The sequence below is a fragment of the Xanthomonas sp. WHRI 1810A genome, assembly GCF_040202885.1.
In the GTDB taxonomy this organism is placed as follows: domain Bacteria; phylum Pseudomonadota; class Gammaproteobacteria; order Pseudomonadales; family Pseudomonadaceae; genus Aquipseudomonas.
The window spans coordinates 113,992-280,739 of record NZ_JBEGED010000004.1 but is presented as its reverse complement, the minus strand read 5'-3'; the positions used below and the strand labels follow the sequence as shown (position 1 = coordinate 280,739).

157 protein-coding genes, 1 pseudogene and 1 riboswitch (1 of these 159 running past the window's edge) are annotated in these 166,748 nt (G+C 60.4%); of the genes and pseudogenes, 93 read left to right on the top strand and 65 right to left on the bottom strand.

Annotated features, from left to right (window positions below):
* Window positions 1–439 precede the first annotated feature (439 nt).
* The 7 genes and pseudogenes from ABQX22_RS09105 to ABQX22_RS09075 all read left to right on the top strand — a co-directional run.
* A pseudogene (locus tag ABQX22_RS09105) lies at window positions 440–1,330 on the top strand (NAD(P)-dependent oxidoreductase); the annotation flags it as partial.
* A gap of 71 nt (window positions 1,331–1,401) precedes the next feature.
* A complete protein-coding gene (locus ABQX22_RS09100; protein ID WP_349798638.1) occupies window positions 1,402–1,887 on the top strand; it encodes a GNAT family N-acetyltransferase in 486 nt (161 codons plus the stop codon).
* Window positions 1,888–2,054: 167 nt separating this feature from the next.
* On the top strand, window positions 2,055–2,825 hold the full coding sequence (locus tag ABQX22_RS09095; RefSeq protein WP_349798636.1) for an AraC family transcriptional regulator: 771 nt from the start codon (window positions 2,055–2,057) through the stop codon (window positions 2,823–2,825).
* Between the two features lie 237 nt (window positions 2,826–3,062).
* Window positions 3,063–4,382: an MFS transporter gene (locus ABQX22_RS09090; RefSeq protein ID WP_349798634.1), complete on the top strand. Its 1,320-nt coding sequence runs from the start codon at window positions 3,063–3,065 to the stop codon at window positions 4,380–4,382.
* A gap of 431 nt (window positions 4,383–4,813) precedes the next feature.
* Window positions 4,814–5,050 (top strand): helix-turn-helix domain-containing protein, encoded by a 237-nt coding sequence (locus ABQX22_RS09085; RefSeq protein WP_349798632.1) that lies wholly within the window; start codon window positions 4,814–4,816, stop codon window positions 5,048–5,050.
* Between the two features lie 254 nt (window positions 5,051–5,304).
* Window positions 5,305–6,027, top strand: coding sequence for a hypothetical protein (locus ABQX22_RS09080; RefSeq protein ID WP_349798630.1), 723 nt, complete (start codon window positions 5,305–5,307; stop codon window positions 6,025–6,027).
* A 48-nt stretch (window positions 6,028–6,075) separates the two neighbouring features.
* Complete coding sequence (locus tag ABQX22_RS09075) at window positions 6,076–6,945, top strand: hypothetical protein (RefSeq protein WP_349798628.1); 870 nt, start codon at window positions 6,076–6,078, stop codon at window positions 6,943–6,945.
* Window position 6,946: 1 nt separating this feature from the next.
* On the opposite strand, the gene ABQX22_RS09070 is transcribed toward ABQX22_RS09075, so the two are convergent.
* Window positions 6,947–8,020, bottom strand: coding sequence for a diguanylate cyclase (locus ABQX22_RS09070; protein WP_349798626.1), 1,074 nt, complete (start codon window positions 8,018–8,020; stop codon window positions 6,947–6,949).
* Window positions 8,021–8,355: 335 nt separating this feature from the next.
* Between ABQX22_RS09070 and ABQX22_RS09065 the strand changes: the two genes are divergently transcribed.
* Window positions 8,356–8,943 (top strand): nucleotidyltransferase domain-containing protein, encoded by a 588-nt coding sequence (locus ABQX22_RS09065; protein WP_349798624.1) that lies wholly within the window; start codon window positions 8,356–8,358, stop codon window positions 8,941–8,943.
* Window positions 8,944–9,195: 252 nt separating this feature from the next.
* Here the strand turns inward: ABQX22_RS09065 and ABQX22_RS09060 are convergent, their stop codons facing one another.
* Window positions 9,196–9,798, bottom strand: a complete 603-nt coding sequence (locus ABQX22_RS09060) for a hypothetical protein (RefSeq protein WP_349798622.1) — start codon at window positions 9,796–9,798, stop codon at window positions 9,196–9,198.
* A gap of 294 nt (window positions 9,799–10,092) precedes the next feature.
* Here ABQX22_RS09060 and ABQX22_RS09055 point away from each other — a divergent pair, with 294 nt between their 5' ends.
* On the top strand, window positions 10,093–12,654 hold the full coding sequence (locus ABQX22_RS09055; RefSeq protein WP_349798620.1) for a bifunctional diguanylate cyclase/phosphodiesterase: 2,562 nt from the start codon (window positions 10,093–10,095) through the stop codon (window positions 12,652–12,654).
* 129 nt (window positions 12,655–12,783) lie between these two features.
* The gene (locus ABQX22_RS09050) at window positions 12,784–13,074 is read left to right on the top strand and encodes a hypothetical protein (RefSeq protein ID WP_349798618.1); all 291 of its coding nucleotides are present in this window, start codon (window positions 12,784–12,786) and stop codon (window positions 13,072–13,074) included.
* An 83-nt stretch (window positions 13,075–13,157) separates the two neighbouring features.
* Here the strand turns inward: ABQX22_RS09050 and ABQX22_RS09045 are convergent, their stop codons facing one another.
* Window positions 13,158–13,691, bottom strand: coding sequence for an REP-associated tyrosine transposase (locus ABQX22_RS09045; RefSeq protein ID WP_349798616.1), 534 nt, complete (start codon window positions 13,689–13,691; stop codon window positions 13,158–13,160).
* Between the two features lie 404 nt (window positions 13,692–14,095).
* Here ABQX22_RS09045 and ABQX22_RS09040 point away from each other — a divergent pair, with 404 nt between their 5' ends.
* The 3 genes from ABQX22_RS09040 to ABQX22_RS09030 are packed head-to-tail and all read left to right on the top strand — an operon-like array spanning window position 14,096 to window position 15,062.
* Window positions 14,096–14,584, top strand: coding sequence for a hypothetical protein (locus ABQX22_RS09040; RefSeq protein WP_349798614.1), 489 nt, complete (start codon window positions 14,096–14,098; stop codon window positions 14,582–14,584).
* Window positions 14,581–14,820 (top strand): hypothetical protein, encoded by a 240-nt coding sequence (locus ABQX22_RS09035; RefSeq protein WP_349798613.1) that lies wholly within the window; start codon window positions 14,581–14,583, stop codon window positions 14,818–14,820. Before ABQX22_RS09040 ends, ABQX22_RS09035 begins: the two co-directional genes overlap by 4 nt.
* Window positions 14,821–14,825: 5 nt before the next feature.
* Window positions 14,826–15,062 (top strand): hypothetical protein, encoded by a 237-nt coding sequence (locus ABQX22_RS09030; protein WP_349798611.1) that lies wholly within the window; start codon window positions 14,826–14,828, stop codon window positions 15,060–15,062.
* Window positions 15,063–15,153: 91 nt separating this feature from the next.
* Here the strand turns inward: ABQX22_RS09030 and tspO are convergent, their stop codons facing one another.
* The 7 genes from tspO to ABQX22_RS08995 all read right to left on the bottom strand — a co-directional run bounded on the left by tspO (window position 15,154) and on the right by ABQX22_RS08995 (window position 23,816).
* Entirely contained in the window at window positions 15,154–15,594 is a 441-nt protein-coding gene (gene tspO / locus ABQX22_RS09025) for a tryptophan-rich sensory protein TspO (protein WP_349798609.1), read from the bottom strand.
* 184 nt (window positions 15,595–15,778) lie between these two features.
* Window positions 15,779–16,303 carry a BRO-N domain-containing protein gene (locus tag ABQX22_RS09020; protein WP_349798607.1) on the bottom strand — a complete coding sequence of 175 codons (525 nt, stop codon included), beginning with the start codon at window positions 16,301–16,303 and terminating at the stop codon, window positions 15,779–15,781.
* Between the two features lie 377 nt (window positions 16,304–16,680).
* Complete coding sequence (locus ABQX22_RS09015; RefSeq protein WP_349798605.1) at window positions 16,681–17,781, bottom strand: HNH endonuclease; 1,101 nt, start codon at window positions 17,779–17,781, stop codon at window positions 16,681–16,683.
* Window positions 17,782–17,971: 190 nt separating this feature from the next.
* A complete protein-coding gene (locus ABQX22_RS09010; protein ID WP_441005258.1) occupies window positions 17,972–19,219 on the bottom strand; it encodes a ribonucleotide-diphosphate reductase subunit beta in 1,248 nt (415 codons plus the stop codon).
* Between the two features lie 683 nt (window positions 19,220–19,902).
* Window positions 19,903–20,502, bottom strand: a complete 600-nt coding sequence (locus ABQX22_RS09005) for a putative adenosine monophosphate-protein transferase Fic (RefSeq protein WP_349798603.1) — start codon at window positions 20,500–20,502, stop codon at window positions 19,903–19,905.
* A complete protein-coding gene (locus ABQX22_RS09000) occupies window positions 20,502–20,672 on the bottom strand; it encodes a YhfG family protein (protein WP_349798601.1) in 171 nt (56 codons plus the stop codon). Before ABQX22_RS09000 ends, ABQX22_RS09005 begins: the two co-directional genes overlap by 1 nt.
* A 234-nt stretch (window positions 20,673–20,906) precedes the next feature.
* Entirely contained in the window at window positions 20,907–23,816 is a 2,910-nt protein-coding gene (locus ABQX22_RS08995; protein ID WP_349798599.1) for a ribonucleoside-diphosphate reductase subunit alpha, read from the bottom strand.
* Window positions 23,817–24,805: 989 nt separating this feature from the next.
* Here ABQX22_RS08995 and fhuF point away from each other — a divergent pair.
* Window positions 24,806–25,438, top strand: a complete 633-nt coding sequence (fhuF, locus tag ABQX22_RS08990; RefSeq protein ID WP_349798597.1) for a siderophore-iron reductase FhuF — start codon at window positions 24,806–24,808, stop codon at window positions 25,436–25,438.
* Window positions 25,439–25,547: 109 nt separating this feature from the next.
* On the opposite strand, the gene ABQX22_RS08985 is transcribed toward fhuF, so the two are convergent.
* Together ABQX22_RS08985 and ABQX22_RS08980 are read right to left on the bottom strand one after the other, a co-directional pair.
* Window positions 25,548–26,282, bottom strand: coding sequence for a 4'-phosphopantetheinyl transferase family protein (locus ABQX22_RS08985; protein ID WP_349798595.1), 735 nt, complete (start codon window positions 26,280–26,282; stop codon window positions 25,548–25,550).
* A 182-nt stretch (window positions 26,283–26,464) separates the two neighbouring features.
* Window positions 26,465–27,271, bottom strand: coding sequence for a dienelactone hydrolase family protein (locus tag ABQX22_RS08980; protein WP_349798594.1), 807 nt, complete (start codon window positions 27,269–27,271; stop codon window positions 26,465–26,467).
* A 208-nt stretch (window positions 27,272–27,479) separates the two neighbouring features.
* On the opposite strand from ABQX22_RS08980, the gene ABQX22_RS08975 reads away from it, so the two are divergent.
* The 4 genes from ABQX22_RS08975 (at window position 27,480) to ABQX22_RS08960 (ending at window position 31,694) form a co-directional block, all read left to right on the top strand.
* Window positions 27,480–27,914, top strand: coding sequence for a hypothetical protein (locus ABQX22_RS08975; RefSeq protein WP_349798592.1), 435 nt, complete (start codon window positions 27,480–27,482; stop codon window positions 27,912–27,914).
* Between the two features lie 40 nt (window positions 27,915–27,954).
* On the top strand, window positions 27,955–28,632 hold the full coding sequence (locus tag ABQX22_RS08970; RefSeq protein ID WP_349798590.1) for a response regulator transcription factor: 678 nt from the start codon (window positions 27,955–27,957) through the stop codon (window positions 28,630–28,632).
* Window positions 28,629–29,972 (top strand): ATP-binding protein, encoded by a 1,344-nt coding sequence (locus ABQX22_RS08965; protein WP_349798588.1) that lies wholly within the window; start codon window positions 28,629–28,631, stop codon window positions 29,970–29,972. The genes ABQX22_RS08970 and ABQX22_RS08965 overlap by 4 nt, the downstream gene beginning before the upstream one ends.
* A 387-nt stretch (window positions 29,973–30,359) precedes the next feature.
* Window positions 30,360–31,694: a dicarboxylate/amino acid:cation symporter gene (locus ABQX22_RS08960; protein ID WP_349798586.1), complete on the top strand. Its 1,335-nt coding sequence runs from the start codon at window positions 30,360–30,362 to the stop codon at window positions 31,692–31,694.
* Window positions 31,695–31,767: 73 nt separating this feature from the next.
* Here ABQX22_RS08960 and ABQX22_RS08955 read toward each other — a convergent pair whose 3' ends face one another.
* Both ABQX22_RS08955 and ABQX22_RS08950 read right to left on the bottom strand, forming a co-directional pair.
* The gene (locus ABQX22_RS08955; protein ID WP_349798584.1) at window positions 31,768–32,262 is read right to left on the bottom strand and encodes a SprT family zinc-dependent metalloprotease; all 495 of its coding nucleotides are present in this window, start codon (window positions 32,260–32,262) and stop codon (window positions 31,768–31,770) included.
* 194 nt (window positions 32,263–32,456) lie between these two features.
* Window positions 32,457–33,059: a Yip1 family protein gene (locus ABQX22_RS08950; RefSeq protein ID WP_349798582.1), complete on the bottom strand. Its 603-nt coding sequence runs from the start codon at window positions 33,057–33,059 to the stop codon at window positions 32,457–32,459.
* 263 nt (window positions 33,060–33,322) lie between these two features.
* On the opposite strand from ABQX22_RS08950, the gene ttcA reads away from it, so the two are divergent.
* Entirely contained in the window at window positions 33,323–34,201 is an 879-nt protein-coding gene (gene ttcA, locus ABQX22_RS08945) for a tRNA 2-thiocytidine(32) synthetase TtcA (RefSeq protein ID WP_441005257.1), read from the top strand.
* 137 nt (window positions 34,202–34,338) lie between these two features.
* On the opposite strand, the gene ABQX22_RS08940 is transcribed toward ttcA, so the two are convergent.
* The 17 genes from ABQX22_RS08940 to arsC all read right to left on the bottom strand — a co-directional run bounded on the left by ABQX22_RS08940 (window position 34,339) and on the right by arsC (window position 49,121).
* Window positions 34,339–35,256 (bottom strand): dihydrodipicolinate synthase family protein, encoded by a 918-nt coding sequence (locus ABQX22_RS08940; protein ID WP_349798578.1) that lies wholly within the window; start codon window positions 35,254–35,256, stop codon window positions 34,339–34,341.
* A 163-nt stretch (window positions 35,257–35,419) separates the two neighbouring features.
* The gene (locus ABQX22_RS08935) at window positions 35,420–36,457 is read right to left on the bottom strand and encodes a trans-3-hydroxy-L-proline dehydratase (protein ID WP_349798577.1); all 1,038 of its coding nucleotides are present in this window, start codon (window positions 36,455–36,457) and stop codon (window positions 35,420–35,422) included.
* A gap of 141 nt (window positions 36,458–36,598) precedes the next feature.
* The gene (locus ABQX22_RS08930) at window positions 36,599–37,321 is read right to left on the bottom strand and encodes an amino acid ABC transporter ATP-binding protein (protein ID WP_349798575.1); all 723 of its coding nucleotides are present in this window, start codon (window positions 37,319–37,321) and stop codon (window positions 36,599–36,601) included.
* The gene (locus tag ABQX22_RS08925) at window positions 37,314–37,964 is read right to left on the bottom strand and encodes an amino acid ABC transporter permease (RefSeq protein ID WP_349798573.1); all 651 of its coding nucleotides are present in this window, start codon (window positions 37,962–37,964) and stop codon (window positions 37,314–37,316) included. Before ABQX22_RS08925 ends, ABQX22_RS08930 begins: the two co-directional genes overlap by 8 nt.
* 9 nt (window positions 37,965–37,973) lie before the next feature.
* Window positions 37,974–38,639 carry an amino acid ABC transporter permease gene (locus ABQX22_RS08920; protein WP_349798571.1) on the bottom strand — a complete coding sequence of 222 codons (666 nt, stop codon included), beginning with the start codon at window positions 38,637–38,639 and terminating at the stop codon, window positions 37,974–37,976.
* On the bottom strand, window positions 38,632–40,401 hold the full coding sequence (gene lhpI, locus ABQX22_RS08915; RefSeq protein ID WP_349798569.1) for a cis-3-hydroxy-L-proline dehydratase: 1,770 nt from the start codon (window positions 40,399–40,401) through the stop codon (window positions 38,632–38,634). Before lhpI ends, ABQX22_RS08920 begins: the two co-directional genes overlap by 8 nt.
* A 160-nt stretch (window positions 40,402–40,561) precedes the next feature.
* Window positions 40,562–41,374: an ABC transporter substrate-binding protein gene (locus ABQX22_RS08910; protein WP_349798567.1), complete on the bottom strand. Its 813-nt coding sequence runs from the start codon at window positions 41,372–41,374 to the stop codon at window positions 40,562–40,564.
* Window positions 41,375–41,695: 321 nt separating this feature from the next.
* A complete protein-coding gene (locus ABQX22_RS08905; RefSeq protein ID WP_349798565.1) occupies window positions 41,696–42,484 on the bottom strand; it encodes an AraC family transcriptional regulator in 789 nt (262 codons plus the stop codon).
* 36 nt (window positions 42,485–42,520) lie between these two features.
* The gene (locus ABQX22_RS08900) at window positions 42,521–43,774 is read right to left on the bottom strand and encodes an FAD/NAD(P)-binding oxidoreductase (protein WP_349798563.1); all 1,254 of its coding nucleotides are present in this window, start codon (window positions 43,772–43,774) and stop codon (window positions 42,521–42,523) included.
* Window positions 43,771–44,007 carry a (2Fe-2S)-binding protein gene (locus ABQX22_RS08895; protein ID WP_349798561.1) on the bottom strand — a complete coding sequence of 79 codons (237 nt, stop codon included), beginning with the start codon at window positions 44,005–44,007 and terminating at the stop codon, window positions 43,771–43,773. Before ABQX22_RS08895 ends, ABQX22_RS08900 begins: the two co-directional genes overlap by 4 nt.
* Complete coding sequence (locus ABQX22_RS08890; protein ID WP_349798559.1) at window positions 44,000–45,121, bottom strand: NAD(P)/FAD-dependent oxidoreductase; 1,122 nt, start codon at window positions 45,119–45,121, stop codon at window positions 44,000–44,002. Before ABQX22_RS08890 ends, ABQX22_RS08895 begins: the two co-directional genes overlap by 8 nt.
* A complete protein-coding gene (locus tag ABQX22_RS08885) occupies window positions 45,118–46,068 on the bottom strand; it encodes a 4-hydroxyproline epimerase (protein ID WP_349798557.1) in 951 nt (316 codons plus the stop codon). Before ABQX22_RS08885 ends, ABQX22_RS08890 begins: the two co-directional genes overlap by 4 nt.
* A gap of 106 nt (window positions 46,069–46,174) precedes the next feature.
* A complete protein-coding gene (locus ABQX22_RS08880) occupies window positions 46,175–46,858 on the bottom strand; it encodes a GntR family transcriptional regulator (protein WP_349798555.1) in 684 nt (227 codons plus the stop codon).
* Window positions 46,859–46,948: 90 nt separating this feature from the next.
* On the bottom strand, window positions 46,949–47,620 hold the full coding sequence (locus tag ABQX22_RS08875) for a DNA-3-methyladenine glycosylase I (RefSeq protein WP_349798553.1): 672 nt from the start codon (window positions 47,618–47,620) through the stop codon (window positions 46,949–46,951).
* A 136-nt stretch (window positions 47,621–47,756) separates the two neighbouring features.
* Window positions 47,757–48,173, bottom strand: a complete 417-nt coding sequence (locus ABQX22_RS08870; RefSeq protein ID WP_349798551.1) for a DUF2069 domain-containing protein — start codon at window positions 48,171–48,173, stop codon at window positions 47,757–47,759.
* Window positions 48,166–48,771: an NAD(P)H:quinone oxidoreductase gene (gene wrbA / locus ABQX22_RS08865; protein ID WP_349798549.1), complete on the bottom strand. Its 606-nt coding sequence runs from the start codon at window positions 48,769–48,771 to the stop codon at window positions 48,166–48,168. The genes ABQX22_RS08870 and wrbA overlap by 8 nt, the downstream gene beginning before the upstream one ends.
* A complete protein-coding gene (arsC, locus tag ABQX22_RS08860) occupies window positions 48,768–49,121 on the bottom strand; it encodes an arsenate reductase (glutaredoxin) (protein WP_349798547.1) in 354 nt (117 codons plus the stop codon). Before arsC ends, wrbA begins: the two co-directional genes overlap by 4 nt.
* Before the next feature lie 114 nt (window positions 49,122–49,235).
* Here arsC and ABQX22_RS08855 point away from each other — a divergent pair, with 114 nt between their 5' ends.
* Complete coding sequence (locus ABQX22_RS08855) at window positions 49,236–49,703, top strand: TlpA family protein disulfide reductase (RefSeq protein WP_349798545.1); 468 nt, start codon at window positions 49,236–49,238, stop codon at window positions 49,701–49,703.
* Window positions 49,704–49,831: 128 nt separating this feature from the next.
* On the opposite strand, the gene ABQX22_RS08850 is transcribed toward ABQX22_RS08855, so the two are convergent.
* From ABQX22_RS08850 to ABQX22_RS08840, 3 genes are all read right to left on the bottom strand, one after another.
* On the bottom strand, window positions 49,832–50,269 hold the full coding sequence (locus ABQX22_RS08850; protein ID WP_349798543.1) for a hypothetical protein: 438 nt from the start codon (window positions 50,267–50,269) through the stop codon (window positions 49,832–49,834).
* A 173-nt stretch (window positions 50,270–50,442) separates the two neighbouring features.
* Window positions 50,443–51,426 (bottom strand): 2-hydroxyacid dehydrogenase, encoded by a 984-nt coding sequence (locus ABQX22_RS08845; RefSeq protein ID WP_349798542.1) that lies wholly within the window; start codon window positions 51,424–51,426, stop codon window positions 50,443–50,445.
* Window positions 51,427–51,678: 252 nt separating this feature from the next.
* Entirely contained in the window at window positions 51,679–54,432 is a 2,754-nt protein-coding gene (locus ABQX22_RS08840; protein ID WP_349798540.1) for a response regulator, read from the bottom strand.
* 215 nt (window positions 54,433–54,647) lie between these two features.
* Here ABQX22_RS08840 and ABQX22_RS08835 point away from each other — a divergent pair, with 215 nt between their 5' ends.
* Entirely contained in the window at window positions 54,648–55,388 is a 741-nt protein-coding gene (locus tag ABQX22_RS08835; protein WP_349798538.1) for a response regulator transcription factor, read from the top strand.
* The gene (locus tag ABQX22_RS08830; RefSeq protein ID WP_349798536.1) at window positions 55,381–56,745 is read left to right on the top strand and encodes a sensor histidine kinase; all 1,365 of its coding nucleotides are present in this window, start codon (window positions 55,381–55,383) and stop codon (window positions 56,743–56,745) included. The genes ABQX22_RS08835 and ABQX22_RS08830 overlap by 8 nt, the downstream gene beginning before the upstream one ends.
* Window positions 56,746–57,100: 355 nt before the next feature.
* Here the strand turns inward: ABQX22_RS08830 and ABQX22_RS08825 are convergent, their stop codons facing one another.
* Window positions 57,101–57,562, bottom strand: coding sequence for an REP-associated tyrosine transposase (locus tag ABQX22_RS08825; protein ID WP_349798534.1), 462 nt, complete (start codon window positions 57,560–57,562; stop codon window positions 57,101–57,103).
* Window positions 57,563–58,301: 739 nt separating this feature from the next.
* On the opposite strand from ABQX22_RS08825, the gene cysM reads away from it, so the two are divergent.
* From cysM to ABQX22_RS08800, 5 genes are all read left to right on the top strand, one after another.
* Entirely contained in the window at window positions 58,302–59,243 is a 942-nt protein-coding gene (gene cysM, locus ABQX22_RS08820) for a cysteine synthase CysM (RefSeq protein ID WP_441005256.1), read from the top strand.
* Window positions 59,243–60,598: a 23S rRNA (uracil(1939)-C(5))-methyltransferase RlmD gene (gene rlmD / locus ABQX22_RS08815; RefSeq protein ID WP_349798532.1), complete on the top strand. Its 1,356-nt coding sequence runs from the start codon at window positions 59,243–59,245 to the stop codon at window positions 60,596–60,598. Before cysM ends, rlmD begins: the two co-directional genes overlap by 1 nt.
* A 159-nt stretch (window positions 60,599–60,757) precedes the next feature.
* A complete protein-coding gene (gene relA / locus ABQX22_RS08810; protein WP_349798530.1) occupies window positions 60,758–63,001 on the top strand; it encodes a GTP diphosphokinase in 2,244 nt (747 codons plus the stop codon).
* A 162-nt stretch (window positions 63,002–63,163) separates the two neighbouring features.
* Window positions 63,164–63,997, top strand: a complete 834-nt coding sequence (gene mazG / locus ABQX22_RS08805) for a nucleoside triphosphate pyrophosphohydrolase (protein ID WP_349798528.1) — start codon at window positions 63,164–63,166, stop codon at window positions 63,995–63,997.
* Between the two features lie 26 nt (window positions 63,998–64,023).
* Window positions 64,024–64,566, top strand: coding sequence for a DUF2058 domain-containing protein (locus tag ABQX22_RS08800; RefSeq protein WP_349798526.1), 543 nt, complete (start codon window positions 64,024–64,026; stop codon window positions 64,564–64,566).
* Between the two features lie 181 nt (window positions 64,567–64,747).
* Here the strand turns inward: ABQX22_RS08800 and ABQX22_RS08795 are convergent, their stop codons facing one another.
* The 4 genes from ABQX22_RS08795 to purM form a co-directional block, all read right to left on the bottom strand.
* Window positions 64,748–65,053: a DUF3110 domain-containing protein gene (locus tag ABQX22_RS08795; protein ID WP_349798524.1), complete on the bottom strand. Its 306-nt coding sequence runs from the start codon at window positions 65,051–65,053 to the stop codon at window positions 64,748–64,750.
* 255 nt (window positions 65,054–65,308) lie between these two features.
* Window positions 65,309–66,025 carry a DUF3108 domain-containing protein gene (locus ABQX22_RS08790; protein WP_349798522.1) on the bottom strand — a complete coding sequence of 239 codons (717 nt, stop codon included), beginning with the start codon at window positions 66,023–66,025 and terminating at the stop codon, window positions 65,309–65,311.
* 18 nt (window positions 66,026–66,043) lie between these two features.
* Window positions 66,044–66,721 (bottom strand): phosphoribosylglycinamide formyltransferase, encoded by a 678-nt coding sequence (gene purN / locus ABQX22_RS08785; RefSeq protein ID WP_441005255.1) that lies wholly within the window; start codon window positions 66,719–66,721, stop codon window positions 66,044–66,046.
* Window positions 66,721–67,761: a phosphoribosylformylglycinamidine cyclo-ligase gene (purM, locus tag ABQX22_RS08780; protein WP_441005259.1), complete on the bottom strand. Its 1,041-nt coding sequence runs from the start codon at window positions 67,759–67,761 to the stop codon at window positions 66,721–66,723. The genes purN and purM overlap by 1 nt, the downstream gene beginning before the upstream one ends.
* A gap of 324 nt (window positions 67,762–68,085) precedes the next feature.
* On the opposite strand from purM, the gene ABQX22_RS08775 reads away from it, so the two are divergent.
* The 6 genes from ABQX22_RS08775 (at window position 68,086) to ABQX22_RS08750 (ending at window position 73,429) form a co-directional block, all read left to right on the top strand.
* Window positions 68,086–69,177, top strand: coding sequence for a DUF2066 domain-containing protein (locus ABQX22_RS08775; RefSeq protein WP_349798518.1), 1,092 nt, complete (start codon window positions 68,086–68,088; stop codon window positions 69,175–69,177).
* Between the two features lie 72 nt (window positions 69,178–69,249).
* Window positions 69,250–70,323: an AI-2E family transporter gene (locus ABQX22_RS08770; RefSeq protein WP_349798516.1), complete on the top strand. Its 1,074-nt coding sequence runs from the start codon at window positions 69,250–69,252 to the stop codon at window positions 70,321–70,323.
* 230 nt (window positions 70,324–70,553) lie between these two features.
* Complete coding sequence (gene hda, locus ABQX22_RS08765; RefSeq protein WP_349798514.1) at window positions 70,554–71,258, top strand: DnaA regulatory inactivator Hda; 705 nt, start codon at window positions 70,554–70,556, stop codon at window positions 71,256–71,258.
* Window positions 71,255–72,028 (top strand): NAD-dependent protein deacylase, encoded by a 774-nt coding sequence (locus ABQX22_RS08760; protein ID WP_349798512.1) that lies wholly within the window; start codon window positions 71,255–71,257, stop codon window positions 72,026–72,028. The genes hda and ABQX22_RS08760 overlap by 4 nt, the downstream gene beginning before the upstream one ends.
* Window positions 72,029–72,173: 145 nt before the next feature.
* A complete protein-coding gene (locus ABQX22_RS08755) occupies window positions 72,174–72,791 on the top strand; it encodes a C40 family peptidase (RefSeq protein WP_349798510.1) in 618 nt (205 codons plus the stop codon).
* 98 nt (window positions 72,792–72,889) lie between these two features.
* Entirely contained in the window at window positions 72,890–73,429 is a 540-nt protein-coding gene (locus ABQX22_RS08750; protein ID WP_349798508.1) for a C40 family peptidase, read from the top strand.
* A 161-nt stretch (window positions 73,430–73,590) separates the two neighbouring features.
* Here the strand turns inward: ABQX22_RS08750 and ABQX22_RS08745 are convergent, their stop codons facing one another.
* Entirely contained in the window at window positions 73,591–74,934 is a 1,344-nt protein-coding gene (locus ABQX22_RS08745; protein ID WP_349798506.1) for a PQQ-dependent sugar dehydrogenase, read from the bottom strand.
* A gap of 149 nt (window positions 74,935–75,083) precedes the next feature.
* A riboswitch (cobalamin riboswitch) is annotated at window positions 75,084–75,298 on the top strand.
* A gap of 111 nt (window positions 75,299–75,409) precedes the next feature.
* Here ABQX22_RS08745 and cobO point away from each other — a divergent pair.
* The 12 genes from cobO to ABQX22_RS08685 all read left to right on the top strand — a co-directional run bounded on the left by cobO (window position 75,410) and on the right by ABQX22_RS08685 (window position 86,555).
* Window positions 75,410–76,021, top strand: a complete 612-nt coding sequence (cobO, locus tag ABQX22_RS08740; RefSeq protein ID WP_349798504.1) for a cob(I)yrinic acid a,c-diamide adenosyltransferase — start codon at window positions 75,410–75,412, stop codon at window positions 76,019–76,021.
* Window positions 76,022–76,031: 10 nt separating this feature from the next.
* Window positions 76,032–77,327 carry a cobyrinate a,c-diamide synthase gene (locus tag ABQX22_RS08735; RefSeq protein ID WP_349798502.1) on the top strand — a complete coding sequence of 432 codons (1,296 nt, stop codon included), beginning with the start codon at window positions 76,032–76,034 and terminating at the stop codon, window positions 77,325–77,327.
* Between the two features lie 172 nt (window positions 77,328–77,499).
* Complete coding sequence (bluB, locus tag ABQX22_RS08730) at window positions 77,500–78,150, top strand: 5,6-dimethylbenzimidazole synthase (protein WP_349798500.1); 651 nt, start codon at window positions 77,500–77,502, stop codon at window positions 78,148–78,150.
* The gene (gene cbiB / locus ABQX22_RS08725; RefSeq protein ID WP_349798498.1) at window positions 78,147–79,055 is read left to right on the top strand and encodes an adenosylcobinamide-phosphate synthase CbiB; all 909 of its coding nucleotides are present in this window, start codon (window positions 78,147–78,149) and stop codon (window positions 79,053–79,055) included. The genes bluB and cbiB overlap by 4 nt, the downstream gene beginning before the upstream one ends.
* Entirely contained in the window at window positions 79,048–80,052 is a 1,005-nt protein-coding gene (cobD, locus tag ABQX22_RS08720) for a threonine-phosphate decarboxylase CobD (RefSeq protein ID WP_349798496.1), read from the top strand. The genes cbiB and cobD overlap by 8 nt, the downstream gene beginning before the upstream one ends.
* A complete protein-coding gene (locus ABQX22_RS08715; RefSeq protein WP_349798494.1) occupies window positions 80,049–81,515 on the top strand; it encodes a cobyric acid synthase in 1,467 nt (488 codons plus the stop codon). The genes cobD and ABQX22_RS08715 overlap by 4 nt, the downstream gene beginning before the upstream one ends.
* Complete coding sequence (cobU, locus tag ABQX22_RS08710) at window positions 81,515–82,036, top strand: bifunctional adenosylcobinamide kinase/adenosylcobinamide-phosphate guanylyltransferase (protein ID WP_349798492.1); 522 nt, start codon at window positions 81,515–81,517, stop codon at window positions 82,034–82,036. The genes ABQX22_RS08715 and cobU overlap by 1 nt, the downstream gene beginning before the upstream one ends.
* Entirely contained in the window at window positions 82,033–83,085 is a 1,053-nt protein-coding gene (gene cobT / locus ABQX22_RS08705; protein ID WP_349798490.1) for a nicotinate-nucleotide--dimethylbenzimidazole phosphoribosyltransferase, read from the top strand. The genes cobU and cobT overlap by 4 nt, the downstream gene beginning before the upstream one ends.
* Window positions 83,082–83,654 (top strand): alpha-ribazole phosphatase family protein, encoded by a 573-nt coding sequence (gene cobC / locus ABQX22_RS08700; protein WP_349798489.1) that lies wholly within the window; start codon window positions 83,082–83,084, stop codon window positions 83,652–83,654. The genes cobT and cobC overlap by 4 nt, the downstream gene beginning before the upstream one ends.
* 1 nt (window position 83,655) lies before the next feature.
* The gene (locus tag ABQX22_RS08695) at window positions 83,656–84,387 is read left to right on the top strand and encodes an adenosylcobinamide-GDP ribazoletransferase (RefSeq protein ID WP_349798488.1); all 732 of its coding nucleotides are present in this window, start codon (window positions 83,656–83,658) and stop codon (window positions 84,385–84,387) included.
* 207 nt (window positions 84,388–84,594) lie between these two features.
* Complete coding sequence (locus ABQX22_RS08690; protein ID WP_349798487.1) at window positions 84,595–85,803, top strand: MFS transporter; 1,209 nt, start codon at window positions 84,595–84,597, stop codon at window positions 85,801–85,803.
* 200 nt (window positions 85,804–86,003) lie between these two features.
* Window positions 86,004–86,555, top strand: coding sequence for a glutathione peroxidase (locus tag ABQX22_RS08685; protein ID WP_349798486.1), 552 nt, complete (start codon window positions 86,004–86,006; stop codon window positions 86,553–86,555).
* 204 nt (window positions 86,556–86,759) lie between these two features.
* On the opposite strand, the gene ABQX22_RS08680 is transcribed toward ABQX22_RS08685, so the two are convergent.
* From ABQX22_RS08680 to ABQX22_RS08670, 3 genes are all read right to left on the bottom strand, one after another.
* Entirely contained in the window at window positions 86,760–88,064 is a 1,305-nt protein-coding gene (locus tag ABQX22_RS08680; protein ID WP_349798485.1) for an OmpP1/FadL family transporter, read from the bottom strand.
* 142 nt (window positions 88,065–88,206) lie between these two features.
* Window positions 88,207–88,695 (bottom strand): hypothetical protein, encoded by a 489-nt coding sequence (locus ABQX22_RS08675; RefSeq protein ID WP_349798483.1) that lies wholly within the window; start codon window positions 88,693–88,695, stop codon window positions 88,207–88,209.
* 277 nt (window positions 88,696–88,972) lie between these two features.
* A complete protein-coding gene (locus tag ABQX22_RS08670) occupies window positions 88,973–89,197 on the bottom strand; it encodes a hypothetical protein (protein WP_349798481.1) in 225 nt (74 codons plus the stop codon).
* A gap of 980 nt (window positions 89,198–90,177) precedes the next feature.
* Between ABQX22_RS08670 and rmuC the strand changes: the two genes are divergently transcribed.
* Together rmuC and ABQX22_RS08660 are read left to right on the top strand one after the other, a co-directional pair.
* Window positions 90,178–91,656 (top strand): DNA recombination protein RmuC, encoded by a 1,479-nt coding sequence (gene rmuC / locus ABQX22_RS08665; RefSeq protein ID WP_349798480.1) that lies wholly within the window; start codon window positions 90,178–90,180, stop codon window positions 91,654–91,656.
* Between the two features lie 339 nt (window positions 91,657–91,995).
* On the top strand, window positions 91,996–92,121 hold the full coding sequence (locus ABQX22_RS08660) for a PA1414 family protein (protein ID WP_349798478.1): 126 nt from the start codon (window positions 91,996–91,998) through the stop codon (window positions 92,119–92,121).
* Between the two features lie 131 nt (window positions 92,122–92,252).
* Here ABQX22_RS08660 and ABQX22_RS08655 read toward each other — a convergent pair whose 3' ends face one another.
* Entirely contained in the window at window positions 92,253–92,543 is a 291-nt protein-coding gene (locus tag ABQX22_RS08655) for a hypothetical protein (RefSeq protein ID WP_349798476.1), read from the bottom strand.
* Window positions 92,544–92,777: 234 nt separating this feature from the next.
* On the bottom strand, window positions 92,778–93,728 hold the full coding sequence (gene speB, locus ABQX22_RS08650; RefSeq protein WP_349798475.1) for an agmatinase: 951 nt from the start codon (window positions 93,726–93,728) through the stop codon (window positions 92,778–92,780).
* A 256-nt stretch (window positions 93,729–93,984) separates the two neighbouring features.
* Here speB and ABQX22_RS08645 point away from each other — a divergent pair, with 256 nt between their 5' ends.
* The gene (locus ABQX22_RS08645; RefSeq protein ID WP_349798473.1) at window positions 93,985–94,878 is read left to right on the top strand and encodes a LysR family transcriptional regulator; all 894 of its coding nucleotides are present in this window, start codon (window positions 93,985–93,987) and stop codon (window positions 94,876–94,878) included.
* Between the two features lie 14 nt (window positions 94,879–94,892).
* Window positions 94,893–95,483 (top strand): tRNA-uridine aminocarboxypropyltransferase, encoded by a 591-nt coding sequence (locus tag ABQX22_RS08640; RefSeq protein ID WP_349798471.1) that lies wholly within the window; start codon window positions 94,893–94,895, stop codon window positions 95,481–95,483.
* Between the two features lie 28 nt (window positions 95,484–95,511).
* Here the strand turns inward: ABQX22_RS08640 and ABQX22_RS08635 are convergent, their stop codons facing one another.
* The 3 genes from ABQX22_RS08635 to ABQX22_RS08625 are packed head-to-tail and all read right to left on the bottom strand — an operon-like array spanning window position 95,512 to window position 97,760.
* Window positions 95,512–95,724 (bottom strand): DUF6316 family protein, encoded by a 213-nt coding sequence (locus ABQX22_RS08635; RefSeq protein WP_349798469.1) that lies wholly within the window; start codon window positions 95,722–95,724, stop codon window positions 95,512–95,514.
* 34 nt (window positions 95,725–95,758) lie between these two features.
* Entirely contained in the window at window positions 95,759–96,373 is a 615-nt protein-coding gene (locus tag ABQX22_RS08630; RefSeq protein WP_349798467.1) for an NAD(P)H-dependent oxidoreductase, read from the bottom strand.
* Window positions 96,366–97,760, bottom strand: coding sequence for a class II fumarate hydratase (locus ABQX22_RS08625; protein ID WP_349798466.1), 1,395 nt, complete (start codon window positions 97,758–97,760; stop codon window positions 96,366–96,368). The genes ABQX22_RS08630 and ABQX22_RS08625 overlap by 8 nt, the downstream gene beginning before the upstream one ends.
* 247 nt (window positions 97,761–98,007) lie before the next feature.
* Between ABQX22_RS08625 and ABQX22_RS08620 the strand changes: the two genes are divergently transcribed.
* The 7 genes from ABQX22_RS08620 (at window position 98,008) to ABQX22_RS08590 (ending at window position 106,105) form a co-directional block, all read left to right on the top strand.
* Window positions 98,008–98,538, top strand: a complete 531-nt coding sequence (locus ABQX22_RS08620; RefSeq protein WP_349798464.1) for a DUF2059 domain-containing protein — start codon at window positions 98,008–98,010, stop codon at window positions 98,536–98,538.
* Window positions 98,539–98,553: 15 nt separating this feature from the next.
* On the top strand, window positions 98,554–98,850 hold the full coding sequence (locus ABQX22_RS08615) for a BolA family protein (RefSeq protein WP_349798462.1): 297 nt from the start codon (window positions 98,554–98,556) through the stop codon (window positions 98,848–98,850).
* 254 nt (window positions 98,851–99,104) lie between these two features.
* Window positions 99,105–100,079 carry an oxygen-dependent tRNA uridine(34) hydroxylase TrhO gene (gene trhO, locus ABQX22_RS08610; protein ID WP_349798460.1) on the top strand — a complete coding sequence of 325 codons (975 nt, stop codon included), beginning with the start codon at window positions 99,105–99,107 and terminating at the stop codon, window positions 100,077–100,079.
* A 3-nt stretch (window positions 100,080–100,082) separates the two neighbouring features.
* Window positions 100,083–100,718 (top strand): DsbA family protein, encoded by a 636-nt coding sequence (locus tag ABQX22_RS08605; protein ID WP_349798458.1) that lies wholly within the window; start codon window positions 100,083–100,085, stop codon window positions 100,716–100,718.
* Entirely contained in the window at window positions 100,711–102,537 is a 1,827-nt protein-coding gene (locus ABQX22_RS08600; RefSeq protein WP_349798456.1) for an ABC transporter ATP-binding protein, read from the top strand. Before ABQX22_RS08605 ends, ABQX22_RS08600 begins: the two co-directional genes overlap by 8 nt.
* Before the next feature lie 263 nt (window positions 102,538–102,800).
* Entirely contained in the window at window positions 102,801–105,266 is a 2,466-nt protein-coding gene (locus ABQX22_RS08595) for an EAL domain-containing protein (RefSeq protein ID WP_349798455.1), read from the top strand.
* Window positions 105,267–105,313: 47 nt separating this feature from the next.
* Entirely contained in the window at window positions 105,314–106,105 is a 792-nt protein-coding gene (locus ABQX22_RS08590) for a TenA family transcriptional regulator (RefSeq protein ID WP_349798721.1), read from the top strand.
* A 3-nt stretch (window positions 106,106–106,108) separates the two neighbouring features.
* Here ABQX22_RS08590 and ABQX22_RS08585 read toward each other — a convergent pair whose 3' ends face one another.
* The 5 genes from ABQX22_RS08585 to ABQX22_RS08565 all read right to left on the bottom strand — a co-directional run bounded on the left by ABQX22_RS08585 (window position 106,109) and on the right by ABQX22_RS08565 (window position 110,916).
* Window positions 106,109–107,035, bottom strand: coding sequence for a GGDEF domain-containing protein (locus ABQX22_RS08585; RefSeq protein WP_349798453.1), 927 nt, complete (start codon window positions 107,033–107,035; stop codon window positions 106,109–106,111).
* Window positions 107,036–107,274: 239 nt separating this feature from the next.
* Window positions 107,275–108,018, bottom strand: a complete 744-nt coding sequence (locus ABQX22_RS08580) for a YciK family oxidoreductase (RefSeq protein WP_349798451.1) — start codon at window positions 108,016–108,018, stop codon at window positions 107,275–107,277.
* Between the two features lie 124 nt (window positions 108,019–108,142).
* Window positions 108,143–108,814 carry an N-acetylmuramic acid 6-phosphate phosphatase MupP gene (gene mupP / locus ABQX22_RS08575; RefSeq protein WP_349798449.1) on the bottom strand — a complete coding sequence of 224 codons (672 nt, stop codon included), beginning with the start codon at window positions 108,812–108,814 and terminating at the stop codon, window positions 108,143–108,145.
* Window positions 108,815–108,816: 2 nt separating this feature from the next.
* Window positions 108,817–109,515 carry a bifunctional 2-polyprenyl-6-hydroxyphenol methylase/3-demethylubiquinol 3-O-methyltransferase UbiG gene (gene ubiG, locus ABQX22_RS08570; protein WP_349798447.1) on the bottom strand — a complete coding sequence of 233 codons (699 nt, stop codon included), beginning with the start codon at window positions 109,513–109,515 and terminating at the stop codon, window positions 108,817–108,819.
* A gap of 63 nt (window positions 109,516–109,578) precedes the next feature.
* Complete coding sequence (locus tag ABQX22_RS08565; protein WP_349798445.1) at window positions 109,579–110,916, bottom strand: TRZ/ATZ family hydrolase; 1,338 nt, start codon at window positions 110,914–110,916, stop codon at window positions 109,579–109,581.
* Window positions 110,917–111,093: 177 nt separating this feature from the next.
* On the opposite strand from ABQX22_RS08565, the gene mtnA reads away from it, so the two are divergent.
* The 30 genes from mtnA (at window position 111,094) to fabF (ending at window position 144,729) form a co-directional block, all read left to right on the top strand.
* The gene (gene mtnA / locus ABQX22_RS08560; RefSeq protein WP_349798443.1) at window positions 111,094–112,170 is read left to right on the top strand and encodes an S-methyl-5-thioribose-1-phosphate isomerase; all 1,077 of its coding nucleotides are present in this window, start codon (window positions 111,094–111,096) and stop codon (window positions 112,168–112,170) included.
* 303 nt (window positions 112,171–112,473) lie between these two features.
* The gene (gyrA, locus tag ABQX22_RS08555; protein ID WP_349798441.1) at window positions 112,474–115,284 is read left to right on the top strand and encodes a DNA gyrase subunit A; all 2,811 of its coding nucleotides are present in this window, start codon (window positions 112,474–112,476) and stop codon (window positions 115,282–115,284) included.
* A gap of 147 nt (window positions 115,285–115,431) precedes the next feature.
* Entirely contained in the window at window positions 115,432–116,517 is a 1,086-nt protein-coding gene (gene serC, locus ABQX22_RS08550) for a 3-phosphoserine/phosphohydroxythreonine transaminase (protein ID WP_349798439.1), read from the top strand.
* Window positions 116,517–117,611: a prephenate dehydratase gene (gene pheA, locus ABQX22_RS08545; RefSeq protein WP_349798437.1), complete on the top strand. Its 1,095-nt coding sequence runs from the start codon at window positions 116,517–116,519 to the stop codon at window positions 117,609–117,611. The genes serC and pheA overlap by 1 nt, the downstream gene beginning before the upstream one ends.
* A gap of 15 nt (window positions 117,612–117,626) precedes the next feature.
* Entirely contained in the window at window positions 117,627–118,739 is a 1,113-nt protein-coding gene (hisC, locus tag ABQX22_RS08540) for a histidinol-phosphate transaminase (RefSeq protein ID WP_349798435.1), read from the top strand.
* The gene (locus ABQX22_RS08535) at window positions 118,732–120,336 is read left to right on the top strand and encodes a prephenate dehydrogenase/arogenate dehydrogenase family protein (protein ID WP_349798433.1); all 1,605 of its coding nucleotides are present in this window, start codon (window positions 118,732–118,734) and stop codon (window positions 120,334–120,336) included. Before hisC ends, ABQX22_RS08535 begins: the two co-directional genes overlap by 8 nt.
* Window positions 120,333–121,022 (top strand): (d)CMP kinase, encoded by a 690-nt coding sequence (cmk, locus tag ABQX22_RS08530; RefSeq protein WP_349798431.1) that lies wholly within the window; start codon window positions 120,333–120,335, stop codon window positions 121,020–121,022. Before ABQX22_RS08535 ends, cmk begins: the two co-directional genes overlap by 4 nt.
* A gap of 120 nt (window positions 121,023–121,142) precedes the next feature.
* Entirely contained in the window at window positions 121,143–122,834 is a 1,692-nt protein-coding gene (gene rpsA, locus ABQX22_RS08525) for a 30S ribosomal protein S1 (protein ID WP_074752926.1), read from the top strand.
* 193 nt (window positions 122,835–123,027) lie between these two features.
* A complete protein-coding gene (ihfB, locus tag ABQX22_RS08520) occupies window positions 123,028–123,327 on the top strand; it encodes an integration host factor subunit beta (protein ID WP_268797327.1) in 300 nt (99 codons plus the stop codon).
* Window positions 123,328–123,346: 19 nt separating this feature from the next.
* Window positions 123,347–123,577 (top strand): lipopolysaccharide assembly protein LapA domain-containing protein, encoded by a 231-nt coding sequence (locus tag ABQX22_RS08515; RefSeq protein ID WP_349798428.1) that lies wholly within the window; start codon window positions 123,347–123,349, stop codon window positions 123,575–123,577.
* 184 nt (window positions 123,578–123,761) lie between these two features.
* A complete protein-coding gene (locus ABQX22_RS08510) occupies window positions 123,762–124,805 on the top strand; it encodes an LPS O-antigen chain length determinant protein WzzB (RefSeq protein WP_349798426.1) in 1,044 nt (347 codons plus the stop codon).
* Window positions 124,806–125,013: 208 nt separating this feature from the next.
* Window positions 125,014–126,372, top strand: coding sequence for a Wzz/FepE/Etk N-terminal domain-containing protein (locus tag ABQX22_RS08505; RefSeq protein WP_349798424.1), 1,359 nt, complete (start codon window positions 125,014–125,016; stop codon window positions 126,370–126,372).
* Between the two features lie 354 nt (window positions 126,373–126,726).
* Window positions 126,727–127,797, top strand: coding sequence for a dTDP-glucose 4,6-dehydratase (gene rfbB / locus ABQX22_RS08500; protein ID WP_349798423.1), 1,071 nt, complete (start codon window positions 126,727–126,729; stop codon window positions 127,795–127,797).
* A 1-nt stretch (window position 127,798) separates the two neighbouring features.
* Entirely contained in the window at window positions 127,799–128,692 is an 894-nt protein-coding gene (rfbD, locus tag ABQX22_RS08495) for a dTDP-4-dehydrorhamnose reductase (protein WP_349798421.1), read from the top strand.
* The gene (rfbA, locus tag ABQX22_RS08490) at window positions 128,689–129,582 is read left to right on the top strand and encodes a glucose-1-phosphate thymidylyltransferase RfbA (RefSeq protein WP_349798719.1); all 894 of its coding nucleotides are present in this window, start codon (window positions 128,689–128,691) and stop codon (window positions 129,580–129,582) included. The genes rfbD and rfbA overlap by 4 nt, the downstream gene beginning before the upstream one ends.
* Complete coding sequence (gene rfbC / locus ABQX22_RS08485; RefSeq protein ID WP_349798419.1) at window positions 129,579–130,145, top strand: dTDP-4-dehydrorhamnose 3,5-epimerase; 567 nt, start codon at window positions 129,579–129,581, stop codon at window positions 130,143–130,145. The genes rfbA and rfbC overlap by 4 nt, the downstream gene beginning before the upstream one ends.
* Entirely contained in the window at window positions 130,142–130,546 is a 405-nt protein-coding gene (locus ABQX22_RS08480; protein ID WP_349798417.1) for a sugar 3,4-ketoisomerase, read from the top strand. Before rfbC ends, ABQX22_RS08480 begins: the two co-directional genes overlap by 4 nt.
* On the top strand, window positions 130,539–131,003 hold the full coding sequence (locus ABQX22_RS08475) for an acyltransferase (RefSeq protein WP_349798415.1): 465 nt from the start codon (window positions 130,539–130,541) through the stop codon (window positions 131,001–131,003). Before ABQX22_RS08480 ends, ABQX22_RS08475 begins: the two co-directional genes overlap by 8 nt.
* Window positions 131,000–132,127 carry a DegT/DnrJ/EryC1/StrS family aminotransferase gene (locus ABQX22_RS08470; RefSeq protein ID WP_349798413.1) on the top strand — a complete coding sequence of 376 codons (1,128 nt, stop codon included), beginning with the start codon at window positions 131,000–131,002 and terminating at the stop codon, window positions 132,125–132,127. Before ABQX22_RS08475 ends, ABQX22_RS08470 begins: the two co-directional genes overlap by 4 nt.
* Entirely contained in the window at window positions 132,124–133,401 is a 1,278-nt protein-coding gene (locus ABQX22_RS08465; protein ID WP_349798411.1) for an O-antigen translocase, read from the top strand. Before ABQX22_RS08470 ends, ABQX22_RS08465 begins: the two co-directional genes overlap by 4 nt.
* Window positions 133,398–134,852 carry a hypothetical protein gene (locus ABQX22_RS08460; protein ID WP_349798409.1) on the top strand — a complete coding sequence of 485 codons (1,455 nt, stop codon included), beginning with the start codon at window positions 133,398–133,400 and terminating at the stop codon, window positions 134,850–134,852. The genes ABQX22_RS08465 and ABQX22_RS08460 overlap by 4 nt, the downstream gene beginning before the upstream one ends.
* On the top strand, window positions 134,849–136,009 hold the full coding sequence (locus ABQX22_RS08455) for a hypothetical protein (protein WP_349798408.1): 1,161 nt from the start codon (window positions 134,849–134,851) through the stop codon (window positions 136,007–136,009). The genes ABQX22_RS08460 and ABQX22_RS08455 overlap by 4 nt, the downstream gene beginning before the upstream one ends.
* Entirely contained in the window at window positions 136,006–136,908 is a 903-nt protein-coding gene (locus tag ABQX22_RS08450; RefSeq protein WP_349798406.1) for a glycosyltransferase family 2 protein, read from the top strand. The genes ABQX22_RS08455 and ABQX22_RS08450 overlap by 4 nt, the downstream gene beginning before the upstream one ends.
* 52 nt (window positions 136,909–136,960) lie before the next feature.
* Window positions 136,961–137,872, top strand: a complete 912-nt coding sequence (locus tag ABQX22_RS08445; RefSeq protein ID WP_349798405.1) for a glycosyltransferase — start codon at window positions 136,961–136,963, stop codon at window positions 137,870–137,872.
* Window positions 137,869–138,837: a UDP-glucose 4-epimerase family protein gene (locus tag ABQX22_RS08440; protein WP_349798404.1), complete on the top strand. Its 969-nt coding sequence runs from the start codon at window positions 137,869–137,871 to the stop codon at window positions 138,835–138,837. Before ABQX22_RS08445 ends, ABQX22_RS08440 begins: the two co-directional genes overlap by 4 nt.
* Window positions 138,834–139,853, top strand: a complete 1,020-nt coding sequence (locus ABQX22_RS08435; RefSeq protein WP_349798402.1) for an MraY family glycosyltransferase — start codon at window positions 138,834–138,836, stop codon at window positions 139,851–139,853. Before ABQX22_RS08440 ends, ABQX22_RS08435 begins: the two co-directional genes overlap by 4 nt.
* A 57-nt stretch (window positions 139,854–139,910) precedes the next feature.
* Window positions 139,911–141,917, top strand: coding sequence for a polysaccharide biosynthesis protein (locus ABQX22_RS08430; RefSeq protein ID WP_349798400.1), 2,007 nt, complete (start codon window positions 139,911–139,913; stop codon window positions 141,915–141,917).
* 196 nt (window positions 141,918–142,113) lie between these two features.
* Window positions 142,114–142,440, top strand: coding sequence for a ComEA family DNA-binding protein (locus tag ABQX22_RS08425; RefSeq protein ID WP_349798398.1), 327 nt, complete (start codon window positions 142,114–142,116; stop codon window positions 142,438–142,440).
* Between the two features lie 177 nt (window positions 142,441–142,617).
* Complete coding sequence (locus ABQX22_RS08420; protein ID WP_349798396.1) at window positions 142,618–143,415, top strand: SDR family NAD(P)-dependent oxidoreductase; 798 nt, start codon at window positions 142,618–142,620, stop codon at window positions 143,413–143,415.
* A 39-nt stretch (window positions 143,416–143,454) separates the two neighbouring features.
* Window positions 143,455–144,729 (top strand): beta-ketoacyl-ACP synthase II, encoded by a 1,275-nt coding sequence (fabF, locus tag ABQX22_RS08415; RefSeq protein ID WP_349798394.1) that lies wholly within the window; start codon window positions 143,455–143,457, stop codon window positions 144,727–144,729.
* A gap of 43 nt (window positions 144,730–144,772) precedes the next feature.
* On the opposite strand, the gene ABQX22_RS08410 is transcribed toward fabF, so the two are convergent.
* From ABQX22_RS08410 to dsbD, 4 genes are all read right to left on the bottom strand, one after another.
* The gene (locus ABQX22_RS08410; protein WP_349798392.1) at window positions 144,773–145,336 is read right to left on the bottom strand and encodes a TetR/AcrR family transcriptional regulator; all 564 of its coding nucleotides are present in this window, start codon (window positions 145,334–145,336) and stop codon (window positions 144,773–144,775) included.
* Window positions 145,337–145,499: 163 nt separating this feature from the next.
* Window positions 145,500–146,267 (bottom strand): thiol:disulfide interchange protein DsbG, encoded by a 768-nt coding sequence (dsbG, locus tag ABQX22_RS08405; protein ID WP_349798390.1) that lies wholly within the window; start codon window positions 146,265–146,267, stop codon window positions 145,500–145,502.
* Window positions 146,264–147,106, bottom strand: a complete 843-nt coding sequence (locus ABQX22_RS08400) for a TlpA family protein disulfide reductase (RefSeq protein WP_349798388.1) — start codon at window positions 147,104–147,106, stop codon at window positions 146,264–146,266. The genes dsbG and ABQX22_RS08400 overlap by 4 nt, the downstream gene beginning before the upstream one ends.
* Window positions 147,106–148,839 carry a protein-disulfide reductase DsbD gene (gene dsbD / locus ABQX22_RS08395; protein ID WP_349798386.1) on the bottom strand — a complete coding sequence of 578 codons (1,734 nt, stop codon included), beginning with the start codon at window positions 148,837–148,839 and terminating at the stop codon, window positions 147,106–147,108. The genes ABQX22_RS08400 and dsbD overlap by 1 nt, the downstream gene beginning before the upstream one ends.
* Window positions 148,840–149,115: 276 nt before the next feature.
* Here dsbD and ABQX22_RS08390 point away from each other — a divergent pair, with 276 nt between their 5' ends.
* Both ABQX22_RS08390 and ABQX22_RS08385 read left to right on the top strand, forming a co-directional pair.
* A complete protein-coding gene (locus tag ABQX22_RS08390; RefSeq protein ID WP_349798385.1) occupies window positions 149,116–149,799 on the top strand; it encodes a response regulator in 684 nt (227 codons plus the stop codon).
* Window positions 149,796–151,136: a sensor histidine kinase gene (locus ABQX22_RS08385; protein ID WP_349798383.1), complete on the top strand. Its 1,341-nt coding sequence runs from the start codon at window positions 149,796–149,798 to the stop codon at window positions 151,134–151,136. The genes ABQX22_RS08390 and ABQX22_RS08385 overlap by 4 nt, the downstream gene beginning before the upstream one ends.
* A 13-nt stretch (window positions 151,137–151,149) precedes the next feature.
* On the opposite strand, the gene ABQX22_RS08380 is transcribed toward ABQX22_RS08385, so the two are convergent.
* Window positions 151,150–154,278 (bottom strand): multidrug efflux RND transporter permease subunit, encoded by a 3,129-nt coding sequence (locus ABQX22_RS08380; protein ID WP_349798381.1) that lies wholly within the window; start codon window positions 154,276–154,278, stop codon window positions 151,150–151,152.
* An 8-nt stretch (window positions 154,279–154,286) separates the two neighbouring features.
* Entirely contained in the window at window positions 154,287–155,402 is a 1,116-nt protein-coding gene (locus ABQX22_RS08375; protein WP_349798379.1) for an efflux RND transporter periplasmic adaptor subunit, read from the bottom strand.
* A 384-nt stretch (window positions 155,403–155,786) separates the two neighbouring features.
* On the opposite strand from ABQX22_RS08375, the gene ABQX22_RS08370 reads away from it, so the two are divergent.
* Window positions 155,787–157,061 carry a serine/threonine transporter gene (locus ABQX22_RS08370; RefSeq protein ID WP_349798377.1) on the top strand — a complete coding sequence of 425 codons (1,275 nt, stop codon included), beginning with the start codon at window positions 155,787–155,789 and terminating at the stop codon, window positions 157,059–157,061.
* A 114-nt stretch (window positions 157,062–157,175) separates the two neighbouring features.
* The gene (locus ABQX22_RS08365; RefSeq protein WP_349798375.1) at window positions 157,176–157,844 is read left to right on the top strand and encodes a hypothetical protein; all 669 of its coding nucleotides are present in this window, start codon (window positions 157,176–157,178) and stop codon (window positions 157,842–157,844) included.
* Between the two features lie 78 nt (window positions 157,845–157,922).
* Here ABQX22_RS08365 and ABQX22_RS08360 read toward each other — a convergent pair whose 3' ends face one another.
* Window positions 157,923–158,717 (bottom strand): SDR family NAD(P)-dependent oxidoreductase, encoded by a 795-nt coding sequence (locus tag ABQX22_RS08360; RefSeq protein WP_349798373.1) that lies wholly within the window; start codon window positions 158,715–158,717, stop codon window positions 157,923–157,925.
* A gap of 281 nt (window positions 158,718–158,998) precedes the next feature.
* On the opposite strand from ABQX22_RS08360, the gene ABQX22_RS08355 reads away from it, so the two are divergent.
* Window positions 158,999–159,925 (top strand): Gfo/Idh/MocA family protein, encoded by a 927-nt coding sequence (locus ABQX22_RS08355; protein ID WP_349798371.1) that lies wholly within the window; start codon window positions 158,999–159,001, stop codon window positions 159,923–159,925.
* 87 nt (window positions 159,926–160,012) lie between these two features.
* On the opposite strand, the gene ABQX22_RS08350 is transcribed toward ABQX22_RS08355, so the two are convergent.
* On the bottom strand, window positions 160,013–161,497 hold the full coding sequence (locus tag ABQX22_RS08350) for a sensor domain-containing diguanylate cyclase (protein WP_349798369.1): 1,485 nt from the start codon (window positions 161,495–161,497) through the stop codon (window positions 160,013–160,015).
* 316 nt (window positions 161,498–161,813) lie between these two features.
* Here ABQX22_RS08350 and ABQX22_RS08345 point away from each other — a divergent pair, with 316 nt between their 5' ends.
* Entirely contained in the window at window positions 161,814–162,218 is a 405-nt protein-coding gene (locus ABQX22_RS08345) for a YidH family protein (RefSeq protein WP_349798368.1), read from the top strand.
* Window positions 162,215–162,565 (top strand): DUF202 domain-containing protein, encoded by a 351-nt coding sequence (locus ABQX22_RS08340; RefSeq protein ID WP_349798367.1) that lies wholly within the window; start codon window positions 162,215–162,217, stop codon window positions 162,563–162,565. Before ABQX22_RS08345 ends, ABQX22_RS08340 begins: the two co-directional genes overlap by 4 nt.
* Window positions 162,566–162,931: 366 nt before the next feature.
* Here ABQX22_RS08340 and ABQX22_RS08335 read toward each other — a convergent pair whose 3' ends face one another.
* The 4 genes in view from ABQX22_RS08335 to ABQX22_RS08320 are tightly spaced (at most 43 nt apart) and all read right to left on the bottom strand, a layout consistent with a single transcriptional unit that may run on beyond the window.
* Window positions 162,932–164,527 carry a gamma-glutamyltransferase family protein gene (locus ABQX22_RS08335; protein ID WP_349798365.1) on the bottom strand — a complete coding sequence of 532 codons (1,596 nt, stop codon included), beginning with the start codon at window positions 164,525–164,527 and terminating at the stop codon, window positions 162,932–162,934.
* Between the two features lie 31 nt (window positions 164,528–164,558).
* Window positions 164,559–165,443, bottom strand: a complete 885-nt coding sequence (locus ABQX22_RS08330) for an ABC transporter permease (RefSeq protein ID WP_349798363.1) — start codon at window positions 165,441–165,443, stop codon at window positions 164,559–164,561.
* Window positions 165,443–166,387 (bottom strand): ABC transporter permease, encoded by a 945-nt coding sequence (locus ABQX22_RS08325; RefSeq protein ID WP_349798361.1) that lies wholly within the window; start codon window positions 166,385–166,387, stop codon window positions 165,443–165,445. The genes ABQX22_RS08330 and ABQX22_RS08325 overlap by 1 nt, the downstream gene beginning before the upstream one ends.
* Window positions 166,388–166,430: 43 nt before the next feature.
* Window positions 166,431–166,748, bottom strand: the 3' end of a protein-coding gene (locus ABQX22_RS08320) for an ABC transporter substrate-binding protein (RefSeq protein ID WP_349798360.1). Its footprint extends 1,182 nt past the window's final position; only the last 318 of its 1,500 coding nucleotides appear in the window; its start codon lies beyond the right edge, outside the window; the stop codon is at window positions 166,431–166,433.

Genomic DNA, 166,748 nt, shown 5'->3' with positions numbered 1-166,748 from the left:
AGCCAATCGCGAGCAAGCTGCGCTCCCACGGCCTCCGGCCAGAATCAAAGGCAACGCGCGCGTACGATCTCCGGCCAGCATCAAAGGCCAACTTGCGCAACTGTCTGCTTCTGCCCGGAGGGCGTGGGAGTCCGGCTTGCCGACGATCGGCTGCGGAGCAGTCGTGAATCCTGCAACCCGTTTCCGTCAGGCATACCGCATCCACCGTGTTGCTGCCGCTTCGCGCCAGATCGCCTGCAAGCAAGGCTCCCACGCCCTCCGGGCAGAAGCAGATCGCCTGCAAGCAAGGCTCCCACGCCCTCCGGGCAGAAGCAGATCGCCTGCAAGCAAGGCTCCCACGCCCTTCGGGCAGAAGCAGATCGTCAATTGCCAGGGCAACCGCGCAGCCCTTCCCATCCCCAACCCCATGGGCGCATCCTAGCGATCTTCTTTTCAGCGACGGGAGCACAGATCCATGAGAATCGGTTTTGTCGGACTCGGCAGCATGGGCCAGGCCATGGCCAGTAACCTGTTGAAAGGCGGACATCAATTAGTGGTCTGGAACCGTTCCCCAGACCCGGTCCAGGCCTTGGTCAAGCAGGGCGCTGTGGCCGCCACCGACCCGGCGCAAGCGTTTGGCGTCGAAGTCGTGTTCAGCATGCTCGCCGACGACAATGCCCTTAGTGAGGTGTTGCTGGCGTCCGGCCTGCTGGACACCCTCAAAGGCCCACTGATTCACGTCAACATGGCCACCATCTCGGTAGCGCTCGCCGATGACCTGGCCGCTCGTCACCAGGCACAAGGCGTTCAGTATCTGGCGGCGCCCGTGCTCGGACGGCCCAACGTCGCGGCCAGCGGCGAACTGAATATCATCGCGGCAGGCCCCGGCGACGCCATCGAGACGGTTCAGCCGCTGTTCGACCTGATCGGCCGCAAGACTTGGCGCATGGGCGATAAGGCCTCCCAGGCCAACGTGATGAAACTGGCGTGCAATTTCATGATCGCCAGCGCCATCGAATCCATGGCCGAAGCCTCGGTGCTGGTGGACGCCTACGGCATGGAATCCGGGCAATTGATCGACCTGATTTCCAACAGCATCTTCCCCGGCCCGGTGTACGCCGGTTACGGGAAAATGATCGCCGGACGCAACTATGAACCTGCCGCGTTCAAGGCCTCACTGGGGTTGAAGGATGTCGGGCTGGCGCTGGCCGCCGCCGAGCAGGCGCAAGTGCCGCTGCCGCTGGCCGAGATGGTGCGCGGCAATCTGCTGGACGCCACGGCCCACGACGAGGGGCACATGGACCTGGCCGTGCTGGGACGTGTCGCCGAGCGCCGCGCCGGACGCAACTGAAAGACCAAGGGGGGGCATAACGCAGTGTGCGGACAGGGGCGTCCGCACGTACCCGAGCGAAGGAAGACAACATGATCGAACTCAAACAGGCCACCCTCGCCGACATTCCCCGGCTGTGGGCGCTGCGCACCCGCGCCGTGAAGCTGACGTGCGCCACGCACTATTCCCCGGAACAGATCGACATCTGGAGCGCGTCACCCGCGCCGGAATCCTACACGCGGCTGGTCGTGACCCACGGCGCCCTGATCGCGGAAGAGCGCGGCCAGCTGTACGGCTACGGCGTGCTGGATCGCCAGACCGGGGAAGTGGTCGCCGTGTTTGTCGAGCCGGGGCACGACGGCAACGGTATTGGCCGGCTGTTGATGCAAGGCATCGAGGCCGTCGCGAACATGGAGCATTTCTCGCGCCTTTACCTGTTCTCGTCGCTCAATGCGGCGGACTTTTACCGGGCCATGGGGTTTGTCGCCATTCGCGACGAAGCCTACGAACACCCCACCGGGATCACGCTGCGCAGTCTGTACATGGAGAAGGCCCAGGTCGGGCGGGAGCTTCATTGAAGTGACGAAAATCCTGTAGGCGCTAATTCATTCGCGAGTCGGCAGATCTGACACGCCCGTTTAGTCTTTTTCGCCAACAAGTTGGCTCCTACAGAGAGGGGCCCGCATTGCGTTGTTACGCGCTGGCACGCTAACGTCGGTCCGCTACCCAACCGGGGAATCGGGCCATGGCAGGAACGTACGCGCTTCAACGCCGCATCCATGATGGCCGCCCGCTGCTGATCCAGACCGGGTCGCTGGGCAACCGCGACGAAGACAGTCTGAGCGCTTACCGTGAAGGGCAGCTGTGGGCGGTGGAGCGGGGCGTGATCACCGCCGAGCTGGACACCGGCAGTTGGGTGGTGCCGGCCCGGCGCATCGGCTGGATCCCGCCCGGTGTGGCCCATGCTGCCCGCGTGCATGCGGCGACCACCGGCTGGATGATGTACCTGCGGCCCGATCAAGGCCCGCTGTTTCCCACGGTCCCGACGGTCTTCGACATGACCGACCTGTCGCGCTCGCTGCTCGGGCGCATGGGCGCGTGGCACACCGAACGCGCGGAGCTGGCGCCGGAACAGGACCGGATGCTGCAAGTCTTGTTCGACGAGCTGAAAACTTCCCCGGCCATGCCGCTATTCCTGCCGATGCCCAGCAGCCCGCACCTGGTGGGCATGACCCTGACCATCGTCGCCGATCCTTCAAACAAGCTGACCCTGGACGATTGGGCGCGGCGGGTGGGGATGTCCCGGCGCGGGTTCACCCGGCACTTTCGCCTGGAAACCGGCATGTCCCTGGTGCAGTGGCGCATCGTCGCCCGCATGAAACGCGCGCTTGAACTGCTGGCCCAGGGCGAACCGGTCGGTCGCGTGGCCCTGACCCTGGGCTACGACAGCGTCAGCACCTTTATCTCGGCGTTCAGCGCCCAGTTCGGCGAAACCCCCGGTGCTTATGCCGTCTAAATTCGGTAGGAGCGCGCTTGCCCGCGAAGGCGGTGGGTCAATGACATATTTGTCGCCTGACACAGCGTTATCGCGGGCAAGCGCGCTCCTACAAGGTGGGTACACGGCGAAATAAACGGGTTGTCGCAGGCCGGTCGTCTTCTTGCCTGTTTATACGGCCCAGCTTTGATATCCTTCGCGCCCTGCGACCTGGGGTCGCAGGTTAACTGCCGATTTACTCGTGACTTGGGGTCTCCCATGACAGCCATTCTTCGACCACGTCCTCAGCCGATCACCCGGGCTGACTACAAGACCCTGGGCCTTGCGGCACTGGGCGGGGCGCTGGAAATCTATGACTTCATTATTTTCGTGTTCTTCGCGCTGACCCTCAGCCAACTGTTCTTCCCCCCTGAAATGCCCGAATGGCTGCGCCTGCTGCAAAGCTTCGGGATCTTCGTCACCGGTTATCTGGCCCGTCCGCTGGGCGGCATCCTGATGGCCCACTTCGCCGACAAACTAGGCCGCAAGCGCGTGTTCAGCCTCAGCATCCTGATGATGGCGCTGCCATGCCTGTTGATCGGCGTGATGCCGACCTACGCCGACATCGGTTACTGGGCGCCGCTGATCCTGCTGGCGCTGCGCATCCTGCAAGGGGCCGCGGTGGGCGGTGAAGTGCCCAGCGCCTGGGTGTTCGTCGCCGAGCACGCGCCCAAAGGTCATCGCGGCTATGCCCTGGGCGTGCTGCAGGCGGGCTTGACCTTCGGCTATCTGATCGGCGCGCTGACCGCGACCTGGCTGGCGAAGGTGTTCAGCCACGCCGAGATCCTCGATTTTGCCTGGCGCATCCCTTTCCTGCTGGGCGGCGTGTTCGGCGTCATCGGTGTCTGGTTGCGTCGCTGGTTAAGCGAAACACCGGTGTTCATGGCGCTGCATGCCCAGCGCGAACAGATGACCGAACTGCCCCTGCGCACCGTGCTGCGCGATCACCGCCAGTCACTGCTGCCGGCCGCGCTGCTCACCTGCGTGCTGACCTCGGCCGTGGTGGTGCTGGTGGTGATCACGCCCACCGTGATGCAACAGCGGTTCGGCATGAGCCCCGGCGACACCTTCGCCTTGAGCAGCATTGGCATTGTGTTTCTCAACATAGGCTGCGTGCTGGCGGGCCTGCTGGTGGACCGCATCGGCGCCTGGCGCGGGGTGGTGTTGTACAGCCTGTTGCTGCCGGTGGGCATTGCGGTGTTGTACGCCAGTCTTGTGGTTCAGTGGCTGCCGTCGGGGCTGGCGTATGCCATTGCCGGTCTGGCCTGCGGGATTGTCGGCGTCGTGCCTTCGGTCATGATCGGACTGTTCCCGGCGAACATTCGGGTGTCCGGCATCTCCTTTACCTACAACATCAGTTACGCGCTGTGGGCCAGCACCACGCCGCTGCTGCTGATCGCGCTGATGCCGTGGAGCCCATGGGTGTGCGTCGCCTACTGCGTGATCATGGGCGCCGTCGGCCTGCTGACCGCGATGTTCTTCGGCCTGCGCCGTGGCATGCAGGTGGACGACGTCAGCACCGTGCCTGCCTGTCACTGACCGTCGGGGCGTCGTTGAGCGACGCCCGCACCGTCGCGCGTCGGGGCGGGCACTGGCCGACCGGTGATGCGCAGTCATTTCAGGGCCACTTATCGCTGCGCTGATTTGTAACAACTGATTGTAATTCTCATTCCCGCCGTTTATCTTCCCTGTCTATACAACTCACGACTTAAATCAGAGCGTGCTGCAGGTTTTAACAGCTTGCGGCGTTTTCTTTTGTGCGGCATCACTTCGGATTTTATTCAATAAGAAAACAGAACTGTCTCTTATCCTTGTAGGAATTTTTACTTATTAGGTGCGGATAGTCTTATGTGCGTGTGATCGGCTGTTAATTATAAAAAAGACGACATTCTCGTTTAATTAATTGAAGCGTGTGCCGATTGAAATGTTAAGCCAGGCAGCGATAACTCTAAAAAAGGAAGTGGGCGTTCATGTTGGAAGTACAAGGCAAGAGGCAGCGCGCGGCAAGGGTCACCCAACGAGAACGTCAAGTGCTGCAGCTGGTCGTGCAGGGCTGTACCAACAAGGACATCGCCCAGCAGCTGGGCATCAGCGACTACACGGCGCGCGATCATGTGTCCTCGCTGCTGCGCAAAACAGGCGTCAAGAACCGCGCGCAACTGATCGCCAGCTACCTCCCGGCGCCGCGTAAAAACCAAAAAATCTGATACCCCCTACATCTGCCGGATTGTGTTGTTGGGGGAGTGGTTGATAATGGCGCCGATTTACACGTTGCATTATCAGTATCTGCCGCCTTAATGGCGGATCGGTAAACTCATGCCTGTAAACAGAAACACGTAAAGCGTTATGTGCCTGTTTTGAGTCATGGCGCATTAATTTGCCGCGATCAACTGTTTCTAATAATCAGGGCATGCCCATGTCCTGAAAACGTGAACACGACAATAAAAAAAGGATTGTTTACATGAGCACTTGCACGGCCGAAATTGATCACGTCCCGCGTTTGCACACTGCGCTTTGCGCCCGCTCTGTCGATGCGGACACCCAAGGCCTTTTCCTGCATCTGGCAGAGCAGCAAGCCCTGCTGACCGCCGACCAACTGTACCGCCGCCAAAGTGAGTTGTTCGGGCCACAAGGCATATTTGCCGAGTTCTCCGCGCAGGTTTCCCGGGAGGGTCGCCAGGCGCGGGTTTTCGAAGACATTGCACAGATCAAGGATCCACGCCGCGTGACGGAGATTGACGCGGCAGTCGATTTCGCCCTGTCTGTGCACCATCGGCGCGATCCAGCGACCAACCCTTTTCACGCGCACAGCCGGGAATCACTGTGCTGTGTGGTCTACGACGAGTCCAACGCGTTCACTTTCGTGGAACGCTATGCCGCCTACGAAGCCATCCGGCTGATGGACAGTGACTTCTTCATCAAACTGATCGCGACCACCCGTGGCGTGGTTGAGCGACGCATCGTTTTCCACGGGCTGCTGGAGCATTTCGACCGCCTGCTGCCGGTCGAAAAAAGCATCTATCCGGCCAACTACCGTGAGGTCCAGCAAGGCCATCTGAATCGAGAGGAAGCGATCTACGGGCGGTTGCAACTGGAGAAGCCGCTCAACGAACTGCTGGGGGAAATCTCACCGACGTTGTTGCTTGAGCGAGTGCAGGGTTTTGCAAATGCAACTGGCTGCTGAGGAATACCTTTTGCCCCGATAGGACGGCGGCTGTCAGGAGATTCAATTATGCGCGTGGACCAAACATCAGTTACTCATACGACATCCAGCATTCCTGCATCAGGACCAGCAAAAACCGAGGAAGTACGGGACGCCCCTATGCAGCCCTCGACCGCAGCATCCACGTTATCTATCAGCGGCCAGACGCTGCTCAGACAACGACTCTTTTTCAGTGCGCCCGATGCTGAGCCGCCGATCGTACGGGATAGAGCATTGATGAACGGCTTCACCCCGGACGCATACTTTCTAACGTTAGACGATAGGCAGTTACTTGGCGATGTTTATGAGTTTGCTCAGGCCAAAGGCATCGACTTGGTGTACGCCGATAGACTGGGCCACAGCCTCGCTGATTACCGCAACTCCGACGATGGAAAAATCATGCTGCCACACAATCGAGGTATGGAATATGACCTGGAGGGGCACCGGCGCTCTTATAGCTTCACCGACGCCAACGCAGCCATCGCCAAGCGAATAAGGGAAAGTCCGTCCTTGCCGACCACGCGGCTGGATAGGGGCTTTATTGCCTTCCAAACGGACCAGGACTACTCCGTGCTGTCCCACACACCCTTCGGCTTTCTGGAATTAGTGGTCAACAAATTCTCTGCATCCACCGAACCTCTGAACATCGATGAAAGCTTCAAGCAGAATCACTACGTAAAGCATGACTTTGTTGAGCACCTCTCGAAGGAAGTTTATGACGTAGGCGTTAGCAAGAAGGGCAAAGGCGCTGCTCAACGTGTGGATGGAAAAGGCGAACGTTCTACCGGCGCCGTACCGCTTGATGATCTGCAAACCGCCTTGCGCAAAATCATGGCCAAGTACCTTGAAAAAAGCGGTTTACCCTCGCTCTTTGAGACCATTGCCAGGCTGCGCCGCTGACTCACCCCACACTCACCGACTCAAACACCTTCGACCCCGGATGGGCGGAAGCCACCCGGTTACGCCCGGTGGATTTCGCGGCATAGAGCGCCATGTCTGCTTCGTGCAACCACAGCTCGGCGTCGGCCAGGTGCGGGCCATAGGCGGCGATGCCGATGCTCAGGCTGAGCTTCATGCCGGGCAGGCGAATGTCGCTGTGTTCGAGGACCGTGCGTCGAAGGCGATCAAGCAGTTCCGCGGCTTGGGGGAGGGTGGTGTCGGGCAGGATCACGCAGAATTCATCGCCGCCGTAGCGCCCGGCCAGGTCTGTCTGCCCAAGGCTTGCGATCAGGGCGCTGCTCAACTGCTTGAGGGCGCTGTCGCCGACGATGTGGCCGTAGGTGTCGTTGATGGCCTTGAAATGGTCGATGTCGATCACCGCAACGGTGCTCGGCCGGCCAGACACCTGAGCGTGACGGAACGCCCCGTACAACAGGTCCCTCCACGCGCCCTGGTTCATCAGTCCGGTAAGGCTGTCGGTGGTACTGAGTTTTTGCAGCGTTTTCTTGCTCTTGGACAGCTGGACCGCCACCCGATAGCACACCAGCCCGATGGCCATCGGGTAAATCACCAGCATGGGCAGGCAGGCGTAGACCTGAATCTGGGTGATCGCGGGAAACAGCGCGGGCAGGAAGATCCAGTAGCCAATCAACCCGCCGCAGATCTGTGCCAGGGCGCCGATGATGAACAGCTTCGGCCCGCCGGCAGCGATGTTGTTCATCGCCATCATCGACAACGTGGTCACGGTGGGCAACGGGTTGAGCCCCATGGCGCCGGCCCAGAAGCCGCCAGCGATGGAGTCATAAATCAGATTGCGGCGCTCGGCGCGGTAGGGTTGTTTCGACCGGCGCGCCAACTGATACGCGACGTGTGACCAGCCGTAGCCGTTGAACACCATCAGCGCCCACGCCCAGGCGGGGAGGTGGGCCGGGTATAACGCTGCGGCGACGCAAAAAAAGCCGACGCCCAGCCCCACGCTTCGGGGCAGATACATGCGCTTGGCAAATGACACGCCTTTGCCGGAAGGGTTATTCATGCTCTTCACCGGGTAAGTGCCTACACCCTCGACCGAACGGTCAGCCATACGAACGCGTCAGAGTGTCGCTTGCCCCACCGCCGTTTGGGAAGCGCGCTTTGCCATCAGTCGGGGCCAAAAAGGACAGTCATCGGACGCTCAGTCAGGATCACTCAAAAAGACTGTTTATATCCATTACGTAATTCAAACGAGTGTTTTTGAGTGATCGCAAGAGGTCATACGTGGGCTGTCGCGGTTTGGATGCAGCACACTCGAATGCTCAATGGGGTATTGAATATTGCTGCTTTTAAGGCTTCAATTGCTGCCTTTAAAGCAGCAATATCGGCGGCCTTGAAATGCTTAGTTCTTTCCTTTTCTCCGAATATCGCAGGAAGGTCCTCGCCCTGCTGCTGCTAAGGCCGGACCAACAATTCCACCAGAGAGAGATTGCCAGACTCACCGGGACCATTTCCGGAACATTGAGTCGTGAGCTTGCAAAGATGGTGGAGGCGGGCGTCGTCGAGAAAATCAAGGTGGGCAATCAGATGCAATATCGTGCTAACCAACAGTGCGCGATTTTCAATGAGCTTGTTGGCATCATCCGAAAAACGGATGGCTTGGTTGACATGCTAGCTGACGCCTTGTCTCCCTTGTCTGAACAAATAAGTGTCGCTTATGTGTTCGGCTCCATTGCGGCCGGTCGGGCAGGCCCAGATAGCGATATCGATCTCATGATTATCGGGGATGTGACCTTCGCTGCGCTGATGGGCCAGCTCTATCCGTTGCAGCAAATGCTTGGGCGGGAGATCAATCCCAAGCACTACACACAAAATGAGTGGTTCCAATTGTTAATGGAGCGAGGCGGATTCGTGCGGGATGTGATGGCCAAGCCTAAGCTTTTCGTCTTCGGCGCAGAGTCCGATCTGGAATTTCACAAGGAGTGAGAAATGACGCTGGAAAATCTGGTTGGATAGACGCTCCGCGGGATGATTATCCTCGACGGCCTTCGTAAACAGCGCAACCTGAGCGATTACTCTGGCGACCCCGTGAGCGAGTCGATGGCCAACGAGGCCCTTGAACACGCTGAACGATTATTTTCAGACATCCAGAATTGGTGGGCCGTAAATCGGTTCACCTGACGTGCTCGTTTACTGCTGCTTTTAAGGCACCAATCGCCGCCTAAAAAGCAGCACCCCTCACTTGGACCCGGTAATACTTTTCAGCAAAGCGGTGTGGTCTTTAGTGTCTTTCTCCAGAGAAATAACGTTAACCATCGCAGTCCGTTTGCCCGAGGCCGCAGCCACTGTCGAGCTGATCACCCGTCCGCCTTCCACGTCCCCGGCGATGTCGAGCTGCCTCAGGCCCAGGCCTTTACGCACCATGGCTTTCTCGCCGAGTTTCTTGAAGTTTTTGTAGCTGGTCTTCTGCTGTTCGAGGGTGTCTGTGACCAGGCCGTCGAGGGTTTTCTTGTCGTTGGGCGCGACCTTGGTGTCAGCGCTCAGCGGCGCTTCGGTGATGATGATCACGCGCTTGGCGGGTTTGTTCATGTACAGCGACCCGGTGACGCCTGCCGCCTTGGCCTTGTCATCGATCTCCGGCATCGGGCCTTTGACGTACTCTTTGGGCACGTAGAACACGAACTTACCGCCCAGCATCGAGACCTTCTGGCCGCTTGGGGCTTTTTTGGCAGGGGCGTGTTGGGCGGGGGCGTGTTTGGTGGCGGCGTAGAGGTTGGCGCTGGTCAGGCCTGACGTGAGGGCCGTGAGCAGCAGAACGGTTCTGAGGCTGAGAAACCGCATGGGAATTTCCTTTAAACGGGCGTGTGTTGAAGAAGGGTCTGGAGTGATCCAGAAAGCAGTGACGCATTCTGCCTTAATGGCGCCAACGCCCGTAGGAAAGAGTTGATCGATAGGTAGGATTTTATCCGCCACAGCGTATGAATCCGGGCAAAAGCGCGCTCGAAGGAAAGTGGGTCGCAGCTGGCAGCATCACGGGCAGACGGAAGGAAGCTGTGCGGCGGTTCAACATTCACCGACTCGGCCGATACAGCTCTATATCAGTCATCCCGCTGACCCTTTGCGCTCTGGAAAGTCATGTCCGAAACCCCCCGGTCCACCGCCAGCCGTTCCAGTGTTGCCCTGGCCCGCGCTTCATTGATGAAGTTCGCCGGCCTGTTGGCCTCAGTCTTTGTGCTTGCCACGGGGTTGCTGCTTTACCTGGCGCACGACCTCAATAGCACGGCGCGCTTCGACAGCGAGTTCTACACCCGCAAGGCTATCCAGTCGCTGGAAAAATCCGTGAGTTCAGTGCTCAGGGATTATGCGTTTTGGGGGGACGCTTACCGGTATTTGCATACCCGTGTGGACACGGTATGGGCATTCGATCAGCAGAATCTGGGCGCGACGCTATACGCCGATTACGGCTTTCAGGCGCTGTTTGTGATCGGTCCCGACGACCGCACGGTTTATTCGGTCATCGAGGGCAAGCTGTCCGGGGTTTCTGCACAGGCGTGGCTTGGGCGTCCTTTAGACGAGTTGATCAGACGGGCCCGTGAAGCCGCGTCGCCCCCAACCCCGATCACAACGTTTGTCAGCATCAACGGCGAACCTGTGCTGCTGGCTGCGGCGCCGATCACGGCCGGTTCAGACCCGACCGTGGTCATGGATGATGGGCCGCCCTCGGTGATGGTGTTCGTGGACAGACTGGACAAGGCCGCCATTGGAAAGCTGGGCGAGGAGTTCGGCGTAGAGGGGTTGCACATCGGGAAAAATGACGGGCACGTGATCTCCATTCTGCCGCTTGGCGAAAATGGCGCGGGCGGGGAGTTGCACTGGTTCGCCGCGCAACCGGGCGACCAACTGCTGAGCCTGATTTTGCCGCTGATCGGTGCAGCGGCCTTGCTGGTGTTGTTCATGACCTGGGCCATCCTGCGGCGTACCACCCTGGCGGCTCAGGTGCTGGACGCCAGCTTCGCCTCGCTGCATTCAAGCCGCGCCGCCTTGGCCACCAGCGAAGCGCGGTTTCGTGATGTTGTGGAAGCCAGCTCCGACTGGATCTGGGAAATCGACCTCAACGGCCGTTTCACCTACCTGTCCGAACGTTTTGAAAGTGTCACCGGGCTGTCCCGTGACCGGTGGCTGGGCGCCGCCATCGATGACTTGCTGAGCACCGAACTGGGCAACCTATCTCAATGGCTGAGCATCCCCAATCGACGAACCAACATCAGCGTGCAGTGCCGCTACACCGACAACAGCGGCAAGACCCGCGTGACCCGGCTGTCCGCCCGGGAGATCGCCGGATTGGGCTTCCGTGGCACGGCGACCGACATCACTGAAGAAGTCGAAGCGCGCCGTCGCATCGAATACCTGTCCCAGCACGACGCCCTGACCGGCCTGCCAAACCGCACCCGCCTGCAGGAATTTCTCGACGGCAAACTCAAGGCCGTACCGACGGCCGACCAGCCGCTGGTCATGATCAGCCTGGACCTGGACCGCTTCAAACCGGTGAACGACCTGCTCGGGCATGCGGCCGGAGACCGGGTGCTGAACGAAGTGTCGCACCGCCTGGGCGAATGCATCCGCAGCGACGATCTGGTGGCGCGCATCGGCGGCGATGAGTTCGTTTTGATCCTGTCCGATGTCAGCTCCCAGGACGAGGTCGAGGCGCTGTGTCGCCGCCTGATCGACTCCATCGAGCAACCGATGCAGATCGATGATCAGGAAGTGTTCGTCAGCGCGAGCATCGGCATCGCCATGGCGCCGAACGACGCCTCCGAGGCGGCCGAACTGCTGCGCTACGCCGACATGGCGCTTTACGAAGCCAAGGCGGCGGGGCGCAACACGTGGCGCTTCTACGCGGGTGACATGAACGCCCGCATCATCGAACGCCGCCGCCTGGAAAGCGACCTGCGGCACGCCATCAAGCACGGCGAATTGCGCCTGCATTTCCAGCCACGCTTTCGCATCGCCGACGGCAGAATGGTCGGCGCCGAAGCGCTGGTCCGCTGGCAGCATCCCGAGCGCGGTCTGATCCCGCCCGACACCTTCATCCCCATCGCCGAAGACACCGGCCTGATCCTGCCCCTGAGCAACTGGGTGCTCAACGCGGCCTGCGAATGCGCCGCCCTGTGGCCCGAAGAGTTGTTCGTCTCGGTCAACCTGTCGTCAACCGAATTCCAGCGCGGCAATCTGGTGGAGCGGGTGCAGAAAGCCCTGGCCGACAACCGGTTTGACGCCCGGCGCCTGGAGCTGGAGATTACCGAGAGCGTCATGCTCGAAGACGCGGTGGTCGCCCTCGACATCATGCAAGCGCTGAAACGCCTGGGCGTGCGCCTGTCCATGGACGATTTCGGCACCGGTTATTCGTCGCTCAGCTACCTGCGCTCGTTTCCGTTCGATGGGCTGAAAATCGATCGCAGCTTCGTCAATCGCCTGAACGAGAGCGAGGATGATCGTTCGATCATTCAGGCCATCGTCGGCCTGGGCCGCGCGTTGTCGCTGACGGTGACCGCTGAAGGCATCGAGACGACAGGCCAACTGGAACTGCTGAAAATCGTCAGCTGCGACGAAGGCCAAGGGTATTTCCTCAGCCGCCCGCTGGACATTGAAGCGTTCACCGCTTTGCTTGAGGCCGATACGGCGGACATAGCGCGCTGACGGGTAGGAATATTCGTTATGCGATTGCGGAATGAAGAGCCATTCGCTAGAGAAAATGGGTATTAGTGGCTCGATGATATCATGGTAAAAAGCAACTCGGACACATCGTCCGCTTGCTAAGGAACGGCCATGACAAAGACAGGAATCAGCTTCGTTGGCGTACTTGCACTGCTCTGTGCTTTTTCGGTTTCAGCCAAGGAAACCACAATCACCGATTCAGCGATCGTCCGATTGCTGATCGAAGAATCGATCTCCTCCTACCCCGGCAACTGCCCTTGCCCTTATAACTCCGCACGCAACGGTAGCCAATGCGGCAAGCGCAGCGCCTATAACCGTGCGGGCGGGTACGCGCCGTTATGTTTCAAAGAGGACATCTCGAAAGGGATGATTGAAGAGTACCGAGCACGCTTTAAAGGCTGAAGTGAGAGGGGCTGGCGAACCACTAATGATCGTTCCCACGCTCCGCGTGGGAATGCATCCCCAGACGCTCCGCGTCCCCCCACCTAAAACCACCGCTGAATCTCAATCAACCCACGCCGCCCTTCATAATCCCGAGCACTCGAATACCGCCACTGCGCCCCTTCATCCACATACCCGCGCCGTACCGGATTGTGATGAATGTAATCAAGCTTCTGCCGCATCACCGCGTCGCTGAAAACAACCTCAGCGTGCGTGCCTTCCTGCCAAACCTGATAAACCCGATCCACCTTATGCGCCCGCTTCGCAAAGCGCAGCCGCTTAAGCGTGCTCTGTGCGTTGGCACGCTCAAGATGATCAATGATCGACCGGGCCGTAAACGATTTAAAACCAGCAACACACTTCGCCAGATCCGGCGCCTGCGCCAGAAAGTGCAGATGGTTCTCCAGCACCACATAACCGTAAAGCCGCAGCCCCTGATGAGCCTGCTGGAAACGCCAGGTATCCAACACGATCTCGACGAGAGCAGGGCGGGTAAACAGGGGGAGCCATTCAACAGCCGTGCACGTCAGAAAGTGCGGCTGCACAGCATCAGCAATCGTGTAGCGACTTCGAGCCATGGATTCATCCTTGAATCATCGTCCAGCTGGACGCGGAGCGTCGAAGGCTACATTCCCACGCGGAGCGTGAGGAACGATCAAGGTGTCACTGACTATGACCATCACCCCACGCCCGGCCTCTGCAGCGACGGCGCGCGATGATCGTTCCCACGCTCTGCGTGGGAATGCAGCCCAAGACGCTCCGCGTCCCACCTCACGCCTCAGCAACAACTGAATGACGAGGATCGTTCCCACGCTCCGCGTGGTAACGCAGCCCAGGACGCTCCGCGTCCCCGCCAATACGAAAAATCCGTAAGCCCCATCCGATCCGCGAGTAGCCCCCATCCCTTTCGCCCAAACCCCGTTTCATTCGTCCTGCAGGCTGCGTAACCCTGTGTCCTGATTTCAACCAGGGGGCTTTGCCAGTGAAACAAGAAACCAGCCAGTACATGGGACACTTCGGTGTGTTCTTCAGGGTCACGACCTTCACCGTCATGCCATCCGACCGCTCGAACCTCCGGACACTGCATTTCTGCGCGGCTCGCGGCGAGTCCTGGAAAGTCAGCAATTTCGTCGCCGATATTTACGAGCGAATGCTGGCGCAAGAGCGGCCGTGCGAAATGTTGGTGGCGATATCGAATCCACTCACGCGCAAGCAAGCAGAATTATTTAATGATCAGAACGATGCGTTAGAGAAGGCGGTTGGGGGGATAACAAGCGCGGCATTTCCTTCGTCGCGGCTCTTGGTAAAGGGCGTCGCTGGCCTTCTCGCTGGGACTGGCGTCTCTTTTGTCATGGCGTCGCGACATGCAGGTGATGTGGTGGTAGCTGTTCAGGCTTGGGTAAACGGCGGGATAGGACCTCAACACACGTCAGCAACACTAGTCATTGAGAATAAAGGCGGGCCGCGATGACCCTGCCCATGGCTATCGGCGTCTCCATGACAATCGCCTGCATCCTGACCTGTAAACTCAAATCCAGAGTCTGGCGAAAGTGGCTAGGCCTAGCGATGGCTGTCTCCGGAGCAATCGGCGCTTTTAAGTTCTCTTGGTCGGACGGCCCCTATTTCGTCGTCGTTTGGATGTTCATGTTCACCGGCTGGGACCTGTTCGCAGGCCGCGACCACTTCACAACAACGCGAGAGGAATAGCGCTCATGCTCTTCATCCTCGCCGTATGCCTCTCCTGCACCGCTTTCTACCTGCTAACCCACAAGATCAAACACCGCCAAAAAAGAAAATGGACAGGCTTGGCGCTCATAGCCGTAGGCGCAACAGCAATCATCACACTCGACACCGTCATCGAAGAGCCGCACCTCTTGGGCTTCGTAGTGATCTGGTTCATCGGCCTGGAACTGTTCTTCAACTGCGACAAGTACCGCGACGAGTACTGAAAACAAAAAAAACCAGAGACTCACGCCCCTGGCTCTTCTATTACCTCATTCAATAATCAACCGCTTAGCACCTTGGAGTGCCTTCAAAGAATCAGTGATTATTCCGCAAAATCGAAAAATTCAACGCGGCCGCCACACACAGCCACACCAGATACGGAAACAGAATCAAACCGGTGATCACATCCAGCCGCATGGTCAACACCAGCATCAGCGCCACCACCAGCCACAGCAGCACCAGAATCACCATGCTTGCCACCAGGCGATGCGCGCCGAAGAACACCGGCGTCCACAGCGTATTCAGTGCGATCTGTGCTGCCCACAACGCCAGCACCAACTCACTGCCCGGTATCAACGTCAACCGGTAACCGGCCCAGGCCAGCAACAGATAGATGATCGTCCACGCCACGGGAAACGCCCAGTTGGGCGGCGTGAAGTTCGGTTTTACCAACGACTCGTACCAGGCACCCGGCTTGAAAATCACGCCCGTGCTCGCCGCAGCCGCGCACGCCAAAAGGAAAACAAAGAAAATCATCACCAGTCCTTAGCTGAGGTCAGCTGTTTGGTTAGCAAAGCCACATCGGCCAGTGCTACAGAGGACGCTTGGCGAAGCGGAAAGTTTGATAACCGATCTGCGATTGCGCATGCAGTTGTGTGCCCGAGCCATCAATCCCGCCCCCTCAGCACCGACCGAAAACGAAACCCAGGCTGAAATCAACTCAGCCAAACAACCGGCGCGCCACTCGCCACCAAGGCGCACGCACCCGCCGCAACCCTACATCCCCGCGCAACTCGGCATGCGGCAACAGCCTCGGCATATCCCGCAGCCTGATCCACGGCTCGCTCTGCCAATGCAACATGCTCACCGACAACCCCGGCCATTGCAGGAAACCCAGACACGGACTGCTGTGCGTCGGCGGCAACTGCTCATCGCGCAACGCCGGCACCACCTCATTCGTCACCCACTGCCGCAGCCCGCGATTCTCCGCGTGATGGTGATGCACCAGCATCGTGTACAACCCCGACTCACTCAGCATCAACGCCTCCGCCAGCCCGTAATGCGTCGTCAGCGTCACCACACGCCGCTGATCCGCATCAAGCTTGCGCGTCGTCCGCTCATCCAGCGACCAGCCGATCAGGCGGCTGACATCGCGGGCGCAGAACCAGACTTGGGATTCGAGGAGGAGGGCGCGGAGTTGGCGGTTGTGGCGCAGGAAGGTGGTGGGTTGGAGCGGGTCAGACATGTGCCGTCCCTGATAATCGGACGACGTATTGGTGGTGGCATTCGAGTGCGAGTGAAGATGATCCATGGCGTATCTCTGCTGTTCCATTCTTGGATTTAGGCGTCGGGAGCTAAGAAACCCACAGCAGAAAGGCCGGACGTATTCCCCTTACGGGTCTTGTATTAGTCCACTCCCGACATAACAGAGATTTTAGGACGCGCAGCCAAGGGCCGCAGGTACAAAAAAGCCGCGTGGTATCGGAAGCGGTCAGGCCGCTGCTGTTGGATTTCTGGTGCGTTTCTTAGGCGCGGCGAAAGGTTAGGGCGAGCTGGTGAGTCAGACAAGGCGCGAAGCTGTAGGGCAATTCTGAAATTCACGACTTACGCTTGGGCGTTTCTCTATGTCGCCCTCATTTCCTTCTTCATGATGGACTCACGTAGCAGATTGTTTTTTGTCTCACCTTCGCTGCCGTAGTGAATTTCTTTATGGCATGTAGGGCAGATGGCACCTATATATTTCGGATGATCGAGCCCGCCGTCAGAGAGACGATTTATGTGGTGGGGTTCCAAATAGGGAGTCCCCGCCTTCGTGGTGAACGGTGCCGGTCGAGAACAGCTCTCGCATGTTCCGTCAGCTCTGCTCAATACATAGTCTTTTACCGCTTGGCTTCTGGCATAAACGGTACGAGTTGACGTGAACTTACCTTTGCTGATGGAAGCAACCGCTGCGTCGTAAGCACGCTCTCGAAGGACTCCTATCTCCACGCCTGAGCTTTCCACCGACAAATCGCCAGTGGGCTCTACTTCGTATTTCGCAAGGTCCATGACAGGCACCAGATGAAAAACTACGATTTTTCGGATATTCCCTTCCCGATCTGGGCCATCTTTCCAGGAAAGATCAGCACATGCGTACTCTCCGAGGTAACGTTGCCCCTTGCTTTTCCCGAGAGATTTAAATAGGTGCAGCGCTCGACCAGTAGCTGCGTGTTTTTGAATCGCAAGATTTCCCCGGGTCAGTGTCATATGGCCGATCTGCCCCTCACCCGCGTACGAGTAAACGCCGTGCTCGTCTTCTTCATCCATGTAGCCAAATTGCTCGCCTGACGTCCCTGCAAATAAAAATATCGCAGGCACTCGGTCCGATGGTGCGATGCCGCTTTGGAAGCTTCCTCCAAAAGGTCCATGTATTTCTGTCCGGCGGTCATAGATCTCGCCTTTCAAAAACTCTAATTTTGGTGATCTTCTCAGATCCACGATCTCGAAGCCGCGGGCCCTCAAATATCCGTTTGTAGAGGCGCCACCTGTGAATTCGCTTACGGGCAGATGTGTAGCCAAAGAAAGAATCTTTTTCGCAGGATAGAGCTGGTCATGAACTCGGATTGCAAATTTATGTGCTCTATTGGATTCCCATGTGGCCCAGTCGGGTGTGTTTCTAAATTCCCTATCAAATTTCTTTATGGCTTGATCTAGCGCTTGCTTTTCTACTGCTGGGATTGCCATTGAATTCCGTCCGTGGTGTAGGAAATTTCTATCCCCACTGTACGAACGAACGTACTTCTTGGCTAGTGGCCGTATGCTGTGATCAGAGACTTAGCACTTTTTCGACAGGCCCAAATTGATCTTTTAAGCGAAAAAAAAGGCCACCATTTCTGGCAGCCTCTTCGGTCAATCATGTTCCCGCGGTATCAAATCAATCCCAGCTCAAAGCCCCACCAGTCTGATACTCAATAACCCGCGTCTCAAAGAAATTCTTCTCTTTCTTCAAGTCCATGATCTCGCTCATCCACGGGAACGGGTTGGTCGTGCCTGGGTACTCTTCTTTCAAGCCAATCTGCGACAAACGACGATTCGCGATGAATTTGAGGTAGTCCTCCATCATCGCGGCGTTCATGCCGAGGACGCCGCGGGGCATGGTGTCGCGGGCGTATTCGATTTCCAGTTGGGTTCCTTGCAGGATCATCTGGGTCGCTTCTTCCTTCATTTCAGCGTCCCACAGGTGTGGGTTTTCGATTTTGATCTGGTTGATCACGTCGATGCCGAAGTTCAGGTGCATGGATTCGTCGCGCAGGATGTATTGGAACTGTTCTGCGACGCCGGTCATTTTGTTGCGGCGGCCCATGGAGAGGATCTGGGTGAAGCCGCAATAGAAGAAGATGCCTTCCAGGACGCAGTAGTAGGCGATCAGGTTGCGCAGCAGTTCTTTGTCGGTGTCGACGGTGCCGGTTTCGAACTTCGGATCGGAGATGGAGCGGGTGTATTTGAGGCCCCAGGCTGCCTTTTTGGCGACCGATGGGATCTCGTGGTACATGTTGAAGATCTCGCCTTCGTCCATGCCCAGCGATTCGATGCAGTACTGGTAGGCGTGGGTGTGGATCGCTTCCTCGAATGCCTGGCGCAGGATGTACTGGCGGCACTCGGGGTTGGTGATCAGGCGGTACACGGCCAGTACGAGGTTGTTGGCGACCAGGGAGTCGGCGGTGGAGAAGAAGCCCAGGTTGCGCATGACGATGCGGCGTTCGTCGTCGGTCAGGCCCAGCGGATCACGCCATACGGCGATGTCGGCGGTCATGTTGACTTCTTGCGGCATCCAGTGGTTTGCGCAGCCGTCGAGGTATTTCTGCCAGGCCCAGTCGTACTTGAAGGGCACGAGCTGGTTGAGGTCGGCGCGGCAGTTGATCATCATTTTTTCGTCGACGGCCACGCGTGCGGCGGCGCCTTCGAGTTCAGCCAGGCCTTCTGCGACGTCGAGTTTGTCCAGTGCGGCCTTGGCGCGTTTGATCGCGGCGGAGTCACTGGCGGTGACGGCGCGCGCTTCTTGTGCGGCCAGTCCACCGGCGCTGTCGAGTTTGTCCATTGCGGCTTCGGAGGCATGGCCTGCGTTAGCGCCTTTGGCGGGTTCGGCGGCGTCTTCTTTGTCGAATTCGTCCCAGCTCAGCATGGTGATGAGGCTCCTGCTAGAGGACCGTTTTTGGCGGTCGATTTGGATAAGGTTTGGCGCTGCGTTGGACGCAACACGCATAGGCAATACGGCGGTGAGAGCGGGCTCTCGGGAAAATCTGATTGTTCGGGAGTTTCGCGTGAGGGCGGCGATCAGGCGCCGGGGCCGCTGCAAGCGAAGGGGGCAAGACGCTGACACAACGTGCGGATTGGGGCCGAAGCGATACGGTCGGCTTTGGTTGCGCAGGTGGTCATGTCGTTGTCCTTGATTGAGGGGCGCAAGTATACGGAAGTTTGTCCCGTACGTGTGTCCTGCTGCCGATCTGTCCTACAGATTGGGTTGACGCTCCTGACTCATGAGCACCCACCATTATTGTCTTGACGCAATGGCGATGAATCTGATCGAAATCGCCTATGTAGTGTTGCGCTGCGTTAGGAGACACACGATATGGGTTCTGGGGGCAGGTTGCAACTGGGTATTTCTACATGTGTGGCAGGCTGTGATCTGGCTCAATTTTCTGGAATGAGGCCAAAAGTCGCGCTCGGCGTTGAGGCGCCCGGCCTGCGTGGCATGTCCGGAAATCAATTGTTTTCAGGCTGCTATGAACGCCAGGAAATGGGCTGACAAGCGGTCTTTCTCAGAGGCTGTGAACGGACAAAGCTGCATCGTTGCGTCCGACCGTATCAGCCACCAATCGAATCCCCCACACACCGCTCAAACACCCTCACCAACCCCGCGTAATCACACCCCACCGCATCGATATTCGCCTGCACCCATTCCCGCGCTTCCACCGGCCACCAGCTGATCTCGTAGCCTGCGTTCACGATGATGTGTTCGAACAGGATGCGTTGCGCCCGGCCGTTGCCTTCGCGGAAGGGGTGGACGACGTTGAGGTCGCCGAACAGTTCGGCGCTGGCGTTGATCAGGGCGGTGCGGTCCAGGTCCTGGAACCAGTTGGTGTCGGCCAGCAGCTTGAACAGCTTGTTGGCTTCGGGCTCGATGCGGTGGGTGACGCAGAAGTGGGTTTCGTCTTTGGAGATGTCGACGGTGCGCAGTTCGCCGGCCCAATCGTAGAGGTCGCTGAACAGTTGGCGATGGAGGGCTTGCAGGTAAGGAAGGTCGTAGGGCGGTGGAGCGAAATCGAGGGATTCAGCGGCGACTTCGGACAGGTCGCGCTCGGCTTGTGCCAGGGTTTTTTCGTCGGTGATGTTCAGGCGATTGCGTAGCACCGAGGTGCCGGGCAGGCAGTACGGGTCTTGGCCAACGCCATATTTACCGACCATCAGGCCGATTTTTTGCGATAGGTTTTCAGCAGTTCTTCACGGGAGGGGAGGTGGCGTTCGGCGTCGAGGGGGGTGCTCTCGAAACCTTCCAGGCGCAGGCTGGCGGCGTAATTGGAGCGGCGCGTTTTGGCGCAGTAGGCTTTTTTGGCGTCTAGCGAGGGAGCTGGCATTGGGCGTTCTCCTAGCTGTAATGAATGGGAGTGTAGCTGAAACGAGGGCCGGGGGCGGTTGGGCTCCCGGTTCTCGGTGTAGCTTTAAGAGCTTTCGCGGGCAAGCGCGCTCCTACAGGGGGAGGCGTTGCCTTTGAGACATCGCGAGTAAGCGAAGGCCTACAGGGATGTGACAGCCATTTCTCGAGCAAGCTCCCTCCCACGGATAGGTGGGAGGGCGCTTGCTGGCGGGTTTTACTGGCAGGCTTCGCAGTCTGGCTCGTCGATGGCGCAGGCTTTTGGCACGGGGGCTGGGCCTGGCGATGCTTCGGTTGGCGTTGGGGCTGCCAGTGAAGTGTCGTCCGGGCCGTGGCCACCGCTCGATACGGCGTTGAGCTTGCTGGTGCTGATAGTCGACTTCTCGGTGCTGGTCGCGGCCAGGGCACGGAGGTAGTAAGTGGTTTTCAGACCACGGAACCAGGCCATGCGGTAGGTCACGTCCAGCTTCTTGCCCGAGGCGCCGGCGATGTACAGGTTCAGCGACTGAGCCTGGTCGATCCACTTCTGACGACGGCTGGCGGCATCGACGATCCACTTGGTGTCGACTTCGAACGCGGTGGCGTACAGGTCTTTCAATTCCTGCGGGATGCGCTCGATCTGCTGTACCGAACCGTCGTAGTACTTCAGGTCGTTGATCATGACCGAGTCCCACAGGTCGCGGGCTTTGAGGTCGCGAACCAGGTAAGGGTTGATCACAGTGAATTCGCCCGAGAGGTTCGATTTCACGTACAGGTTTTGGTACGTCGGTTCGATCGACTGCGACACGCCGGTGATGTTGGCGATGGTGGCGGTCGGTGCGATGGCCATGATGTTGGAGTTACGAATGCCTTTCTGAACACGGGCGCGAACCGGTGCCCAGTCCAGGGATTCGTTCAGGTCCACATCGATGTACTTCTGGCCGCGCTGTTCGATCAGGATCTGTTGCGAATCCAGCGGCAGGATGCCCTTGGACCACAGCGAGCCCTGGAACGTCTCGTACGCGCCGCGCTCGTCGGCCAGATCACACGAAGCCTGGATCGCGTAGTAGCTGACCGCTTCCATGGATTTGTCGGCGAAGTCGACCGCAGCGTCCGAACCGTAAGGAATGTGCTGCAGGTACAACGCGTCCTGAAAGCCCATGATGCCCAGGCCCACGGGGCGGTGGCGCAGGTTGGAGTTCTTGGCCTGCGGCACCGAGTAGTAGTTGATGTCGATCACGTTGTCGAGCATGCGCACGGCGGTGTCGATGGTGCGCTTGAGCTTGCTGGTGTCCAGCTTGCCGTCGACGATGTGGTTCGGCAGGTTGATCGAGCCCAGGTTGCAGACCGCGATCTCGTCCTTGTTGGTGTTCAGGGTGATCTCGGTGCACAGGTTCGAGCTGTGAACCACGCCCACGTGCTGCTGCGGGCTGCGCAGGTTGCACGGGTCCTTGAAGGTCAGCCATGGGTGGCCGGTTTCGAACAGCATCGAGAGCATCTTGCGCCACAGATCCTTGGCCTGGATGGTCTTGAACAGTTTGACCTTGCCTGGGTACTCGGTCAGCGCTTCGTAGTACTCGTAGCGCTCTTCGAAGGCTTTACCGGTCAGGTCGTGCAGGTCCGGGACTTCGGAGGGCGAGAACAGGGTCCACTTGCCGTCGTCGAAGACACGCTTCATGAACAGGTCAGGGATCCAGTTGGCGGTGTTCATGTCGTGGGTACGACGACGATCATCACCGGTGTTCTTGCGCAGCTCGATGAACTCTTCGATGTCCATGTGCCAGGTTTCCAGGTACGCACACACAGCGCCTTTGCGCTTGCCGCCCTGGTTGACTGCCACCGCGGTGTCGTTGACCACTTTCAGGAACGGCACGACGCCCTGGGATTTGCCGTTGGTGCCCTTGATGTAAGAGCCCAGCGCGCGAACCGGGGTCCAGTCGTTGCCCAGACCGCCTGCGAATTTGGACAGCATGGCGTTGTCGTGGATGGCGTGGTAAATGCCCGACAGGTCATCCGGCACGGTGGTCAGGTAGCAGCTGGACAGCTGTGGACGCAGGGTGCCGGCGTTGAACAGGGTCGGCGTCGAGGACATGTAGTCGAAGGACGACAACAGGTTGTAGAACTCGATGGCACGGTCTTCGCGCGCTTTCTCTTCAATCGCCAGGCCCATGGCCACGCGCATGAAGAAGATCTGCGGCAGTTCGAAGCGGATACCGTCCTTGTGGATGAAGTAACGGTCGTACAGGGTTTGCAGGCCCAGGTACGTGAACTGTTGATCGCGCTCGTGGTTCAGCGCCTTGCCCAGTTTTTCCAGGTCGAAGGTGGCCAGGATCGGGTTCAGCAGTTCGAACTGGATGCCTTTGGCGATGTAGGACGGCAGCGCTTTGGCGTACAGGTCGGCCATCTCGTGGTGAGTGGCGCTTTCGGCAACTTCCAGGAAGCCCAGGCCTTCGGCACGCAGGGTGTCCATCAGCAGGCGAGCGGTCACGAACGAGTAGTTCGGCTCACGCTCAACCAGGGTACGCGCGGTCATCACCAGTGCGGTGTTGACGTCTTTGAGCGCGACGCCGTCGTACAGGTTCTTCAGGGTTTCGTTCTGGATCAGGTCGGCGTCGACTTCAGCCAGGCCTTCGCACGCTTCGGTGACGATGGTGTTCAGACGACCCATGTCCAGCGGCGCCATGCTGCCGTCGGCGCGGGTGATGCGGATCGATGGGTGGGCCTGAACCGGCGCTTCACCCACACGATGGGCACGCTCTTTGGAGCGGTCGTTGCGATAGATCACGTAGTCACGAGCCACTTTTTGCTCGCCGGCGCGCATCAGCGCCAGTTCTACCTGATCCTGGATTTCTTCGATGTGGATGGTGCCGCCCGAGGGCATACGGCGCTTGAAGGTCGCGGTGACCTGTTCGGTCAGGCGGGCAACGGTGTCGTGGATACGCGACGACGCGGCGGCGGTACCGCCTTCAACTGCAAGAAACGCTTTGGTGATGGCAACGGTGATCTTGTCATCGGTGTAGGCAACGACAGTGCCGTTACGCTTGATCACACGCAACTGACCCGGCGCGGTGGCGGACAGGTCCTGCTGGGTCTCACCTGTCTGCGGCGCTTTGGCCTGCGGATTCTCGCGAGTTGTGTCTGTTTGCATGGGTGTCTCCACGTTCTTTAAGTTGTTTGGCCACTGTGTGCACAGCGATCGGTCCTGAAGCAGTTGACCGGCAAGTGCCGATCACACAACAACTTCAAAACGATGGGGAAGGGGTAATGGCCGCTTCCCTGGCTTTGAAGTCCAAAGGGCTACCGGCATCGGCCGGTAGCCCTGAAAAATCGATTGCAGAATCCTGGTTTTATGGTGCTGCCGGGTGTTGCGTGACGCTACGTAATGCACAGATCACAAGGCTTGCGTATCTGCCATTCGCGTGCGCGGTCTGGCGGTCAAAACGGTGGCGGTTCGTGCTGCGTTAACCCAAGAAAAGTGCTTGAAAAGACAAGCTGACTTGTGGTTAGCATTTGGCGCAAAACCCTACATGTAGGGGGTCGCCCCGCCAAGGGCTACAAGATAATGCGTTTCGGACACCAATTGCAACGTGTCCCCTGTGGATAAAGGTGTGTGTAATTTGTGTGTGAAACGGCGAACAGGCGTGTAGGCCGCAGCAGGCCTGCATCGCGCCGTTGGTCACCCTTTTTTGATGTTTTTGCTCAAGCGGCGCGGATTTTTAAGGGCGCGAACGCTATCACAAAACGCTCTGGGCGCAAGGTCGATTTTGGTGCGAATTTCTGGTCATGTGGTGGGATTGGTGCGTTGTTACAATCGCCGGAATTCGCCTCAATCGACAGGCTTTTGATTCTGGCCGGAGGCCGTGGGAGCTTGGCTTGCCAGCGATGGCGTGCGTAGCGGGCCTTAACCCTGCAACCGTGGAGTGTCAGGCGAAACCGATCCGTAGATCTTGCTGCCGGTTCCCGGCAGATCGCAGGACAAGCCAGCTCCCACGCCTTCGGCAGAAGCGGTCCGCAGGGGACCCTTGTTCCTTTTTTTTAAAGACACTACCCGGAGGCACGCCCATGAGGCCCGCGTTATTCCATGGTCCCCTGATGCGCTTTGGCCAAACGCTGCTCCCGGCGGGTGACCCAAGACAGATGCTTCCCGTCCCCGAGCTGTTGCAGCCCGAGACGCTTGATCGTCTTTTGATGCGCGCCTACGGCCCGGACCTGATGCCGAGCCAGTTGCCGGTGCTGGTGTCGCAGTGGTCCAAGTATTACTTCATGCAACTGATCCCGCCGGTGGTGGTGGCCATGCTCGTGCATGACCGGCAGTGGTCGCTCGCGCTGGATCAGGTGGCGTTTGCGCTCGATGACCGGGGTGTGCTGGACGGTGTGCGATTTGCCGACGAGGGCGGTTGCGCGGCTGACACGTCGGGCGAGCCGTTCCAGCGATTCGGGCCATTGCTGGAGCATCTGCAGCGGGTGATCGAGGTGTTGAGCGCCTACGGGAACGTTGCGCCCGGCGTGTTGTGGGGCAACGCGGGGGATTATCTGGAAACCTGCCTGACCGATCTGGCTCGGGTGAGCGATGCTGCTTTGACCGATGGCTACGCGCTGCTGAATGAGCGCACCCGGCCGGATGGATCACGCAATCCGCTGTTCAATGCGATTACGTATAGAGCGATGCCGGATGGCAAACATCGTCAGCGGCGTAGTTGTTGTTTGAGTTATCGGGTGGAGTGGGTGGGGCGGTGTGGGCATTGTCCGTTGGGGGCTGACGAAACCTAGGCTCACGGTTGAATCACGACCCTTTGTAGGAGCGCGCTTGCCCGCGAATCTCGGTGTGCCAGCCGGTGCATGTGTTGCAGACACACCGCCATCGCGGGCAAGCGCGCTCCTACAACTGCTGCGTGGGAATACTGACCAAACTCAGGATTTGCCCATGCTGCACGCTGAACTGCGCATCCAGCTCCTTGCCGTTGTGCCATTCGGCGGACAGGTCGATCTTCAAGCGCAGCCGTGCACGGCCGTCGTCGGACCATTGCAGAAGTTCGGCGTCCTGAAAATAGAAGCGCGTGAGCACCAGCGGGTAGAGCGCCTTGAACAGGCTTTCCTTGAGGGAGAACGTCAGGGTCACGCGTTGCGCCATCCGCTCTTCAGGCCCTGCGGCCATGCGTTCCATCTCCTCGGGCATCAGGATTTCCCCGGCCAGTCGCGCGGCACGCTCCGGGGCGAGCAGGTTTTCTATGTCCATCCCCAGCCCGCGCCAATCCTGCTTGCGCGCGACGATGGCCGCCGCCCACCCGGTGCTGTGGGTGATGGAGCCGCAGACATCCTCCGGCCATACCGGCGCACGGTCCTCCCCTATCAGCGGCACGTGCACGCGACCGTCCAGACGCCGCATGGCTTCCCGCGCGCACAGCCGGCCGGCCAGGTACTCGGTCTGACGCTTGGCGACGGATCGCTGGATGCTGGCGGGGGGATCGATGAGGCAACGCTGAAAATCACCGTCGGCCAGCTGCCTCGGGTCGAACAGGCTGCTGATCAACACCGCGCCCGGCACTGGGTGGGGCAACGGCCAGTGGTGGTCGAGGGCGGGGCAGCAGAGGGGGAGCGCAAGGGATTGGGTCATGGCCGGCATTTTGCCGGGTGATGGGGGGGAAGTCATGTGCGACGCAGATTTGAATTGTAGGAGCGCGCTTGGCCTGGGCCGCATCCGGACGATGGCGTTGTGTCAGACGGTGGATCCATATCTGATACACCGCCATCGTCCGGATGCGGCCCAGACCAAGCGCGCTCCTACAGGGGGCTGCGTTACATCGATGAATTCTTGGAGAACGCTTCTTTAAGGAAGCCTTTCATGTCCGCCCACGAGCTCATGTCCGCTGCCTTGTTGTAACCGATGTCCGGGCCGCCATGTTCGCCGTGGCTGAGTTTGTCGGCGTCCGGGTTGGTGAAGCCGTGCTTGGCGCCGTCGATGCCGACGAATTTGTAGTCAGCCTTGGCTGCGTCCATTTCCTTTTTGAAATTGGCGACGTTTTCCGGCGTGACCATGGTGTCGCCGTTGCCGTGCTCAACCAGGATCGGGGCCTTGATGCTGCCCGCAGTGGCCGGCGTATCGGTCACCAGCGCGCCGTGGAAACTCACCACGCCCGCCAGGGGTTCGCCGCGACGGGCTGCGTCGAGCACGATCTTGCCGCCGAAGCAGTAGCCGATGGCCGCGATCTTGTCCGGGTTGGTCTCGGGTTGTTTTTTCAGTTGCTCAAGGCCTGCATCAAAGCGCTTGTTGGCCGCAGCGCCGTCTGCCAGCGCAGCCTTCATGAAGGCCATGGCGTCGGCCGGGTGCTCGGTGTTCTTGCCTTCGCCATACATGTCGATGGCCATGGCGCTGTAACCCAGCACGGCCAGGTCACGGGCGCGGCGCTTGGCGTATTCGTTCAGGCCCCACCATTCGTGGACCACCACGATGCCGGGCCTCGGGCCCTTGATGGCATCGTCATACGCGTAATAGCCGACCAGCTTGGTGCCGTCGGCGCTTTGGTAATCGATCTGTCGGGTCTGGACTTCGGCCTGGGCAAGACCTGCCAGGCACATCAAGGTAAGCGCGATCAACAACCGCATGTTCAATCTCCTTCTTATAGATAGAGGGGCTTGTTTGCCGTTTCAGCCTGTGGCGTGTGAGCCTAGACCATTGTGTCGCTAGAAATCGGACCCCGTGCGGTACATATGTGTTCAGCACAGGTTCAGTTCGTGTTCAGGAGGGGTTCAGCGCAGGCTCCGTACTCTGGCCCTGTATCCAAGAGGGCGCCCGGCGCCGGAGGACCTGCACATGCTGACGTTCAACAAGCTTTTTCTGGCCCTGGCCTTTCTCGGCAGCAGCGCCGCTGCCCAGGCCACCGAAGGCACTGCTGATATTTCCCGCATCGACTACGGCAAGACCACCGACAAGCCCGATCGCCCCAGTGGCGTGCGCCGCAGTGTCAGTGGCACCCGCGCCAACGGCCTTGAGACCTGGGGCCAGAGCCTGAGCCAGCAACATGTCGATCACGTCTACTGTGTCAGCTTCGAAAACCTGTCGGCGACCTACAACGGGGTCAAGGTGCGACAGGAAAATCAACTCGGCAGTTACGATGTCGGGGCAGCGATGGCCAGTGCGTCTAGACTGTTGGACGCCAGCGCCTCGACCCGTAGCGTCGCCACGGAGCCGTCGTCGAGTTTGAGTCAAGGGCCGGGCAACTACCTGCCCACCCAGTATTTACTGTAAACCGTCTGTCGAGGGGTGTGCCTGTGCCGGGGAGTGCGTCATGAAATTGCTGGTTGTCGAGGATGAGGCGTTGTTGCGCCATCACCTGTTGACGCGTTTGACCGAAAGCGGCCACGTGGTCGAAGCTGTGGCCAATGCCGAAGAGGCGCTGTATCAGGCCGGGCAGTTCAATCACGACCTGGCGGTCATCGACCTGGGCCTGCCCGGCATGGGAGGGCTGGACCTGATTCGCCACCTGTGTGCCCAGAACAAGGCGTTTCCGATCCTCATCCTCACGGCCCGTGGCAACTGGCAGGACAAGGTCGAAGGCCTGGCGGCGGGTGCCGACGACTATGTGGTCAAGCCGTTTCAGTTCGAAGAGCTGGAGGCGCGGCTCAACGCCTTGTTGCGCCGGGCCAGCGGCTTCACCCAATCGACGATCACCGCCGGCCCGCTGTTGCTGGACCTCAACCGCAAGCAGGCGGTGCTCAGCGACACGCCGCTGGCGTTGACGGCCTACGAGTACCGGATTCTGGAATACCTGATGCGCCATCATCAGCAGGTGGTGCCCAAGGAACGTCTGATGGAGCAGTTGTACCCCGACGATGACGAGCGCGATCCGAACGTGATCGAGGTGTTGGTCGGTCGGCTGCGGCGCAAGCTCGAAGGCCCGGACGGCTTCAAGCCCATCGACACCGTGCGCGGCCTGGGCTACCTGTTCACTGAGCGCTGTAAATGATTCGTTCGCTGCGCCTGCGGTTGATGCTGGCCGCCGCCACCCTGGCGGTCATCTTCATGTTGCTGATGCTGCCGGCGTTGCAGAGCGCGTTCAGCCTGGCGCTGGAAAGCTCGATTGAAAAGCGCCTGGCCTCCGACGTCACCACGCTGATTTCCGCGGCGCGGGTGGAAGACGGTCGCCTGCTGATGCCGACACTGCTGCCCGGCGAGCAATTCAGCCTGCCGGACAGCCGCTTGCTCGGTTACATCTACAACCGTCAGGGCAAACTGGTCTGGCGGTCCCGCGCGACTCAGGACGAAGACATCGAATACCAGCCGCGCTACGACGGGCGCGGCAACGAGTTCGCCAAGATCCGCGAAGCCAACGGCGAAGAATTCTTCGTGTATGACGTCGAGATCAAGCTGCTGGGCGGGCGCAACGCGGCGTTCAGCATCGTGGCGCTGCAACCGGTGCGCGAATATCAGGAAGTCATCTCCGGGCTTCGGCAAAAACTCTATTTCGGTTTTGGCGGCGCGTTGCTGGTGCTGCTGGCTTTGCTTTGGGTCGGGCTGACCTGGGGCCTGCGCGCGTTGCGTGGCATGAGTCAGGAACTGGATCAGGTGGAAGCCGGCTCGCGGGAAAGCCTCAGCGATGAACACCCCAGCGAGTTGCTGCGCCTGACCGATTCCCTCAACCGGCTGCTCAGCAGCGAGCGCGAACAGCGCATTCGTTACCGTGATTCCCTCGACGACCTGGCCCACAGCCTGAAAACCCCGCTGGCGGTGTTGCAGGGCGTCAGTGAAACCTTCGCCAAGCGCCCGGAAGACGTCGAGCAGGCGCGGATTCTGCAATCCCAGATCGAGCGCATGAGCCAGCAGATCGGCTATCAGCTGCAGCGCGCCAGCCTGCGCAAAAGCGGGCTGGTGCGTCATCACGTCAAACTCAAGCCGGTGGTGCAAAGCCTGTGCAACACGCTGGACAAGGTCTACCGGGACAAGCAAGTCACCGTGGTGCTCGACCTGCCGGACGATTGCCAGGTGCAGATGGAGGAGGGCGCGTTGCTGGAGATGCTCGGCAACCTGCTGGAAAACGCCTACCGCTTGTGCCTGGGCGAGGTGCGGGTGCGCTGGAAGCCGTCGATCCTGGGCGATGAGCTGTGTATCGAAGACGACGGCCCTGGCGTCCCGGAAGACCAGCGCGCGCGGATCCTCGAACGCGGCGAACGGCTGGACCGCCAGAACCCGGGGCAGGGCATCGGGCTGGCGGTGGTCAAGGACATCATCGAAAGCTACAGCGCGCGGTTGACGCTGGGGGATTCGGATCTGGGCGGGGCGGCGTTTCGGATTCATTTCAAGATTTGAGCGCTGCCCTCGACCCTGTAGGAGCGCGCTTGCCCGCGATTGCGGCGTGTCAGCCAATAAATGTGTCATTGAGCCACCGCCATCGCGGGCAAGCGCGCTCCTACACACAGCATTGCGGCGGATACCCGCCACCTGTCCTGCCTTTTCGCCCTGATCAGGCGGAAAACCGCCACATCCTTGTTGCTTTCCCCGCTACCCTTATTGCAACAATCCTTGTCCGTCGTGGCTATTGGCCCTTTTCCTCAACATGGCACGCCACTTGCGATACAGCGCAGAGGTCTGCCCCGCGCAGCTCGACAAAACAAATCCCTCCATCGCAGGAGGGTTCGTACTTTAGGCGTCGTTGTATCAGTGGATGATGCACGCGATGCTCTTGAGGAAACTGCAATGACGACTCGTCAGCCACTGTACAAATCTCTGTATCTCCAGGTAATCGTTGCCATCGTTATTGGTATCGCACTCGGTCACTGGTATCCCGACACCGCCGTAACCCTCAAGCCCTTGGGTGACGGATTCATCAAACTCATCAAAATGGTCATTGCACCGATCATCTTCTGCACCGTCGTCAGCGGTATCGCGGGCATGCAGAGCATGAAATCCGTGGGCAAGACCGGTGGCTACGCGCTCCTCTACTTCGAAATCGTGTCCACCATCGCGCTGCTGATCGGCCTGATCGTGGTCAACGTCGTGCAACCGGGCGCCGGCATGCACATCGACGTCACCACCCTGGATGCTTCCAAAATCGCCGGGTATGTCACCGCCGGTAAAGACCAGAGCATCGTCGGCTTCATCCTCAACGTAATCCCGAACACCATCGTCGGCGCCTTCGCCAACGGCGACATCCTGCAAGTGCTGATGTTCTCGGTGATCTTCGGTTTCGCCCTGCATCGCCTGGGCGCCTACGGCAAGCCGATCCTGGACTTCATCGATCGCTTCGCCCACGTCATGTTCAACATCATCAACATGATCATGAAGCTGGCGCCACTGGGTGCGTTGGGCGCCATGGCGTTCACCATCGGTGCCTACGGCGTGAGTTCGCTGGTGCAGTTGGGCCAGTTGATGCTGTGCTTCTACATCACCTGCCTGCTGTTCGTCCTGCTGGTGCTGGGCGGCATCGCCCGCGCCCACGGTTTCAGCGTGCTGAAGCTGATCAAGTACATCCGTGAAGAACTGCTGATCGTGCTGGGTACCTCCTCTTCGGAATCGGCGCTGCCACGCATGCTGATCAAGATGGAGCGTCTGGGCGCGAAGAAATCGGTAGTAGGCCTGGTGATCCCGACCGGCTACTCGTTCAACCTGGACGGTACCTCGATCTACCTGACCATGGCCGCCGTGTTCATCGCGCAGGCGACTGACAGCCACATGGACATCACCCACCAGATCACTCTGCTGCTGGTGTTGCTGCTGTCGTCCAAAGGCGCAGCCGGTGTGACCGGTTCGGGCTTCATCGTGCTGGCGGCGACCCTGTCGGCGGTAGGCACCTTGCCGGTCGCTGGTCTGGCGCTGATCCTAGGCATCGACCGCTTCATGTCTGAAGCCCGCGCCTTGACCAACCTGGTGGGTAACGCCGTTGCCACCCTGGTGGTTGCCAAGTGGGTCGGTGAGCTGAACGTGCCTCAGATGCAATCCGAGCTGGCGTCCGGTGGCCGTGCCATCGACGAAAACCGTCAGCTGGACGATCTGGGCGTGGCCGAAGGCTCGCCAACGGTTGAGCGTACGTAACATCGCTTAACGGTCGTACACCTGAAAAAGCCTGTCTTCGGACAGGCTTTTTTTTGCGCGCAATAAGCGAGGGCTATTCGACCCGCGTCTCGCCGCTGAACACCAGCACCTGGCGACAGCTGCGGCACAGGTAGCGGCGTCCCTTTCTCACCAGCTTGTGGCGCTGGCCGGAAAACGCGAAGTCGCTATCAGGGCAGGGGCAGCGGTAGATATAGCGGGTCACGCTGCGGCGCTGGATTTCATAGGTGTGGCAGCGGTTGGGCGGCAGTTCGTACACGCCGCGCATGATCAGCTGCCATTCCTCGCCATGGGGGGCGATGGTGTCACCGAACAGTTGGTGGGCGATGAGGTGCGCCACTTCGTGGGGGACCGTCTGACGCAGGAAGTCTTCGCTGTTTTCAAGGTACAGTTGTGGGTTGAAGCGCAGCAGGTTCTCGTGCAGATGCGCCACCCCCGCCTTCTGGCCGCGCAGCTTGAGGCTGACGACAGGACGCTTGAAAGGGCGTTTGAAAAACTCTTCGGCTTGCTGGTAGCAGGTTTCGACGCGGGTATTGAGTGGCTCGGGCATGCTTCATCGGTCTCCAGAGGAGGCGAGTATGCCGTAAACGCCGGGCGAACCGAAAACCCGTGCCGCCGAATGGTTGTGTGATCGCTGTTGCCGTCCTTGTAGGGGCGCGCTTGCCCGCGATACGTTGGGTCAGTGCCAGATTCGTCGTCTGACACAGCGTAATCGCGGGCAAGCGCGCTCCTACAACGGTGCACTCAATTGGTGTACTCCGGCCCTATCCCAATCCCCCACAGCACCACCGTAAACGCCATGATCGCCACCAGCACCACCAGACCCACCGCCAGCACCGAGCTTGAGAACATGAACCCTTCATCGGCAGGGATGTTCATGAACACCGGCAAGCCCACATACAACAGGTAAACCGTGTAGCACACCGCTGACACCCCCACCATCATGCCCAGCCACATGTGCGGATAGAGCGCCGCCAGCCCGCCGATGAACAGCGGCGTGGCGGTGTAGGTGGCAAACGCGACACAGCGGGCAAGGCTCGGCGTCGCGTCGTAGGTGCGCGCCATCCAGTGGATGAACCCGCCCATGACGCCGACGCCGCACAACATGGCGATGTACGACATGAGGGTCATCCACACGGCGCTGTCACTGGTCAGCATCACCGGCGCACGGTTGCCGATCACCCACCCGACCTGCGTGGTGCCGATATACGCCGACACCGCAGGGATCGCCGCCAGAATCAGCGTGTGCGTGAGGTACATGTGGCTGATGCTTTCTTCTTCCTCGGCCCGTATCTGCTGCCATTCCTGATCGGGGTGCGTGAACAGCCCCCAGACGTGATGGATCATGCCCGTTCTCCTCGGCTAAACCTGTTAGCTCACCTTTGAGTATAGGAAGCGGCAGGCCTTGCAAACTGGGGCTTTAGAGTCATTGGGACTCTCAGCGGCCCGGCTAATAGCTGCATGCAATGAAAACCGTCAATTGTAGGAGCGCGCTTGCCCGCGATTGCGGTATGTCTGTAACCCATTGATTGCCTGACACACCGCAATCGTCCGGATGCGGCCCAGACCAAGCGCGCTCCTACAGGGGGTCATTACCGGTACAGAGGTTTATGCGTAAAATACCGCCCCTCTCCACCCCCCATCCCGAACGGACACCAGCAGCCATGGGCACCCTTTCAGTCAATCAGAACAAACTGCAGAAGCGTCTGCGCCGGCTGGCAGGCGAGGCCGTCGCCGATTACAGCATGATTGAAGAGGGCGACAAGGTCATGGTCTGCCTGTCCGGCGGCAAGGACAGCTACACCTTGCTCGACGTGCTGATGCATTTCCAGAAAGTGGCGCCGGTGAAATTCCAGCTGGTGGCCGTCAACATGGACCAGAAACAGCCAGGCTTTCCCGAGCACGTGCTGCCGGCCTACCTCGAAGGGCTGGGGGTCGAGTACCACATCGTCGAAAAAGACACCTATTCGCTGGTCAAGGAGCGGATTCCCGAAGGCAAAACCACCTGCTCGCTGTGTTCTCGCATGCGTCGCGGCACGCTGTACACCTTCGCGGACCAGATCGGCGCGACCAAGATGGCCCTCGGTCATCACCGGGACGACATCGTCGAAACCTTCTTCCTCAACATGTTCTTCAACGGCACGCTGAAGGCCATGCCGCCGAAACTGCGCTCCGACGATGGCCGTAATGTGGTGATCCGGCCGCTGGCGTACTGCGCCGAGAAGGACATCCAGGCGTACTCGGACCTCAAGCAGTTCCCGATCATCCCGTGCAATTTGTGCGGCTCGCAGGAAAACCTGCAGCGGCAGGTGGTCAAGGACATGCTTCAGGAGTGGGAACGCAAGACCCCGGGCCGCACCGACGGCATTTTCCGCAGCCTGCAGAACGTGCAACCGTCGCAATTGGCCGACCGCGCGCTGTTCGACTTCAACGACCTGCGGATCGACGAAACGGCTGCTTCGCGGTTTGTGGATGTCGTCAATCTCTAGCGTTAGTTGATGCGGCTGACCGCCGTGGGAGGGAGCTTGCTCGCGATGGCGGTGTGTCATCCACCTGATTAGGTTCAGGTGAAATGTCATCGCGAGCAAGCGCCCTCCCACATGGCAGGCAGGCGAAGGAGTGCGTGTTACAACCCCACCTCCGGCAACACCGGCCGATTGGCGAGCGCGGTCTTCATGAGTTTTTCCACGTACTCGCGATCAACGTCCGGCAGGGCCAGGCGCGGTGGGCGGGTAAGGGCGCTGCCGCGTTCCATGATCGCTTCGCACAGCTTGATGCACTGCACCAGGTCCGGCCGCGCATCCAGGTGCAACAGCGGCATGAACCACTCATACAGCGCCATCGCTTCGGCAAATCGCCCGTCACGGGCCAGACGGAACAGCGTTTCGCCCTCTTTCGGGAAGGCGTTGGACATCCCCGACACCCAGCCCACCGCGCCTACCGCCACGCTTTCCACCAGCACGTCGTCGAGGCCCGCGAACAGCACAAAGCGGTCGCCCACTTCATTGCGCACGTCGATGAAGCGGTTGGTGTTGCCCGAGGAATCCTTGAAACACACGATGGTGTCGCAGTCCGCCAGGGAGATCAGGATGTCCGGCGTCACGTCGTTTTTGTAAATCGGCGGGTTGTTGTAGACCATCATCGGCAGGTCGGTGGCGGCGGCCACGGTGCGGAAATGCGCGGCGGTTTCAAAAGGCTTGGCCGAATACACCAGCGCCGGCATCAGCATGATCCCGTCCGCGCCGGCTTTCTGTACGTCCTTGGCCACGGCGCTGGCGTTGGCGCTGGTGAACTCGGCGATCCCGGAAATCACCGGCACCCGACCGGCCGACGCGTCCTTGGCCGCTTCCACCAGGCTGATTTTCTCCGCCACGCTCAGCGAGGTGTTTTCCCCGACCGTGCCGCAGATCACCAGGCCCGACACACCGTCGCGGACCAGGTTGGAGATGACCGTGTGCGTCGCCTCCAGGTTGAGGGAGAAGTCGGCGTTGAATTGCGTGGTGACGGCAGGAAAGACACCGCTCCAGGTTACGGTTTTGCTCATGAGTCGCTCCATCTTTTGGATAAGGGATTTCGTATACGTTAACTTCCAGGCAAACCACCATCCCCTGTAGGAGCGCGCTTGCCCGCGATCACGGTGTGCCAGTCAACATATGCATTGCAGACGGACAGCATTCGCGGGCAAGCGCGCTCCTACAAAGCGGTGTTCATAACTTCAACCCAACCGGCCAGGTATCCGTCAACTTGTACCCCTCCGGCCACGGATCTGTCGGGTCCAGCATGTGTTGGTGCGTACCGGTGATCCACGCGCGGCCCGACAGGCTCGGCACAATCGCCTTGCGCCCGGCCACGTCGGTTTCGCGCTGGATCTTGCAGTGGAATTCCGAGCCGATGATCGAGCGCCCGACAAACCGGTCGCCGACCTTCAAAACGCCCTTGGCGTGCAATACCGCCAGCCGTGCCGAGCAACCAGTGCCGCAGGGTGAGCGGTCGATCTTGCCGGGACGGATGACCACCGCGTTCGCTGCATTAGCCACACCGCCGTCGTAGTTCACCGGCGCGGCGATCTGGCAGAACGAAATGTGGTTCCAGTCCTTGTTGGTCGGGTGGTTGAAACCCAGCTGTTCATTGGCGGCTTTGGTGATCTTCAGACCCGTGTCCACCAGGTCTTTGGCCTCGTCAGCGGTCAGGGCAAAGCCCAGTTCTTTGGAATCGACGATGGCAAAACTGTCGCCGCCGTACGCGGTGTCGACCTTGATCGAGCCCAGCCCCGGCACCTCGATCCACACGTCCAGCTGATCGGCGAACGAGGGCAGGTTGTACACCTCGACGCTCTGCACTTTGCCCTCACGGCACTGGGCAATCACCTCGATCAAACCGCCCGGCGCCTCTAGCACCAGCCGGGTTTCCGGTCCAGTCATCGGCAGAATGCCGCTGTCCAGCAACACCGTGGCCACGCACAGCGAGTTGGAACCAGACATCGGCGGCACGTCGGCGGGCTCCATGATGATCCAGCCCATCTGCGCCTTCGGGTGCTTTGGCGGGACCAGCAGATTGACGTGTCGGAACACACCGCCACGGGGTTCGTTGAGCATGAAGTTGCGCAGCACGTTGTCCTTCTCGATCCAGCGCGACTGCTCCCAGATCGTGTCGCCCGGCGGTGGCGCGACGCCGCCGACGATCACATCGCCGACTTCCCCTTCCGCGTGGCAACTGACCACATGAATCACTTTCGATGAGCGCATTGCCTGCTCCTCTTGTCGTAACCACTGAGTGAACGCGTTCCTGTAGGAGCGAATTCATTCGCGAGACGTCAGTACGGACGACAAATACCTGTCTGCCGGAATATCGCTTCGCGAATGAATTCGCTCCTACAGGTCCGATGTCTAATTGATCGAGCGCAAAAAATCGGCTGTTTCCGGCCGTTGCGGGTTGCCGATGACCTGGTCCGGCGTGCCGATCTCATGCACCAGGCCGTTACGGAAAAACGCCACGCGGTCGGACACATCCCGGGCGAAGCGGATTTCGTGGGTCACCAGAATCATGGTCATGCCGTCCTCGGCGAGCATTCGCATCGTGTCCAGCACCTCGCCCACCAATTGCGGGTCCAGCGCCGACGTGGCCTCGTCGAAGAGCATGTAATCCGGCGACATCGCCAGGGCCCGCGCAATCGCCATGCGCTGTTGCTGCCCCCCGGACAGTTTGCCGGGGAACACTTTGAGCTTGTCTGCCAAGCCCACGTGGGTCAGTTGCTTGACCGCCAGCGCCTCGGCCTCGGCCTTGCTTTTACCGAGTACAGTGCGCGGGGCCAGCATCACGTTTTCCAGCACGGTCAGGTGCGGGAAGGCGTTCCACTGCTGAAAGACAATGCCGATCTTTTGCCGCAGCTTGTTGATGTCAGTGCTCCTGGCGTGCACCTCGGTGCCGTCGACGCGAATGCTGCCGCTCTTGATCGACTCCAGGCCATTGATGCACATCAGCAGCGTGGACTTGCCCGAACCCGAGCCGCCGATGATCGACACCACTTCGCCTTTCTCCACCTTCAGGCTCACGCCCTTGATCACCTCAAGCTCGCCGAATGATTTGTGTACGTTGTCGATCTCAATCATTTTCCTGCCACCTTGTTTCCAGCCGGGCGCCCAAGCGAGCAACCACCAGGCTCATGACGTAGTAAATGAGGCCTGCGATGCACAGCACCAGCAGCGGTTCTTGAATGCGCGTGACGATGGTTTGCGAGGCGCGCAGCAGTTCGACGATGCCGATCCACATCACCAGCGCGGTGTCTTTCATCACGCCAAGCAACAGGTTGATCCAGCCGGGGAAGGCCACGCGGGTGGCCATGGGCATGACGATCTGGCGCAAGTCCTGCCAGTACGTCAGGCCCAGGGAGCGGCTGGCGCGGCGAACGCTCATCGGCACCGACAGCACGCCGCTGCGCACGATCTCCGTGCAGTACGCAGTGACGTACAACCCCAGCACCACACAGGCCACGGTGAACGCGCTCCAGTTCAGGCCGACGATGCTTTTAAGCGCGTTGAACAGCACGAACTGGATCAGCAACGGCACGCTGCGAAACACGTCCAGCAGCCACGCCAGCGGCAGGGTGCTGCGGGGCAACAGGGCCCGCGACATGCCGCAGACCACCCCGGCGAGCGTGCCGATCAGCATCGAAATCACGGTCAGCAGGATCGTGACCCACGCGCCTTGCAGCAGGAAAAGCAGGTCGTTCCAGGAGAAGCTGGTGGTGAACATGGTCTTCCCTCAGTACCGGAACAGGCGCCAGGACAGCAGGCGCGCGACGCCCACGATCAACTTGGCGATCAGGTAATACAGCACCGCCGCGATGGCGAAGAACTCGAAGGTGCGGAAGGTCTTGACGTTGTAGTCCTGGGTCACGCCGGTCAGGTCGTTGTTGAGGCCGACGATCACGCCCATCGAGGTCATCAGCACCGCCCAGACCATCTGGTTGGTCAGGGGGTAGAACACGATGCGCAGCAGTTGCGGGATGACGATCAGCCGGTACGCCTTGGCCGCGCTCATGCCCAGGGAGCGGGCGGCGCGCAGTTGGGTGTCGGGCACTGCCTTGAGGCCGCCGCGAAAATTCTCGGCCAGGTAACCGGCATTGTTGATGGTGATGCCGGCCAGCAGCGCCGCCCACGAACTGATGTGAATCCCGAACGAGCCCAGGCCGAAATACAGGATGTACACCTGGAACAGCGACGGCGTGTTGCGCGCGATGGAGATCCAGGTCGCGGCAAAACCTCGATACACGCGGTTGTCGCTCTGGCGCATGAAGGTCAGGCACAGGGCGATGAGCACGCCGAGAATCATCGACAGCGCGGCGGTTTCGAAGGTCACCAGCGCGCCGTCGAGCATGTCCGGCAGGGCTTTGAACGCCGCGCGCCAACGGAAGCTGTAATCAAACATGGGCAGCGGCCTCCGCGGGTTCGGCAGCCTGCAACCAAGTCGGCAAACGCCCGCTGGCCTGGCCGCTGCAGGCGCTGTCGACGCATTCGGCCAGGCTTGCGAAATGCACGCGGCGGCCCACCAGCCCCGGTGCGTAATGAGCGTACTTGCCGGAATTGGTCATCAACGTGCGCGCGGTGGGCGGGATCACCGGCTCGCCGAGCATGCACCAGCAGGTGTCGGTCACAAATTGCACGCCGAAGGTTTTCAGGGCCTCGGCGAAACCTGCGTGCTCGGCGTTTTCCAGCGTGGCGCGGCCGCAGGTAACGACGAGGGCGACGTCCGGGTGCTTGCGTTTGCCGTCGCAGAGCCGGGCCAGCGTCGCGCATTCGCTGAGGGAAAAATGCGGATTGCCCAGGGTGATAGCGTGCACCTCCGGGCTTTGCGCACTGTTGAGTTCGCGCCAGCTGCCGAGCAGGTCATGCAGCGTCACGCACAGAATATTGGCTGGCGGAATTCCGCCCATGGCCTGTTCGACGCTGTCGGCTTCAGGCGTGACCCCTGCAATATGGAACATCGGCGCGGCGGAGGTTGTGGCGAACGCGGCACCGAAGGCTTTCAGATCGTCCAGCGTCGGCGCCCGGTGTTGCAGGCCGCAGACCACCGGGATCTCGGCGCCACACAGCAAACCGACGTGGTAACCGAGCAGGGGGTAAAAACTGTCGTCCAGCGCCTCCAGGGGCGGCAGCTCGATGTGCAATGTGGCGTGGCGTTGATCGGTCAGGTGACAGCCGATCTTCGGCGCGCGGCCGGTGAGGGCGATGCAGATGTCCAGGTAATCCGGGTATTTCAGGGTGCGCGCGCCGATCACGCTGTTGGCGTAGACGACGGCGTTGGATTCGGCCCAGACGATCTGTTCGCCGAAGGCCGGGGCGCTGTCCAGCAGGTAGGGCGCGCAGGTGAAGCTGACGGTCGCGCCCATTTCCAGGTAGGCATCGCCCAGTTGGCTGGCCGGTTCGCCGAGGGCCGGATCGACCCCGAGTTCGCGCCAGCGGCGCTTGTCCACTGAGATAGAATTGAGTGTGGTGGGCACGCGCACGTTGGCGCCCCAGTCCACCAGTTGCCGGGCAAAGCGAAGGCTGGCCGGGCCGGTGTAGATGCAGCCGTCGATGTGCGCCTGGGTGATGTCCAGCAGTTCGGTCGCGCCTTGCAGCTCGGCCATGCGCACGACAATGCCCATGGCCACTTGCGCGGCCTTCCCCTGAACGCCATCGAGCAGGGCCTGGTCGGTTTCGGTCAGCGTGACGTGGGAATGGATGACGTTGAACGTCGATGGCGGGGTTGTGGCCAACGCAGGCGGCGCGCTGTCGAAACAGGTGAGTCGGTCGTTCTCGATGCGCACGAACGGCACGCCGCGCAAGGCTGCGAAGCCGTCCACGCCGAGGCTGATCACCGGTACTGATTGATCAAACATCTGCTCGGCCACCAGCACGCCGAGGGTCAGGATGTCTTCGACCCGTTCGAACACCAGCGCGGCGGGCGCATGGCCGTTGAGGATCAGCTCCAGCAACACGCTGCTGCCGGTGCACGAGCCGCGTCCGCTGGGGATGGCCAGGATCCGGTCGGTGATGACCTGCCCGCTGAGCGGGTGATGACGGTCGATGACTTCCCCGGTGAACGGCTCAACCCCACCCCAAAAGCTGAGGCCCACCTCGGCGTACAGCAACGCACCTTGCGCCACGCCTGCCACCAGACAGCGACCGTGCAACGAAACTTCCGACATCCTGGGCTCCTGTGGTTGGGGTGCGGCTTTGATCGTTCCCACGCTCCGCGTGGTAACGCGGCCCTCGACGCTCCGCGTCATCTGCCGTGGGACGCGGAGCGTCCAGCGCTGCATTCCCACGCAGAGCGTGGGAACGATCAGCGATCAGAAGGTTGCCTGCTCAGTAATAAACCCCCGGCACGGTCAGATCCACCGGCTTGCCGCCGACCCACTTCTCGTACAGCTCGGCATACCGGCCCGAGCGCACTTGCTGGTTCACGAACAGGTTCAGGTAGTGGATCAGGCCGTACTCGTTGCGCTTGGCCGCCAGTGAAACGTAGTCGATGGTGTACGGCGCGTTGCCGGCGATTTTCAGGTTTTTGTATTTGCCGGACTTGATCGTCGCCGCCGCCACGGTGTTGGTCACCACCGACGCATCGATATGACCCTGAGCGACCGCGAGGATGGTGTCGTTCTGGGTCTGGTAGGCGCGGAAGCTGCCGCTGCCCCATTTCTTCACGTCTTTTTCCAGGGCGATGGCCTCGAAGGTGCCGCTGGTGTTGCCCACCGGACGGCCCTTGAGGTCATCGAAGGTGGCGATCTTGGTGTCGTCGCGGGTCAGCACTACCATCTGGAAGGCGAAGTACGGAATGCTCATCGCCACCGTCTTCGCCCGCTCCAGCGTGTCGGACGTGGACGCCACAATCACGTCGGCGCGCCCCGACACCAACGCCGGGATCCGGTCTGGAAACGGCGTTTCCACCACTTCGGCGGTGACACCCAACACCTTCGCCAGGTCGTTGCAATAATCCACGTCGAACCCGACCGGCACGTTCTTCTCGTCCCGCGAACCCATCGGCGGGAAATCCAGCGTCACGGCGCAACGCAGCTTGCCGGAGTCGATGATGTCATCGAGCTTGTCGGCCAAGGCGGTGTTGATAACGCCGCTACTCATGACAGCGAGGAGGGCTACGGCAACAGCGTGGTTTTTCATAGAAGCCTCGTGGGATGAAAGTGATGGGACGGTCGAATAAGTAATTTCGTATACGATATTTTCATTGCATGGACTGTGCCTGTTTTGGCGTCGGCGTAAGGACTTGGTGTAGATCAGGCACTTAGCAGCGAAGGGAGCGTGTCGCGGGAGAAGTTGAGGCTTTGGGCTGTTACATAAAGGAGCAACCGTGCTTCGTTGGTGCACGATCCTTGGACGCTGGAATTAATCTTGTTGGAGCGAGGCTTGCCCGCGAAGAGGGTGTGTCAGGTTCGTATCTGCTGATAGGACAACGCGTTCGCGGGCAAGCCTCGCTCCAACATTTTACGATTGCGAATCCCGAAACTGACTCGGCGACACCCCGGTCAGCGCCCGGAACTGCCGGCTGAACGCACTGTGATCGGTATACCCGCACCGCAGTGCGATCTCGGTGATCGACAAATCCTGCAGCAACAACCGCGACGCCTCCCCCAGCCGGGCCTTGTGGATCATCTGCCGGGGCGTCAGCTGGAAGATCCGCTTGCAGTGCCGTTCCAGTTGCGCAACGGACAAGCCGGCAATCGCCGTCAGTTCTTCCAGCAGGATCGGTCGGGCGAAGTGCTCGCGGATGTAGGCATCCACCTCGACCAGCTTGTGATACGCCGGGTGGGTGGACTGCAGGGTTTGCAGGTCCCGGGAGATACCGGCCAGCCCGATGACGTCCCCGGCGTCATTGCGCAACGCCAGTTTGTGGGTCAGGCACCAGATCGGTTGATTGGCGTAATACAGGTGCAATTCCAGCTGATCGCTGAGTTGCCTGCCGTCGGCCAGCACCCGGCGGTCCTGTGCGGTGTACAACGGCCCGAAGCGCGCGGGGAACACGTCTTCGGCGGTCCGGCCCACCAGTTCATGCTTGTGCTTGCAGCCCAGACGCTGGGCCAGGGTCTGATTGACCAGCGCGTAGCGGGCCTCGCGGTCCTTGATGAAAAACACCACGCCGGGGATGGCGTCGAACAGCGGCGCCACCGGCGCGAGGCTGGCCAGCAGTTGGTCGAGGGTGTGCAGCGGCGAGGAGGGCATCAGATCAAGCAGGTTCACGATCAGGTCAGCCACGACGAAGGGTGAAGCGATCATGGGGCAACAGGGCGGCGCAGCGCAATCGGGGGGGGGTTAGACCTCGCTTTCATCCAGGCACATCAGCGTCGAGATGCGCGCCGGGGTGAAGGGCGGCCGCAAGCTCGGCGGCTCCCAGCCAAACAGTGTCTGAGCGGCAGTCGAGCAAATGCGCCCCTGACACGCGCCCATGCCGCAGCGGGTGTTGAGTTTGGCGTTCGTCCACCCGCTGTGACTGATCAGCGACGACAGCGGCACATCCTCACAGCGACAGACCAACGTGTCGGGCCGCGCCAGTTGCTTAAGGGCCGGGCGCAGGGCAAACGCGCGGTTCAATCGGTCGGCAAAGCGCTGCCAGTGCTGGCGCTCCGGCCACAGCGCACGGGCTTGATCGGTCTTGCCCACTGCGGCGAGAGCCGCGATGCGACCTTCCACCAGCGCCAGCTCGCTGCCCCCAAACCCGGTGCATTCGCCCGCCGCATAGTGATCGTTGACGCTGCTGGCCTGCCATTCATCCACCGTGATCGCGCGATCCGTGATGCCACAGCCCAGGGCCTGAGCGATTTCCACATTGGGCACCAGGCTGAAGCCGCAGGCCAGCCGCTCGCAGGCAATCTCTTCCACCCGCGAGCCCACTTGCACGCGCACCGCTTCCAGCCGATCCGTGCCCAAGGCCTCCACCACCCAGGCTGAGGTCCGATACTGCGCACTCGCCAGTCCTACCGCCTGAATCGCCTTGTTCGGCCACGCCCACAAACCACTGGCGAAACCGCTGACAGCCCCCAGCGACGCTTGCTCGGCGATGCGCTGAACCTTCGCACCGTTGGCGCTGGCCGTCGCGGCGCTGGCCAGTAGCAGCGGACCGGTGCCGGCGACCACCACGCGTTCACCGTCCACCGACAATCCGCCCTTGATCAGCGCCTGCAAACCGCCTGCGCCGGTCACGCCTGGCAGGGTCCAGCCGGGGAAGGGCAGCAGCAGCTCCCGCGCCCCGGTGCAGAAAATCAGCGTGTCGTAACTCAGCAGCCAACCGCGCTCGGCGTCTTCCAGCAACAGCTTTTTGGCACCGGCCAGCGCCACCACTTTGGTGCCGCTGTGCAGCTCAATATTGCTGTGGTCGGCAAGGCGCGTGCGCATGTTCCGGGCTTGGGGCGGCAAGTGCGCCTTGGGCCCGTCGCGCCAGATTTGCCCGCCCGGCAGCGGGTTGTCGTCCAGCACCGCGATGGAGATTCCGCTGGGCGCTGCCGCCAGTGCCGCCGCCATGCCCGCAGGCCCGGCGCCGATGATCAGCAATTCAACATGGCGGGTCATGGGCGGGTCTCCACGCGCATGCCTTCGCGGCACAGGGTCTGACAGGCCAGGCGGCGCACGCCATTGATGTTCACCCGGCATTCCTGGCAGATGCCCATGCCGCACAACGGCGCGCGACGCTGGCCGCTGATCGAGGTGCGGCTGCACTGATCGCCGACCGACATCAAGGCGGCAGCGACGGTGGTGCCCTCGGCCACGCGCAACGGTTGGCCGTCGATACTCAACTCAGGCATGGGCGCGGGCTCCAATGAAGCGTTCCGGCAGAAACGGCGTGACGTCCAGCGGCAGCGGGGTGCGCAACAGTTGCGCCGCCAGCAGTTGCGCGGTGCCGGTGGCGGTGGTGACGCCCAGGCCTTCGTGGCCCACCGCCAGCCACAAACCGGGCTGCAACGGGTGTTCGCCAATCAGCGGCTGGCCGTCGGGGCTCGCCGAGCGAAACCCGGTCCAGCTGCGTACGCCGTTCATCTCGCCCAGACCAGGCAGGAATTCGCTCGCCCGGCGCAGCATGCGGCCCAGCATCGCGGCATCGATGGCCGGATCGTGATTGTCGAACTGCCGGGACGAGCCGATGAACAGCTGCCCGGTGGGTCGCTGCTGCGCGTTGAACGCCACCGAAGGACCGGCGCTGTTGTGGGCGCTGGTGACGTAACCCAGCTCCACCAGGGTGTGGGTGATCTGGATCGGGTAGCGCTCGGTGATCAGCAAATGACCCTTTTTAGCCTGCAACGGCAGATCGGGGCACAGCTCGCGGGCGTAGAGGCCGCTGGCCAGGACCACGGCGCTGGCCGTGAGCCGTTCGCCGCCGGCCAGTTGCACGCGATTGCCTTGCACGTCGATCACATGGGCGACGCGTTGAGTCACGCCCTTGGCCTGACGCTGCAACAGCCAGCGCGCGGCGTTGGGGGCGTACAGAATGCAGTCGCCGCTGACCCTCAAGCCGCCCGACAAACCGGCGCGCAACGCGGGCTCTGCCGCCGCGACCGCTTGCGGCCCCAGCACTTCGCAGGCCACGCCGTGATCGCGCAATACCGCTTGCTTGCGCTCGGCTTCGGCCATTTCGGCGTCGTTGCAGGCCAGCCACAGCGTGCCGTTTTGGCGCAGGGCGCAGTCGTCCGGCATCTGGCTGGCGAGCTCGCGCCACAGCCGCACCGAGTATTCGCCCAGCGCCAGTTCAGCCGGGTTGTCGTCCAGCACCACCAGGTGGCCCATGCCCGCAGCGGTCGCGGCCGGGCGCTGGCCATCGAGCACCAGCACCTCAAGGCCGCGGCTCGCCAGTGCGTCCGCGCAGGCTGCACCGATGATGCCGCCGCCGATGATGATCACGTCAGCGGCATGGCCCTGAATCATGGACGGATGCCCCAGGCGAACGGGTCGTCGGCGTCCAGTAATAAGGTGGCTTCGGCGCTGATGTAGGCGCGGCCGCGAATGGTCGGGATGATGCGGTCACCGATCTGCCGCTCGCCGCCCAGCCACTGGAAACTGCCGTCGAAGCGGCTGCCGATGACGCTGGCCTGATCCCAGATCTCGCCCGGTTGCAACTTGCCGTCGGCGGCCAGGCACGCCAGTTTGGCGCTGGTGCCGGTGCCGCACGGGGAACGGTCATAGGCCTTGCCGGGGCACAGCACGAAGTTGCGGCTGTCGGCCTGATCGTCGTCGGCGAACAGCTCGATGTGGTCGATCACGCCGCCGTCTTCGCCGCGAATGCCCTGGTTTTCCAGGGCCTGGCGCACGGCCCAGGTGTAGTCGGTGAGCGCGTCCAGGTTATCGTTGCTGACCCGCAGGCCGTGATCGGAAATCAGGAAAAACCAGTTGCCGCCCCAGGCGATGTCGCCGCTGACGCTGCCGATACCCGGCACGTCCACGGCGAAGTGTTTGCGGTAGCGATAAGACGCCACGTTCTGCACGCTGACCGACCCGTCCTCGTGCAGCAGCGCTTCAACCGTGCCCACCGGGGTTTCGATGCGGTGCACGCCGGCGCCGATCTTGCCCAGGTGCGCCAGCGACACGATCAGGCCGATCGTTCCGTGGCCGCACATGCCCAGATAGCCGCTGTTGTTGAAGAAGATCACGCCGGCAGCCGCTTCGGGGTCCACCGGTTCGCAGAGCAACGCGCCCACCAGCACGTCACTGCCACGCGGTTCCAGCACGGTGGTGGCGCGCCAGGCGTCAAACTGATCAGCCAGGACCTGCTTGCGTTCGGCCATGGAGCCGCGGCCCAGGTCAGGAAACCCGTCGAGCACCAGTCGTGTGGGCTCGCCGCCGGTGTGGGAATCAAGAATGCGGATGCGTTTCATGGGTCACCTGAGCTGTAGGACAGTTCACAGGGTGGCGAGTATCGCGGGCGAGGTCTTGACCGATTTCCCCCAGCCCGATGACGAAATCAGCACAGCCCTTCGCCGGTCACACTTCGCTGATGGACGCGTCGGGCAGGTGCGCGTAGAGCGTTCGGCACACACCGATGATGTGGTGCTCGATCAGTTCGGCGGCTTTGTCCACGTCTCGATCGGCACAGGCGCGCAGGATGTCCCGGTGCTCCAGGTCCGCGCGCTCCTTGCCTTCGTCAAAGCTCATTTGCACCCGCAGGTAGCGTTCGACCTTGTCGTGGATGGAGCGAATCATGTTCAGCAGAAAGGGCCGTTCCGCCGCTTCGTAGAGACAGGTGTGGAAGGCCCAGTTCAGCTCGGCCCAGCGCCCGATGTCGTCGTCGCCGATGAACTCGTCGCAGATGGCGCTGGCGCGGGCAAGGTGGGCGGGGGTCATCTTCGGCACCGCCAGGCGGATGGCCTGGGTTTCCAGCAGCACCCGCACTTCGAAGATCTGCGCCAGCTCGGGCTCGGAAATCCGCGTGACCACGGCGCCCTTGTTGCGCTGGAACTGCACCAGGCCTTCAGCTTCAAGGCGCTTGAGGGCTTCGCGCACCGGGATTTTGCTGACGTTGAACACCCGGGCGATGTCGTCCTGGCGGATGGGCTCGTCTTCGGCGAACTGGCCGGAGATGATCGCGTCACGCAGGTGCTTGGCAATCACCTCGGACGCGGAGGGCGCAACGCCAAGGTTTGGAGCGTCAGTGATCTGAAAGGGCACGCGGGTTGCTCGGGCAGTGGGTGGAATGGCGAATATTGTATACGACCGCCCACGGTTTCACGCGCGGCCTCCACGGCGAGCCGAAAAAGATCAGTGATTCACGGTGTACGCGAGCATGGCGGACAACTGGCACAACGGGCGGCCGCTTTGTTCGTGCCACTGGTTGAACACGTCCTGCACGATGGCTTGGTCGCGCTGGCTGGTGGGCACGCGGTCGACGATGTTCTGCGCGTTGAGCGCCGCGACCACATCCCACGTCGGGATGAAGGTGTCCTTGCCGACCATGCGCAGAAAGCGCGGCGACGACAGACCGCCCATCTGGTTGCCGTGTTTGGCCAGGTAACGCCACAGGCCGACGATGTCGGTCACGGGCCAGTCGGCGATGAACGCGGCAAAACTGCCCTGGGATTCTTCGATGTCGAGGATCATCTGCGCGTTGCGCGGCACGCTCTTGAGCTTGCCCAGGTGGCGGATGATGCGCTTGTCCTGCATCAGGCGTTCCAGGTGGTCAGCGCCCATGAGCACGACTTTTTCCGGGTCGAAACGGTAGAACACTTCTTCGAAGGCCGGCCATTTGGAATCCACCAGGCTGTGCTTGAGCCCGGCCCGAAAAACCCGCAGGGCCATGGTCGACAGGTAGCGGTCGATGCTGATGGCCTTGAGTTTTTTCGGCGTGGCGGGGGTCGGCAGATGCGCCTCGAGGGCGGCGGCGGAACCAAAGCGGTTGAGGCAGTATTCATTGAGCCATTTGTAGTCTTGCATGCCCTCTCCAAAAAATGTGTGCACGTCTTTACTGGCGAAACCCGGTCCCCCTGTAGGAGCGCGCTTGCCCGCGATTGCAGTGTGTCAGACGACGGATGGGGCAACTGATTCACCGTCATCGCGGGCAAGCGCGCTCCTACAGGGAAGCGGCGTGGGCCAACTGCCGGGTGTACTGATGCCGCCAACGCACATACAACAATGCGCTGACAAACACCGCGACGCTGGCCAGCATCTCCAGCACGCCGAACAGCGCGCGGTGGGGGTCGTAGGCGGCCAGCGCGCCCTTGATGAAATACAGATTCACCACAAAGCAGGTCCACGAGTGCCCGCGGGCGCTGCCCGTCAGCATGCCGGGTGTGAGTAGCAGCAGCGGCACCAGTTCAATCGAAAGAATCACCCACGGACGAGCGCCGTGCAGGTCGGCCAGCCACAGGTAGTAGATCGTCAGTAAGCCGATCAGCCCGAAAAAGCACAGCAGCGCGGCGACCCGGCCCCAGCGAACCCGGGGTTCAAGCCATGCCAGCGCCGGCAGTGCCTTGGGCGTTCTAGCCACGCGAGGGGTCCAGCAACAGCGCGGTTTTCGCCAGACGCTGGCCGAGTGCGCGGCACAGGGCGGTTTCGTGTTGATCCAGCGGGCGCTTGCCGTCGGCACCGGCGTGGTGACTGGCGCCATAGGGCGTGCCGCCGCCGCTGGTTTCGATCAACGCCGCTTCGCTGTAAGGCAGGCCGGCGACCAGCATGCCGTGGTGCAACAGCGGCAACAGCATCGACATCAGCGTGGTTTCCTGGCCGCCGTGCAGGCTGGCGGTGGAGGTGAACACGCTGGCCGGTTTGCCCACCAGCGCGCCGGTCAGCCACAGGTTGCTGGTGCCGTCGAGAAAGTATTTGAGGGGCGCGGCCATGTTGCCGAAACGGGTCGGGCTGCCGAGGGCCAGGCCGGCGCAGTTTTTCAGGTCATCGAGGGTGGCGTACAGCGCGCCGCTGTCCGGAATGCTCGGCGCCACCGCTTCGCAATCAGCGGAAATGGCGGGGACGGTGCGCAGTCGCGCTTCCATGCCGCCCATCTCGATGCCACGGGCAATCTGCCGCGCCATTTCGCTGGTGGAGCCGTTGCGGCTGTAAAACAGAACCAGAATGTACGGCGCGCTCACGGCAGGATCTCCTGGATGTTTTCCGGTGGACGGCCAATGACCGCTTTGTCGCCGACGACCAGGATCGGCCGTTCGATCAGTTTTGGATGGGCCGCCATGGCCGCGATCAGTTGCTCATCGCTCAGGCTCGGGTCGGCCAGGTTCAGGGTTTTGTATTCGTCTTCGCCGGTGCGCAGCAGTTGACGCGCGCCGAAGCCGAGCTTGCTCAGCAGGTCGCGCAATTGCGCGGCGTCAGGCGGGGTGTCGAGGTAGCGGATGATGGTCGGGGCCAGGCCGCGGGCTTCAAGCAGTTCCAGCGCGCCGCGGGATTTGGTGCAGCGCGGGTTGTGATAAAGCGTCAGATCGGTCATTTGCAGGTCGCCTCCAGCGTCGGGTGGCGGCTATTCTACAGTCGTGACGAGAAAGGCCAACCCGTGGCGTGAAGGGCTGGCATCGACGGTAACTTCAGAACAGAGAGGCAGATCATGACAAGGCGGTTGGCGGCAGCGATGGTCCTGATCGGCAGCGTGCTGCTCGGTGGCTGTGGCGTGGACCTGGGCACCGATCAGGACGGCAACAAAGTCGCCAGCGAACGCGTCGACAAGCACTGGCTCGTGGTGAACTACTGGGCCGAATGGTGTGGCCCGTGTCGCACTGAAATCCCGGAGCTGAACTCGCTTTCGCAGCAGATGAAGGACCAGCAGGTCAGCGTGTTCGGGGTCAATTTCGACGGCCTGCAGGGCAATGACCTGAAAGCGGCCACCCAGGCACTGGGCATCCAGTTCACCGTCCTGGCCCAGGACCCGGCCGAACAATACGACCTGCCCAAGAGCGAAGCGCTGCCGGTGACTTACATCATCGACGACAAGGGCAAGGTGCGTGAAACGCTGATGGGCGAGCAGACTGCCGCCGGTGTGGCGCAGAAGGTGGCCGAGCTCAAGGGCAACGGCTGACCTAGCGTTTTGATCGTGCCCACGCTCTGCGTGGGCATGCAGCCCTGACGCTCCGCGTCAAAGGACGCGGAGCGTCCCCGATAGGCATTCCCACGCAGAGCGTGGGAACGATCAGCGCCTTGCCGTCATCAAGCCGCTTTTTTCACGCACGCCGGGCACAGGTGCTGCTCGCCATCGACTTTCCAGCCAAGCTCGGCAATCCGGGCTTCGGCGGCGGGCTTGAGGGCCTTCTGGCCGTCCTTGCCTTCTGCCATGAACTCGACGTCCTGGGTTTTACCGCAAGCGTTGCAGTTGACCTTCCAGGTGTGAATCGCCAGTTCCGTGAACGCCGGACCGTTGGCCACCGCGACCCATTGGCCGGGCGGGTTGATCAGGTGCCGGACTTTTTCAACGTTCAGGCGCATGTGCAGGGTCTTGCTGCCCTTGACGGTGACCAGCAGCACGTCATCGGGCTTGATCGAACCGCCGTTGCCGGTCACTTGATAGCGACCGACGGCCAGGCTGCGGCACTCGATCAGGGTGTGTTGCGGGGTGAGCATGCTGTAGCGAAAATCGTGTTCGGCCATAGGGGTCTCCAAATAGGCGCGCATGCTAACACTTTAGAGGCGGCTGACCCTGACACACCGCGATCAAACGGTAGGAGCGCGCTTGCCCGCGAAGGCTGAGCGCCAAGCGCCGGAGGTGCATTGAATGTACCGGCCTCATCGCGGGCAAGCGCGCTCCTACAGTGTTGAGTACGTCAAACCAGATTCTGCGGGCTGCCGGCCGCCCACGCGGTGATGTTATCCAGCGTGGTCTGGGCAATCGCGCCCAGCGCCTCGCGGGTCAGAAACGCCTGGTGCGCGGTGATCACCACGTTGGGAAAGGTCAGCAACCGCGCCAGCACATCGTCCTGCAGCGGCAGGTCGGAGCGGTCCTCGAAAAACAGCTTGGCCTCTTCCTCGTACACGTCCAGCCCCAGATAACCCAGTTGCCCGCTTTTCAGCGCTTCGATCAGCGCCGGCGTGTCCACCAGCGCGCCGCGTCCGGTGTTGATCAGCATCGCGCCCCGTTGCATGTGGTTCAGCGACTTGAAGTTGATCAGGTGCCGGGTCTGGTCATTGAGCGGGCAGTGCAGGCTGATGATTTGCGCTTCGGTCAGCAGCTCGTCCAGCGGCAGATAACGCGCGCCCAGGGCTTCGACCGCCGGATTGGGGAAGGGGTCGTACGCCAGCAGCTTGCAACCGAAACCGGCCATGATGGTGGCGAACGTCGCGCCGATCTGCCCGGTGCCGACCACGCCCACGGTTTTGCCGAACAGGTCGAAACCGGTCAGGCCGTGCAGGCTGAAATCGCCGTCGCGGGTGCGGTTACAGGCGCGGTGCAGGTGCCGGTTGAGGGACAGAATCAACGCCACCGCGTGTTCGGCCACCGCGTGGGGCGAGTAGGCGGGTACGCGCACCACGGTCAGGCCCAGGCGCTGGGCGGTGGCGAGATTCACGTGGTTGAAACCCGCCGAGCGCAGGGCAATCAGCCGCGTGCCCCCGGCAGCCAGGCGTTCGAGCACCGGCGCGCCAAGGTCATCGTTGATGAACGCGCAGACCACCTCGAACCCGTCCGCCAGCGCCACCGTGTCCAGCGTCAGGCGCGCGGGCTGGAAATGCAGGTCGACCGCCTCCGGAATCCGCGCGGCAAGAAAACTGTCCTGGTCGTAGGTCTGGCTGCTGAAGATCAGTGTGCGCATGAGTCATCCTTAATGTGATCGCGGCGCTTGTCCGCGCCACCGCGGTTTCTCTGTAGGAGCGAACTTGTTCGCGAAAGCGGTGTGTCAGATAACACATCCGTCACAGGCACACCGCAATCGCGGGCAAGCGCGCTCCTACAGGGGATGCTTGCGTGAATCCTGTAGGCGTGAACGTGTTCGCGAAAGCGGTGTGTCAGGCCGACGGAGGTGCCTGCTTCGCCAACACGTTGGCGCCTACAGAGCATTTCCCCTCTAAGCATGCACCCGCGCTTCCATCGCCACGCGGATGATGGCTTTGTCCAGTTCATCCAGGGCGATGTCGACCTCGGGGGCATCTTGCTTGAGCAGGGTCTCGCTGCGCTGACAGGCCGCCCTCAGCTGCGGGACCCCGCAATAGCGAGTGGCGCCGTGCAGTCTGTGGACACGTTCGATCAGGGCGATGTGGTCATTGAGCGCACGCGCCGCACGGATCGCTTCACGGTCGGTGTCCAGCGAGGCCAGCAGCATGGCCAGCATGTCAGCGGCCAGATCAGCTTTGCCCGCGGCCAGACGCAAGCCTTCATCGTGATCGAGCACCTGCAGGTTGCCGGTGCCGTGGGAAATTTCCGGGTGTCGCTCCGGCACCTGATTGCGCAGCGCCAGTCCGGTCCACTTGAGCACCACCTGCGCCAGTTGCCGTTCGCTGATGGGTTTGGTCAGGTAGTCGTCCATACCGCTTTGCAACAGGGCGCGTTTTTCGTTGGCCATGGCGTGGGCCGTCAGCGCCACGATGGGCAGTGACGTGCTGTGCCGCTCGGCTTCCCACGCGCGAATCACTTCGGTGGCCTGTCGCCCGTCCATGCCCGGCATCTGCACGTCCATCAGCACCAGATCGAACGCCTCGTCCTGCACCGCCTGCACGGCGGCATAACCGTTGTCGACCGCCATCACCTTGGCCCCCATGTCTTCCAGCAGGGTTTGCACCAGCAACAGGTTGGCCGGGTTGTCGTCCACACAGAGCAGGCGCGGCGGGCGACTGTTCAGCGGTTCGGCCACTTCGTTGCGTTGCTGCTTGGGCGCGATCAACTCCGCCAGGGCACGCCGCAATTTGCGGGTGCACGCCGGTTTGGCCTGCAACTGGCTGTAAGCGTCGGGCACCGACAACTGATACAGCGACTGTTCAGTGGTCGGGCACAGCACCAGCACTTTGCAGTCGAGGTTTTCCAGGTCCCAGATCTGCTGGCGTAGCCGTTCGGGGGGCAATTCGTGCGCGGTAACGCCAAGCACGGCCATGTCGATGGCGTGCGGGGTCTGGTGCACCACCGTCACCCCGTTGATCAGGTTCTCCAGGTTGTTGAACACCATCGGCTGCAAGCCGCAGTCCTCCAACTGGTGCTCCAGCGCCTGGCGCGCAAGGTCGTGGTATTCCAGCACCGCCACCCGACGCCCCAGCAATGGCGGGGCGGGCAGGTCTTCGATGTCGTCGCGGGTCTTGGGCAGGCTGAGGCTGATCCAGAATTCCGAACCTTGCCCCGGCGTGCTCTCGACGCCAATTTCGCCGCCCATCTGTTCGATCAGGCGCTTGGAAATCACCAGCCCCAGGCCGGTGCCGCCGGGCTGGCGTGACAGCGAATTGTCGGCCTGGCTGAACGCCTGAAACAGCGCGCGCACGTCCTGGGTCGACAGGCCGATCCCGGTGTCCTGCACGCTGATGCGCAGTTGCACGTGGGAATCCTGATCGTCTTCGATCATCGCCCGGGCAACGATGGTGCCTTCGCGGGTGAACTTGATGGCGTTGCTCACCAGATTGGTCAGGATCTGCTTGAGCCGCAGCGGGTCGCCCACCAATGACAGCGGCGTGTCGCGGTAGACCAGGCTCACCAGTTCCAGCTGTTTGGCGTGGGCGGCGGGGGCGAGGATGGTCAGCGTGTCCTGCAACAGGTCACGCAGGTTGAACGGAATGGTGTCGAGCACCAGCTTGCCGGCCTCGATCTTCGAGAAATCGAGGATCTCGTTGATGATGCTCAGCAGGCTGTCGGCGGATTTTTCGATGGTGCCCAGGTAATCGTGCTGACGCGGCGTCAGTTCGCTTTTTTGCAGCAGATGGGTGAAACCCAGGATGCCGTTGAGCGGGGTGCGGATTTCATGGCTCATGTTGGCCAGGAATTCGGACTTGATGCGGCTCGCTTCCAGGGCTTCCTTGCGCGCCAGGTCCAGCTCGATGTTCTGGATCTCGATGGTTTCCAGGTTCTGGCGCACGTCTTCGGTGGCCTGTTCGATGCTGTGCTGCAATTCTTCCTGGGCGTTCTGCAACGTGGCGGCCATGCGGTTGATGCCCGAGCCGAGTTCGTCCAGCTCGTGACTGCCCATGGGCGGCAGGCGCGCTTCGAGGTTGCCGTCCTTTAATTGGGCGACCACGTGTTTGATCTGGGCGATCGGGCCGTTGATGGTGCGGCTCATGCGCAGCGCGAGAATGGCGGTCAGGACCAGCCCGGTGACGATCAGCAGCAGGCTGGCGAACAGGCTGCGATAGCCGCGCAGCAGGGTCCCGTTGTGAGAAAGCTCCAGTTCGACCCAGCCCAGCAGCTGATCGGCTTCCTGCGGGATGACCTCGCCGGTGAGGTGGCGCTGGCGCCCGAAGACCGGCATCAGGTAGCGCGTGGCGTCGTTTTCCGAACGCTGCAGCAGGTGCGTGGCGTTGCCGATGGGGGCCTGATTAATCATGCTCGGCCCAGCGTGCGCCAACAGATTGCGGTCGGCATCGAGAAACGACACGGCCCGCACATCAGTCTGCTCCAGCGTCTGTCCGGCGATCCGTTCCAGCATCGGCTTGTCGGCGTGCGCCAGGGCCGCGGCAGACAGCGGGGCCAGTTCATTGGTGATCATCTCACCGCGCTTGAGCAACTGGGCCTGCAGCTCCGACAGCTGCATCCAGGTGAAATAGCCGCCCAGCAACGCCGCCATCAGGCAGGCCGGTACGATGGTCAGCAGCATTACACGGCTTTTGATGCCCAGTTTGGTCAGCACACGTTCTCTCCAGCAACCCGGCACAAGTTAACAAATGCATGCGCCCTGCAGTGCGCTGCAGGTTTGCGTCACTGGGCAGTGTAGACAGTTGCCGGTCGGGAATCCCGGCAAATCAATCGGGCGGTGCGTTCAGTGCGGCGATCCTTGACCGGCTGCCTTGCTCAGCGGCGTGCAATCTTGAATAATCGCCACCTGAGAATCAGTCGCAGAAGCTAATGACTCCCGAAACTATTCACCGCCCCAGCGTGCTCGCCATCGAGGACGATCCCGTGCTCGGGGCGTTCGTCCACGACCAGCTGGATCGCTGCGGCTTTCGGGTGACCTGGTGTCAGAACGGCGTGGACGGTCTGGCCCATGCGCAACGCGAGACCTTCGACGTGGTGCTAATGGACATCCTGCTGCCGGGCATGAACGGCCTGGACATTCTCACCCACCTGCGCCGTGAACAGGCCACGCCGATCATCCTGATGTCGGCGCTGGGGGCTGAAGCGGACCGCATCACCGGCTTTCGCAACGGCGCTGACGATTACCTGCCCAAGCCCTTCAGCGTCGACGAGCTGCGGGTGCGCATCGAAGCGATCCTGCGACGGGTTGCACTGGAGCGGCGCTTCACTATGCCGTCGGCGCCATCGCCATCGCTGCCCGAGCGCGCGGCCGATCAACTGTCGTTCGACGAAACCCGCTGCGACGTAAGCTTCGCCGACCGCCGTGCCGAACTGACCCCCAGCGAATACCGTCTGCTGGAAACCCTGTGGCGCACGGCCGAAGAAGTGCAGAGCAAGGCCTTCCTTTATCAGCATGTTCTGCAGCGCGGGTACTCCCAGCACGACCGCAGCCTGGACATGCACGTCAGCCAGATCCGTCGTAAGCTCAAGGCCATCGGCTACGAAGCGCGGCAGTTGAGAACGGTGTGGGGCAAGGGCTATGTGCTGACCGCAGTCGATCAGGATGCATAAGCGCAGTGGCTTGCCGGGCAGGCATTCACTGTTCTGGAAACTGGCGGTGTTGCTGGTGGGCTTCTGCCTGCTGATGATCTGGCTCAGTTGGTCGTGGGGGCGGTACGTCGAGGACCAGAACGCCTACCTGTCCAAAGCGGCGCACCAAACCTTGGGCGGTTACGCCGCCGACGCCGAGCACGCCTGGCAAACCGGGGGCGCGCAGGGCATCGACGACTGGCTGCGCGAGGTCAGGCGCCATGAGCCCGGTTGGGTCGGGGTCATCGGCCGCAACCTGCAATCGCTGGGCACCGCGCCGCTGAGTGACGAACAGTTTCAGCGCCTGACCTTTTTGCGGGGCCTGGACTGGCCCATGAGTCGTCGTCAGAAAAGCGCCCCCTGGCTGAAGATCCCGTTTCCTCAGCACCCTGGCGTCGGCAGTCTGGTGATCGAACTGCCGGAGCGCTTCACCCCCGGCCGCTATCTGGTGGCCTGGCGGATGCTGACCAACGTCCTGATGCCGGCGCTGTTCACCTTGCTGCTGTGCGTCGGGCTGTATCGCCTGCTGATCCGCCCGCTCAATCAGTTGCGCGAACAGGCCAACGCCTGGCGGGCGGATCGTTTGTCCAGCCGGCTGTCGCCGCAGATGACGGAGCGCCGGGACGAGCTCGGCGAACTGAACCGAGCGTTCGACCACATGGCCGAGCGCCTGCAGTCCACGGTCCTCATCCAGCAACAGTTGCTGCGCGACCTGTCCCACGAATTGCGCACGCCCCTGAGCCGCCTGCGCGTGGCCTGCGACAGCGAGCAGGGCGTGAGCGAATTGCGCGAACGGTTGAGCCGCGAAGTGGACGGGATGCAACGGCTGGTGGACGACACCCTGCACCTGGCCTGGCTCGACACCGAGCGCGAAAAGCTGCCCGCCGAGGACATTCAGATCATCGCCTTGTGGGAAATGCTGGTGGAGAACGCCTGCTTCGAAAGCGGCTGGTCCCCCGAGCAACTGCGCTGCGACGTGCCGACCGCGTGCTGGGTGCGCGGCCACCTCAACACCCTGGCCCAGGCCTTTGAAAACATCCTGCGCAACGCCATCCGCCACTCCCCACCCGACGGCATCGTGTGCCTGAGCAGTCAGCCACACGGCGAAGACTGGCTGCTGTGGCTGGAAGACCAGGGCGGCGGCGTGGCCGAGCAGGACCTGGAACGCATCTTCGCCCCCTTCATCCGCCTCGACGGCGCCCGCCCCGGCAACGGCGGCTTCGGCCTGGGCCTGAGCATCGCCCGCAACTCCCTGCGCCTGCAGGGCGGCGACATGTGGGCGGAAAACCGGGGGAGGGGCTTGCGGATGAACATGCGGTTGCGTGCGCAAAGCGTTTAAGCGTATGGCCCGCGTTCTTCTCAGGACTGCTGCGCAGCCCATCGCAGGCAAGCCAGCTCCCACGCCCTGCGGGCAGAAGCAAAAGCGCATGCGCCCGACGCCTGTCCGCTGCTGCCCACAAGGATTTGGGCAGGATGTATGTCCGACACCCACAGGACTGCTGCGCAGCCCATCGCAGGCAAGCCAGCTCCCACGCCCTGCGGGCAGAATCAAAAGCGCATGTGCTCGACGCCTATCCGCTGCTGCCGGATTTGGGCAGGATCAAAAGCATGTATGTCCGACACCTATCCGCTTCGGCCCGAAGGGCGTGGGAGCTAGCTTGCCTGCGATCTGCCGGGCACCGGCAGCCGATACGCTAAAGCCATATGGCGTCCCAGAGCGGGTAATCGCCGATTCGGTTGACCAGTCCGGCTCGTATGGGATTTGCGACGATGTAGCGAGCGACGTCCTTCAAATTCTCTTCTCTGCGTAATGCTCGATCGTGGTAACCCTTCTGCCAGACCTGACACGGTGTACCTCTTGCTCGATTGATGCTGTGCGCACTTCTGGATTTCGCGCGGCGCATCAGCGTGGACAGCGAGCCGCGTTTCAATTCGACCAGCCAGTGAAAATGGTCAGGCATAACCACCCACGATAATGATTTAGCCGCGCCTTCTTCTTCGGCCAATCTGAATTGATCGACTACTAATCGGCCAAGGCGCCAGTCTGAAAACAGGGGGTCGCGATTATTGACGATAGTGGTGAGGAGATAGATTTGGTGTTCGCCGGAAAACCTGCCGGTACGAAGTTCGCGGGAGTGGGGTGATGCTTCAGGCATTCCTTTGCCCCTTGCTTGGTGGATTCAAACAAAGGGTAGGACGGGTGACGGCGTGGTGCAGAGAGGTAGTGGTTCTTGATGTGTCGCCGCTGACCCGACAGCAGCGCGCACATCTCACGCCGTACCGCTTCTGCCCGAAGGGATTTGGGCAGAAGCAAAAGCGCAAGCCGACGGATCCACTGCTGCCTGAAGGTATTTGGGCAGGATCAAAGCATGTATGTCCGACACCCATCCGCTTCGGCCCGAAGGGATTTGGGCAGGATCAAAAGCATGCATGTCCGCCCCCCATCCGCTTCTGCCCGAAGGGCGTGGGAGCTGGCTTGCCTGCGATCTGCCGGGCACCGGCAGCAAGACCTCCGAGTGTGGCTTGTCAGGAATACCGAGGCGTTTGATCTCAGGACTGCTGCGCAGCCCATCGCAGGCAAGCCAGCTCCCACGCCCTCCGGGCAGAAGCAAAAGCGCGTGTGCCCGACGCCTGTCCGCTGCTGCCTGAAGGGATTTGGGCAGGATCAAAAGCATGTATGTCCCACACCCATCCGCTTCGGGCAGATGCAAAAGCGCATGCGCCCGACTCAAATCCGTCCGGGTCTGCATTCCCACGCGGAGCGTGTGGAGCGATCAGTGCCGGGGCGGCGCGGCTGTATGTGTGGGAGGGTGTTTGATGAACGTGTGCTTGCCTTATTCGATTCAGCGCTATGAACCTCACTTTGCGTGATATGGCCTCGCGGCGATTGCCGGTATGATAGGCGACCCCCGCAGTCTGGATTGCGAAGACGCCATGACCCTGCAGTATCAAACCATCGCCGATTGCGTCGGCAACACACCGCTGGTGCGCCTGCAACGCATTGCCGGGCACACCACCAATACGCTGCTGTTGAAGCTCGAAGGCAATAACCCGGCGGGTTCCGTGAAGGACCGTCCGGCGTTGTCGATGATCACCCGTGCCGAGTTGCGCGGTCAGATTCATGCGGGCGACACCCTGATCGAAGCCACATCCGGTAACACCGGCATCGCCCTGGCCATGGCTGCGGCGATCAAGGGCTACAAGATGATCCTGATCATGCCGGACAATTCCAGCGCCGAGCGCAAGGCGGCCATGACCGCCTACGGTGCCGAGCTGATTCTGGTCAGCAAGGAAGACGGCATGGAAGGCGCCCGTGACCTGGCCGAGCGCATGCAGGCCGAAGGCCGCGGCAAGGTGCTCGATCAGTTCGCCAATGGCGACAACCCCGAAGCGCATTACGTCGGCACCGGCCCGGAAATCTGGCGGCAGACCGAAGGCACCATCACCCATTTCATCAGCTCCATGGGCACCACGGGGACCATCATGGGCACCTCGCGTTACCTCAAGGAGCAAAACCCCGAGGTCCAGATCATCGGCCTGCAGCCCATGGACGGCTCGTCGATCCCCGGCATCCGTCGCTGGCCGCAGCAATACCTGCCGAAGATCTATCAGGCCGACCGCGTCGACCGCATTTTGGACATGGCCCAGGATGAGGCCGAAAACGTCATGCGCCGACTGGCCCGTGAAGAAGGCATCTTCTGCGGCGTCTCCTCTGGTGGCTCTGTGGCGGGCATGTTGCGTTTGTCCCGGGAAGTGGAAAATGCGGTCATGGTCGCGATCATTTGTGACCGTGGCGACCGTTACCTGTCGACCGGCGTCTACGACGCGCCCAACTGATGGCCAAGCATGAGCGAGGCCTGCGGTTCCAGCCTGCGGGCGGGACCAGGACGGTTCAGGTCCCCACCGGCAAAAAGCAGCGCCTGACCATTGAGCGCCTGGCCAACGACGGGCGCGGCATCGCGTTCATCGAAGGCCGGACCTGGTTTGTCGCCGGCAGCCTGGCGGGCGAAGAGGTCGAAGCCCGGGTGCTGGGCGCCCACGGCAAAGTCGTCGAAGCCCGCACCGAACGCGTGTTCACCCCAAGCCCTCTGCGTCGCCCGGCACCCTGCGTGCATTTCGGGCGTTGCGGCGGCTGCAGTGTTCAGCAGATGCCCCACGACGAACAACTTGCCCTGAAACAGCGCATGCTCGCCGAGCAACTGAGCCGGGTCGCAGGCATCGAACCCGAAGCGTGGGCGCTGCCTCTGAGTGGCCCTGAATTCGCCTACCGTCGCAGGGCCCGGGTCGCCGTCCGCTGGGACGTGAAGACCAAACGGCTGGACGTAGGATTTCGCGCCGCCTCCAGTCAGGACATCATCGCCATCGAAGAATGCCCGGTGCTGGTACAGGCCTTGCAACCGATCATCACGGCATTGCCGGATATGCTCCGCCGCTTGAGCGCGCCGAAGGCGTTGGGTCATGTGGAGTTGTTTCATGGCCTGGCCACCGCAGTGCTGCTGCGGCACATGGCGCCGTTGTCGGAAAACGACATGGCGCTGCTGAAGGCGTTCTGCACCACCCACGATGCGCAGCTGTGGCTGCATGGAGAAGACGGGCCGCAGCCGGTGGACCCGTCTCAAGCGCTGGGTTATCGCCTGGCACCCTGGGATCTGCACCTGGCCTATCGCCCCGGCGATTTCGTCCAGGTCAACGAAGCGGTCAACACCGCGATGATCCAGCAGGCAATGGACTGGCTGGCGCCGCGCGAGGATGAGCGGGTGCTGGACCTGTTCTGCGGGCTGGGTAACTTCGCCTTGCCACTGGCGCAAAAAGCGCGCGAAGTGGTGGCCGTCGAGGGCGTTGCGACCATGGTCGAACGTGCGGCTGAGAACGCCGCGAGCAATAATCTGCACAACGTACGGTTTTACCAGGCGGATTTGTCCGAGCCGCTGAACAAGGCGTCATGGGCGGCAGAGGGGTTCAGCGCCGTGCTCCTGGATCCACCGCGCGACGGTGCGTTCGAGGTGGTGCGCACGCTCAAGTCGCTGGGCGCCGAACGGTTGCTTTATGTGTCGTGCAACCCGGCAACTTTGGCGCGCGACAGTGTCGAACTGATTCAACAGGGCTACCGATTAACACGCGCCGGAATCCTCGATATGTTCCCGCAGACAGCGCATATCGAGGCAATGGCTTTATTTGAAGCGAGTAAGTGAGGTCGGCGGCTCCTGGATTTGAGCCGAACCTCACACGGAGTCTCGTTTAATCCGACTGACCGCGCATGTCAGCGCCTGCTTTGCCCGGCAGGCAACGTGCGCTTTACAAGGTCAGCGACTGATGGCGCATTTCATCGCGCCTTAGGGAAGGTAAGCAGCATGGTACAGGTGAGAGCACACCAGCCGATAAACACAGACGGCAGTATCAATCTCGACGCGTGGCTCGATCACGTGGTCAGCGTCGATCTCGCAGTGGATCGACAGGCCTTGAAGGAGGCTTGCGAATTCGTCCGACAGGCCGAGCAACAGGATAACGCCGCCAAGAATCTCTGGGCGGAAGGCACGTCTAGCTTTCAGACGGGCCTGGAAATCGCTGAAATCCTCGCCGATCTCAAGCTCGATCAGGACTCATTGATCGCCGGCGTGATTTACCGCAGCGTCCGCGAGGGCAAGATTCCGTTGCCCGACGTCAGTCAGCGCTTCGGCCCTACGGTGAGCAAACTGATCGACGGCGTGCTGCGCATGGCGGCGATCAGCGCCAGCCTCAGCCCGCGCCAGTCACTGGTGCTGGGCACCCAGGCCCAGGTCGAAAACCTGCGCAAGATGCTGGTGGCCATGGTCGATGACGTCCGCGTGGCGCTGATCAAGCTGGCCGAGCGGACCTGCGCCATTCGCGCCGTGAAGAACGACGACGACGAAAAACGCAACCGCGTCGCCCGGGAAGTCTTCGACATCTATGCGCCACTGGCCCACCGCCTCGGCATCGGCCACATCAAATGGGAGCTGGAGGACCTGTCCTTCCGTTACCTGGAGCCCGACCAATACAAACAGATCGCCAAGCTGCTGCACGAGCGTCGTCTTGATCGCGAGCGCTTTATCACCGACGTGATGTGCCAGCTGGAAAACGAACTGCTGGCCACCGGCGTCAAGGCCGACATCAGCGGTCGGGCGAAACACATCTATTCGATCTGGCGGAAAATGCAACGCAAGGGTCTGGAATTCAGCCAGATCTACGACGTTCGCGCCGTGCGCGTGCTGGTCCCGGAAATGCGCGACTGCTACACCGCGCTGGGGATCGTCCACACCCTGTGGCGGCACATTCCCAAGGAGTTCGACGACTACATCGCCAACCCCAAGGAAAACGGCTATCGCTCGCTGCACACCGCGGTTATCGGGCCGGAAGGCAAGGTGCTGGAAGTGCAGATCCGCACCCACGCCATGCACGAAGAAGCCGAACTGGGCGTGTGCGCGCACTGGCGTTACAAGGGCACCGACGTCAAGGCCAGCTCCAGTCACTACGAAGAGAAGATTTCGTGGCTGCGCCAGGTCCTCGAATGGCACGAAGAGCTGGGCGACATCGGTGGCCTGGCGGAACAGTTGCGCGTCGATATCGAGCCGGACCGGGTGTACGTGTTCACCCCGGACGGTCACGCCATCGACTTGCCCAAGGGTTCGACGCCGCTGGATTTCGCCTACCGCGTCCACACCGAAATCGGCCACAACTGCCGAGGCGCCAAGATCAACGGGCGCATCGTGCCGCTCAACTACAGCCTGCAGACCGGTGAGCAGGTCGAGATCATCACCAGCAAGCACGGCACGCCGAGCCGGGACTGGCTGAACTCGAACCTGGGTTACATCACCACGTCCCGGGCCCGGGCCAAGATTGTTCACTGGTTCAAATTGCAGGCCCGGGATCAGAACGTCGCCGCCGGTAAAACCCTGATCGAGCGCGAACTGGCCCGGCTGGCGTTGCCCCAGGTCGACTTCGAGAAGCTGGCGGACAAGGCCAACTTCAAGGTCGCCGAGGACATGTTCGCGGCGTTGGGCGCCGGCGATTTGCGTCTGGCGCAGCTGGTCAATCTGGCGCAGCAACTGGTTGAACCGGAACGCGGCAACGAACAGCTGGAACTGATCCCGCGCAAGGCCACGGGCTACAAGCCGGGCAAGCGCGGCGACATCCAGATTCAGGGCGTGGGCAACCTGATGACGCAAATGGCCGGCTGCTGCCAGCCGCTGCCGGGCGACGCGATTGTCGGCTACATCACCCAGGGACGCGGCGTGAGCATCCACCGTCAGGACTGCGCCTCGGTGCTGCAACTGGGCGGGCGCGAGCCGGAGCGGATCATTCAGGTCAGCTGGGGCCCGGTGCCGGTGCTCACCTATCCGGTGGACATCATCATCCGCGCCTACGACCGGTCCGGGCTGCTGCGTGACGTCTCGCAGATCCTGCTCAACGAGCGGATCAACGTGCTGGCGGTCAACACCCGTTCCAACAAGGAAGACAACACCGCGCTGATGTCGCTGACCATCGAGATTCCCGGGCTGGATGCGCTGGGGCGTCTGCTGGGGCGGATCTCGCAGTTGCCGAACATCATCGAGACGCGGCGTAATCGCACACCTTGATGAACACGCGATCCCTGTAGGAGCTGACGAGCTCCAGCGAGGCTGCGATGCGGTCTTTCAGCTGAAACTTCATTGGCTGACACACCACCATCGCAGCCTCCCGCTGGTCGTCAGCTCCTACAGGGGCTTTGCGTAAGACTCGACTGATTTGGAAACGCTCTGATGCACACACTCCAAGACCTGCTCCACCTCATGGCCCGCCTGCGCGATCCGGCATTCGGTTGCCCGTGGGACGTGAAGCAGACTTACGCCAGCATCGTGCCGCACACGCTGGAAGAGGCTTATGAAGTGGCCGATGCCATTGAGCGTGGCGATTTCGATGACCTGCGCGGCGAGTTAGGCGACCTGCTGTTTCAGGTGGTGTATTACAGCCAGTTGGCCCGCGAAGAAGGGCGGTTCGAGTTCGACAGCGTGGTCGATGGCATCACCCGCAAACTGATCCGCCGCCATCCCCACGTATTTCCCACCGGCGATTTGTACGCGCCACTGGAAACCCCGCGCCTGAGTGAAGAGCAGGTCAAGCAGCGCTGGGAGCAGATCAAGGCCGAGGAGCGCGCGGCGAAAGCCCCTGTTCCCCAGCAGCTGTCATTGCTGGATGATGTGCCCGCCGTGCTGCCGGCGCTGTCCCGGGCCGCGAAGCTGCAGAAGCGCGCGGCACAGGTCGGTTTCGACTGGCCTGATGCGTTGCCGGTGGTGGACAAGGTGCGCGAGGAGCTGGACGAAGTCCTTGAAGCCATGGCCGATAACGACCGCGAGGGCATCGCCGAGGAGGTGGGTGACTTGCTGTTCGTGGTAATCAATCTGGCCCGTCATTTGAAAGTCGACCCGGAAAACGCCTTGCGCGCGGCCAACGGCAAATTCGAGCGTCGCTTCCGATTCATCGAACAGGCATTGCGCGACACCCAGCGTCCCATTGAAGATTGCACCCTCGAAGAAATGGACGCCCTGTGGGGCGAAGCCAAACGTCAGGAAAAGAACACGCCCAGTTGCGGCTGAGTGGTTGCTAAAGAGAGAGAGAAAAGATGGCGGGTATTTCACTTCGCGACCAGTTGCTCAAGGCAGGTTTGGTCAACGAAAAGCAGGCCAAACAGGTCTCCAAGAGCAAACAGAAAGAGCAGCGGCTGGTGCACAAGGGTCAGGCCGTGGTCGACGACTCGCAAAAGCGCGCAGCGCAGGAAGCCGCCGCCGAGAAGGCCCGGCGTGACCAGGAGCTCAACCGCCAGTTGCAGGAAAAGGCCGAGCTCAAGGCCCGCACTGCGCAGGTCAAGCAGCTGATCGAGGCCACGCGCCTGCCCAAGCTGACCACCGAGGACTACTACAACTTCGTGGACGACAAGAAGGTCAAGCGCCTGTCGGTCAATTCGCTGATGCGCAGCAAGCTGAGCAACGGTTCCCTGGCCATCGTGCACCACGGCGGTGGCTACGAAGTGATCCCGCGCGAAGCGGCGCTGAAGATCCAGGAACGCGACCCACGCCGGATCGTCATGCTCAGTGCGCCGACCGAAGAAGTGGATGGCGACGATCCGTATGCGGCGTACAAGATTCCGGATGATTTGATGTGGTGACAACAACGCAACTGTAGGAGCGCGCTTGCCCGCGAATTAATTCAACGCGGTGTGCCTGATACACCGAGTCGCCTGTTTCGCCGGCAAGCGCGCTCCTACAGGGGTTGCGCGCAATGCATCGCATCCAAAAACAAAACCCGCCGAGGCGGGTTTTGTTTGGGCAGCAATTCCGAAAGTCGTCTTACACGGACAGGCGTTTCTTTTCCTGCTCTTCCAACTCTGCAGCATAGCGCTGTGCGTCCGATTCTTGATGGAACATCCCTACCAGCTGGTCTTGTTGGCGTACATCCCAGATTTGAATGCCATCTGCAATGCTTTCATGGGAGATATGGGCGTCGTCGCGTTCACTTACAGTAACCGTCATATTGAAAACTCCTGACTCTTTTGAAATCTGCGGCAGGGCGTCGCAGGCCTCTTTTATAGAATTAGGTAGCTGCCTACGTATACGGTCCGGATCGGTAAAGGTCTGTTCGCGTTCTTGCAACAATCGCTGAAAGCCTCGTGCTTGTGCGTGTGCGGCGTTTTGTCGCAGTTGCTGAGGGGCGATGAAGATATTTTCATGTTGGATTGGGGAACATTGAAATGATCTGTAGGAGCGCGCTTGCCCGCGATATTAACGTCTCGGTGTGTCAGGTACACCGCGTTGCATGATTTCGCGGGCAAGCGCGCTCCTACAGTTCGTCGGGCATAAAAAACCCCGCCAAGTGGCGGGGTTATTGTGAGGCTACATGTTAAAGGCGAATCAGCTGCCCTTCACCGACTTACCGTTAACAGTACCGTCCTGCAGCATGATGTTGTATTCCTTGCCGTCGGTTTCGACCTGTTGCAGGCGAACCAGCAGGTAATCGTAGTCCTTGGCGAACCACATCACGGTGATGCGTTTGTTCTGCGTCGGGTCACGCACGCGCTCTACTTTGATGGCGTCCACCGAACCGACTTTGGTCTCGACTTTCTCGGGACCGAGGACGCGGAAGTCATAGGTGTCGACCTCGTCGCCGTCCACCACCTGATACGTCATGCTCTTTTTGCCGGCCGCCACATCGTGCTGCAGCGCGAGCTGATAGGTGGATTTGTCGAGAAGACCGGCGTTCAGCGGGAGTTTGACCGCGTCGCCACGGTCGCTGCCGGTGACGGATTTGGTGGCCCAGTCGAAGGTCAGGTCCACCACCTTGCTCTTGCCCAGACCGCCACGTTCAAAGTGGTAGGTCTGTGGCAATAAGGCTTCCTTGTCGACCTTGAGGGTGCTGACTTCGGTCAGGCTGGCGATCATCATCGATGCCTTGAAGCTCAGGGTCCAGCTGCCGTTGGCGTTTTTCTCGAGACTGCGCGAAGCGCTGCCGCCGCTCATGGGCAGCTGCTTCCAGTCGGCGGTGTAGCTGGCGGAGAAGGGTTGAAGGTCTGCCGCGTTGACCGCAGGTAGTGCGAGCAGAGCGAAAGCGAAGAGCAAAGCGCGACGCATAATATCTCCCGTTTTAAATTAAATAGCCGGAATCAAGTGGCCGTTGGGCCCCAGTCGCTGCCCATCCAATAATGCACCTTGTTCGCCAAGACTCAATCGGCCTTCGGCGAACCAGCGGATGGCCAGTGGATAAATCTGATGTTCCCGGGCGTGAACCCGTTGCGCCAGTGTGGCGGGTGAATCGCCTGACGCTACCGAAACGACAGCCTGTACGACCAGAGGCCCCCCATCGAGTTCCTCGGTCACAAAGTGCACGCTGCAGCCGTGTTCAGCGTCGCCAGCTTCCAGCACCCGCTGGTGCGTGTGCAAGCCTTTATACAGCGGAAGCAGGGAAGGGTGGATGTTCAGCAGGCGGCCATGGTAGTGACGCACGAAGTTCGGCGTCAGGATGCGCATGAAACCGGCCAGTACCACGAGCCTGGGTTTGAACGCGTCGATCTGCGCGATCAACGCCGCATCGAAGGATTCGCGGCCCTCGTACGCGTTGTGATCCAGCACGCGGGTTTCGATACCGGCCTGCCGCGCACGCTCAAGGCCAAAGGCCTCGGCGCGGTTGGAAATCACTGCACGGATCCGGGCCGGGCCGCCGCTGTCCTGAAAGCTGTCGATTATGGCTTGCAGGTTACCGCCGGCGCCCGACAACAGCACCACGACATCGCAGGTGTCGTGCATCGGCCGAGACATCGCTTCAGGCATCAATGAGCCTTGAGGTTTTTCAGCTCGACTTGGGCCGCGCCCGCCGCAGCGGTGCCGATCTGGCCGATGACCCATGGCTGCTCGCCAGCGTCACGCAAAGCCTTGAGCGACACCTCGACGTGCTCCTGCGCCACGCAAATGACCATGCCGACGCCGCAGTTCAGGACGCGGTGCATCTCGTGCTCGTCGACGTTGCCTTGTTCCTGCAGCCAGTCGAAGACCGCCGGACGGGTCCAGCTGGCCACGTCGACCACCGCCTGGGCGCCTTCGGGCAGTACGCGAGGAATGTTGTCCAGCAGGCCGCCGCCGGTGATGTGGGCCATGGCCTTGACCGCGCCGGTATTCTTGATCAGTTGCAGCACTTGCTTGACGTAAATGCGGGTCGGCGCCATCAGCAGGTCGGTCAACGGCTTGCCGTCGAGCTGGATGGTTTCGATGTCGGCGCCGGAGACTTCGATGATCTTGCGGATAAGCGAGTAGCCGTTGGAGTGCGGGCCGGAGGACGGCAGGGCGATCAGGGCATCGCCGGCCGCGACTTTGGTGCCGTCGATGATGTCGGCTTTTTCCACGACACCGACGCAGAAACCGGCCAGGTCGTAGTCTTCGCCTTCGTACATGCCCGGCATTTCAGCGGTTTCACCACCGACCAGCGAGCAGCCTGCCAGTTCGCAGCCAGCGCCGATGCCGGTGACGACCTGGGTGGCGGTCTCGACGTTCAGTTTGCCGGTGGCGTAGTAATCGAGGAAAAACAGCGGCTCGGCGCCGCACACGATCAGGTCGTTGACGCACATGGCGACCAGGTCGATGCCGATGGTGTCGTGCTTGTTGAGGTTCAGCGCCAGACGCAGCTTGGTGCCGACGCCGTCAGTGCCGGAGACCAGCACGGGCTGCTTGTAACCGGCCGGGATTTCGCAGAGAGCACCGAAGCCCCCCAGGCCGCCCATCACTTCCGGGCGTTTGGTGCGCTTGGCGACGCTCTTGATGCGTTCGACCAGTGCTTCACCGGCGTCGATGTCTACACCGGCGTCTTTGTAGCTCAGGGAGGGTTGCTTGCTCATGATCCAGGCCTTTAGGGGGGATTCGGGATAACGACCGAGAGGGTACGGCGCGTGGCCGCGGTCACAGCCGGTCTGCGAAGGCGCGCGATTTTATCAGGCTTGGGCCGCAGCGGCCATCCTTGGGCCGACGGGCAGGACACCGTGAAGAAAAAATAACCCGTGATTACCCGGCTGACCCGTTCGTCGACAGCTATATAAGGTGTAACTTCACCGCCACAGGGAGCGATTCGGGCCGTGGTGCGGTCTGAATCTCGCCAATCATCTTTATGCAGCCTTTTCAGGGCTGTTTGTTCTCCGGGAATTTTTATGCGTCTACCCCCTGTCATGCGTCTGACCAGCTGCCTGTTCGCAGGCTGCCTGTCGTTGACCAGTCTGCCGAGCTTCGCCGAGACGGTGAACAATCTGTATCAGGTCCGTGAACCCGTCAGCGGACAAACCCCCGATGAGAAAACCCGCGCCACCCAGGCCGCGCTGGAAACCCTGGTGATTCGCCTGACCGGCGACGCCAAGGCCGCGCAAGGTTCGGGGCTGGCCGCCGTGCGCAGTGATCCGCAGCAAATCATCAGCCAGTACGGTTACGAGGCCGGTCCGCTTGAGTCGTTGCTGGTGGATTTCGATCCGGTCAGCACCGACCGCACGTTGCGCGGCGCCGGCTTGTCGCTCTGGGGCAGCAACCGCCCGGTGATCCTGGCGTGGTGGTTGAACGACACCACCGACGGCTCCAACCTGGTGGGTGACGGTCAGGGTGCTGCCGAGCCGCTGCGCCGGGCCGCCCAGCATCGGGGTCTGCCACTGCGTCTGCCGTTGGCGGATTTGAGCGAGCAAGGCATGGGCAACGCCAAGGCGCTGGAAAGCAACGACGTCGGGCCGCTCAAAGGCGCGTCCGAACGTTACGGGTCTGATGCGATTCTGGCGGTGCACGCTGTGGAAAACGGCGGGCAGTGGCAAGGCAAATGGCACCTGTGGCTGGGCGATCAGCGTGAGCAGGGCACCGCCACCGGCACCAGCGCCGACTCCCTGGCCGACGCCGTGTTGCTGGCCGTGACTCAGCGCCTGGCGCCCAAGTTTGTGGTCAAGCCGGGCGCATCGTCCGGCCTCGCTCTGGAAGTGCAGGGCATGACCCTTGAGCATTACGCGCAGCTTGGACGCTTGCTGGAACCGTTTGGTGGGCGCCTGAAGTCGGTGACCGGTGATCGCGTGGTCTTCGACGTGACAGGCAGTCCGGATCAGTTGCGCTCGCAACTGGCGCTGGCCAAATTGCAGGAAGTCCCGGCTGACCAGGTGCCACCCGCGCCGGTCACGCCAGAACAGGCACCGGCACCGGGCGCGACACCCGCCGCTCAGCCTGCACCCGTGATTCAGCCGGTTTCTGCGCCGCAACTGCACTTTCGCTGGTAGCGGTGTTCATAACGACGTTGTAAAAAAGAGCATTTATTTCAGGCCACGCATTATGTGGCGCTAGGGGCGGTAATGACTGATACGCGTCGTTGGTTCTGGATCGGTGGGGTTGTCCTGCTGTGTCTGTTTATATTCTTGCTGCATGCGATCCTTACGCCGTTTCTGGTGGCGCTGCTGCTGGCGTACATGGGTGACCCGCTGGCCGACCGCCTGGAAAAACTCGGGTTGTCGCGCACCCTCAGCGTGGTCTCGGTGTTCGTGGTGTTCACCCTGATCATGATGGGTCTGCTGCTGGTGCTGGTCCCGATGCTCGCCAAGCAGTTGTATCGACTGTATGAACTGGCGCCGCAGATTCTTGACTGGTTGCAGCACACGGCGCTGCCCTGGACGCAGGCAAAACTCGGCCTGGCGGACGGTTTCTGGAAGTTCGACAAGGTCAAGGCGGCCATCTCCGAACACATGGGCCAGACGGGCGACATCGTCGGCATCATCCTGGCGCAAGCCACCACCTCGACCCTGGCGTTGATCGGCTGGTTGACCAACCTGGTGCTGATCCCGGTGGTGTGCTTCTACCTGCTGCGGGACTGGGACGTGATGATGGCCAAGGTGCGTAGCCTGTTGCCGCGTCACAAGGAAAGCAAAATCGTCGCCCTGGCAGCGGAATGCCACGAGGTACTGGGCGCCTTCATCCGTGGCCAGTTGCTGGTGATGGTTGCGCTGGGCTTCATATATGCCGCCGGCCTGATGCTGGTGGGGCTTGAACTGGGGCTGCTGATCGGCGTGATTGCCGGCCTGGCCGCGATCGTGCCGTACATGGGCTTCGTGATCGGCATCGGTTCGGCGATCATCGCCGGCTTCTTCCAGTTCGGTGGCGATTTGTACCCGATGCTGGGAATTGTCGCGGTGTTCATGGTCGGTCAGGCCCTGGAAGGCATGGTCCTGACGCCATTGCTGGTGGGCGACCGGATCGGTCTGCACCCGGTGGCGGTGATCTTCGCGATTCTGGCGGGGGGCGAGCTGTTCGGCTTCACCGGCATCCTGCTGGCGCTGCCGGTGGCGGCGGTGATCATGGTGCTGGTGCGCCATATTCACGACGTCTACAAGGATTCGGATATCTACGGCGGCATGGAAGATCCGAAGTTGTAGCGGCTGATCGGGCCGCGACCTTTCACCCGCCCACGGGCGCCTGGATATTCAATCCATGCGCCTTTTTTATGGCTGCTAATCCGCCTGAAATCCAACCCTGCCGCGTGACCCGCGCAAGCCTTTGATTTTGCAGGCAGTGTGCCGCATTGTGCGGTCCGGCCCACGGGTATAAACTTTGCGCACTTTTCACAGAGGCCCCTTGGCGGCTCATCATGAGCCGTTCAGCCAGCATGAAACCAATTCAGCTGCCCCTGAGTGTGCGTCTGCGTGATGACGCCACCTTCGTCAATTACTATCCAGGCGCCAATGCCGCAGCACTCGGCTATGTCGAGCGGCTGTGCGAAGCCGACGCCGGGTGGACCGAAAGCCTGATCTACCTCTGGGGCAAGAACGGCGTAGGGCGCACCCACCTGCTGCAAGCCGCCTGCCTGCGTTTTGAGCAACTGGGCGAGCCCGCTGTCTATCTCCCGCTGGCTGAAGTGCTTGATGAAGGCGTCGAGCTGTTCGATCACCTTGAGCAATACGAGCTGGTCTGCCTGGACGACCTCCAGGTCATCGTCGGCAAGCCGGAATGGGAAGAGGCCTTGTTCCACTTGTTCAACCGGCTGCGAGACAGCGGTCGTCGCCTGTTGATTGCCGCGTCCTGTTCGCCCCGTGAACTGCCGGTGAAACTGGCGGACCTGAAATCCCGCCTGACCATGGCGCTGGTGTTCCAGATGCGGCTGCTGTCGGACGAAGAAAAACTGCGGGCCCTGCAGTTGCGCGCCTCGCGCCGTGGCCTGCACCTTACCGATGAGGTCGGCCACTTCATCCTGACCCGTGGCACCCGCAGCATGAGCGCGTTGTTCGATTTGCTCGAGCAGCTCGACCAGGCCTCCTTGCAGGCCCAGCGCAAGCTGACCATTCCTTTCCTGAAAGAGACCCTCGGCTGGTGATTGCCGGCGTCGATCCTGCGTTGGTGCTGCAGACGGCGGCAGCGCTGCGTCATGCCGACCGGATTCTGATCATCACCGGTGCCGGGCTGTCGGCAGATTCGGGGCTGCCCACCTATCGCGGTGTGGGCGGGCTCTACAACGGTCACACCGGCGACGGACTGCCCATCGAAATGGCGCTGTCCGGGCCCATGCTGCGCCGCGACCCGGCCCTGTGCTGGAAGTACATTGCCCAATTAGGCAGCGCTTGCCTCGGCGGACGGCCCAATGAGGCGCACTATGCCATCGCACAACTGCAGCAGCGTAAGCCCGATTGCTGGGTACTGACGCAAAACGTCGATGGTTACCACAGGGCGGCAGGCAGTTCGTCGGATCGTTTGATTGAGATTCACGGACAGCTGTCGCCGCTGTACTGTCAGACTTGTGGCGTCAAGGATCCGCACTTGAGCCAGCATTTACAGGGGCCTCTGCCCCCTCTGTGCGCAATATGCCATGGGATTTTGCGACCACCGGTGGTGCTTTTCGAGGAAATCTTGCCAGAAATGGCACTGAAAATGCTCAACGAAGAGATGGCGAAGGGCTTCGATGCGGTTATAAGCATTGGCACCACTGCCAGCTTTCCGTATATTCACGAGCCGATGCTGCGCACGAGGGTATCCGGGGGCTTTACTGCCGAGATAAACCCCTCGCAAACCGATCATTCCGCACAAATGGACGTGTTCCTGAAGTGCCGGGCCTTAGATGTGATGAGCGACATCGTAAGTCACATTTGATTCGATTGAATTTGCAAATGGGTTTGATAGAAGGCATAGTCTCGGCTTCTTTACCTTATTTCCCACGGTCGTGTTCATGCTCAATCGCTTAGCACCCCTCGTGCCTCTCGCACTCGTTACCCTCTTGTTCGGCTGCGCGGCTCAGATGCCAGCGTCGCAACAACAGGTTCAACACCAGAACCTCCAGAATTCGATCACTGCGCAATCCGCCGTTCAACGCGCCGATTACGCCTCCGTGCTGCAAGACGAAATCGCAACCGAAGATGAACTCGCCCAGTTTGCCGACAGCAAACCGTACCGTTTGCCGGCCTTGGCCGACAGCATCCTCGAACGCGGCAAATCCTTGATCGGCACCCGCTACCGTTTCGGTGGCACCTCGACTTCTTCAGGCTTTGATTGCAGCGGCTTTATCGGTTACCTCTTTCGCGAAGAGGCTGGCATGAGCCTGCCGCGTTCCACGCGCGAAATGATCAACGTCGATGCGCCACTGATCAAACGCAACGATCTCAAGCCGGGCGATCTGCTGTTCTTCAGCACCGCCGGCCGGGGTCGGGTCAGTCACGCCGGCATTTACCTGGGTGATGACCAGTTCATCCACTCCAGCAGCCGGCGCAGTGGCGGTGTCCGGGTAGACAGCCTGGACGATGCGTACTGGTCCAGAACGTTCATCGAAGCCAAGCGCGCGCTGGCCATGGCACCTGCTCAGGGGCCTACCACCACGACCGCGATGACCTCGACTACACTCAAGCGCCAACACCGTTAATACCGGGCGCATGGCGGGGAAACCCGGGCTCATGCGCATTTCCGGGTCCCGGCGTTGGCAGGGACTTAGGCCGCATCCCGTCACAGGTTGTTGTGTTTATGTCGTTTACGGTACGCCTGATTGTCATTTCTTTGGCTGCGTTGCTGGCTGCATGCGCCAGCAATCCGCCGCCTGCGCCTAAACGGGTTGCTCCCCGGCCTGTTGTGGTTTCCGTTCCCTCCGATTTTCCTTCGCCGATGGCTGATGACGTGCTGGTCCGCGCTATCGGGCTGGTGGGCACGCCCTATCGCTGGGGCGGCAATACCCCTGATTCCGGTTTTGATTGCAGTGGCTTGATTGCGTACGTCTACCGCAACGCGACGGGCATCAGTTTGCCGCGTTCGACCCGCGAAATGATTACGTTGCGTGGCCCGAACATCAATCGCAGCCAGTTGCAGACCGGCGATCTGGTGTTCTTCGCCACCGGCGGTGGCTCCAATGTCAGTCACGCGGGGATTTACGTGGGGGAAGGGCGGTTCGTGCATGCGCCGGCCACCGGCGGCACGGTCAAGCTCGACAGCCTGGACAAACCCTATTGGCAGAAAGCCTGGCTCAACGCCAAGCGTGTGATCCAGCCTTCGAGCCTGGCGCGGCAGTAGCCTCGGCGGCAGTCGGGCAGTGGGAGGGAGCTTGCTCGCGATCATATTGATCGTTCCCATGCTCTGCGTGGGAACGCCGTTGATGACGCTCCGCGTCATGGGACGCGGAGCGTCCGCAGATGCATTCCCACGCAGAGCGTGGGAACGATCCCTTCAACGAGTTACGGCTTGACCGCTGCCTGCGCAGTCTTCGCCGCCGTCACCCGCCAGATCTTGTTCCCCACATCATCCGCCACCAGCAGACCACCGTTGTTGTCGTTGATCACGCCGACCGGGCGGCCCTGGGCTTTTTCGTCCGAACTCAGGAAGCCTGTCAGCAGATCAACCGGTGTGCCGCTCGGCTTGCCATTCTTGAACGGTACGAACAACACTTTGTAGCCACTGTACGGTTTGCGGTTCCACGAGCCGTGCTGACCGATGAACAGCCCTTCGGTGAACGGCGCCGGCAGGGTTTTCCCGTCAGCAAACGTCAGGCCCAGGGAGGCGGTGTGCGGACCCACGGCGAAATCCGGGGCGATGGCCTTGGCCACCAGGTCTGGATTTTGTGGCGTCACGCGCACGTCCACGTGCTGGCCGTAATAGCTGAACGGCCAGCCATAGAAAGCACCGTCCTTCACGGACGTCACGTAATCGGGGACCAGATCGCTGCCAATCTCGTCACGCTCGTTGACGGCCGTCCACAACGCGCCGGTGTTCGGTTCCCACGCCATCCCGTTGGGATTGCGCAGGCCCGAGGCAAAAATCCGGTGCGAGCCGGTGGCCGGGTCCACTTCCCAAATCGCCGCGCGGCCTTCTTCCTTGTCCAGGCCGTTCTCGCCGACGTTACTGTTGGAACCGACGGTGACGTAGAGCTTGGTCCCGTCCTTGCTGGCGATGACGTTCTTGGTCCAGTGATGGTTGAGCGTGCCACCCGGCAGATCGACAACCTTGGTGGGCTGGCCGCTGATGGACGTCTGGCCGGACTCGTAGTTGAAGCTGATCAGGCGGTCGGTGTCGGCCACATAAAACTTGTTGCCCACCAGCGCCATGCCGAACGGCGAGTTGAGGTTTTGCAGAAACACCGTGCGGGTTTCAGCGACACCGTCGTGGTCCTTGTCGCGCAGCAGGGTGATGCGGTTCGGGCTGGGAACGCCGGCACCGGCACGGCCCATGACTTTTTCCATGACCCAGCCGCGAATGCCTTTGCCATCATCGGGCTTGGGCGGGGAATTGGTTTCGGCCACCAGCACGTCACCGTTGGGCAGCACGTACAGCCAGCGCGGGTGGTCCAGGCCTTCAGCGAAGGCGGCGACCTGGGTGCCCGGCGCGGCAGTGGGTTTGGCGCCGGCGGCCCAGCCCACGGCAGGGGCGATGTTCACGGTCGGGATCAGGGTCTTGTTGGGTTCAGGTAGCTTGGGGGAGGTCCCCATGCCGTCACTGACCTGCAGTTTCGAGGATTCGCCGCAGGCGGCAAGGCCCCCGGCGACCAGCAGAACCAAAGCAACTTGAGGTCTGAGCTTGAACATCGTCGATCTCCATTTCGTAGGCAGTTGGTATTTTTATGTACCTAGGTAGAGACACCTTACGCCGCTTAGTTTCAACCGATAGGCCAAGTGCGGGCTGGATGCGCGGATCAGGCGCAGCGTCGATTGACGCTCATACCTCAACCCTCTACCCTTCGCCCCTTGTTTCAGGTGCCCTTCGGACCAGTCTCGACAGGGTGAAACAGGGAAGCCGGTGAGAACGTTGAATTCGATCCCGGCGCTGCCTCCGCAACGGTAAATGAGAAAAAGCCACGCACGATGCCACTGTGCTCACTGAGCATGGGAAGGCGCATGGCCCGACGTATCGCTCATGAGTCCGGAGACCGGCCTGATCCAATTCCACAGCATCACGGAGGGCGATGCTCTGCGCCGCGGTCCGCCTTGAAGGGCGCCGTGTTGCCAGTGCCTGCTCGTGCGCTCCGTCTGCGTTTTACCTGCCCTCAAGCGGAGAGCTGAGATGAGCGAAACCCCCGAACGTGACGAACGCCACCTGGCGCGGATGCTGCGCAAAAAGGCCGTGATGGATGAGCGCATTGCCAGCGCCCCCAATGAATGCGGGCTGCTGCTGGTGCTGACCGGCAACGGCAAAGGCAAAAGCAGTTCGGCGTTCGGCATGCTCGCCCGCGCCATGGGCCACGGCATGCAGTGCGGCGTGGTGCAGTTCATCAAGGGCCGCAACAGCACCGGCGAGGAGCTGTTTTTCCGCCGCTTCCCCGAGCAAGTGCGTTATCACGTCATGGGCGAGGGCTTTACCTGGGAAACCCAGGATCGCCAGCGCGACATCGCCGCCGCCGAATCCGCGTGGGGCGTGACCCAGGACATGCTGCGTGACCCCGGTATCGGCCTGGTGATCCTCGACGAACTCAACATCGCCCTCAAGCACGGCTACCTGGATCTGGAGCAAGTGCTTGCCGACCTGCAGGCGCGTCCGCCGATGCAGCACGTGGTGGTCACCGGCCGTGGCGCCAAGCAGGAACTGATCGACCTGTCGGACACGGTGTCGGACATCAGCGTGGTCAAGCACGCGTTCCAGTCCGGCATTCGCGCGCAGAAGGGTATTGAACTGTGAGTGAGTGTTCATGAGTCAGGCCAGGCACTGCCCGGCGGTACTGATTGCCGCGCCTGCCTCCGGGCAGGGCAAGACCACGGTGACCGCCGCGCTCGCCCGTTTGCACCGCAATCAGGGGCGTAAGGTCCGTGTGTTCAAATGCGGTCCGGATTTTCTTGACCCGATGATCCTCGAACGCGCCAGCGGCAACCCGGTTTACCAGCTGGACATGTGGATGGTGGGCGAGGACGAAAGCCGACGCCTGTTGTGGGAAGCCGCCGCGGACGCTGACCTGATTCTGATCGAGGGCGTGATGGGGCTGTTCGACGGCACGCCGTCCAGCGCGGACCTTGCCCGACGTTTCGGCGTGCCGGTGCTGGGCGTTATCGACGGCACGGCCATGGCCCAGACCTTCGGCGCGCTGGCGTTGGGCCTGGCGCGCTATCAGCCGGATCTGCCGTTTGCCGGCGTGCTGGCCAACCGGGTCGGCACCGTACGTCACGCGCAACTATTGGAGGGCAGCCTTACCGAAGGCCTGCGCTGGTACGGCGCGTTGTCCCGGGAAACCGGTATCGAACTGCCGAGCCGCCATCTGGGTCTGGTGCAAGCCAGCGAATTGAACGATCTCGATGTGCGCCTCGACTCGGCGGCTAATGCCCTGGCCAGCACCTGCGAAGTCGCGTTGCCGCCCGCCGTTACCTTCGAAGCCCCTGAGTTCGTGGCCGCAGAACGCTTGCTCGAAGGCGTGCGCATCGCCATCGCCCACGACGAGGCCTTTGCGTTCATGTACGGCGCCAGCCTCGACCTGCTGCGGGCCATGGGCGCCGAGTTGTTGTTTTTCTCGCCCATTCGCGATCAACGCTTGCCGGATGCCGACAGCCTGTATCTGCCGGGTGGCTACCCCGAGCTGCACCACGTGGCGCTGGGGGAAAACACCCCCATGATTGAAGCGATTCGCCAGCACCATGCCGACGGCAAGCCGCTGTTGGCCGAATGCGGCGGGATGTTGTACCTGCTCGACGCCCTGACCGACGTCGACGGCCAGCGCGCTGAACTGGTCGGCTTGCTCGGCGGCGAGGCGGTGATGCAAAAGCGTCTGGCGGCCCTGGCCCTGCAAAACGTCGACCTGCCCGAAGGCACGTTGCGTGGCCATACCTATCATCATTCCCTGACCAGCACCGAGCTGCAGCCCATTGCCCGAGGCGTGAGCCCCAATGGCGGGCGCGGCGCCGAAGCGGTGTACCGCGTCGGCCGGATGACCGCGTCCTACGTGCACTTCTATTTCCCCTCCAACCCCCAGGCGGTGGCGGCGCTGTTTTTGCCATGAGCGATTCAAGCTGCAAGACAACTACCGTGGGAGCGGACCTGTCCGCGAAGACTGAGGCTCAGACGCTGCAAATGCATTGGATTGACTGGCCTCTTCGCGGACAGGTCCGCTCCCACAGGAGTCCGTGCCTGCAGTTGAACCTGCGAAGGACGGTCATGGTTCGGTGGCAAGCATGACCGACCACGCCTTCACCCCCGACGAACGCGCAGCGGTCTACCGCGCCATCGCCGAACGCCGGGACATGCGTCACTTCATCGGCGGCACGGTGGCACCCGAATTGCTGGCGCGGTTGCTGGAAGCGGGGCACCACGCGCCGAGCGTGGGCCTGATGCAGCCGTGGCGCTTCATTCGCATCAGCGACCCGCACCTGCGCCAACGCATTCAGGCCCAGGTCGAACAAGAGCGCATTCGCACCGCCGAAGCGCTGGGCGAGCGGGCGGACAACTTCATGAAGCTCAAGGTCGAAGGCATCAGCGATTGCGCCGAGGTGCTGGTCGCGGCGCTGATGGACGATCGCGAGAAACACATCTTCGGCCGTCGCACCCTGCCGGAAATGGACATGGCTTCGCTGTCCTGCGCGATCCAGAACATCTGGCTCGCCGCCCGCGCCGAAGGGCTGGGCATGGGCTGGGTCTCGCTGTTCGACCCGCAGGCCCTGGCTGACCTGCTGGGCATGCCGGCCGGTGCCAAGCCGCTGGCCATTCTGTGCCTGGGCCCGGTCGCCGAATTCTATCCACAGCCGATGCTGGTGATGGAAGGCTGGGCCCAGGCGCGGCCGCTCACTGAACTGATTTACGAAAACAGCTGGGGAGAGCATCCATGAGCGTGGCGTTGTTGAGCATCGCCGGGGTCGCGCTGGATGCGCTGCTGGGCGAGCCGAAGCGACACCATCCGCTGGTGGCGTTCGGACGTTTTGCCGAGCGTATCGAGCGCCGGTTGAATGCGGCCGGCCGAGGCTGGCGCAGTCATGGCGTCACGGCCTGGTTCATCGCCGTGATCCCGCTCACCCTGTTGGCCACGCTGCTAAGCGGGCTGCCTTACATTGGCGTGTTCGTGGAAGTCGCCGCGTTGTATTGCGCGCTGGGCCTGCGCAGCCTGGGCGAACACGTGGAACCAGTGGCCCAGGCCTTGCGCGCCGATGATTTGGATGAGGCACGGCATCGGGTCGGTTATCTGGTCAGTCGCCAGACCACCGAACTGGACCGCACCGAAGTCGCCCGGGCGGCCACCGAGTCCGTGCTGGAAAACGGCAGTGACGCGGTGTTCGCCGCGATCTTCTGGTTCGTGCTGTTCGGCGCCCCGGGCGTGGTGTTGTACCGGCTGAGCAATACGCTGGACGCCATGTGGGGTTACCGCAATGAGCGCTTCGAACGCTTCGGCTGGGCAGCGGCAAAAATCGACGATCTGCTTAACTACATTCCAGCACGACTGGTGGCGCTGACCTACGCACTGCTCGGCAAGACCCGACTGGCGTTGCGTTGCTGGCGAACCCAGGCGCCCAAGTGGGACAGCCCCAATGCTGGGCCGGTCATGGCCGCAGGCGCTGGCGCGCTGGGCGTCGAACTGGGCGGTGCCGCGATCTATCACGGCGAATTGCACCAGCGGCCGCAACTGGGCGAAGGCGCCCCGGCCGATGCCGACTCGATTGATCGTGGTTGGCAGCTGGTGCAGCGTGGTGTCTGGTTATGGCTGTTGATGCTGTGCGCAGGAGCTTACTTTTATGCTTGAACACGGCGGTCGATTACGCGGCGCGGTGGCTACCTACGGGATCGCCGAAGCCGACTGGCTGGACCTCTCCAGCGGCATTTCGCCCTGGGCGTGGCCGATCCCGGAGATCGCGCCGTCTGCCTGGGCGCGTCTGCCGGAAACCAACGACGGTCTCGAGCTGGCGGCCTGCGACTACTACGGTGCACCCCACGCCTTGCCGGTGCCCGGTTCCCAGGCCGCGATCCAGGCCCTGCCGCGGCTGCGTCATTCGGGCAAGGTCGGCGTGCTGTCGCCCTGTTACGCCGAACATGCCGAGGCCTGGCGCAACAATGGATTCCTGGTGCGCGAGGTGCTGGAACACGAAGTCGATCGCTTCATCGATTCCCTCGACGTGCTGGTGGTGGTCAACCCCAACAACCCCACGGGTTTGAGCCTGTCCCCCGAACGTCTGCTGGACTGGCACGCCAAGCTGGCCGAGCACGGCGGCTGGCTGGTAGTGGACGAAGCGTTCATGGACAACACGCCGGCGCTGAGCCTGGCGGGCAAGTCGGATCGGGTCGGGCTGATCATCCTGCGTTCGTTCGGCAAATTCTTCGGACTGGCCGGGGTGCGCCTCGGCTTCGTGCTGGCCGAGGAACGGTTTCTCAAGGTTCTCGCCAAACAGATCGGGCCTTGGGCGGTGAACGGTCCTACGCGATGGCTGGGACAAGTCTGCCTCAACGACGTTGAAGGTCATCGTCGGCAACAGGAACGCACGGGCAACGCCAGTCAGCGTCTGGTTGCGCTATTGACCCGATACGGCCTGGCGCCGCAGGGCGGATGCGCGCTGTTTCAGTGGCTGATAACCCCCGACGCCGTGGCGTTGTACGAATGTTGCGCCCGGCGCGGGATTTTGCTGCGGCTGTTCCAGAACGAAGGCCCGCACAACAACAGCCTGCGTTTCGGCCTGCCCCGGGAAGAAGCCGACTGGCAGCGACTTGAAACGGCGCTTCACGCGTTTTCGAGGCAAGCCCCATGACCGGCAAAACGCTGATGGTGCAGGGCACCACGTCCGACGCGGGCAAAAGCACACTGGTGACGGCTTTGTGCCGCTGGCTGACCCGGCAAGGCGTCAACACCGTGCCGTTCAAACCGCAGAACATGGCGCTCAACAGCGCCGTCACCGCAGACGGCGGCGAGATCGGCCGGGCGCAGGCGGTGCAGGCCCAGGCCTGTGGGCTGGTGCCGCACACGGACATGAACCCGGTGTTGCTCAAACCCAACAGCGACACCGGCTCGCAAGTGATCATTCATGGCCGCGCCGTCACCACCATGAACGCCGTCGCGTATCACGACTACAAAGCCATCGCCATGCAAGCGGTGCTTGAATCCCATCAACGGCTGAGCGACGCGTATTCGGTGGTTATGGTCGAAGGCGCGGGGTCGCCGGCCGAGATCAACCTGCGCGCCGGTGACATCGCCAACATGGGCTTTGCCGAAGCGGTGGATTGCCCCGTGTTGCTGGTGGCCGACATCAATCGCGGCGGGGTGTTTGCGCATCTGGTCGGGACCCTTGAATTGCTGTCGCCCAGCGAGCAGGCGCGGGTCAAGGGCTTCATCATCAACCGGTTTCGCGGCGACATTGCGTTGCTGCAACCGGGGCTGGACTGGCTCGAACAGCGCACCGGCAAACCGGTGGTGGGCGTGCTGCCGTACGTGATGGACCTGCACCTGGAGGCCGAAGACGGCCTCGACCAGCGCCAGACCGACAAGGCGGAGCGCGTGCTGGACGTCATCGTTCCGGTGTTGCCGCGCATCAGCAACCACACCGATTTCGATCCGCTGCGCCTGCATCCGCAGGTGAATCTGCAATTCATCGGGCCGGGCCAGGCCATTCCGGCCGCCGATCTGATCATTCTGCCGGGCTCGAAAAGCGTGCGCAGCGACCTGGCGTTTCTACGCAAGAACGGCTGGGACACTGCCATCAGCCGGCACCTGCGCTACGGCGGCAACGTCATGGGCATCTGTGGCGGCCTGCAAATGCTCGGCGCGCAGTTGCACGATCCGCTAGGGCTGGAAGGTGACGCCGGTTCAAGCCCGGGCCTGGGTCTGCTGGACCTGAACACGGTGCTGGAGGAAGAGAAGCAGCTGCGCAATGTGCGGGGCCGTCTAACCCTTGAAGGTGCCGAAGTCAGCGGCTACGAAATTCATGCGGGCGTCACCTCCGGCCCGGCGCTGGAAACGCCTGCGGTGCTGCTCGACGACGGCCGATGCGATGGCGCGCAGAGTGCGGACGGGCAGATTCTCGGCACCTACCTGCACGGCCTGTTCGAAACCCCCGCCGCTTGCAGCGCGTTGCTGCGTTGGGCCGGGCTGTCGGACGTGCAGGCGGTGGATTACCACGCGCTGCGCGAACGCGACATCGAGCGCCTGGCTGATCTGGTGGAAAATCATCTGGACCTTGCGCTGCTGCGCTCACTCTGTGGACTGGATGCTCACTGATGCTGCAATTGATTCTGGGCGGCGCACGCTCCGGTAAAAGCCGTCTGGCGGAAAGACTGGCGAACGACACCGGTCTTGATGTCATTTATATAGCCACCAGCCAGCCGCTGGATGGCGAGATGAACCAGCGCGTGGCCCTTCATCGTCAGCGACGTCCCTTGCATTGGGGCCTGATCGAAGAACCCCTCGAACTCGCCCGGGTGCTGAAAGACAACGCGCACGACGGCCGTTGTCTGTTGGTCGATTGCCTGACCCTGTGGCTGACCAACCTGCTGATGCTCGACGACCCCCAACACCTGAGCCAGGCGCGCGACGCGCTGCTGGACAGCCTGGCGACACTGCCGGGCGAGATCATTTTTGTCAGCAACGAGACCGGGATGGGCGTCGTGCCCCTCGGTGAGCTGACCCGCCGTTACGTCGATGAAGCCGGTTGGCTGCATCAAGCGCTGGCTGAGCAATGCCAGCGCGTGGTGCTGACCGTTGCCGGATTGCCGATGACCCTGAAAGGACCCGCGTTATGAGTAATGTCTGGTGGCTGGCGCCTGCCCTGGAAGTGGACGCCCACAGCCGCGAAGAAGCACTCGCCCGGCAACAGCAACTGACCAAACCCACCGGCTCACTGGGCCAGCTGGAACGCGTGGCGGTGCAGCTCGCCGGGTTGCAAGGGCGGATCAAGCCCCACGTCGACAGCATCTGGATCGCGATTTTTGCCGGCGATCACGGGGTGGTGGCCGAAGGTGTGTCGGCCTATCCGCAGGCCGTCACCGGGCAGATGCTGCACAACTTTGTCATGGGCGGCGCCGCCATCAGCGTGCTCGCCCGGCAGTTGTCCGCGCAGCTGGATGTGGTGGACCTGGGCACCGTGTCGCCGTTGAACCTGCCCGGCGTGGTGCACCTGAACATCGGCGCGGGCACGGCGAATTTTGCCAAGGGCCCGGCCATGACCCACGAACAAGGTCTGCTGGCCCTGCAAGGCGGCCGTGACAGCGTGCTGCGCGCCAAAGCAGCGGGGGCGCAGTTGTTCATCGGCGGCGAGATGGGCATCGGCAATACCACCGCCGCAAGCGCCATGGCCTGCGCGTTGCTGGGGTGTCCGGCGGTGCAGATGGTCGGCCCCGGCACCGGCCTTGATCCCCACGGCATCAGCCACAAGGCGCAGGTGATCGAACGCGCCCTGGCGCTGCATGCCGATCAGGCGGGTGATCCGCTGGGCATTCTGTTTTGTCTGGGCGGGTTCGAGATCGCGGCATTGGTGGGTGCTTATCTGGCCAGCGCCCAGGAAGGCATTGCGGTGCTGGTGGACGGTTTTATCTGCACGGTGGCGGCCCTGGTGGCGGTGCACCTGAACCCGGCCTGTCGCCCGTGGTTGTTCTTTGCCCATCGCGGCGCCGAGCCCGGCCATCGCCATGTGCTGGAAGCGCTGGACGCCGAACCCTTGCTGGATCTGGGCCTGCGCCTGGGCGAGGGCAGTGGCGCGGCGTTGGCGGTGCCGCTGTTGCGCCTGGCCTGCGAGCTGCATAACGGCATGGCGACCTTCGAGGAAGCGGCCGTGGCCGACCGTCCGGCATGAGCCTGCGCCTGGATCTGCTGCGCCACGGTGAAACCGAACTGGGCGGCGGCTTGCGTGGCAGTCTCGACGATGCGCTGACCGACACCGGCTGGCAGCAAATGCGTTCGGCAGTCAGTGAGGCCGGGCCGTGGGACCGGATCATCAGCTCGCCGTTGCAGCGTTGCGCCCGATTTTCCGAAGAGCTGGCGACCCGCCTGAATCTGCCCTTGCAGCTTGAGCCGGCGTTGCAAGAGCTGCATTTTGGTGACTGGGAAGGGCACAGCGCGGCGCAGTTGATGGAGACCGACGCCGACGGGCTTGGTCTGTTCTGGGCCGATCCTTACGCGTTTACGCCGCCCAACGGGGAGCCGGTAACGGCGTTTTCCCACCGGGTGCTCGGTGCTATCGACCGTTTGCAGCGGGCTCACAACGGCGAGCGATTGCTGCTGGTCAGCCACGGCGGCGTGATGCGATTGCTGCTGGCCCAGGCGCGCGGCTTGCCACGCGAGCAGTTGCTGCAGGTCGAGGCCGGCCATGGCAGCGTGTTCACGCTAGAGGTGGCGGCCGACTGCCAGTTGACGGAGGTTTAACATGTTGCCGTTCTGGATTGCCCTGCAGTTTCTCTCAAGCTTTCCCATCCGCTTGCCGGGGATGCCAACCCCTGAGCAAACCGGGCGCTCGCTGCTGTTTTATCCGGTGGTGGGCCTGGTGTTCGGCATAGTGCTGATGGCGTTCAGCGCACTGTTGCACGGCGCGCCATTGCTGTTGCATGCCGCCTTGGTGCTGGCGGCGTGGGTCATGCTCAGCGGCGGTTTGCATCTTGATGGGCTGGCCGACAGCGCGGATGCCTGGCTCGGCGGTTTCGGTGATCGCGAGCGCACCCTGACGATCATGAAAGACCCACGCAGTGGACCGATAGCGGTGGTCACGCTGGTGGTGGTGCTGTTGCTGAAATTCGCCGCCCTTGTTGCGCTGATCCAACAGCAGCACAGCATCGGATTGCTGCTGGCGCCGGTGATCGGACGGGCCGCGCTGCTGGGGTTGTTCCTGCACACGCCTTACGTGCGCAAAGGCGGATTGGGTCAGGCGCTGGCCGATCATCTGCCCCGGCGTGTGAGTCAGCAGGTGTTGTTGGCGGTAGCGATGGGTTCGCTGTTGGTGGGCGGGTCTTCAGGGCTGGTGGCATTGCTGGTGGCCGTTGTGGGTTATGTCTGGCTGCGGCAGGTGATGATGCGTCGGTTAGGCGGCACCACCGGCGACACTGCCGGCGCGATGCTGGAGTTGCTGGAAGTGGCTGTGCTTATTGCGCTCGCCCTTATCTGACCCCACCCCTGTAGGCGCGAACGTGTTCGCGAAGCGTCCTGTGAGGCAACTCCGGATAGTGCCTTCGCCAACACGTTGGCTCCTGCCGGTTTTTCGTTTGTCGCATTCATTGACATGTTCAACACGCAAGGCGTAATTTTCCGAAACTTCTGAACTGCGGGTATATCCGCCTATTCCTTCTACGGTCTGTGTGCCGGGAGAACAATAATGACGTCGGTATGGCGCACCAGTGGGTGGATTCTTTTCGGCAGCGCATTGATCCTGGCGCTGTCCCTCGGCACACGCCACGGTTTCGGGCTGTTCCTGCCGCCCATGAGTGCCCAGTTCGGCTGGGGGCGCGAGGTGTTTGCGTTCGCCATTGCCTTCCAGAACCTGATCTGGGGCTTGGCGCAACCTTTCGCAGGGGCATTGGCGGACCGCTTCGGCGCAGCAAAAGTGGTGTTTGTCGGCGGGGTTCTGTATGCCGCCGGCCTGATGTGCATGAGCCTGGCGGATTCGCCATTGAGCCTGTCCCTCAGCGCCGGGTTGTTGATCGGCATCGGCCTGTCGGGCACCTCGTTTTCGGTCATTCTCGGGGTGGTCGGTCGTGCGTTGCCGGCGGAAAAACGCAGCATGGGCATGGGGATCGCCAGTGCGGCGGGCTCGTTCGGGCAGTTTGCGATGCTGCCCGGTACCCTCGGGCTGATCGGCTGGTTGGGCTGGTCCATGGCGCTGCTGGCGCTGGGTCTGCTGGTGGCGTTAATCCTGCCGCTGGTGGCCATGCTCAAGGACACACCGCTGCCCATGGTCGAGGGCCAGCAAACCCTGCGCGAAGCCCTGCATGAGGCCTGCACCCATTCCGGTTTCTGGTTGCTTGCCTTCGGCTTTTTCGTGTGCGGGTTCCAGGTGGTGTTCATCGGTATCCACCTGCCGGCCTACCTGGTGGACCAGCACCTGCCCGCCAAAGTCGGCACCACGGTGCTGGCGCTGATTGGCCTGTTCAACATCTTCGGCACTTACATCGCGGGCTGGCTGGGCGGGCGGATGTCCAAACCGCGGCTGCTCACGGCCCTGTACCTGTTGCGCGCGGTGGTGATCGCGCTGTTCCTGTGGATACCGTTGACCGAAACCACGGCCTACCTGTTCGGCGTGACCATGGGGCTGTTGTGGCTGTCCACCGTGCCGCTCACCAATGGCACCGTCGCGACGCTGTTCGGCGTGCGCAACCTGTCGATGCTCGGCGGGATTGTGTTCCTGTTTCATCAGTTGGGCGCGTTTCTGGGCGGATGGCTGGGTGGCGTCGTGTATGACCGCACTGGCAATTACGACCTGATCTGGCAGGTCTCGATCCTGCTCAGCCTTATGGCGGCGGCCCTGAACTGGCCGGTGCGTGAGCGGCCCGTTGCGCGGTTGCAGGTTGCGCAGGGGGCGTTGTGATCAGGCTTGTGCCGTGGGTAGGAGGCGCCGTTATTGGCGCCGCTTTGCTTGCGGCTGCGTGGTGGGGCTGGCAACACGTCGGCCTGCCGGCCTTGCAACTTGGCATGGGTGCCTGCTGAAACCGCCGCAGCGGTGTGTCTAGGCATCGGCAGCCCCATGGAGTAGCGTGTCGTCAGACACTAATTGCGAGGGAGGCTGCCATGAGAGTTCGCTGGATTGCTGGGCCGTTGCTGTTGCTAGCCATGAGTGGTGCAGCCCTGGCTGCCGATTGCCCGCCGTTGTTGCAGGGCGAGTTGCAAAAATTGCGCGCCAAACAGAACATCGACCTGTGCAAGCAGTTCGCCGGCAAGCCGCTGGTGGTGGTCAATACCGCAAGCTTCTGCGGCTTCGCGCCCCAATTCAAAGGGCTCGAAGCGTTGAATCAGCGTTTCAAGGGGCAGGGGCTGGAAGTCCTCGGCGTGCCATCGGATGACTTCAAGCAGGAGTCCAACGATGCGGCCGAGACTGCCAAGGTCTGCTACGTCAATTATGGGGTGACCTTCACCATGACCGAGCCGCAGCCGGTTCGGGGTGATGACGCCACGCACCTGTTCAAAGTGCTGGCGGAACAGAGCAACCCGCCGCGCTGGAATTTCTATAAATACGTGGTGGACCGCAAGGGCAACGTCATCGCCAGTTTCGGCAGCATCACCACGCCGGATGATCCTGAGTTGATTGCGGCGGTGGAAAAGGCGATTGCTTCGAAGCCTTGATCGAGTGGAATGCAACCCTGTAGGAGCGCGCTCGCCCGCGATTGCGTTCTGCCTGCACCAGATTCGTTGAATGACACGACGCAATCGCGGGCAAGCGCGCTCCTACATAGAGGATGGCTGACATAAAAAAACCCCGCAGCCATCGCTGGCTGCGGGGTTTTTCGCGTCTGGCGAACGGGGTTTCAGCCCGCCCCGCCCACCGCATCAGAAGCGGTAGGTCAGGCCCAGGCCGAAGCCGTTGGCGCTGTTGTCATACTTGGCGTTATAGGTGTTGCCCAAAGCGTTGACACGGTTGACGTTGACCTTCTCTTCGTCCAGGTAGGAGTAGGCCAGGTCGACAGTCATGTCTTCCGTTGGACTCCAGCCAGCGCCGATGCTGAAGATCGTGCGGTCACCCGTTGGAATGCGTGGCGAACGATCGGTGTTGTTGGTCGGCGACTGGTCCCAGGTCAGACCGGTACGCAATACCCACTGCTTGTTGAGCTGGTAAGAGGTGCCGATGGCGTAGGCCCAGGTGTCGTGCCAGTTTTGTTCTTCGTTGATGGTGCCGACCAGTTGTGGCGCCGCTGCGCCGCCACCTGCGGTAAAACCAGAGTTTTCGACCGTAATAGCTTTCAAGCGGCTCCAGCGGGTCCAGGTGCTGCCTGCATACAGCTTCCAATCGTCAGTCACCTTTTGAGTGACCGAGAAATCTACGGATTCAGGTGTATCGATACTGAGCTTGGCGTCGTAGCGGCCAGCACCTAAGAGAGGCGCGGGAACGCCTGCGCCCGGTCTAACTTCAGTGTGTCCTTCGAGCTTGTAGGTCACTTTGGAATGGTAAGTAAGGCCTAAATTGGTCGTATCGGTTGCCTGGACCATCAGGCCGATGTTGTAGCCGTAGCCAACGTCATCGCCCTTAACCTGAACGCGTCCGTCACCGGAAGGTCTGCCGGTTATCGGCAGCGTGAGGCCGCTTACGTTCAATGCAGATTCCAGCACGCCCGAAATGCGGTTGATGGTAGGACCAAAACCGATGGAAACCTTGTCGTTGAAGGCGTAGCTGACCGTCGGCTGGAAGGTGATGACCTTCACTTGGCTCTTGCTGCCGAAATTGCGGCCCTGGAAGCTGTCTTCGTAATCTGTGATCAACCCGAATGGCGCGTACACGCCCAGGCCGAATGCCCAGTGGTCGTCGATTGGGTTGACGTAGAAACCCATTGGCACCGACGTAAACGGCACCATGTCGCCGTCGTTGGTACCTGCGGCACGGCCGCTGGCATCGGAAATATCGGTTTTGGCATCAATGGCGGCGACGCCAACGGTGACTTGTTGGCGCTTGATGCGGGACATGCCGGCAGGGTTGCCGAACACGATGCTGGCATCATCGACGGAAGAGGAGCGGCCGGCGAAACCGGTGCCCATGCCGCTGATACTTTGTTCGTTGAGGGCGAAGCCGGAAGCGAAGAGTTGGGTGGAGGCAAGTGTTACGGCAAGACTGAGGCTGGTTTTGATCATTACTTTTTTCATTATTAGAACTCCTTGTTGATCACCGCGCGAAAATTACCAACATTTTCCACATCGCGCTATAGGCTGGATCACCCGCTTTAGAGCTCTTTTTGTAGGACAATCCCAAAAAAATGCCGCCATCTCCAGCGAAACTGCCAAGTCACTAAATGGCCGATGCGGCTCGGTACAAGGGGCTGACCGAGGTTTGCCAGGCAGTGGTGAAATCTTTTAGCTGTCCGTGGGGCTGAAATATCTGGCGCCAAATTCGCGCCATGCCCAGCAAATCATGCTCGGCAGGCAGTGGCAGCCGACTGGCTTCGACCATCAGCCAGGCAATGGCGGTGGCGTAGCGCAGGTTGACCGTGAGCTCCAGATCGGGACCGGTCAGAAAGGCATGCTGGCTGGCCAGACCCCGGACCAGGCTCGCCAGGTCAGGGTCCTTGGCCAGATATTCGTCCCAGACGCGCCAGTGCAGGGTATCGGTGATGCTGTAAAGCCCATGACCGCGCTGGCTGTTCAGTTCCGCACCCAATGCAGACTGGATGGCGGCAACGCCCACCAGGAACAGTTCGGCATTGGGATTGTCGCGCCCGAGGTAGATCAGCGTCGGGCGGATCACGTATCGGCACAATTCACTGGCGGCGATGCCCATAACACCCTCGGAAGTAGGTGGTCCGGTGAGCCCGGCGCTTGGCAGCAGTGAATCGGATGGGCTCACCGGAAGCGGCGCAGGCCGCTTGAGTTCAAGTGTAGTGTCATATTTGCAGTGTAAAGGGCTGTTTTTAAGATCTTTCCTGTTCATCTCGCCGCCCTATATAGCGGGCGTTCCTGACGCAGAACCAAATTTCATAAGAAAAACAGGCACAAAAAAGCCCCGCCGTTAAAGGGCGAGGCCTGGTTGTGTCAATCGTGTTACGCGACGAATGGTATCAGGCGGTGAGGGCCTGACGCGTCCGGTCGATAATGGCCTGCAGCGGCTCGGCGCTGGAGTACTGATCCGGGTACAAACGTTCGCTGTGACGCGCAATGCCGTGTTCGTTGACGATGGTGAAGCTGAAGCAGCCTTTGCGAGCGGCCATGATCAGGCAGTTCATTGGTGCGAAGGCGTTGGTGAGGGTGCGGATGGCATCCTGAGTGTGCATTTGGTGAGTCATGATGATGGTGTTCCTAAAACGACACGGAATAGAGCCGTGCAAAATTAAAACGTTCCAGAAAACGCGGGCCACCGCTCGATTGCGAGTCAGGGGCAGGGCGAAGAACCTGTCTGGAACAAAAGCAGCCAGTTAAAGCGCAGTTATCGTGTAGCGCTGGGCTGACCGGTAGGTACTTAGGAGGGCAGGCATCACAACAGGAGCGAAGGTTCGAGGCTCGGGGTGAAGATCCTGATCAATTTGCAGGCTGGTTTTGGCAGGGCATGGATCTCAAGAACATCCTTCCAGTCGTAGGGAAGGCCATGTCTGTGAGTAATGTCTGGAAACCATCGAGGTGGTCGATCCCTTTTTTCAGCCCGCTATCGTTGGATGAGCTTGGCTGGGGGATTTGTTCGACCAGAATTGACTTTCAGCTTGGTACTAACGGCGGCGATGCTAACTCAGTTGGCATGACGATGGAAGCACTCATTTCAAATATTGTTACATTCAGCGCGTGTTCAGCGAAGCGGGTGCATTGTGGCCGTACGCGTCATTACGGCTGTGCGCCATGATTTTCCTGAGTCCGCGACGGATCAGGCGCTCGACAGGGGCGTTGGATGGCCATCATTTTGTGAACCGAAATTCGACTTGTGCACATTAGCGCAGGTAGTTGCCATCTCACTGTCACATGCGTCGCTAACAGCTTGATTTAACGTGGTGATTTATTAAGTCAATGAAAACCATCGCTTTTTTTACTGGTGAAAAAATCGTCAGTTTGAACGCAGGCCCCATTCTGCCTGCGTTTGCGAAGGTTCACGGGGCGTTGTCCACTGAGTTATCCACAGCTTCTGTGGATTGTCCCAAGTCTTTACGCGTGTTTAGCCCGCCTCTAATGGCAAGCGCTCCATCCTCGAATTCAATCCCGGACCATTAATCGGAATCTGACGCCCCGGCCCGTTCTGCGCATAATGCCGCCAGCATGAATTGGCACGTGGGGAAAATGTATGGCTTTGGACCTGACCAGCCTGTTGCTGGGTCTTGGTGTAGCGGCGCTGCCGTTGCTGGCGCTGGTGTGGCATATGCAACGAAAGCTGGCGCGTCATCACGCGGACGCCGCGTTGATGGACGAGCGCTTGAGTAACGCACAGATGGCGCAGGAAGGGCTTAATGCCCAGCTCGACGCCAGCCGCGATGAAATCAGTGACCTGAGCCAGGCCAATGCGGTCAAGCAGGCCGATCTGGCGGCGTTGCGCAGAGAGGTCGAGTTGCTGCGCCAGCAGCATGATGACGCTCGGCACGCGGTGGAGGCCTGGAGTCACGAACGCGCGGATAAAGAAGCGGAATTACGCCGACTGGACTCGCAGTGCGCTTCGTTGAATGCCGAGTTGCGTGAGCAGCAGGAAAGCCATCAGCAACGGCTGGACGATCTGCAGGGGTCCCGTGATGAGTTGCGCGCCCAGTTTGCGGAGCTGGCCAGCAAGATTTTCGATGAGCGCGAACAACGCTTTGCCGAGACCAGTCAGCAGCAACTAGGTCAGTTGCTCAATCCGCTCAAAGAGCGCATCCAGTCGTTCGAAAAACGGGTGGAGGAGAGTTATCAACAGGAAGCGCGTGAACGGTTCTCCCTGAGCAAGGAGCTGGAGCGTCTGCAGCAACTCAACCAGCGCTTGAGCGATGAAGCGACCAACCTGACCCGTGCGCTCAAGGGCCAGAAGACCCAAGGCAACTGGGGCGAGTTGATTCTGGAGCGGGTGCTCGAGCACGCCGGCCTGGAAAAGGGGCGCGAGTACCAGACCCAGGTCAATCTAAAAGGCCCTGACGGCGAACGGTTCCAGCCGGATGTGCTGATCATGCTGCCCGGCGACAAGCAAGTGGTGGTCGATGCAAAAGTCAGCCTGACGGCGTATCAGCAATACGTGTCTGCTGATGACGATGTGATCGCGCAAGTAGCCCTCAAGCAGCATGTCTTGTCGCTGCGCAATCACGTGAAAGGCTTGTCGGGCAAGGATTACAAGCGTCTGGAAGGGCTGCACAGCCTGGATTTCGTGTTGCTGTTCGTGCCGATCGAGGCGGCGTTTTCGGCAGCGCTGCAAGCTGAGCCGAACATGTTCCAAGAAGCGTTCGACCGTAACATCGTCATTGTCAGCCCCACGACGTTGCTGGCGACGCTGCGGGTGATCGACAGCTTGTGGAAGCAGGAGCGGCAAAGCCAGAACGCCCGGGAAATCGCCGAGCGAGCGGGGTGGCTGTACGACAAGTTCGTGCTGTTCATCCAGGACCTTGACGAGGTGGGTAACCGCCTGCAGCAGCTGGATAAAGCCTACGGCGCGGCGCGAAACAAGCTGACCGAAGGGCGCGGCAATCTGGTCAGCCGCAGCGAGCAGCTTAAGCTGCTGGGCGCTCGGGCCAGCAAATCGCTGCCGGCTGATTTACTCGAGCGGGCCATGACCGATGAAGATGGACTGCCTCAGTTGCAGGAATAACCGTTGATCCTCTAAACGCGAAGGAGTGGCGAAGCAGCCGAGACGGGACCCTCATGATTTACAAAATGTTTCCTGAGCGGGACGCTGTATTCAGGCTGCGTCTCACACCGTCAGGCTCCCGGGGGCGTCGCCTTGACGCCCGCTGTGACGGGCTGAGCCCATGCCGTTGGTCGTGTGCTACCTGTCGATTTGCTGTTCGGAGGGTCAGAATTGTCGCGGCCGGAAAAAATATCTGCCGCGACACTCCGTAGCAGGCGTAAAGTGCAATCACGCACTATGATCTGCGTTAAGCGGCTCAGAGTTTGGTTGCGGAGAATTTCCCTGAAGGGGGCGTCAAGCATGAACAGCAAACTGCAAGAATGGCTTCACGACGTGGGCGTTGCCCTTGGCCTGATCGAACGGCCTAAACTGCAACCTATCCCCGTGCGCACCAACGATGACAAGCGTCGCCAGCCGCGGCGCTGAAACAGCAAACCAGGCATTCGCCACCAAGACATGCGGCGCTATCGCTCGATAGCCCGCTTATCCCTATAACGCCGCTGTACTGCTCGCAGCGTGCACTCGCTCAATCTCTTCTCAATCGGTAATCGAACGCATCAACGTTTGAGTGCGCTCTGGTCTCTCATTTCCGAAACGATAACGTCCACGAAACCTTTCAGGGTCAGCTCCCGGTAATCGTCGCTGTCAGGGATGTCCGACAGTTTGGATTGCAGACGCTGGGGCACAACGATCCCGAATTCTGACTGTAAATCGCTGAAAAATTTATCGAAATCCTGCTTGTCCAGGATCAGTGTGGTCATGAGGGCATCGTCCTTGATCGGGTCCTTGTCGACGAGTATTCGTCCCAACTCGTCTATTACACGCTGATGTACCTGTTGACGGTCCATGAAAGCCTCTGCTTTTACGTGGTGGAGCGTGACCTCAACTTCCGAATACAGAGGGTTATGTGAGCCAGCCCAGGCACTCAGCGTTCCCTGATAAGTCGCCCGTTTACACCTTGATCAGCCGCTCTAGCTTCAGGCTAGCTGAAGTTCGGTGCCAGAGCGGGTATCCATGACGGACTTTTTCCAAGGCGTGAAAAAGGGTGCTCGAAGCACCCTTGTACAGTACGGCGCTGAAGATCAGCGATGCGCCACGCCCGGCAGCACACAGAGCATTTCGTAGAGCAGGTTGGCCCCCAGCAACGAGGTGTTGCCGGTGGTGTCGTAGGGCGGCGAGACCTCGACCAGATCGCACCCGATCAGGTCCAGCCCCTGGCAGCCACGGATAATCTCAATCGCCTGAATCGTCGTCAGGCCGCCAATTTCCGGTGTGCCGGTCCCCGGTGCCCAGGCAGGGTCGATGCCATCGATATCAAAGCTCAAGTACACCGGACCACCCCCGACTTTTTCGCGCACTTCGGCCATCAGCGGGGCCAGGGATTTGTGCCAGCACTCTTCGGCCTGAACCACGCGGAAGCCCTGTTTGCGGCTCCAGTTGAAGTCTTCGGCGGTGTAGCCCTGCGCGCGCAGCCCGATCTGCACGACGCGATCACAGTCCAGCAGGCCTTCTTCCACCGCGCGCCGGAACGTGGTGCCGTGGGCGATTTTCTCGCCGAACATGTGATCGTTGACGTCAGCGTGGGCGTCGACATGCACCAACCCTACCTTGCCGTGCTTCTTGTGGATCGCACGCAGGATCGGCAGGGTGATGGTGTGGTCGCCGCCCAGGGTCAGCGGAATGATGCCGTGCTCGAGGAACCCGTCGTAGGCTTCTTCGATGATGCGCACGGCGTCCAGCAAATTGAAGGTATTAATGGCCACATCGCCGATGTCCGCCACCGACAACGAGTCGAACGGCGCAGCGCCCGTGGCCATGTTGTATGGGCGAATCATCACCGATTCGGCACGGATTTCCCGAGGGCCGAACCGGGTGCCGGCGCGCAGCGAAGTGCCGATGTCCAGCGGCACGCCGACGAACGCGGCGTCCAGCCCTTCGGCGGTCTGCAGGTGTGGCAGGCGCATCATGGTGGCGATGCCGGCGAAGCGCGGCATTTCGTTGCCGCCCAGTGGTTGGTGGAAAATCTTGTCCACGGGATTGCCTCATCGGTTGCGTGATGGGTGTAAAGCGATGGGCGGATTTTGCGAAGAGCGGGGGAGGGGAACAATCGCTGAGGCAAAATACTTAGTTCAGAGAATTCTGAAGTATCGGGTAAGCTGCGCGAAAACGCGGCTAGCTGTAGGAGCGAACTTGTTCGCGAAGCGTCTTGCCTGACACATCGTGCTGTCTGGTTCGCCAACAAGCTGGCTCCTACAGTTCTCCTCAGTCTCAGACATTTGCGGTATGACCATGGCCAGTGCGTTACCCGACTTGAAACTGCTGCGCATCTTTGTCTGTGTGGTGCGGCACCAGGGTTTCGCCAGCGCGCAGCAAGACCTCAACCTGTCGACTTCGGCCATCAGCACCTACATGAGTCAGCTGGAAGCAGCCTTGGGCATCGTGCTGTGTCATCGCGGGCGTGGCGGCTTCAGCCTGACCAGCAAGGGCGAACTGTTCCATCAGGAAACCCTGCGCCTTCTGGGTGAACTCGAAGGCTTCGAGCTGTACGCCGCCGCGCTCAAGGGCGAACTGCGTGGCACGCTGAACCTGGGGGTGCTCGACTCCACCGTCAGCGATCCGGCCCTGCCGTTCGCCGAAGTCATCGGCGCCTACAGCGCGGAACATCCGGCGGTGCATCTGCACCTGTCCGTCATGAGCCCGTACGAACTGCAACTCGGCGTCCTCGACAACCGGCTGGACCTGGCCATCGGTTCGTTTTCAACCCGAATGAATGGTTTGTTGTACCAGCCGCTGTACCGCGAGCAGCACTGGCTGTATTGCAGCAGCCGCCACCCGTTGTTCAACGAACGGCGCATCCCCGAGCCGGTCATCACTCAACAGCGCATGGTGGGGCGTGGCTATTGGAGCCAGGCAGAGCTGGCGCGCCACGGCTTCAAACACAGCGCGGCGACGGTGGAAAGCATGGAGGCGCAGCTGATTCTGGTGCTGTCCGGCGCCTACATCGGTTATCTGCCGGAGCATTACGCGCAGTCGTGGGTCGATTCGGGTCAGTTACGGGTGCTGTTGCCGGCGACGTTCGGTTATCAGGCGCCGTTCTCCATGATCCTGCGCCGGGGTCGCAGCCGTGAGCCGTTGATCCAGACCTTCCGTGACCTGCTCAAGGCCCAACTCAATCCACTCTGACGAGCAATGACGCCATGGCCCGTGCCCGCTGCGAACGCTGCCTGCGACCCGAACTTCACTGCCTGTGCGCGCTGATCCCGATGCTCGACAGCCGCACGCGGGTGTTGATTCTGCAGCACCCCAGCGAGGTCAATCACGCGCTGAACACCGCGCGGCTGGCGGCCCTGGGTTTGCGCAATGCCCTGTTGGTGGTGGGCGAGGTGTTCGAGGGACTGGAGCAATTGATCCACGTGCCGGGTTATCAGCCGTGCCTGTTGTTTCCGGGGGAGGGTGCAACGCCGCTGAGCGCATCAACCGCCGGGTCGTTGCCCGTCTTGCTGGTGGTGCCGGACGGTACATGGCGCAAGGCGCGCAAATTGCTGCACCTTAATCCGCTGCTGGCGGCGCTGCCGAGGGTGACGCTGGAGGATGCTCCGGGTTCACGCTATCGCCTGCGCAAGGCGCCGGGGCCGGATGCGCTGTCGACGCTGGAAGCGATCGTTCACGCCCTGCACACGCTGGAGCCTGACATTTCGTTCCAGGCGTTACTCACACCCTTCGATGCCCTGATCGATGGGCAGATTGCAGCCATGGGCGAGCAGACGTATCAGCGCAACCACCTGTGATCGTCGCGCCTGTCAGGCCGGGGCGCGGTCAGCCGTTCAGTTCAGAGGACTGCTCGGAGTTGTAGCCTTGCATGCGCTTGATGTAGGCCTCGGTTTCCTTGACCGCTTCGTTGCGGCTGGGGAACGGGCCTTCGAGGGTGTTTTCCCGCGTGCTGAAGAAATACGAGCCGTTGACCAGCGATACCCGATCAGCCCGGAAATGCACGGTTGCCCTGGCGTCTTGTTCACGTTTGCCTAACATAACCTTCCCCGAAAAATGCCGCGTTAAGTGGATGTTACTTCTTGCCCAGCGATTCTGCCTGCCGAATCCACTGCTGACGCTGTTCCTCGGTCGATGTGCGCACTGGCGCGAACTCCGTCAGACGCTTGGTCTTGATCCCGCAGAACTCCAGGATCGTGCGAGTCATCTGATGATGCGCCGGAGCCCCGTAGATCCAGCGGAAATACCGTGACGGCGTGTCCAGGGTCACCAGCAGCTCTGCAGTGCGGCCGCGCAGCAGTTCGTTGGACGGGTGCTTGCGACCGTGGGCCTTGAACGCGAAGCCGGGCATGAACACCCGGTCGATGAATCCGCTGAGGACCGCCGGAAGGCCGCCCCACCAGACCGGGTACACGAACACCAGGTGCTCGGCCCAGTGAATTTCGCGCTGGGCTTCGAGCAAATCGTGCTCCAGGGTCTGGCTTGAGTCGTAGCCGCCATGCAGCACCGGATCGAACTCCATTTCTTCAAGCTTGAGCATCCGCACCACATGGCCTTTGCTGCGCGCGCCCTGGGCATACGCTTCGCCCAGTGCGTGGCAGAGGCTGATGCTTTTCGGCGTGCCGACAATCATCAAGATGCGTTTGCCGTACCCTTCCAGTGGGGTGGCGCCGCTGATGGCATCAACCATTGCTTCCCGCCTCTAACATCTTCTCGGGGCGGACCCAGTTGTCGAACTCTTCATCGGTCAGGAAGCCCAGCGCCAGCGCCGCTTCACGCAACGTCAGGCCTTCGCTGTACGCCTTTTTGGCGATCTGCGCGGACTTGTCGTAGCCGATGTGCGGGTTGAGGGCTGTCACCAGCATCAAACCACGCTCCAGGTGCTCGGCCATTTTTTCCGCGTCCGGCTCCATGCCGGCGATGCAGTGCTCATTGAAGTTGCGGCAGCCGTCACCCAGCAGACGAATCGACTGCAGGATGTTGTGGATGATCACCGGTTTGTAGACGTTCAGTTGCAGGTGGCCCTGGCTGGCGGCGAAGCCGATGGTGACGTCGTTGCCCATGACCTGACAGGCCAGCATCGACAGCGCTTCGCACTGGGTCGGGTTGACCTTGCCCGGCATGATCGAACTGCCTGGCTCGTTGGCCGGCAGCTTGACTTCGGCCAGACCGGCGCGCGGGCCCGATCCCAGCAAGCGCAGGTCGTTGGCGATTTTCATGAGGGTCACGGCCAGGGTTTTCAGCGCGCCCGACAACGCAGTCAGCGGCTCATGCCCGGCCAGTGCGGCGAACTTGTTGGGCGCGGTCACGAATGGCAAGCCCGAGAGCGCCGCCAGTTCGGCCGCGATCGCTTCAGCAAAGCCATGGGGGGAATTGAGGCCGGTGCCCACGGCGGTCCCGCCTTGCGCCAGTTCGTACACGGCGGGCAGGGCGGCGCGGATGGCCTTTTCGGCGTAATCGAGTTGCGCCACGTAGGCTGACAGCTCCTGGCCGAAGGTGATCGGCGTCGCGTCCATCATGTGCGTGCGGCCGGTTTTCACCAGCTTCATGTAGCGCGAGGATTGTTCGGCGATACCGGCCGACAGCTCGGTAATGGCAGGCAGCAGCTGTTCCTTGACCGCTTGGGCGGCGGCGATGTGCATCGCGGTGGGGAAGCAGTCGTTGGAGCTTTGCGAGCGGTTGACGTGATCGTTGGGGTGGACCGGGCTCTTGCCGCCTCGGCCCTGGCCCGCGAGCTCATTGGCGCGACCGGCGATCACTTCGTTGGCGTTCATGTTGCTTTGGGTGCCGCTGCCGGTCTGCCAGACCACCAGGGGGAATTGGTCGTCGAGTTTGCCACTGAGCACTTCGTCGGCGGACTGTTCGATCAGTCGGGCGATGTCGGCGGGCAGGTCGCCGTTGCGGTCGTTGACCCGGGCGGCAGCTTTCTTGATCAGGGCCAGTGCGTGCAGGACGGGCAGCGGCATGTGCTCCTGGCCAATGGCGAAATTGATCAACGAGCGTTGAGTTTGTGCTCCCCAGTAAGCGTCTTCGGGGACTTCGATCGGACCTATGCTGTCGGTTTCGGTACGGCTCACTGGACTGTCTCCTCAAGGTCGATGGCGCTGTTTAGGCCCTGAGAACCCGGTCGGGTTCCCGCCTTATTGCGCGAAAAGAACGCGAACCGACATAGTGCGTCAAAATGTTGCTCAAGGGGGGATGAAAACGCATCGGCGTCGGCAGCGGAATTAACCACTCGTAGGGTCGGGGGTTGAGCGCAATGCAAAAAGGGGCGCAGAATGTTCGGTCTTGGGGTTCTGCCTCGCTTGTTAGAAAGGAAACTCGATGACCCGTATTCGTGCCATCTGTGCTGCGGTTGCTCTGGTATGTGCCAGCGGCCAGGTTCTCGCCGATACCGCCAGCCACGAAGCCAGCGCTATGACATTCCTCAAACTGGCTCATGCCGACAAGTTGGGCACACCGGTCTACATGCAAGTGCAGCAAATGTTTGCTCAGCGTTTTGCCGAGACCAAAGCGCCTGCTGCCAAGCAAGCCACGCTTGAGACTTACCAGGCCAAGGCCAACGCCGCACTGGACCAGGCCATTGGCTGGAACAAGCTGCAGCCGGACATGGTCAAGCTCTACACCGCAAGCTTCACCGAAAAAGAGCTGAAAGATCTGGTCGCGTTCTACGAGTCGCCACTGGGCAAGAAAGTGCTGACCAAGATGCCTGAGCTGACTCAGCAATCGGCTCAGTTGACCCAGAGCAAACTGGAAAGCGCAGTGCCTGTCGTCAACAAGCTGTTGGCCGACATGACCGCTGAACTGACACCTGCCGGCAAACCTGCCGCAGTTCCAGCACCTAAAAAGCCATAAGCAGCGAAGCCCCCCATGAGCATGCAACAGCGAATCGAATCGGCGTTGACGGTCTTTCAGCCTCAGCACCTTGAGGTGTTGAACGAAAGCCACATGCACAGTCGCGGTGAGGAAACTCACTACAAGGCGATTCTGGTCAGTGACCAGTTTGCGGGGCTCAATGCGGTCAAGCGGCACCAGAAGGTCTACGGCATTCTGGGCGGCCTGATGGGCGAGTTCCACGCCTTGGCGTTGCACACCTACACCCCGGAAGAATGGTCGAAGCAGGGCCTTGTGCCGGCTTCACCGACTTGCGCGGGTGGACATGCGTAAACGGCGGTAATGGCGGTGATGATGCAGGAGCGCGCTTGCCCGCGAAGATGCCGGATGACCGATGAATGTTTATCGGACGCACCGACGCCATCGCGGGCAAGCGCGCTCCTACCTGTCTGTTCCACCCATCACCCTCCTGTCTGAACACCCTGCCTTTTTGCTAGAATCCCCGCCGCGTTGCCCCGGTCGGCACGCTATCACCTGAATTTTTATCCGGTAGGCCCTTTGCGAGGGTCGCCACCTGGAGACGCACCATGACCCAAACCGCCCCTGTCGTCGTCGCGGCGTTGTACAAATTCGTCACCCTTTCCGATTACGTCGCGCTGCGCGAGCCGCTGCTTCAGGCGATGGTCGACAATGGCGTCAAAGGCACCTTGCTGATCGCCGACGAAGGCATCAACGGCACCGTTTCCGGCAGCCGTGAAGGCATCGACGGGCTGATGGCCTGGTTGAAAAAAGACCCGCGCATGGTCGATATCGATCACAAGGAATCCTACTGCGACGAACAGCCCTTCTATCGCACCAAGGTCAAGCTCAAGAAAGAGATCGTGACCCTGGGTGTTGAAGGCGTGGACCCGAACAAAACCGTGGGCACCTACGTTGATCCCAAAGACTGGAACGCGCTGATTGCCGATCCCGAAGTCTTGTTGATCGACACCCGCAACGACTACGAGGTGTCCATCGGCACCTTCGAAGGCGCTATCGACCCCAAGACCACCAGCTTCCGTGAGTTCCCGGACTACATCAAAGCGCACTTCGACCCGTCGGTTCACAAGAAGGTGGCCATGTTCTGCACCGGGGGTATTCGTTGCGAAAAAGCCTCCAGCTACATGCTCGGCGAGGGGTTTGAAGAGGTGTATCACCTCAAGGGCGGGATTCTCAAATACCTGGAGCAAGTGCCCCAGGAAGAGACCCAGTGGCGTGGCGACTGCTTTGTCTTCGACAACCGCGTGACTGTGCGCCACGACCTGACCGAAGGCGACTATGACCAGTGCCATGCCTGCCGCACGCCGATCAGCGTCGAAGACCGTGCCAGCGAGCATTACACCCCCGGCGTCAGTTGCCCTCATTGCTGGGACACGCTGAGTGAGAAGACCCGCCGCAGCGCCATCGACCGGCAAAAGCAGATCGAACTGGCGAAAGCGCGCAACCAGCCCCATCCTATCGGTCGTAACTACCGGGCGCTGGACGCCGACGCCAAACACGAAAACCCATCCAACGAGGCCTGACCGATGCGCACCCGCCTGCTCTACGTGATGGACCCAATGTGTTCGTGGTGCTGGGGGTTTGCCCCGGTCGCCGACGCGTTGGTCGAGCAGGCGAGGGTGGCGGGTTTGCCGCTGCATCTGGTGGTAGGCGGTTTGCGCACCGGCAGCGGCGCCGCGCTGGAACCGGCCACCCGGCGCTACATCCTCGAGCACTGGCAGGCGGTCAAAGACACCACCGGCCAGTCGTTTCGGCTCGACGGCGCGCTGCCGGACGGCTTCGTCTACGACACCGAGCCTGCCTGCCGCGCCGTGGTCGCGGCCCGCAGCCTGGATCCGGACATCGCCTGGCGATTGGTGAAAGAGATTCAGCAGGCGTTCTATCTCGAAGGCCGCGACGTGACCCAGGGGTCGGTGCTGGCCGAGCTGGCGGAGCGCGCCGGCTTGCCGAGAATCGAGTTCGCCGAGGCGTTCGACAGCGCTGAACAACAGGCCGCAACGGCGTCTGATTTCAGTTGGGTTCAGGACCTGGGCCTTGCCGGCTTTCCGACCCTGCTGGCCGAACGCAACGGCCAGCTGGCGCTGCTCACCAACGGTTATCAACCGCTGGAGCAATTGTCGCCCTTGCTCAGCCGTTGGCTGGAGCGTGCCGCCAGTGCCTGATCCGCTCAATGCCCCGCCAACCGCCGAGCCGTCACCGCCTGTTGATCGCCTGAGCTGGGCAGAAATCCGGCGTCTGGCCCTGCATCATAGAAAGTCGCTGTGGATCGCCAACATCGTCGCCGCCCTGGCTGTGCTGTGTTCGGTGCCCATTCCGTTGCTGCTGCCGCTGTTGGTGGACGAAGTGCTGCTCGGGCATGGCGACCGCGCGCTCACCTTCATGAACCAGTTCCTGCCCGACAGCCTGCACAAGGCGGCGGGCTATATCGGTCTGATGCTGCTGTTCACCTTGACCCTGCGTGTGGGGGCACTGGTGTTCAACGTGTTGCAGGCGCGGCTGTTCGCCCGGCTGGCCAAGGACATCGTGTACCGGATTCGGCTGCGTCTGATCGACCGCCTCAAGCGCATTTCCCTGGGGGAATATGAAAGCCTGGGCAGCGGCACGGTGACGGCGCATCTGGTGACCGATCTGGACACGGTCGATAAGTTCGTCGGCGAAACCCTGAGCAAATTCCTGGTCGCCGTCCTGACGCTGGCCGGCACTTCGGCCATTTTGCTGTGGATGCACTGGCAGTTGGCGCTGTTGATTCTGCTGTTCAACCCGCTGGTGATTTTTGCCACGGTGCAGTTGGGCAAGCGGGTCAAAACCCTCAAAAAACTGGAGAACGACAGCACCTCGCGTTTCACCCAGGCGCTGACTGAAACCCTGGATGCGATTCAGGAAGTGCGGGCGGGCAATCGACAGGGCTACTTCCTCGGTCGTCTGGGGTTGCGGGCGCAGGAGGTGCGTGACTATGCCGTGGCGTCTCAATGGAAGAGCGACGCGTCCAACCGGGCCAGTGGGCTGTTATTCCAGTTCGGGATCGATATCTTTCGTGCGGCGGCGATGCTCACCGTGCTGTTCTCGGACTTGTCCATCGGGCACATGCTCGCGGTGTTCAGTTACCTGTGGTTCATGATCGGGCCCGTGGAGCAGCTGCTGAATCTGCAGTACGCGTTCTACGCAGCGGGTGGCGCGTTGACCCGTATCAACGAGCTGCTGTCCCGCGCGGACGAGCCCCAGTACCCGGGTGGCACGGATCCGTTCGCCGGCCAGAAGACCGTGGGCATCGAGGTGCGCGGCCTGCGGTTCGGCTACGGCGACGAACCGGTGCTCGATCAACTGGACCTGTTGATCGCGCCGGGTGAAAAGGTGGCCATCGTCGGCGCCAGCGGCGGCGGCAAGAGCACTCTGGTGCAGCTGCTGCTGGGTTTATACACCGCCGAAGCCGGCAGCATTCGTTACGGCGGCGCTACGCTGCAGGCCATCGGCCTGGAAGCCGTGCGGGAAAACGTCGCGGTGGTCTTGCAACATCCTGCGCTGTTCAACGACACGGTCCGCGCCAACCTGACCATGGGCCGCGAGCGGGGCGACGACGCCTGCTGGCAGGCGCTTCACATCGCTCAGCTGGACGCCACCATCCGCCAATTGCCGCAAGGCCTGGACAGCGTGGTCGGCCGTTCCGGCGTGCGCTTGTCCGGCGGCCAGCGCCAACGGCTGGCCATTGCGCGCATGGTGTTGTCCGACCCGAAAGTGGTGATCCTCGATGAGGCCACGTCTGCGCTGGACGCCGCTACCGAATACAACCTGCATCAGGCCCTGGCGCAGTTTCTCAGCGGGCGAACGACCCTGATCGTTGCGCACCGGCTGTCCGCAGTAAAGCAAGCCGATCGTGTGCTGGTGTTCGACGGCGGCAGCGTGGCGGAAGATGGCGGGCATTCCCAATTGATTGCAGATGGGGGGTTGTACGCGCGTCTTTATGGTCATTTGCAGGGAGTTTGACGCTGTTTATCGGTTTTTTGCGTGAATACCGGTAAATGGCGCATCGCCACTGGACCGGGCGATTTGTTGAACTATGCTTGCGCTGCAACCTCCATTGAATCGACCGCGCTTTTTTCACATCGCGTGTGCGCATGACAGCGGACGCTCGAACGCTGGATGGATGAGAACACTTGCATCGTGGAAATTGGCCGAATTCCCTCAGGCTCAAAATGGAGAGCCTGCATGGGGAGTAAGTATCTGGCAGTGCTGATGAAAGGGACACCATGAAGCAAAAGCGTATTCTCGAGAAGCCTCGTCTTCTGGGTATCGTGTGGCCATTTATCGCCGTGGTGCTGTTGCAGGCATTACTGGGGTGCGTGAGCCTGTACATGATGTCGGCGGTGCGCAGTTATGTAGGCGGCGAAAGCCTGTGGTCCAAGGGCCAGAAGGACGCGATCTATTACCTCAATCTCTACGCCAACAGCCGTGACGAGATCAATTACCTGAGGTACCAGCAGGCGATTGCCATTCCCCAGGGTGGGCACGAATTGCGGGTGGCGCTGGAACAGCCTGTGCCGGATATCCCACGGGCCACTGCAGGCATCCTGCAGGGTGGTAACGATCCCGACGATGCAGCAAGCATCATTTGGTTGTACCTCAACTTCCGCCATTTCAGTTACCTGGAACGGGCCATCGACCTGTGGAAGGTCGGTGACGACTACCTGCTGCAACTGGACGCCGTCGCCCGGGACATTCATGCCGCAGTCCTTGCCGGCACCTCCACCCCGGGCGATGTGCTGAGCTGGCGCGCCGAGATAAACGCCATCAACGAATCCGTGACACCGGCGGCCATGGCGTTCAGTAACGCGCTGGGCGAAGGCTCCCGGGTGATTCTGCGGATCCTGCTGGTCACCAACCTGGCAACCGCCCTGTGCCTGATCCTCCTGGCGTTGCTGCGCACGCACAAACTGCTCAAACAGCGGCATGCCTTTGCCAGCGCCCTGGAGGAGGAGAAAGAGCGCGCGCAGATCACCCTTGAGTCCATCGGCGATGGCGTCATTGCCACCGATGTCGACGGGGCGATTGCCTACATGAACCCCGCCGCCGAGCAGTTGACTCACTGGACGTCGGAGCAGGCGGCCGGGTTGCCGCTGGCGTCGCTGTTCAGCCTGCTGGACGAGAACGATCAGAAGGACAGCTCGACGCTGATCGAACACATTCTGGCCGGCAAGTTAATCGGCTGCAGCGAGCACTCCAAGCTGATCCAGCGGCTTGACGGCACCACCGTCTCTGTCGCCTTGACCGGCGCGCCGATCAGGACCGACGGCCACGTCAGCGGCGCGGTGCTGGTGCTGCATGACATGACCCAGGAGCGGCAATACCTCGCCAATCTGTCCTGGCAAGCGTCCCACGACGCCCTGACCGGTCTGGCCAACCGGCGTGAATTCGAGTATCGGCTGGAGCAGGCGCTTGCCAGCCTGTCCCATCAGCCCGGCAATCACGCACTGATGTTTCTGGACCTGGACCAATTCAAACTGGTCAACGACACCAATGGCCACGCGGCCGGCGATGAGCTGCTGCGTCATATCTGCGCGCTGTTGCAGCAAGGCATCCGCGAAGGCGATACCCTGGCGCGGCTGGGCGGGGACGAGTTCGGGGTTCTGCTGCGGCACTGCACGGCGGACTCGGCGGAAAAAATCGCCGAGGGGTTGCGTCAGACCGTCGAAAGCCTGCATTTCGTGTGGAAGGGCCGCCCCTCCGTGACCACTGTCAGCATCGGGCTGGTGCATCTGTCCAATGCGCCGGTTAATCTGGAGTCTTCGCTGCGCGCCGCCGACATGGCCTGCTACATGGCCAAGGAAAAAGGCCGCAACCGGGTTCAGGTCTACCACGACGATGATTCGGAGCTGTCGACGCGGTTTGGTGAAATGGCGTGGATTCAGCGCCTGCACATGGCCCTGGACGAAAACCGGTTCTGCCTGTACTCCCAGGAAATCGCCGCGCTGGGACGCGTCCCGGACGGCAGCAGCGGGCATGTGGAGATCCTGTTGCGGCTGCGCGATGAATCAGGCCGCATGATCCTGCCGGACAGTTTCATTCCCGCCGCCGAGCGTTATGGGATGATGACCACGCTGGATCGCTGGGTGGTGCAAAACGTCTTCAAGGTTATTTCCAATTGCCTGGCCGATGAACATCGCCAGGGGCCGTTGGCGGTCTGTGCCATCAACCTCTCCGGTACCAGCATTGGCGATGATGCGTTTCTCCAATACTTGCGCCAGCAGTTTCAGATGTACGCCATTCCGCCAGAACTCATCTGTTTTGAAATCACTGAAACCAGTGCGATTTCCAATCTGGGCAGCGCTATTCGATTCATCAACGAATTGAAAAGTCTGGGTTGCCGGTTTTCCCTGGATGACTTCTGTGCAGGCATGTCGTCATTCGCTTACTTGAAACATTTGCCTGTGGATTTCTTGAAGATTGATGGCAGTTTCGTAAAAGACATGCTCGACGACCCGATCAATCGGGCCATGGTGGAAGTGATTAACCATATCGGTCATGTAATGGGCAAAAAGACCATCGCCGAGTTCGTCGAAAGCCCCCAGATAGAGCAGGCGCTAATGGAAATCGGTGTGGACTACGCTCAGGGTTACGTTATTGAGCGACCGCAATTATTCACCTGTGAACGTCTGCATGCGCGACCCGCGAGGCAGACTCCCATGTTATTCAGCGCCCCTGGAACCTTTCGCTGAATGACACCGATGCGCAACACTCAATAAGGAGCTTTACAGTGATCGATATGTTCGTTCGGACCGGTCCGCTGATGGACGCCAGCAGTTACCCCTCCTGGGCGCAGCAATTGATTGAAGATTGCAGCGGCGCCAAGTCCAAGGTGGTAGGGCATGAACTTTATCAACGAATGAGAGATGGAACACTGAGCTCCAACGTCATGCGCCAATATTTGATTGGCGGCTGGCCGGTGGTGGAACAGTTCGCGGTCTATATGGCCCATAACCTGACCAAGACTCGTTTTGCCCGGCATCCGGGTGAAGACATGGCGCGTCGCTGGTTGATGCGTAATATTCGGGTCGAACTCAACCATGCCGATTATTGGGTCAATTGGAGTGCGGCGCACGGCGTCACACTCGACGACCTGCAAGCCCAGCGGGTGCCTTCCGAGCTGCACGCTCTGAGTCATTGGTGCTGGCAGGCCTGTACGTCGGAATCGCTGGTGGTGGCGATTGCCGCGACCAACTACGCGATCGAAGGCGCAACCGGTGAGTGGTCGGCGGTGGTGTGTTCCCAGGACACCTACGCAGACCTGTTTCCGGCGGACCAGCGAAAGCGGGCGATGAAGTGGCTCAAGATGCACGCGCAGTATGACGACGCCCACCCATGGGAAGCCCTGGAAATCATCTGCACATTGGCGGGCAATAACCCCAGTATGCAGTTGCAGGCCGAACTGCGAACGGCAGTCTGCAAAAGCTATGAATACATGCACCTGTTTCTGGAGCGGTGCATGGCGCTGGAGCACTCGCAGCAGGGGCGGGACACGCTCGCTCGGGAGCGTCGGTTCGAGGCGGTGGAGTAAGGCTCAGCTCGCCATTTCAAGGCGATTTCGACCCTGGCGCTTGGCCGCATACAGCGCGGCATCGGCGCGCCGGATCAGGCTGTCGGCGGTTTCCCCCGGCATCAGGGTCGAGCAGCCGATGCTGACGGTCAGACCTACAGGCGGGCCGTCTACGGGATAAGTGAGCAGCAGTGCCGCGGTGCGAAGGCGCTCGCCCACCAGCGCGGCAGGCTCACGACCGGTGTTGGACAGCACGATCAGGAACTCTTCGCCGCCGAACCTGAACACCTGATCGATGTTGCGCATGCGGGTTTTGATGCCGTCCGCGATGGCTCTGAGCACCTGATCACCGGTGGCGTGGCCATGGGTGTCATTGATGACCTTGAAGTGGTCGATGTCGAGCATCAGCACGGACAGTGGCAGTTGCTGGCGTCGAGCAATTTCTGTTTCCCGCGCCAGCGTCTGCTCCATGGCCACGCGATTGCCTGCGCCGGTCAACGGGTCGCGTAGCGCACTGAGCATGGCGGCCCGGTAAAGGAGGGCATTGCGCATGGGGTGCAGCAGGCACGCCAGCAACGATTCGAGCTGCAGCAGTTCTTCATCAGTGAAACGGTACTCACGCTGGAACGACACCTCGCCCATGTGTTCGCCTTTAAGGCTCATGTCATAGCTGGCGTGGTGCAAGGCACGGCTGCCCAACTCAAGGCGCAGGTCGGTCTCCTTGTGCTTGAATTGCAGGGCATTCATGGGTACGAGGCGTTGCACGCAACGGTAGAAAAGGCCGAGTATCTTGTCGGCCTCCAGGCTGGTTTGAAGCTGCAATCCGAGTTGTTGCCGCAGTGTTTCAAGATCAATGGGTTCGTCCACTGCATGCAGCGGTGGGGCAAAACCCAGGCGCTGTAATTTGGCGCTGTCAAAATCAATGGCGTTGGTACGGGTAGGAAAACTCAAGTTTTCTCTCCTCCTATGCATCGCTGCAGGGCTTGGCAGTCTTTGAGTGAAACGCGTGCCGACGCGTTCCCGCCGTCCATCGTTATTAGAAGCATTGAAACAGAGCGAGCAGCTGAAACGTGGCGATTCAGGCGACGCTTTGTTGACGCTCTAATCGATGAAGACGGCGTATTCTTCACGCCTGTGACGGGAATCTGTCGAGCCTACCATACCTCACACGCCACGCCCTTAAAGACGCCTCACTTTTGCGCATCAAACGCCTGACCATTGACGCCGGTGCTGTCCGGTCCCATCAAATACAGATAAACCGGCATGATTTCGTCAGGGGTCGGATTGTTCAACGGATTCTCTGCGGGATACGCCTGTGCACGCATTTGAGTGCGTGTAGCGCCCGGATTGATGCTATTGGCACGTACGGGCGCGACGCCGTCCAGCTCATCGGCCAGGGTCTGCATCAGCCCTTCGGTAGCGAATTTGGACACCCCATAAGCGCCCCAATACGCGCGGCCTTTGCGTCCGACGCTGCTGGAGGTGAACACCACCGATGCGTCCAGAGACAGCTTGAGCAAGGGCATCAGGGTCGAGGTCAGCATGAACATTGCGTTCACGTTGATGTGCATCACGCGCATGAACTGCTCGCCGGACAATTGCTCGATGGGCGTGCGCGGGCCGATGATCGAGGCGTTATGCAGCAATCCGTCCAAGTGGCCGAATTCACCTTCGAGCAGCGCCGCCAGCTCATCGTATTGGTGAGGCTGGGCCGTCTCGAGGTCGAAGGGGATAACAGCAGGCCTGGCATGACCCGCCGCATGGATTTCGTCGTAGACCTCAATCAGATTCGCTTCAGTCTTGCCCAGCAGCAGGACTGTCGCGCCATGGGCTGCATAGGTCTTCGCAGCTGCGGCGCCGATGCCGCGGCCTGCACCGGTGACGAGGATCACCCGATCCTTGAGCAGGTCGGGGCGAGCGGAATAAGAAAACATGAGAAAACTCCGGAGTCTGTAGGAGCGCGCTTGCCCGCGATTAGGGTGTGTCAGTCAACATTAACGTCGGATCTGCCGACGTCACCGCGGGCAAGCGCGCTCCTACAAATGCTTTGTCAGCCAATCAACACCCACACAACGCACTGTCCAGCACCTTGCGCAGGTCGAGCGGGTGGTCCACCACCACGTCGGCGCCCCAGTGGTCGGGGTTGTCGTGTGGGTGGATATAGCCATAGCGCACGGCGGCGGTTTTGGTGCCGGCGTCTCGGCCTGACTCGATGTCGCGCAGGTCATCGCCCACGAACAGTACGCTGGCGGGGTCCAGGTCCAGCATCTTGCACGCCAGGAGCAATGGCTCGGGATCAGGCTTGCTCCTGGTCACGTGGTCAGGACAGATCAACACCGCCGAGCGCTCGGCAAGCCCCAGTTGCTCCATGATCGGCTGGGCAAAGCGCACCGGTTTGTTGGTGACCACGCCCCAGATCAGTTTCGCGTTTTCGATGTCGGCCAACAGTTCGGGCATGCCGTCGAACAAGCGGCTGTGAACCGCGCAATCCGTCTGATAACGCTCCAGGAATTCCAGCCGCAGGGGTTCGAATTCCGGCGCGGAGGGGGAGAGCGCAAACGCTGCCGCAATCATCGCCTTGGCGCCGCCGGAGATCTCGTCGCGGATCAGCTTGTCTGCCACCGGCGCGAAGCCGCGTTCGGCGAGCATCGCCTGACAGATCGCGATGAAGTCCGGCGCGGTGTCGAGCAGCGTGCCGTCCATGTCGAAAAGTACGGCTCTCAAGCGCATGATCAGGCCTCCCGCAGGGTCTGGATCATGTAATTGACGTCAACGTCCGAAGCCAGTTTGTAGTGCTTGGTCAGCGGGTTGTACGTCAGGCCGATGATGTCCTTGACGTTGAGCCCCGCACTGCGGCTCCAGGCACCCAGCTCGGACGGCCGAATGAATTTCTTGAAATCATGAGTGCCGGGCGGCAGCAGGTTCATGATGTATTCGGCGCCGATGATCGCGAACAGGTAGGCCTTGGGGTTGCGGTTGATGGTGGAGAAGAACACCTGGCCGCCCGGCTTGACCATCTTGTAGCAGGCGCGAATGACCGACGACGGATCGGGCACGTGCTCCAGCATTTCCAGGCAGGTGACGACGTCGAACTGCTCGGACATTTCTTCGGCCAGCGCCTCGGCGGTGATCTGCCGATACTCGACCGTGACCCCGGATTCCAGCTGATGCAATTGGGCCACCGCCAGCGGTGCTTCGCCCATGTCGATGCCCGTGACGGTCGCGCCGCGCAAGGCCATCGCCTCGCTCAGGATGCCGCCGCCGCAGCCGACGTCCAGCACCTTTTTACCGGCCAGATTGACCCGCTCATCGATCCAGTTGACGCGCAACGGGTTGATGTCGTGAAGGGGCTTGAACTCGCTGTTGCGGTCCCACCAGCGATGGGCCAGGGCTTCGAATTTGGCGATTTCCGCGTGGTCGACGTTGCTCATGTGTAATCCCTCTAAAATCTTGAAAAGCACGTGTCCGCTCCGGCGCAAAGGCCCAAGGCGGCACTAATTGAGTTCAGGCTGGCCGGCAATGCGCCGGCCCCAGGCCTTGGCAGTTTCGGTCAGCGCCTGTTCATCCATCCGGGTCAGGCGTTTGTCTTCAAGCAGTGGCTTGCCGGCGACCCATACATGGGTCACGCAGTCGCGGCCCGTGGCGTAGATCAGTTGAGACACTGGGTCGTAGATGGGTTGCTGCGCCAGGCCGGACAGATCGAAGGCCACCATGTCGGCGGCCTTGCCGACCTCCAGCGAGCCGGTTTCTGCTTCGATCCCCATCGCGCGCGCACCGTTCAATGTAGCCATGCGTAATGCGCGATGAGCGTCCAGCGCAGTGGCGGAACCGGCAACGGCTTTGGCCAGCAGTGCAGCGGTTCGGGTTTCGCCGAGCAGGTCCAAATCATTGTTGCTGGCCGCGCCATCGGTCCCGATGGCGACGTTGACGCCGGCCTGCCAGAGACGCTCCACCGGGCAGAAGCCGCTGGCCAGTTTCAGGTTCGATTCCGGGCAATGAATCACGCTGGAGTTGCTTTCCACCAGCAGCGCCACATCGTCGTCGCTGATCTGCGTCATGTGCACGGCCTGGAAACGCGGCCCCAGCAGGCCCAGGCGGTTGAGGCGCGCCAGAGGCCGCTCGCCGGTCTGCTCAACGGCCTGCTGCACTTCGAATGCGGTTTCGTGCACATGCATGTGGATCACCGCGTCGAGTTCGTCGGCGATGACGCGAATCTTCACCAGGTTCTCGTCGCTGACGGTGTACGGTGCGTGAGGCCCGAGGGCGATCTTGATGCGGGGGTGGTGGGCGAGGTCGTTGAACAGCTCGACACCGATGTGCAGTGACTCATCGGCATTGCGCGCACCCGGGATCGGGAAATCCAGCACGGGCACGCTGATCTGTGCGCGGATGCCACTGGTGTGCACCCGGTCGCAGGCAATCTTCGGGAAAAAGTACATGTCGGAGAAACAGGTGATGCCGCCCTTGAGCTGCTCGGCGATTGCGAGGTCCGTGCCGTCGCTGACAAAGGCCTCGTCCACCCACTTCGCCTCGGCCGGCCAGATATGGTTTTCAAGCCAGGACATCAGCGGCAGATCGTCCGCCAGCCCGCGAAACAGCGTCATTGCCGCATGGCCGTGGGCGTTGATCAGGCCAGGGCTGAGCAGCATGCCGGGCAACTCGCGAATCTCTGTGGCCTTGAGCCGCCATGCCTCGGAGGCAGGGCCGATATACGCGATGACGCCGTCGCGGATGCCCAGCGCATGGTCCTGAAGCACCACGCCTGCCGGCTCGACCGGGACCAGCCAGGTGGGCAGGAGCAGGAGGTCGAGCGGGGCGGCGGAATCCGGCATGGCGGGAGCATCCATTGGCTTGATACGGGGACGGCGCAGTATACCCGAGCGTCTTCGCGGGCGGCTCGCTATAATCCGCGGCTTTTTGCATGGCTGGCAATGTGCTTCTCGGTTCAGATCCGCGGCATACAGCGCTTGGCGTTGTGTTTTTTTTCAAATCATCATGTGGGGTGTGCGATGCGCGATCGACTATTGGCTGCGGAGAAGGTGAAGGCCATCGATTGGCGGGACGGCACGCTGTATCTGCTGGATCAGCGGATCTTGCCCTTCGAGGAGACCTGGCTGCCATTTAACACCGCGGCAGGTGTGGCCGATGCAATCCGTACGATGGTGGTGCGCGGTGCCCCGGCCATCGGCATCAGTGCAGCGTTCGGCATGGCCCTGGCGGTATCCGAGCGTTTTGCGGCCGGTGGCGACTGGCGCGCGGCGCTGGAGCAGGACTTTACCCTGTTGGCCAGCGCGCGGCCGACGGCGGTCAATCTGTCCTGGGCGCTGAACCGCGTGCGCGAACGCCTGCAGCGCCTCAAAGACCACGAAGACCCCCGTGCTGCAGTGGAAGCGGAGGCCGTGGCCATCCATCTCAGTGATCGCGAAGCCAACCTGACCATGGCCCAATTGGGCGTCGAGCTGATTCGCAAGCACCAGGGCAATCTGCAAGCCGTGCTCACCCATTGCAACACCGGCGCACTGGCGACCGGCGGGTTTGGCACCGCGCTTGGCGTTATTCGCGCTGCTCATATAGAAGGCATGATCGAACGCGTCTACGCCGATGAAACCAGGCCGTGGTTGCAGGGCTCGCGGCTGACGGCGTGGGAGCTGGCCAACGAAGGCATCCCGGTCACGCTGAATGCCGACTCCGCCGCCGCGCACTTGATGAAGACCAAAGGCATCACCTGGGTCATCGTCGGCGCCGACCGCATCACTGCCAATGGCGACGTGGCTAACAAGATCGGCACCTACCAGTTGGCGGTCGCGGCCATGCACCACGGCGTGCGCTTTATGGTGGTGGCGCCCAGCTCCACCATCGACATGGCGCTGGCTTCCGGTGATGACATACCCCTCGAAGAGCGCGACGGCCGCGAACTGCTGGAAGTCGGCGGACATCGGGTGGGCGCAGAGGTCGACGCCTTCAATCCGGTGTTCGATGTCACGCCCGCCGACCTGATCGACGTCATCGTCACCGAGAAGGGCATCGTCGAGCGCCCGGACACCGCAAAAATGACCCAATTGATGTGCCGAAAGCGCTTGCATTAATTCCTTGATCGGGATGCGTGCGCGCAATCCTCAACCGTCTATTGGGCCCTGTAAGCGCTTCTCAGGCGTCTGGTGGCGAAATGGCCCGTAATCAGCGCTTTCAAAGTCTTCGTGCCTGACGGCGATTGTGGTAACATCCGGCGGTTTCCGGGAGGGCTCGACGCAGCCCTCTCTACTGCGCAAATCCATGGCATAACTCGCTGATTTGTCGTAAGTCGCTGTCAGGCAAAAGCCGGCGGCGGCAAGCTTCGTTTATCCCGCTTGGATGTGGCGAAGTTTCACCAGAAAAAGGAATCAGGCTTCATGGGCGAACTGGCCAAAGAAATCCTCCCGGTCAATATCGAAGACGAGCTCAAACAGTCCTACCTCGACTACGCGATGAGCGTCATCGTCGGACGAGCTCTGCCGGATGCGCGCGATGGCTTGAAGCCCGTGCACCGGCGTGTACTGTTCGCGATGAGCGAACTGAGCAACGACTGGAACAAGCCGTACAAGAAATCCGCTCGTGTGGTCGGTGACGTGATCGGTAAGTATCACCCCCACGGTGACACGGCTGTCTACGACACCATCGTCCGCATGGCACAACCCTTCTCGATGCGCTACCTGCTGGTAGACGGCCAGGGCAACTTCGGTTCGGTGGACGGCGACAACGCCGCTGCGATGCGATACACCGAAGTGCGCATGACCAAGCTGGCCCACGAGCTGCTGGCTGACCTGCACAAGGAAACCGTGGACTGGGTGCCGAACTACGACGGCACCGAGATGATCCCGGCGGTGATGCCGACGCGCATCCCGACCCTGCTGGTCAACGGTTCCAGCGGTATCGCGGTCGGCATGGCCACCAACATCCCGCCGCACAACCTGGGCGAAGTCATCGACGGCTGCCTGGCACTCATCGACAACGCCGAGCTGACCGTCGACGAGTTGATGCAGTACATCCCCGGCCCTGACTTCCCGACTGCCGCCATCATCAACGGCCGCGCCGGTATCGTCGAAGCCTACCGCACCGGCCGTGGCCGTATTTACATGCGTGCGCGCTCCTTCGTCGAAGACATCGACAAGGTCGGCGGCCGCCAGCAGATCGTCATCAGCGAACTGCCGTACCAGCTCAACAAGGCGCGCTTGATCGAGAAGATCGCCGAGCTGGTCAAAGAGAAAAAACTCGAAGGCATCACCGAGCTGCGTGACGAGTCCGACAAGGACGGCATGCGCGTCGTGATCGAGCTGCGCCGCGGCGAAGTGCCGGAGGTCGTGCTCAACAACCTCTACGCCCAGACTCAACTGCAGACCGTTTTCGGCATCAACATCGTTGCCCTGATCGATGGCCGCCCACGGATCCTTAACCTCAAGGACCTGCTGGAAGCGTTCATTCGTCACCGCCGTGAAGTGGTCACCCGCCGTACGGTGTTCGAGCTGCGCAAGGCGCGCGAGCGCGGTCACATCCTGGAAGGCCAGGCGGTCGCCTTGTCGAACATCGACCCGGTCATCGCGCTGATCAAGGCATCGCCGACGCCGGCAGAAGCCAAGGAAGGCCTGATCACCACCGGTTGGGAATCGAGTGCCGTGATGGACATGGTCGAGCGCGCGGGCGCCGAGTCGTCTCGTCCGGACAACCTCGATCCGCAGTACGGCCTGCGCGATGGCAAATATTTCCTGTCGCCGGAACAGGCCCAGGCCATTCTTGAATTGCGTCTGCACCGCCTGACCGGCCTGGAACACGAAAAGCTGCTCACCGAATATCAGGAAATCCTGATTCAGATCGGCGAGCTGCTGCGCATCCTCAACAGTGCTGTGCGTCTGATGGAAATCATCCGCGAAGAGCTGGAACTGATTCGCGCTGAATACGGCGACGTGCGCCGCACCGAGATCCTCGATGCGCGCCTTGACCTGACGCTGGGCGACTTGATCACCGAAGAAGAGCGGGTCGTTACCATTTCCCACAGCGGCTATGCCAAGACCCAGCCTCTGGCGGTGTATCAGGCGCAGCGTCGTGGCGGTAAAGGCAAATCGGCTACCGGCATCAAGGATGAGGACTACATCGCTCATCTGCTGGTCGCCAACAGCCACACCACACTGTTGATGTTCTCCAGCAAGGGCAAGGTGTACTGGCTCAAGACCTACGAGATTCCGGAAGCGTCCCGCGCTGCCCGTGGTCGTCCGTTGGTCAACCTGCTGCCGCTGAGCGAAGGCGAGTACATCACCACCATGCTGCCGGTTGACCTTGAAGCCATGCGCAAGCGGGCGGACGAGGAAGGCGACGACGCTCTCGAAGGCGAAATCGACGACGCCGGTGAAGCGAGCAACGAAACCGAAGAAGAGCGCAAAGCGCGCATCAAGGCTGCCGACAAGAAGAAGGCGCCGTTCATCTTCATGTCCACGGCCAACGGTACGGTCAAGAAGACTCCGCTGGTGGCTTTCAGTCGTCAGCGTAGCGTGGGTCTCATTGCTCTTGAACTGGACGAAGGCGACATTCTGATCTCTGCGGCTATCACCGATGGCGAGCAGGAGATCATGCTGTTCTCCGACGGCGGAAAGGTCACGCGCTTCAAGGAATCCGACGTGCGCGCCATGGGCCGTACGGCGCGCGGTGTGCGCGGCATGCGTCTGCAGGAAGGTCAGAAACTGATTTCCATGCTGATCCCGGAGGAGGGCAGCGAGATCCTCACTGCTTCCGAGCGCGGTTTCGGCAAGCGCACGGCGATCACCGAGTTCCCTGAATACAAGCGTGGCGGTCAGGGCGTTATTGCCATGGTCAGCAACGAGCGTAACGGCCGTCTGGTCGGTGCAGTACAGGTGCAGAACGGCGAGGAAATCATGTTGATTTCCGATCAGGGCACACTGGTGCGTACCCGCGTTGATGAAGTCTCGAGCCTGGGTCGAAATACCCAGGGCGTGACGCTGATCAAGCTGGCCAAGGACGAGAAGCTCGTCGGCCTGGAACGCGTCCAGGAGCCTTCGGAAATCGAAGGTGAGGAGCTTGAAGGCGAAGGCTTTGAAGGCGATGAAGTCGACGGCGAGATCGTGGACGGCGATGTGCTCGGTGGCGTTGATGCTGACGAGTCCGGCACTGACCTGCAGGCCGACGCTGACTCCGACGAAGAGTCCAAAGACTGACGCGGGGCTGTCAACAAAGCTCCCCTGTAGGAGCTGCCGAGGTACGAAGGCTGCGATGCGGTTTAACTGACACTGCATCGCAGCCTTCGGGCGCTTCGATACGCTTCACCAGTTAAGAATTCAACGAATTGCATGACGAGAGTGGATATGAGCAAGCGAGCCTTTAACTTCTGCGCCGGCCCTGCCGCGCTTCCTGAAGCTGTTCTGCTGCGCGCCCAGGCGGAACTCCTCGATTGGCACGGCAAGGGCCTTTCCGTCATGGAAATGAGCCACCGCAGCGACGAGTTCGTCTCCATCGCCACCAAGGCCGAGCAGGACCTGCGCGATCTTCTGTCCATTCCCTCCAATTACAAGGTGCTGTTCCTGCAGGGCGGCGCCAGCCAGCAGTTCGCTCAGGTCCCGCTGAACCTGCTGCCCGAAGACGGCACTGCCGACTACATCGACACCGGCATCTGGTCGCAGAAGGCGATTGAAGAAGCGTCGCGCTACGGCCACATCAACGTTGCCGCGAGTGCCAAGGCCTACGACTATTTCGCGATCCCCGGGCAGAACGACTGGAAGCTGAGCAAAGACGCTTCCTACGTCCACTATGTCCCGAACGAAACCATCGGCGGCCTGCAATTCAACTGGATTCCTGACACCGGCGACGTTCCGCTGGTTGCCGACATGTCCTCGGACATCCTGTCGCGGCCGGTGGATGTCTCGCGTTTCGGCATGATCTTCGCGGGGGCCCAGAAAAACATCGGGCCAAGCGGTATTGTCGTCGCGATCATCCGCGAAGACCTGCTGGGCCGGGCACGTTCGGTATGCCCGACCATGCTCAACTACAAGGTCGCTGCAGACAACGGCTCGATGTACAACACGCCGCCGACGCTGTCCTGGTATTTGTCCGGTCTGGTGTTCGAATGGCTCAAAGAGCAGGGCGGCGTTGAAGCGATCGCCCAGCGCAATGAAATCAAGCAGCGCACGCTGTATGACTTCATCGACGCCAGCGGCTTGTACAGTAACCCGATCAATAAATCCGACCGCTCGTGGATGAACGTGCCCTTTCGATTGGCCGATGACCGCCTGGATAAACCGTTCCTGGCAGGCGCTCAGGAGCATGGCCTGCTCAACCTCAAGGGCCATCGCTCGGTCGGCGGCATGCGCGCCTCCATCTACAACGCCATCGACATCAACGCAGTCAATGCATTGATCACGTACATGGCAGCGTTCGAGAAGGAACACGGTTAATGTCTGAGCAAGAACTCAAGGCACTGCGTGTGCGCATCGACAGTCTCGACGAGAAAGTACTTGAGCTGATCAGCGAGCGCGCGCGCTGTGCGCAGGAAGTGGCGCGGGTAAAGATGTCGACACTGGCCGAAGGCGAAGTGCCGGTGTTCTATCGCCCGGAGCGTGAAGCCCAGGTGCTCAAGCGTGTGATGGACCGCAATCGCGGTCCGCTGAGCAATGAAGACATGGCGCGTCTGTTCCGCGAAATCATGTCCTCGTGCCTGGCGCTCGAGCAGCCGCTGAAAGTCGCGTATCTCGGTCCTGAAGGCACGTTCACCCAGGCTGCCGCGATGAAACACTTCGGTCACGCCGTCATCAGCTTGCCCATGGCGGCCATTGACGAAGTGTTCCGCGAAGTGGCCGCCGGTGCGGTCAACTTCGGCGTGGTCCCGGTGGAAAACTCCACCGAAGGTGCGGTCAACCACACCCTCGACAGTTTCCTTGAGCATGACATGGTCATCTGTGGCGAGGTCGAGCTGCGCATTCACCACCATCTGCTGGTGGGCGAAAACACCAAGACCGACAGCATCAGCCGGATCTATTCCCACGCCCAGTCGCTGGCGCAATGCCGCAAGTGGCTGGACGCGCACTACCCCAACGTCGAACGCGTCGCCGTGTCCAGCAACGCCGAAGCCGCCAAGCGGGTCAAGGGCGAATGGAACTCTGCGGCCATCGCCGGCGACATGGCGGCCGGGCTGTATGGCCTGACCCGCATTGCCGAAAAGATCGAAGACCGTCCGGACAACTCGACGCGGTTTTTGATGATCGGCAGTCAGGAAGTGCCCCCCACCGGCGACGACAAGACCTCGATCATCGTCTCGATGAGCAACAAGCCTGGCGCGCTGCATGAACTGCTGGTGCCTTTCCATGAGAACGGCATCGACCTGACCCGTATTGAGACCCGGCCTTCGCGCAGCGGTAAATGGACCTACGTGTTCTTTATCGACTTCGTCGGTCATCACCGCGATCCATTGATCAAAGCGGTGCTGGAGCGGATCAGTCAGGAAGCCGTGGCACTCAAGGTGCTGGGCTCCTACCCGAAAGCGGTTCTCTGACGAGGTAAGTGATTCATGAGTGGCGACTTCCTCGCGCGGGCACAACCCGGCGTGCAAAAACTATCGCCTTACGTTCCCGGTAAGCCGGTGGACGAACTGGCGCGCGAACTGAATATCGATCCTGCGCACATCGTCAAGCTGGCCAGCAACGAGAACCCGTCAGGTGCGAGCCCCAAGGCATTGGCGGCGATTCATGCCGAACTGGCGGAGCTGACCCGCTATCCCGACGGCAACGGGTTTGACCTGAAGAAACGTCTGGCCGAGCGGTGCGGTGTTCAGGCCAGCCAGGTCACGCTGGGTAACGGCTCCAACGACATTCTCGAGATCGTCGCGCGCGCCTACCTGGCGCCGGGGCTCAATGCCGTGTTCAGCCAGCACGCCTTTGCCATCTATCCGATTGTCACTCAGGCGGTCGGCGCTGACGCGCGAGTGGCTGCGGCCAAGGATTGGGGTCACGACCTCCCGGCAATGCTGGCGCTGATCGACAGCAACACCCGTGTGGTCTTCATCGCCAACCCCAACAACCCGACCGGCACCTGGTTCGGTCCGCAGGCGCTGGCGGATTTCCTCGCCGATGTCCCGGAAGACGTGCTGGTGGTATTGGACGAGGCCTACATCGAGTACGCCGAGGGCACTGATTTGCCCGACGGCCTCAAATTTCTCGCCGCTTACCCGAATCTGCTGGTATCGCGCACGTTCTCCAAGGCCTACGGCCTCGCCTCGTTGCGCGTTGGCTATGCGCTTTCCTCGCCGGTTGTCGCGGACGTTTTGAACCGGGTGCGGCAGCCGTTCAACGTCAACAGCCTGGCCCTGGTCGCGGCCACTGCAGCGCTGGACGATATTGAATACGTCGCCCAAAGCCGCCGCCTGAATGAGGCCGGAATGCGCCAGTTGCAGGACGGCCTGCGGGAGCAGGGTTTGACCTGGATCCCGTCCAGGGCCAATTTCCTGGCCGTCGACCTGGGGCGCGAAGCGGCTTCCATTTATGAAGGCCTGCTGCGCGAAGGCGTGATCGTTCGCCCGATTGGTGGCTACGGCATGCCCAATCACCTGCGGGTGAGCATTGGTTTGCCTTCCGAAAACAGCCGTTTCCTTGACGCACTGAGCAAGGTGCTGGCGCGTGGTTGATGTCACTGCTGGGCGTTCTGCGCAACCGATCATTGGCCGCCTGGTGGTGGTGGGATTGGGTTTGATTGGCGGGTCTTTTGCCAAAGGTGTGCGTCAAAGCGGGCTGTGCCGTGAAGTGGTCGGGGTCGATCTTGACCCGCAGTCGCGCAAGCTGGCGGTCGAACTGGGCGTCGTTGATCGCTGTGAAGAGAGTCTGGCGGCCGCCTGTGTCGGGGCGGATGTCATCCAGCTCGCCGTTCCGATCCTGTCGATGGAAAAACTGCTGGGCGTGTTGGCCACGCTGGACCTGGGCAATGCGGTGTTGACCGACGTCGGCAGCGCAAAAGGCAATGTCGTGCGTGCTGCGTGTCGGGCGTTCGGTACCATGCCGGCGCGTTTTGTTCCGGGGCACCCGATCGCGGGCTCGGAACGGAGCGGGGTCGAGGCGGCCGACGCCAGGCTCTTCCGGCGTCACAAAGTGATATTGACGCCGCAGGAAGGCACTGATCCGGCCGCCCTGAGGCTGGTTGATCAGCTCTGGTCGGCGCTGGGGGCGGATGTCGAGCACATGGACGTTGAGCGCCACGATGAGGTTTTGGCAGCGACCAGCCATTTGCCGCATTTGCTGGCTTTTGGATTGGTGGACTCGTTAGCCAAGCGCAACGAAAACCTGGAAATCTTCCGCTATGCGGCGGGCGGATTTCGTGATTTCACCCGGATTGCCGGTAGCGATCCCGTGATGTGGCACGACATCTTTCTCGCGAACCGCGAAGCCGTCTTGCGCACTCTGGATACGTTTCGCAGTGATCTGGACGCGCTGCGTGATGCGGTGTGTGCCGGGGACGGGCCGCAACTGATGGGCGTGTTCACCCAAGCCCGTTCGGCGCGCGAACATTTCGGTGAAATCCTGGCCCGTCGCGCTAATGCGCGGGATCAGGACGCCAGTGGTCTGATCCTCGTCGCCGGTCCGGGCGGCAGCGTACAGGGTCGTATTGACGCCACGGATAACGGCCGATATGCAGTGCCTTTTCTGGTGGCCGCATCCATCAGTGCGGGTTCGGATCTGGTGCTGGAGCACGTTGTTATTACGCCAGCGATTCACGGTGTCATCGAAATTCTGCGCTTGATGGGTGCGGACATCAGCCTTGAGAATCAATGCGCCGTCGAGGGCGAGGCCGTTGTCGATGTGCGCGTGCGTCACGCTGCACTCAAAGGCATCATGATTCCGGACGCACTTGCGCAGGCGGCTATCGATGAACTCCCGGCGCTCTTCGTCGCAGCGGCGTGCGCTCAGGGGCGTACCGTGCTGCAGAATACGCAAGACCTGACGGGCGAGCCGTCCGGCCAGATTCAAGCCATGGGCGAGGCGTTGTCGCTATTGGGTGTGCAGGTTGAATTGACCCTCGATAGCGCCTCGATCAATGGCGGCCCGATCAAGGGTGGTGAAATTCATGCGCTGGGTGATGACCGTATCGCCATGGCGTTGAGCATCGCATCGTTGCGAGCAACGGCATCTGTTCGCCTTCATGACGACGCCGGGTTCGCAACTTCTTTCCCCCATTTCCTGGCGCTCTGCGCGCAGGTGGGTATTCGTGTAGCGCAAGAGGGGCAATCGTGAAAGCTCAAGCTCCGGTCATTACGATCGACGGACCAAGCGGTTCAGGGAAGGGCACGGTGGCGGGCATGCTTGCCAAGCGTCTGGGGTGGTGCTTGCTCGATTCTGGCGCGCTCTATCGTTTGCTGGCATTTGCTGCGCGCAATCATGGCGTCGATTTGACCAACGAAGAAGCGTTGAAGCTGCTGGCCGCGCATCTCGACGTGCAGTTCGAGGCGGCGACCGATGATCATGGGCAGCGCATCATTCTCGAAGGCGAGGAGGTGACCCTTGCCATTCGCAATGAATACGTAGGCAGCGGCGCATCGCAGGTGGCGTCGTTGCCGGCTGTGCGCGAAGCACTGCTGCAGCGCCAGCGGGCGTTTCAGGAGTTTCCAGGGTTGGTGGCCGACGGTCGCGACATGGGCACAGTGGTCTTTCCGGCAGCGCCGCTCAAGGTTTTCCTGACGGCCAGTCCCGAGGAGCGTGCCCGGCGTCGTTACTTGCAGTTGAAGGCCAAAGGTGATGATGTTAATCTGTCGAGTCTGCTAGATGAGATATGTGCACGTGATGAACGTGACACCCAGCGAGCGGTAGCCCCGCTCAAGCCAGCGCATGACGCTATACAGCTGGATTCCACGGAATTATCCATCGAGCAGGTGTTGGATCGCATCTTGAGTGAAGTCGCGCTACGTGACCTCGCCGGATGACCAGAAAGCCATGCGGGAGACCAGTCATAGTCCGCAGGCTTTCTCTCATATGAACGAAACCCACGTCGACTGGGATGTGGCAGATGGGCGTATTCTTCGCCCTTATCAACAGGAATTAAAATGAGCGAAAGCTTTGCTGAACTTTTCGAAGAAAGCCTAAAGACCCTTAACCTTCAGGCCGGTTCGATCATCACCGCTATCATCGTTGATATCGACTACCAGGCTGGTTGGGTAACGGTTCATGCCGGTCTGAAATCTGAAGGCCTCATCCCGCTGGAGCAGTTCCACAACGACGCTGGCGAGCTGACCATCAAGATCGGCGACGAAGTTCACGTTGCTCTTGACGCGGTCGAAGACGGCTTTGGCGAGACCAAACTGTCCCGCGAGAAAGCCAAGCGTGCTGAGTGCTGGATCGTTCTGGAAGCGGCTTTCGCTGCTGAAGAAGTGGTCAAGGGCGTTATTAACGGTAAGGTTAAAGGCGGCTTCACTGTCGACGTTAACGGCATCCGTGCGTTCTTGCCTGGTTCTTTGGTTGACGTGCGCCCTGTGCGTGACACGACTCACCTGGAAGGCAAAGAGCTCGAGTTCAAGGTTATCAAGCTCGACCAGAAGCGCAACAACGTTGTCGTTTCCCGTCGTAGCGTCCTGGAAGCCGAAAACAGCGCCGAGCGCGAAGCTCTGCTGGAATCCTTGCAGGAAGGCCAACAGGTCAAAGGTATCGTCAAGAACCTCACCGATTACGGCGCATTCGTCGATCTGGGTGGCGTCGATGGCTTGCTGCACATTACCGACATGGCCTGGAAGCGCATCAAGCATCCATCGGAAATCGTCAATGTTGGCGACGAGATCGATGTGAAGGTTCTGAAGTACGATCGCGAGCGCAATCGTGTCTCCCTGGGCCTCAAGCAATTGGGCGAAGATCCTTGGGTCGCTATCAAAGCACGTTACCCGGAAGGCACTCGCGTAACCGCGCGTGTTACCAACCTGACCGACTACGGCTGCTTTGCAGAGCTGGAAGAAGGCGTGGAAGGCCTGGTGCACGTCTCCGAAATGGACTGGACCAACAAAAACATCCACCCTTCGAAAGTCGTTCAGGTTGGCGACGAAGTGGAAGTTATGGTTCTGGACATCGACGAAGAGCGTCGTCGTATCTCCCTCGGCATCAAGCAGTGCAAATCTAACCCATGGGAAGATTTCTCTGGCCAGTTCAACAAGGGCGATAAAATCTCCGGCACCATCAAGTCGATCACCGATTTCGGTATCTTCATTGGTCTGGACGGCGGCATCGACGGTCTGGTTCACCTGTCCGATATCTCCTGGAACGAAGTGGGCGAAGAAGCCGTACGTCGCTTCAAGAAGGGCGACGAGCTCGACACCGTCATCCTGTCGGTTGATCCAGAGCGCGAGCGCATCTCGCTGGGTATCAAGCAGCTGGAAAGCGATCCGTTCTCCGAGTACGTCACTGTCAATGACAAAGGCGCAATCGTCCGCGGTATCGTTAAAGAAGTTGACGCCAAAGGCGCCATCATCACTCTGGCCGACGACATCGAAGCTACCCTGAAGGCTTCCGAAATCAGCCGTGACCGCGTAGAAGACGCGCGTAACGTTCTGAAGGAAGGCGAAGAGATCGAAGCCAAGATCATCAGCGTTGACCGCAAGAGCCGCGTAATCAGCTTGTCCATCAAGTCGAAAGACGTTGAAGACGAGAAAGAAGCGATTCAGAGCCTGCGTAGCAAGCCTGAAACCGCTGAAAATACAGGTCCAACCACCTTGGGTGACCTGTTGCGCGCACAAATGGAAAAGCAGAACTAAGTTCAGCTCTACCATAGAAAAAGGGCGATTTCGGTCGCCCTTTTTTGTGCCTGCGATTTAGGTGGTTGCTGCTTGGCGCCTGTGCCAGATTAACTGATGCATCTAACTCAAAGCCTGGGCTGTTCAAAATGATCTGGTCATGCTAAAACCTTCGGAGCGCGTTTCCTAGCTGCTTGAAAAAGAAGGGAAAAATATGACGAAGTCGGAGTTGATCGAACGAATTGTCACCCATCAAGGGCTTCTCTCATCCAAGGATGTCGAGCTAGCTATCAAGACCATGCTTGAGCAAATGTCCCAATGCCTGGCGACGGGCGACCGCATCGAGATCCGGGGCTTTGGCAGCTTTTCCCTGCACTACCGCGCTCCTCGCGTAGGTCGTAACCCTAAAACCGGACAATCCGTCAGTCTCGACGGCAAGTTCGTTCCTCACTTCAAACCCGGAAAAGAATTGCGTGACCGGGTGAACGAAGAGGAAGAAGAGGGGCTCCAATAGGCCGTTAAAGGAGCAGCAAATGCGAAACGTGAAACGCTTGATATTCTTCGTAGTGATCCTGCTGATCGTATTGGCGACGGTAGTATTCATGCTTGAAAACCAGCAGCATGTATCGCTGGTATTTTTCGGCTGGACTGCACCGCAGCTTTCGATAGCTGTGCCGGTGATTCTGGCGCTGCTCACAGGTATGATAATCGGGCCGTTTCTCGGCTGGATTGTTAGCTTGCGCAGGAAGCCCAAGTCTGTCTGATTAGCCAGCCATCCGTAACCAGTTCCATTTGGAAAACATGCGATCTGCCACGTCTACGTGGGCCACACTTCAGTGAAAGGCCCTGTCAGCGCCAACGGCCGAACTCAGGGTAAGCGCTTTACCTGCAAGTATTCTGCAATCGTCCACAACAATTTAAAGGTCTACCTGAATGGCGAATCCCCCAATGTCGACACAAGCATCCGACGAGATAGATTTGTTCGAACTCGTCGCTGCACTTTGGGCGCAGAAAGTATTAATAATCAGCACTGCCTTGATCGTCGGCATAGGTGCCGCAGCATTTGCATTTCTAAGTAAGCCGGTCTACGAAGCAAGAGTGTATTTGCAGCCGCCAACGTTGAACGGCATCGCCGACTTCAACTATGGCCGTACTCGGGACGCAGAGCTCACTCCGTATACGATCAGTGATGTTTACAGCGTTTTCACGCGAAATCTTCAGGGTGAATCCTTGCGGCGGTCATTCTTTAACGACGTTTACTTGCCTTCCCTGACTGAGGCCGAGCGGGCAGGATCCCAAGACGCGCTGTATTCCAACTACCTGAACACGCTCACAATCGGAACACCCACTAAAGAACTGCCAGAGCGGTATTCGGTTGTCGTGCAAGGCGATGACCCGGCTCAGGCCACTGATTGGGTAAAAGCGTTCGCCGCACTTGCAGGCGCTGCATCCGAAAAGGAAATGATCACAAACGTTACGCGTGAGGCTAGCGTGCGGGCCCGCAACCTTGCGCAGCAGATCAGTATTTTGCAGGAAACTGAAGGCAAGGTCCGAACAGACTCCATTACCCGCCTGAAAGAGGCGCTGAGTGTGGCCCACGCCATCGGCCTGGAAAACCCACCGATCATCACCGGTAACGTTGCAGCCGAAGTCTCAGCGACCATGGACGGGCAGTTAACGTACATGAGAGGCAGCAAGGCCCTGATTGCCGAGATCAAAAATCTGGAAGAACGGCAAACGGACGATCCGTTTATTTCAAACCTCCGTGCCTTGCAGATCAAGCGCAGTTTTTTTCAGTCGCTTCAGGTCAATCCAGAAGAGGTGTCGGTCTATCGTCTAGACGGCCCTATCGAAGTCCCGGATCGTCCGATCAAGCCTAAGAAGGCCATGATCATCATCGCTGGCCTGATAGGTGGCGGTATTCTGGGGATACTGATTGGATTGGTGCGTTTCTTCGTCACCAAAAGAAGACTGACCATGCAACGCGTCTAATTTGCGGGTTGTCGGCCGAGAAATGTCCTACGCGGCAAGACTTGAAAAGAGGCTGGTTGTTGGCAGAATGCGACCTGTTCTCGATTAGTCAGCTTGCGCTAGGTGTCGACGGGCTGGGCATGATGCCTTGACCCGTCGGATCGCCTGAATTACTAGCGTCTGCCTGCATGACGAGCCCGCAGTTTCTTCTAGAAAGCAGGCATTGTTTGTGACCAGTATCACCCGCGTACCCCCTCACATTCCCCACGATGAAATTGATCTACTCGCACTGTTTCGTTCGCTCTGGCGCCAGAAGCTTATGATCTGCGCAGTCGCTGCCTTGTTTGGCCTGATCGCCATCGTCTACGCGTTTGCAAGCCGCCCTGTTTATCAGGTGAGTAGCGTGCTCCGTCCCGCCGCGATCAATGAGCTAGACGCTCTGAATCGCTCCGAAATCTACACACTCTCTCCCCCCGACGCGCTGTTGAAGGTCGGCGCTTCGCTGGATTCGTATGAGACCAGGCTTGGTTTTTTTCGAAGCCATCAAGACCTGTTCAAGCGGTTTGAACGTGAAGGGCAGACGCTTGAGCAGAGTTTCGAGGAGTTCAACCGCAATTCCATCGATCTGGTACTCCCTGATCCTAAGCGCGCTGATTTGCTGAGCGCGTTCATTGGTCTGGAGATGAGTTATCCGAAAGGCGTCAACGGCCCCGCTATCATGAACGGGCTGGTCGATTACGCTATTCAGGCAGAGGTGCAGCAGATTGCGTCGGATCTGGAGGTCATCATCCATAACCGGCTCAATGAGCTCGACGGCAGAATAGACGCTGCTCGCTCCAGTTATGAGACGCAGAAGCAAGCGCATATCGCGTCTCTCCAGGAAGTGGATAATGTGAAACGTGCGCAGTTGCAAGATGAACTCAAGGCACTGCGCGTACAGTTGAAAGCGCAGCGTACCGATCGCATGGCGCAGTTGGCCGAAGCCATCAGTATTGCCAAGTCCCTGGGTATCAAGCGCCCGTCAACGCCATCGTCCTTGGGTGACGCTGACCGGTCGGGCTCTGCGAGCGTGATGCGCACCGAGGTCAACAATCAACAGATTCCGCTGTATTTCATGGGCTCCGAAGCGCTTGAGGCAGAGCGAACGGCGTTGCAGCAACGCAAGACCGATGACTTCGCGTCGGATCGGATCACTCAGATTGAGAAGGAGCTGCAAATGCTCCAGAACAATCGTCAAATTGAAGTGATGCAGCGGCGCGAGAACGAAGACATCTTCCTGAAAGGTGTCGAGCCTCTTCGCGAAGAGATCGTGCGGTTGCGCAATCTCAACATCGATATGAAGCGCCTGAAGCTCGTGACCATTGACCGTCGTGCGCTTGAGTCAACAAGCCCCATCAAGCCCAATAAGCCACTGGTGACACTGTTGGCTTTGTTTCTGGGCGGGTTAGTCGGGCTGCTGGTTGCGATAATCAGATACTTGGTGCTGAGCCGCCGGCTGGAAGTCATCCATCTTGAAGCGCCGTCCCCGAGCCCAGTCATTGTGGAAGAGCGCTCGGTCTCCAACGGGAAAGGTCTGACAAAGGCGTAAGCCGCTATTGCCGATCAGGACGCCAAGCGCACCCGGTCGGCTGCCATAAGAGCAGTTGATCGCCAATGTTCGCGTTCCAGTGGTCGTATCTTCAACTCCCTGAAAGCCATGTCTGAATACAACAGGCATAATGGCGTCCTTTTCGGCTACCCGGTCAGGCGTTTATTGCTTCTGAACGCGTAGCTGCGGGTTTGCTTTTTTGCAACTTGATTCGAGACTGGCTGTAACCCTGAACGTTCGGGCTTGGGGAATGCCATAGATACTGCCGAACACGCGTCCGGGATGTCGTGACGAATCGCGCAGAAAAATAACGACGGATGAAGAAAGATCCGTATTGCTACCAGGAAGAGTGCTTTGAAGATTTTAGTAACTGGCGGTGCAGGTTTCATTGGTTCGGCGGTCGTGCGTCACATCATCGCCAACACCGGCGATTCGGTCGTTAACGTGGACAAGCTGACGTATGCGGGAAACCTAGAGTCGTTGCTCGAAGTGGCCGACAATGAGCGCTACGCTTTCGAGCGGGTCGATATCTGCGACAGGGAAGCACTTGACAGGGTCTTCAAGGATCATCGTCCGGATGCGGTCATGCACTTGGCGGCAGAATCCCACGTAGATCGGTCAATTACCGGTCCGTCTGACTTCATTCAAACCAATATTGTCGGCACGTACACGTTGCTGGAAGCCACTCGCGCTTACTGGACAAGTTTGGGCGAACATCAGAAGACATCCTTTCGCTTTCACCACATCTCGACCGATGAAGTGTACGGCGACCTTGAAGGGCCGGAGGATCTGTTCACAGAACAGACACCCTACCAGCCGAGCTCGCCTTATTCGGCCAGCAAGGCCAGCTCCGACCACTTGGTCCGCGCCTGGAGCCGCACGTATGGGCTGCCTACGATCGTCACCAACTGTTCGAACAACTATGGCCCGTTCCATTTTCCCGAAAAGCTCATTCCGCTGGTCATTCTCAATGCGCTGGAAGGCAAGCCGTTGCCTATCTACGGTAAAGGCGATCAGGTGCGCGATTGGCTGTACGTTGAAGACCACGCCCGCGCGCTGTACCTCGTCGTGACTGAAGGCGTAGTGGACGAGACCTACAACATTGGCGGCCATAACGAGAAGAAGAACCTCGAAGTTGTCATGACACTTTGCCAATTGCTGGACGAGCTGCGCCCGGACTCGAAGTTCGTGCCCCACGCCCAATTGATCACCTACGTGCAAGACCGTCCTGGCCATGACCAACGCTATGCCATCGACGCCAGCAAGGTTCAGCGCGAATTGGGCTGGGTGCCCGCCGAGACATTTGATTCCGGCATCCGCAAGACGGTCGAATGGTATCTGAGCAATGAGTCTTGGGTAGAACACGTGAAAAGCGGCAGCTACCAGACCTGGATCGATCAGAATTACGCCAAGCGCTCAAACTGACATGAAAATATTATTGCTCGGCAAAGGTGGCCAGGTCGGTTGGGAGCTGCAACGCTCCCTCGCGACGCTGGGTGAACTGGTGTCGCTGGATCGACACGGCGAAAATGGGCTTTCGGGTGATCTCGCGGATCTCCAAAGCCTGCGTCAGACTGTTCGTCAAGTTGCGCCTGACGTCATTGTGAACGCGGCAGCCTATACCGCAGTAGATGGTGCTGAGTCAGATGCGGAGATGGCGCATTTGATCAATGCGGAGGCTGTTGCATTGCTGGCCGACGAGTCAGCCAGGCTGGGCTGCCTGTTGGTCCACTACTCGACAGACTACGTGTTTGATGGCTCGGGCTCACAGCCTTGGCGGGAGCTGGATGAAGTCGCTCCGGTCAATGCTTATGGATCCACCAAGCTGGCCGGTGAGCAAGCCATCCTGAATTCGGGTTGCAAGCACCTTATCTTTCGCACCAGTTGGGTGTACGGGGCACTGGGCAATAACTTCGCGAAAACCATGCTGAGACTCGCGAAAGACCGTGCGCAGTTGAACGTGATCGCCGACCAGGTTGGAGCGCCGACCGGCGCCGACCTGATCGCCGACGTGACTGCGATAGCGATACGTCACGCATGGGGTGACGACAAGGTCTCTGGCATCTATCATCTGGCGGCTTCAGGCTTCACCTCGTGGCACGAATACGCGACATTGGTCATTGATTTGGGTCGTAGCCTTGGGGAGTCGCTGGCGGTTGAGCGCATTACGCCGATTCCAACCGAGCAATACCCGACGCCTGCGCGTCGGCCGCTGAACTCACGGCTGGATACGGCTAAGCTGTGCAGGACTTTTTCTATCCACCTGCCCGATTGGCAGAGTGGAGTAACCCGGATGTTGAAGGAAGTGTTAGTCAGATGACGGTCATCAAACGCAAAGGCATCATTCTCGCCGGCGGTTCAGGCACTCGCTTGCACCCCCTAACACTTGGCGTGTCGAAGCAGATGCTTCCGATTTTCGATAAGCCGATGATTTTCTACCCGCTGTCTGTGCTGATGCTGGCGGGCATGCGTGAGGTGCTGATCATCTCCACGCCTGAAGATTTGCCGTCCTTCCAGAAGCTGCTGGGTGATGGCAGTCAATACGGCATCGAGCTGTCCTACGCTGTGCAACCCAGCCCGGATGGCCTAGCTCAGGCGTTCATCATCGGTGAAGAGTTCATTGGCGAAGACCCTTGCTGCCTGATCCTCGGCGACAACATTTTCTACGGCCATCACTTCTCGGAGAATCTGAGTGCGGCCATGTCCCAGACCTCAGGTGCCACTGTATTTGGTTACCACGTGTCTGATCCTGAGCGTTTTGGTGTGGTTGAGTTCGACAGCACCGGACGGGCGCTGAGCATCGAAGAAAAACCTTCGACGCCGAAATCGAATTACGCCGTTACCGGCTTGTATTTCTACGACAACCGGGTTGTGGAAATCGCCAAGAACATCAAGCCGTCCGAACGTGGCGAGCTTGAAATCACCGACGTCAACCGTGCGTATCTTGACGACAAGTCGCTCACCGTCGAGATGCTTGGACGAGGCTTTGCCTGGCTCGATACCGGCACTCATGAGTCGTTGCTCGAAGCGAGTCAGTTCGTCCATACCATCGAACATCGCCAGGGTTTAAAGGTGGCATGCCTCGAGGAGATCGCGTTCGCTCAAGGATGGATCACGCCTGCGCAGCTTAAAGAGCAGGGAGAGAAGCTCAAGAAAACCGGCTACGGCCAGTACTTGCTGAAACTGTTGGCTGAGGCTGAAAAGGCATGAAACTGATTCAGACTGATCTGCCTGACGTTGTTATCGTTGAGCCTGCAGTGTTCAGCGATGACCGTGGGTGGTTCATGGAGAGCTTCAACGAGGCGAAATTCCATACAGCGCTGCAGGCGTTGGGACTACCGACGCCGCGTCCTTTCGTCCAGGACAATCATTCCTGTTCAGCCAAAGGTGTGTTGCGCGGCCTGCACTATCAGCGCGCCCCTCATGCTCAAGGCAAGCTGGTCCGCGTGGTTCGCGGCGCGGCCTACGATGTGGCCGTGGATATTCGCCCCGATTCGTCCACGTACCTTCAATGGGTGGGCGTTGAGTTGAGCGCTGAAAACAACCGCATGCTCTGGATACCCGAAGGGTTCGCTCACGGGTTTGCGGCACTGCAGGACGATACGCATTTTATGTATAAGACTACAGATTATTACGACAAGGCGTCCGAAGGGGCGTTGCTATGGAATGACGCAAAATTGGCTATTGTCTGGCCTGAAGCCAACGCTTTGATCATTAGCGAGAAAGACAACGATGCCCCTACGGTGGATAACCTGTTGGTGTCTCCACTATGAGTCTGATCAATTTTCTCGATCTAAAGACACTGGGTGACGAGCGAGGCCATCTGATTGCGTTAGAGAACAGCAAGAGTGTCCCATTCGACGTCAAGCGAGTTTATTACCTGACGGACACGCAGCAGGGCGTCCCTCGCGGTTTCCACGCACACAAGGAGCTCGTGCAGGTGGCAGTCTGTGTGGCGGGTAAATGTCTCATGAAGTTGGATGACGGAGTTACTAAGGAAGAAGTCTGGCTAGACGCTCCGAATAAAGCTGTTGTCATCGATAAGATGGTTTGGCATGAGATGCATCACTTTAGCCAGAATTGTGTATTGCTCGTATTGGCAAGCGACTTCTATGACGAAGCCGATTATATACGTGACTACTCTAAGTTTATGGAGTCGATTAAATATGCCTAAAATTCACCCGCTTTCTGATGTCAAGAGTGCTCAGATCGGAAAGGACACTCGTGTCTGGCAATATGCAGTAGTTTTCGATGGAGCAGTAATTGGCGAAAACTGCAATATCTGTGCTCACACACTGATAGAAAACGGCGTGACGCTCGGCAACAATGTGACCGTTAAGTCCGGTGTGTATCTGTGGGAAGGTACTGTAATTGCAGATGATGTATTTATCGGCCCTAACGCTACGTTTACCAACGATGCAATGCCCCGCTCGAAAGTTTATCCCGAAAAGTTCGCAGGGATTACTGTCAACAAGGGCGCCAGTATCGGTGCTAATGCGACTATCTTGCCAGGGATCACTATTGGCATAGAAGCAATGGTCGGCGCCGGGGCGGTCGTGGTTTCTGATGTGCCGGACCAAGCGGTGGTCGTTGGCAATCCTGCGAAAGTTATTAGGTATCTGACTAAATGATTAGTTTTCTCGACTTGAAAGAAGTAAACAACACCTGCCGTGACGAGTTGGTTGCCGCGTGCACTCGCGTAATTGACTCCGGTTGGTATATCAGCGGTACGGAACTTCAGACTTTCGAAAGCAGCTTTGCAGATTACTGTGGGACCCGCCACTGCATCGGCGTCGCCAATGGTCTGGATGCTTTAGTATTGGTTATACGGGCGTGGAAAGAGCTGGGACTGTTGCATGCCGGTGACGAAGTGCTCGTACCATCGAATACTTATATCGCCAGCATCTTGGCCATTTCGGAAAACGGCCTGGTACCCGTTTTGGTGGAACCTGATCCAGCTACGTTCAACATGTGCCCGACAGCCGCAGAAGCGGCAGTGACGATGAAAACAAAGGCTATATTGCCTGTGCACCTCTACGGCCGCCTTGCCAATATGCCAGCCATCATGGCATTGGCTGACCGGCATAACTTGCTTGTACTGGAAGACTCGGCACAGTCCCACGGCGCACGTATTGATGGCAAAAGATCCGGAAATTGGGGGCACGCGTCCGGCTTCAGCTTCTATCCTGGTAAGAACCTGGGCGCGCTGGGCGATGCCGGCGCCATTACTACCAATGACGATGCATTGGCGGATACGTTGAGAGCGCTACGTAATTACGGCTCTCACAAGAAGTATCAAAACCTCTATCGTGGCGTCAACAGCCGGCTTGATGAGTTGCAGGCAGCCTGCCTGTCGGTAAAGCTGAAGTACCTGGACGAGCAAACCGAGCATCGCCGTAAGATTGCTGACCTGTACACCCGAGGCATCACCAATCCTTCACTGCAACTCCCTGTAGGACCCTGCTTCAACACTATCTCCAATGAGGGCCACGTGTGGCATGTCTATACGGTGCTTTGTAACGACCGGGATGCTTTGCAAAAGCATCTTGCGGACTTTGGCATTCAGACGTTGATTCACTATCCGATCCCGCCGCACCACCAAGCTGCATACGCCGAGTGGGCCGAGCGTTCGTATCCCGTTTCTGAAAAGATTCACAGCCAGATTCTGAGTCTCCCTATCGGGCCGACACTCTCAGTCGAGGATGCGCAGGCTGTCGTTCAGGCGTGTAATAGCTTCCAGACAGGAACGCTATGAACCTGATTAAAACCAGTTTGTTGAATGGTGTGGCTGTAGTAGTAAAGATGTTTACCTTGTTGGGCCTGAACAAGATTCTGGCAGTGTACGTCGGTCCGTCCGGCTTCGCAGCCATCGGACAGTTTCAGAATGCTTTACAGATGATAACGACGCTGACTGGAGGAGCGATTACCAATGGCGTCGTTAAATACACTGCCGAATACAATGATGATAAAGCTGCTCAGCGTCAGGTATGGAAAGTGGCAGGCACACTCACGATCATCGGAAGCTTGATTGTTGCAGCGCTTGTTGCAATATACAGCCGGGAACTGGCCGGTTTTTTTCTTAAAGATTATAACTTGGAAGACATATTTTATTGGTTCGCAGGCGGCGTTGCTTTCTTTTCACTCAATACTCTGTTGCTAGCTATTTTAAACGGGAAAAAAGAAATAATACTGTATGTTATATCGAATGTCGTGGGAAGTCTTCTGGCGCTGGCTTTTACGGTTGCACTAACTGTCACAGCGGGCCTACGGGGTGCATTGATCGCGTTGGTATTGTATCAGTCAGTGAGCTTTTTTATCACGCTTACTGTATGCGTTCGGACGTCTTGGTTCAAAATTGAGTATTTATTTGGTTCTTTGAACAGACCGGTTATAAAGAAACTCTCAGCCTATTTCCTGATGGCGGCGGTTTCCGCAGCCAGTGTACCAGTCGGGCAAATGCTGGTCAGAAATTACTTGGGTAATAGCTTTGGCTGGGATGTCGCGGGTTATTGGGAAGCATTGTCCCGCTTAAGTGCGGCGTATTTACTGATCGTAACGACTACCTTAAGTGTGTATTACCTGCCACGGCTGTCTGAGTTAAAAACTGGGGGCGAGGTGCGTGCAGAAATTTTACAAGGTTATAAATATATCCTGCCGGTTGCCATGGTCGCGGGTTTGATGACCTATTTGCTTAGGGATCTTATTGTTTCTTTATTATTTACGGACGCTTTCTCCCCAATGCGCGTGTTTTTTGCAGGACAGGTCGTGGGGGACAGTTTGAAAATAGTCAGCTGGATCATTGCCTATGTAATGCTTAGCAAAGCGATGGTTAAGCGTTTCGTATTGACGGAAATCGCATCCTGCATATTGCTGTATGTGCTCACGGTTCTGTTTACCAAGGCATGGGGTGTCAATGCGGTTACCTGGGCATATGCCGCCAATTATCTTGTCTACTGCTTGATGATGTATTTCTTGGTATATGCACGTCTTGCTAAGCGTGACGACACGTTGGGTGGTAGCGTAGTTTGAAAAAAGTAATTGCAGATCTGGAGGATGTCATTCTCAAGGAGCCATCACTGGATGTGGCACTTGAGTTGGCACACGCATACGGAAATCTTCTCTGGTTCGCGGACATCGGTATCTATGATGCGTCTCCCCTCGAGCAAGCGTTGATTTCACGGTGTGCGTCCAGTTTTGATCCGCCCGGATTAGACATAGGTGTGGCGGAAACAGGTACGGTGATTCATGTCGTTACCGAACCTTACGTTACTGGTGGTCATACGAGGTTGATGGAACGGCTCGCTCGGATGCATGAGGCGCCTGTAGACTTGTTGATCACCAAGGGGGGATCGATTGCTGCGGTTGAGAGAGTATCGGCATATTTTGAAAAGGTCATACAAGTCAGTGCGCTAACTGCTAATAGTAAAGTTTCCGAGATTGCACACGTATTGTCCAGATATGAGAAAGTCATTTTACATATTCATCCTGATGATGTGTATTCCGTAATCGCATGTGGATTAGTTGCGGGAGTAGGTCGAAAAATATTTTTCGTAAATCATGCCGATCATGTTTTTTCTTTCGGCTGCTCAGTTGCTGACTACTATTTCGAGCTCAGCAGCTATGGGCGTCGCTTGGATGAGTTGAAAGTTTTAAAAGGAAAGAAAAGTTTCCTGGGTATCCCAATCGACATCCCGGAGGCCTTGTGGCATTCGGAGTGCGAACCCTCACGTGATGAGAAATTACGGTTTGTAACTGCCGGAAGTGACATTAAATTCAAGCCGGTGAAAGAACTAAGTATAACTCCATTATTGCACAAAGTGCTACGTGACTACCCCGAATCGACTGTTTGTGTTATTGGCTCAAGTCTGAGAACCGCTTACTGGTGGTGGTTTCTTAAACTGAAGTATAAAAACCGCTTTTCTGTTGTTTCTACCATGCCTTACGCGGAGTACAGCATGGAGGTTAGCCGTGCCGATTTTTTTATCGATAGTCACCCCATCCCGGGAGGCACGGCTTTTGCTGAACAATTCATCGCCGGGCGGCGATGTGTTGGACTTGTATCACCTCTACAGGGTTATTCTCCCGCCGACTTGTTAAAGCGAGTTTCACCGGATGAAGTGATGACATCAATTGCAAGCTATAAGTACCCTCAAAGGGTGTTTGAAATGATCAGAGATGTGCATTCGACGGTCAATGTCAAGTCGCGGTATATAAGATGTATTGAGGATGGGATTACGTCTCCTAATCTCCTTGACACTTATTGTGAATGGAGCGGCGACGTCGGAATGTTTCGGCAAACAAGATCTTCCTTGTCAGTGGATGTCTCGGTTTCCACTTTTTTAATTCTAAGAAAATTAAACGCACAGATCGCGATCAGGCTCTTTGTCAGCCTAAGCTTCAAAAAACAACTAAAGCTCGGGCTTAAGCTTGCCATGAATAAGCTTCGAGTTTTCGTGTCTTCGCCGACGGATGCCAAATGATGTCATGGTTGATGCGTTTTCTGATGCTCGGTTATTGCTTGTCCACAGTCCTCGTGCCGGTGTTTGTTTTAAATAAATTATTCTTTTTGCCTTTATTTCTGGTTTCGTTGGTTGTGATGTTTATGAATCCAGTCAAGACGATTGCCCCTTGGATTGTGCTTCTGGTTTTTTTATACGGTTTTATTCTTTCGCTTTCAGGTGAGGCCGATTTAGGGTTGGGCCGTCAGATGTTACTCGGTGCGTTCTCTCTTTTTCTGATCTATGTGATAAGCAGATACGAAATTGATATGAGTGTCGCAGTCAAGGTGGCAGGGGTGACCTTGGCACTTATTATGTGTAGCTTGTCATTCATGCTGATGGTCATGCCTGGGTTTGTGTGGGGTGAATTTCTTTTGGATTATTATAATACCCATGAACTTGGGTTTTATGGAGTGCGAAACTTTGGCAATTTACAGTTATTCATGTTGCATCACCGCTCTTCGCCGTTTCTCTTGCTTCCACTGGCACTACTGTTTCTAGACTATCTCAAGGCTAAGAAACTTCTTACCCTGGTTTTTATTGGGTTGATTTTAACGGCTATTATATGCTCTGCGTCTCGCGCTCTTGTGGCCATGGCTGCAGTAGTTCTCTTTATTCTTTATTTTAACCACAAGTCGTGGCCACCTCGCATTCTTATATTAGTCGCCACTATCCCTCTGGCAGTTATTGCAATTGGATATTTGCTGACTGAGACCAGCGTATTAAGTTCTGATGAGCAATCGAATAATATTAAACTTGGTCACGTAGTTTCTTTCTTTAAAGTGGCGGACTGGAATATGCTTTTATTTGGAAAAGGATTGGGGTCTTATTTCTACACAGAAGGATACGGTGAAGTCGTTTCTCAAACGGAAATTACCTGGATGGATTCTGTTCGTTTTGTAGGCGTACCGTTTTCATTGCTTCTCCTTGGGACGCTTCTGTTCCCCGTCCGGAAGCTGTTCGCGGCCCCCGATCTCAGACCTACAGGCATTATCATGGTGCTTTATTTGATTATGTCGATGAGCAATCCTGTGTTGTTCAACTCGTTCGGGTTTCTGGTCATTTTATGGTATTGGTCAATTATTATTAAAAGACAGCCCGAAGTGGCGCTCGTCCATCGGCCAAGGGGGCTAATTTGAAAGGCGTAGCAGCGGTAGTGGTTGGATATAATCCTGAGATTCCAGTTTTGGATAATCTTCTGAGTTCGCTTGTTGAACAGGTCGAATTATTGATACTGGTCGATAATGGTGGTGCATCGGAGTTCCTGAGAAGTTCGCCCCTGCGCGACAGGGTGCATTATGTCGCGTTGGGTGAGAACAAAGGTTTAGGCTTTGCATTGAACCTCGGTTTTTCCTTTGCTATCGAGTCGGGGATTGACCACGTCGTAACCTTTGATCAGGACAGCCATGCAGAACCTGACCTTATTTCCCGCCTGCACAAAGCAATGGCCCAAGCCAGTCTGCTAGACAGCAATGCCGTCGCCGTCAGCCCAGCTTTTTTTGATCGGCGAGACGGTAAGGAGATAAAATTTCCGTTTTACAGCTCTGAGGGCGGTGCCATTCACCCGGTTTTACACTGTCATAATCCAAACGGCCTTGTTAAAGCCGATGCGCTGATTACATCCGGCATGTTTGTCGATACCCGCGCCTGGAAAGCAGGCATCAAATACGACGATGGTATGTTCGTTGACTTCACCGATACCGAGTGGTGCTTCCGGGCTCGTGACAAAGGCTACAGCCTTTATGGCTGTCTGAATGTCCAGATGGGACATGCGCTGTCAGACGCGCCCCCCGTCAAGGTTTTTGGCTTGAGTTTTTTCCGCTACTCGCCTGTTCGCCGTTATTTCTTCTTCCGCAATACCGTCTCCGTATGCCGAATGAAACACACCCCTGGCGTTTGGAAACGCAGGATGATCATGGCGCTCATGCTTCGTTTCGCGGTCAATATTGTGATCGACACCGACCGTGTCAAGTCCGTCCGCATGATGCTGCGTGGCATCCATCATGGTCTTAAGGCCAGTCTTGGTCCCGTTCATTAATCATCGCTTCCGCTTTGGGCTGCGAGCTCGTCAGGTTATTTAAGGTAGATTTATGCAACCGCGTTTTTTGGTGCTGTTGGCTGCTTACAACGGCATGAAATGGATAGCAGAGCAGGTCGAATCGATTCTGTCGCAGCGTAATGTGTCGGTTACGTTGTTGATCAGCGTCGACACCTCCACCGACGGCACGGAGCAGTGGGTTGCCGACTTGGCTGCGCGTGACCCCAGGGTGATCGCTTTACCCTTTGGGGAAAAATTCGGTGGCGCGGCGCGCAATTTTTTTCGCCTGATCAAAGACGCGCCCCTTTCGGATTTTGATTATTTTGCTCTGGCAGATCAGGACGATGTCTGGAACGGGGATAAATTTACCCGGGCAGTCGACGTTATCAATGCGCAACGGGTGGATGGTTACTCCAGTAACGTGAACGCATTTTGGCCGGACGGTACTCAGAGGATCATCACCAAGTCGCAGCCGCAAGTCTCTTATGACTTTCTATTCGAGGCCGCAGGCCCAGGTTGCACGTATGTATTTACCCGCACCTTGTTTACCGCGCTTCAGGAGAATGTGGTCTCGCGTTTCGGGGAACTGCAGGCCGTCACGCTTCATGACTGGTACTTCTACGCATTCAGCCGAGCAAACGGTTATCGCTGGCACATCGATGATGTGCCTGGGATGCAATATCGCCAGCACTCAAACAATCAGGTCGGGGTCAACCGTGGCGTCAAAGCGTTCAAAGCTCGGTTGGCGCAGGTGTTCGATGGCTGGTATTTGAATCAGGCTGCGCGCATTGCCCAACTGGTCGGGATGTCAGATCAGCCATTTGTCAGGGACTGGATCAATCTGGGTCGTGTCCAATTAGTCCGGTTAGCGCTGAACAGTGCCCGATGTCGCAGAAGGCCACGGGACAAGTTTGTTTTTGCTGGCCTTTGTCTGGTTCTTGCACTGGTAAAACACAAGAAATGAAAACACGACTGTTGATTACAGGCAGTACCGGATTTGTCGGTCGGGAGTTGGTTGCACAGCTACGGGAAGATCCAGCGGTGGATATCCGAATGCTTGTGCGCCGTGTCCCCGAGGTGACGCAAGCGCTTAACGATTACACCGTGCTCACGGACTTCGGGGCGATTGATGCATCGCATCCGGCATTGACTGACGTTCAGGTCATCGTGCACCTGGCGTCGCGCGTTCACATCATGAATGACAGTGCTCCCGATCCGCTTGAGGCGTTTCGTCACGTGAACGTGGGGCACACGCTCCAGCTTGCGCGCAGCGCCGCAGCGGCGGGGGTCAAGCGCTTTGTCTTTGTCAGTTCGGTAAAGGTCAACGGTGAAGGTACTGCCCTCGGCCAGGCTTATCGAGAGTCCGATGCGCCTGCCCCTGTCGATCCGTACGGCATCTCTAAGATGGAAGCCGAGGAAGGGTTGAAGATCATCGCCGCCGAGACTGGACTACAGGTCGTGATTATTCGTCCGGTTCTGGTTTACGGGCCAGGGGTCAAGGCTAACTTTCGTAGCATGATTAAGTGGCTGCATAAAGGCGTTCCGCTGCCATTTGGCCTGTTGAATAACAAACGCAGCCTCGTGGCGCTCGACAATCTGGTGGGCTTTATCAAGCTTTGCACCGAGCACCCGGCGGCGGCTGATCAGACTTTCCTGATCAGTGACGGTCATGATGTATCCACCACCGAGTTGCTTCAGAAGTTAGGCGACGCCTTGCATCGCCGTGCACGCTTATTGCCGGTTCCTGCTTGGGTGCTTGCGCAGGGGGCAACGCTGTTGGGGAAAAAGTCATTGTCGCAACGTCTCTGCGGGTCACTTCAGGTAGATATCGGTAAGGCCCGCTCCTTATTAGGCTGGCATCCGGTTGTCACTGTTGACCAAGGTTTGAAAAAAACCGCCGACTATTATCTGAACGAGCAAGCGAAATGAGCTTTTGGTATGTAATGCCCGTCATTGCAATCCTGTCCCTGTTGCTGACGGCTGCGCTCAGGCGGTACGCGCTGCATCGCAGCATCATCGATATTCCCAATGCGCGAAGTTCACATTCGGTGCCCACCCCTCGCGGCGGCGGTGTTGCCATTGTTATCGCGTTCCTGCTTGCGCTCGTGCTCATTGGCATCCTGAATGTCGAACCATGGCCAATCCTCACTGCCTATCTAGGGGCCGGAACTTTAATCGCTGTTATTGGTTTCATGGATGACCACGGGCACATTGCGGCTCGCTGGCGCTTGTTGGGACATTTCTTCGCAGCCGCCTGGGCCTTGTTCTGGCTTGGCGGCTTGGCGCCACTGACCGTGATGGGCGTGAGTTTCAACCTGGGATGGGTCGGCGGTGTACTGGCGGCTTTTTATCTGGTGTGGATGCTCAATCTTTACAACTTCATGGACGGCATCGACGGCATTGCCAGCGTCGAAGCGATCTGCAGTTGCCTGGTACTGGCGCTAATCTACTGGGTGGAAGGGCAGGGCAATCTGATCTGGACGCCGCTGCTGTTGGCCATGGCCGTTGCTGGTTTTCTCGTCTGGAACTTCCCGCCCGCCAAGATATTCATGGGGGACGCCGGCAGTGGTTTCCTAGGCATCATCCTGGGCTGCCTGTCGATTCAGGCCGGTTGGGCGAATTCAGACTACTTCTTTGCATGGTTGATCATGCTGGGCGTGTTTGTTGTTGACGCTACTTTCACCTTGATTCGTCGATTGGTTCGCGGCGACAAAGTCTACGAGGCTCATCGCAGTCACGCTTATCAGTTTGCATCCAGAGCGGTTGGCAGCCACAAGCCAGTGACTGTCGCGGTCATCCTCATCAACCTGATCTGGTTACTTCCTATTGCGATAAGCGTAGGCTTGCACTACCTGGACGGGGCATTAGGGTTGGTGATTGCATACATTCCCCTGATCGCACTTGCCTTCAAATACAAGGCAGGGCAGCTCGAAGCGCAGGTTTGACCAGCAGTTAACTCAATACAGACTCGCGGCGCGGGTCTCGCGGAACGGAATCGAACGATGGATGGCTTCTTGAATCGGATTCGGGCGCGCCTTTTGGCGTTACCCCGTCACCAAAAGCGCTTGCTGCAGGTGATAGCAGACCTCTTCCTGGTCTGGCTCGCAATGTGGTTGGCCTTTGTGGTTCGGTTGGGTTTTGACGAAATGGTGAACCCCATCACTACGCACCGGTGGCTATTCCTCGCTACCCCACTCGTCGCAATCCCGCTGTTCATCCGTTTTGGCATGTACCGGGCCGTGATGCGCTATTTCGGCAATGACGCCCTGATCGCGATCGTCAAGGCGGTGAGCCTGTCCTCGCTGATCCTTGGCGTTGTGGTGTATTGGTACAGCAACCACGAAAGTGTCATCCCTCGTTCGATCATCTTCAACTACTGGTGGTTGAGCCTGATCATGATTGGCGGCTTGCGCTTGTCCATGCGTCAGTATTTCCTCGGCGACTGGTTCGCTGCTGCGCAGCATGTGCCCTTTACCAGTCGCGACAACGGCCTTCCTCGTGTGGCGATCTATGGTGCAGGTGCGGCGGGCAACCAGTTGGTTGCCGCATTGCGCATGGGCCGGGTCATGCGACCGGTTGCGTTCATCGACGATGATCCGAGCATTACCGACAGGGTGATTTCCGGATTACAGGTTTATAAAGCGCGAAATATTCAGCGGATGATTGATACCACTGGCGCGCAGGAAGTGCTGCTGGCCATCCCCTCGTCCAGCCGGACACGCCGCCGCGAGATTCTGGGGTTTCTCGAGAAATTCCCGCTGCACGTTCGAAGTGTTCCAGGCTTCATGGACCTTGCCAGTGGTCGAGTCAAAGTTGATGACATCCAGGAAGTTGACATCGCTGACCTTCTTGGCCGAGACGCCGTCCCAGCCCAGGCAGAACTATTGGAGCGGTGCATTTCCGGCCAGTCAGTATTAGTGACGGGGGCCGGTGGCTCAATCGGGTCTGAGTTGTGCCGCCAGATCCTGATGCTCAAACCCACGACACTTTTGTTGTTCGAGCACAGCGAATTCAATCTCTACACCATCTTGTCCGAACTGGAACAGCGTGTAGCCCGCGAATCACTGCCCGTAAGAGTGCTGCCGATTCTGGGCTCGGTACGTAATGAATCCAAGTTAGTGGATGTCATGAAAACCTGGAAAGTGGACACCGTCTATCACGCGGCCGCTTACAAGCATGTACCGATGGTCGAACACAACATCGCTGAAGGGGTGTTGAACAATGTCATCGGGACGCTTAACACCGCACAGGCAGCGTTGAAGGCTGGCGTTGCCAACTTTGTCTTGATCTCTACAGACAAAGCGGTTCGACCGACAAACGTCATGGGCAGCACAAAACGGTTGGCCGAACTGACGCTGCAAGCCTTGAGCCGCGAAGCCGCGCCGGTCATGTTCGGCGACAAGAGTAATATCTCCCGGGTCAACAAGACGCGCTTCACCATGGTTCGCTTCGGTAATGTCTTGGGTTCGTCCGGCTCTGTGATCCCGCTGTTCCACAAGCAGATCAAAACAGGCGGACCGATCACCGTCACGCACCCCAAGATCACCCGTTACTTCATGACCATTCCCGAGGCCGCTCAGTTGGTCATACAGGCGGGCTCTATGGGGTTGGGCGGGGACGTCTTCGTGCTGGACATGGGCGAGCCCGTCAAAATTGTCGAGCTGGCCGAGAAGATGGTGCACCTGTCTGGTCTTAGCATCCGTTCCGAGAAGAACCCCCATGGCGATATCGCCGTCGAGTTCACGGGCTTGCGCCCCGGTGAAAAGCTGTACGAAGAATTGTTGATCGGTGACAACGTAGCCGCGACGGGTCATCCCATGATCATGAGCGCTCACGAGGATTATCTTGAGTGGGAACTGCTCAAACAACGGCTTTCCGACCTGGTTAAAGCGGTCAATGAGGACGACTACACCAGAGTGCGTCAGTTGCTTCGAGAGACCGTTAGCGGTTACGCGCCAGACGGCGAGATTGTTGACTGGATATATCAGCAGCGGCGGTTGGAACCTTAATACTTAGCGCGCCAGACCATGCTTACCGCCGGATGACGGCGGGGGCAATATGTCGGCGTGTGGCGTCGTCCGACACTCGGGCAAGCCAGGAAACACCCCGTGACATCGCGCTCTTTGACGCCCCCCACCCGTGAACTACGTTGTAAAAGCAGCTCAGGAACGCTGCTAAACCCAACGATGTCATGGAGCGTTATTTATGCGTACTTCTCTTCTCTCATCCCTCGCATTCGCGTTGCTCACCAGCTTTTCGGTCGCGGCAACCGCAGCGCCGATGGCTCAGCCGCCGTCGACCCCTCCCGCCGCCGTGCAGCCGGCCGAGCAGGGCGCCAAGGTCAACCTGAACACTGCCACCGCTGAAACCCTTCAAAAAGAGCTGTCCGGCATTGGCGCAGGTAAGGCCAGTGCCATCGTCGCTTACCGGGACGAGAACGGATCGTTTACGTCGATCGACGAGTTGATTGAAGTGAAGGGGATTGGCAAGGCCATCCTGGACAAGAACCGCGACAAGCTGTCCATCGAGTAAACGCTGCGTCCTCAAAAAGGCCGATCACTGATCGGCCTTTTTTGTGGGCGCTCCCTTCATATGATCACGCTGGTCTTCCAAGTACGTCTGCGCCTTGACAGCAAGAATGTCACCCGCCATATAATCGTCAAATTACAACCGTAATATCAGCATTCAATCCTCCTCTGGAGCATCCTCATGAGCTCAAAAGGCACAGCACTTATCACCGGCGCTTCTTCGGGCATCGGTGCAACCTACGCGGACCGTCTCGCCACGCGCGGCTACGACCTTCTATTGGTGGCGCGTGATCAGGATCGTCTGGAGACACTCGCTACCCAACTGCGTGACAAGACGGGTGTGGCGGTCGAGGTACTCAGGGCGGATCTGACTGACAGCGCGGATGTCACGAAACTCGCCCAGCGTTTGCGCAGCGATTCCTCCATCACGTTGCTGTTGAACAACGCTGGTGTCGCGTCAGGCCGCTCGCTGCTGGAGGCTGATCCGGCTGAGGTGGATCGTTTGATTGCGCTGAATATCGTGGCGCTGACTCACCTGACATCGGCAGCCGCTGCAGGCTTCGTGAGCCACGGCCGTGGGGCGATTCTGAACGTGGCGTCGGTGGTGGCCATGATTCCGGAGCGCTTTAACGCGGTATACACGGCGAGTAAGGCGTATGTTCTGAGTCTCACTCAGTCGCTTCACGCTGAAGTCGGCGAGAAGGGGATCCAGGTCCAGGCCATTTTGCCAGGGGCCACACGCACCGAAATCTGGGAGCGCGCCGGCATGGACCTCAATGCGTTTCCACCCGAGATGGTGATGGACGTTAACGAGATGGTGGATGCAGCGCTGGCCGGTTTTGATCAGCGAGAGCTGGTCACGATTCCATCGCTGAGCAACGCGGCCGACTGGGACGCGATGGTCAACGCCCGATTGGCGCTGGGCCCGAATCTGTCGCTGCAGCACGCGGCGGCACGCTACAAGACCACCGACGCGTAATGCGCCAGTGAACCTGATGAACAGTAGAAAGGGGATTGCATGAGCGAACGTAGAATCGTCGTCACGGGCATGGGCCTGGTGACGCCTCTGGGCAGCGGTGTTGAGCCGGTCTGGCGCCGTCTGCTGGAGGGGCGTTCGGGCATTGTTCAGTTACCCGATCACGTGGTGGCCGACCTTCCCGGCAAGGTCGGCGGTCCTGTGCCATTGCTCGCCGACGACCCTGAAGCCGGTTTCGACGCCGACGCCGCAGCGCCGCCCAAAGAGCAGAAGAAGATGGACCGCTTCATTCTGTTTGCCTTGGCAGCCGCGAAGGAAGCCGTCGCTCAATCAGGCTGGGTCGCCGACACCGATGAGAAGCGCGAGCGCACGGCAACTATCATCGGCTCCGGCGTGGGCGGCTTCACGTCCATCGCTGAGGCCGTGCGCACCACCGACACCCGGGGCCCGCGTCGTTTGTCGCCGTTTACCATTCCCTCGTTCCTGGTCAATCTCGCGGCCGGGCACGTGTCAATCCAGCATGGCTTCAAAGGCCCATTGGGCGCGCCGGTGACCGCGTGCGCCGCCGGCGTCCAGGCGATTGGCGATGCCGCCAGGATGCTGCGCTGCGGCGAGGCCGACATCGCCATCTGCGGCGGCGCCGAGGCCTCCATTGATCGCGTGGCGCTGGGCGGGTTCGCAGCCGCCCGTGCGCTGTCCAGCGGGTTCAACGACACCCCGGAGCGCGCGTCACGGCCGTTCGATCAGGACCGCGACGGTTTCGTGATGGGGGAGGGCGCGGGCATTATCGTCATCGAGACGTTGGAACACGCGCTCGCCCGGGGTGCCACGCCCATCGTCGAGCTGGTCGGCTACGGCACCAGCGCAGACGCCTACCACCTGACCGCCGGCCCGGAAGACGGCAGCGGTGCACGACGCGCCATGCAGGCCGCGATCCGCCAGGCAGGCATTCAGGCGGCCGACGTTCAGCACGTCAACGCCCACGCCACCTCAACGCCGGTGGGTGACAAAGGCGAGATGGCCGCGATCAAATCAGTGTTTGGCGATCAGAACGGCGTGGCCGTGACTTCCACCAAATCGGCCACCGGTCATTTGCTGGGCGCAGCGGGCGGGATCGAGGCGATCTTCACGGCGCTGGCGATCCGCGATCAGATCGCGCCGAAAACCCTCAACTTCGACACCCCCGATGAGGCCGCCCACGGCATCGACATCGTGCACGGCGAAGCGCGGCCGATGGCGATCGAGTACGCGTTGTCCAACGGTTTCGGGTTCGGCGGGGTCAATGCCAGCGTGTTGTTCCGGCGCTGGCACGCGTGAAACCCTGAGTGCGTTCCCCTGCTGTTGAGAGGGGAGCGCTGGTTCAGGCCTTGGCGGCGAGTTGTTTGAGCTGCTCGCGGGTGGTGTCGAGAATGCGGTCGGCGAGGGCAGGGTCTTTCGCGCTGCGAGACAGCACCAGCGCACCCACCATGGTCGCCATCGTTACCAGGCTTTGATCGCTGTTATCGTCGCCGGGCAGACTGGACTCCAGCTTCGCCAGCATGCGCAGGATCAGATCGTCAGTGATTTCGCTGGGTTGTCCGCGCTGCCCCAGTTCGGCGGCCATGGTCGGCAGTGGGCAGCCTTTGTCGGGGCTGTCGCGGTGAGCGCTGGACAGATACAGATCGATGAACGCCGCTGCGGATTTGTCTCCATCCAGCGTCTTGTAGGTCGACTCAGCCATCTGATCAACCGCGCGGCGCAGGGCTTTTTCGACCAGTTCGTCCTTGGACTTAAAGTGGGCATAGAACCCACCGTGGGTCAGGCCCAGCGCCTTCATCAACGGCTGCAGGCCCGTAGCACCAATACCGTCTTTCCTGAAACGGGCAGCCGCTTCCTGGAGAATGCGTTGATGGGTCTGCGCTTTATGGTCTTCGGCGTACCGCATTGAATGAGCCTCCTGACTATGGCTCTTGGAATGTTGATCGACATTCTCACACGAAATGACAAGCCCCTGCAGTATCCGCCTTCGGGGCCTTGTCACCACTGGTCAGTTGGTCGCAGCCCCCAGTGCTTGCCGGACAATGTGTCCCGTCGCACCGACAAATTGCTTATTTGGGGCCCATCATTTTCGCCAGAGCGTCAGGCCGTGGTGCGCCTTGTTGCTGCTGGACATTGCCGTCCTCGTCCTTGTAGAAAATCGAGGGCGTCGCCGACAGCCCCATGTCTTCCATCAGTTTCATGTTGGCGTCGAGTCGGGCCTGTATGTCCTTGGGAATGCTGCTCAGGGGCTTGAGTGAACTGCCTTTGCCCGCCGCTTCGTGTTTCTCCAGCGCCAGTTCCGGGTTCTTGTCGGCCAGCAGCGCAGCAGCCTTGGCGGCGCTGTCTTCACGGATGATGCCGACCATGATGTGGCGCAGTTGCACCTTGCCGGATTTCACCCACGGCCGCGCCTGCTCCCAGAACACGTTGCAGTAAGGACAATTGGCGTCGCTGAACAGGTAAATCACTTTCGGGGCGGTCTTGGCGCCGTCAGCGATCCAGGTGCTGCTCTCCATCTGAGCCCATATGGCGGTGGTCATCGGGCCGTACACCAGCTTTTGCAGCGGCGCATGACTGAGGTCTTCGCCTTTGTCATCAAACAGATTGCCCGCCAGGACGTGCTTGCCGTCGGCCGTCAGGTACAGCGCCATGCCTTGATTCTCATATTGCGCGGCATAACCCTTGAGACCGCCGGGCGCGTCGAAACTGCCCTTGATGTTGGCGCCCTTGGCCTCCAACGCCTTGATGGCGGCGGGCAGTTCTTCGGCGTGCACCAGCGCACTGTTCATTGACAACAGACTGGCTACAGCCACAAGCGAATAACGGGTCAGGCTCATTGAGCACTCCTTGAAAGCGAAGAAGGTAAGGGCGATGCCGAGCTGAGGCGATCCAGCGTGTGTTGCAGACTCGCGGCAGACAGTTCGCCCAGGTGCGCGGTCAGCAGACCACCGTCGGGGGTATAGAAAAGGGTGGTGGGCAAGGCCGCGGAACCGACCTGTTGCCCCAATTGCCCGCGGCTATCAAACAGCAGGTTGTCCAGATGCAGACCCTGGGCCGCAAGAAAAGTGGCGACAGTGCCGGGGGTTTCGGCCTGATTGACGAACAGGAAAACCACATCGTCATTGGCCTGCTGCGCCGTCTGCAGCACCGGCATCTCACGGCGACAGGGCGGGCACCACGTGGCCCACAGATTGATCACCAGCTTTTTGCCCTGATAGTCACTCAGGCGCACCGACTCCCCGGCCGCGTTACGCACGCTCAGGTCCGGGAGGCGCTCAGCGTGTGCCTGTTGGTTGATGCCGATCGTCGCCAGCAGCCAGAACGCCAGGCCGACTCCGGTGCCGTAGCCCAGCGGCATGCGCAACGCAGGGTGCTTCCAGCCGTACAAGGCGGCGCTCAGGACCGCGGCCGCCACGCCCGGCCATGACAGAAAGCCGCCGTCCCGGATGTCGACGATGCCCAGCACGTTGTCGCGGTACTGAGCCCAGTACAGCGCGACGAAACTGAGGCGAGCCACCAGCAGACCGAGCAGAAACAGACCGAAAATGGCTTTCTCGGGATTCACTCGGCGCTTGCGTCCTGCGATCCAGCCCACCAGCGTGGCCAGCGTTAAAGCGATCAACAGCACTACATGGGCCATGGACAACGCGAAGGGGCCGATGGAAAAACTCAGCATCAGCCGCGCTCCCGGGTGGATTGCCAGTGTTGCATGAAGCCCGTTGCGTCAATTTGACCGGTGATGCGTTGCTCTCGACGCTCTTCACCATTCGGTCCCAGCCAGAGCAGGCTGGGCGGCCCCGGCACCTTGTAGCGGCCGAGCAGCGCTCGGCTGGCGTCGTTGTCGGCGGTCACGTCCACGCGTAACAAGTGCACGCCGTTGAGTGCGCTGATGACGTCGGATTTGGCGAACACCTGTTTCTCCATGATCTTGCACGACACGCACCAGTCGGCGTAGTAGTCCAGCAGCACCCATTGGCCCTGCGCCCTGGCGTTGGCCAGTTCGGCATCCAGCGCCTGGGGGGTGGTGACGGTCTTGAAGGCATCGTGAGTCGCGGCGGCGTCTGTCCCCCGCGTGCCGCTGTAGACCTTCAACGGCTGCAATGGATCACTGGCACCCCCTGCCGCGCCCACCAGCATCATCACAGCCCACAGCCCCAGCACCAGACTACCCGGTCTCAACAGCAACGACGCACGTTCATGGCTTCGGGTCTGTATGAACGCGCTGAAAGCCGCGATCAACAGCAATACACCTGACAGCGCCAGCCACAGGGATTCATTCAGCAGCGGCCTGATGATGATCAATGCGGTCGCCAGCAGCATAAAGCCGAACAACGCTTTGACACGGTCCATCCAGGCGCCGGGTTTGGGCAGGAACCGGCTGCCCACGGTCACCAGCAGTAACAGCGGCAAACCTATCCCCAGCCCCATGACGAACAACACCAGCGCGCCGTGCAGCGCGTTGCCGCTTTGTGCGATGTACAACAATGCGCCGGCCAGAGGCGCGGTCATGCAGGGACCCACCATCAGCCCGGACAAGGCACCAAGCACCGACGCACTGACCAGACTGCCGCCTCGACGGTTGCGCCCGGCGCTTTCCAGGCGATCGCGCAGGACCGCAGGCAATTGCAGCTCGAAAAAGCCGAACATGGGCAGGGAGAGGAGGACGAACAGGGCGGCGAAACTGCCCAGCAACCAAGGCTGCTGCAGGGTCGATTGCAGGCTGGCGCCCAGCGTTGCGGCAATCACACCGAGCCCGGCGTAGACCAGCGCCATGCTCACGACATAGCTGCCTGCCAGCGCCAGACCGCGTTTGGGGCTGGCGCCGCTGCCCACCACCACATTGGCCAGAATCGGCAGCATCGGCAACGAGCACGGGGTAAACGCCAGCAGCAGGCCCAGGCCGAAAAAGATCAGCAGGCTCAAGCCGAGCGAACGCTGCTGCAGGCTGCTGGCCAGGGCTTGATCCGGCGCTTGTCCGGTGACACCCCGGTCAACCGCGCCGCCGAGATCCACCGTTTGGCTGTTTGGCGGATAACACAGGCCCGCGTCGGCGCAGCCTTGCCATCCCACTTTGATCTGGCCGCTGGCCGCCGCGGGGATCGTCAGCTCCAGGCTTTGACGATAGACCTGTTGTTGGCCGAAAAACTCGTCGCTGTGGTCCTCGCCTTGGGGCAGCGTCGGCATGTTCTCAGGGGAAAGACCTTCGAGCTTGATACGCTGTTGGTACAGGTAATAACCATCGCGAATCTGCCAGTACAAGCGGGTCTGGCCGGATTCAAGGCGTTCGGAGGAGAAGACGAACGCTTGCCCGGCAGGCAGGAAATCAGGCTTCTTGAACACATCGATGGCCGGTACGGCGTAGGCCAGGACCGGGAACAGCAGTAATAAAAACAGCAAACACTTACGCATGCACAATCCTTGTGGATAAGAGAGTGGGCGCAGGGTGTGAGGCGCTGATTAAGGCCGTATTAACGAATAGGTGGATTGAGTCTCGCACCCCCTGTAAGAGCTGACGAGCCCGTGTGAGGCTGCGATGCGGTGTGTCAGACAAATTGCATCGCAGCCTTCGGCAGCTCGTCAGCTCTTACAAAGGTCTTGGACAAACGCCGATATCGCTCCAGTCGAGATGGCATAATCGCGCCTTAATCCGACCGCCCCTAAATAGGCCTTTTTTCGAGCCCCGCCATGCACGTATTGCTCTGCGAAGACGATGATCTGATTGCCAGCGGCATTGTTGCCGGCCTGGGGGCACAGGGCCTGACGGTGGACCGGGTGGCGACGGCGTCGGCCGTGCGGGCCATGCTGTCGGCGGCGCATTTCGATGTGATGGTGCTGGACCTCGGACTGCCCGATGAGGACGGCCTCAAGCTGCTTCGCCATCTACGTCAGCAGGGCATCGACCTGCCGGTGCTGATCCTCACCGCACGGGACACCGTGACGGACCGCGTCGACGGCTTGCAGGCGGGTGCCGATGACTACCTGCTCAAACCCTTCGATCTTCGCGAGCTCAGCGCCCGTTTGCACACGCTCATCAGGCGCATGGCGGGGCGCAGCGTCAACGTCATCGAGCATGGATGCCTGACCTACGACCCCAGCAGTCGCGAAACCCGTCTGGCTGGGGAGTCCGTCGATCTGTCCCGCCGCGAGCAGGCGTTACTGCACGCCCTGTTGCACAACCATGGCCGCGTGCTCTCCGGCGAACAGCTCAAGGACTGCGTCTACGGCTTCAGCGATGAGGTGGAAAGCAATGCCCTCAACGTGCACATTCATCACCTGCGACGCAAACTGGGTGGCGGCATCATCGAGACGGTGCGCGGCCTGGGTTATCGCCTGGGACCCGCCGGCCATGGCGCGGAGCACCCTCAATGATGAGCCTCAGACTGCGCTTGAGCCTGACGCTCGGTGGTGCGTTCATCTTGATCTGGGTGCTGGCGGCGGCCTGGATGCTCTGTGACCTGCGCATGCAGATGATGGATTCGCTCGACCAGCGCCTGGCGGCGTCGGCGCGCATGGTCGCAGGCCTGGTGGACCAGATGGAAATGCCGGAACCGCAGGCCAGCGGTGCCGATGCCCAGCGGCTGGCGGTGTCGAGCCCCCTGGCCTGCCAGGTCAGTTCCTTGCGCGGCGAAATCCTCGCCCGCAGCCACAACACCCCCGATGCGCCGCTCACTGCCGACGAAAGCGGCTATCGCGATCAGATGATCGACGGCGAACACTGGCGCAGTTTTACCCTGACCCACGGCGACGTCCGTATCACCACCGCTGACCGTCAGGAAGAGCGCGACGTGCTCGGCCATTCCGTGCTGCTCGCCGCCTCTGTCCCGGTGTTGGTGGCATTGCTGGGCAGCCTGGCATTGCTGTGGGTGGTCATTGGTCAGGGCCTGGCGCCGCTGCACCGAATGCGTGACGCCCTGAAGCGCCGCACCGCCGATTCGGTCGAGCCGCTGGATGTGCCGGGCTTGCCCAGCGAATTGCAGCCGCTGCTCAAGACCCAGAATCAACTGTTCCAGCGAATCGCCCAGACGCTGGAGCGCGAGCGCCGCCTGACCGGCGATGCGGCCCACGAACTGCGCAGCCCGCTCACAGCCATCAAGACTCACCTGCAAGTGGCACAGATGACGGACGGGGCGACACGGGACAAGGCGCTTGCCCACGCGGAGGAGGGTGCAGACCGCATGCATCGCACGCTGGAGCAATTGCTGTTGCTGGCGCGGGTCGAAGGCAGCCTGTCATTCGACGATGGTGTGCAGTGTGATGCCGAAAAGGTCGCGCGGTTGGCGATCCACGACGCGGCCCATGGCAACGAGCACTGCATTGAGCTGACCATCGCGCCGCAACTGTCCGGCGCCCCGGTGGAAATGCCTGCGGTCCTGGCCATCGCTGCCCTGCGCAACCTGCTGGACAACGCCCTGCGTCACACCGCCGTGGGGACACGGGTTGAACTGGCGTTGGTGAGCACGACCCGCCAGGCCTATTTCCGCGTGCGGGATTACGGCCCCGGCATCCCTGAAACGGATCTGGACAAACTGACCCAGCGCTTCTGGCGCAACGGCAAAAGCCCCGGCGCCGGCCTTGGCCTGGCCATCGTCCAGGCGATCGTGACCCGTTGCGCCTGCTCGCTCCGGTTCGACAATCAGCCCGATGGCTTGCGGGTCGAATTGCAGATGCCGCTGCAAACCAGCGCCACGTTGCCGCCGCTGGCCTGATGCGTAGCAGCCGTTACCCTTCGGCAGGCTTCAGCGCTGGCGAGGGTTCGACCGGCACTTTGTGTCGGCGCAAGCGCATCACCAGCCCATAAAGCAGCGGCACGAAAAACAGGGTCAGCACCGTCGCGCTGAGCATGCCGCCAAATACGCTGGTGCCAATCGCCCGTTGACTGGCTGATCCGGGCCCGGTAGCGAGCATCAGGGGCAACACGCCGAAGATGAACGCCAACGAAGTCATGACGATGGGCCGCAGCCGCATGCGCGCCGCTTCCAGGGCTGCGTGCAACACAGAAGCCCCCTGCCGGTGCAGCGTTTCGGCCACTTCGATGATCAGGATCGCGTTTTTGGCCGACAGCCCGATCACCGTGATCAAGCCGACCTTGAAGTACAGGTCATCCGGCATGCCGCGCAACGTGGTCGCCAGCAGCGCGCCAATGGCGCCCAGCGGAATCGCCAGAATCACCGCCAGCGGAATTGACCAGCTTTCGTACAGCGCCGCCAGACAGAAGAAAATCGCCAGGATCGACAGACCGAACAACACCGGCATCTGGTTGCCCGACACCCGTTCCTGATACGACTGTCCAGACCATTCCAGGCCGAACCCGCCCGGCAGTTCATCCACCAGCCGGGTGAGTGCGTCCATGGCTTGGCGAGTGCTGTAGCCCTTGGCAGGCGCGCCGCTGATTTGCAGGGCCGCGAACCCGTTGAAATGCTCGATCTCCAGCGCGTCGACGGTCCAGCGCATGGTCACGAACGCGCTGAGGGGCACCATGGCGCCGTCTTTATTGCGCACTCGAGCCTGCAACAGGCTTTCGGGTTGCTGGCGGTCCTTGCCCTCCGCTTGCACGATGATCCGGCGCACCTGATTGTTGTAGATGAAATCCCCGAGGTAATCAGAGCCGTACAACGTCGCCATGGTGTCGTTTATTTCGCTCAGGGACACGCCCATGCTCTGGGCCTTGAGCCGGTCGATGGACACCCGCAGTTGCGGCGCATCGTCCTGCCCCGAGAACGACATGTTGACCAGCGCCGGGTCTTTGGCAGCCAGCGCCAGCAGTTGGTTTTTGGCGTCGATCAAGGCGTCATGCCCCAGCCCGCTGCGGTCCTGCAGGCGCAGGTCGATGCCCTCGATGCGGCCCATGGACGGCAGCGGCGGCGTGTTGAGCGCCTTGACCTGTGCTTTTGGATGACGCGCGGTGCCGTGCTCGAAGTGTTCATTGACGCGGGCCAATATGGCGTCCAACTGCTGGTCGGGCTGTTTGCGCATGCCCCAGTCGATCAGTGACGGCCAGATCATGCCGGCGTTCTGCCCGTCGCCGAAGTAGCTGAAACCCTGCATCGCGAACAGGCTGGCGATGTTCGGATCGGTCCTCATGTAGGCCTGCACCTCGTCCAGTACTTCTCGGGTGTCGGCCTGAGTGGAGCCGGTCGGCAGCAGGATCACCGTGGCAAAACCGCCTTTGTCTTCGCTGGGTAAAAACGCGCCGGGCAGTCGCACCATGAGCAGTGCCATCACCGCGAACAGGGCCAGATACAACAGCAGGAAACGCACGGGACGCCGCAGAAAACCCGTCAGGCTGTGAGCGTAGAAGCGCGCCAGTGCCGGACTGAGCCTTGCCAGACGGCCGTCACCGCTTTTATGACCGACCGGTTTGAGCAGCGTGGCGCACAGGGCCGGCGTAAAGGTCAGGGCGAGAAACGCCGACAGCACCATCGGCACCGCCAGCGCCACGGAAAACTGCCGGTAGATCTGCCCGACCGCGCCCTGGAACAGTGCCATGGGGATGAACACCGCGGTCAGCACCAGGGTGATCGCGATGATCGCGCCGCTGATCTGGCCCATGGCCTTGAGCGTGGCTTCCCTGGCCGGCAAACCCTCTTCGCGCATGATGCGCTCGACGTTTTCCACCACGACGATGGCGTCGTCCACCAAAATCCCGATGGCCAGGACCATGCCGAACATCGTCAGCACGTTCAGGGAAAAGCCCAGCATCCACATCACGCCACAGGTGCCTGCCAGGGCGATGGGCACCACCAGCCCCGGAATCAGCGTGGCCCGCCAACTGCCGAGGAATACCCACATCACCAGAAACACCAGCACCATCGCTTCGATCAGCGTGTAACCGACCTTGACGATGGACAGCTTGACGAACACCGAGGTGTCGAACGCGGTCTGGTAGTGCATGCCGGGTGGGAACTGCACTGCCAACGCGTCCATGGTTTTAATGATCGCCTCGGTAGTGCTCAGCGCGTTGGCACCGGACGCCAGTTTGATCGAGATCGCCCCTGCGTAACGACCATTGACGAACGCCGGGTAGTCGTAATTGTTGCCCCCCAGTTCGACCCGCGCCACGTCCGACACGCGCAACGCCGAGCCGTCGTTGTTGACGCGCAGGGCAATCGCACCGAAAGCGTGGGGGGTGTCGAGGTCCTCCTGAACGGTCAACGGTGCGGTGATGGCCGTGCTTGCGGGTGAGGGCGACGCACCGATGGCGCCGAGGGTGATGCGCTGGTTTTGCAGGCTGATCGCGCTGATCAACTCGGTGGTGGTGATACCGGTGGCCGTCAGCCGGTGCACGTCGGGCCAGATGCGCATGGCGTATTCGGGGCTGTAGACCTCAACCTGGCCCACACCGGCGACACGCAGCAGCGCCGGGCGCACGATGCTGGTGGCGAAATCCCCCAGCTGAATGTCATCAACGTTCGGGTTGTCGGCGGTCAGCGTCACGAACAGCAGCTGGTTTTCGCCGCTTTGTTCCACGTCGATGCCCTGGCGGCGAACGCTTTCCGGCAGGCGTTCCTCTACACGGCGGATGCGGTTCTGCACCTCGACCGCCGCCAGTTTGGTGTTGGTGCCGGTTTCAAAATACAGGCTCAACTCCACCAGGCCTTCTGAACTGGTGGAGTTGAAATAGAGCAGGCCGGGAATGCCGTTCAGCTCGCGCTCGATCACGGAGGTCACCGTGCGCTCGGCCACCTCGGGTGACGCGCCAGGGTAAGTGGCCGAGATCGTGACCCGGGGCGGCGCGACGTTGGGGTATTGCTCCACTGCCAGTTTCGAGGCGGCATAACCGCCGCTCAGCACAATGAAGATCGCGATCACCCAGGCCATGACCGGACGATCAATGAAGAACGAGGACATGAATTTCCTTATTGGCCCTGAGCCAGACTGCTGTTGCCGGTGATCGGTTTCGCTTGCACTGCTTGCCCGTTGCTCAAGGCGCCGCCATCCAGAATCACGCGTTCGCCCCCGGACAGTCCCGAAGTGACCCGCCACAATTTGCCTTCCAGCGTGTCGGCGCTGACTTCGACCTGTCGCGCATGGCCGTTGTCGTCAAGCATGACGAACGCGCCGGTGCGGGTCCGTGTCAGCGCATGCTGGGGAATCAACACCGCCGGCGTGCCTTCGGGCTGCTGGTATTCCACCTGCACATACATCCCCGGCAGCAGCAGGTGATCGGGATTGTTGAACAGCGCGCGCATGGCAACGGTGTCGGTCAACGGGTCGACAGCGGTGTCGGAAAACAGCAACTTGCCCGGTGTCTCATACACCTGGCCATCGCCCAGCCGCACGTTTACCCGCATGGGCTCATGGCTGTCTTGCGACGCGACGGTGGCTTTGCGCAACGCCAGAAACTCTGCGGCCGGTTGGGAGAAGTTCACGTAGATCGGGTTGATCTGTTCCACCGTGGTCAATTTGGTGCCTTCGTCCTGGCCCACCATTGCGCCTTCAGTGACCATCGCCCGCCGCGCGCGCCCGGCAATGGGCGAAGTGACGCTGGCGTAATCGAGTTGCAGCCTGGCACTGCGCACTTTGGCGGCCGCCAGTTTTTCAGTTGCCCGCAGCTGTTTCTCCAGGAACAGGTCTTTGCGGTATTGCTGAATACTGATCGAATCGTAGTCGCGCAACTGTTTGGAGCGCTGCGCCACATCGGTCGCGGCATCGGCCGTGGCACCGGCCTGGGCCAGCTCTGCTTCCGCGGCGGCGAGACTGGCCTTCAGGGGTTCAGGGTCGATCAGGAACAGCAGCTCCCCGGCCTTGACGTCCGAGCCTTCGGTGTACGTGCGTTTTTCGACGATTCCCGCCACTCGCGCGCGGATTTCCGCAGTGCGATAGGCCTCTAGGCGACCGGTCAGTACGGTGGTGGGGGAGTGGCTGGAGCGCACGGCAACGACCACATCCACCATGGTTTTCGTTTCGGCGACGGGAGCGGTCGGTGGCTTGTTACACCCGCTCAGCAACGCGATGAGGGCGTATAGGGCCATGCGGAAAAAACGGGGAGCGCCAGCGTTCAGGCTCGGGAAAACCAGGAAATGTCTCAATCGTGCACGTCCATGCGTAAGCAATCGGAATAATGGGTAGCGGTGAGGCGGGCATAGATAGCAAATGTCGGGCCAAGTGCCAGCTGCCGTCCAGATGCGGCGCACATCGTACACGTCTCGCCGTTGCCGTACGCTTCATCAAGGTCCTGCATTGCCGTCGGACGCTTCCCAAAGTCTTCCCCCGGTCAGACAACCCTTTGATTCTTCTCCTTAATCCCGGACAATCGCGGCCCTTTCCCGTAGAGAACCGGTCAGGGCGCCGACTGCCACGCGATTTGACGCGCTTTTGACCACGCAGTTATCACCGGCAACGGAGACATCGACCGGATGAATGATCAGGCCAACAGCGTCGAAGAACGCTTCGACAATGCGCCCGCCAGCGTGACTTCATGGAACCGCCACGACACCACCTGGATGCTCGGGCTGTTCGGCACGGCGGTGGGTGCGGGCACGTTGTTCCTGCCGATCAATGCGGGCATCGGCGGCTTCTGGCCGTTGGTGATCCTGGCGTTGCTGGCGTTCCCCATGACGTTCTATGCGCACCGCGGCCTGACCCGTTTTGTGCTGTCCGGCCGCGAAGGCGCCGACATTACCGAGGTGGTCGAGCAGCATTTCGGCAAGACCGCCGGCGCGCTGATCACGCTGCTGTATTTTTTCGCCGTGTTCCCGATCCTGCTGATCTACAGCGTGGCGCTGACCAACACGGTCGCCAGTTTCCTCGAACATCAGATGCAGGTTCAGCCGCCACCCCGCGCCGTCCTCGCCTTCGTGCTGATACTGGGCTTGCTCGCGGTGGTTCGCTGCGGGGAGCGGTTCATCGTCAAGGCCATGAGCCTGATGGTGTATCCGTTCATCGTCGCGCTGCTGTTTCTGGCCGTGTTCCTGGTGCCGCACTGGACCGGTGGCATCCTGTCCACCGCAAGCACCGTGCCTGCGCCGTCATCGTTGCTGCACACGCTGTGGCTGGCCATCCCGGTGATGGTGTTTTCGTTCAATCACTCGCCGATCATCTCGGCGTTCGCGGTCGATCAGAAGCGTCAGTACGGCCAGCATGCCGAGCGGCGCAGCTCGCAAATCCTCGCCCGCGCCCATGGGCTGATGGTCGTGATGGTGCTGTTCTTCGTGTTCAGTTGCGTGCTGACCCTGTCACCTGAGCAACTGGCCGAAGCGAAGGCGCAGAACCTGTCGATCCTGTCGTACCTGGCCAACCATTTCAGCAACCCCACCATCGCCTTTGCGGCCCCGCTGATTGCCTTCGTGGCCATTACCAAATCGTTCCTCGGGCATTACATCGGCGCCAGCGAAGGGTTGAAAGGGCTGATCGTGAAATCCGGCCGTCGGCCTTCGCCGCGCGCGCTGGACCGTTTGACGGCAGGCTTCATGCTGGTGGTCTGCTGGCTGGTGGCAACGCTCAATCCGAGCATCCTCGGCATGATCGAAACCCTGGGCGGCCCGGTCATCGCGGCGTTGCTGTTCCTGATGCCGATGTATGCCATCCATAAGGTTCCGGCCATGCGCCGATACGCGGGCCGGTTCTCCAACGTGTTTGTAGTAATTGTCGGACTGGTGGCGATTTCGGCGCTGATCTATCCGCTGATATAACCCGTGTCACTATTCGTTTAGTTGATAGTTACCATCAGAATTCGCAAGTTCTGTTTTCTCGGCAAAAGAGGAGGATGGCGTCATACCAGATTCGCTGCACCGAGGAGATACGCGATGAGAATTTCTGCCCTGCTGGCGCTTGTTGCCGTATTGAGCGCAGGTGCTGTTGCAGGTCCTGTCTATGCCGCTGACGAACAGGCGTGCCACCTGACGCCGGTGGCCAACAGCAGCCTGGGACTGCAGGCCAGTCAGTCGGTGGGCGTGATCTACAGCGAGAACACGGTCAGCACGCTGGAATACCTTGAGCGCTACCACGCAATGGCGATTAAAGGCGTGAAGAACAGCGGTCTGGATTCCCGCATCCGCCAGGCCTTCGTCAACAGCTCTGACCCGAAACTGGCCATCGACTGGCTCAAGGCCTCTCTGGAAAAACAGTTCGCGTCCGTCACGGTGTACGACACGCTGGACGCCGTGATGCAGGCGCACCCTGACGTGGTGGTCATGCTCGACACCTACAACCGCCTGGTGACCCAGCGTAATACCCAGGTCGAAGCCCGCTACATGGCTCAGTTCTACGACGCCAACCTGCAATACATCGGCAAGGCCGAAGGTTTCGGTGGCAAGGAACTGTCTGCGGTGTGGGTCCACGACAAAGCCGCCCCTGAAATTGCGGCGCAGATCGACCAGCAGCGCGTGTTGCAGGTCAACGCGCTCAAGCAATTCGACGCCTCGCTCAAGGCGCTGGTGACCTCCGGTGAAGTGGCGCAGGTGGCTAAAAACTGACCGCGCTTACACCGCGAGTCTGAAATAAAAAACCGACGCTCAGGCGTCGGTTTTTGTTTAGGTGGGTGGCGCGTGCAATCAGGCGATGGTATCCACCACGCCGCCGTCCACACGCAAGGCCGCGCCGGTGGTAGCAGATGCTTGCTTCGAGGAAACGTAGACCACCATATTCGCCACTTCCTCAATGCTGGCCGCCCGTTGAATGATCGAGCTGGGACGGTGGGCCATGACGAAATCGGCGGCTGCGTCTTCCAGTGATTTACCGGTCTTGGTTACTTCATCCTTGAGCATGTCGGCCACGCCTTCGGACAGCGTCGGGCCCGGCAGGACGGCATTGACTGTCACGCCGGTGCCGGCCATGCGCTTGGCCAGGCCGCGGGAAACCGACAGGTTAGAGGTCTTGGTGAAGCCGTAATGGATCATGTCCGCCGGGATGTTGAGTGCCGATTCCGAAGAGATGAACACGATACGCCCCCAGCCACGCTCCGCCATGGGTTGTGCGTAGGCACGGGACAAGCGGATGCCGGACATGACATTGACGTCGAAGAAGCGCTGCCAGACGTCATCCGGTGTATCGAAGAAATCCTGCGGCCCGTAGATGCCGACGTTGTTGATCAGGATGTCCACGTTCGGCACGGCAGCCACCAATTCATCGCAGCCGCTGGCGCTGCCGACATCCGTCGCCACCCCGCGGACTTTCGCGTTGGGCACTTCCTGTTGAATGTGAGTCACGGCGGCGTCGACGGCTTCCTGCTTGCGGCCGTTGACGATGACCTCCGCCCCTGCCTGAGCGAGGCCCTTGGCGATGGCGTAACCGATGCCCAGTGTTGAGCCTGTAACCAAAGCGGTTTTGCCGGTCAGATCAATGTTCATGTCGGAATGCTCCTTGATGGGGAATGATCGTACTGAGGAATGAGTCAGGGTAGACCGCGCGCTGGCGCGATGGGTCCCCTTTTCAAGCTTCGCGGGCAAGCCTCGCTCCAACAAGGATCAGTGGCACCATCGGGATGCTGGTCCGCCACAAACCCTGTTGGAGCGAGGCTTGCCCGCGAAGGGGCCATTCCATGCACTCCACTGCACAACCCCGTTGTCGGCCTCGCGATTTACGTCTAGTTTGCTGGCCTGAATAACGACAAAAAAATGAGGAGTCTTTGATGCAACCGATTCGTCTCGGTCTGGTGGGCTACGGCAAGATTGCCCAGGATCAACATGTGCCCGCGATTCACGCCAATCCCGCGTTCCAGCTGGTGGCCGTCGCCACCCAAGGGCAGCCCTGCGCCGGGGTGGAGAACTTCCCGTCTTTGACGCAATTGCTCGCCCAAGGCCCTCGCGTCGATGCCATCGCGTTCTGCACCCCGCCCCAGGGCCGATTCGCCCTGGTGCGCGAAGCGCTGACGGCAGGCAAGCATGTGTTGGTGGAAAAACCACCGTGCGCCACGCTGGGGGAGGCCATGGCGTTGGCCGATCAGGCGCGTGAGCAGGGCGTCAGCGGTTTGTTTGCCTGGCACTCGCGTTATGCCCCCGGCATCGAAGCGGCCCGCGCATGGCTGGCGACCCGGACCCTCAACAGCGTGCAGATCGACTGGAAGGAAGACGTGCGCAAATGGCACCCCGGTCAGGCCTGGATTTGGCAGCCCGGTGGCCTGGGCGTGTTTGACCCGGGTATCAACGCGCTGTCCATCGTGACACACCTGCTGGCGTTGCCGCTGTTCGTCGCGTCCGCCGAGCTGCGGGTGCCCGCCAACTGCCAGTCGCCCATCGCTGCGTCCATCCGGATGTCGGACGCACGGCAACTGGATATCCGTGCCGACTTCGACTTCGACCACGGTCATGACGAGCTGTGGAGCATTGAAGTGCGCTGCACCGAAGGCACGCTGCGGCTGGACAACGGCGGTGCGTTGCTGAGCATCGATGGCATTCGCCAGGCGGTGTCGGAGGAGGGCGAGTACGCCGCGGTGTACCGGCATTTCCAGCAGCTCATTGGCGACCGTGCCTGTGACCTGGACCTGCAACCGCTGCGGCTGGTGGCGGACAGCTTCTTTGTCGGTAGCCGGGAATCGGTGGCGCCGTTCTACGACTGAACGGCGACGGCTGTGGCCGGTGTATCGATCGGGCCGAATGCGGCACCGGCCTGATCCTTCCCGCGTTATCTCATCCGGCCCCGTCCGCTAGACATCCGCTTGCCCCACTGTCTGATTCCGGCCGTTACGCTTGGCGGTGTACAGCGCCGCGTCGGCACGCTCGACCAACGTTTCCACGCTGGGGCACTCCTGTGGCAGGCAGCTGTATACGCCGAGGCTGATGCTGACGATGCCCAGTGGATTGCCGGCATGGGCGATGTTGCGGGCCAGGACCGTCTGACGAATCTTTTCCGCCAGGGAAAACGCCCCGGTCGCGTCGTTGTAGGGCAGGAAAATCGCCATTTCCTCCCCGCCATAGCGCACCGCCAGGTCGCCGGTGCGGTTCAGGCAGTCGCGGATGCACTGGGCCACCGCGACGATGCATTTGTCGCCCGCCACGTGACCATAGGCGTCGTTGTAGCTTTTGAAGAAATCGATGTCGATCATGATCAGGCTCAACGGGTGCAGGTTGGTGTCGGCGTCGGCGAACTCAAGGTCGAGGATGGCCTGGAAGTGCCGACGGTTCGCCAGGCCCGTCAAACTGTCCTGCAGCGCGAGCTTTTCCAGGGAGTGGCTGGCGATGCGCAGTTGCGACTCGGCCCTGAGCCCGAAACGGATCTGCTGAAACAGCAACACGCCAAACAGCGCGTTGGCGATCAGCACGCAGACGATCACGAACACCGAGCGCCAGGCATTCCGCCGCCACGCTTCAAGCACTTCGTTTTGTGACAAACCGGCCAGCACCACCAAGGGGTAGCGGTCCAGGCGTTTGAAGCCGTAGATACGTTTGATCTGGTCCAGCATCGACACCACCGTCGCGGTGCCTTCGTAGTCCTCCTTGAGGTATTTGCTGAACAGCTCGCCGTCGGCGATCGAGATGCCGGCGGTGGTGTTGATCGACGGACGTCGTGCCAGCACGGTGCCGTTGGCCAGCACCAGAGAAATCACGCCCCGTTCGCCGATGTTGAAGCGGTCGAAGAAGCGATCGAAATACACCAGCTCGATGGTCGCCAGCACGACGCCGGCGAAGTGGCCTTGGGCGTCATTGATGCGACGGGACAACGGAATGATCCAGTCGCCGGTGGTGCGGCTGCGCACCGCTTGACCGATGTAGGGCAGGGTGCTGTCGATGGTTTTATGAAACTGGAAATATTCGCGGTCGGCGTTATTGGCGTTGGGCGGCATGCGGCCCAGTGACGTGGCGGCCCAGTTGCCGTCCTTGTCGTAGATGAACAGGCCCTGGAGATGTTCGACACTGGCAGCGGTGGCCCGAAGGAAGTCGTGCATGCGCGGGCTGCGGGCGGCCTCGAAGCCGTCGTAGGTGAGCCGTTCGATAATGCCGGCGACCGGAATCGCCGCCTGATCGAAGGTGTCGTCAGCCTGTTGCGCCATGGAGCGCGTCAGGTTGGAAACAAACGTGTCGGCCACTGCCAATTCGTGGGTGCGCGCTTCCCGCAACTGCCACAAAGTAATGCTGGTAATCGACACGCACACCAGGACCGTGAACACCCCGGCCAGCCAAAGAACAGGCATGCGCTTCAATCGCCGGTTTTTTCGTGTGAAGTCCTGCCTGTCTTTACGTTTCAAACCCCACTCCTTGACCTCTACTGCTGCGAACAGAGTAGGACATGTTGTGAGCGAGGAATACGAAAAAAAGCGGGGATTGCCGCGCTGGCCGCAGGAAACGCGATTTGCGCGGGGACACGGCCGCATTGCCGGCGCTGTGCGGCCTGTGGCGCGACATCCATGTAGCGCGGCGCGACAGGGCGATTGGCCACGCGCATCCGGTGCGGGCCTTTCAATCCGGTGGGCGGTATGATTTGCGCACTCTACCCGACCACGGTGTGACATGAATTCCCAGGACCCCTCCAAACCTGCTGCGCCTGAACGTGATCGGCTCAGTGCATCCTTGTTAGGCGCAGGTTGCGAGCCTGATCCGCGTTTCACCCTCGCCAACGAGCGCACCTTCCTGGCGTGGATCCGTACCGCGTTGGCGTTTCTGGCGGGGGGTGTGGCAATCGAGGCGTTTACCGGCGACGTGTTCAGCCCTGACCTGCGGCGCGGTGTGGCGCTGACCTTGCTTGTGCTGGCGATGCTGGTCAGTGGCAGCGCCTGCGTGCGTTGGCTTAACGTCGAGCGCGCGATGCGTCAGCGCAAACCGCTGCCGCTGCCGGTGCTGGTGCCGATTCTGTCGTTGGGCGGGGCGTTGGTGGCGGCAGGGCTGATCGTATTTCTGAGTGTCGGCGCGTCGTGATCCGCCGCGTCGAGGATCGCAAGCTGGCCACCCTTGGCCACGACGATCCGGGGTTGCAGCCTGAGCGCACGTTGCTGGCTTGGCGCCGCACCCTGATGACGCTGCTGATTTGCTGCACCTTGTTCCTGCGCTGGATTCCGCACTTCGGCCTGTGGGCACTGATGCCCACCATTGTGGCGCTGGTGGCCAGCCTGCTGGTGCAAGTGGGGCTGAACGCCCGCTACCGAAAAAGCGCCAAGGGCCTGCGCCTGGAATACATCCCGGCGCCGTTTCGCGAAGTGGTGGTGCTGGGCATGACCGTGATCGTGCTCAGCCTGATCGGGGTGTATGCCGTCGTATTTCCCTGAGCGATGCGGGCGGCGCTTTTGATTCTGGCCGCAGGCCGTGGGAGCCATGCTTGCAGGCGATCTGCCGCGAAGCGGCAGCAAAACCTGAGCGCGCGGTGTGTCTAACGCGCCGTGGTGTCTGGTTCAGGGCCGCTGCGCGCCCCATCGTCGGCAAGCCAGACTCCCACGCCCTCCGGGCAGAGGCGATGATGCTGCGATCTGGTGCTTTGCTCGCGGCATGCCAACAATCTGTAGGAGCGAATTCATTCGCGAAGGGTCGGTAGGTCTGACGCATCCTCTGCGCCCGACCTGCCGATTCGCGAATAAATTCGCTCCTACAGTGGCAATCCGGCTCCCTCCCACTAAGCGGTTTCGGGCCTTATGGCTTTAATACGCCGCGACCAACCCATCCTTCCTCGGATCAGTACCACCCACATACCCATGCTCGGTACGCTGAATGATCTGCGCGCCGCCGAAGGCAAACACGCCGCTCGGTTCTTCCACGTCGATGTCGTGGCCCTTGGCGCGCAGTTCTTCGACCACCAGCCGGTCAAACGCGCGCTCGACCGCGACTTTCAAGCCGGCTTCAAGCCTCCAGCGCGGTGCGTCGGCGGCGGCCTGCGGGTTCTGTTTGTAGCGCAGGATGCGCATCATCATCTGCAAATGACCCTGAGCCTGCATCGGGCCACCCATCAGGCCGAACGACATCAACGGCGTGCCGTCTTCGTTCATGACGAAGCCCGGGATGATGGTGTGGAACGGGCGCTTGCCTGGGGCGACGGTGTTGACGTGGCCCGGATCAAGGGTGAAGCCCGCGCCACGGTTTTGCAGGCTGATGCCGGTACCGGGCACCACCACACCGGAGCCGAAACCCATGTAGTTGGACTGGATGAACGAGACCATCATGCCGCTCTCGTCCGCCGCCGACAGGTACACCGTGCCGCCTGCCTTGGGCGTGCCGTGGCCGGGATTGGCGGCCTGCTCGTTGACCAGCGCGGCGCGCTCCTTCAGGTAGGTCGGATCCAGCAAGTGCTCTGAGCGCACACGCATGTGGTCGTTGTCGGCCACATGCTCATCCAGGTCGGCCAGGGCCAGTTTCATGGCTTCCAGCACCGGGTGAACGGTGTCGACGCTGTCCACCGGATGCTCGCCCACGCCCAGCGCTTCGAGCATGGTCAGGCCGGAGAGGGTCGCAATGCCTTGGCCGTTAGGCGGCAATTCATGCACCACGGCGCCGGCGTAAGGCACCGACAGGGTGTCGATCCAGTCGACGCTGTGGGTGGCCAGGTCGTCCAGGCTCATGACGCTGCCGTTGGTGTGGGCGTGGGCGATCATCGCCTGCGCCAACTCACCGCGATAGAACGACTCGCCCTTGGTCTCGGCAATCGATTGCAGGGTGTTGGCATGGTCTTTCAGGCGGACTTTCTCGCCCGCCTTTGGCGCGTTGCCGCCTTGCAGGAAGCACTCGGCAAAACCCGGTTGATCCTTCAACAGCCCGGCACCACGACGCCACAACTCGGCAATGATCGGCGTGACCTGATAACCGTCCCGCGCATAACCGATGGCGGGTTCGGCCAGGGTCGCGAACGGCAGTTTGCCGTAACGCTCGGACAACGCCACCCACGCCGACACCGCGCCAGGCACGGTGACCGCACCCCAACCGCGTTGCGGCATTGCTTTCTGGCCAGCGAAATACTCTGGGGTCCAGGCCTTGGGCGAACGCCCGGAAGCGTTCAGGCCCTGCAATTTCTTCCCGTCCCAGACGATGGCGAACGCATCGCTGCCAATGCCGCAACCGGTGGGCTCGACCACGGTCAGCACCATCGCCGCCGCGATCGCCGCGTCCACCGCGTTACCGCCTTTGCGCAGCATGTCCAGGCCAGCCTGTGCAGCCAGCGGCTGGGAGCAGGCGACCATGTTGTTGCCCATCACCGGTGAGCGGGCGGACGCGTAAGGTTGGCTGTAATCCAGATCATCGAACATGAATTATCTCTCTTGGGCAGTAAACAAAGGATCAGCTTTTCGGGTCCAGGGCGTCACGCAGCCCGTCGCCCAGCAGGTTGAAGCACAGGACCGTGATGTAGATCGCCACACCGGGCGCTATCGACATCCACGGCGCTTGTTCCATGAAGTTTTTTGCGGTGTTGAGCATCGAACCCCATGACGGCGAGGGCGGCTGCTGCCCCAGACCGAGGAACGACAGACTGGCTTCGGCGAGGATAGCCGAAGCGATGGTCAGCGTCGCTTGCACCACCAGGGGCGACATCACGTTGGGCAGCACGTAACGCAGGATGATCCAGCGATCCGGCAGGCCGATGGCGCGGGCGCCTTCCAGGTAGTCCTCGTGACGAATCGCCAGCACCTGGCCGCGGGTCAGTCGGGAAAAGATCGGCATGGCGGACAGGCCGATGGCAATCATCGCGTTGGTCAGGCTCGGGCCGAGGAACGCACCCAGCGCAATGGCCAGCACCAGAAACGGACAGGACAACAGCGCTTCCATGATCCGCGAGATCACCGCATCGAGCTTGCCGCCGAAGTAACCGGCAATCAGGCCCAATGGCACGCCGATGACCATGGCAATGGCCACCGACACCCCCCCGGCCAGCAATGAACTGCGTGCGCCCCACAACAAGCGGGAAAACAGGTCGCGGCCCAGTTCGTCGGTGCCCAGCCAGTACATCATCGACGGCGCTTTACGCACCGCGAGAAAGTTGGCCTTGAGCGGATCGTAGGGCGCAATCCACGGCGCAAGCAGCGCGGCGAGGATGAACACCAGCAACACCACCGACCCGATCACCGCGCCTTTGTTGGCGAGGAACTTGCGCACGAACGGCGAGCGCGTGCGCGGTTTCAGGGGCAGGTCTGCGGCGCTTGAAGCCAGGGGAGCAATCGCAGTCATCAGGCAGTCCTCAAGCGCGGGTTGATCATGCGGTAGAGCACGTCCGCCAGCAGGTTCAGCAGCAAAAAGCCGATGGCCACGCACAACACGACACCTTGCACCACCGCGTAATCGCGGTTGAACACGGCGTCGACAATCATCTTGCCGAAGCCCGGAATGCTGAAGACTTGTTCAGTCAGCACCGCGCCCCCCAGCAGTTCGCCGAACAGCAGCGTGGTCAGGGTGACGATGGGCATCAGCGCGTTACGCAGGGCGTGTTTGAGAATCACCGTGCGCGGGAACAGGCCTTTGGCCCGCGCAGTCCGCACGTAATCAGCACGCAGCACTTCGAGCATGGCGCTGCGGGTGTGGCGCATCAGCACGCCGGACAGTCCGGCGCCCAGCACGAAGGCCGGCAGGATCAGGGTTTTCAGGTTCTGCCCCACGTCTTCACCCAGCGGCACGAAGCCTGACGCCGGCAGCCATTGAAGTTTCACGGCGAAGATCATGATCAGCAGGATCCCCAGCCAGAAGTGCGGAATCGAGATGCCCGACAAGGCGAAGATATTGGCCCCGTAATCCACCGCCGTGCCTTTGCGCACCGCCGAGATCACCCCCGTCGGAATGCCGATCAAGAGCGAAATGATCAACGCCAGCACCGCCAGTTCAATGGTCACCGGCAGCTTGGACGCCAGCAGCGCGGTGACCGGTTGCTCGGTGCGCAAGGACGTACCGAAGTCGCCTTGCAGCACGTTGCCGACCCAATGGATGTACTGCAGCGGCACCGGATCATTCAGCCGGTATTTGTCGCGCAGGTATTCCATTACCGCCGGGTCGCGTTCCTCGCCGGCCATCGCCAGCACCGGGTCACCGGGCAGCAGTTTCTGCAGGGTGAACACAAACAGCGACACCAGAATCAGCGTCGGAATGGCGCTGAGCAGGCGTCTGAAAATGAACATCAGCATGCGCGATCCTCGAAGCTGAACGGGCGACCGGGAGACCGGGTGATCATTTAAAAGCAACATCCGTCAGGCGAATCAAACCATCCGGGCTCGGCACAAAACCGGTGAGGTTGCTGCGCATGGCGATGATCCGCGGATCGAAGTACAGGTAGCTGCCCGGCACATCCACGGCCAGCAGGCGCAGCGCCTCGGAGTACAGCGCCTGACGCTGGGCTTCGTCGTTGGTGGTGCGGGCCTTGTTCAGCAGTTCGTCCAGTTTCGGGTCGCAGAAGTGACCGTCGTTCTGGCCACCCTTGCAGGTCACGAACTGATGAATGTTGCCGTCCGGATCAGGACGACCGGACCAGGCCAGCATGCCGATCTG

Excerpts from the sequence above, each read along its gene's own strand:
- ABQX22_RS08775 (WP_349798518.1), top strand. The coding sequence starts at position 68,086 with ATGCGTCTACCCCCTGTCATGCGTCTGACCAGCTGCCTGTTCGCAGGC.
- ABQX22_RS08685 (WP_349798486.1), top strand. The coding sequence starts at position 86,004 with ATGAGAGTTCGCTGGATTGCTGGGCCGTTGCTGTTGCTAGCCATGAGT.
- ABQX22_RS09080 (WP_349798630.1), top strand. The coding sequence starts at position 5,305 with ATGAGCACTTGCACGGCCGAAATTGATCACGTCCCGCGTTTGCACACT.
- ABQX22_RS09090 (WP_349798634.1), top strand. The coding sequence starts at position 3,063 with ATGACAGCCATTCTTCGACCACGTCCTCAGCCGATCACCCGGGCTGAC.
- ABQX22_RS08475 (WP_349798415.1), top strand. The coding sequence starts at position 130,539 with ATGCCTAAAATTCACCCGCTTTCTGATGTCAAGAGTGCTCAGATCGGA.
- ABQX22_RS08965 (WP_349798588.1), top strand. The coding sequence starts at position 28,629 with ATGATTCGTTCGCTGCGCCTGCGGTTGATGCTGGCCGCCGCCACCCTG.
- ABQX22_RS09050 (WP_349798618.1), top strand. The coding sequence starts at position 12,784 with ATGACAAAGACAGGAATCAGCTTCGTTGGCGTACTTGCACTGCTCTGT.
- ABQX22_RS08425 (WP_349798398.1), top strand. The coding sequence starts at position 142,114 with ATGCGTACTTCTCTTCTCTCATCCCTCGCATTCGCGTTGCTCACCAGC.
- ABQX22_RS08675 (WP_349798483.1), bottom strand. The coding sequence starts at position 88,695 with ATGGGCATCGCCGCCAGTGAATTGTGCCGATACGTGATCCGCCCGACG.
- ihfB (WP_268797327.1), top strand. The coding sequence starts at position 123,028 with ATGACGAAGTCGGAGTTGATCGAACGAATTGTCACCCATCAAGGGCTT.
- ABQX22_RS08465 (WP_349798411.1), top strand. The coding sequence starts at position 132,124 with ATGAACCTGATTAAAACCAGTTTGTTGAATGGTGTGGCTGTAGTAGTA.
- ABQX22_RS08920 (WP_349798571.1), bottom strand. The coding sequence starts at position 38,639 with ATGTTTGATTACAGCTTCCGTTGGCGCGCGGCGTTCAAAGCCCTGCCG.
- ABQX22_RS08605 (WP_349798458.1), top strand. The coding sequence starts at position 100,083 with ATGCGCACCCGCCTGCTCTACGTGATGGACCCAATGTGTTCGTGGTGC.
- ABQX22_RS08955 (WP_349798584.1), bottom strand. The coding sequence starts at position 32,262 with ATGCCCGAGCCACTCAATACCCGCGTCGAAACCTGCTACCAGCAAGCC.
- ABQX22_RS08995 (WP_349798599.1), bottom strand. The coding sequence starts at position 23,816 with ATGCAAACAGACACAACTCGCGAGAATCCGCAGGCCAAAGCGCCGCAG.
- cobO (WP_349798504.1), top strand. The coding sequence starts at position 75,410 with ATGAGCGAAACCCCCGAACGTGACGAACGCCACCTGGCGCGGATGCTG.
- ABQX22_RS08985 (WP_349798595.1), bottom strand. The coding sequence starts at position 26,282 with ATGACCCAATCCCTTGCGCTCCCCCTCTGCTGCCCCGCCCTCGACCAC.
- cobT (WP_349798490.1), top strand. The coding sequence starts at position 82,033 with ATGAGTAATGTCTGGTGGCTGGCGCCTGCCCTGGAAGTGGACGCCCAC.
- rlmD (WP_349798532.1), top strand. The coding sequence starts at position 59,243 with ATGGCCAAGCATGAGCGAGGCCTGCGGTTCCAGCCTGCGGGCGGGACC.
- ABQX22_RS08350 (WP_349798369.1), bottom strand. The coding sequence starts at position 161,497 with ATGCCTGTTCTTTGGCTGGCCGGGGTGTTCACGGTCCTGGTGTGCGTG.
- ABQX22_RS08620 (WP_349798464.1), top strand. The coding sequence starts at position 98,008 with ATGACCCGTATTCGTGCCATCTGTGCTGCGGTTGCTCTGGTATGTGCC.
- ABQX22_RS08470 (WP_349798413.1), top strand. The coding sequence starts at position 131,000 with ATGATTAGTTTTCTCGACTTGAAAGAAGTAAACAACACCTGCCGTGAC.
- ABQX22_RS09045 (WP_349798616.1), bottom strand. The coding sequence starts at position 13,691 with ATGGCTCGAAGTCGCTACACGATTGCTGATGCTGTGCAGCCGCACTTT.
- ABQX22_RS08755 (WP_349798510.1), top strand. The coding sequence starts at position 72,174 with ATGCCAGCGTCGCAACAACAGGTTCAACACCAGAACCTCCAGAATTCG.
- ABQX22_RS08670 (WP_349798481.1), bottom strand. The coding sequence starts at position 89,197 with ATGACTCACCAAATGCACACTCAGGATGCCATCCGCACCCTCACCAAC.
- cobU (WP_349798492.1), top strand. The coding sequence starts at position 81,515 with ATGCTGCAATTGATTCTGGGCGGCGCACGCTCCGGTAAAAGCCGTCTG.
- tspO (WP_349798609.1), bottom strand. The coding sequence starts at position 15,594 with ATGATTTTCTTTGTTTTCCTTTTGGCGTGCGCGGCTGCGGCGAGCACG.
- ABQX22_RS08370 (WP_349798377.1), top strand. The coding sequence starts at position 155,787 with ATGAATGATCAGGCCAACAGCGTCGAAGAACGCTTCGACAATGCGCCC.
- rmuC (WP_349798480.1), top strand. The coding sequence starts at position 90,178 with ATGGCTTTGGACCTGACCAGCCTGTTGCTGGGTCTTGGTGTAGCGGCG.
- ABQX22_RS08360 (WP_349798373.1), bottom strand. The coding sequence starts at position 158,717 with ATGAACATTGATCTGACCGGCAAAACCGCTTTGGTTACAGGCTCAACA.
- ABQX22_RS08390 (WP_349798385.1), top strand. The coding sequence starts at position 149,116 with ATGCACGTATTGCTCTGCGAAGACGATGATCTGATTGCCAGCGGCATT.
- ABQX22_RS08595 (WP_349798455.1), top strand. The coding sequence starts at position 102,801 with ATGAAGCAAAAGCGTATTCTCGAGAAGCCTCGTCTTCTGGGTATCGTG.
- ABQX22_RS08910 (WP_349798567.1), bottom strand. The coding sequence starts at position 41,374 with ATGAAAAACCACGCTGTTGCCGTAGCCCTCCTCGCTGTCATGAGTAGC.
- ABQX22_RS08435 (WP_349798402.1), top strand. The coding sequence starts at position 138,834 with ATGAGCTTTTGGTATGTAATGCCCGTCATTGCAATCCTGTCCCTGTTG.
- ABQX22_RS08970 (WP_349798590.1), top strand. The coding sequence starts at position 27,955 with ATGAAATTGCTGGTTGTCGAGGATGAGGCGTTGTTGCGCCATCACCTG.
- ABQX22_RS09030 (WP_349798611.1), top strand. The coding sequence starts at position 14,826 with ATGCTCTTCATCCTCGCCGTATGCCTCTCCTGCACCGCTTTCTACCTG.
- ABQX22_RS09075 (WP_349798628.1), top strand. The coding sequence starts at position 6,076 with ATGCGCGTGGACCAAACATCAGTTACTCATACGACATCCAGCATTCCT.
- ABQX22_RS08440 (WP_349798404.1), top strand. The coding sequence starts at position 137,869 with ATGAAAACACGACTGTTGATTACAGGCAGTACCGGATTTGTCGGTCGG.
- ABQX22_RS08980 (WP_349798594.1), bottom strand. The coding sequence starts at position 27,271 with ATGCGGTTGTTGATCGCGCTTACCTTGATGTGCCTGGCAGGTCTTGCC.
- cbiB (WP_349798498.1), top strand. The coding sequence starts at position 78,147 with ATGAGCGTGGCGTTGTTGAGCATCGCCGGGGTCGCGCTGGATGCGCTG.
- ABQX22_RS08515 (WP_349798428.1), top strand. The coding sequence starts at position 123,347 with ATGCGAAACGTGAAACGCTTGATATTCTTCGTAGTGATCCTGCTGATC.
- ABQX22_RS08615 (WP_349798462.1), top strand. The coding sequence starts at position 98,554 with ATGAGCATGCAACAGCGAATCGAATCGGCGTTGACGGTCTTTCAGCCT.
- ABQX22_RS08975 (WP_349798592.1), top strand. The coding sequence starts at position 27,480 with ATGCTGACGTTCAACAAGCTTTTTCTGGCCCTGGCCTTTCTCGGCAGC.
- ABQX22_RS08640 (WP_349798471.1), top strand. The coding sequence starts at position 94,893 with ATGGCCCGTGCCCGCTGCGAACGCTGCCTGCGACCCGAACTTCACTGC.
- hisC (WP_349798435.1), top strand. The coding sequence starts at position 117,627 with ATGAGTGGCGACTTCCTCGCGCGGGCACAACCCGGCGTGCAAAAACTA.
- ABQX22_RS08695 (WP_349798488.1), top strand. The coding sequence starts at position 83,656 with ATGTTGCCGTTCTGGATTGCCCTGCAGTTTCTCTCAAGCTTTCCCATC.
- ABQX22_RS08885 (WP_349798557.1), bottom strand. The coding sequence starts at position 46,068 with ATGAAACGCATCCGCATTCTTGATTCCCACACCGGCGGCGAGCCCACA.
- ABQX22_RS08630 (WP_349798467.1), bottom strand. The coding sequence starts at position 96,373 with ATGGTTGATGCCATCAGCGGCGCCACCCCACTGGAAGGGTACGGCAAA.
- ABQX22_RS09065 (WP_349798624.1), top strand. The coding sequence starts at position 8,356 with ATGCTTAGTTCTTTCCTTTTCTCCGAATATCGCAGGAAGGTCCTCGCC.
- serC (WP_349798439.1), top strand. The coding sequence starts at position 115,432 with ATGAGCAAGCGAGCCTTTAACTTCTGCGCCGGCCCTGCCGCGCTTCCT.
- ABQX22_RS09070 (WP_349798626.1), bottom strand. The coding sequence starts at position 8,020 with ATGAATAACCCTTCCGGCAAAGGCGTGTCATTTGCCAAGCGCATGTAT.
- ABQX22_RS08400 (WP_349798388.1), bottom strand. The coding sequence starts at position 147,106 with ATGCTGAGTTTTTCCATCGGCCCCTTCGCGTTGTCCATGGCCCATGTA.
- ABQX22_RS08420 (WP_349798396.1), top strand. The coding sequence starts at position 142,618 with ATGAGCTCAAAAGGCACAGCACTTATCACCGGCGCTTCTTCGGGCATC.
- ABQX22_RS08895 (WP_349798561.1), bottom strand. The coding sequence starts at position 44,007 with ATGCCTGAGTTGAGTATCGACGGCCAACCGTTGCGCGTGGCCGAGGGC.
- ABQX22_RS08905 (WP_349798565.1), bottom strand. The coding sequence starts at position 42,484 with ATGATCGCTTCACCCTTCGTCGTGGCTGACCTGATCGTGAACCTGCTT.
- ABQX22_RS08770 (WP_349798516.1), top strand. The coding sequence starts at position 69,250 with ATGACTGATACGCGTCGTTGGTTCTGGATCGGTGGGGTTGTCCTGCTG.
- ABQX22_RS08890 (WP_349798559.1), bottom strand. The coding sequence starts at position 45,121 with ATGATTCAGGGCCATGCCGCTGACGTGATCATCATCGGCGGCGGCATC.
- ABQX22_RS08935 (WP_349798577.1), bottom strand. The coding sequence starts at position 36,457 with ATGCGCTCATCGAAAGTGATTCATGTGGTCAGTTGCCACGCGGAAGGG.
- ABQX22_RS08925 (WP_349798573.1), bottom strand. The coding sequence starts at position 37,964 with ATGTTCACCACCAGCTTCTCCTGGAACGACCTGCTTTTCCTGCTGCAA.
- ABQX22_RS08445 (WP_349798405.1), top strand. The coding sequence starts at position 136,961 with ATGCAACCGCGTTTTTTGGTGCTGTTGGCTGCTTACAACGGCATGAAA.
- ABQX22_RS09095 (WP_349798636.1), top strand. The coding sequence starts at position 2,055 with ATGGCAGGAACGTACGCGCTTCAACGCCGCATCCATGATGGCCGCCCG.
- purN (WP_441005255.1), bottom strand. The coding sequence starts at position 66,721 with ATGCCTGAAGCGATGTCTCGGCCGATGCACGACACCTGCGATGTCGTG.
- mtnA (WP_349798443.1), top strand. The coding sequence starts at position 111,094 with ATGCGCGATCGACTATTGGCTGCGGAGAAGGTGAAGGCCATCGATTGG.
- ABQX22_RS08325 (WP_349798361.1), bottom strand. The coding sequence starts at position 166,387 with ATGCTGATGTTCATTTTCAGACGCCTGCTCAGCGCCATTCCGACGCTG.
- ABQX22_RS09060 (WP_349798622.1), bottom strand. The coding sequence starts at position 9,798 with ATGCGGTTTCTCAGCCTCAGAACCGTTCTGCTGCTCACGGCCCTCACG.
- mupP (WP_349798449.1), bottom strand. The coding sequence starts at position 108,814 with ATGCGCTTGAGAGCCGTACTTTTCGACATGGACGGCACGCTGCTCGAC.
- ABQX22_RS08800 (WP_349798526.1), top strand. The coding sequence starts at position 64,024 with ATGGCGGGTATTTCACTTCGCGACCAGTTGCTCAAGGCAGGTTTGGTC.
- ABQX22_RS08565 (WP_349798445.1), bottom strand. The coding sequence starts at position 110,916 with ATGCCGGATTCCGCCGCCCCGCTCGACCTCCTGCTCCTGCCCACCTGG.
- lhpI (WP_349798569.1), bottom strand. The coding sequence starts at position 40,401 with ATGTCGGAAGTTTCGTTGCACGGTCGCTGTCTGGTGGCAGGCGTGGCG.
- pheA (WP_349798437.1), top strand. The coding sequence starts at position 116,517 with ATGTCTGAGCAAGAACTCAAGGCACTGCGTGTGCGCATCGACAGTCTC.
- ABQX22_RS09100 (WP_349798638.1), top strand. The coding sequence starts at position 1,402 with ATGATCGAACTCAAACAGGCCACCCTCGCCGACATTCCCCGGCTGTGG.
- ubiG (WP_349798447.1), bottom strand. The coding sequence starts at position 109,515 with ATGAGCAACGTCGACCACGCGGAAATCGCCAAATTCGAAGCCCTGGCC.
- ABQX22_RS08365 (WP_349798375.1), top strand. The coding sequence starts at position 157,176 with ATGAGAATTTCTGCCCTGCTGGCGCTTGTTGCCGTATTGAGCGCAGGT.
- ABQX22_RS09000 (WP_349798601.1), bottom strand. The coding sequence starts at position 20,672 with ATGCCAGCTCCCTCGCTAGACGCCAAAAAAGCCTACTGCGCCAAAACG.
- relA (WP_349798530.1), top strand. The coding sequence starts at position 60,758 with ATGGTACAGGTGAGAGCACACCAGCCGATAAACACAGACGGCAGTATC.
- cysM (WP_441005256.1), top strand. The coding sequence starts at position 58,302 with ATGATAGGCGACCCCCGCAGTCTGGATTGCGAAGACGCCATGACCCTG.
- rfbD (WP_349798421.1), top strand. The coding sequence starts at position 127,799 with ATGAAAATATTATTGCTCGGCAAAGGTGGCCAGGTCGGTTGGGAGCTG.
- ABQX22_RS09010 (WP_441005258.1), bottom strand. The coding sequence starts at position 19,219 with ATGCTGAGCTGGGACGAATTCGACAAAGAAGACGCCGCCGAACCCGCC.
- ABQX22_RS09020 (WP_349798607.1), bottom strand. The coding sequence starts at position 16,303 with ATGTCTGACCCGCTCCAACCCACCACCTTCCTGCGCCACAACCGCCAA.
- ABQX22_RS08940 (WP_349798578.1), bottom strand. The coding sequence starts at position 35,256 with ATGAGCAAAACCGTAACCTGGAGCGGTGTCTTTCCTGCCGTCACCACG.
- ABQX22_RS08635 (WP_349798469.1), bottom strand. The coding sequence starts at position 95,724 with ATGTTAGGCAAACGTGAACAAGACGCCAGGGCAACCGTGCATTTCCGG.
- ABQX22_RS08745 (WP_349798506.1), bottom strand. The coding sequence starts at position 74,934 with ATGTTCAAGCTCAGACCTCAAGTTGCTTTGGTTCTGCTGGTCGCCGGG.
- bluB (WP_349798500.1), top strand. The coding sequence starts at position 77,500 with ATGACCGACCACGCCTTCACCCCCGACGAACGCGCAGCGGTCTACCGC.
- ABQX22_RS09015 (WP_349798605.1), bottom strand. The coding sequence starts at position 17,781 with ATGGCAATCCCAGCAGTAGAAAAGCAAGCGCTAGATCAAGCCATAAAG.
- ABQX22_RS08645 (WP_349798473.1), top strand. The coding sequence starts at position 93,985 with ATGGCCAGTGCGTTACCCGACTTGAAACTGCTGCGCATCTTTGTCTGT.
- ABQX22_RS08750 (WP_349798508.1), top strand. The coding sequence starts at position 72,890 with ATGTCGTTTACGGTACGCCTGATTGTCATTTCTTTGGCTGCGTTGCTG.
- ABQX22_RS09085 (WP_349798632.1), top strand. The coding sequence starts at position 4,814 with ATGTTGGAAGTACAAGGCAAGAGGCAGCGCGCGGCAAGGGTCACCCAA.
- ABQX22_RS08345 (WP_349798368.1), top strand. The coding sequence starts at position 161,814 with ATGAATTCCCAGGACCCCTCCAAACCTGCTGCGCCTGAACGTGATCGG.
- ABQX22_RS09005 (WP_349798603.1), bottom strand. The coding sequence starts at position 20,502 with ATGGTCGGTAAATATGGCGTTGGCCAAGACCCGTACTGCCTGCCCGGC.
- arsC (WP_349798547.1), bottom strand. The coding sequence starts at position 49,121 with ATGACCGATCTGACGCTTTATCACAACCCGCGCTGCACCAAATCCCGC.
- ttcA (WP_441005257.1), top strand. The coding sequence starts at position 33,323 with ATGCGTAAAATACCGCCCCTCTCCACCCCCCATCCCGAACGGACACCA.
- rpsA (WP_074752926.1), top strand. The coding sequence starts at position 121,143 with ATGAGCGAAAGCTTTGCTGAACTTTTCGAAGAAAGCCTAAAGACCCTT.
- hda (WP_349798514.1), top strand. The coding sequence starts at position 70,554 with ATGAAACCAATTCAGCTGCCCCTGAGTGTGCGTCTGCGTGATGACGCC.
- ABQX22_RS08830 (WP_349798536.1), top strand. The coding sequence starts at position 55,381 with ATGCATAAGCGCAGTGGCTTGCCGGGCAGGCATTCACTGTTCTGGAAA.
- ABQX22_RS08735 (WP_349798502.1), top strand. The coding sequence starts at position 76,032 with ATGAGTCAGGCCAGGCACTGCCCGGCGGTACTGATTGCCGCGCCTGCC.
- ABQX22_RS08455 (WP_349798408.1), top strand. The coding sequence starts at position 134,849 with ATGATGTCATGGTTGATGCGTTTTCTGATGCTCGGTTATTGCTTGTCC.
- ABQX22_RS08715 (WP_349798494.1), top strand. The coding sequence starts at position 80,049 with ATGACCGGCAAAACGCTGATGGTGCAGGGCACCACGTCCGACGCGGGC.
- ABQX22_RS08960 (WP_349798586.1), top strand. The coding sequence starts at position 30,360 with ATGACGACTCGTCAGCCACTGTACAAATCTCTGTATCTCCAGGTAATC.
- ABQX22_RS08790 (WP_349798522.1), bottom strand. The coding sequence starts at position 66,025 with ATGCGTCGCGCTTTGCTCTTCGCTTTCGCTCTGCTCGCACTACCTGCG.
- cobD (WP_349798496.1), top strand. The coding sequence starts at position 79,048 with ATGCTTGAACACGGCGGTCGATTACGCGGCGCGGTGGCTACCTACGGG.
- ABQX22_RS08855 (WP_349798545.1), top strand. The coding sequence starts at position 49,236 with ATGACAAGGCGGTTGGCGGCAGCGATGGTCCTGATCGGCAGCGTGCTG.
- dsbD (WP_349798386.1), bottom strand. The coding sequence starts at position 148,839 with ATGCGTAAGTGTTTGCTGTTTTTATTACTGCTGTTCCCGGTCCTGGCC.
- ABQX22_RS08590 (WP_349798721.1), top strand. The coding sequence starts at position 105,314 with ATGTTCGTTCGGACCGGTCCGCTGATGGACGCCAGCAGTTACCCCTCC.
- ABQX22_RS08510 (WP_349798426.1), top strand. The coding sequence starts at position 123,762 with ATGTCGACACAAGCATCCGACGAGATAGATTTGTTCGAACTCGTCGCT.
- gyrA (WP_349798441.1), top strand. The coding sequence starts at position 112,474 with ATGGGCGAACTGGCCAAAGAAATCCTCCCGGTCAATATCGAAGACGAG.
- ABQX22_RS08875 (WP_349798553.1), bottom strand. The coding sequence starts at position 47,620 with ATGCAAGACTACAAATGGCTCAATGAATACTGCCTCAACCGCTTTGGT.
- ABQX22_RS08900 (WP_349798563.1), bottom strand. The coding sequence starts at position 43,774 with ATGACCCGCCATGTTGAATTGCTGATCATCGGCGCCGGGCCTGCGGGC.
- trhO (WP_349798460.1), top strand. The coding sequence starts at position 99,105 with ATGACCCAAACCGCCCCTGTCGTCGTCGCGGCGTTGTACAAATTCGTC.
- ABQX22_RS08430 (WP_349798400.1), top strand. The coding sequence starts at position 139,911 with ATGGATGGCTTCTTGAATCGGATTCGGGCGCGCCTTTTGGCGTTACCC.
- ABQX22_RS08850 (WP_349798543.1), bottom strand. The coding sequence starts at position 50,269 with ATGGCCGAACACGATTTTCGCTACAGCATGCTCACCCCGCAACACACC.
- ABQX22_RS08375 (WP_349798379.1), bottom strand. The coding sequence starts at position 155,402 with ATGGCCCTATACGCCCTCATCGCGTTGCTGAGCGGGTGTAACAAGCCA.
- rfbA (WP_349798719.1), top strand. The coding sequence starts at position 128,689 with ATGACGGTCATCAAACGCAAAGGCATCATTCTCGCCGGCGGTTCAGGC.
- ABQX22_RS08385 (WP_349798383.1), top strand. The coding sequence starts at position 149,796 with ATGATGAGCCTCAGACTGCGCTTGAGCCTGACGCTCGGTGGTGCGTTC.
- ABQX22_RS08835 (WP_349798538.1), top strand. The coding sequence starts at position 54,648 with ATGACTCCCGAAACTATTCACCGCCCCAGCGTGCTCGCCATCGAGGAC.
- ABQX22_RS08845 (WP_349798542.1), bottom strand. The coding sequence starts at position 51,426 with ATGCGCACACTGATCTTCAGCAGCCAGACCTACGACCAGGACAGTTTT.
- ABQX22_RS08825 (WP_349798534.1), bottom strand. The coding sequence starts at position 57,562 with ATGCCTGAAGCATCACCCCACTCCCGCGAACTTCGTACCGGCAGGTTT.
- ABQX22_RS08410 (WP_349798392.1), bottom strand. The coding sequence starts at position 145,336 with ATGCGGTACGCCGAAGACCATAAAGCGCAGACCCATCAACGCATTCTC.
- ABQX22_RS08330 (WP_349798363.1), bottom strand. The coding sequence starts at position 165,443 with ATGACTGCGATTGCTCCCCTGGCTTCAAGCGCCGCAGACCTGCCCCTG.
- dsbG (WP_349798390.1), bottom strand. The coding sequence starts at position 146,267 with ATGAGCCTGACCCGTTATTCGCTTGTGGCTGTAGCCAGTCTGTTGTCA.
- mazG (WP_349798528.1), top strand. The coding sequence starts at position 63,164 with ATGCACACACTCCAAGACCTGCTCCACCTCATGGCCCGCCTGCGCGAT.
- ABQX22_RS09055 (WP_349798620.1), top strand. The coding sequence starts at position 10,093 with ATGTCCGAAACCCCCCGGTCCACCGCCAGCCGTTCCAGTGTTGCCCTG.
- ABQX22_RS08655 (WP_349798476.1), bottom strand. The coding sequence starts at position 92,543 with ATGGACCGTCAACAGGTACATCAGCGTGTAATAGACGAGTTGGGACGA.
- fabF (WP_349798394.1), top strand. The coding sequence starts at position 143,455 with ATGAGCGAACGTAGAATCGTCGTCACGGGCATGGGCCTGGTGACGCCT.
- ABQX22_RS08680 (WP_349798485.1), bottom strand. The coding sequence starts at position 88,064 with ATGAAAAAAGTAATGATCAAAACCAGCCTCAGTCTTGCCGTAACACTT.
- ABQX22_RS08480 (WP_349798417.1), top strand. The coding sequence starts at position 130,142 with ATGAGTCTGATCAATTTTCTCGATCTAAAGACACTGGGTGACGAGCGA.
- cobC (WP_349798489.1), top strand. The coding sequence starts at position 83,082 with ATGAGCCTGCGCCTGGATCTGCTGCGCCACGGTGAAACCGAACTGGGC.
- ABQX22_RS08335 (WP_349798365.1), bottom strand. The coding sequence starts at position 164,527 with ATGTTCGATGATCTGGATTACAGCCAACCTTACGCGTCCGCCCGCTCA.
- ABQX22_RS09035 (WP_349798613.1), top strand. The coding sequence starts at position 14,581 with ATGACCCTGCCCATGGCTATCGGCGTCTCCATGACAATCGCCTGCATC.
- ABQX22_RS08355 (WP_349798371.1), top strand. The coding sequence starts at position 158,999 with ATGCAACCGATTCGTCTCGGTCTGGTGGGCTACGGCAAGATTGCCCAG.
- ABQX22_RS08380 (WP_349798381.1), bottom strand. The coding sequence starts at position 154,278 with ATGTCCTCGTTCTTCATTGATCGTCCGGTCATGGCCTGGGTGATCGCG.
- ABQX22_RS08930 (WP_349798575.1), bottom strand. The coding sequence starts at position 37,321 with ATGATTGAGATCGACAACGTACACAAATCATTCGGCGAGCTTGAGGTG.
- ABQX22_RS08950 (WP_349798582.1), bottom strand. The coding sequence starts at position 33,059 with ATGATCCATCACGTCTGGGGGCTGTTCACGCACCCCGATCAGGAATGG.
- ABQX22_RS08690 (WP_349798487.1), top strand. The coding sequence starts at position 84,595 with ATGACGTCGGTATGGCGCACCAGTGGGTGGATTCTTTTCGGCAGCGCA.
- ABQX22_RS08660 (WP_349798478.1), top strand. The coding sequence starts at position 91,996 with ATGAACAGCAAACTGCAAGAATGGCTTCACGACGTGGGCGTTGCCCTT.
- ABQX22_RS08580 (WP_349798451.1), bottom strand. The coding sequence starts at position 108,018 with ATGTTTTCTTATTCCGCTCGCCCCGACCTGCTCAAGGATCGGGTGATC.
- fhuF (WP_349798597.1), top strand. The coding sequence starts at position 24,806 with ATGCTTCCCGTCCCCGAGCTGTTGCAGCCCGAGACGCTTGATCGTCTT.
- rfbC (WP_349798419.1), top strand. The coding sequence starts at position 129,579 with ATGAAACTGATTCAGACTGATCTGCCTGACGTTGTTATCGTTGAGCCT.